223 protein-coding genes, 12 tRNA genes, 1 other RNA gene and 4 pseudogenes (2 of these 240 only partly in view) are annotated in these 230,686 nt (G+C 49.8%); 151 read left to right on the top strand and 89 right to left on the bottom strand.

Annotation, left to right across the window (positions count from 1 at the left end; all coding sequences use genetic code 11):
- From agp to leuA, 7 genes are all read right to left on the bottom strand, one after another.
- On the bottom strand, window positions 1-659 hold the 5' portion of the coding sequence (agp, locus tag JC793_RS14560) for a bifunctional glucose-1-phosphatase/inositol phosphatase (protein ID WP_052926886.1). The gene continues 592 nt to the left of window position 1, outside the view; only the first 659 of its 1,251 coding nucleotides appear in the window; the start codon lies at window positions 657-659; the stop codon falls past the left edge of the window.
- Window positions 660-748: 89 nt separating this feature from the next.
- Window positions 749-1,435: a DNA mismatch repair endonuclease MutH gene (mutH, locus tag JC793_RS14555; RefSeq protein ID WP_218426506.1), complete on the bottom strand. Its 687-nt coding sequence runs from the start codon at window positions 1,433-1,435 to the stop codon at window positions 749-751.
- A gap of 560 nt (window positions 1,436-1,995) precedes the next feature.
- On the bottom strand, window positions 1,996-3,660 hold the full coding sequence (sgrR, locus tag JC793_RS14550; protein ID WP_218426505.1) for an HTH-type transcriptional regulator SgrR: 1,665 nt from the start codon (window positions 3,658-3,660) through the stop codon (window positions 1,996-1,998).
- 267 nt (window positions 3,661-3,927) lie between these two features.
- Window positions 3,928-4,533, bottom strand: coding sequence for a 3-isopropylmalate dehydratase small subunit (leuD, locus tag JC793_RS14545; RefSeq protein ID WP_166709014.1), 606 nt, complete (start codon window positions 4,531-4,533; stop codon window positions 3,928-3,930).
- A gap of 8 nt (window positions 4,534-4,541) precedes the next feature.
- A complete protein-coding gene (leuC, locus tag JC793_RS14540) occupies window positions 4,542-5,954 on the bottom strand; it encodes a 3-isopropylmalate dehydratase large subunit (RefSeq protein WP_046894516.1) in 1,413 nt (470 codons plus the stop codon).
- Window position 5,955: 1 nt separating this feature from the next.
- Window positions 5,956-7,047 carry a 3-isopropylmalate dehydrogenase gene (gene leuB, locus JC793_RS14535; RefSeq protein WP_052926884.1) on the bottom strand — a complete coding sequence of 364 codons (1,092 nt, stop codon included), beginning with the start codon at window positions 7,045-7,047 and terminating at the stop codon, window positions 5,956-5,958.
- A gap of 2 nt (window positions 7,048-7,049) precedes the next feature.
- Entirely contained in the window at window positions 7,050-8,675 is a 1,626-nt protein-coding gene (gene leuA, locus JC793_RS14530; protein ID WP_218426504.1) for a 2-isopropylmalate synthase, read from the bottom strand.
- A gap of 862 nt (window positions 8,676-9,537) precedes the next feature.
- Here leuA and leuO point away from each other — a divergent pair.
- The 21 genes and pseudogenes from leuO to lpxC all read left to right on the top strand — a co-directional run bounded on the left by leuO (window position 9,538) and on the right by lpxC (window position 34,520).
- Window positions 9,538-10,486, top strand: a pseudogene (leuO, locus tag JC793_RS14525) (transcriptional regulator LeuO).
- A gap of 211 nt (window positions 10,487-10,697) precedes the next feature.
- Entirely contained in the window at window positions 10,698-12,506 is a 1,809-nt protein-coding gene (locus JC793_RS14520; RefSeq protein WP_218426503.1) for an AMP-dependent synthetase/ligase, read from the top strand.
- A gap of 282 nt (window positions 12,507-12,788) precedes the next feature.
- Window positions 12,789-14,510 (top strand): acetolactate synthase 3 large subunit, encoded by a 1,722-nt coding sequence (gene ilvI / locus JC793_RS14515; protein ID WP_218426502.1) that lies wholly within the window; start codon window positions 12,789-12,791, stop codon window positions 14,508-14,510.
- Window positions 14,511-14,512: 2 nt separating this feature from the next.
- Window positions 14,513-15,004, top strand: a complete 492-nt coding sequence (gene ilvN / locus JC793_RS14510; protein WP_046894511.1) for an acetolactate synthase small subunit — start codon at window positions 14,513-14,515, stop codon at window positions 15,002-15,004.
- Between the two features lie 84 nt (window positions 15,005-15,088).
- On the top strand, window positions 15,089-16,093 hold the full coding sequence (cra, locus tag JC793_RS14505; protein ID WP_218426501.1) for a catabolite repressor/activator: 1,005 nt from the start codon (window positions 15,089-15,091) through the stop codon (window positions 16,091-16,093).
- 669 nt (window positions 16,094-16,762) lie between these two features.
- Window positions 16,763-17,221, top strand: coding sequence for a division/cell wall cluster transcriptional repressor MraZ (gene mraZ, locus JC793_RS14500; protein WP_004238452.1), 459 nt, complete (start codon window positions 16,763-16,765; stop codon window positions 17,219-17,221).
- The gene (gene rsmH, locus JC793_RS14495; RefSeq protein ID WP_218426500.1) at window positions 17,222-18,163 is read left to right on the top strand and encodes a 16S rRNA (cytosine(1402)-N(4))-methyltransferase RsmH; all 942 of its coding nucleotides are present in this window, start codon (window positions 17,222-17,224) and stop codon (window positions 18,161-18,163) included.
- Window positions 18,160-18,477 (top strand): cell division protein FtsL, encoded by a 318-nt coding sequence (gene ftsL / locus JC793_RS14490; RefSeq protein ID WP_004238454.1) that lies wholly within the window; start codon window positions 18,160-18,162, stop codon window positions 18,475-18,477. Before rsmH ends, ftsL begins: the two co-directional genes overlap by 4 nt.
- A gap of 7 nt (window positions 18,478-18,484) precedes the next feature.
- Window positions 18,485-20,278, top strand: a complete 1,794-nt coding sequence (ftsI, locus tag JC793_RS14485; protein ID WP_166708347.1) for a peptidoglycan glycosyltransferase FtsI — start codon at window positions 18,485-18,487, stop codon at window positions 20,276-20,278.
- Window positions 20,265-21,752, top strand: a complete 1,488-nt coding sequence (murE, locus tag JC793_RS14480) for a UDP-N-acetylmuramoyl-L-alanyl-D-glutamate--2,6-diaminopimelate ligase (protein WP_218426499.1) — start codon at window positions 20,265-20,267, stop codon at window positions 21,750-21,752. The genes ftsI and murE overlap by 14 nt, the downstream gene beginning before the upstream one ends.
- Entirely contained in the window at window positions 21,749-23,122 is a 1,374-nt protein-coding gene (gene murF / locus JC793_RS14475; protein WP_218426498.1) for a UDP-N-acetylmuramoyl-tripeptide--D-alanyl-D-alanine ligase, read from the top strand. Before murE ends, murF begins: the two co-directional genes overlap by 4 nt.
- On the top strand, window positions 23,116-24,198 hold the full coding sequence (mraY, locus tag JC793_RS14470) for a phospho-N-acetylmuramoyl-pentapeptide-transferase (protein WP_046894505.1): 1,083 nt from the start codon (window positions 23,116-23,118) through the stop codon (window positions 24,196-24,198). Before murF ends, mraY begins: the two co-directional genes overlap by 7 nt.
- 2 nt (window positions 24,199-24,200) lie before the next feature.
- A complete protein-coding gene (gene murD, locus JC793_RS14465) occupies window positions 24,201-25,517 on the top strand; it encodes a UDP-N-acetylmuramoyl-L-alanine--D-glutamate ligase (protein ID WP_166708344.1) in 1,317 nt (438 codons plus the stop codon).
- On the top strand, window positions 25,514-26,707 hold the full coding sequence (gene ftsW / locus JC793_RS14460) for a cell division protein FtsW (RefSeq protein ID WP_107678989.1): 1,194 nt from the start codon (window positions 25,514-25,516) through the stop codon (window positions 26,705-26,707). Before murD ends, ftsW begins: the two co-directional genes overlap by 4 nt.
- A complete protein-coding gene (gene murG, locus JC793_RS14455) occupies window positions 26,704-27,777 on the top strand; it encodes an undecaprenyldiphospho-muramoylpentapeptide beta-N-acetylglucosaminyltransferase (protein ID WP_046894502.1) in 1,074 nt (357 codons plus the stop codon). Before ftsW ends, murG begins: the two co-directional genes overlap by 4 nt.
- Window positions 27,778-27,802: 25 nt before the next feature.
- A complete protein-coding gene (murC, locus tag JC793_RS14450; protein WP_218426497.1) occupies window positions 27,803-29,269 on the top strand; it encodes a UDP-N-acetylmuramate--L-alanine ligase in 1,467 nt (488 codons plus the stop codon).
- 2 nt (window positions 29,270-29,271) lie between these two features.
- Complete coding sequence (locus JC793_RS14445; RefSeq protein WP_218426496.1) at window positions 29,272-30,189, top strand: D-alanine--D-alanine ligase; 918 nt, start codon at window positions 29,272-29,274, stop codon at window positions 30,187-30,189.
- Window position 30,190: 1 nt separating this feature from the next.
- Entirely contained in the window at window positions 30,191-30,994 is an 804-nt protein-coding gene (gene ftsQ / locus JC793_RS14440) for a cell division protein FtsQ (RefSeq protein WP_046894499.1), read from the top strand.
- A 34-nt stretch (window positions 30,995-31,028) separates the two neighbouring features.
- Complete coding sequence (ftsA, locus tag JC793_RS14435; protein WP_046894498.1) at window positions 31,029-32,285, top strand: cell division protein FtsA; 1,257 nt, start codon at window positions 31,029-31,031, stop codon at window positions 32,283-32,285.
- A gap of 61 nt (window positions 32,286-32,346) precedes the next feature.
- Complete coding sequence (ftsZ, locus tag JC793_RS14430; protein ID WP_166708341.1) at window positions 32,347-33,504, top strand: cell division protein FtsZ; 1,158 nt, start codon at window positions 32,347-32,349, stop codon at window positions 33,502-33,504.
- A 98-nt stretch (window positions 33,505-33,602) separates the two neighbouring features.
- Window positions 33,603-34,520: a UDP-3-O-acyl-N-acetylglucosamine deacetylase gene (gene lpxC, locus JC793_RS14425; protein WP_025152783.1), complete on the top strand. Its 918-nt coding sequence runs from the start codon at window positions 33,603-33,605 to the stop codon at window positions 34,518-34,520.
- A 77-nt stretch (window positions 34,521-34,597) separates the two neighbouring features.
- Here the strand turns inward: lpxC and JC793_RS14420 are convergent, their stop codons facing one another.
- Window positions 34,598-35,122, bottom strand: a complete 525-nt coding sequence (locus JC793_RS14420; RefSeq protein WP_218426495.1) for a DUF721 domain-containing protein — start codon at window positions 35,120-35,122, stop codon at window positions 34,598-34,600.
- A 3-nt stretch (window positions 35,123-35,125) separates the two neighbouring features.
- Here JC793_RS14420 and secM point away from each other — a divergent pair, with 3 nt between their 5' ends.
- The 3 genes from secM (at window position 35,126) to mutT (ending at window position 38,957) form a co-directional block, all read left to right on the top strand.
- Complete coding sequence (gene secM, locus JC793_RS14415; RefSeq protein ID WP_218428458.1) at window positions 35,126-35,668, top strand: secA translation cis-regulator SecM; 543 nt, start codon at window positions 35,126-35,128, stop codon at window positions 35,666-35,668.
- A 93-nt stretch (window positions 35,669-35,761) separates the two neighbouring features.
- On the top strand, window positions 35,762-38,473 hold the full coding sequence (secA, locus tag JC793_RS14410) for a preprotein translocase subunit SecA (RefSeq protein WP_166708340.1): 2,712 nt from the start codon (window positions 35,762-35,764) through the stop codon (window positions 38,471-38,473).
- A 91-nt stretch (window positions 38,474-38,564) separates the two neighbouring features.
- Window positions 38,565-38,957 (top strand): 8-oxo-dGTP diphosphatase MutT, encoded by a 393-nt coding sequence (gene mutT / locus JC793_RS14405; RefSeq protein ID WP_046894615.1) that lies wholly within the window; start codon window positions 38,565-38,567, stop codon window positions 38,955-38,957.
- Window positions 38,958-39,011: 54 nt separating this feature from the next.
- Here the strand turns inward: mutT and yacG are convergent, their stop codons facing one another.
- From yacG to ppdD, 6 genes are all read right to left on the bottom strand, one after another.
- Window positions 39,012-39,218, bottom strand: coding sequence for a DNA gyrase inhibitor YacG (yacG, locus tag JC793_RS14400; protein WP_046894492.1), 207 nt, complete (start codon window positions 39,216-39,218; stop codon window positions 39,012-39,014).
- A gap of 13 nt (window positions 39,219-39,231) precedes the next feature.
- Window positions 39,232-39,984 (bottom strand): cell division protein ZapD, encoded by a 753-nt coding sequence (gene zapD / locus JC793_RS14395; RefSeq protein ID WP_166708339.1) that lies wholly within the window; start codon window positions 39,982-39,984, stop codon window positions 39,232-39,234.
- Window positions 39,981-40,598 carry a dephospho-CoA kinase gene (coaE, locus tag JC793_RS14390; protein WP_166708338.1) on the bottom strand — a complete coding sequence of 206 codons (618 nt, stop codon included), beginning with the start codon at window positions 40,596-40,598 and terminating at the stop codon, window positions 39,981-39,983. The genes zapD and coaE overlap by 4 nt, the downstream gene beginning before the upstream one ends.
- Window positions 40,599-40,876: 278 nt before the next feature.
- Entirely contained in the window at window positions 40,877-41,938 is a 1,062-nt protein-coding gene (locus JC793_RS14385; RefSeq protein ID WP_247717263.1) for a type II secretion system F family protein, read from the bottom strand.
- A gap of 27 nt (window positions 41,939-41,965) precedes the next feature.
- The gene (locus tag JC793_RS14380) at window positions 41,966-43,465 is read right to left on the bottom strand and encodes an ATPase, T2SS/T4P/T4SS family (RefSeq protein ID WP_218426494.1); all 1,500 of its coding nucleotides are present in this window, start codon (window positions 43,463-43,465) and stop codon (window positions 41,966-41,968) included.
- A gap of 26 nt (window positions 43,466-43,491) precedes the next feature.
- A complete protein-coding gene (ppdD, locus tag JC793_RS14375) occupies window positions 43,492-43,911 on the bottom strand; it encodes a prepilin peptidase-dependent pilin (RefSeq protein ID WP_166708335.1) in 420 nt (139 codons plus the stop codon).
- Between the two features lie 281 nt (window positions 43,912-44,192).
- Here ppdD and ampD point away from each other — a divergent pair, with 281 nt between their 5' ends.
- The 11 genes from ampD (at window position 44,193) to JC793_RS14320 (ending at window position 59,022) form a co-directional block, all read left to right on the top strand.
- A complete protein-coding gene (ampD, locus tag JC793_RS14370; RefSeq protein WP_166708334.1) occupies window positions 44,193-44,753 on the top strand; it encodes a 1,6-anhydro-N-acetylmuramyl-L-alanine amidase AmpD in 561 nt (186 codons plus the stop codon).
- Between the two features lie 488 nt (window positions 44,754-45,241).
- A complete protein-coding gene (gene pdhR, locus JC793_RS14365; RefSeq protein ID WP_025152795.1) occupies window positions 45,242-46,006 on the top strand; it encodes a pyruvate dehydrogenase complex transcriptional repressor PdhR in 765 nt (254 codons plus the stop codon).
- A gap of 177 nt (window positions 46,007-46,183) precedes the next feature.
- Window positions 46,184-48,847, top strand: coding sequence for a pyruvate dehydrogenase (acetyl-transferring), homodimeric type (gene aceE / locus JC793_RS14360; RefSeq protein ID WP_046894485.1), 2,664 nt, complete (start codon window positions 46,184-46,186; stop codon window positions 48,845-48,847).
- Between the two features lie 13 nt (window positions 48,848-48,860).
- A complete protein-coding gene (gene aceF / locus JC793_RS14355; RefSeq protein ID WP_218426493.1) occupies window positions 48,861-50,717 on the top strand; it encodes a pyruvate dehydrogenase complex dihydrolipoyllysine-residue acetyltransferase in 1,857 nt (618 codons plus the stop codon).
- A 194-nt stretch (window positions 50,718-50,911) separates the two neighbouring features.
- Window positions 50,912-52,339, top strand: a complete 1,428-nt coding sequence (gene lpdA / locus JC793_RS14350; RefSeq protein ID WP_025152798.1) for a dihydrolipoyl dehydrogenase — start codon at window positions 50,912-50,914, stop codon at window positions 52,337-52,339.
- 414 nt (window positions 52,340-52,753) lie between these two features.
- The gene (gene acnB / locus JC793_RS14345; protein ID WP_218426492.1) at window positions 52,754-55,351 is read left to right on the top strand and encodes a bifunctional aconitate hydratase 2/2-methylisocitrate dehydratase; all 2,598 of its coding nucleotides are present in this window, start codon (window positions 52,754-52,756) and stop codon (window positions 55,349-55,351) included.
- Between the two features lie 189 nt (window positions 55,352-55,540).
- Window positions 55,541-55,912: a YacL family protein gene (locus JC793_RS14340; protein ID WP_166708331.1), complete on the top strand. Its 372-nt coding sequence runs from the start codon at window positions 55,541-55,543 to the stop codon at window positions 55,910-55,912.
- 130 nt (window positions 55,913-56,042) lie between these two features.
- On the top strand, window positions 56,043-56,903 hold the full coding sequence (gene mscS / locus JC793_RS14335) for a small-conductance mechanosensitive channel MscS (RefSeq protein ID WP_166708330.1): 861 nt from the start codon (window positions 56,043-56,045) through the stop codon (window positions 56,901-56,903).
- Window positions 56,904-56,973: 70 nt separating this feature from the next.
- A complete protein-coding gene (locus JC793_RS14330) occupies window positions 56,974-57,456 on the top strand; it encodes a hypothetical protein (RefSeq protein WP_247717262.1) in 483 nt (160 codons plus the stop codon).
- 125 nt (window positions 57,457-57,581) lie between these two features.
- Window positions 57,582-58,205: an arginine exporter ArgO gene (gene argO / locus JC793_RS14325; RefSeq protein WP_046894477.1), complete on the top strand. Its 624-nt coding sequence runs from the start codon at window positions 57,582-57,584 to the stop codon at window positions 58,203-58,205.
- 91 nt (window positions 58,206-58,296) lie between these two features.
- Complete coding sequence (locus JC793_RS14320) at window positions 58,297-59,022, top strand: oxidative stress defense protein (protein ID WP_046894476.1); 726 nt, start codon at window positions 58,297-58,299, stop codon at window positions 59,020-59,022.
- Here JC793_RS14320 and JC793_RS14315 read toward each other — a convergent pair.
- The gene (locus JC793_RS14315; protein ID WP_052926940.1) at window positions 59,019-59,927 is read right to left on the bottom strand and encodes a LysR family transcriptional regulator ArgP; all 909 of its coding nucleotides are present in this window, start codon (window positions 59,925-59,927) and stop codon (window positions 59,019-59,021) included. The two genes, JC793_RS14320 and JC793_RS14315, sit on opposite strands and share 4 nt — an antisense overlap.
- A gap of 128 nt (window positions 59,928-60,055) precedes the next feature.
- On the opposite strand from JC793_RS14315, the gene rpiA reads away from it, so the two are divergent.
- Both rpiA and serA read left to right on the top strand, forming a co-directional pair.
- Window positions 60,056-60,712 carry a ribose-5-phosphate isomerase RpiA gene (gene rpiA, locus JC793_RS14310; RefSeq protein ID WP_046894475.1) on the top strand — a complete coding sequence of 219 codons (657 nt, stop codon included), beginning with the start codon at window positions 60,056-60,058 and terminating at the stop codon, window positions 60,710-60,712.
- A 286-nt stretch (window positions 60,713-60,998) separates the two neighbouring features.
- On the top strand, window positions 60,999-62,249 hold the full coding sequence (gene serA, locus JC793_RS14305) for a phosphoglycerate dehydrogenase (protein ID WP_166708327.1): 1,251 nt from the start codon (window positions 60,999-61,001) through the stop codon (window positions 62,247-62,249).
- A gap of 185 nt (window positions 62,250-62,434) precedes the next feature.
- Here the strand turns inward: serA and JC793_RS14300 are convergent, their stop codons facing one another.
- The 3 genes from JC793_RS14300 to zapA all read right to left on the bottom strand — a co-directional run bounded on the left by JC793_RS14300 (window position 62,435) and on the right by zapA (window position 63,698).
- Window positions 62,435-63,040, bottom strand: a complete 606-nt coding sequence (locus JC793_RS14300; protein WP_218426490.1) for a 5-formyltetrahydrofolate cyclo-ligase — start codon at window positions 63,038-63,040, stop codon at window positions 62,435-62,437.
- A gap of 37 nt (window positions 63,041-63,077) precedes the next feature.
- Window positions 63,078-63,260: non-coding RNA, 6S RNA (gene ssrS / locus JC793_RS14295), on the bottom strand.
- A 108-nt stretch (window positions 63,261-63,368) separates the two neighbouring features.
- Window positions 63,369-63,698 (bottom strand): cell division protein ZapA, encoded by a 330-nt coding sequence (zapA, locus tag JC793_RS14290; RefSeq protein WP_046894472.1) that lies wholly within the window; start codon window positions 63,696-63,698, stop codon window positions 63,369-63,371.
- A gap of 149 nt (window positions 63,699-63,847) precedes the next feature.
- Here zapA and JC793_RS14285 point away from each other — a divergent pair, with 149 nt between their 5' ends.
- The 7 genes and pseudogenes from JC793_RS14285 (at window position 63,848) to gcvP (ending at window position 73,092) form a co-directional block, all read left to right on the top strand.
- Window positions 63,848-64,429, top strand: coding sequence for a YecA/YgfB family protein (locus JC793_RS14285; RefSeq protein ID WP_052926866.1), 582 nt, complete (start codon window positions 63,848-63,850; stop codon window positions 64,427-64,429).
- Between the two features lie 86 nt (window positions 64,430-64,515).
- Window positions 64,516-65,835 (top strand): Xaa-Pro aminopeptidase, encoded by a 1,320-nt coding sequence (pepP, locus tag JC793_RS14280; RefSeq protein WP_166708325.1) that lies wholly within the window; start codon window positions 64,516-64,518, stop codon window positions 65,833-65,835.
- Between the two features lie 3 nt (window positions 65,836-65,838).
- Complete coding sequence (gene ubiH, locus JC793_RS14275; RefSeq protein ID WP_218426489.1) at window positions 65,839-67,041, top strand: 2-octaprenyl-6-methoxyphenyl hydroxylase; 1,203 nt, start codon at window positions 65,839-65,841, stop codon at window positions 67,039-67,041.
- 3 nt (window positions 67,042-67,044) lie between these two features.
- Complete coding sequence (ubiI, locus tag JC793_RS14270; protein ID WP_218426488.1) at window positions 67,045-68,280, top strand: FAD-dependent 2-octaprenylphenol hydroxylase; 1,236 nt, start codon at window positions 67,045-67,047, stop codon at window positions 68,278-68,280.
- Window positions 68,281-68,585: 305 nt separating this feature from the next.
- A complete protein-coding gene (gcvT, locus tag JC793_RS14265; protein WP_054425106.1) occupies window positions 68,586-69,680 on the top strand; it encodes a glycine cleavage system aminomethyltransferase GcvT in 1,095 nt (364 codons plus the stop codon).
- A 55-nt stretch (window positions 69,681-69,735) separates the two neighbouring features.
- The gene (gcvH, locus tag JC793_RS14260; protein ID WP_004238339.1) at window positions 69,736-70,131 is read left to right on the top strand and encodes a glycine cleavage system protein GcvH; all 396 of its coding nucleotides are present in this window, start codon (window positions 69,736-69,738) and stop codon (window positions 70,129-70,131) included.
- Window positions 70,132-70,300: 169 nt separating this feature from the next.
- Window positions 70,301-73,092: pseudogene (gene gcvP, locus JC793_RS14255) on the top strand (aminomethyl-transferring glycine dehydrogenase).
- Between the two features lie 60 nt (window positions 73,093-73,152).
- On the opposite strand, the gene JC793_RS14250 reads toward gcvP, so the two are convergent.
- Together JC793_RS14250 and ygfZ are read right to left on the bottom strand one after the other, a co-directional pair.
- Window positions 73,153-73,758, bottom strand: a complete 606-nt coding sequence (locus tag JC793_RS14250; RefSeq protein WP_218426487.1) for an HD domain-containing protein — start codon at window positions 73,756-73,758, stop codon at window positions 73,153-73,155.
- 78 nt (window positions 73,759-73,836) lie between these two features.
- Entirely contained in the window at window positions 73,837-74,820 is a 984-nt protein-coding gene (gene ygfZ, locus JC793_RS14245; RefSeq protein ID WP_218426486.1) for a tRNA-modifying protein YgfZ, read from the bottom strand.
- Between the two features lie 328 nt (window positions 74,821-75,148).
- On the opposite strand from ygfZ, the gene JC793_RS14240 reads away from it, so the two are divergent.
- Together JC793_RS14240 and JC793_RS14235 are read left to right on the top strand one after the other, a co-directional pair.
- Entirely contained in the window at window positions 75,149-75,385 is a 237-nt protein-coding gene (locus JC793_RS14240) for a succinate dehydrogenase assembly factor 2 (protein ID WP_046894613.1), read from the top strand.
- A 148-nt stretch (window positions 75,386-75,533) separates the two neighbouring features.
- Window positions 75,534-75,941 carry a protein YgfX gene (locus JC793_RS14235; protein ID WP_046894463.1) on the top strand — a complete coding sequence of 136 codons (408 nt, stop codon included), beginning with the start codon at window positions 75,534-75,536 and terminating at the stop codon, window positions 75,939-75,941.
- A 5-nt stretch (window positions 75,942-75,946) separates the two neighbouring features.
- Here the strand turns inward: JC793_RS14235 and fldB are convergent, their stop codons facing one another.
- A complete protein-coding gene (fldB, locus tag JC793_RS14230; RefSeq protein ID WP_107678965.1) occupies window positions 75,947-76,465 on the bottom strand; it encodes a flavodoxin FldB in 519 nt (172 codons plus the stop codon).
- 133 nt (window positions 76,466-76,598) lie between these two features.
- Here fldB and xerD point away from each other — a divergent pair, with 133 nt between their 5' ends.
- From xerD to JC793_RS14195, 7 genes are all read left to right on the top strand, one after another.
- Entirely contained in the window at window positions 76,599-77,513 is a 915-nt protein-coding gene (gene xerD / locus JC793_RS14225; protein ID WP_046894461.1) for a site-specific tyrosine recombinase XerD, read from the top strand.
- 12 nt (window positions 77,514-77,525) lie between these two features.
- Window positions 77,526-78,218 (top strand): bifunctional protein-disulfide isomerase/oxidoreductase DsbC, encoded by a 693-nt coding sequence (dsbC, locus tag JC793_RS14220; protein ID WP_052926858.1) that lies wholly within the window; start codon window positions 77,526-77,528, stop codon window positions 78,216-78,218.
- A gap of 22 nt (window positions 78,219-78,240) precedes the next feature.
- Complete coding sequence (gene recJ / locus JC793_RS14215) at window positions 78,241-79,974, top strand: single-stranded-DNA-specific exonuclease RecJ (protein ID WP_218426485.1); 1,734 nt, start codon at window positions 78,241-78,243, stop codon at window positions 79,972-79,974.
- Between the two features lie 104 nt (window positions 79,975-80,078).
- A protein-coding gene (gene prfB / locus JC793_RS14210; protein ID WP_096862115.1) for a peptide chain release factor 2 occupies window positions 80,079-81,177 on the top strand; the annotation gives its coding sequence in 2 pieces (ribosomal slippage) (window positions 80,079-80,153 and window positions 80,155-81,177; 1,098 coding nt in all).
- Window positions 81,178-81,186: 9 nt separating this feature from the next.
- Window positions 81,187-82,704, top strand: coding sequence for a lysine--tRNA ligase (gene lysS / locus JC793_RS14205; RefSeq protein WP_218426484.1), 1,518 nt, complete (start codon window positions 81,187-81,189; stop codon window positions 82,702-82,704).
- A 104-nt stretch (window positions 82,705-82,808) separates the two neighbouring features.
- Window positions 82,809-82,882: transfer RNA gene (locus tag JC793_RS14200), tRNA-Gly, on the top strand.
- A gap of 259 nt (window positions 82,883-83,141) precedes the next feature.
- Window positions 83,142-84,035, top strand: coding sequence for a LysR family transcriptional regulator (locus JC793_RS14195; protein WP_218426483.1), 894 nt, complete (start codon window positions 83,142-83,144; stop codon window positions 84,033-84,035).
- Between the two features lie 34 nt (window positions 84,036-84,069).
- Here JC793_RS14195 and JC793_RS14190 read toward each other — a convergent pair whose 3' ends face one another.
- On the bottom strand, window positions 84,070-85,059 hold the full coding sequence (locus JC793_RS14190) for an aldo/keto reductase (RefSeq protein WP_218426482.1): 990 nt from the start codon (window positions 85,057-85,059) through the stop codon (window positions 84,070-84,072).
- Between the two features lie 25 nt (window positions 85,060-85,084).
- Complete coding sequence (locus tag JC793_RS14185) at window positions 85,085-85,936, bottom strand: aldo/keto reductase (protein WP_218426481.1); 852 nt, start codon at window positions 85,934-85,936, stop codon at window positions 85,085-85,087.
- Between the two features lie 601 nt (window positions 85,937-86,537).
- Here JC793_RS14185 and JC793_RS14180 point away from each other — a divergent pair.
- The 10 genes from JC793_RS14180 (at window position 86,538) to JC793_RS14135 (ending at window position 96,911) form a co-directional block, all read left to right on the top strand.
- On the top strand, window positions 86,538-87,044 hold the full coding sequence (locus JC793_RS14180; protein WP_160316261.1) for a tetratricopeptide repeat protein: 507 nt from the start codon (window positions 86,538-86,540) through the stop codon (window positions 87,042-87,044).
- A gap of 644 nt (window positions 87,045-87,688) precedes the next feature.
- Complete coding sequence (gene speFL, locus JC793_RS14175) at window positions 87,689-87,796, top strand: leader peptide SpeFL (RefSeq protein ID WP_107678959.1); 108 nt, start codon at window positions 87,689-87,691, stop codon at window positions 87,794-87,796.
- Window positions 87,797-88,174: 378 nt separating this feature from the next.
- Window positions 88,175-90,346, top strand: coding sequence for an ornithine decarboxylase SpeF (speF, locus tag JC793_RS14170; protein WP_218426480.1), 2,172 nt, complete (start codon window positions 88,175-88,177; stop codon window positions 90,344-90,346).
- Window positions 90,347-90,400: 54 nt separating this feature from the next.
- A complete protein-coding gene (potE, locus tag JC793_RS14165) occupies window positions 90,401-91,729 on the top strand; it encodes a putrescine-ornithine antiporter (RefSeq protein WP_107680042.1) in 1,329 nt (442 codons plus the stop codon).
- A gap of 122 nt (window positions 91,730-91,851) precedes the next feature.
- Complete coding sequence (acuR, locus tag JC793_RS14160; RefSeq protein WP_218426479.1) at window positions 91,852-92,493, top strand: acrylate utilization transcriptional regulator AcuR; 642 nt, start codon at window positions 91,852-91,854, stop codon at window positions 92,491-92,493.
- A 459-nt stretch (window positions 92,494-92,952) separates the two neighbouring features.
- On the top strand, window positions 92,953-94,077 hold the full coding sequence (locus tag JC793_RS14155; RefSeq protein ID WP_218428456.1) for an ABC transporter substrate-binding protein: 1,125 nt from the start codon (window positions 92,953-92,955) through the stop codon (window positions 94,075-94,077).
- Window positions 94,078-94,345: 268 nt separating this feature from the next.
- Window positions 94,346-94,669: a YnfA family protein gene (locus tag JC793_RS14150; RefSeq protein WP_166708295.1), complete on the top strand. Its 324-nt coding sequence runs from the start codon at window positions 94,346-94,348 to the stop codon at window positions 94,667-94,669.
- Window positions 94,670-94,687: 18 nt separating this feature from the next.
- Window positions 94,688-96,109 carry a DKNYY domain-containing protein gene (locus JC793_RS14145; RefSeq protein ID WP_218426478.1) on the top strand — a complete coding sequence of 474 codons (1,422 nt, stop codon included), beginning with the start codon at window positions 94,688-94,690 and terminating at the stop codon, window positions 96,107-96,109.
- A gap of 172 nt (window positions 96,110-96,281) precedes the next feature.
- The gene (locus JC793_RS14140; protein ID WP_046894434.1) at window positions 96,282-96,662 is read left to right on the top strand and encodes a NirD/YgiW/YdeI family stress tolerance protein; all 381 of its coding nucleotides are present in this window, start codon (window positions 96,282-96,284) and stop codon (window positions 96,660-96,662) included.
- 81 nt (window positions 96,663-96,743) lie between these two features.
- Window positions 96,744-96,911, top strand: coding sequence for a hypothetical protein (locus JC793_RS14135; protein ID WP_166708293.1), 168 nt, complete (start codon window positions 96,744-96,746; stop codon window positions 96,909-96,911).
- 15 nt (window positions 96,912-96,926) lie between these two features.
- Here JC793_RS14135 and JC793_RS14130 read toward each other — a convergent pair whose 3' ends face one another.
- Window positions 96,927-97,802 (bottom strand): cation diffusion facilitator family transporter, encoded by an 876-nt coding sequence (locus JC793_RS14130; RefSeq protein WP_218426477.1) that lies wholly within the window; start codon window positions 97,800-97,802, stop codon window positions 96,927-96,929.
- A gap of 302 nt (window positions 97,803-98,104) precedes the next feature.
- Here JC793_RS14130 and JC793_RS14125 point away from each other — a divergent pair, with 302 nt between their 5' ends.
- Complete coding sequence (locus JC793_RS14125) at window positions 98,105-98,371, top strand: DUF2798 domain-containing protein (protein ID WP_046894432.1); 267 nt, start codon at window positions 98,105-98,107, stop codon at window positions 98,369-98,371.
- Here the strand turns inward: JC793_RS14125 and JC793_RS14120 are convergent, their stop codons facing one another.
- The 4 genes from JC793_RS14120 to JC793_RS14105 form a co-directional block, all read right to left on the bottom strand.
- Window positions 98,372-99,067, bottom strand: a complete 696-nt coding sequence (locus JC793_RS14120; RefSeq protein ID WP_218426476.1) for an ArsR/SmtB family transcription factor — start codon at window positions 99,065-99,067, stop codon at window positions 98,372-98,374.
- A gap of 14 nt (window positions 99,068-99,081) precedes the next feature.
- Entirely contained in the window at window positions 99,082-99,390 is a 309-nt protein-coding gene (locus JC793_RS14115) for an antibiotic biosynthesis monooxygenase family protein (protein ID WP_107680026.1), read from the bottom strand.
- A gap of 79 nt (window positions 99,391-99,469) precedes the next feature.
- Window positions 99,470-99,895, bottom strand: a complete 426-nt coding sequence (locus tag JC793_RS14110) for a DMT family transporter (RefSeq protein WP_046894429.1) — start codon at window positions 99,893-99,895, stop codon at window positions 99,470-99,472.
- Between the two features lie 2 nt (window positions 99,896-99,897).
- Window positions 99,898-100,350: a DMT family transporter gene (locus JC793_RS14105; RefSeq protein WP_218426475.1), complete on the bottom strand. Its 453-nt coding sequence runs from the start codon at window positions 100,348-100,350 to the stop codon at window positions 99,898-99,900.
- Window positions 100,351-100,494: 144 nt separating this feature from the next.
- Between JC793_RS14105 and JC793_RS14100 the strand changes: the two genes are divergently transcribed.
- Entirely contained in the window at window positions 100,495-101,433 is a 939-nt protein-coding gene (locus JC793_RS14100) for a LysR family transcriptional regulator (RefSeq protein ID WP_218426474.1), read from the top strand.
- Between the two features lie 74 nt (window positions 101,434-101,507).
- Window positions 101,508-102,143 (top strand): glutathione S-transferase family protein, encoded by a 636-nt coding sequence (locus tag JC793_RS14095; protein WP_218426473.1) that lies wholly within the window; start codon window positions 101,508-101,510, stop codon window positions 102,141-102,143.
- A gap of 33 nt (window positions 102,144-102,176) precedes the next feature.
- Here the strand turns inward: JC793_RS14095 and JC793_RS14090 are convergent, their stop codons facing one another.
- Window positions 102,177-102,467 (bottom strand): putative quinol monooxygenase, encoded by a 291-nt coding sequence (locus tag JC793_RS14090; RefSeq protein WP_107680040.1) that lies wholly within the window; start codon window positions 102,465-102,467, stop codon window positions 102,177-102,179.
- Window positions 102,468-102,601: 134 nt separating this feature from the next.
- Here JC793_RS14090 and JC793_RS14085 point away from each other — a divergent pair, with 134 nt between their 5' ends.
- The gene (locus tag JC793_RS14085; protein WP_046894426.1) at window positions 102,602-103,342 is read left to right on the top strand and encodes a cyclase family protein; all 741 of its coding nucleotides are present in this window, start codon (window positions 102,602-102,604) and stop codon (window positions 103,340-103,342) included.
- Here JC793_RS14085 and JC793_RS14080 read toward each other — a convergent pair.
- The 20 genes from JC793_RS14080 to JC793_RS13990 form a co-directional block, all read right to left on the bottom strand.
- Window positions 103,339-103,962 (bottom strand): HrpE/YscL family type III secretion apparatus protein, encoded by a 624-nt coding sequence (locus JC793_RS14080; RefSeq protein ID WP_218426472.1) that lies wholly within the window; start codon window positions 103,960-103,962, stop codon window positions 103,339-103,341. The two genes, JC793_RS14085 and JC793_RS14080, sit on opposite strands and share 4 nt — an antisense overlap.
- Entirely contained in the window at window positions 103,908-104,528 is a 621-nt protein-coding gene (locus JC793_RS14075; RefSeq protein WP_218426471.1) for a SctK family type III secretion system sorting platform protein, read from the bottom strand. Before JC793_RS14075 ends, JC793_RS14080 begins: the two co-directional genes overlap by 55 nt.
- Complete coding sequence (gene sctJ, locus JC793_RS14070) at window positions 104,512-105,291, bottom strand: type III secretion system inner membrane ring lipoprotein SctJ (RefSeq protein WP_218426470.1); 780 nt, start codon at window positions 105,289-105,291, stop codon at window positions 104,512-104,514. The genes JC793_RS14075 and sctJ overlap by 17 nt, the downstream gene beginning before the upstream one ends.
- A 1-nt stretch (window position 105,292) precedes the next feature.
- The gene (sctI, locus tag JC793_RS14065) at window positions 105,293-105,604 is read right to left on the bottom strand and encodes a type III secretion system inner rod subunit SctI (protein WP_218426469.1); all 312 of its coding nucleotides are present in this window, start codon (window positions 105,602-105,604) and stop codon (window positions 105,293-105,295) included.
- A gap of 5 nt (window positions 105,605-105,609) precedes the next feature.
- Window positions 105,610-105,984 (bottom strand): guanylate kinase, encoded by a 375-nt coding sequence (locus tag JC793_RS14060; RefSeq protein WP_218426468.1) that lies wholly within the window; start codon window positions 105,982-105,984, stop codon window positions 105,610-105,612.
- Complete coding sequence (locus JC793_RS14055) at window positions 105,981-106,337, bottom strand: YscG family type III secretion protein (RefSeq protein ID WP_166708279.1); 357 nt, start codon at window positions 106,335-106,337, stop codon at window positions 105,981-105,983. Before JC793_RS14055 ends, JC793_RS14060 begins: the two co-directional genes overlap by 4 nt.
- Window positions 106,334-106,588, bottom strand: coding sequence for a type III secretion system needle filament subunit SctF (gene sctF / locus JC793_RS14050; protein ID WP_166708278.1), 255 nt, complete (start codon window positions 106,586-106,588; stop codon window positions 106,334-106,336). The genes JC793_RS14055 and sctF overlap by 4 nt, the downstream gene beginning before the upstream one ends.
- A gap of 187 nt (window positions 106,589-106,775) precedes the next feature.
- On the bottom strand, window positions 106,776-107,966 hold the full coding sequence (locus tag JC793_RS14045) for an FHA domain-containing protein (RefSeq protein WP_218426467.1): 1,191 nt from the start codon (window positions 107,964-107,966) through the stop codon (window positions 106,776-106,778).
- Window positions 107,967-108,002: 36 nt separating this feature from the next.
- Window positions 108,003-109,577 (bottom strand): type III secretion system outer membrane ring subunit SctC, encoded by a 1,575-nt coding sequence (gene sctC, locus JC793_RS14040; RefSeq protein WP_166708276.1) that lies wholly within the window; start codon window positions 109,575-109,577, stop codon window positions 108,003-108,005.
- Entirely contained in the window at window positions 109,507-110,238 is a 732-nt protein-coding gene (locus JC793_RS14035) for a T3SS regulon anti-activator ExsD domain-containing protein (protein WP_166708275.1), read from the bottom strand. The genes sctC and JC793_RS14035 overlap by 71 nt, the downstream gene beginning before the upstream one ends.
- Window positions 110,239-110,339: 101 nt before the next feature.
- On the bottom strand, window positions 110,340-111,164 hold the full coding sequence (locus tag JC793_RS14030) for a helix-turn-helix transcriptional regulator (RefSeq protein WP_218426466.1): 825 nt from the start codon (window positions 111,162-111,164) through the stop codon (window positions 110,340-110,342).
- A gap of 416 nt (window positions 111,165-111,580) precedes the next feature.
- Entirely contained in the window at window positions 111,581-112,663 is a 1,083-nt protein-coding gene (locus JC793_RS14025; RefSeq protein ID WP_218426465.1) for an EscU/YscU/HrcU family type III secretion system export apparatus switch protein, read from the bottom strand.
- Between the two features lie 13 nt (window positions 112,664-112,676).
- On the bottom strand, window positions 112,677-113,459 hold the full coding sequence (gene sctT / locus JC793_RS14020; protein ID WP_218426464.1) for a type III secretion system export apparatus subunit SctT: 783 nt from the start codon (window positions 113,457-113,459) through the stop codon (window positions 112,677-112,679).
- The gene (gene sctS / locus JC793_RS14015; protein ID WP_166708272.1) at window positions 113,459-113,710 is read right to left on the bottom strand and encodes a type III secretion system export apparatus subunit SctS; all 252 of its coding nucleotides are present in this window, start codon (window positions 113,708-113,710) and stop codon (window positions 113,459-113,461) included. Before sctS ends, sctT begins: the two co-directional genes overlap by 1 nt.
- A 2-nt stretch (window positions 113,711-113,712) precedes the next feature.
- Window positions 113,713-114,360, bottom strand: a complete 648-nt coding sequence (sctR, locus tag JC793_RS14010; protein WP_218426463.1) for a type III secretion system export apparatus subunit SctR — start codon at window positions 114,358-114,360, stop codon at window positions 113,713-113,715.
- Complete coding sequence (locus JC793_RS14005) at window positions 114,357-115,262, bottom strand: FliM/FliN family flagellar motor switch protein (RefSeq protein WP_218426462.1); 906 nt, start codon at window positions 115,260-115,262, stop codon at window positions 114,357-114,359. The genes sctR and JC793_RS14005 overlap by 4 nt, the downstream gene beginning before the upstream one ends.
- Window positions 115,263-115,982 (bottom strand): hypothetical protein, encoded by a 720-nt coding sequence (locus JC793_RS14000; protein ID WP_218426461.1) that lies wholly within the window; start codon window positions 115,980-115,982, stop codon window positions 115,263-115,265. It lies immediately after the preceding gene.
- Window positions 115,982-116,374, bottom strand: a complete 393-nt coding sequence (locus JC793_RS13995) for a hypothetical protein (protein ID WP_218426460.1) — start codon at window positions 116,372-116,374, stop codon at window positions 115,982-115,984. The genes JC793_RS14000 and JC793_RS13995 overlap by 1 nt, the downstream gene beginning before the upstream one ends.
- Window positions 116,371-116,451, bottom strand: a complete 81-nt coding sequence (locus JC793_RS19770) for a hypothetical protein (RefSeq protein WP_282102754.1) — start codon at window positions 116,449-116,451, stop codon at window positions 116,371-116,373. Before JC793_RS19770 ends, JC793_RS13995 begins: the two co-directional genes overlap by 4 nt.
- The gene (locus tag JC793_RS13990) at window positions 116,439-117,689 is read right to left on the bottom strand and encodes a FliI/YscN family ATPase (RefSeq protein ID WP_282102741.1); all 1,251 of its coding nucleotides are present in this window, start codon (window positions 117,687-117,689) and stop codon (window positions 116,439-116,441) included. The genes JC793_RS19770 and JC793_RS13990 overlap by 13 nt, the downstream gene beginning before the upstream one ends.
- A 161-nt stretch (window positions 117,690-117,850) precedes the next feature.
- Here JC793_RS13990 and JC793_RS13985 point away from each other — a divergent pair, with 161 nt between their 5' ends.
- The 10 genes and pseudogenes from JC793_RS13985 (at window position 117,851) to JC793_RS13940 (ending at window position 126,721) form a co-directional block, all read left to right on the top strand.
- Window positions 117,851-118,222 carry a hypothetical protein gene (locus JC793_RS13985; RefSeq protein ID WP_218426459.1) on the top strand — a complete coding sequence of 124 codons (372 nt, stop codon included), beginning with the start codon at window positions 117,851-117,853 and terminating at the stop codon, window positions 118,220-118,222.
- Window positions 118,223-118,226: 4 nt separating this feature from the next.
- Window positions 118,227-118,553, top strand: coding sequence for a hypothetical protein (locus tag JC793_RS13980; RefSeq protein ID WP_046894405.1), 327 nt, complete (start codon window positions 118,227-118,229; stop codon window positions 118,551-118,553).
- Window positions 118,444-120,706: pseudogene (gene sctV / locus JC793_RS13975) on the top strand (type III secretion system export apparatus subunit SctV). Before JC793_RS13980 ends, sctV begins: the two are co-directional and overlap by 110 nt.
- A 199-nt stretch (window positions 120,707-120,905) precedes the next feature.
- Entirely contained in the window at window positions 120,906-121,790 is an 885-nt protein-coding gene (locus JC793_RS13970) for a virulence-associated V antigen (protein WP_218426458.1), read from the top strand.
- A 15-nt stretch (window positions 121,791-121,805) separates the two neighbouring features.
- Window positions 121,806-122,300, top strand: a complete 495-nt coding sequence (locus JC793_RS13965; RefSeq protein ID WP_218426457.1) for a SycD/LcrH family type III secretion system chaperone — start codon at window positions 121,806-121,808, stop codon at window positions 122,298-122,300.
- Window positions 122,284-123,360: a type III secretion system translocon subunit SseC family protein gene (gene sctE, locus JC793_RS13960; RefSeq protein WP_218426456.1), complete on the top strand. Its 1,077-nt coding sequence runs from the start codon at window positions 122,284-122,286 to the stop codon at window positions 123,358-123,360. The genes JC793_RS13965 and sctE overlap by 17 nt, the downstream gene beginning before the upstream one ends.
- A 53-nt stretch (window positions 123,361-123,413) precedes the next feature.
- Window positions 123,414-124,301 (top strand): type III secretion system translocon subunit SctB, encoded by an 888-nt coding sequence (sctB, locus tag JC793_RS13955; protein WP_218426455.1) that lies wholly within the window; start codon window positions 123,414-123,416, stop codon window positions 124,299-124,301.
- A gap of 121 nt (window positions 124,302-124,422) precedes the next feature.
- Window positions 124,423-124,794, top strand: a complete 372-nt coding sequence (locus JC793_RS13950; RefSeq protein ID WP_146257305.1) for a hypothetical protein — start codon at window positions 124,423-124,425, stop codon at window positions 124,792-124,794.
- A 587-nt stretch (window positions 124,795-125,381) separates the two neighbouring features.
- Entirely contained in the window at window positions 125,382-126,095 is a 714-nt protein-coding gene (locus JC793_RS13945) for a bactofilin family protein (protein WP_218426454.1), read from the top strand.
- A 71-nt stretch (window positions 126,096-126,166) separates the two neighbouring features.
- Window positions 126,167-126,721: a GNAT family N-acetyltransferase gene (locus JC793_RS13940; protein ID WP_107679993.1), complete on the top strand. Its 555-nt coding sequence runs from the start codon at window positions 126,167-126,169 to the stop codon at window positions 126,719-126,721.
- Here JC793_RS13940 and JC793_RS13935 read toward each other — a convergent pair whose 3' ends face one another.
- Window positions 126,722-127,069 carry a nitrous oxide-stimulated promoter family protein gene (locus tag JC793_RS13935; protein ID WP_218426453.1) on the bottom strand — a complete coding sequence of 116 codons (348 nt, stop codon included), beginning with the start codon at window positions 127,067-127,069 and terminating at the stop codon, window positions 126,722-126,724.
- Between the two features lie 119 nt (window positions 127,070-127,188).
- Between JC793_RS13935 and JC793_RS13930 the strand changes: the two genes are divergently transcribed.
- Window positions 127,189-127,440, top strand: a complete 252-nt coding sequence (locus tag JC793_RS13930) for a DinI family protein (RefSeq protein WP_107679991.1) — start codon at window positions 127,189-127,191, stop codon at window positions 127,438-127,440.
- A 75-nt stretch (window positions 127,441-127,515) separates the two neighbouring features.
- Here the strand turns inward: JC793_RS13930 and JC793_RS13925 are convergent, their stop codons facing one another.
- A complete protein-coding gene (locus JC793_RS13925) occupies window positions 127,516-127,764 on the bottom strand; it encodes a YecH family metal-binding protein (protein WP_052927692.1) in 249 nt (82 codons plus the stop codon).
- A gap of 143 nt (window positions 127,765-127,907) precedes the next feature.
- Window positions 127,908-128,120 carry a DUF465 domain-containing protein gene (locus JC793_RS13920; RefSeq protein ID WP_046894397.1) on the bottom strand — a complete coding sequence of 71 codons (213 nt, stop codon included), beginning with the start codon at window positions 128,118-128,120 and terminating at the stop codon, window positions 127,908-127,910.
- Window positions 128,121-128,444: 324 nt separating this feature from the next.
- Between JC793_RS13920 and eco the strand changes: the two genes are divergently transcribed.
- Together eco and psiE are read left to right on the top strand one after the other, a co-directional pair.
- Window positions 128,445-129,053, top strand: coding sequence for a serine protease inhibitor ecotin (gene eco, locus JC793_RS13915; RefSeq protein ID WP_218426452.1), 609 nt, complete (start codon window positions 128,445-128,447; stop codon window positions 129,051-129,053).
- 309 nt (window positions 129,054-129,362) lie between these two features.
- Entirely contained in the window at window positions 129,363-129,764 is a 402-nt protein-coding gene (psiE, locus tag JC793_RS13910; RefSeq protein WP_166708255.1) for a phosphate-starvation-inducible protein PsiE, read from the top strand.
- Window positions 129,765-129,813: 49 nt separating this feature from the next.
- Here the strand turns inward: psiE and JC793_RS13905 are convergent, their stop codons facing one another.
- Window positions 129,814-130,251, bottom strand: a complete 438-nt coding sequence (locus JC793_RS13905; RefSeq protein WP_107679987.1) for a universal stress protein — start codon at window positions 130,249-130,251, stop codon at window positions 129,814-129,816.
- Window positions 130,252-130,698: 447 nt separating this feature from the next.
- Between JC793_RS13905 and JC793_RS13900 the strand changes: the two genes are divergently transcribed.
- Window positions 130,699-131,646, top strand: a complete 948-nt coding sequence (locus JC793_RS13900) for a cation diffusion facilitator family transporter (protein WP_218426451.1) — start codon at window positions 130,699-130,701, stop codon at window positions 131,644-131,646.
- A gap of 129 nt (window positions 131,647-131,775) precedes the next feature.
- Window positions 131,776-132,648, top strand: coding sequence for a GNAT family N-acetyltransferase (locus tag JC793_RS13895; RefSeq protein WP_218426450.1), 873 nt, complete (start codon window positions 131,776-131,778; stop codon window positions 132,646-132,648).
- A 35-nt stretch (window positions 132,649-132,683) separates the two neighbouring features.
- On the opposite strand, the gene JC793_RS13890 is transcribed toward JC793_RS13895, so the two are convergent.
- Both JC793_RS13890 and ghrB read right to left on the bottom strand, forming a co-directional pair.
- Window positions 132,684-133,091: a hypothetical protein gene (locus JC793_RS13890; RefSeq protein ID WP_052927694.1), complete on the bottom strand. Its 408-nt coding sequence runs from the start codon at window positions 133,089-133,091 to the stop codon at window positions 132,684-132,686.
- Window positions 133,092-133,278: 187 nt separating this feature from the next.
- Complete coding sequence (ghrB, locus tag JC793_RS13885; protein ID WP_218428453.1) at window positions 133,279-134,256, bottom strand: glyoxylate/hydroxypyruvate reductase GhrB; 978 nt, start codon at window positions 134,254-134,256, stop codon at window positions 133,279-133,281.
- 108 nt (window positions 134,257-134,364) lie between these two features.
- On the opposite strand from ghrB, the gene JC793_RS13880 reads away from it, so the two are divergent.
- Entirely contained in the window at window positions 134,365-135,669 is a 1,305-nt protein-coding gene (locus JC793_RS13880) for a uracil/xanthine transporter (RefSeq protein WP_166708251.1), read from the top strand.
- Window positions 135,670-135,763: 94 nt separating this feature from the next.
- Window positions 135,764-136,264 (top strand): hypothetical protein, encoded by a 501-nt coding sequence (locus tag JC793_RS13875; RefSeq protein WP_107679983.1) that lies wholly within the window; start codon window positions 135,764-135,766, stop codon window positions 136,262-136,264.
- Window positions 136,265-136,500: 236 nt separating this feature from the next.
- Here the strand turns inward: JC793_RS13875 and JC793_RS13870 are convergent, their stop codons facing one another.
- From JC793_RS13870 to ebgR, 4 genes are all read right to left on the bottom strand, one after another.
- Window positions 136,501-137,967, bottom strand: a complete 1,467-nt coding sequence (locus tag JC793_RS13870) for an amino acid permease (RefSeq protein WP_107679982.1) — start codon at window positions 137,965-137,967, stop codon at window positions 136,501-136,503.
- Between the two features lie 104 nt (window positions 137,968-138,071).
- Window positions 138,072-138,521 carry a beta-galactosidase subunit beta gene (locus JC793_RS13865; protein WP_218426449.1) on the bottom strand — a complete coding sequence of 150 codons (450 nt, stop codon included), beginning with the start codon at window positions 138,519-138,521 and terminating at the stop codon, window positions 138,072-138,074.
- Window positions 138,518-141,580: a beta-galactosidase subunit alpha gene (gene ebgA / locus JC793_RS13860; RefSeq protein WP_218426448.1), complete on the bottom strand. Its 3,063-nt coding sequence runs from the start codon at window positions 141,578-141,580 to the stop codon at window positions 138,518-138,520. Before ebgA ends, JC793_RS13865 begins: the two co-directional genes overlap by 4 nt.
- Before the next feature lie 266 nt (window positions 141,581-141,846).
- The gene (ebgR, locus tag JC793_RS13855; RefSeq protein ID WP_218426447.1) at window positions 141,847-142,836 is read right to left on the bottom strand and encodes a transcriptional regulator EbgR; all 990 of its coding nucleotides are present in this window, start codon (window positions 142,834-142,836) and stop codon (window positions 141,847-141,849) included.
- 242 nt (window positions 142,837-143,078) lie between these two features.
- Between ebgR and galE the strand changes: the two genes are divergently transcribed.
- From galE to JC793_RS19760, 5 genes and pseudogenes are all read left to right on the top strand, one after another.
- On the top strand, window positions 143,079-144,095 hold the full coding sequence (gene galE, locus JC793_RS13850) for a UDP-glucose 4-epimerase GalE (protein ID WP_218426446.1): 1,017 nt from the start codon (window positions 143,079-143,081) through the stop codon (window positions 144,093-144,095).
- A gap of 73 nt (window positions 144,096-144,168) precedes the next feature.
- The gene (locus JC793_RS13845; RefSeq protein ID WP_218426445.1) at window positions 144,169-145,221 is read left to right on the top strand and encodes a UDP-glucose--hexose-1-phosphate uridylyltransferase; all 1,053 of its coding nucleotides are present in this window, start codon (window positions 144,169-144,171) and stop codon (window positions 145,219-145,221) included.
- Between the two features lie 13 nt (window positions 145,222-145,234).
- Window positions 145,235-146,389 carry a galactokinase gene (galK, locus tag JC793_RS13840; RefSeq protein ID WP_218426444.1) on the top strand — a complete coding sequence of 385 codons (1,155 nt, stop codon included), beginning with the start codon at window positions 145,235-145,237 and terminating at the stop codon, window positions 146,387-146,389.
- Between the two features lie 11 nt (window positions 146,390-146,400).
- Window positions 146,401-147,177: pseudogene (locus JC793_RS13835) on the top strand (galactose-1-epimerase); the annotation flags it as partial.
- A gap of 86 nt (window positions 147,178-147,263) precedes the next feature.
- Window positions 147,264-147,470 (top strand): aldose epimerase family protein, encoded by a 207-nt coding sequence (locus JC793_RS19760; protein WP_282102738.1) that lies wholly within the window; start codon window positions 147,264-147,266, stop codon window positions 147,468-147,470.
- Between the two features lie 51 nt (window positions 147,471-147,521).
- Here the strand turns inward: JC793_RS19760 and JC793_RS13830 are convergent, their stop codons facing one another.
- Window positions 147,522-147,854: a tRNA-binding protein gene (locus tag JC793_RS13830; protein ID WP_046894382.1), complete on the bottom strand. Its 333-nt coding sequence runs from the start codon at window positions 147,852-147,854 to the stop codon at window positions 147,522-147,524.
- A gap of 98 nt (window positions 147,855-147,952) precedes the next feature.
- On the opposite strand from JC793_RS13830, the gene JC793_RS13825 reads away from it, so the two are divergent.
- From JC793_RS13825 to JC793_RS13810, 4 genes are all read left to right on the top strand, one after another.
- A complete protein-coding gene (locus JC793_RS13825) occupies window positions 147,953-148,957 on the top strand; it encodes a substrate-binding domain-containing protein (protein ID WP_218426443.1) in 1,005 nt (334 codons plus the stop codon).
- Window positions 148,958-149,249: 292 nt separating this feature from the next.
- On the top strand, window positions 149,250-151,289 hold the full coding sequence (locus JC793_RS13820) for a TonB-dependent receptor domain-containing protein (RefSeq protein ID WP_218426442.1): 2,040 nt from the start codon (window positions 149,250-149,252) through the stop codon (window positions 151,287-151,289).
- A 334-nt stretch (window positions 151,290-151,623) separates the two neighbouring features.
- A complete protein-coding gene (locus JC793_RS13815; protein ID WP_218426441.1) occupies window positions 151,624-152,484 on the top strand; it encodes an alpha/beta hydrolase in 861 nt (286 codons plus the stop codon).
- A gap of 374 nt (window positions 152,485-152,858) precedes the next feature.
- Window positions 152,859-153,929 (top strand): MFS transporter, encoded by a 1,071-nt coding sequence (locus tag JC793_RS13810; RefSeq protein WP_431739829.1) that lies wholly within the window; start codon window positions 152,859-152,861, stop codon window positions 153,927-153,929.
- Window positions 153,930-153,993: 64 nt separating this feature from the next.
- Here JC793_RS13810 and JC793_RS13805 read toward each other — a convergent pair whose 3' ends face one another.
- Window positions 153,994-154,626, bottom strand: a complete 633-nt coding sequence (locus tag JC793_RS13805; RefSeq protein WP_247717261.1) for a hypothetical protein — start codon at window positions 154,624-154,626, stop codon at window positions 153,994-153,996.
- Window positions 154,627-154,828: 202 nt separating this feature from the next.
- Between JC793_RS13805 and JC793_RS13800 the strand changes: the two genes are divergently transcribed.
- A complete protein-coding gene (locus JC793_RS13800; RefSeq protein WP_218426440.1) occupies window positions 154,829-155,314 on the top strand; it encodes a DUF4822 domain-containing protein in 486 nt (161 codons plus the stop codon).
- 78 nt (window positions 155,315-155,392) lie between these two features.
- Here the strand turns inward: JC793_RS13800 and deoD are convergent, their stop codons facing one another.
- On the bottom strand, window positions 155,393-156,100 hold the full coding sequence (deoD, locus tag JC793_RS13795; RefSeq protein ID WP_218426439.1) for a purine-nucleoside phosphorylase: 708 nt from the start codon (window positions 156,098-156,100) through the stop codon (window positions 155,393-155,395).
- A 132-nt stretch (window positions 156,101-156,232) separates the two neighbouring features.
- On the opposite strand from deoD, the gene JC793_RS13790 reads away from it, so the two are divergent.
- The gene (locus JC793_RS13790; protein ID WP_046894982.1) at window positions 156,233-157,501 is read left to right on the top strand and encodes a NupC/NupG family nucleoside CNT transporter; all 1,269 of its coding nucleotides are present in this window, start codon (window positions 156,233-156,235) and stop codon (window positions 157,499-157,501) included.
- Between the two features lie 169 nt (window positions 157,502-157,670).
- On the opposite strand, the gene JC793_RS13785 is transcribed toward JC793_RS13790, so the two are convergent.
- From JC793_RS13785 to JC793_RS13775, 3 genes are all read right to left on the bottom strand, one after another.
- Window positions 157,671-158,489, bottom strand: a complete 819-nt coding sequence (locus tag JC793_RS13785; RefSeq protein WP_247717260.1) for a hypothetical protein — start codon at window positions 158,487-158,489, stop codon at window positions 157,671-157,673.
- A gap of 667 nt (window positions 158,490-159,156) precedes the next feature.
- On the bottom strand, window positions 159,157-160,425 hold the full coding sequence (locus tag JC793_RS13780) for an aromatic amino acid transporter (protein WP_182107203.1): 1,269 nt from the start codon (window positions 160,423-160,425) through the stop codon (window positions 159,157-159,159).
- Window positions 160,426-160,559: 134 nt separating this feature from the next.
- Window positions 160,560-161,930, bottom strand: a complete 1,371-nt coding sequence (locus JC793_RS13775; protein WP_166708237.1) for a tyrosine phenol-lyase — start codon at window positions 161,928-161,930, stop codon at window positions 160,560-160,562.
- Between the two features lie 1,295 nt (window positions 161,931-163,225).
- Here JC793_RS13775 and JC793_RS13770 point away from each other — a divergent pair.
- Window positions 163,226-163,301 (top strand) — tRNA-Thr (locus JC793_RS13770).
- A 186-nt stretch (window positions 163,302-163,487) separates the two neighbouring features.
- Window positions 163,488-163,637 (top strand): hypothetical protein, encoded by a 150-nt coding sequence (locus JC793_RS13765; RefSeq protein ID WP_218426438.1) that lies wholly within the window; start codon window positions 163,488-163,490, stop codon window positions 163,635-163,637.
- 55 nt (window positions 163,638-163,692) lie between these two features.
- Here JC793_RS13765 and JC793_RS13760 read toward each other — a convergent pair whose 3' ends face one another.
- Together JC793_RS13760 and JC793_RS13755 are read right to left on the bottom strand one after the other, a co-directional pair.
- Complete coding sequence (locus JC793_RS13760) at window positions 163,693-164,847, bottom strand: SGNH/GDSL hydrolase family protein (protein WP_166708235.1); 1,155 nt, start codon at window positions 164,845-164,847, stop codon at window positions 163,693-163,695.
- Window positions 164,848-164,876: 29 nt separating this feature from the next.
- Complete coding sequence (locus tag JC793_RS13755; RefSeq protein ID WP_166709006.1) at window positions 164,877-165,485, bottom strand: TetR/AcrR family transcriptional regulator; 609 nt, start codon at window positions 165,483-165,485, stop codon at window positions 164,877-164,879.
- A gap of 208 nt (window positions 165,486-165,693) precedes the next feature.
- Here JC793_RS13755 and JC793_RS13750 point away from each other — a divergent pair, with 208 nt between their 5' ends.
- The 5 genes from JC793_RS13750 to catA all read left to right on the top strand — a co-directional run bounded on the left by JC793_RS13750 (window position 165,694) and on the right by catA (window position 169,643).
- Complete coding sequence (locus JC793_RS13750; protein WP_218426437.1) at window positions 165,694-166,656, top strand: alpha/beta fold hydrolase; 963 nt, start codon at window positions 165,694-165,696, stop codon at window positions 166,654-166,656.
- 186 nt (window positions 166,657-166,842) lie between these two features.
- Entirely contained in the window at window positions 166,843-167,463 is a 621-nt protein-coding gene (locus JC793_RS13745) for a hypothetical protein (protein ID WP_218426436.1), read from the top strand.
- A 146-nt stretch (window positions 167,464-167,609) separates the two neighbouring features.
- Window positions 167,610-168,023, top strand: a complete 414-nt coding sequence (locus JC793_RS13740) for a hypothetical protein (protein WP_218426435.1) — start codon at window positions 167,610-167,612, stop codon at window positions 168,021-168,023.
- A 190-nt stretch (window positions 168,024-168,213) separates the two neighbouring features.
- Window positions 168,214-168,852 carry a hypothetical protein gene (locus tag JC793_RS13735; RefSeq protein WP_247717259.1) on the top strand — a complete coding sequence of 213 codons (639 nt, stop codon included), beginning with the start codon at window positions 168,214-168,216 and terminating at the stop codon, window positions 168,850-168,852.
- Window positions 168,853-169,001: 149 nt separating this feature from the next.
- Window positions 169,002-169,643, top strand: coding sequence for a type A chloramphenicol O-acetyltransferase (gene catA / locus JC793_RS13730; protein ID WP_166708231.1), 642 nt, complete (start codon window positions 169,002-169,004; stop codon window positions 169,641-169,643).
- Between the two features lie 671 nt (window positions 169,644-170,314).
- Here the strand turns inward: catA and JC793_RS13725 are convergent.
- On the bottom strand, window positions 170,315-170,887 hold the full coding sequence (locus JC793_RS13725; RefSeq protein ID WP_052927506.1) for a helix-turn-helix domain-containing protein: 573 nt from the start codon (window positions 170,885-170,887) through the stop codon (window positions 170,315-170,317).
- 94 nt (window positions 170,888-170,981) lie between these two features.
- Here JC793_RS13725 and JC793_RS13720 point away from each other — a divergent pair, with 94 nt between their 5' ends.
- The 4 genes from JC793_RS13720 (at window position 170,982) to JC793_RS13705 (ending at window position 174,616) form a co-directional block, all read left to right on the top strand.
- Window positions 170,982-172,157 carry a benzoate/H(+) symporter BenE family transporter gene (locus JC793_RS13720; RefSeq protein WP_218426434.1) on the top strand — a complete coding sequence of 392 codons (1,176 nt, stop codon included), beginning with the start codon at window positions 170,982-170,984 and terminating at the stop codon, window positions 172,155-172,157.
- Between the two features lie 133 nt (window positions 172,158-172,290).
- Window positions 172,291-172,908, top strand: coding sequence for a DJ-1/PfpI family protein (locus tag JC793_RS13715; RefSeq protein WP_218426433.1), 618 nt, complete (start codon window positions 172,291-172,293; stop codon window positions 172,906-172,908).
- On the top strand, window positions 172,905-173,678 hold the full coding sequence (locus tag JC793_RS13710; protein ID WP_218426432.1) for a GNAT family N-acetyltransferase: 774 nt from the start codon (window positions 172,905-172,907) through the stop codon (window positions 173,676-173,678). Before JC793_RS13715 ends, JC793_RS13710 begins: the two co-directional genes overlap by 4 nt.
- Before the next feature lie 2 nt (window positions 173,679-173,680).
- Window positions 173,681-174,616, top strand: coding sequence for an alpha/beta hydrolase (locus JC793_RS13705; RefSeq protein WP_218426431.1), 936 nt, complete (start codon window positions 173,681-173,683; stop codon window positions 174,614-174,616).
- 76 nt (window positions 174,617-174,692) lie between these two features.
- On the opposite strand, the gene uspF is transcribed toward JC793_RS13705, so the two are convergent.
- The 7 genes from uspF to cysZ form a co-directional block, all read right to left on the bottom strand.
- Window positions 174,693-175,127 carry a universal stress protein UspF gene (uspF, locus tag JC793_RS13700; RefSeq protein ID WP_004240247.1) on the bottom strand — a complete coding sequence of 145 codons (435 nt, stop codon included), beginning with the start codon at window positions 175,125-175,127 and terminating at the stop codon, window positions 174,693-174,695.
- Between the two features lie 132 nt (window positions 175,128-175,259).
- Window positions 175,260-175,607 (bottom strand): DUF3024 domain-containing protein, encoded by a 348-nt coding sequence (locus tag JC793_RS13695; RefSeq protein ID WP_218426430.1) that lies wholly within the window; start codon window positions 175,605-175,607, stop codon window positions 175,260-175,262.
- Window positions 175,608-175,892: 285 nt separating this feature from the next.
- Window positions 175,893-176,402, bottom strand: coding sequence for a PTS glucose transporter subunit IIA (gene crr, locus JC793_RS13690; RefSeq protein WP_004240252.1), 510 nt, complete (start codon window positions 176,400-176,402; stop codon window positions 175,893-175,895).
- A gap of 49 nt (window positions 176,403-176,451) precedes the next feature.
- On the bottom strand, window positions 176,452-178,176 hold the full coding sequence (ptsI, locus tag JC793_RS13685; protein ID WP_046894803.1) for a phosphoenolpyruvate-protein phosphotransferase PtsI: 1,725 nt from the start codon (window positions 178,174-178,176) through the stop codon (window positions 176,452-176,454).
- Between the two features lie 122 nt (window positions 178,177-178,298).
- Window positions 178,299-178,556: a phosphocarrier protein Hpr gene (ptsH, locus tag JC793_RS13680; protein ID WP_004240254.1), complete on the bottom strand. Its 258-nt coding sequence runs from the start codon at window positions 178,554-178,556 to the stop codon at window positions 178,299-178,301.
- Window positions 178,557-178,832: 276 nt separating this feature from the next.
- A complete protein-coding gene (cysK, locus tag JC793_RS13675; protein ID WP_107679956.1) occupies window positions 178,833-179,789 on the bottom strand; it encodes a cysteine synthase A in 957 nt (318 codons plus the stop codon).
- A gap of 190 nt (window positions 179,790-179,979) precedes the next feature.
- Complete coding sequence (cysZ, locus tag JC793_RS13670; RefSeq protein WP_218426429.1) at window positions 179,980-180,732, bottom strand: sulfate transporter CysZ; 753 nt, start codon at window positions 180,730-180,732, stop codon at window positions 179,980-179,982.
- A 234-nt stretch (window positions 180,733-180,966) separates the two neighbouring features.
- Between cysZ and zipA the strand changes: the two genes are divergently transcribed.
- The 3 genes from zipA to JC793_RS13655 all read left to right on the top strand — a co-directional run bounded on the left by zipA (window position 180,967) and on the right by JC793_RS13655 (window position 184,337).
- The gene (gene zipA, locus JC793_RS13665) at window positions 180,967-181,962 is read left to right on the top strand and encodes a cell division protein ZipA (protein ID WP_208323389.1); all 996 of its coding nucleotides are present in this window, start codon (window positions 180,967-180,969) and stop codon (window positions 181,960-181,962) included.
- Between the two features lie 72 nt (window positions 181,963-182,034).
- Window positions 182,035-184,056, top strand: coding sequence for an NAD-dependent DNA ligase LigA (gene ligA, locus JC793_RS13660; RefSeq protein ID WP_218426428.1), 2,022 nt, complete (start codon window positions 182,035-182,037; stop codon window positions 184,054-184,056).
- A gap of 59 nt (window positions 184,057-184,115) precedes the next feature.
- Window positions 184,116-184,337 carry a DUF3820 family protein gene (locus tag JC793_RS13655; protein ID WP_182107226.1) on the top strand — a complete coding sequence of 74 codons (222 nt, stop codon included), beginning with the start codon at window positions 184,116-184,118 and terminating at the stop codon, window positions 184,335-184,337.
- Here JC793_RS13655 and JC793_RS13650 read toward each other — a convergent pair.
- Window positions 184,331-184,753, bottom strand: coding sequence for a MarR family winged helix-turn-helix transcriptional regulator (locus JC793_RS13650; RefSeq protein WP_046894808.1), 423 nt, complete (start codon window positions 184,751-184,753; stop codon window positions 184,331-184,333). The genes JC793_RS13655 and JC793_RS13650 overlap by 7 nt on opposite strands.
- Before the next feature lie 124 nt (window positions 184,754-184,877).
- Here JC793_RS13650 and JC793_RS13645 point away from each other — a divergent pair, with 124 nt between their 5' ends.
- On the top strand, window positions 184,878-185,630 hold the full coding sequence (locus JC793_RS13645) for an SDR family NAD(P)-dependent oxidoreductase (protein ID WP_166708223.1): 753 nt from the start codon (window positions 184,878-184,880) through the stop codon (window positions 185,628-185,630).
- Between the two features lie 47 nt (window positions 185,631-185,677).
- Here the strand turns inward: JC793_RS13645 and JC793_RS13640 are convergent.
- From JC793_RS13640 to gltX, 3 genes are all read right to left on the bottom strand, one after another.
- Window positions 185,678-185,753 (bottom strand) — tRNA-Ala (locus JC793_RS13640).
- Window positions 185,754-185,793: 40 nt separating this feature from the next.
- Window positions 185,794-185,869 (bottom strand) — tRNA-Ala (locus JC793_RS13635).
- Window positions 185,870-185,999: 130 nt separating this feature from the next.
- On the bottom strand, window positions 186,000-187,415 hold the full coding sequence (gene gltX / locus JC793_RS13630; protein WP_218426427.1) for a glutamate--tRNA ligase: 1,416 nt from the start codon (window positions 187,413-187,415) through the stop codon (window positions 186,000-186,002).
- Between the two features lie 146 nt (window positions 187,416-187,561).
- On the opposite strand from gltX, the gene JC793_RS13625 reads away from it, so the two are divergent.
- From JC793_RS13625 to JC793_RS13595, 7 genes are all read left to right on the top strand, one after another.
- The gene (locus JC793_RS13625) at window positions 187,562-187,711 is read left to right on the top strand and encodes a hypothetical protein (RefSeq protein ID WP_160316257.1); all 150 of its coding nucleotides are present in this window, start codon (window positions 187,562-187,564) and stop codon (window positions 187,709-187,711) included.
- A gap of 40 nt (window positions 187,712-187,751) precedes the next feature.
- Window positions 187,752-187,827, top strand: a tRNA-Val gene (locus JC793_RS13620).
- Between the two features lie 55 nt (window positions 187,828-187,882).
- Window positions 187,883-187,958: transfer RNA gene (locus JC793_RS13615), tRNA-Val, on the top strand.
- 37 nt (window positions 187,959-187,995) lie between these two features.
- Window positions 187,996-188,071: transfer RNA gene (locus JC793_RS13610), tRNA-Val, on the top strand.
- Window positions 188,072-188,103: 32 nt separating this feature from the next.
- Window positions 188,104-188,179, top strand: a tRNA-Lys gene (locus JC793_RS13605).
- A gap of 25 nt (window positions 188,180-188,204) precedes the next feature.
- A tRNA-Lys gene (locus JC793_RS13600) sits at window positions 188,205-188,280 on the top strand.
- A gap of 245 nt (window positions 188,281-188,525) precedes the next feature.
- A complete protein-coding gene (locus tag JC793_RS13595; protein WP_218426426.1) occupies window positions 188,526-189,632 on the top strand; it encodes a hypothetical protein in 1,107 nt (368 codons plus the stop codon).
- Between the two features lie 85 nt (window positions 189,633-189,717).
- On the opposite strand, the gene JC793_RS13590 is transcribed toward JC793_RS13595, so the two are convergent.
- Entirely contained in the window at window positions 189,718-190,182 is a 465-nt protein-coding gene (locus tag JC793_RS13590; protein ID WP_166708221.1) for an HIT family protein, read from the bottom strand.
- Between the two features lie 161 nt (window positions 190,183-190,343).
- Here JC793_RS13590 and sra point away from each other — a divergent pair, with 161 nt between their 5' ends.
- Entirely contained in the window at window positions 190,344-190,571 is a 228-nt protein-coding gene (gene sra / locus JC793_RS13585; protein WP_015422863.1) for a stationary-phase-induced ribosome-associated protein, read from the top strand.
- A gap of 161 nt (window positions 190,572-190,732) precedes the next feature.
- Complete coding sequence (locus JC793_RS13580; protein ID WP_054424653.1) at window positions 190,733-191,251, top strand: YgjV family protein; 519 nt, start codon at window positions 190,733-190,735, stop codon at window positions 191,249-191,251.
- Between the two features lie 4 nt (window positions 191,252-191,255).
- Here the strand turns inward: JC793_RS13580 and JC793_RS13575 are convergent, their stop codons facing one another.
- Together JC793_RS13575 and JC793_RS13570 are read right to left on the bottom strand one after the other, a co-directional pair.
- Complete coding sequence (locus JC793_RS13575; RefSeq protein WP_052927514.1) at window positions 191,256-191,507, bottom strand: hypothetical protein; 252 nt, start codon at window positions 191,505-191,507, stop codon at window positions 191,256-191,258.
- A 65-nt stretch (window positions 191,508-191,572) separates the two neighbouring features.
- Window positions 191,573-192,184: a DJ-1/PfpI family protein gene (locus JC793_RS13570; RefSeq protein ID WP_218426425.1), complete on the bottom strand. Its 612-nt coding sequence runs from the start codon at window positions 192,182-192,184 to the stop codon at window positions 191,573-191,575.
- A gap of 240 nt (window positions 192,185-192,424) precedes the next feature.
- Here JC793_RS13570 and JC793_RS13565 point away from each other — a divergent pair, with 240 nt between their 5' ends.
- From JC793_RS13565 to efeB, 5 genes are all read left to right on the top strand, one after another.
- Window positions 192,425-192,979 carry an iron transporter gene (locus tag JC793_RS13565; protein WP_046894814.1) on the top strand — a complete coding sequence of 185 codons (555 nt, stop codon included), beginning with the start codon at window positions 192,425-192,427 and terminating at the stop codon, window positions 192,977-192,979.
- Between the two features lie 100 nt (window positions 192,980-193,079).
- Window positions 193,080-193,400, top strand: coding sequence for a cupredoxin domain-containing protein (locus JC793_RS13560; RefSeq protein WP_080948052.1), 321 nt, complete (start codon window positions 193,080-193,082; stop codon window positions 193,398-193,400).
- A gap of 23 nt (window positions 193,401-193,423) precedes the next feature.
- Window positions 193,424-194,263: an FTR1 family iron permease gene (locus JC793_RS13555; protein WP_218426424.1), complete on the top strand. Its 840-nt coding sequence runs from the start codon at window positions 193,424-193,426 to the stop codon at window positions 194,261-194,263.
- On the top strand, window positions 194,253-195,152 hold the full coding sequence (locus JC793_RS13550) for an EfeM/EfeO family lipoprotein (RefSeq protein ID WP_218426423.1): 900 nt from the start codon (window positions 194,253-194,255) through the stop codon (window positions 195,150-195,152). Before JC793_RS13555 ends, JC793_RS13550 begins: the two co-directional genes overlap by 11 nt.
- Window positions 195,149-196,438, top strand: coding sequence for an iron uptake transporter deferrochelatase/peroxidase subunit (gene efeB, locus JC793_RS13545; RefSeq protein ID WP_166708217.1), 1,290 nt, complete (start codon window positions 195,149-195,151; stop codon window positions 196,436-196,438). Before JC793_RS13550 ends, efeB begins: the two co-directional genes overlap by 4 nt.
- A 93-nt stretch (window positions 196,439-196,531) precedes the next feature.
- On the opposite strand, the gene fabG is transcribed toward efeB, so the two are convergent.
- The gene (gene fabG / locus JC793_RS13540) at window positions 196,532-197,287 is read right to left on the bottom strand and encodes a 3-oxoacyl-ACP reductase FabG (RefSeq protein ID WP_218426422.1); all 756 of its coding nucleotides are present in this window, start codon (window positions 197,285-197,287) and stop codon (window positions 196,532-196,534) included.
- Between the two features lie 1,330 nt (window positions 197,288-198,617).
- Between fabG and tdcB the strand changes: the two genes are divergently transcribed.
- The 9 genes from tdcB (at window position 198,618) to JC793_RS13495 (ending at window position 205,656) form a co-directional block, all read left to right on the top strand.
- Window positions 198,618-199,604, top strand: a complete 987-nt coding sequence (tdcB, locus tag JC793_RS13535; protein ID WP_107678818.1) for a bifunctional threonine ammonia-lyase/L-serine ammonia-lyase TdcB — start codon at window positions 198,618-198,620, stop codon at window positions 199,602-199,604.
- 32 nt (window positions 199,605-199,636) lie between these two features.
- Window positions 199,637-200,965, top strand: coding sequence for a threonine/serine transporter TdcC (gene tdcC, locus JC793_RS13530; protein WP_166708215.1), 1,329 nt, complete (start codon window positions 199,637-199,639; stop codon window positions 200,963-200,965).
- Between the two features lie 146 nt (window positions 200,966-201,111).
- Window positions 201,112-201,732 (top strand): nitroreductase family protein, encoded by a 621-nt coding sequence (locus tag JC793_RS13525; protein ID WP_166708214.1) that lies wholly within the window; start codon window positions 201,112-201,114, stop codon window positions 201,730-201,732.
- Between the two features lie 207 nt (window positions 201,733-201,939).
- Entirely contained in the window at window positions 201,940-202,629 is a 690-nt protein-coding gene (locus tag JC793_RS13520) for a response regulator (protein WP_046894822.1), read from the top strand.
- A gap of 37 nt (window positions 202,630-202,666) precedes the next feature.
- Complete coding sequence (uvrC, locus tag JC793_RS13515; protein ID WP_218426421.1) at window positions 202,667-204,514, top strand: excinuclease ABC subunit UvrC; 1,848 nt, start codon at window positions 202,667-202,669, stop codon at window positions 204,512-204,514.
- A 207-nt stretch (window positions 204,515-204,721) separates the two neighbouring features.
- A complete protein-coding gene (gene pgsA, locus JC793_RS13510; RefSeq protein WP_046894824.1) occupies window positions 204,722-205,270 on the top strand; it encodes a CDP-diacylglycerol--glycerol-3-phosphate 3-phosphatidyltransferase in 549 nt (182 codons plus the stop codon).
- Window positions 205,271-205,412: 142 nt separating this feature from the next.
- Window positions 205,413-205,488 (top strand) — tRNA-Gly (locus JC793_RS13505).
- A 1-nt stretch (window position 205,489) separates the two neighbouring features.
- Window positions 205,490-205,563 (top strand) — tRNA-Cys (locus tag JC793_RS13500).
- A gap of 6 nt (window positions 205,564-205,569) precedes the next feature.
- Window positions 205,570-205,656, top strand: a tRNA-Leu gene (locus JC793_RS13495).
- Window positions 205,657-206,761: 1,105 nt separating this feature from the next.
- On the opposite strand, the gene JC793_RS13490 is transcribed toward JC793_RS13495, so the two are convergent.
- A complete protein-coding gene (locus JC793_RS13490; RefSeq protein ID WP_218426420.1) occupies window positions 206,762-207,844 on the bottom strand; it encodes an acyltransferase family protein in 1,083 nt (360 codons plus the stop codon).
- Between the two features lie 251 nt (window positions 207,845-208,095).
- Here JC793_RS13490 and JC793_RS13485 point away from each other — a divergent pair, with 251 nt between their 5' ends.
- Entirely contained in the window at window positions 208,096-208,293 is a 198-nt protein-coding gene (locus tag JC793_RS13485) for a hypothetical protein (RefSeq protein ID WP_218426419.1), read from the top strand.
- A 299-nt stretch (window positions 208,294-208,592) separates the two neighbouring features.
- On the opposite strand, the gene JC793_RS13480 is transcribed toward JC793_RS13485, so the two are convergent.
- Complete coding sequence (locus JC793_RS13480) at window positions 208,593-210,566, bottom strand: acyltransferase family protein (protein ID WP_218426418.1); 1,974 nt, start codon at window positions 210,564-210,566, stop codon at window positions 208,593-208,595.
- Between the two features lie 218 nt (window positions 210,567-210,784).
- On the opposite strand from JC793_RS13480, the gene JC793_RS19755 reads away from it, so the two are divergent.
- Window positions 210,785-210,913, top strand: coding sequence for a hypothetical protein (locus tag JC793_RS19755; protein WP_282102737.1), 129 nt, complete (start codon window positions 210,785-210,787; stop codon window positions 210,911-210,913).
- 395 nt (window positions 210,914-211,308) lie between these two features.
- On the opposite strand, the gene JC793_RS13475 is transcribed toward JC793_RS19755, so the two are convergent.
- The 3 genes from JC793_RS13475 to JC793_RS19835 all read right to left on the bottom strand — a co-directional run bounded on the left by JC793_RS13475 (window position 211,309) and on the right by JC793_RS19835 (window position 213,711).
- Entirely contained in the window at window positions 211,309-212,451 is a 1,143-nt protein-coding gene (locus JC793_RS13475) for a glycosyltransferase (protein ID WP_218426417.1), read from the bottom strand.
- Between the two features lie 37 nt (window positions 212,452-212,488).
- Window positions 212,489-213,070, bottom strand: coding sequence for a serine acetyltransferase (locus JC793_RS19750; protein WP_282102736.1), 582 nt, complete (start codon window positions 213,068-213,070; stop codon window positions 212,489-212,491).
- Window positions 213,071-213,360: 290 nt separating this feature from the next.
- Window positions 213,361-213,711 carry a DUF6693 family protein gene (locus JC793_RS19835; RefSeq protein ID WP_046894866.1) on the bottom strand — a complete coding sequence of 117 codons (351 nt, stop codon included), beginning with the start codon at window positions 213,709-213,711 and terminating at the stop codon, window positions 213,361-213,363.
- Between the two features lie 473 nt (window positions 213,712-214,184).
- Here JC793_RS19835 and JC793_RS13465 point away from each other — a divergent pair, with 473 nt between their 5' ends.
- The 7 genes from JC793_RS13465 to cas6f all read left to right on the top strand — a co-directional run bounded on the left by JC793_RS13465 (window position 214,185) and on the right by cas6f (window position 218,825).
- Window positions 214,185-214,568: a hypothetical protein gene (locus JC793_RS13465; RefSeq protein WP_247716649.1), complete on the top strand. Its 384-nt coding sequence runs from the start codon at window positions 214,185-214,187 to the stop codon at window positions 214,566-214,568.
- 187 nt (window positions 214,569-214,755) lie between these two features.
- A complete protein-coding gene (locus tag JC793_RS13460; protein ID WP_155402989.1) occupies window positions 214,756-214,923 on the top strand; it encodes a hypothetical protein in 168 nt (55 codons plus the stop codon).
- Window positions 214,924-215,070: 147 nt separating this feature from the next.
- Complete coding sequence (gene copM / locus JC793_RS13455) at window positions 215,071-215,439, top strand: CopM family metallochaperone (protein WP_218426415.1); 369 nt, start codon at window positions 215,071-215,073, stop codon at window positions 215,437-215,439.
- 251 nt (window positions 215,440-215,690) lie between these two features.
- Window positions 215,691-216,422, top strand: a complete 732-nt coding sequence (locus JC793_RS13450) for a type I-F CRISPR-associated protein Csy1 (RefSeq protein WP_218426414.1) — start codon at window positions 215,691-215,693, stop codon at window positions 216,420-216,422.
- The gene (locus tag JC793_RS13445) at window positions 216,394-217,230 is read left to right on the top strand and encodes a type I-F CRISPR-associated protein Csy2 (protein WP_247717258.1); all 837 of its coding nucleotides are present in this window, start codon (window positions 216,394-216,396) and stop codon (window positions 217,228-217,230) included. Before JC793_RS13450 ends, JC793_RS13445 begins: the two co-directional genes overlap by 29 nt.
- A gap of 13 nt (window positions 217,231-217,243) precedes the next feature.
- The gene (csy3, locus tag JC793_RS13440; RefSeq protein WP_218426413.1) at window positions 217,244-218,263 is read left to right on the top strand and encodes a type I-F CRISPR-associated protein Csy3; all 1,020 of its coding nucleotides are present in this window, start codon (window positions 217,244-217,246) and stop codon (window positions 218,261-218,263) included.
- Between the two features lie 4 nt (window positions 218,264-218,267).
- Window positions 218,268-218,825, top strand: coding sequence for a type I-F CRISPR-associated endoribonuclease Cas6/Csy4 (gene cas6f, locus JC793_RS13435; protein WP_218426412.1), 558 nt, complete (start codon window positions 218,268-218,270; stop codon window positions 218,823-218,825).
- A 101-nt stretch (window positions 218,826-218,926) separates the two neighbouring features.
- Here cas6f and JC793_RS19650 read toward each other — a convergent pair whose 3' ends face one another.
- Window positions 218,927-220,351 (bottom strand): hypothetical protein, encoded by a 1,425-nt coding sequence (locus JC793_RS19650; protein WP_247717257.1) that lies wholly within the window; start codon window positions 220,349-220,351, stop codon window positions 218,927-218,929.
- A 468-nt stretch (window positions 220,352-220,819) separates the two neighbouring features.
- Here JC793_RS19650 and JC793_RS13425 point away from each other — a divergent pair, with 468 nt between their 5' ends.
- The 9 genes in view from JC793_RS13425 to JC793_RS13385 are tightly spaced (at most 9 nt apart) and all read left to right on the top strand, a layout consistent with a single transcriptional unit that may run on beyond the window.
- Window positions 220,820-221,539: a hypothetical protein gene (locus JC793_RS13425; RefSeq protein WP_218426411.1), complete on the top strand. Its 720-nt coding sequence runs from the start codon at window positions 220,820-220,822 to the stop codon at window positions 221,537-221,539.
- Window positions 221,532-223,073, top strand: coding sequence for a GH3 family acyl-acid amido synthetase (locus JC793_RS13420; RefSeq protein WP_218426410.1), 1,542 nt, complete (start codon window positions 221,532-221,534; stop codon window positions 223,071-223,073). The genes JC793_RS13425 and JC793_RS13420 overlap by 8 nt, the downstream gene beginning before the upstream one ends.
- On the top strand, window positions 223,070-224,467 hold the full coding sequence (locus tag JC793_RS13415; protein WP_247717256.1) for a B12-binding domain-containing radical SAM protein: 1,398 nt from the start codon (window positions 223,070-223,072) through the stop codon (window positions 224,465-224,467). Before JC793_RS13420 ends, JC793_RS13415 begins: the two co-directional genes overlap by 4 nt.
- Window positions 224,467-225,813 (top strand): B12-binding domain-containing radical SAM protein, encoded by a 1,347-nt coding sequence (locus tag JC793_RS13410; RefSeq protein WP_107678807.1) that lies wholly within the window; start codon window positions 224,467-224,469, stop codon window positions 225,811-225,813. The genes JC793_RS13415 and JC793_RS13410 overlap by 1 nt, the downstream gene beginning before the upstream one ends.
- The gene (locus tag JC793_RS13405) at window positions 225,810-226,838 is read left to right on the top strand and encodes a GNAT family N-acetyltransferase (protein ID WP_218426409.1); all 1,029 of its coding nucleotides are present in this window, start codon (window positions 225,810-225,812) and stop codon (window positions 226,836-226,838) included. Before JC793_RS13410 ends, JC793_RS13405 begins: the two co-directional genes overlap by 4 nt.
- Window positions 226,814-228,136, top strand: coding sequence for a B12-binding domain-containing radical SAM protein (locus JC793_RS13400; RefSeq protein ID WP_247717255.1), 1,323 nt, complete (start codon window positions 226,814-226,816; stop codon window positions 228,134-228,136). Before JC793_RS13405 ends, JC793_RS13400 begins: the two co-directional genes overlap by 25 nt.
- Window positions 228,133-229,476 carry a B12-binding domain-containing radical SAM protein gene (locus JC793_RS13395; protein WP_218426408.1) on the top strand — a complete coding sequence of 448 codons (1,344 nt, stop codon included), beginning with the start codon at window positions 228,133-228,135 and terminating at the stop codon, window positions 229,474-229,476. The genes JC793_RS13400 and JC793_RS13395 overlap by 4 nt, the downstream gene beginning before the upstream one ends.
- A 9-nt stretch (window positions 229,477-229,485) precedes the next feature.
- Window positions 229,486-230,097, top strand: coding sequence for a phosphatase PAP2 family protein (locus JC793_RS13390; RefSeq protein WP_218426407.1), 612 nt, complete (start codon window positions 229,486-229,488; stop codon window positions 230,095-230,097).
- Window positions 230,097-230,686 carry the 5' portion of a YybH family protein gene (locus tag JC793_RS13385; RefSeq protein WP_218426406.1) on the top strand. Its footprint extends 31 nt past the window's final position, so 590 of the gene's 621 nt are visible here — the first part of the coding sequence; it begins with the start codon at window positions 230,097-230,099; its stop codon lies off the right edge, out of view. Before JC793_RS13390 ends, JC793_RS13385 begins: the two co-directional genes overlap by 1 nt.

Here is a 230,686-nt window from a genome sequence, read left to right as displayed (position 1 = left end):
GGCTCTTTACCGGCTTCAATAATAAAGCTGTTTTTGCCGTCCGCCAGTGAACAGAGTTTATTGGTTTTGCACTGTTCCGAGTCTTTGATATTCAGTACGTTATTCAGTGCCTGATAGCCCGGCGTCAGATCCAGCCCTTTATAATGGCTCTCCATGGCGGCGAGAGCTGCCTGTTTGAACTCTGCGCTGTCATTGGTAATGATCGGGTTAAACACCGGGTCCATGGTGCCGATTTCCGGCTGGTGATTGACGGTGATTGTACAGCCCGGGAACGCACCGGCGGTAAAGAACTGCGCGGTGGCGATAGTGCGCTGAAGACTGTTGGCATACACATTCAGCTCTTTTTCACCGGTGGGGCACAGAGTATCCGGCAGCAGTTTGTTCTCATCCAGCCACTCGCGGAAATAGTGTCCCATATAGACTTCCAGCGCGCCGCCTTTGGTGGTCAGGTAACCGCTCTGCGCATCCCACGCCGGCCAGGTTTTATCGGTGATTTCGGTCAGAATACCGGTGTTGACAATCGGGGTACGCAGATTGTGGCGGCTCATCACCAGAACCTGTTCCAGTGTCATATCAGCGGCGGATGTATCAGCAAAAGCGGGAAGGGCGGGAGTCAGTAATGCAGCTGCAAGTGAAAGTGTCAGTAAATTTTTTTTCATCCGGAACACTCCTGTTGTCATTATTTTCGGACAGGTATTAATGACTGAAGCGATTCATATTTACCGGGAGCAAACTCCCAAAACAGTGATCAGCACCGGAAATAGCGTTTAAGTAAAGGCGCGGTGAAATTTTTCTTCAGATAAAAGCCGCGCGGTAGTGTTTGTATCGGCTGTCCGTGCGGACCGATAGCTTCTGTGAGTGCCCGGCTGTTGGCCGCTTTCGGGCGGATCTGCATGACCTGGCCGTGACGGGCGGTGATTTGCTCCACTTTTCCCAGCACAATCATATCCATCAGTTCTTCCCAGTCGGCACGCAGCAGGCGCTCTTCCTCATCAGACGGCGACCACAGCAGCGGTGAGCCGACACGGCGCTCTGCCAGCGGGATATGACGCGCACCTTCCACCGGCACCCATAACACGCGGGAGAGTTTATGACGCACATGACACTCGGCCCAGGTCACGCCGCTGTTGCCGGTCAGCGGTGCCACGCAGACAAAGGTGGTTTCCAGCGGCACACCGGATTCATCCACAGGGATGGTTTTCAGCTCGACGCCCAGGTGAGCGAAATCCTGCTCGGCCTTACTGCCTGCTTCCGCGCCCAGCCAGTATTCCAGCAGCATTCCGACCCAGCCTTTATCACGGCGCAGATCCGGCGGTACCGGTATACCGGCGCAGCCGGCCAGCTCACCGAAAGTAGCACCGGCAAGGGATTGCGCGCGGCTGAGCAGTTCTGACTCACTGGCCGGGGGCAGCGGGGACGGAAAAAGAGATGTCATGTTATATGCTTAAAAGTTGAACAGTAATATCCGGTAAAATAATACATAGGCATGAATGAAAAATAAATATTATCTAATTTATTGATATATAGCTATTAATTTTCGTCGCAGGAATAACCCCGCCGGGTTGTGCACCTGCATCCTCAGACAATGAACAGGATCTTACACTGAGTTATCCACAGCTTTATGGGATAAGTGGAAAATGACCTCACTACTGGTTTGATTTACAGGCTTGACTTCCGCTTGTTTTCGCGTGTCAGCAGGGGTTTTGCTCACGGATGAGCCACAATCTGTGGATAACCCCGGGTGTGGTCATTTTTTGTCCTGTGTAAGTCTGCGGAAAAAAATACCGTTTAATTTTTCAGACGATTCTCTTTTTTTATTTCTGCATCGAAATGATTTATCAGGGTTTATTTAACGGTTGTGATTTTATCAACCGTGGTCTGTTAAAAACTATACCCCCATTACCCTTGCGTTTTTCACAACTATATCCACAGAAAACGTGAATAAAAGCCGGTTTTTTATCGGAGGGTGTTTATAACTTTGCCTTTTTCTGTGAATTAACTTTCAGGAGGGGTAAACCAGGCGGATTTAAAGTCGAACCAGCCGAAGGTATTCATTTTGACTCCCCGCATACTGCGTTGACCCTGTAATTCAAGCCAGTGATGGAACAGCGGGAACAACATCTGCTGATCAATGATGTGTTCACACCATGCCGCCAGTGACAGTGAGCGCTGCCGCCATTGCTTCAGCGGCGTGTGCAGATCATCCCCCAGACAGCGGCGCAGCAGCGGCAGCTCATACAAGGTGGCAAAGACGGAAAACTCCAGCGGCTTATAAAAGTTGGCGGTGGCCAGCCAGAAATCACTGTCACAATCACCGTTAAACCAGGTATCGTAATCAGTGATGTTAATCGTCAGTTTTACACCCTGTTCCGCCAGCAACTGCTGTAATAATTTACCGATGGCATGATATTCGTGGTGATCCTGATAGTACGTCAGAGTCAGTTCTGTCAAATCCGCCGGTTTTTCGCAGGGCGGGATAAGCTTACTGTGATGCCAGCGTAGCAGAAGACCGTAAGCAGGCCACCAGTGGCGCTGATAGAGAGGCTCGCAGTGATACAGCAGATTGACCGGTGTCATCAGGCTGTTGAGCCAGCGGCGGATATCTTCCCGTTCCCCTTTTGCCGAACGTGCATCGTGCAGCAGAAAATAGCAGCCTTCCTCCATCCGGCTGTCGAGTGAATCCCGCTCCGGGCCGTCAGCACCGATATGCAGTGTGGTGCAGACCATTTTCTCTTCCAGTTCCGGCACCACCAGCACAGAGACTTCATCCAGCAGGGCGCGGAAGCCGTAATAGTGATCAAAGGCGCGTATAGTCAGTTTGCGGTCATTATTACAGACGACCTGATACGGCCCGGTACCGACCGGATGGCGGGCGAAATCCGGCAGTTCCTGCCACTCATGGGGCAGAATCGCGGCGTGCGGGCTGCCGGTCAGTACCGGAAACCAGCTGTCAGCCTCACTCAGCGTGATATCAATAATATAAGGCATATCCGAGCGGACAGTGCGGATATGACTGAACAGCGGATGTGTGTCGCGCAGCCGCTCAAAAGAGGAAATGATATCCACCATCTGCAATTCACGGCCGTGATGGAAAAAAATCGCCGGACGCAGCCAGAAACGCCACTGTTTTTCACCGCTCTGCTGCCAGTGGTGTGCCAGCGCCGGAACCGCTTCCCCGTTTTCCTCATTTATCGCGGTCAGCCCGTTAAAAATCTGACTCAGCAGATGAACCTCTGAGCGGCGCAGCGGTGAGCCGGGCAGCAGATTATAAAAAGGACGGTAATAGACAATGCGCAGCAGGCTTTTTCCCTGCCGGAAGCTGCGCTCAAGCTGGGACAGCACCATCTGGCGCATCGCATCCTTATCATTGACCATCGCCACCAGTTTTTCGATATTATCCTGCTCAATCAGCAGTTCGGCGCGGGCGTGCTGTAAATCCCGGCCGCTTTGCAGAAAACTGAGCCGTGAGCGCTTACCCCGTCCGGTTTCCGCCTGCCAGCTGAGCCAGCCTGCGGTCTGCATGCTGTTGAGCAGAGAACGGACATGGCGGCGGGAGCAGTGCAGGATATCGGCGATTTCCTGAAGTGTGGTATCGGTTTCCTGACCCTGATGATGCTGCCACAGGCGGATAAACTGGTGCTGGAGGCGTGGTGTGCTCATAAAAGAGGAACTCCGGTCAATTTTCTGTCCATTTTTATTTCCGTATATTACGTCCATACTCAGTGACATTAAAGCAGCTCATGATGTCAGTGTGATACCTGACTCACTCCCGATTCTTGAGTAATGGTGACTGTTACCGCCAGCCGCAAGGCTGGTTTTTTTCTGTCTGACGTTCAGGAAAAATGAGGCAGGGAGGGAAACGGGGAAAAAGCTGCCATCACAAAAGGGGTGATGGCAGGGGTTCAATGGTGGAAATGAATCCGGTTATCAGTTCATAAATGCAGGTTGTTGTGCTTCAAAGCGGGAAATCATATCGTCGTGCTGTAACGTGAGGCCGATACTGTCGAGGCCGTTCATCATGCAGTGACGGCGGAAAGTATCAACGCTGAACGGATATTCCAGCTCACCGGCGATCACTTTCTGGTTTTCCAGATCAACAATAATCTGCGCACCTTCTGTTTTCTGCACCCAGCTAAAGAGCGCATCAATCGCGTCTTCGGGTAATTTCACCGGCAATAACTGATTGTTGAATGAGTTGCCGTAAAAGATATCCGCAAAGCTTGGCGCAATCACCACTCTGAAGCCGTAATCCGTTAAGGCCCACGGTGCATGCTCACGCGAGGAGCCGCAGCCGAAGTTTTCCCGTGCCAGCAGAATTGATGCACCCTGGTAGCGCGGGGCGTTGAGGACAAAATCCGGGTTCGGCACCTGTCCGTCATCATCGAGAAAACGCCAGTCGTTGAATAAATGCTGCCCGAAGCCGGTGCGGGTCACTTTCTGCAAAAACTGTTTCGGGATAATGGCATCGGTATCCACATTGGCGGCATCCAGTGGTACGGCAATCCCCTGATGTACAATAAATTTTTCCATGATCATCTCCCTCAGCGCATCTCAATGGTACGGATATCGGCGAAACTGCCGGTGACAGCCGCCGCAGCGGCCATGGCCGGGCTGACCAGGTGAGTACGCCCGCCGCGTCCCTGACGTCCTTCAAAGTTCCGGTTGCTGGTGGAGGCGCAGCGCTCTCCCGGTGCCAGACGGTCATTGTTCATCGCCAGACACATCGAGCAGCCCGGTAAACGCCATTCAAACCCGGCCTCAGTGAAAATCTTATCCAGACCTTCCGCTTCTGCCTGTGATTTCACCGGCCCGGAGCCGGGAACCACTATCGCCTGCACACCCGGCGCTACTTTGCGGCCTTTGGCAACTGCTGCTGCCGCACGTAAATCTTCGATCCGTGAGTTCGTACAGGAGCCGATAAATACCTTGTCGATTTTCACATCGGTTAATTTGGCGCCCGGTGTTAAATCCATATACGCCAGTGCTTTTTCTGCCGAGGCTCTCTCCACCGGATCGGTAAAGCTGTCCGGTGCGGGGATCGCCCGGCTGATATCAATCACCTGGCCGGGGTTGGTGCCCCAGGTGACCTGCGGGGCGATATCCGCAGCATTGATAATAATTTCTGCGTCATATTTCGCATCCGGATCACTTTTCAGGGTCTGCCAGTAAGCGACAGCGGCATCCCAGTCCGCACCCTGCGGGGAGAACTGACGGCCTTTCAGATAATCAAACGTGGTCTGATCCGGGGCAATCATCCCGCCTTTGGCGCCCATTTCGATAGCCATATTACAAACGGTCATCCGGCCCTCCATGGAGAGCGCCTCGATGGCATCACCGCAGAACTCCGCGATATACCCGGTGCCGCCCGCGCTGCCGGTGTGGCCGATAATCGCCAGCACAATATCTTTGGCGGTGATGCCGGGGGCGACTTTACCGCGCACTTCAATTTTCAGGGTTTTGGCGCGAGCCTGCTTCAGCGTCTGGGTCGCTAATACATGCTCCACCTCAGAGGTGCCGATACCAAAGGCCAGCGAGCCGAATGCGCCGTGGGTGGCGGTGTGGGAGTCGCCGCAGACAATCGTCATACCCGGCAGAGTGATGCCCTGTTCCGGCCCCATCACATGCACGATGCCCTGATACGGATGGTTCAGATCATAGAGACGGACACCAAAGGCCTCACAGTTTTTGATCAGTTCCTGCATCTGATTACGGGCCATTTCGCCGCAGGCATTAATATCTTTGGTCTGTGTGGAGACGTTGTGATCCATGGTGGCAAAGGTTTTCTCCGGGCGGCGGACCGGGCGGTTTTTTGCCCGTAATCCGTCAAATGCCTGCGGTGAGGTCACTTCATGCACCAGGTGGCGGTCGATATACAGGATCGGCGTTTCGTTTGCTTCTTCACGAACCACATGGGCATCATATAATTTCTGATATAAAGTTTTTCCTGTGCTCATCTTAAGCCCCTTCTGTAATCAAACGCGCGATAATGTCGCCCATTTCGTCCGTGGTCACACTCTTGCCGCTTCCGGCCACATCGCGGGTGCGGTATCCGGCATTCAGCGCCTGGTTTACCGCGTTTTCAATGCTGTCCGCCGCTGCATCCTGTCCGCAGCTGAAGCGCAGCATCATGGCGGCGGATAAAATCTGTGCCACCGGGTTGGCTATATTTTGTCCGGCAATATCCGGCGCAGAGCCGCCGGCCGGCTCATACAGGCCGAATTTTTTCTCATTCAGGCTGGCGGACGGCAGCATGCCCATAGAGCCGGTGATCATCGCACATTCGTCGGAGATAATGTCGCCGAACAGATTGGAGCAGAGGATGACATCAAACTGCGACGGATCTTTGACCATCTGCATGGCGGCGTTATCGATATACATGTGTGACAGCGTGACATCCGGATACTCTTTGGCGATTTCAGTGACCACTTCGCGCCATAATACGGAGCTTTGCAGCACATTGGCCTTATCAATCGATGTCACCTGACCGCGGCGTTTTTGTGCGGAGGCAAAGGCGATACGGGCGATGCGTTCAATTTCATAGCGGTGATACACCTCGGTATCATAAGCTCGCTCATATTTTCCTTCGCCTTCACGGCCTTTCGGCTGTCCGAAGTAGATGCCGCCGGTCAGTTCGCGGACACACAGGATGTCGAATCCGCGGGCCGCGATATCACTGCGCAGCGGGCAGAACGCTTCCAGCGCCGGGTAGAGTCTGGCCGGGCGCAGGTTGCTGAATAATTTGAAATGTGCACGCAGCGGGAGCAGGGCACCGCGCTCCGGCTGTGAGTCCGGCGGCAGTTTTTCCCATTTCGGACCGCCGACAGAGCCGAACAGCACCGCATCCGCCTGCTCACAGCCTTTCAGTGTGGCGGGCGGCAGCGGGTGACCGTGGTTGTCGATGGCAATGCCGCCGACATCATATTCACTGGTGGTGATGGTCAGGTTAAAGCGGCTGCGCACGGCATCCAGCACTTTATAAGCCTGTGCCATAATTTCAGGGCCGATTCCGTCGCCCGGTAAAACTGCAATATGAAATTGTTCCGACATAATTACACCGCTTCCTTTGTCTCTGTATTGTTGTTATGAGTATTGTTATGAGTATCGTTATGAGTGTCGTTGTGCGTGTTGTTATCTGACTGTATCCGCCGTTTTTCTTCTTTTACCTGTCCGGCACGCCAGATGCTGTTAACAGCGTGGATCATGGCCTGAGCGGAGGATTCGACAATATCGGTTGCCAGTCCCATGCCGTGGAATTTGCGGCCTTCATACTCCACCACGATATTGACCTGTCCCAATGCATCCGTTCCCTGACCTTTGGCGGTCAGCTGATAGGCGGCGAGGGTCAGCGGATACCCCGCGATACGGCGGATAGCCTCATAAGCCGCATCCACCGGGCCGTTCCCCTGCGCGGATTCGGAGATGATTTCATCACCGGCCTGCATTCTGACGGTTGCTGACGCTTTAACACCGGTACCGGACTGGGTGTTGAGGAACGCCAGCGAGAAATGCTCCGGCTCCTGATGCTGCTGTTTCATAAACACCAGCGCTTCCAGGTCGTAATCGAAAACCTGACCTTTTTTATCGGCCAGTTGCAGGAAGTCCGCGTATAACTCATCCAGGTTATAATCGTCTTCCTGGTAGCCCATTTCCGCCATCCGGTGTTTCACTGCCGCACGGCCGGAGCGGGAGGTCAGGTTGATTAAGTTATCTTTCAGGCCGATGCTGTCCGGCGTCATGATTTCGTAGGTTTCGCGGTTTTTGATCACACCGTCCTGGTGAATACCGGAGGAGTGAGAGAACGCATTACTGCCGACCACGGCTTTGTTCGGTGGTACCGGCGTATTGCATAACTGGCTGACCAATTGGCTGGTACGGTAAATCTCTTTGTGATTGATCCCGGTGCGTACGCCCAGCATTTTTTCCCGCACTTTAATCGCCATAATGACTTCTTCCAGCGCACAGTTTCCGGCGCGCTCACCTAATCCGTTAATGGTACCTTCAATCTGGCGGGCACCCGCCTGTACGGCAGTGATAGAGTTGGCAACGGACATGCCCAGGTCGTCATGGCAGTGGACGGAAATGATGGTTTTGTCGATATTCGGTACGCGGTTGAACAATTCACTGATAATGCCGCCGAACTGGTACGGGGTGGTGTAACCGACGGTATCAGGAATATTGACAGTCGTGGCACCGGCGTTAATCGCAGCTTCGACAATACGGCATAAGTCATCAATATCGGTACGCCCGGCGTCTTCGCAGGAGAACTCGACGTCATCGGTAAAGCGGCGGGCATGTTTAATCGAGCCGACCGCCATATCGATGATGTCAGCAAAGGTCTTGCGCAGTTTGGTTTTGACGTGAATACCGGAGGTCGCGAGCACCATATGCAACCGGAACGCTTCCGCGACTTTCAGGGATTCGGCAGCCGCGTCGATATCTCCGATCACACAACGGGATAAAGCAGCGATACGGCTGTTTTTGATTTCGCGGGCGATGGTCTGCACCGACTGAAAATCACCGGGAGAGGAGACAGGGAAACCGGCCTCGATAATATCAACCCCCATGCGTTCGAGCTGGAAAGCAATCTGTAATTTCTCTTTGACGCTGAGACTGGCCTGTAATGCCTGCTCGCCGTCACGCAGTGTGGTATCAAAAATGATGACGTTATCGCTCATGTTGTGATCCTCTCGGTTATTTCTTGTTCTGTTTTCCGGTTTGCAGGTATAAAAAAACCCGCGACATTGCGCGGGTTTTTCAGGTCTCAGGGAGAAAGTTATGAGGAACTTCCGGCCACGAGCCCGCCACGCGCAGTTAAGGCGATAATTAGCAGGCTGTTTAGGCGGAAAGTGAAAGACATAGTAATAACCTTCTCAGTAAATTCAGTGGCACGGAACACAAGGTTTATCCGTGGCGATGTATTATTGATACTGAATATAAAAAGCGCTGTCAACTCTCCTGTTTCGCCGGAGATACTGAGCAACGGAGAAAAAAAGCACCAAAAGCAGATAAAGTGACTAATTTATAAAAATTAATCAGCGTTTTCATCTATAAGTCAGCTAAATGATTGGGCTAATATTTTTACAGAATTTTTTTGCGGATAATCTGAATCAGTTGAGTCGGCAGGGAATACGGTATCCGGCGGTCAGGTTACCGCCGGTGACAGGTGAGATATTCATTGAACAGTTTATTTTTTCGGTTACGTCAGTAAAAGAAATCAGATTTTTTCTGCTGATAAAAGATAATTTTGTTATGAATAAACACAATCTTTGTTTTATTATCTCATTGCATGGAAACTAAATGAATAAAGCAGTGTTGATTTATTAGTTGCATGAATAAATAACTGACTTTAAATATTTAAATAGTATGCATTGTGATGATGATGCGCACCCGCGTATTCAGAACCATACAAGGAAGAGACTCAATTATTAATTGGATAATCAATTGAGATAATAGATTTCAATTTTGTATTTATCTGCTGTTTCAGTATGGCGGCGGATAGCTTATTGAAGTCATTATAATCATTTATTGGAGTTTAAGATGACTGAATACACCTCAGTGGCAGAAGTAAAAAAAAGAATCCGGTGAAACACAGCTGCGCAATGTGGATCTTAATCTGCTGACGGTTTTTGATGCGGTTATGCAGATGCAGAACGTCACCCGGGCTGCTGAACTTTTAGGTATGTCGCAACCGGCTGTCAGTAATGCGGTGTCACGGCTTAAGGTTATGTTTAATGATGAATTATTTGTCCGTTTTGGCCGCGGGATTCAGCCGACTGCGCGCGCCAAACAGCTGTTCGGTCCGGTCAGACAGGCATTGCAGCTGGTGCATAACGAGCTGCCGGGTGCCGGTTTTGAACCGGGCAGCAGTGAGCGGGTATTTAATCTGGCCATTTCCAGTCCGCTGGATATCCGGCTGACAGATAAAATAATCGAACAGGTTAAACTTCACAGTGAAAATATCGATGTTAATATTCAGTCTTATATGAATTCACAGATCGAGCATAACCTGAAATATCAGGAAACGGATTTTGCTATCAGTTATAATCGTTTCGATAAGCCGGATTACAGTCATCACTTATTATTTAATGATCAGTTATCATTGGTTGCTGCCCGTAACCATTCCCGCATACAATATACCGTTACCGAGAAACAGATATTCACCGAACAGCATGCGGTGGTATCCCTGGACTTAATTGATTCATTCAGTTCACCGTATTATGAAAATAATGAATTACTCCGGGCTATCGTTTATCAGGGAACCAATTTAGTCAGTGTACTGAATATTGTGTCTAAAACGGAATTGGTGGCGATCGCGCCGAAGTGGCTGATCCAGCTCTATTCTCATGTCCTGCCGATTCAGGAAGTGCAGCTGCCGTGGGATAAAGTCAGCCGTCCGGCGTTTCTGATCTGGCATGAGGCCTGTACCCGCGATAAAGGTCATCAGTGGATGAAAGCACTGCTGACGCAATTTACACATCATATCTAATCAGTCATTTAATTCATTTATCTCTCCGGCAGGCAAATACGCCTGCCGGCGCTTTTTTGTGATCCCGCCATTGCAAAGATAACTAAATTTGCTTTTGTTCCCGGAGACAACAGGCTACACTTGCGGAAAAATTTAAGCGTACAACTGTAAGCTGAAAATCATTACATAACGTGAAACCGTACAGTCTGACGGCTCAGTAAAGGAAACGCGTGTGACAACAACAAATTTGCATCACTATCATTTAGTGACGCGGCTGCAACAGCAAAAACAGCGCCGGGGTGACAAAACCGCACTGCGACAGTGGTGTGAACAGGGTCAGCATATTGATTTTACCTGGCAGCAGGCCGGGACGTTCAGTGAAAATCTGGCGGAAGCCCTGCTGGCGGAAGGGGTTAAGGTTCAGGAAAATGTCGCCATTTTCTCGCACAACAGCGCCCTGTGGACATTAACTGATCTGGCTGTTCTTCAGTGCCGCGCCATTGTGGTACCGCTCTATGCGACCAGCAGTGATGATCAGGCGGCCTATATTCTCAATGATGCGCAGGTGCGTATCCTGTTTGTGGACGGTCAGAAACAGGCGGAAATTGCACTGTCGCTGCTCTCTCTCTGCCCGTCTCTGCAGAAAATCATCATCATGAACCCGGAAAACACGGCGATCCCGTCTCATCCGGCGGTCTGTACACTGCGCCAGTTTATGAACGGGCACGACGGCAGTTATGCCGGAGAGTTGGCGCAGCGCATCGCGGATTGCTCTCTTGATGACCTTTTCACTCTGATTTACACCTCCGGAACCACCGGTGAACCGAAAGGCGTGATGCTGGATTACCGCAATATGGCTGCCCAGCTGTATCTGCATGATGAGCGGCTGACACTGACCGAAGATGATGTCTCACTCTGCTTCCTGCCGCTGACACACGTTTTTGAGCGCGCCTGGAGTTTCTATGTGATGCACACCGGCGCACTGAATGTGTATCTCAGTGACACCAATCTGGTGCGCAAAGCGATGGTATCGGTAAAACCGACCGTGATGTGTGCGGTGCCGCGTTTCTATGAGAAAGTGTTCAGCGGTATTTACGAAAAAGTGGCACAGGCGCCGTGGTATAAGCGTGCGTTATTTCACTGGGCGGTACGTACCGGCAAAAAAACACTGGATGCACAGCAGCGCGGTGAAAAGCTGTCATGGCTCGCTGCGCGCTGTGATCAGTTTGCTCAGAAAAAAGTGCTCGGCAAGCTGCGTGATGTCCTCGGCGGCAATGTCCGTTTCTTACCGGCGGCGGGTGCGCGGCTGGATGATGAAATTATCCGCTTTTTCCTCGCTGTCGGTATTAATATCAAATACGGCTACGGCATGACAGAAACCTGTGCCACGGTATCCTGCTGGGAAAACAGCGGCTATCAGCTCGGCTCTATCGGTGTGCCGCTGCCGGATGTGGAAGTGCGTATCGGTGAGGAAAATGAGATCCAGGTACGCGGGCCGGTAGTGATGCGTGGTTATTACAATAAGCCGGAAGAGACCCGTCAGGCGTTTACTGATGATGGCTGGCTGCGGACCGGTGATGCCGGTGCACTGGATGAGAAAGGCAATCTGTTTATCACGGAACGCCTGAAAGATCTGATGAAAACTTCCAACGGCAAATATATTGCGCCGCAGATGCTGGAAGGGACACTGGGACAGGATCGCTTTATCGAGCATATCGCAGTGGTGGCGGATGCGCGTAAGTTTGTCTCCGCACTGATTGTGCCGTGCTTTGACACTCTGGAAGAGCATGCCCGGGCGCTGAACCTGAAATACCATGACCGGATGGAACTGCTGAAAAACAGCCAGATTGTGGCGCTGTTTGAAAGCCGTCTGAAAGAGTTGCAGAAAAATATCGCTGCATTCCATCAGGTTAAGCGTTTCACACTGTTACCGCAGAATTTCTCCATGGAACTCGGTGAACTGACGCCGACGCTGAAACTGCGCCGTAAAGTGATCGCCCAGCGCTATCAGCGTGAAATTGAATCGATGTATACGGAATAATTCTCTCTGCGGCACTGCCGGTTTTCTGTGCAGTGCCGTTTTTATATCCCGCCGGTTTTTCCCCCTCTCTCAGTGAACTCTGCTTTGTGATTTCCTGCCACAGGCATGATCGTCTGCGGATCATGACATTTCCTTTATTCCTGTGGTTTTCCGCTTTTTGCTCCCCGAAAAACGCATTTGCCAGCGCTGTCATTTTATCGTTATGTTAATCCTCAGATAACTAAAAACAGACAAACACATCACTTGCAGTTACAACCCGTAATCACGGGCAGGAGAGCATTTATGGAGAGGTTGACTGGAGCAGAAATGATTGTGCGCTCCCTGATTGATGAGGGCGTGTCACACGTATTCGGCTATCCGGGCGGGGCGGTTCTGGATATTTATGATGCACTGCATACCGTGGGCGGTATCGGGCATATTCTGGTGCGTCACGAGCAGGCGGCCGTGCATATGGCGGACGGCTATGCCCGCGCGACCGGTAAAACCGGCGTGGTGCTGGTCACATCCGGGCCCGGGGCGACCAACGCTATTACCGGCATTGCCACCGCCTATATGGATTCCGTGCCGCTGGTGGTGCTCTCCGGCCAGGTGGCGAGCGCGCTGATCGGTAACGATGCTTTCCAGGAAGTGGATATGGTGGGGATCTCCCGCCCGGTCGTTAAACACAGTTACCTGGTGCATGATGTCGCGGATATTCCCGCCACCATTAAGAAAGCCTTTTATCTGGCGCAAACCGGCCGTCCCGGCCCGGTGGTGATTGATTTCCCCAAAGATATTGTCCAGCAGCAGCATGAATACAGCTACCCGGCCCGGGTCAGTCTGCGCTCCTATAACCCGACCGGTGCCGGTCACAAAGGGCAGATCAAACGCGCGCTTATCACGCTGATGCAGGCGAAACGTCCTGTCATGTATATCGGCGGAGGTGCCATCAGTGCCGGATGCAGCCCGGAGATTTTCACCCTTGCGGATAAACTGCGTCTGCCGGTGGCGCTCTCCCTGATGGGACTGGGCGCGTTTCCGGGCACTCATCCGCAGTGCGTCGGCATGCTGGGTATGCACGGTACGTATGAAGCGAACAACACCATGCACCACAGTGATGTGATTTTTGCCGTCGGTGTCCGCTTTGATGACCGGACCACCAATAACCTGGCGAAATACTGCCCGCAGGCAACGGTTATTCATATCGATGTCGATCCGGCGTCTATTTCAAAAACGGTGGCGGCGGATATTCCGATAGTCGGCGATGCAAAACTGTGTCTTGCGCAGATGCTGTTACAGCTTGAATCTCTGACCGATGAGCAGGATCCGGATGCGCTGTGCGACTGGTGGCGCCGTATTGATCAGTGGAAAGCGAAACAATGTCTGACGATCGACGAGAGCGGGGAAAAAATCAAACCGCAGACCGTGATCCGCACCTTATGGGAGCTGACAGAAGGACAGGCGTATGTGACGTCTGACGTCGGTCAGCACCAGATGTTTGCCGCGCTCTATTACCCGTTTGATGAACCGCGCCGCTGGATCAACTCCGGCGGACTCGGCACGATGGGCTTCGGCCTGCCGGCGGCACTGGGCGTCCGGCTGGCAAAACCGGATGATATGGTGGTGTGTGTCACCGGGGACGGCAGTATTCAGATGAATATTCAGGAGCTGTCCACCGCATTACAGTTCGGGCTGCCGGTGCTGGTGCTCAATCTGAACAACCGTTTCCTCGGTATGGTGAAACAGTGGCAGGATATGGTCTATCACGGCCGTCACTCCCACTCCTATATGGATTCACTGCCTGATTTTGTCCGGCTGGCGGAGGCTTACGGGCATGTTGGTATCAGTATCAGTGATAAAGCCACGCTGCGTGAACAGCTTGCGGAAGCTCTGCGTATTGTCCGTGAAGAGAAGCGGCTGGTGTTCGCCGATGTGATGGTGGATGAAAAAGAGCATGTTTATCCGATGCAGATCCGCAATGGCGGGATGGATGAAATGTGGTTAAGCAAAACGGAGAGGACCTGATCATGCGCCGGATTCTGTCAATCTTATTAGAAAACGAAACAGGGGCGTTATCCCGTGTGGCAGGGCTTTTTTCCCAGCGCGGGTATAATATCGAAAGTATCACCGCTGCCCCGACGGATGACCCGTCACTGTTCCGCCTGACCATCCAGACCAAAGGGGATGCGCGGGTACTGGAACAGATTGAAAAGCAGCTTAATAAGCTGGTGGATGTGTTCCGTGTCACAGAACTGACCGCTGCCTCCCACATTGAGCGCGAGGTGATGCTGGTCAAATTACAGGCCAGCGGCTACGGGCGGGATGAGGTCAAACGCAGTACGGATATCTTCCGCGGGCAGATTGTCGATGTGACGGCGACGCTCTACACCGTACAGCTGACCGGCACCACTGAAAAGCTGGATGCCTTTCTGGATGCGGTGCGCGGCTTTGCTGAAATCGTTGAGATTGCCCGCTCCGGCATCGTCGGGATGTCGCGCGGTGAAAAAATAATGCGGTGAAATATTTGCGGTGAAAGGGTAAACTGATCACTCTTCTTATTTGGCCCGTTGTTCGGGCCGTTTCCTGATTTGTAAGGGGTTAACGTGAAACTGGATGAAATCGCCCGCCTTGCCGGTGTGTCGCGCACGACGGCCAGTTATGTCATCAACGGAAAAGCAAAACAATATCGTGTGAGTGACAAAACTGTCGAAAAAGTGATGGCGGTGGTTCGTGAACATAATTACCATCCGAATGCGGTAGCCGCCGGTCTGCGTGCAGGCCGTACCCGCTCTATCGGACTGGTGATCCCGGATTTGGAGAACACCAGCTATACCCGCATCGCAAATTATCTGGAGCGCCAGGCGCGCAGCCGTGGTTATCAGCTGCTGATCGCCTGCTCCGAAGACCAGCCTGACAACGAAATCCGTTGTGTGGAACACCTGTTACAGCGTCAGGTGGATGCGATTATCGTTTCCACCGCTCTGCCGCCGGAGCATCCGTTCTATCAGCGCTGGGCAAACCGCTCGCTGCCGATTGTCGCGCTTGACCGTGCACTGGAAAATGAGCACTTTATCAGTGTGGTCGGGGATGACTTTGAGGACGCCAAAATGCTGGCATCCGAATTGCGTCAGTTCCCGGCAGAATCGGTGGTTTATCTCGGCGCGTTACCGGAACTTTCCGTCAGTTTCCTGCGTGAGCAGGGATTCCGTGAAGCCTGGGAAGGTGATGCACGTAAAGTGAATTTCCTGTATGCCGACAGCTATGAGCGTGACGCCGCCGCGAAAGCGTTTGACAGCTGGCTGGAAAACAACCCTATGCCGGACGCACTGTTCACCACATCGTTCGCGCTGTTACAGGGTGTGATGGATGCCACACTGGCCCGCAGCGGTCGTCTGCCGGGGCAGCTGGTGATCGCGACCTTCGGTGATCATGAACTGCTGGATTTCCTTGAGTGTCCGGTTCTGTCCGTCGCGCAGCGTCATCGTGACATTGCGGAGCGTGTACTGGAGCTGGTGCTGGCAAGCCTGGATGAAAAACAGAAACCGGCCGCGGGTATTACCCGGATCCGCCGTGATCTGTGCCGCCGCGGAAGTCTGAGCCGCCGGTAATATTCAGACAGTAAAATCATTTTTTTTTCTGATACCTGTACGGAAACGTATAGGTATTTTTATTTATATCCGCCGAAAACAGATGAAAAACCCTTTTTGGGAGGAATCCTAAGATTTTTTTTCAATTCTGCTGATTGACAGAAATTGACAATTTTCACAGAACCCCTTTTTTCCCCGGCAAATACACTTATTGTGGTTATGGGTATATAGCGAAAATTATCATCCATTCCGTTTTAAAATAGTTATCTTATTGATATGATGAATTTTATATTTTCAAATATTAGATAATCACGCACTGTAACAGAAAGTAACAGCACAGATAACTGAAATAAAAATTCCGGGGGGGTTACCCGGGTGGTCAATTTTTATCCTGAAAGTGAGGGGTACCTCGCAAAAATGCATCTTTCTTTCGTCAGATTCGGTATAATTTGCCCCGGTTAACCGAGTGCGTATTATGTGAATTTTTTTCTGATTTGAATCAGTGTGTTACCTCACTTCTGTTCCCTGAAGCAAAAAATCCCATATTTTCTCACCCCTTTATTCCCCGATAACGGAAACGGAACCTTGTCAGCTCTGGCTTGACAAGCTTTTCGTACCATTCGTAAACTCTGTTGGTGGGGAATTGTGGGTGAAAGTGGTAGTTCGGGGTAAAACTGAGCGGAGAAACGTATGTTTCGCGGGGCAACACTGGTTAATCTTGACAGCAAAGGGCGCATAACCGTACCGGCACGGTACCGGTCGCTGCTTGCTGAAAAGTCGGAAGGTCAGATGGTCTGTACTATCGATCTCCACCAGCCGTGTCTGCTGCTTTACACCTTACCGGAATGGGAACTGATCGAACTGAAGCTGGCACAATTGTCCACCATGGATCCGACAGAACGCCGTGTTCAGCGTCTGCTGCTGGGTCATGCCACTGAATGTCAGATGGACAGTGCGGGACGTCTTTTGTTAGCCGGTACACTGCGCACACATGCGCGGTTAACCAAAGAAGTCATGCTGGTCGGGCAGTTCAACAAGTTTGAGCTGTGGGACGAACAGACGTGGTATCAGCAGGTACAGGATGATATTGCTGCCGGGCAGACGGCATCCGGACCTTTATCCGCCCGGTTACAGGATTTATCACTTTAAATGGCAGAGAGTCAGTTTCAGCATACCAGTGTTTTACTGGATGAGGCCGTTAACGGATTACAGATCCGTGAAGACGGTATTTATATCGACGGCACATTCGGTCGTGGCGGGCATTCCCGTCTGATTTTATCAAAACTCGGGGCACAGGGGCGTCTGATCGCTATTGACCGGGACCCGCAGGCAATTGCCGCAGCGGCACAGATTGACGACCCGCGTTTTTCCATTATTCACGGTCCGTTTTCCGGTATCGCCGGTTATGTGAATGAGCTGGGGCTGGACGGACAGATTGACGGTGTTCTGCTCGATCTGGGCGTGTCTTCCCCGCAACTGGATGATGCGGAGCGCGGATTCTCCTTTATGCGTGACGGGCCGCTGGATATGCGTATGGACCCGACGCGGGGAATTTCCGCCGCACAGTGGCTGACCGAAGCCAAAGAAGAAGATATTGCGTGGGTACTGAAAAACTTCGGAGAAGAGCGTTTTTCAAAACGGATCGCCCGCGCCATCGTTGAACGGAACAAGACAGAAGAGCCGCTGACACGGACAAAACAGCTGGCAGAACTGATTGCCGCGGTGTCACCGGTGAAAGAAAAGCACAAGCATCCGGCGACCCGCAGCTTCCAGGCAATCCGCATCTATGTGAACAGTGAACTGGATGAAATCCGCCAGGCACTGACCGGTGCACTGAGTATTCTGGCACCGGGCGGACGTTTATCCGTGATCAGCTTCCACTCACTGGAAGACCGGATTGTAAAACAGTTTATGCGCAACGAAAGCCGCGGACCGCAGGTCCCGCACGGATTACCGCTGACGGAAGAGCAACTGAAAGCGCACGGCACACCGGCACTGAAACTGGCGGGAAAAATGAAACCGTCGGAGCAGGAAATCAGTGTTAACCCGCGTGCCCGCAGCTCTGTACTGCGCTTTGCGGAGAAAGCATGACCACAGAACGGCACAATTTAGCCCGCGTTATTTGTCGTGACCTGCTGCGCCACGGATTTATCCCTGCGATTTTATTTATCGCCGTGATCGTCAGCGCAATTTTTGTGGTTATCACGGCACATAAAACACGTCTGCTGACCGCAGAGCGGGAACATCTTGTGCTGGAGCGTAACTCGCTGGATATCGAATGGCGTAACCTGATTCTGGAAGAGAACGCCCTGGGGGATCACAGCCGTGTCGAGCGCCTGTCCGTTGAGCGTCTCAGTATGCAGCATGTGGATCCGGCAAACGAAAAAATTGTCGTAACGAAATGACGAAGGCATGAAAAGCAAAAAATCAGCAGGCAAAACGCAGGGCGGAGCCCGTATCAAACGTCCGGAAGAAAAAGCCAGTTTTATCAGCTGGCGTTTTGCGTTGTTATGCGGCGGTATCGGGATTGCCCTCGCCGCACTGCTGATCCGGGTGGCGTATTTACAGATTATCAACCCGGACATGCTGGTGAAAGAAGGTGACATGCGTTCGCTGCGTGTCCAGGAGATCCCGACCGCCCGCGGCATGATCAGCGACCGTATGGGGCGGCCTCTGGCAGTCAGTGTGCCGGTGAATGCGGTCTGGGCAGACCCGAAAGAGTTAGCTGACAAAGGCGGGGTAGGGGATGACACCCGCTGGCGTGCACTGTCCGAAGCGCTGAATATTCCGCTCGACCAGGTGAAAAGCAAAGTCACGGCAAACCCGAAAGGTCGCTTTGTTTACCTGGCGCGCCAGGTCAACCCGACCATCGGCGATTACGTGAAAAAACTGAATCTGCCGGGAATTTATTTACAGGCAGAATCAAAACGGTATTACCCGTCCGGTTCAGTCACCGCTCACATTATCGGTGTTACCAACATTGATGATGAGGGGATTGAAGGGGTCGAAAAAAGCTTTGACCGCTGGCTGACCGGGGTTCCGGGACAGCGGACAGTCCGGAAAGACCGCGGCGGCCGTGTTATTGAAGACACCATCGCCCGTGAAAGTCAGGCCGGACACAACCTGACACTCAGTATTGATGAACGTTTACAGGCGCTGGTATACCGCGAAATCAGCAGTGCGGTGGCACTGAACAAAGCGGAATCCGGCACAGCGATTCTGGTGGATGTGAATACCGGGGAAATTCTGGCGATGGCGAACAGCCCGTCCTATAACCCCAACAACCTCCAGGGAACGCCGAAAGATGCCATGCGTAACCGTGCTATCACCGATATTTTTGAACCGGGCTCGACGGTAAAACCTCTGGTGGTGATGAGTGCGCTGCACAATAACATCATCAAACCGAACAGCGTGGTGAATACTTATCCGTACCGGATCAGTGGTCATGAAATCAAAGACGTAGGCCGTTATGCCGAACTGACCATCACCGGTATTTTACAGAAATCGAGTAACGTAGGGGTTTCAAGACTTGCGTTAGCGATGCCCGCTCAGGAACTCGTGGACGTCTATTCGCGTTTCGGGCTGGGAAAACCGACCAATCTGGGGCTGGTCGGGGAAAGCAGTGGCATATATCCAAGTAAAAAAACACGGTGGTCTGAACTTGAAAGGGCCACCTTTTCTTTCGGCTACGGGCTGATGGTAACACCGTTACAGTTAGCGCGGGCCTATGCAACAATCGGCAGTTTCGGGATCTACCGCCCGCTGTCCATCACGAAAGTGGACCCGCCTGTACCGGGTACCCGCGTCTTCCCTGAGCCGGTGATGAAAACCGTGGTTCAGATGATGGAAAGTGTTGCGTTACCGGGCGGCGGCGGAACGCGCGCTGCGATCAAAGGGTATCGCGTGGCGATTAAAACCGGGACCGCGAAAAAAGTGGGCGACGACGGAAAGTACGTGAACCGCTATATCGCCTACACCGCCGGGGTTGCGCCGGCAAGCCGTCCGCGTTTTGCTCTGGTTGTGATCATCAACGACCCGCAGGGCGGCAAGTATTACGGGGGTGCGATCTCCGCACCGGTATTCGGTGCCATCATGGGCGGTGTTCTGCGGACAATGAACGTGGAACCGGATGCGCTGACACCGGAAGAACAAACCAATGAAGTGGTTACTAATAAACCAAAAGAGGGTACAAGTGGCAGATCGTAATTTGCGCGATTTACTCGCGCCGCTCGGTGTTGATGCACCGGCTAAGGCGTTACGTGATATGACCCTGGACAGCCGCAAAGCGGCTGCCGGTGATCTGTTCCTGGCGGTAAAAGGCCACCAGTCTGACGGGCGTCACTACATTCCTCAGGCCATCGCTCAGGGCGTGGCTGCCGTGGTGGCGGAAGCGGATGGTGCGGCGGAAGACGGCAGTGTGCAGGTACTGCATGGTGTACCGGTGGTTTACCTCAGCCATCTGAATGAAAAATTATCCCGTCTGGCCGGTGAGTTCTATCACCATCCGGCGGAGCGTCTGAAACTGATCGGTGTTACCGGGACTAACGGTAAAACCACCACCACTCAGCTGCTGGCGCAGTGGACACAGGCGATGGGCGAAACCAGCGCTGTGATGGGAACAGTCGGTAACGGGCTGCTCGGTCATGTGATCCAGACAGAAAACACTACCGGCTCTGCGGTGGATATCCAGCTCGAACTGGACAAACTGGCAAAAAAAGGTGCCACCGTGGCGGCGATGGAAGTCTCCTCTCACGGACTGGTGCAAAGCCGCGTGGCGGCACTGCCGTTCCGTGCTGCTGTCTTTACCAACTTAAGCCGTGACCATCTCGATTACCACGGTGATATGGCTAATTATGAAGCTGCCAAATGGCTGCTGTTCTCAACCCATCACAGCGAACAAAAAATTATTAATGCGGATGATGAGACCGGGCTGAAATGGCTGGCAAAACTGCCGGAAGCGGTAGCCGTCACAATGGAAGATAACCTGCCCGCCAACTGGCAGGGGCGTTTCCTGAAAGCCGTTTCTGTGAATTATCACGACAGCGGTGCTCACATCGCCTTTACCTCAAGCTGGGGTGACGGTGAACTGGACAGCCCGCTGATGGGCGCCTTTAACGTCAGCAATCTGCTGGTGGCTGCGGCAACACTGCTGGCCCTGGGTTATGACCTGAAAGCATTGCTGAACAGCGCAGCGGCGTTAACACCGGTCTGCGGCCGGATGGAAGTGTTCACGGCGGATAACCGTCCGACCGTTGTGGTGGATTACGCCCACACCCCGGATGCACTGGAAAAAGCCCTGAGTGCGGCGCGTCTGCATACCAAAGGCAAGCTGTGGTGTGTCTTCGGCTGCGGCGGTGACCGCGATAAAGGCAAACGTCCGCTGATGGGCGCAATCGCTGAGCAGGAGTCCGATGTGGTGGTGATCACGGACGACAATCCGCGCAGCGAAGAGCCGCAGGCTATCATCAATGACATTATGGCAGGACTGGTTGATACCTCCCGCGCACTGCCGATCCCGGGACGTGCGGAAGCTGTGACATTTGCGGTGATGCAGGCAAAACCGGACGACGTGGTGCTGGTGGCAGGAAAAGGACATGAGGATTATCAGCTGGTCGGCAGCCGCCGTCTGGATTACTCCGACCGTCTGACCGTCGCCCGCCTGCTGGGAGTGATGGCATGATCCCGTTCTCCCTTGCTGATATCGCACAACTGACCGCCGGGGAGCTTATCCTCAGCGGCCACGCGTCATCAGAAATGATTGAGAGCATTACCACTGACAGCCGCACTATCGGTGAACGTGCCTTGTTTATCGCCCTGGCCGGTGAACGTTTTGATGCTCATGATTTTATTGCGGATGTAGCCGCGAAAGGGGTTGCCGCTGTTCTGGTCAACCGCCGTATGGATGTGAACTGCCCGCAGATTATCGTTAAAGATACCCGTCTGGCGCTGGGTGCGGTGGCAAAAGGCAACCGTGACCGCAGCGGGGCAAAGGTCGTCGCGCTGACCGGATCTTCCGGCAAAACGTCTGTCAAAGAGATGACGGCTGCCATTTTACAGCAGGCAGGCGAAACGCTGTTTACCGCCGGTAACTTTAACAATGATATCGGTGTACCGCTGACACTGCTGCGTCTGACAGAAAAATATCAGTTTGCGGTGATTGAACTGGGTGCCAACCACACCGGTGAAATCGCCTATACCGCGGCGATGACACATCCGCAGACTGTATTGGTGAATAACCTGTTTGCCGCCCATATCGGTGAATTTGGTTCCGCAGAGGCCATCGCACAGGCGAAAGGGGAAATTTTCACCGGCCTGACGGACGAAGGCACCGCCATTATTAATCTCGAAAGCAATGATATCACTCACTGGCAGGCTCATCTGACCCCGCGCCAGACCCGCTGGAGTTTCTCCGTTGATCCGCATCCGCAGGCTGATTTTTACGCCACCGGTGTGGTGATGAATCCGCTGACCACCGATTTTACCCTGCACACACCGGCAGGCAGCACTGCTGTCACCCTGCCGCAGCCGGGGCGTCACAATATCGCCAACGCACTTGCGGCGGCGGCACTGGCACTTTCTGCCGGGGCGACACTGGCGGATATCCGCAGTGGTCTGGCGCAGACCACTGCGGTTCCCGGCCGCTTATATCCGGTTGAGATAGCTCCCGGTAAGCTGGTGATTGACGATACTTACAATGCAAATGACGGCTCGATGATTGCAGCAATCCGTGTGCTGGCACAGTTGCCGGGATACCGTGTGCTGGTTGCCGGGGATATCGGCGAGCAGGGCGGTTATGCCGAAGAGAGTCACCGCAGAGTCGGGCAGGCTGCCCGTGATGCAGGGCTGGATGCGGTATTTACCGCCGGTCAGCTCAGCCATTTTATCAGTGATGAGTGCCAGGGACGCCATTTCGCTGATAAAACAACCCTCATTGCTGCGCTGGCACCTCTGGTGGCACAGCATTCATCAATTTCAATATTAGTTAAAGGTTCACGCAGCTCCGCAATGGAAGAAGTTGTGCACGCCTTGCAGGAGAATGTCCCATGCTGATTTGGCTGGCTGAGTATCTGGTGCAGTTTCACACTGCGTTTAACGTCTTCTCTTATCTGACGTTCCGTGCCATCGTCGGCCTGCTGACCTCGCTGATTATTGCATTATGGATGGGACCGCATGTGATTGCGTATCTTCAGAAAATGCAGATTGGCCAGGTTGTCCGCAGCGAGGGGCCGGAATCGCATTTCAGCAAGCGCGGTACCCCGACCATGGGCGGCATGATGATCCTGTTTTCCATCGCCATTTCTGTTCTGCTGTGGGCGCGTCTGGATAACCCGTATGTCTGGTGTGTGCTGCTGGTGCTGATCGGCTACGGTATTGTCGGTTTTATCGATGACTACCGCAAAGTCGTGCGTAAAGACACCAAAGGGCTGATAGCCCGCTGGAAATATTTCTGGCAGTCCGTACTGGCGCTGACCGTGGCGTTCAGCATGTATGCCATCGGTAAAGACACCCCGGCGACACAGCTGGTGGTGCCGTTCTTTAAAGATGTGATGCCGCAGCTGGGTGTGCTCTATATCCTGCTGGCGTATTTCGTCATTGTCGGTACCAGTAACGCGGTAAACCTGACAGACGGCCTCGACGGCCTCGCGATTATGCCGACCGTCTTTGTGGCTGCCGGTTTTGCACTGGTGGCCTGGGCGACCGGTAACGTGAATTTCGCTCATTATCTGCATATCCCGTATCTGCCGTATGCCGGGGAACTGGTGATTGTCTGTACCGCGATTGTCGGTGCAGGGCTGGGGTTCCTGTGGTTTAACACCTATCCGGCACAGGTCTTTATGGGCGATGTCGGCTCGCTGGCACTCGGCGGCGCGCTGGGTACGATTGCTGTTCTGCTGCGCCAGGAATTCCTGCTGCTGATTATGGGCGGTGTGTTCGTGGTGGAAACTCTGTCGGTGATTTTACAGGTCGGCTCCTTCAAATTACGCGGTCAGCGTATTTTCCGGATGGCACCTATTCATCACCATTATGAATTAAAAGGCTGGCCTGAGCCGCGGGTGATTGTCCGCTTCTGGATTATCTCCCTGATGTTAGTGCTGATCGGTCTGGCGACACTCAAGGTACGTTAATCATGACGAATTATCAGGGGAAAGACATTGTGATTGTCGGGCTCGGTTTAACCGGGCTTTCCTGTGTGGACTTTTTTCTGTCACGCGGTGTTACACCGAAAGTGATGGATACCCGCACCTCCCCGCCCGGCATCGATAAGCTGCCGGACAGCGTTCAGTGTCACTGCGGCGGGTTTGAAACGCAGTGGCTGCTGGATGCAGACCTGATTATCGCAAGCCCCGGTGTGGCCGTCAGTACCCCGCAATTACAGGCAGCGGCAGAAGCCGGCGCGGAAATTATCGGTGATATCGAATTATTTGCCCGCGAAGTGACTGTCCCGGTTGTGGCGATCACCGGTTCGAACGGCAAAAGCACCGTGACCTCCCTGGTGGGGGAAATGGGGCGCTGCGCCGGTCTGCGTACCGGTGTCGGCGGTAATATCGGCCTGCCTGCCCTGGAACTGCTGAAAGGCGATTACGAGCTCTGTGTGCTCGAGTTATCCAGTTTTCAGCTGGAAACGACGTTCAGCCTGAAACCGGCGGCAGCAACTGTCCTGAATGTTACTGAAGATCATATGGATCGCTATCCGCAGGGGCTGGAACAGTACCGTGCGGCAAAACTGCGCGTTTATCACGACGCTGCGGTCTGCGTGTATAACGCGGAAGATGCGCTGACTCAGCCGGGCTGTGATTGTGACCGGTCTGAATATGTCAGCTTCGGCACCGAAACCGGGGATTACTGGCTCGATACCGATGAGCAGTCACTCTGCTTCTGCGGCGAAAAAATTATCGGCTGCAATGAGATGATCCTGCACGGTCAGCATAACTATTGTAATGCGCTGGCGGCACTGGCTCTGGCGGATGCGGTCAATATTCCGCGTGAGGGTGCGCTGAAAGCACTGCGCACATACAGCGGTCTGCCGCACCGTTTTCAGCTGGTGCATGAATCGGCGGGCGTCCGCTGGATTGATGATTCCAAAGCGACCAACGTCGGCAGCACCGAAGCGGCGCTGAACGGTTTACAGGTTGACGGCTGTCTGCATCTGCTGCTCGGCGGCGACGGTAAATCAGCGGATTTCTCACCGCTGCTGCCGTATCTGAGCGGTGAAAAAATCCGTCTTTACTGTTTCGGCCGTGACGGCGCACAGCTGGCACAACTGCGTCCGGATGTCTCTCTGCTGACAGACACCATGGAGCAGGCCATGCGGGCACTGGCACCATCGCTGGCAGACGGGGATATGGTGCTGTTATCACCGGCCTGTGCAAGTCTGGATCAGTTCCGTAATTTTGAAGAGCGCGGGCGTGAATTTGCCCGTCTGGCACGGGAGTTGGCGGCATGAAATTCCCCGGATCACAGCGTTTTAAAAACTGGATGATCGGCGAGCGTAACGGCGAGTTCAGTACGGTCGTGATGTATGACCGGACACTGCTGTGGTTTGCACTGGGACTGGCTGCGATTGGCTTTGTGATGGTGACCTCCGCCTCGATGCCCGTCGGGCAGCGTCTGGCGGAAGATCCGTTTTATTTTGCCAAGCGTGACGGCGGCTTCTTAATTTTTTCTTTTATTATCGCTGCCGTGATTATGCGTTTCCCGCTGGAAATGTGGCAGCGTTACAGCACATTACTGCTGATTGGTACGATCGGCGGGCTGATAGTGGTTCTCGGCGTGGGCAGTTCCGTTAACGGGGCATCGCGCTGGATTGCGATCGGGCCGATGCGTATTCAGCCGGCGGAAGTATCAAAACTGGCACTGTTTGTCTATCTGGCAAGCTATCTGGTGCGCAAGGTGGATGAAGTCAGAAATAACTTCTGGGGATTCTGCAAGCCGATGGGCGTGATGTTTGTGCTGGCGGTGCTGCTCCTGTTACAGCCGGATCTCGGTACGGTGGTCGTGCTGTTTGTCACCACACTGGCGCTGCTGTTCCTTGCGGGTGCCAAGATGTGGCAGTTTATCGCGATTATCGGCGGCGGTGTCGCTGCTGTGGTTCTGCTGATTATCGCCGAACCTTACCGTATGCGGCGTGTGACCTCGTTCCTTGATCCGTGGGAAGATCCGTTCGGCAGCGGTTATCAGTTAACACAGTCACTGATGGCATTCGGCCGCGGTGATTATTTCGGCCAGGGGCTGGGAAATTCCATTCAGAAAATGGAATATCTGCCGGAAGCCCATACCGACTTTATTTTTGCCATCCTCGGTGAGGAACTGGGGTACTTCGGTGTGATTCTGGTGCTGCTGATGGTCTTTTTTGTCGCGTTCCGCGCGATGGTTATCGGCCGCCGCGCACTGATGATAGATCAGCGCTTTGCCGGTTTTCTTGCCTGTGCCATCGGTATCTGGTTCAGCTTCCAGGCGCTGGTTAACGTCGGCGCGGCCTCCGGTATGCTGCCGACCAAAGGGCTGACACTGCCGCTGATCAGTTACGGCGGCTCCAGTTTAGTGATTATGACCGCAGCCATTGCCTTGCTGCTGCGGATTGATTTTGAAACACGCCTGGCCAAAGCCCAGGCATTCTCAAGGAGAGCGCGATGAGTAATAAAGCCCCCCGTCTGATGGTGATGGCCGGTGGTAGTGGCGGACATGTATTTCCGGGGCTTGCGGTTGCGCACTATTTACAGAGTCAGGGCTGGGAAATCCGCTGGCTGGGTACCCGTGACCGGATGGAAGCTCAGCTTGTGCCGAAACACGGTATTGATATCGATTTTATTGAGATTACCGGTCTGCGCGGCAAAGGCGTGAAAGCTTTGCTCACCGCGCCGTTCCGTATCGCGAAAGCGATAAAACAAGCGAAAAAAATTATGCGTGACTACCAGCCGGATGCCGTGCTCGGCATGGGCGGGTTTGTCTCCGGTCCCGGCGGTGTGGCGGCCTGGCGCTGCGGTATTCCGGTGATCCTGCATGAACAGAACGGTGTGGCCGGTCTGACAAACGGCTGGCTGTCGAAAATCGCCACCACTGTATTACAGGGATTCCCGGGCGCGTTCCCGCAGGCACCGGTGGTCGGTAACCCCGTGCGTGAGGATATCCTGAACCTGCCGTCACCGGCTGAACGTTTTGCCGGGCGCGAAGGGCCGGTCCGCATTCTGGTTATCGGCGGCAGCCAGGGCGCACGCGTCCTGAACCAGACCCTGCCGGAAGTGGCCGGTATTATGGGGGATGCCGTCTGTATCCGTCATCAGGCCGGTAAAGGCAGTGCGGAAAGCACACAGGAACTGTATAACGCACAGGGTGCGTCAGACAGCGTGACTGTCACAGAATTTATTGATGACATGGTTGAAGCTTATACCTGGGCGGATGTGGTGATCTGCCGCTCCGGGGCGCTGACCGTCAGTGAGATTGCGGTTGTCGGGCTGGGCGCGATTTTTGTGCCGTTTCAGCATAAAGATCGCCAGCAATACTGGAATGCACTGCCGCTGGAACAGGCGGGAGCCGCTGTGATTACAGAGCAGCCATCCTTTAATGCACAGGCGGTGGCAGAGCAGTTGCGCGAGTGGGACAGACCACGCCTGCTGACCATGGCGGAAAAAGCAAGAAGTGTCGCAATTACCGATGCCACCAAACGGGTGGCAGATGCAATTATTGCGGCAGCGAAAAAAAACTAACGAATTGATATAGCGAAGAAATAACGTGAATACACAGCAATTGGCGAAATTACGATCCTTCATTCCGGAAATGAAACGCGTCCGGCACATTCACTTTGTCGGTATCGGCGGCGCCGGTATGGGCGGGATAGCGGAAGTGCTGGCGAACGAAGGTTATGAGATCAGCGGGTCTGATCTGGCGCCGAATGCGGTAACAAAACAGCTGACTAACCTGGGCGCGACGATTTATTTCAATCACCGCCCGGAAAATGTGGCAGACGCCAGTGTGGTGGTGGTATCCACCGCGATTTCAGCGGATAACCCGGAAATTGTTGCGGCACGTGAAGCCCGTATTCCGGTGATCCGCCGCGCGGAAATGCTCGCGGAGCTGATGCGCTTCCGTCACGGTGTGGCGATTGCCGGTACGCACGGCAAAACCACCACCACAGCGATGATTTCCGACATTTACGGCCGGGGCGGTCTGGACCCGACGTTCGTCAACGGCGGTCTGGTCAAAGCGGCCGGTGTGCATGCACGTCTCGGTTCAAGCCGTTATCTGATTGCGGAAGCGGATGAAAGCGATGCCTCTTTCCTGCATTTACAGCCGATGGTGGCCGTGGTCACTAATATCGAGCCGGATCACATGGATACCTATCACGGTGATTTTGAAACGCTGAAAGATACCTTTGTGAACTTCCTGCATAACCTGCCGTTCTACGGCCTTGCCGTGGTATGTATGGATGATGCGGTGATCCGCGAAATTGTGCCGCGTATCGGCCGCTATGTGATCACCTATGGTTTTCATGAGGATGCGGATGTCCGTATCACTGATTTTGAACAGCGCGGTTCACAATGCTTCTTCACTGTTCACCGGGAAAGTCTGCCTGATATGAAGGTGGAGCTGAATGCACCGGGCCGTCACAACGTGCTGAATGCCACGGCAGCAATTGCGGTTGCGACAGAAGAAGGCATTCCGGATGAGGATATCCTGGCGTCTCTGCGTGAATTCCAGGGCACCGGGCGCCGTTTTGACTTCCTCGGCAACTTCCCGCTGGAGCATGTGAATGAAAAAGAAGGCAGCGTGATGCTGGTGGACGATTACGGCCATCACCCGACCGAAGTGGATGCGACGATTAAAGCAGCGAGAGCAGGCTGGCCGGATAAGCGGATTGTGATGGTATTTCAGCCGCACCGCTACACCCGTACCCGTGATCTGTATGAGGATTTTGCCAACACGCTGGATCAGGTCGATATCTTGCTGATGCTGGATGTGTATGCCGCCGGTGAACCGGCAATTCCGGGGGCGGACAGCCGTTCCCTGTGTCGTACAATCCGTCAGCGCGGTAAGCTGGACCCGATCCTGGTCACCGAACCGGGCAAAATTTCTGCGGTGCTGGCACAGGTTCTTGAAGATAATGATTTAATACTGGTTCAAGGCGCCGGAAATATCGGTAAAATAGCGCGTACATTGGCTGACACAAAATTACGGCCGGTTTTGAGTGAGGATAATTAAGAATGACTGAAAAAGTCGCGGTACTGATGGGCGGTACATCCGCAGAACGTGAAGTCTCTCTGGCTTCAGGTGCGGCGGTTCTTGCCGGTTTAAAAGAAGCCGGTATTAATGCATTTGCGGTGGATACCAAAGAGTATCCGGTTATCCGCCTGAAGGAAGATGGTTTTACCAAAGTCTTTATCGCGCTGCACGGCCGCGGCGGGGAAGACGGCACACTTCAGGGATGCCTGGAGCAGATGGGACTGCCGTACACCGGAAGTGGTGTGATGGCCTCCGCACTCTCTATGGATAAGCTGCGTACCAAACAGCTGTGGGCGGGCGCGGGTCTGCCGATTGCCCCGTATTTTGCCATCAATGCTGCCCGTTTCGCGCACATCAGTGATGAAGAATTACAGCAGGGTGTGGCACCGCTGGGTTATCCGGTGATTGTCAAACCAAGCCTGGAAGGTTCCAGTGTCGGCATGTCCAAAGTGGACAATGCACAGGCGCTGCGTCCGGCGCTGGAAGAAGCGTTTAAACACGACAAAGACGTGCTGGTGGAAAAATGGCTCAGCGGCCCTGAATTCACCGTGGGTTTCCTGGGTGAGCAGATGCTGCCGTCTATCCGCATTCAGCCTGCGGCGGTATTCTACGACTACGAAGCCAAATATATTTCTGACGATACACAATATTTCTGTCCGGGCCTGGAAGGGGAACGTGAGACAGAAATCCGTGAGCTGGCAAAAGCCGCTTACAAAGCCGTGGGCTGTGAAGGCTGGGGCCGTGTGGATGTGATGCTCGACAGTGACGGGCAGTTCTACCTGCTGGAAGTTAACACCTCTCCGGGTATGACCAATCACAGTCTGGTGCCGCAGGCAGCACGTCAGGCCGGTATGAGCTTCTCCGCCTTTGTTGCGGACGTTCTGGCACTGGCGGACTGATATGTCACAGGCTGCACTGAATATGCGTGAACCGGAACCGGATCAGGATTATGACGGTTCACGTCCCAGTAACGGCACATACCTTGCCGGGCTGCTGTTTTTCCTGATAGTGCTGGGAACGCTGGTCTGGGGTGGTCTGATGGTGCTGAACTGGATGAAAGATGCAGACCGCCTGCCGATGTCAAAACTGGTATTAACCGGTGAGCGCCATTACACGACAAACGATGATGTGCGCAAAGCGGTGTTATCCCTCGGGACGCCGGGCACGTTTATGACACTGGATGTCAACGAAGTACAGCAGCAGCTGGAACGGATCCCGTGGTTACGTCAGGTCACTGTGCGCAAGCAGTGGCCGGACGAATTAAAAATTCATCTGGTCGAATATGTGCCGTATGCACGCTGGAATGACGCACAGATGGTTGATGACGCAGGGCGGGTTTTCAGCCTGCCGGCGGAACTGACAGAAAAAGAATCTTTCCCGATGCTCTACGGGGCACAGGGCAGTGAACAGGATGTACTGAGCGGATATCGTGAGATGGCGCAACAGCTCAGCGGGACAGGACTGAAAATCAAATCAGCCTCGATGTCACCGCGTCATGCCTGGCAGCTGGTGCTGGATAACGATGTCCGGGTTGAACTCGGACGGCTGGATACCAAAGGCCGGTTACAGCGTTTTATCGGGCTGTATCCGACTCTGGCGCAGGAACAGGACAAACGGGTTGATTATGTCGATCTCCGCTATGACAGCGGTGCTGCGGTCGGCTGGGCGCCATTGCAGATCGATCCTTTCGCAAACGGAAATTAAGACATAACAGGTAAAGAAGGCGGGCAGAATAACAATGATCAAAGCAACGGATAGAAAATTAGTCGTCGGCCTGGAAATAGGCACCGCCAAAGTATCTGCGCTTGTTGGTGAAATTCTGCCGGACGGTGTGGTGAACATTATCGGTGCGGGTAATTGCCCGTCACGCGGAATGGACAAAGGCGGCGTCAATGATCTGGAGTCGGTGGTAAAATGCGTACAGCGTGCCATCGACCAGGCGGAACTGATGGCGGACTGTCAGATTTCATCAGTTTATCTGGCGTTATCCGGCAAACACATCAGCTGCCAGAATGAAATTGGTATGGTGCCGATTTCAGAAGAAGAAGTGACCCAGGAAGATGTGGAGAATGTGGTGCACACGGCGAAATCTGTCCGTGTCCGCGACGAGCACCGTGTTCTGCATGTCATCCCGCAGGAATATGCCATCGATTACCAGGAAGGCATTAAAAACCCGGTGGGATTATCCGGTGTGCGGATGCAGGCAAAAGTGCATCTGATCACCTGTCATAACGACATGGCAAAAAATATTGTCAAAGCCGTTGAGCGCTGCGGGCTGAAAGTGGATCAGCTGATTTTCGCCGGTCTGGCCTCAAGCTTTGCGGTACTGACGGAAGATGAACGCGAACTGGGTGTCTGTGTGGTGGATATCGGCGGCGGTACTATGGATATGGCGATTTACACCGGCGGCGCGCTGCGTCATACCAGGGTTATCCCGTATGCCGGTAACGTGGTGACCGGTGATATCGCTTACGCATTCGGCACACCGCCGAATGATGCGGAGGCAATTAAAGTCCGTCACGGTTGTGCTCTGGGAGCGCTGGTCAGCAAAGACGAAACGCTGGAAGTGCCGAGTGTCGGCGGGCGTCCGCCGCGCAGTTTACAGCGCCAGACATTAGCCGAAGTGATTGAGCCGCGTTACACCGAGTTACTCAATCTGGTTAATGACGAAATTTTGAAAGTACAGGAACAATTACGTCAGCAGGGTGTCAAACACCATTTGGCCGCTGGTATCGTGCTGACGGGTGGTGCGGCTCAGATTAACGGACTGGTTGAGTGCGCACAGCGTGTTTTCCATACACAGGTTCGTATCGGACAACCGCTTAACATAACCGGGTTAACGGATTATGCGCAGGAACCGTATTACTCTACAGCAGTAGGGTTACTGCATTACGGCAAAGAATCTCACCTGGTCGGCGATACCGAGACAGAAAAACGTGCCTCGGTGGGCAGTTGGTTTAAAAAATTAACTGGCTGGCTCAGAAAAGAATTTTAATTTGTATTAAGGCTGGCGATAATAGCGGCCATATAAGAAAGGCACAAAACGGAGAGAGATTATGTTTGAACCGATGGAATTGACCAACGACGCGGTGATTAAAGTCATCGGCGTCGGCGGGGGCGGCGGTAACGCTGTTGAGCATATGGTCCGTGAACGCATCGAAGGCGTTGAGTTCTTCGCTGTGAATACGGACGCTCAGGCGCTTCGTAAAACCGCCGTCGGCCAGACTATTCAGATTGGTAACGGGATCACCAAAGGCCTGGGTGCGGGTGCAAACCCGGAAGTGGGCCGTAACGCGGCGGAAGAAGATCGCGAAGCTCTGCGCAATGCACTCGACGGTGCGGACATGGTCTTTATCGCAGCCGGTATGGGCGGCGGTACAGGGACCGGTGCGGCACCTGTTGTTGCTGAAGTTGCCAAAGAGCTGGGCATTCTGACCGTTGCTGTGGTGACCAAGCCGTTCAACTTTGAAGGCAAAAAACGCATGGCATTCGCCGAGCAGGGGATTACTGAGTTATCCAAGCATGTTGACTCACTGATCACTATTCCGAATGACAAACTGCTGAAAGTATTAGGCCGCGGGATTTCTCTGCTGGATGCCTTCGGTGCTGCTAACGATGTGTTACGCGGCGCAGTTCAGGGTATCGCAGAACTGATCACCCGTCCGGGTCTGATGAACGTTGACTTCGCGGACGTCCGTACCGTGATGTCAGAAATGGGTTACGCAATGATGGGCTCCGGCGCGGCGCGCGGCGAAGACCGTGCGGAAGAAGCAGCCGAAATGGCGATCTCCAGCCCGCTGCTGGAAGATATCGACCTGTCCGGTGCGCGTGGTGTGCTGGTTAACATCACGGCGGGCTTTGACCTGCGTCTGGATGAGTTCGAAACCGTGGGTAACACTATCCGTGCGTTTGCATCGGATAATGCGACCGTGGTTATCGGTACTTCTTTAGACCCTGAAATGAACGATGAACTGCGTGTGACTGTGGTCGCGACCGGTATCGGCATGGACAAACGTCCGGAAATCACGCTGGTAACCAATAAAGCGGTACAGACCAACAACATGGAACATCGTTATGCACAAATGCAAAACAGCATGACCAGCATCGATGAGAGCAAATCAGTGGCACAGGTTGTCAACGATTCGTCAGCTCAGAGCAATAAAGAACCGGATTACTTAGATATCCCGGCTTTTTTACGCAAACAGGCTGACTAAACCGAAAAGATTTGCATCTCCGCTTTTTGTGCTAAACTATCTCCCTTGTCATTAGTTTATAATGACAGGGAGACAGTTAATCAAACGAGACAGAAACGATGATCAAACAAAGAACATTAAAGCGTATTGTTCAGGCTACGGGTGTGGGTTTACACACCGGTAAAAAAGTTACGCTGACAATGCGTCCGGCACCGGCCAATACCGGGATCATCTATCGCCGTACTGATCTTAATCCGCCTGTCGATTTTCCGGCAGATGCGAAATCCGTGCGTGATACGATGTTATGTACTTGTCTGGTAAATGAAGACAACGTACGTATTTCCACGGTTGAGCATTTAAACGCAGCACTGGCCGGGCTCGGCATTGATAACCTGGTTATCGAAGTCGATGCCGCTGAAATCCCGATTATGGATGGCAGCGCAAGCCCGTTCGTATTCCTGTTACTGGATGCCGGTATTGAAGAACTGAACAGCGCGAAGAAATTCCTGCGTCTGAAAGAGACCGTCCGTGTTGAAGATGGTGATAAGTGGGCTGAACTCTCTCCGTTTAACGGTTTCAGCTTAGATTTCACGATTGATTTCAACCATCCGGCGATCGATTCCAGCACTCAGCGCTACGCGATGAACTTCTCTGCGGAAAACTTTGTCCGGGATATCAGCCGTGCACGTACCTTCGGGTTCATGCGTGACATTGAATATCTCCAGTCCAAAGGCTTATGTTTAGGCGGAAGTTTTGACTGTGCTATCGTGGTGGATGATTACCGCGTGCTGAACGAAGACGGCCTGCGTTTTGAAGACGAATTCGTACGTCACAAAATGCTGGATGCTATCGGTGACCTGTTTATGTGCGGCCACAATATCATTGGTGCCTTCACGGCATTCAAATCCGGTCACGCACTGAATAACAAGTTACTTCAGGCTGTTCTGGCAAAAGAGAGCGCCTGGGAACTCGTGACATTCGAGAACGAAGCACAGATGCCGGTTGCATTCCGTGCACCGTCAACCGTACTGGCATAATCAGGTCATGGCACCACAGCTTGTTGCTCTGACCCTGACTCTCCTGTCACTGACGCTGTTTACCAAATAGCGTCTGCTTAATCTGCTGCACTGGTACTCTCTCCGGCCAGTGCAGCCAATTTCTCCAGTTTCTTCCTCAGTTTTTCCGGACTTCTCTGCGCCAGCGCTTTCAGCTCATTGGCACTTTCCGTACTCAGTTTCCGTCCCGGCTCTGCTGTTTTTTGTCCTCTGACATCTGAATTGCTGTTTTTATCATCACCCGATCGCCCGGTTGACGATGATTTCATCAATGACGGGTTGATTTTGATGTCGATGGCCGATAATGATGGTAAAATCTCCCGGCGCAATGCGGAACGCAGCGCAGGAAGTTCATAACGCAGGCGGGTCATCTGTGCCGCATTAGAGACTTCCAGAATTAACAGTTGTTTGCGATAATTAGCCACACGGCAGTGCGGTTTGAGCATCGCGGGCAGCAGCGCCAGAACGGCGCGGTTGAGTTTAAGTAACACGACAGCACGCTGCTGAATACTTTTAAGGGTATTATTATCCTTAGTTCCGCTTTCCAGCAGACTTTCAAGGGAAACTGGCTGACTGTCGCGCATCACATATACTCCGGATCTCGTGAGGGAAACACTATTTTAAATCTTTGGCGGCAATTTGGCAGGCGTTATTTCTGGTGCCATCTCTTTATCGGGATTGTGGCGACCGGCTTTGGCCTGCCTGCAGTCCTGAACAGTGGTGATGTTACCACAGCCGGTGCCGGGACAACACAAAACCGCCAGAGTCAGGCATTATCCGCCTTTGACAGCCTGTTCCTGCAAAGCAGCCAGCCGGCGAGAACCTCACAGAATATAAATTACTGGCAGCAGCATGCTGTCCGTAATGTTATCCGCCAGATTTCCTTTGCATTTTCCTGCCCGGAAGATGCGTCAAAAGATAATACCCCGGCAGAAGACCGGCATGATGCCTCCGCACAAAATATGCTGGCGGCACTGTATGCCATTCTGACCGATTCCCCGGCACTGCCTGTTTATCATCCGGTTGTTATGCCGCAGCGCATTGCCGCAGATAACCCGTCTCCGTCTTTTTCTGTTCAGTGGATTGCCCGCACCGGCGGCATCCGTGCAGGCCCCGTACAATCTGCGTAATATCTGCGTAATATCTGCGTAATCCCCTAAAAGAAATTATTAACATATTGATTATTAACAAGGCCTGATTGTGCCTGAACAGAGACGTTTACTATGCTGGTAAAATTACTGACCAAAATCTTCGGCAGCCGGAATGACCGTACTTTACGCCGCCTGCGCAAATCCGTGGAAATTATCAACCGGATGGAACCTGAGTTCGAAAAACTCAGTGATGATGAATTAAAAGCCAAAACACAGGAATTCCGTGATCGCCTGGCAAAAGGTGAATCCGAGCAGGATATCTTACCGGAAGCATTTGCCACGGTGCGTGAAGCCAGTAAGCGTGTATTCGGCATGCGCCACTTTGATGTCCAGCTGATTGGCGGTATGGTGCTGAACGAACGCTGCATCGCCGAGATGCGTACGGGTGAGGGTAAAACGCTGACCGCGACACTGCCTGCCTACCTCAATGCCCTGTCCGGCAAAGGGGTTCACGTGGTGACAGTGAACGACTACCTCGCTCAGCGTGACGCCGAAAACAACCGTCCGCTGTTTGAATTCCTCGGTCTGACTGTCGGCATCAACCTGCCGGGCATGCCTGCACCGGCAAAACGCGAAGCGTATGCAGCTGATATCACCTACGGTACTAACAACGAATACGGTTTTGACTATCTGCGTGACAACATGGCGTTCAGCCCGGAAGAGCGTGTACAGCGTAAGCTGAACTATGCGCTGGTGGATGAGGTCGACTCCATCTTAATCGATGAAGCCCGTACCCCGCTGATTATCTCCGGTCCGGCAGAAGACAGCTCTGAGCTGTATATGAAAGTGGATAAACTGATCCCGCGCCTGATTCGTCAGGAAAAAGATGATTCCGATACCTTCAAAGGTGAAGGTCACTTCTCTGTGGATGAAAAATCCCGCCAGGTCACACTGACCGAGCGCGGCCTGGTGCTGGTGGAAGAGCTGCTGTCTGAGGCCGGTCTGATGAATGAAGGTGAATCACTGTACTCACCATCAAATATCATGCTGATGCATCACGTCATGGCGGGTCTGCGTGCGCACTCTCTGTTTGTCCGCGATGTGGATTATATCGTCAGCGAAGGTGAGGTCATCATCGTCGATGAACACACCGGCCGTACTATGCAGGGCCGCCGCTGGTCTGATGGTCTGCATCAGGCAGTGGAAGCCAAAGAAGGTGTGGAAATCCAGAATGAAAACCAGACACTGGCTTCCATCACATTCCAGAACTACTTCCGTTTATACACCAAACTGGCCGGGATGACCGGTACAGCGGATACGGAAGCTTTTGAATTCAGTTCAATTTATAAACTCGATACCATTGTTATCCCGACTAACCGTCCGATGATCCGTAAAGATTTACCGGATCTGGTCTATATGACAGAAGCTGATAAATTCAATGCCATCATTGAAGATATCCGTGAGCGTACCGCAGCCGGACAACCGGTGCTGGTGGGTACTATCTCTATCGAGAAGTCAGAACTTATCTCCAACGCACTGAAAAAAGCCAAAATTGAGCACAGTGTACTGAATGCCAAATTCCACGCCATGGAAGCGGATATCGTTGAACAGGCCGGTCGTTCAGGTCATGTGACTATCGCTACCAACATGGCGGGTCGTGGTACGGATATCGTGCTGGGCGGCAGCTTACAGGCAGATCTGGCCGCGCTGGATGAACCGACAGAAGAGAACATTGCTGCGGCGAAAGCCGCATGGCAGGAACGTCATGATGCCGTTCTGGCGGCAGGCGGTCTGCATATCATCGGTACCGAGCGCCATGAATCCCGCCGTATCGATAACCAGTTACGCGGTCGTTCAGGCCGTCAGGGTGATGCGGGTTCTTCCCGTTTCTACCTGTCTATGGAAGATGCACTGATGCGTATTTTCGCATCTGACCGTGTTACCGGCATGATGCGCAAACTGGGTATGAAAGAGGGTGAGGCGATTGAGCATCCGTGGGTGACCAAAGCGATTGCCAACGCACAGCGTAAAGTGGAAAGCCGCAACTTCGATATCCGTAAGCAACTGCTGGAATATGATGATGTGGCAAACGACCAGCGCCGCGCTATCTACACCCAGCGTAATGATCTGCTGGATAACGGCGATATCAGTGAAACTATCGACAGCATCCGTGGTGATGTCTTCACAACGGTTATCGATGCGCATATTCCGCCGCAGTCTCTGGAAGAAATGTGGGATATCCCGGGCCTGGAAAAACGTCTGGAACAGGATTTCGATTTACATCTGCCAATCAAAGAGTGGCTGGATAAAGAACCTGAGCTGCACGAAGAAACCCTGCGTGAGCGTATCCTCGATAAAGCGGTTGAGGTTTACAAAGCCAAAGAAGAGATTGTCGGCGCTGAAATGATGCGTCACTTCGAGAAAGGCGTGATGCTGCAGACGCTGGATACACTGTGGAAAGAGCATCTGGCAGCGATGGATTATCTGCGTCAGGGTATCCACCTGCGTGGTTACGCACAAAAAGATCCGAAGCAGGAATACAAGCGTGAGTCTTTTTCCATGTTTGCTAACATGCTGGAAGGCCTGAAATATGAAGTGGTCAGCACCATTTCCAAAGTTCAGGTCCGCATGCCGGAAGAAGTTGAAGCACTGGAGCAGCGCCGCCGCGAGGAAGCTGAACGTCTGGCACAGCGCCAGCAGCTCAGCCATGAAAATGACAATGCTGCGCTGATGACCAAAACGGAAGCGGAAATCGCATCCGGTGTCCGCAAAGTCGGCCGTAATGATCCGTGCCCTTGTGGTTCCGGCAAGAAATACAAACAGTGCCACGGTGCACTGAAATAATCAGTCCTGACAGACGATTAGCATAAAAAGCAAAAAGGCGGGGTCACTTCAAACCCCGCCTTTCTTCTGTAAATAAAACGGACAGAACATGATGGAAAAAAAACACTTACGTATTGCCGCCGGCGTTATCCGTAATGCAGAAGGCGATATCTTTATTGCTCAGCGCCCGGCTGAATCTCATATGGGCGGTTACTGGGAGTTTCCCGGCGGTAAACTGGAAGCCGGAGAGTCACCGGAACAGGCGCTGGTACGGGAGCTGGAAGAAGAACTGGGTATTGTGGCTGTGCCCGGTGAGCTGTTACAGACGGCAGAGCATGAGTTTCCGGATCGCCTGATCACCATTTATTTCTTCCTGGTGGAAGAGTGGCAGAACGCGCCTTACGGCCGAGAAGGCCAGCCGTCACGCTGGGTAAAACAAACAGCACTGATCGCAGAGGAGTTTCCGCCGGTCAACCGCGGGATTGTGGCATTACTGACGGAATAAGATTCAGATATACGGATGCGGCTGTTTTTGTTCAGCCGCTGTCCGGTAAGTTAATCAGTACGGTGAACTGTCTTCCGGTTCACTCCAGGCTTCACTGTCAGAAAGGTCACTCCGGCTGGCAATCCGTTTTTCTTCCGCAGCCCACTCCCCGAGATCAATTAACTGACAACGTTTACTGCAAAACGGGCGGTACGGGCTTTCCGTCCCCCAGACAACTTCTTTTTTGCAATTCGGACAGTTAACGATAATAGCTTCTGACATAGCATCCTCCCTGCTAACAACAGGCAATTTCAAACGGTAAAGTAGCGGGTATTATACCGTGTTCGCTGTCAGTATGCAGGAAGCGTATGGCAAAACGTGTTTTGTGGCCGGAAACCTGCGGGTAAATCTGGCAATCAACCGGCAGACGCAGACGCAGTAAATCCGCACCTTCCGCATTATCCTGATAAAAGCCGTTATGGCTTTCGGCTGCGGCAAAAGGCGCGGACTGGCGCAGCAGCGTCAGCAGGCTGCTGAGTGCATTATTCAGCGGCTGCAAACCTGCAATCCAGGCGGCCTGCGTGTTATCACGCACACTCTGCGGCAGATTCAGCCACAGGTGGAGGTAAGGCAGATCAAAACCGCAGCAACCACCGGGAATACTCAGCCGCTGGCGGACAATGCTGATAATTTTATCGTCTTTCAGGTGCTGGGCGATGCGGGGGGCTTTACTCAGTTCTGCCGCTTTCTGTTTCAGTTCGTCTGAAAATCCGCGGATCAGGGCCTGGTCGGCGTTAGGCGCTTCAGCCCACATTGCCAGTTTCTTTTGCTGTTTTTCCAGCTCTTTTAAAATTTCTGAACGGACTTCACCGCGATCAATCACTTCGATAAATTCGGCGACAGCCCGGAAAAATGCCAGGCTTGACGGCAGAGAGTCGAGCGGGGACAGAGTGCTCATTTGCTGAAGTGATGTTTCAATACGCAGCCATGAACGGGTTCGTTCGTTTAATGGATGTTCAAAAGTAACAGACTGACGGATTTCGCTCATGGGTGTTCCTGTTTTGGCTGACGGGCCAACGCTGTATAATGTTCGTGCAGTGCAAGGACGCGGGGCATCAGCGGCTCATCGTTATCATGATTGGTCAGAATATCATCGGCAACGGAAAGACGTTGTTCACGGGATGCCTGCGCCCGGAGAATATTTTCGGCATGCTCTCCGGAAACGCCGTCACGGCGCATGGTACGGGCTATTTGTTCGTGCGGATAAACATCCACAACCAGTACGCGATCTGCCAGGGGAGCAAGGTTATTTTCAACCAGCAGAGGAACCACCCAAAGGGCATAAGGGGCTGTTACATTGTTAAGCTGCCGCCGGGTTTCCTGATGGATAAGCGGATGCAGTAACTGATTGAGCCATGCTTTTTCCTCCGGGTCTGCGAAGATTTCCCGGCGCAGCGCAGCTCTGTCCAGAGTGCCGTCTGCGGTCAGAATCCGCGGGCCGAAGTGCTCAGCAATAGCCTGCAATGCCGGTGTTCCCGGTTCAACCACCTGACGGGCGATAATATCCGCATCTGTTACAGGGACCCCGAGACGGGCAAACATATCCGCAACGGTACTTTTCCCGCTGCCGATACCCCCGGTTAACGCAACAATATAAGCCATTGTATTCCTGTATTGATCGAAACAACGGGTAAATTGTACCTGATGAAATTAATTTCTCCTATGGCAAATAAGCAGTGAATACAGAGATATTTCACAGGTTTGAATTTTTTATTCAGATACTTTACAGAATGAATAGTTATCAGACCAAAATTTCACCGAGCCGGAATAAAGGTAAATACATTGCAATTAATAAAATGGCGACGAGAATTGACAGGAAGGTAAACAGTAATGGCTGGAGTATTTTAAAAAAATCCTGAATTTGATTTAAGGCGAAAGATTTAAACCATTCTGCGGTATAGGAAAAAAAAGTGTCCGAATTGCCCTGTAGCCTCACCGGTGGCAATCAGTTCATAACATAATGAAGGAAATAATTTCGATTCCTTAATTGATTGGCTGAATGATTTCCCGTGAAGCAATTCTTCCCTGATTGTGCTTAAAGCCTCTCTGTATAACGGATGTGAAGTCGTCATAATAAGTGTATTAATACCCGAAATAAGTGTGATGCCCGATTGTTGTGTCATTGCCAGCATCCGGAAAATACGGGACACATAACTGAAAATAATAATATTGCCGATAAACGGAATATGTAAAATACAGATTGATTCTGCTTTTTTAATACCCGTGTGTTTCCGGCGAAATATATGATAAATAAATGTAATTACTGTTATTGTGCTCATTACCGGAATTGTATACACGGAAATAATACCGGAAATCCTGATCAATTGTTGTGTCAGTGCCGGAAGTTCAGCATCGAATGATGCATATATTTGGGCGAATTCGGGAATTACAAACAGAAACATTAATGTGACCATCAGAGTGCTGGCAATTAACAATGCAACAGGATAGCGGACTGATTTGATTAATGCGGCCCGGTGTTCACGGCTGCTCTGAATATGTTGTGAAATAGTATGAAGACACTCCGGTAATTTACCGGTTTCCTCCCCGACCGTAATCATCTGGCAGTAAAAGGAATCAAATAAAGCAGGGAACTGCATTATCCCCTGAGTCAATGTTTTTCCCTGTTGCAGTTGTCCGGTAAGCGCGCGGATCACTTCTGTCCACAGCGGGTGGCTGCATTCACCGGCCAGCAGGGAAAGTGCTTTCAGCAGCGGTAGTCCTGATGTCAGTAAGGTTGTCAGCTGCTGTGTGAAATGCAGAAGGTAGTGTTTCTCTTTCTGTGAACAGACCAGCCGCTTGCGGCAGTGCAGTGAAACAGGTGTGATGCTCTGCGAAATCAGCTGATTAACAGCACTATTCTCTGAAGACGAAATAAGGATTCCGGTCACTACCCGGTTAACCGGTGTCAGACCGGACCAGTCATACAGCCGGTAAATTTGCATAGCATCACTCCTGTTGAGCAGCAGATGTCAGATATCCTGCATATGGTAAATCTCACTGAGTGTGGTTACCCCGGACTCTGCCAGTGCGACACCTGCGTCAAACAGTGAACCGGGCAATGCACCGGCGGCAGAAGACTGCGCCTGTTGCGGTGTCAGAAAGGCAAAACAGGCAGTTCGGCCGTAATAACCTGAAAAGCAGTGCTCACAGCCGTTTGCCTGCCACGGGGTGAACTGATGTGTTTTTCCGCTGCCCAGTATCACGTTTTCCGTTTCCTGTTTTTGTGTTTTACAGTGCGGACACAGCATGCGGACCAGACGCTGGGCAATGATCAGTTTGATGCAGGTTTTAATGAAATACTCGTCAATGCCCAGTTGCCGCAGCCGCGAAAAAGTATCTTCCGCGGAATTGGTATGCAGGGTGGATAATACCAGATGACCGGTATGAGCCGCTTTGACAGCCATTTCAGCCGTTGCTTTATCCCTGATTTCACCCACCATAATGACATCCGGGTCCTGGCGCAGCAGGGCGCGGAGAATGGCGGCGAAACCCAGTTCAATTTTCGGGTTTATCTGTGTCTGGGTGATCCCCCGCAGCGGAATTTCCACCGGGTCTTCAACGCTGCAGATATTCCGGTTGTTCTGATTCAGGTATTGCAGACAGCCGTAAAGTGTGGCGGTTTTACCGCTGCCGGTGGGGCCGGTCAGTAAAATAATACCGGTGGCACTGTTGAGGCCGTCATGTAATGTTTTCAGTTGCTGAGGTGTCAGTCCTGATTTTTCCAGCGCCAGATTCTGCGTGGTACTCAGCAGCCGGAGCACCACTTTTTCACCATAAATTGTGGGGAGTGTGGCGACACGGATCGCATAACGGGTGTTATTTTCCAGCCATTCAAACTGACCGTCCTGGGGTAACCGTTTTTCGGCAATATCGAGTCCGGCAATAATTTTGATGCGGATAATGATCTCTCCGCTGATTTCCGGCGGCGGAGAATTCAGTGTATGCAACTGCCCGTCGATTCTGACCCGTATCCGGTAGCCCTGCTGTGCCGGTTCGATATGGATATCGGATGCCCGCTTGGCAACAGCACCGGCAATCATCCGGTTAACAAAGCTGACCGCGGCGGATTGTTGTTCTGCCGGCCATGTGTCGGTATCCGGTGGCTGCCGGTGATTATCGGCAGGCGGAAGGGCGGGAGGCGGCGGTGCACCGGTATCCGCAGAAACCGGTACGTTTGTTTCCGGTGTTACGCCGGGGAAAAGTACCGGCTCCGGCAGTGAGGTATTCCGGCGGCAGTAAGCCAGTTTCTCACTGTGCCATAATTCAATATCCACCCGCTTACCGGCCAGAAAGCGGATAGCGGACACAACATCCCGGCGCGGCTGCTGTGCGGCTGCAACCCGGACCGCATCCGGATTACAGTCAATCAGCATCAGCTCGTTACGTTCACATAACGCATGAACTTCAGCCAGTAAGAGTTGTTCCTCCCCGCCGGTGCGGGTAACAGGGGAAAGTGTACCTGCTTGCATAATGAATTCCTTTTCATGTCGGTATGTTACTTAATGACGTCAATACAGATTTTTTTCAGTGCGTCTTCTTTCGTGTCACAGGCGGTTGTCCAGACAGTAATGCCGTTCAGCGGATTTCTTACCGGGGTTGTGCTGACTGTCAGCGCAGCCAGTGAACTGTTTCCCTGAACTGTCACAACACCGTTTTCCGCTTTAACCGATTTGATATAACGTCCCGGGGAACCGGCGGGAACGGAACCTTGTCCGCTGTTGCATCCGGCAAAAGAGGGGCTGTCAAAACTGCACAACTCCACACCGGTTTTAAACGCGGTGACAGTCCGCAGCACATCAATCAGTGCTGCTTTGCGGATATAGTTCTGATAGCCCGGAACCGCAATGGCACTGAGAACCGCCACAATGGCGATCACCACCATCACCTCGATTAATGTGAATCCGTGCTGATTCATACTGATGCTCCTTTTTGTGTCTGTGAACGGGGTACTTATTTAGCGTGATGCACTCTATTCAATGACGGATCGTCAAAAAAGAGAGGTATCCGGATTTCTCGGCACAGATGGAAAACTGCGGTGTAACAACTGAAAACGGCAGATTTTTTTTTCGGTCTGACACGCAGAAATCAGCTGAAAAAAATCAGCACTCCCCGGAGAGGGGGGAAGACACGTATACTGTGCGGCACAAAATGATATTGGTTATGTGATTCAATAACGGCTTTTGCTCAGGAGAACGAATGGATATTCAGGATGGCTGGCTGACCACAGCGCGCAGGGTTATCTCACCGCATCACGATACCCGGCCGGAAAACGTGACTCCCCGTTTACTGGTGATCCACAATATCAGCCTGCCGCCGGGGCAGTTCGGCGGTCCGTATATTGACCAGCTTTTTCAGGGGACGCTGGACCCTAATGCACATCCGTTTTTTGCAGAAATACAGGCGCTGCGGGTTTCTGCTCACTGTCTGATCCGCCGGACCGGGGAAATTGTGCAGTATGTGCCATTTGATGCAAGAGCCTGGCATGCGGGCGTTTCCTGCTATCAGGGGACAGAAAAGTGTAACGATTTTTCCGTCGGTATTGAGCTGGAAGGGACCGATACACAACCATTCACCGATGAACAGTACCGGGCACTGGCTTCTGTGACACAGACGCTTTTGATGCATTACCCGCAAATGAAAGGGCATATCACCGGACACAGTGATATCGCACCGGGACGCAAAACAGATCCCGGCCCTTGTTTCGACTGGAACCGATACAGGAATTCACTGAATCCGGCAGACATTCCGGCTGAATAAGCCGTAAAATTTCGCAGATCTGACTGAGGCGAAGTTTTCCTGTTTACCGGTTCCCTGCTAAAATTAGCATTCCGGTAACCTGTTACTGACTAAATGCATTTTATGGATACAGACGCAGCGGAGATAACCTGACGAGGCCGGGGCAAATCAGGGTGATAGTTATATGGCGCGGTAAAAATGCACAAATATTGATTGTATATTCATAAAAATGGTCACTGTAACGGTTCAGTTTGCGTATTTATCTGAATTTAAACGTTAAATTCTGTAACATTCACGATGCAGCATTTAAACGTATCAGTTATCAATTTATGCTAAAATTTAAAAAAAAATGTTAAAACTTGCTGGTTTTTATGATTTAGCTCAAGGTCTTTATAGACAGTTGGTGAATACTTTGTTACTTTAAGACCCTGTAAAAGAAATTGGTATTACCAATTGACTACAAAACCCATGAAGCAATATTTATCCATGTTGATGGTTCTGATACAAATATGGCTTACAGCAAAATCCGCCAACCAAAATTAGCCGACGTGATCGAACAGCGGCTTGAGCACTTAATCCTCGACGGCACATTAAGCCCGGGGGAAAAGCTGCCGCCTGAACGCGAGCTGGCCAAACAGTTCGATGTCTCACGTCCCTCACTGCGCGAAGCAATTCAAAAACTTGAAGCGAAAGGCTTTCTGCTGCGCAGACAAGGTGGCGGCACATTTGTACAGAGCAATCTCTGGCAAAGCTTCAGCGACCCGCTTGCCCAGCTGCTGGAAGGGCACCCCGAATCTCAGTTTGATCTGCTGGAAACCCGTCATGCCCTTGAGGGTATTGCTGCTTATTATGCGGCGCTGCGGGGAACCGAAGCGGATTTTGTCCGTATCACCAACAGTCATCAGGCGATAGCCGATGCCCGCGACGCCGGGGATGTGGAAGCAGAATCTCAGGCCGTACTGCAATATCAGCTTATTGTCACAGAAGCCGCACATAATGTGGTGCTGTTACATTTGCTGCGCTGTATGGTGCCGATGCTGGAAAAAAATATCCGGCAGAACTTTGAATTTTTATACACCCGGAAAGAGATGCTGGCGATGGTCAGCGAACACCGGGAACAGGTATTCCGGGCCATTATGAGCCGGTCGCCGGAGGCAGCGCGGGAGGCATCCCACCGCCATCTGGCATTCCTGGAAGACGTCCTGCTGGATATGAGCCGGGAGCACACCCGGCGGGAACGTTCACTGCGCCGTCTTCAGCAGTATACAGAATAAATCAGTAATGGTTTTGGGGCTTACAGATCCCTGAATGCTGCGTCTGTAAGCTGACCTATGCATCAGCGGCAATATATAGCCGGGCCTATCTTCACGTCGCCCGTCACCGTTAAGGCGGGATACGTGAAGATAGGCTCCGAATATCATTAGAAACAGATAAACTATAAGGAATACACCATGTCAGACATTTTGAACAATGACGTGGATCCGATCGAAACCCGCGACTGGCTACAGGCGATCGAATCGGTCATCCGTGAAGAAGGTGTTGAGCGTGCACAGTTCCTGATTGATCAGGTTCTGAATACTGCCCGTCAGGGTGGTGTGAGTGTTGCAGCAGGTGCTGCGGCCCGTAATTACATCAACACCATTCCTGTTGAGGATGAACCTGCCTACCCGGGCAACCTGGAGCTGGAGCGTCGTATCCGTTCTGCTATCCGCTGGAACGCTGTCATGATGGTTCTGCGCGCATCCAAGAAAGATCTGGATCTGGGCGGTCACATGGCGTCTTACCAGTCTGCGGCTACCATGTATGAAGTGTGCTTCAACCACTTCTTCCGTGCCCAGAACGAAAAAGACGGCGGTGATGTTATTTATTTCCAGGGCCACTTAAGCCCGGGCTACTACGCACGCGCATTCATGGAAGGTCGTCTGACCGAAGAGCAGCTGAACAATTTCCGTCAGGAAATCGGCGGCAAAGGTCTGCCTTCTTATCCGCACCCTAAACTGATGCCTAACTTCTGGCAGTTCCCGACCGTTTCTATGGGGCTGGGGCCGCTGGCTGCTATCTATCAGGCTAAATTCCTGAAATATCTGGAACACCGTGGTCTGAAAGATACCTCTGAGCAAACCGTTTATGCCTTCCTGGGTGATGGCGAGATGGATGAGCCGGAATCTAAAGGTGCAATCAATATCGCTGTCCGTGAAAACCTGGACAACCTGATCTTCGTTATCAACTGTAACCTGCAGCGCCTCGACGGCCCTGTAAACGGTAACGGTAAAATCGTTAACGAAATGGAAGGTATGTTCTCCGGTGCGGGCTGGCAGGTAATCAAAGTCATGTGGGGCGGCCGCTGGGATGAACTGCTGAAGAAAGATACCAGCGGTAAACTGATTCAGCTGATGAACGAAACCGTTGACGGCGACTATCAGACATTCAAATCCAAAGATGGTGCTTACGTTCGTGAACACTTCTTTAACCGTTATCCGGAAACCGCTGCATTAGTCAAAGACTGGACTGATGAGCAGATCTTCGCACTGAACCGCGGTGGTCACGATCCGAAGAAAATGTTCGCTGCACTGAAAAAAGCGCATGACACCAAAGGCAAACCAACCCTGATCCTGGCCCAGACCGTTAAAGGTTATGGTATGGGTGATACTGCTGAAGGTAAAAACATCGCTCACCAGGTTAAGAAAATGAACATGGAAGGCGTGCGCCATCTCCGTGATCGTTTCAACATCGATGTGGCTGATGATCAGCTGGAAAAACTGCCGTTCATCAAGTTTGACGAAAACTCTGAAGAGCAGAAATACATGATGGAACGCCGTGCGGCACTGCATGGTCCGGTTCCTTCACGCCGTTCTCACTTCGATGAGAAACTGGATATTCCTGCACTGAGCGATTTCAGCCAGTTACTGGAAGAGCAGAACAAAGAAATCTCCACCACTATCGCGTTTGTGCGTGCACTGAACGTGATGCTGAAAAACAAATCCATCAAAGAGCGTATTGTGCCAATCATCGCGGATGAAGCACGTACATTTGGTATGGAAGGTCTGTTCCGTCAGATCGGTATCTACAACTCCAAAGGTCAGCTGTATACCCCGCAGGACCGTGAGCAGGTTGCTTACTACCGTGAAGATGTGAAAGGTCAGATCCTGCAGGAAGGTATCAACGAACTGGGTGCGGGCGCATCCTGGCTGGCGGCTGCAACCTCTTACAGCACCAATAACCTGCCGATGATTCCGTTCTACATCTACTACTCAATGTTCGGTTTCCAGCGTATCGGTGACCTGATGTGGATGGCAGGCGACCAGCAGGCACGCGGCTTCCTGATCGGCGGTACTTCCGGCCGTACCACCCTGAACGGTGAAGGTCTGCAGCACGAAGATGGCCACAGCCATATTCAGTCTCTGACTATCCCTAACTGCCTGTCTTATGACCCGTCATTCGCGTACGAAGTTGCGGTCATCATGCAGGATGGTCTGGAGCGTATGTATGGTGAAGCGCAGGAAAACATTTACTACTACATCACCACACTGAACGAAAACTACCATATGCCTGCAATGCCGGAAGGTGTTGAGGAAGGTATCCGTAAAGGTATCTACAAACTGGAAACCCTGACCGGTGATAAAGGCAAGGTACAGTTACTGGGTTCAGGTGCGATTCTGCGTCACGTACGTGAAGCAGGTCAGATTCTGTCTTCTGAATACGGCATCAGCTCTGATATCTACAGCGTGACCTCGTTCACCGAGCTGGCACGTGAAGGTCAGGATTGTGATCGCTGGAACATGCTGCACCCGTCAGAAACCCCGCGCGTGCCTTACATCACTCAGGTGATGAACGATGCACCGGCTGTGGCATCCACAGACTGGATGAAACTGTTCGCAGAACAGGTTCGCGGTTATGTTCCTGCTGACCAGTACCGCGTACTGGGTACTGACGGTTACGGCCGTTCAGACAGCCGTGATAACCTGCGTCATCATTTCGAAATTGATGCTGGTTATGTTGTTGTTGCTGCTCTGGGTGAGCTGGCTAAACGTGGTGAAATTGACGTGAAAGTGGTTGAAGAAGCCATTAAGAAATTCAGCATCAACCCTGAAAAAGTTAACCCGCGTGTGGCATAAGAGGTAAAAATTAATGTCTATTGAAATCCATGTGCCTGATATCGGTTCAGATGAAGTTGATGTAACTGAAATTCTGGTCAGTGTCGGCGATAAAGTAGAAGCAGAACAATCACTCATCACCGTTGAAGGTGACAAGGCGTCGATGGAAGTTCCGTCTCCGCAGGCAGGGGTTGTTAAAGAGATTAAAGTTGCCGTGGGCGATAAAGTCAGCACCGGTTCTTTCATCATGGTATTTGAAGCAGAGGCCGCAGCAGCGGCTCCTGCTCCGGCAGCTCAGGCTGCCGCACCTGCTGCTCCGGCAGCGGCTGCAGCATCTGCACTGCAGGAAGTTCACGTACCGGATATCGGTGGTGACGAAGTTGATGTGACTGAAATCATGGTCAGCGTCGGCGATACCGTGACTGAAGAACAGTCTCTGATCACTGTTGAAGGCGACAAAGCCTCAATGGAAGTTCCGTCTCCGATGGCGGGTGTGGTTAAAGAGATCAAAGTTGCTGTCGGCGATAAAGTCAGCACCGGTTCCCTGATCATGGTCTTTGAAGTTGCGGGCGCAGCACCGGCGGCACAGCCTGCCGCAGCCGCTCCGGCACCTGCAGCAGCGGCACCGGCCGTGGCAGCAGACAAAGAAATCCATGTACCGGATATCGGCGGTGACGAAGTTGACGTGACTGAAATTATGGTCAGCGTCGGCGATACCGTGACTGAAGAACAGTCTCTGATCACCGTTGAAGGCGACAAAGCCTCAATGGAAGTCCCGTCTCCGATGGCAGGTAAAGTCAAAGAAATCAAAGTAGCAGTCGGCGATAAAGTCAAAACCGGCTCTCTGATTATGGTCTTTGAAGTTGCGGGCGCAGCACCTGCTCCGGCAGCACAGCCTGCAGCAGCTGCACCAGCGGCAGCAGCTCCGGCAGCAGCACCGGCTGCGGGTAATGACTTCGTTGAGAACGATGCTTACGTTCACGCAAGTCCGGTTATCCGTCGTCTGGCCCGTGAATTCGGTGTGAATCTGGCGAAAGTCAAAGGCACAGGCCGTAAAGGCCGTATCCTGCGTGAAGACGTTCAGGCTTATGTGAAAGATGCGGTGAAACGCGCTGAAGCGGCTCCGGCTGCTGCAGGCGGCGGTTTACCTGGCATGCTGCCATGGCCGAAAGTGGACTTCAGCAAGTTCGGTGAAGTGGAAGAAGTTGAACTGAGCCGTATTCAGAAGCTGTCCGGTGCTAACCTGAGCCGTAACTGGGTGATGATCCCGCACGTTACGCTGATGGATGAAGCGGATATCACTGACGTTGAAGAATTCCGTAAACAGCAGAACAAAGAAGCTGAGAAGAAACAGCTGGGCGTGAAAATCACTCCGCTGGTCTTCGTGATGAAAGCTGCCGCGAAAGCGCTGGTCGAAATGCCGCGTTTCAACAGCTCTATCACTGAAGATGCACAGCGTCTGATTCTGAAGAAATATGTCAATATCGGTATCGCGGTAGACACCCCGAACGGCCTGGTTGTTCCTGTCATCAAAGATGTGAACAAAAAAGGTATTCTGGAACTGTCTTACGAACTGGCTGAAATCTCCAAAAAAGCCCGTAACGGTAAGCTGACTTCTTCTGATATGCAGGGCGGATGCTTCACTATCTCCAGCCTGGGCGGTATCGGGACAACCGGTTTCGCACCGATTGTTAACGCACCGGAAGTGGCTATCATGGGTCTGTCACGTTCATCCATGAAACCGGTATGGGACGGCAAACAGTTTGTTCCGCGTCTCATTCTGCCAATGTCACTCTCCTTCGACCACCGTGTGATCGATGGTGCTGACGGCGCCCGCTTCATCACGCTGATTAATCAGTACATGAGCGATTTACGCCGCCTGGCAATGTAAGCAATTACACTAAGACCGGTGCAGAGCCGGTCTCAGCGGCGCAGGCTGAAACGTGCTCATCCCGGATAACGGGAGTCAGGTCACAGAACTGCGCCTTTCCAGGTTGTTAACAATTTTGTAAACTGCTCTCAGTGTGTACGTCCCGGTGGAATATATGTCGTCTGACCCGCCGGACAAACAATTAAGAGGTCACGATGAGTACTGAAATTAAAGCCCAGGTCGTTGTACTTGGTGCGGGCCCTGCAGGGTATTCAGCGGCTTTCCGCTGTGCTGACTTAGGTCTGGAAACTGTCCTGATTGAACGCTATTCAACCTTAGGCGGTGTCTGCCTGAACGTAGGTTGTATCCCGTCCAAAGCATTACTGCATGTTGCTAAAGTGATCGAAGAAGCGAAAGCGCTGGCTTCTCACGGCATCGTGTTCGGCGAACCGCAGACTGATATCGATAAAGTCCGTCTGTGGAAAGAGAAAGTTATTTCTCAGTTAACCGGCGGTCTGGCCGGTATGGCGAAAGGCCGTAAAGTGACTGTTGTGAATGGTCTCGGCCAGTTCACCGGTGCGAATACTATCGAAGTCAATGGTGAGAAGGGTAAAACCACCATCACGTTTGACAATGCTATTATTGCAGCGGGCTCACGCCCGATTCAGCTGCCGTTTATCCCGCACGAAGATCCGCGTGTATGGGATTCAACTGATGCGCTGCAGCTGAAAACCGTCCCGGGCCGTCTGCTGGTCATGGGTGGTGGTATCATCGGTCTGGAAATGGGTACCGTATACCACGCGCTGGGTTCAGAGATTGATGTTGTTGAAATGTTTGACCAGGTCATTCCTGCAGCAGATAAAGACATTGTTAAACTGTTCACCAAACGTATCAGCACCAAGTTTAACCTGATGCTGGAAACCAAAGTGACCGCCGTTGAAGCAAAAGAAGACGGTATCTATGTCACGATGGAAGGCAAGAAAGGCCCTGCAGAACCACAGCGTTATGACGCGGTTCTGGTGGCTATCGGCCGTACTCCTAACGGTAAACTTCTGGCGGCTGATAAAGCCGGTGTTGAAGTTGACGATCGCGGTTTCATCCACGTTGACAAACAAATGCGCACCAACGTGCCGCACATCTTTGCTATCGGCGATATCGTCGGTCAGCCGATGCTGGCGCACAAAGGTGTTCACGAAGGTCACGTGGCAGCCGAAGTTATCTCCGGTCTGAAACACTACTTCGATCCGAAAGTGATCCCGTCTATTGCTTACACCGAACCGGAAGTGGCATGGGTTGGTCTGACCGAGAAAGAAGCGAAAGAGAAGGGCATCAGCTACGAAACAGCAACCTTCCCGTGGGCGGCTTCCGGCCGTGCAATCGCGTCTGACTGCGCTGAAGGTATGACCAAACTGATTTTCGACAAAGAATCTCACCGTGTTATCGGTGGTGCGATTGTCGGTACTAACGGCGGTGAGCTGTTAGGTGAAATCGGTCTGGCTATCGAAATGGGTTGTGATGCGGAAGACCTGGCTCTGACCATCCACGCTCACCCGACGCTGTACGAATCAATCGGTATGGCGGCTGAGATTTACGAAGGCAGCATCACTGACCTTCCGAATCCGAAAGCGAAAAAGAAAAAGTAATCAGCTGACCCGGTAACAGTATTGTTACCCGGCTGAAAATAAAAATCCGGCAGCCTCTGGCGCCGGATTTTTTTATTCCCCGCAGCCATCGCCCCGCCTGTGTACTCATAGACAAACCGGTATTATTCAGATATTAATAAATTCAGTATGCTGACCGTCGTTCCCGGTGCAGCTGAACTGCGCAAACGACCGTTTTTTGCATTTCCGGCGTAATCAATAATTGTGCAGATTCCTGTTTAAAACGGCATAACACTGGTGAAACGGGTAAGCAGCAAGTTTAATTCACTAATGTTATTCAGCTCACAAATTGTTTATGTTGCTTTAATGTGAATGAATTAACAATGTGTTTAAATTTTGATATGCTGAAACCCCGTTGCCGGGCACTCATAAAAAACACAAAGCAAGGAGTACGTCGTGCTGGAAAATTACCGCAGGCACGTTGCCGAACGTGCAGCACAAGGGATCGCCCCTAAGCCATTGGAAGCCGCTCAGGTTGCTGAGTTAGTCGAATTACTGAAATCTCCGCCGGCAGGCGAAGAAGCGTTTCTTGTTGATCTGATTACCAACCGTGTACCGCCGGGTGTTGATGAAGCCGCATATGTGAAAGCCGGTTTCCTGGCCGCTCTGGCAAAAGGTGAAGCACATTCACCTCTGATCTCCGCTGAAAAAGCCGTTGAATTACTCGGAACCATGCAGGGTGGCTATAACATTCACGCCCTGATTGAAGCCCTCGATGATGAAAAACTGGCCCCTGTCGCCGCCAAAGCGCTCTCTCATACCTTACTGATGTTTGATAATTTCTATGATGTGGAAGAAAAGGCAAAAGCCGGTAATTCATATGCACAGAAAATTATTCAGTCCTGGGCTGATGCAGACTGGTTCCTTGAACGTCCGAAGCTGGCAGAGAAACTGACCGTTACTGTCTTTAAAGTCTCCGGTGAAACCAACACCGATGATCTGTCACCGGCACCGGATGCCTGGTCGCGTCCGGATATCCCGCTGCATGCACTCGCGATGCTGAAAAACCCGCGTGACGGTATTGATCCGGATGAACCGGGCAATATCGGGCCGGTTAATCAGATTGATCTGCTCAGCAAAAAAGGGTTCCCGCTGGCCTATGTCGGCGATGTGGTCGGTACCGGGTCTTCCCGTAAATCTGCGACCAACTCCGTGCTGTGGTTTATGGGGGATGATATCCCGTATGTGCCGAATAAACGCGGCGGTGGTATTGTGCTGGGCGGAAAAATTGCCCCGATTTTCTTCAATACCATGGAGGATGCGGGGGCGCTGCCGGTGGAAGTGGATGTCAGCAATCTGAATATGGGGGATGTGATTGATGTTTACCCGTATAAGGGCGAGATCCGCAATCATGACACCAATGAGCTGCTGGCGACGTTTGAACTGAAAACCGATGTGCTGCTGGATGAAGTCCGCGCAGGTGGCCGTATTCCGCTGATTATCGGTCGCGGCCTGACTGCAAAAGCACGCGAGTCTCTCGGCCTGCCGCATACGGATATTTTCCGTCAGGCAAAACCGGTTGAGAAAAGCACCCGCGGTTTCTCACTGGCTCAGAAGATGGTCGGCCGTGCCTGCGGTGTGGCGGGAATTCGTCCGGGTGAGTACTGCGAGCCTAAGATGACCTCTGTCGGCTCCCAGGACACCACCGGGCCGATGACCCGTGATGAACTGAAAGACCTGGCCTGTCTTGGTTTCTCAGCGGATCTGGTGATGCAGTCGTTCTGTCACACTGCTGCTTATCCGAAGCCGGTGGATGTAAATACACATCACACCCTGCCTGATTTTATTATGAACCGCGGCGGTGTGTCGCTGCGTCCGGGAGACGGTATTATCCACTCCTGGCTGAACCGCATGCTGCTGCCGGATACCGTCGGCACCGGCGGTGACTCACACACCCGTTTCCCGATTGGTATTTCCTTCCCGGCCGGTTCCGGTCTGGTCGCTTTTGCGGCGGCAACCGGTGTGATGCCGCTGGATATGCCGGAATCTGTGCTGGTGCGTTTTAAAGGAAAAATGCAGCCGGGGATCACGCTGCGTGATCTGGTGCATGCGATTCCGTATTACGCTATTCAGCAGGGGCTGCTGACTGTTGAGAAAAAAGGGAAGAAAAATATTTTCTCCGGCCGTATCCTGGAAATTGAAGGGCTGCCGACACTGAAAGTGGAACAGGCGTTTGAGCTGGCGGATGCATCTGCCGAGCGTTCTGCGGCAGGTTGTACCATCAAACTGGATAAAGAGCCGATTACGGAATACCTCAATTCCAATATCGTCCTGCTGAAATGGATGATTGCGGAAGGTTACGGTGATCGTCGTACCATCGAGCGCCGTATTCAGAGCATGGAAAAATGGCTGGCCGATCCGCAACTGCTGGAAGGCGATGCGGATGCAGATTATGCTGCCGTGATCGAAATCGATCTTAATGAAATCCGGGAGCCGATTCTCTGTGCGCCGAATGACCCGGATGATGCACGTCTGCTGTCTGATGTGGCCGGAAGCAAGATTGATGAAGTGTTTATCGGCTCCTGCATGACGAATATCGGGCACTTCCGTGCGGCGGGTAAACTGCTCGACAGCTATAAGGGCCAGTTACCGACCCGTCTGTGGGTCGCACCACCGACCAAAATGGATGCCGCGCAGCTGACAGAAGAAGGCTATTACAGCATCTTCGGCAAAAGCGGTGCCCGTATTGAGATTCCGGGCTGTTCACTGTGTATGGGGAACCAGGCGCGCGTGGCGGATAACTCAACGGTTGTATCCACCTCCACCCGTAACTTCCCGAACCGTCTGGGCACCGGTGCGAATGTGTATCTGGCCTCAGCGGAACTGGCGGCAGTTGCCTCCCTGCTGGGACGCCTGCCGACACCGGCGGAGTATCAGACCTTTATGGATAAAGTGGATGAGACAGCGGAAGATACCTATCGTTACCTCAACTTTGACCAGCTGAATCAGTACACCAAAATTGCGGATGGCGTGATTTTCCAGACTCAGGTGTGATAGTCAGCATCTGAATCAATCCGCAGTTATTGTACCGGCGGGAGACAGCAGACACTGTCTCCCGTTTTTTTATACCTGTCAGCCGGTTAATTACGGTGTGGATGTACCTGAAAACCGGATAACCCGCTAAAATAAGGACAGGTGTTGCATACGTGACAGCGGTAAAGTATTAACAAGAGGTATACAGCGATGGATTATGAATTTTCCCTCGGGATCGACGGGAACGTGATAGTTAAGCTGTCAATGGATCACGAAGCGATCGGTCACTGGCTGAATGAAGAAGTAAAAGGGGATCTCTCGGTCATCGATGAGATAACGCTGGCGTTTGACAGTATTAAAGGGCGTGAGCAGCAGTGGCAGCGGGTGGGTCATGAATACACCCTGTTGATGGATGATGAGGAAATCATGATTAACGCCAATCAGATTACCTTTGAAACCGATGAACCGGATGAAGGTATGAGTTATTACGATAATGAAAGTATTGCGTTCTGCGGAACGGCTGACTTTATGATTTTACTGGAAAATTATCGTAAATTTATTGTGACCGGCGGGCAGGGCTGAGAATTTTTATTCTGAAATTTTCATTTGTTACGGTAATATAAACCAGTAGTTCTTTACCTGATGCGATAATCGGTCGGTTATTGCAACAATGTTGTTTTTATTTATTTCCGATAACTTATGAGGTGGATGAATGAATGAACAAATCCTGACGGATGGCCTGAATCAGGCGACCGGCTGGCTGGCAAATAATCAGACATTGCTGCTGGATTATGCGGTGAATATTGTGGCTGCTGTGCTGACACTGATTATCGGTCTGTTTGTGGCGAAAATGGCCGGCAAAGCGGTTTCCCGCCTGCTGTCGATGCGCGGTGTGGATGTTACCGTCTCTGATTTTCTGTCAGCAATGGTTCGTTATGCAGTTATTGCTTTCACACTGATTGCCGTTCTGGGGCGTCTTGGTGTGCAGACGGCGTCCGTTATCGCGGTGCTGGGTGCGGCAGGTCTGGCCGTGGGTCTGGCATTACAGGGATCACTCTCAAATCTCGCGGCAGGGGTATTGTTGGTGATTTTCCGTCCTATCCGTGCAGGTGAATATGTGGTTATCGGGGCGTCAGAAGGGACTGTTCAGAATGTGCAGATTTTTTCCACCACACTGCGCAGCGCGGATGACAAGATTATTGTGATCCCGAACGGTAAAGTAATTGCGGGCGATATTATTAACGTTACCCGTGAACCGGATCGCCGCCGTGACATCATTGTCGGTGTGGCTTACAACGCCGATATTGATCAGGTTAAAGAGATTCTGACTGAGATTGTTGCCGCTGATCCGCGCGTGCAGAAAGAGAAAGGTATCGTGGTTCGCCTCAACGAAATGGCACCATCCTCCCTGAATTTTGTTGTCCGTTACTGGACAAAAAACGGCGATTTCCTGGATGTATACTGGGATCTGCTGGAAAACTTCAAACGTGCGCTGGATAAGCATAATATCGGTATTCCGTTCCCGCAGCTTGATGTCCATATGCATCAGAATAATCAGCAACAGCAGGCGTAACAGGTGTATATTATCAGCGGTACCCTTTTTCCGGGTGCCGCTTTTTTTTGCCGTAAAGTGAGAGATTGTGATGAGCGAGCATTTACTTCATTTTATTCCTGAGACACTGAGTTATGTCCCGGATGCTGAGCAGCAGAAGGCTGCGGAACAGTATCTGAGTGAGTGGATGGCGGCTGACGATATTATGCATCAGGCGGACCCGGATATTATTTTCTGGTCCGGCAGTGAAAACTTCCGTTATCCGCTCTGTCCTGTCTGCCGCAAGCCGGTTTCCGGTACCTGGTGGGGGGCGCAGATGAATGCGATTTTTGCGGTTACCGGAGAGGAACGCATTTCTGCCGCTCTGGCACCGCGCAATACCCCCTGCTGCGGGGCGCCTGCCGTCATTCCCGATATGGATTATGATGAAACCGGCGGTCTTGCGTGTTACGGGCTGACTGTCCGTTATAACAACAGTTTTATTGTCTGTATGGATAACGGGCGGGATGAAATTATCAGCCGTGTGAGTGAATGCCTCGGTACCCCGGTGCGTCTGGTCTGGGAGTGGATCTGACCGCATTTCTCTCGAAATATTAGTCTCGTTAATGACCCATTAATTGTATTAATTTCACTAATACTGAAATCCCGGTAATATTCATTCCATCCGGCGTGGATTGAATAATTATCGGGATTTTTTGCATGTTATCGACGTATTTTCAGGGGTTATTACTTGGCGCGGCAATGATATTGCCGCTCGGGCCACAAAATGTATTTGTATTACAACAGGGAAGCAGGAAGCAGTATCATCTGATGAGTGCATTTTTATGCACGCTGAGTGATGTGTTACTGATCACGGCCGGGGTCTTTGGCGGCAGCGCACTGCTGAGCCAGTCTGTGTTACTGATGGCACTGGTCACCTGGGGCGGGGTGGCATTTTTGCTGTGGTATGGCTGGGGAGCGCTGCGGGCAGTCTTTACGGCGGATGCCGGACTGACGATGCAGGAGCAGGTTGTCCGCAGCCGCTGGCGGGTGATTATGACGCTGGTGGCCGTTACCTGGCTGAATCCGCATGTTTATCTGGATACCTTTGTGGTGCTGGGCAGTATCGGCGGACAACTGGGCTCCGATATGCGCATCTGGTTTACCGCAGGGGCAGTATGTGCATCGGTATTGTGGTTCTTCGGCCTGGCGCTGCTGGCGGCCTGGTTTTCGCCGGTGCTGCAAAAACCGGTATCACAGCGGATTATCAACCTGTTTGTCGGCTCGGTGATGTGGTATATCGCGATACAATTAGCTTTAAAAGGATTGAATATTTCTTATTAATCCGAAATATTGTTTCGTCAGAGTGTGCTAGTGTTATTTATTCCGGCATAACGTCCTGTTATGTGACCGGTTTAAAACAGAAGGAGGATATGTGAAACTGAAATCTCTTGCTCTTGCCGCTATGGTTGCCCTGGGGAGTTACACGGCTGCGGCTCAGGCAGCGGAAACCCCCGCAGGCCCGCATATTTCAACCTCCGGCAGCGCTGTGATTCAGGCTGAGCCTGATATGGCGACACTGACTATCAATGTGACCGTAAAGGAAAAAGATGCGTCAGCCGCCAAAGCACAGGCGGACAAACGTGTGGCGCAATATTTTGATTTTCTGAAAGCTCAGGGGATTGAAAAGAAAGACATTAATGCGGCCAATATCAGTACCAGTCCGGATTATGTCTATGATAAAGAGAAAGAAGAATCTGTTATCCGCGGTTATAACGCCTCCCGTTCAGTGACGGTGAAAGTCTATGATCTGAACAAGCTGAACACATTGCTCGACGGCGCACTGAAAAGCGGCCTGAATGATATCAGTGCAGTGGAGTTCGGAGTGAATAATCCGGAGAAATATCGTGCGGAAGTGCGTCAGAAAGCCATTGATGATGCCGTTTCACAGGCGAAAGCCGTGGCAAAAGGCTTTGGTTCTGAGCTGGGTGCCGTGTACAGCATCGGTTATAACGCACCACAGCCGGTTCCGGTGATGGCGCGCGGTAAAATGATGCTGGCTGCCAATGCACCGGCAGCGGTATCTGCGGATGAAACCTATGAACAACAGACTATCGACTTCCGCGATCAGGTGGATGTTGTGTTTGAACTGAAACGTTAATCCGTTTCAGGCGGCGCCTGCCGCAATGTCTGACGCCCGTGTTTCAGCAGGGCGTCAGTCACCTGCCGCATGGTGGCACTTTCCGGTGCAAACCGGTGCCAGTACAGCATCCGGCGCTGAAACAGACCCGGTGTCAGATCCAGCAACTCTCCCCGCTCCAGTTCATCCGCAATCTGCAAATGCGGGATCATACAGCAGGCTGAACTCTGTTTTGCCAGCTGCACAAAGGCTTCCGAGGAATTAAGAACATGGCTCGGCACACTGCCGGGTGCGAGGTCAAAATTGGTCTGCAGGAAGGCCATGTGCATATCATCAAGATAATCAAATGCCACAGCGGGGGCTTTCAGCAGAGCACTGCGGCTGACGCCGTCAGGAAAATAACGGGCGGCAAATTCCGGTGAGGCGACAAAGAGGTAATCCAGCGCGCCAAGCTGATCCGCCAGACATCCCGGCAGCGGACGCGGCTGAATACTGACCGCACCAACCACTTCCCCGCGCCGCAGACGTTCATGCGTGCGTGATTCATCTTCCACCTGAATATTCAGGCGGATAGCCAGATCAGCCAGAACATGGCGAAGCGCCGGAAGCAGCCAGGTCGCGAGGCTGTCGGCATTGACCGCCAGAGAGATCAGAGGCGGTTCAATATTACCGGCATCATCCCCCAGCCATTCGGCTTCGAGTAATTCCACCTGATGCAGCAGACCGAGGAGCTTCTGACCCTCTTCGGTCGGCCGCGGCGGCACGGTACGCACCAGCAGCGGCTGTCCGAACAGGTTTTCCAGCTGTTTGATGCGCTGAGAAACGGCAGACTGGGTAATACAGAGTTTCTGTGCAGCCCGCTCAAAACCACGTTCACGGATAACAGCGTCCAGCGCCTGCAGGGCACGATAATCCGGTCGTCTCATGGCGGTTTTCTCCTCTTTATTATCAGTCATTCACAATATGCCACAATTCGCATTCCGGGGGAGAAATAATTGCTATAATTATCACGGGCTATGCCGGTGGCATAGGATGACGATGAAAAGGCAATAACATGACTCAGGATGAATTAAAGAAAGCGGTTGGCTGGTCGGCATTAGAATTCGTGAAGCCGGGCACTATTGTTGGTGTGGGCACCGGGTCCACCGCGTCTCACTTTATTGATGCGCTGGCGACCATGAAAGGCCAGATTGACGGCGCGGTATCCAGCTCAGAGGTATCAACCGCAAAACTGAAAAGCTACGGCATTCCGGTGCTGGACTGCAATGATGTGGACAGCCTGGACGTGTATGTCGACGGCGCGGATGAAATCGACCACCATATGAACATGATCAAAGGTGGTGGTGCGGCACTGACCCGTGAGAAAATCGTGGCGGCTATTGCGAAAAAATTCATTTGTATCGTGGATGAAAGCAAGCGTGTTGATGTGCTGGGTAAATTCCCGCTGCCGGTGGAAGTGATCCCGATGGCGCGTTCTTATGTGGCGCGTGAGCTGGTCAAACTCGGTGGTCAGCCGGAATACCGTCAGAATGTGGTAACGGATAACGGCAACGTGATTCTGGATGTCTACAATCTGGAAATTCTGAACCCGGTTGAGATGGAAAATAAAATTAACGGTATCGCCGGTGTGGTGACTGTAGGTTTATTTGCCAACCGCGGTGCGGATGTGGTGCTGATGGGTACTCAGGATGGCGTAAAAACCATTAAATAAATCAGTAAGCTATCTGTAATATACCGATACAGAATAAGGAACCGGAGACGGTTCCTTTTTAATTTTTTTTTAAATCATAAATTTCGGTGATATATATCACAATTTTGTCTTTGATATGCCCAAAATATCAGCACTCAGTGGCATTTTTTCATTTTCTTCTGCAAACCTGCCTTTTCCCTGTAACTTGTTCTGTGACTTATACAGGGGCGTGTATTGCGGAGACGTTATTTTTTGTTATTTTGATGTGAGGACAGGACATTTCGGGAACTTAACAAAAGGCAGGGTCATGGTAAAAGTATCACTGGAAAAAGATAAAATTAAATTTCTGCTATTGGAAGGCGTACACCAGAGTGCGGCAGACAGTCTGAAAGCAGCGGGTTATTCAAACATTGAATATCATAAAGGCGCATTATCCACGGAAGAATTAAAAGAAGCGATCCGTGATGCGCGTTTTATCGGTATCCGATCCCGTACCCAACTGACAGAAGAGATTTTTGCCTGCGCGGAAAAACTGGTCGCTGTCGGTTGTTTCTGTATCGGGACTAACCAGGTCGATCTCGGCGCGGCGGCAAAACGCGGTATTCCTGTCTTTAACGCACCTTTCTCAAACACCCGTTCCGTGGCTGAGATGGTGCTGGGGCAACTGTTACTGCTGCTGCGCCGTATTCCGGAGGCAAATGCCAAAGCGCATCGTGGTATCTGGGATAAACAGGCGAAAGGCTGCTATGAGGCGCGCGGTAAAAAACTGGGGATTATCGGCTACGGCCATATCGGGACACAGCTGGGTATCCTGGCGGAATCCATCGGTATGGATGTCTATTTTTACGATATCGAAAACAAACTGCCGCTCGGTAATGCCACTCAGGTGCGTCATTTATCTGAGCTGCTGAATATGAGTGATGTGGTCACGCTGCATGTACCGGAAACGGAATCCACCAAAAATATGGTGAGTAAGCATGAGTTTGAACTGATGAAACCGGGCGCGATTTTCATTAACGCCTCACGTGGTACGGTCGTGGATATTCCGGCGCTCAGTCAGGCACTGGCCTCAAAACACCTGTCCGGCGCGGCGGTGGATGTGTTCCCGTCTGAACCGGCGGCAAACAATGACCCGGAAGATCCGTTTATTTCTGAGCTGATTGGGTTTGATAATGTCATTCTTACTCCGCATATCGGCGGCTCAACCCAGGAAGCACAGGAAAATATCGGTTTTGAGGTCGGCGGCAAGCTGGCGAAATACTCCGATAATGGTTCGACGCTTTCTGCGGTCAACTTCCCTGAAGTATCACTGCCGGTGCACGGACAGAATGCAAACCGTCTGCTGCATATTCACGAAAACCGCCCGGGTCTGCTGACCAGCATCAACCAGGTCTTTACTGATCGCGGTATCAATATCGCAGCACAGTATCTGCGGACGGCGGGTGATCTGGGTTATGTTGTTATCGATATTGTGGCAAATAATCAGGATGAGGCGGATGATGTTCTGCTGCAACTGAAAGCCCTGCCGGGAACAATAAGAGCACGTCTGTTGTTCTGAGAGCGGTGATTGCTCTGCGGATAACGGGCAAGCGAACGAAAAAGCATGCGCGTCATGGATGACGCGCCTGAGCTTACAGGGGTGTATTTAAAGCGGCTTTTCGTTTTGCCCGTTACCGGTAGTTTCACCGGAGTCAATGCGTGCCGGTGTATTTCTCTGATAAGTAACAGTCTGTTTATACAGGTTTATTTGTGTTCCGGCCACAGCCAGCGGCGTGATGGTGTGATCACTTCCGGCAGCGGCACATCCCACTCTGCAACGGGTAACTCACTGACCTGCTGACAATCATGCGCCAGTCCCAGCGGGTAAAATCCTTTCTTCTGCCAGTCTGCCAGTGTACGGTCATAAAAACCGCCGCCCATCCCGAGACGCCCGCCTTTTTCATCAAATGCAACCAGCGGAATAAACATGATATCCAGTTCCTGCGGCGGCAATACCTGTGTGACATCCAAAGCCGGTTCTGAAATTGAAAATTTATTTTTAATCAGCGGGGTATCAGGACGATAGGCAAGAAATAACAGATGATGGCGGCTGAACGGGTGAAGAACCGGCAGATATACGTGTTTCCCCTGTGACCACAGCCATTCTGTCAGCGGGCGGGTATCTATCTCGCCGTCAAAAGAGAGAAACAGGGCAATATTATCAGCGCGGTCAATGCCGGGGTGGTGAATGATTTGCTGAACAAGATCTTGTGCGGCAGCCGTCTGCTGCTGCGGGGTCAGGGCACGGCGTTTGTTGCGGATTAACTGACGCAGATGATGCCGTGATTGTAACAGCGGGTCATGAGTCATAGTGAAATCAGCGAAATATCAGGAGATAAATAAGAGAGAGGTCTCCAAGATGCCGTCGCAGGCTGTAACCCTTGAACCCTTGGTTCAAGGTGAACGCGGCGTTGCTTCCATTAGGCTGCCTGAACGAATCAGGTATGCTCACCGGTGACAAATCACCACATTCTGTCTGTATCAATATCGGCTCAGGGGACTGACCCGCAGACAAACATCTCAGAGAATTTTGTGAACTACGTGTAACGTTGTTCTTAAACTCATTGTATGAAATCGGGCTGAGATTGCAACCTAATTTCGAAATTTTTTTTGTCTAGTGACTGATTTCTAAACAATTTTATTCAATAGGTGTTACCTGGCGCTCTGTAATTCGGGTTTGGTCATGCAGCGCCTGCTCGATAGTCTGCTGTAACAGTTTTATCTTTTGTTCCATGTTATAGGCATAATCGCGCGTTTTCAATTTTTCTTGTGTCAGTTCGTGACAGATGTTTAACGCAACGATAAAAACGAGCTGTTCCGCGTTAGTGACCCGGCTGCGCTCTTTCAGGTCCTGTAACCGTTGTTCAAGCTCCGCAGCGGAAGCGAGCAGAGCTTCTTTTTGTTCCGGTGGACAATTAACGCGCATGGAACGCCCGAATATTTGGATATCAACGGGTTGTGCAGACATGAAATCTTCCTTTGGTTCTGCAACAGGATATTATCCTGTGTGACGTGAATTGTGTACGTTATAGCAGCAGGCCGCAGCCCTTATCTGGTACAGCGGCGCCTCTTGATGGTAGCATATCACGAACTGAAACCCGACTGGTGAGCAAAATAATGACCCCGGATAAAACACTGCCCGATTTTAAAACACTTGATGAACTTTTACGTCAGCAAGCCGTTGCCATGACTGCGTCAGAGATGCACGGCCTGATCACGGGTCTGCTCTGCGGCGGTAACACTGATGAGAGCTGGATGGCGCTGATCCACGACCTGACCAACGAAGGTATGGCGTTTTCACAGATTCTGGCACAACCGCTGCGTGCTCTCTTTAATACCACATTTGAGCTGCTTGATGATACCGAATGCCAGTTTAATTTACTGCTGCCGGATGATGAAGCGGGTGTGTTTGCCCGGGCTGATGAGCTGGCCGGCTGGGTCAATCACTTCTTATTAGGTCTGGGTGTGGCCGATCCGAAATTTGGTGATCGTAATGAAGTGAAAGAAATTGTCACTGATCTGCGTGAAATCGGCATGCTGGGCTATGATGAAGCGGAAGATACCGAAGCACTGGATGATGCGCTGGAAGAAGTGATCGAGTATGTCCGCGTGGCCGTACAGCTGTGCTATATCTCGCTGGCAAAACCGCGCAGCGCACAAACGGCTGATGCGCCGGCACAGAAACCGACATTACACTGATATATCTGAAGCTGTCCGCGGCAGACAATCTGCTGCACACTGAACCATCAGATTTCTGAATCATCACACGTACAAGGAAAGAGGGTATGAATAAACAAGAATTTATCTCACGCCGTCAGGCATTGCTGGAAAAAATGGCACCTGCCAGCGCGGCGGTTTTCTTTGCGGCACCTCCGGCGCAGCGTAATGCGGACAGCGACTATCCCTACCGTCAGCACAGTGATTTTCTCTATCTGACCGGCTTCAGTGAGCCGGAGGCGGTACTGGTACTGATTAAAAGTGATGAAACCCATAACCACAGTGTATTGTTTAACCGTGTGCGTGATCTGACCGCAGAAATCTGGTTCGGACGCCGTCTCGGCCAGGACGCGGCACCGGAAAAACTGGGTGTGGATCGCGCTCTGCCGTTTGATGAGATTAATGAACAGCTCTGTCAGCTGCTTAACGGCCTCGACACCCTCTATTTCGCACAGGGCGAAATGGCGTATGCCGATACCATCGTCTTTAATGCTCTCGATACACTGCGCCGCGGCAGCCGCCGTAACCTTTCCGCGCCGGCCACGATCATTGACTGGCGGCCGGTTGTTCACGAAATGCGTCTGTTTAAATCCCCGGCGGAGCTGGACATCATGCGCCGTGCCGGAAAAGTCAGTGCGCTGGCACACACCCGTGCGATGGAAAAATGCCGTCCGGGTATGTACGAATATCAGTTACAGGGCGAAATTGAACACGAATTTGTCAGTAACGGCGCGCGTTTCCCGTCCTATAACACGATTGTCGGCAGCGGTGAAAACGGCTGTATCCTGCACTACACCGAAAACGAATGCCGGATGAAAGACGGGGATTTGGTGCTGATCGATGCCGGATGTGAAATTGAAGGCTATGCCGGAGATATTACCCGTACTTTCCCGGTCAACGGCAAATTCAGCAAAGAGCAGCGCGAAATCTATGACCTGGTGCTGGAAACCCTGAATGTTTCTCTGGAACTCTACCGCCCCGGTACGTCGATCGCAGAAGTGACGGATCGTGTGGTGGAAATCATGACGGAAGGGCTGGTGAAACTCGGTTTACTGACCGGGGATGTCCCGCATTTGATCGAAACCAAAGCATACCGCGCCTTTTTCATGCATAGTCTCAGCCACTGGTTAGGACTGGATGTGCATGATGTCGGCCATTACGGCACAGAACGTGACCGCATCCTGGAACCGGGCATGGTGCTGACTATCGAGCCGGGGCTGTATATCGCGCCGGATGCGGATGTGCCGGAAGCGTATCGCGGCATCGGTATCCGTATTGAGGACGATATTGTCATCACAGCTGACGGCAACGAAAACCTGACAGCTTCCGTGGTTAAAACCGCAGATGAAATTGAAGCGCTGATGGCGCAGGCAAAACAGGCTGAATAATTAATGAGTGTGATAATCACCGGAGGCGGAATGACCGGCGCGACACTGGCGCTGGCGCTTTCCCGCCTCAGTCACGGCAGGCTTCCCGTCGCACTGGCGGAAGCCAGATTACCGGATGCCCATCATCCGGGGTTTGATGCGCGGGCGATTGCCCTGGCGTACGGGACTTGTCAGCGGCTTGAGAAAATCGGGCTGTGGTCTGCCCTGAAAGCGTATGCAGCGCCGATTACCCGGGTGCATGTGTCTGATCAGGGGCATACAGGCTGTGTGAATATTACCGCCGGTGATTATGATATTGATGCACTCGGACAGGTTATTGAACTGTATGATGCCGGACAAACGCTGTTTGCCGAACTGGTAAAAGCCGACAATGTCACACTGTATTGTCCGGACAGCGTAAAAAATATTACCCGCACGACGGACTCGGTCAGTGTTCAGCTGGAGAGCGGTACGGTGCTGAACGGACAGGTTCTGATCGCGGCGGACGGCAGTCATTCTGCAGTCGCAGAGCAGTGCGGTATGCAGTGGAATGACACACCGTATGAGCAGGTGGCGGTGATCGCCAATGTCATGACGGAACTGGATCCGCAGGGGCGGGCGTTTGAACGTTTTACCCCGCAGGGGCCGCTGGCGATGCTGCCGATGACAGAAGGGCGCAGTTCGCTGGTCTGGTGTCACCGTGCAGAACATGCGGACACCGTGCGTGAATGGGATGATGAGACTTTCTGCCGCGAATTGCAGAAAGCCTTCGGCTGGCAACTGGGCAAAATTATCACTGCCGGTGCCCGCCACTGTTATCCGCTGACCCTGAGTGCCGCGCACTCTCAGATTTCCCACCGCCTGGCGCTGGTGGGCAATGCCTCTCAGACACTCCATCCTATCGCCGGCCAGGGATTCAACCTGGGAATGCGTGATGTGATGGCACTGGCGGAGGTTATCAGTCAGGCGTTTTTATCACAGGAAGATATTGGCCAGTACCGCGTGCTGACGCAGTATCAGGCAGCCCGTGAAGCTGACCGGCAGGCGACAATGACCCTGACTGACAGCCTGGTGCGCCTTTTCTCCAATCGTTGCTTCCCGCTGGCCGCCGGACGGAATGCCGGCCTGATGGCAATGGAAATGCTGCCGTTTCTGCGCAACCGGCTGGCAAAACAGACGCTCGGCTGGGTCGCGCAGCCGCTTAATACCGCCACGGAAAGAGGATAAACAATGCAGTCATATGATGTGGTAATTGCCGGTGGCGGCATGGTCGGGCTGGCTCTGGCCTGTGGTCTGCACGGCTGCGGGCTGCGTATTGCGGTAATTGAAAAACAGGCGCCGGATACCCGTTTTGATCCGCAGGCGCCGTTTGCTGTCCGGGTCTCCGCCATCAACAGCGCCAGTGAGCGCTTACTGGCGCGGCTGGGCGTCTGGCAGGACATTCAGGCCAAACGTGCGGCACCGTACCAGGGTATGGAAGTGTGGGATAACAACAGCTTCGGCCGTATCGCGTTCAGCGCGGCGGAAGCCCATTGTGAACACCTCGGCCATATTATTGAGAATGATGTGATCCGCAACGCGCTCTGGGAGCGGGTTCAGACATTGTCTGATGTGACGCTGCTCACCGGTACGCAAATCCGTCAGGTGGTGTGGGGCGAAAACGATGCTTTTATCACCCTGGAAAATGACGATATGCTCACGACCCGCTTAGTGGCAGGCGCAGACGGTGCAAATTCCTGGCTGCGCCAGCATGCGGATATCCCTGTTTCGTTTTGGGATTATGAGCATCACGCACTGGTCGCTACCATCCGCACAGAACTGCCGCATGAGAATGTGGCGCGACAGGTTTTCCACGGTGACGGTATTCTGGCATTTCTGCCGCTGCCGGATGCTCACCACTGCTCGATTGTCTGGTCACTGCCCGGACTGACCGCACAGCACTGCCTGGATCTGGATGAAACCGCGTTTAACCATAAACTGGCGGCGGCGTTTGATCTGCGTCTCGGTCTGTGTGAGGTTGTCAGTGAACGTCGGGCGATCCCGCTGACCGGCCGCTATGCCCGCCAGTTTGCCGCGCCGCGTCTGGCACTGCTGGGGGATGCGGCTCATACCATTCATCCGCTGGCCGGACAGGGAGTGAACCTCGGCTTTATGGATGTGGCGGAGCTGATTGGTGAAATCCGCCGTCTGACTGCCGAAGGCAAAGATATCGGCAACTATTTCTGGCTGCGCCGTTTTGAACGTCGCCGCAAACAGAGTGCCGCAATGATGCTGGCCGGGATGCAGGGCTTCCGTGAGCTGTTCGACGGCAACAATCCGGTGAAAAAACTGGTCCGTGATGTCGGCCTGGTGCTGGCGGATACACTGCCGGGCGTAAAACCGGCACTGCTGCGTCATGCCCGCGGGCTGAGTGATATGCCGGACTGGCTGTGTGAACCGACGCCGGCATCAGCTGAAAAAATCTAATTTAAGGCCTTTTTTCACATTAGTTTTATTCATAATGCACTAAAATTTAATTGGTCGATCCGGCCGGTGTTTTAGTGCATTCCCGCCGCTTAATTCAAAACTATCACCTGTTAATCCTTTTTTGCGCCTCAGGGCTCAGAATGGCAGATGAAAAATCTGCATACTGACGGCTCATATTTTTCCGCCCGCGTACACGGTCACAATTTTTTCTTATGGTTCCGTTTGTGATTCGGTGATAACGTCAGGAAAAGGGTATCGTTTGCGCGGTACACGCTGCGCACTATGTCTGACTGAAAGGGGATAGAATGGCACAACACACACCACTGTCCGGTGAGCACGTTGCCTGCGGGGCAAAAATGGTGGATTTTCACGGCTGGATGATGCCGCTGCACTACGGCTCCCAGATCGAAGAGCACCACAATGTCCGCAATGACGCCGGTATGTTCGATGTTTCCCATATGACAATCGTCGACTTTCATGGTCCGCAATGTCAGCAGTTCCTCCGTTATCTTCTCGCCAATGATGTGGCGAAACTCACCGAAAAAGGCAAAGCACTGTACACCGGGATGCTGAACGCGTCCGGCGGTGTGATTGACGATCTTATCGTCTATTACTTTGCGGATGATTTTTACCGGTTGGTGGTGAACTCTGCCACCCGCGAAAAAGATCTGGCGTGGATTGACGAACATCGCAAAAACTTTGCTGCTGAGATGACAGTCCGCGATGATTTGGCGATGATTGCGGTTCAGGGTCCGCATGCCAAAGAAAAAGTCGCGACACTGCTGAGTGAAGAGCAAAAGGCGGCTGTTGCCGGAATGAAGCCGTTTTACGGCGTACAGAGCGGCGATTACTTTATCGCCACGACCGGCTACACCGGCGAAGAAGGCTATGAAATCGCACTGCCCGCAGAGCAGGCCGCTGACCTGTGGAAAAAATTGCTGGCTGCCGGTGTGAAACCGGCCGGATTAGGGGCGCGGGATACCTTACGCCTTGAAGCAGGCATGAATCTTTACAGCCAGGAGATGGACGAAACCGTTAATCCGCTGGCGGCAAATATGGGCTGGACCATTGCCTGGCAGCCGGAAGACCGGAATTTTATCGGCCGTGAGGCACTGGAAAAATTCCGCCGCGAAGGTACTGAAAAACAGGTCGGACTGGTGATGCGCGAAAAAGGCGTACTGCGGGCTGGCATGGAAGTCCGCTTTACCGATGAGCTCGGCAAACAGCAGACCGGCGTTATCACCAGCGGTACATTCTCCCCGTCACTGGGATTCAGTATCGCGCTTGCCCGTGTTCCGCAGGGGATCGGTAATACCGCTATTGTACAGGTGCGCAACCGTGAAGTGCCTGTTGAGGTCGTGAAACCGGGATTTGTCCGTAACGGCAAAGCACTGGTCTGAATAACCTTTTTTTATTGTTAAATTTTGAGAAACCCGATAACAGGAGCCGTTGGCGATGAGTAATATACCTGAGAATCTGAAATACACAGAAGATCACGAGTGGGTTCGCCATGAGAGTGGTGATGAGTATGTGGCAGGGATCACCGATTACGCGCAGGAACTGCTGGGTGATGTGGTATTTGTTGAATTACCGGAAGTCGGTGATGAAATCACATTTGGTGAAGCATTCGGTACTGTTGAGTCGGTAAAAGCAGCATCAGATCTGTATGCGCCGGTCACCGGCACCGTTATCGCCGTGAATGAGGCGCTGGAAGACAGCCCGGAACTGGTAAACAGCGAGCCGTATGAAGGCGGCTGGATGATCCGCATTAAAATCACGGACCCGGATGAGTTTGCCGGTCTGATGGACGCAGCCAAATACGCAGAACTGCAGGCTGAAGAAGAAGACTGACGGATTAGCGGAACCCTGTTTGTAAGCAAACAGGGTTTTTTTTCGGGTTTTTATTGAATCAGATAATGTCAGGAACCGGAGAACGATGACTCAAACGTTAACTCAGCTTGAAAACCGCGGTGAATTTATCCGCCGTCATATCGGCGCATCCCCTGAACAGCAGCTGCATATGCTGAAAACAGTCGGTGCGGCGTCACTCGAAGATCTCACCCGTCATATTGTCCCTGACGATATTCAGCTGGATATCCCGCCTGCGGTCGGCGAAGGGGCAACCGAACAGGATGCGCTGGCAGAACTGAAAACCATTGCCGGCCTGAATCAGCAGTTTACCTCTTATATCGGCCAGGGCTATGCACCGACGATTCTGCCGCCGGTAATTTTACGCAATCTGCTGGAAAATCCGGGCTGGTATACCGCGTACACGCCGTATCAGCCGGAAATCTCCCAGGGCCGTCTGGAAGCGCTGCTGAATTTCCAGCAGGTGACTATCGATCTGACCGGTCTGGAACTGGCGTCCGCCTCACTGCTGGATGAAGCGACCGCGGCGGCGGAAGCCATGGCGATGGCAAAACGTGTCAGTAAAAAGAAAAATGCCAACCGCTTTTTATTGCGGATGATGTGCATCCGCAAACCCTGGATGTGATCCGCACCCGTGCTGAATACTTCGGTTTTGAACTGACCATTGACAGTGCGGAAAAAGCCCTTGATTACGATGACGTGTTTGGTGTGCTGTTGCAGCAGACCGGCACCGGCGGGCAGCTCCATGATTACCGTGACTTACTGGCTCAGTTACATCAGCGTCAGGTGATCACCAGTGTGGCAGCCGATATTATGGCACTGGTACTGCTGGAAGCGCCGGGCAAACAGGGCGCGGATATTGTCTTCGGCTCAGCCCAGCGTTTTGGTGTGCCGATGGGTTACGGCGGCCCGCATGCCGCTTTCTTTGCCTGCCGCGATGCTTACAAACGCGCCATGCCGGGACGTCTTATCGGGGTATCCATTGATGCCGCCGGTAACCGCGCACTGCGCCTGGCACTGCAAACCCGCGAACAGCATATCCGCCGTGAAAAAGCGAACTCCAATATCTGTACCTCTCAGGTTCTGCTGGCGAATATCGCCGGGATGTATGCGGTCTACCACGGCCCGGAAGGTCTGAAACGGATTGCCGGGCGCATTCACCGCCTGACGGATATCCTGGCGAAAGCCCTGACAGATGCGGGTCTGCGTCTGCGCAATACCACCTGGTTTGATACCCTGACCATTGAGGTGCAGGATAAAGCTGCTGTTCTGGCCCGCGCCAAAGCCGCGCGCATCAACCTGCGTACCGATCTGCCGGGTGCCGTTGCGGTAACCCTGAGCGAAACCACACAGCGTGAGTGCCTGGAAAATCTGTACGCGGTACTGACCGGACAGGAAGCACAGTGGGATATCGATACACTGGATGCACAGGTTGCCGCATCCTCTGAATCTATTCCTGCCGCGCTGCGTCGTGAAGGGGAAATTCTGAAGCATCCGAACTTCCGCAGCTATCACAGCGAAACGGATATGATGCGCTACCTGCACAGCCTGGCCCGTAAAGACCTGGCGCTGGATCAGGCGATGATCCCGCTCGGCTCCTGCACCATGAAACTGAATGCAGCTGCGGAGATGATCCCGATCACCTGGCCGGAATTCGGTAACATGCACCCGTTCTGTCCGCCGGAGCAGGCGCAGGGCTATCATGTGATGATAGAACAGCTTTCCCGCTGGCTGGTGCTGCTGACCGGCTATGACGCCATGTGCATGCAGCCGAACTCCGGCGCACAGGGGGAATATGCCGGGCTGGTGACTATCCGCCGCTATCAGGAAAGCAAGGGTGAAGGGCACCGCACTATCTGTCTGATCCCGCAGTCCGCTCACGGTACTAACCCGGCCTCAGCCAATATGGCGGGGATGGAAGTCGTGGTGGTGGCCTGTGATGAAGACGGCAACATTGACCTGGCTGATTTACGGGCGAAAGCAGAACAGCACAGCGAAAACCTGTCCTGTGTGATGATCACCTATCCGTCCACCCACGGGGTATATGAAGAAGGTGTGCGCGAAGTCTGCGATATTATTCATGAATTCGGCGGTCAGGTGTATCTGGACGGCGCAAACATGAACGCACAAGTTGGCGTAACCACACCGGGCTTTATCGGTGCGGATGTTTCTCACCTTAACCTGCATAAAACCTTCAGTATTCCGCACGGCGGCGGCGGACCGGGTATGGGACCGATTGGTGTGAAAAAACACCTGGCACCGTTTGTACCGGGACACACTATTGTGACCTCTGATCTGCTGACCTCTCAGGGCGCGGTATCTGCCGCACCGTTCGGCAGTGCCTCTATTCTGCCGATCAGCTGGATGTATATCCGCATGATGGGTGCTCAGGGGCTGCGTCAGGCCAGTCAGGTGGCGATCCTCAATGCTAACTATATCGCGGCACGGCTGAAATCCGCTTACGATGTACTTTATACCGGCCGTAATGGTTATGTGGCACATGAATGTATTCTGGATATCCGTCCGCTGAAAGCGAAGTTTGGTATCACCGAGATGGATATTGCCAAGCGCCTGATTGACTATGGCTTCCATGCACCGACGATGTCGTTCCCGGTCGGCGGCACACTGATGGTGGAACCGACAGAATCCGAAAGTCAGACGGAACTGGATCGCTTTATTGATGCCATGCTGGGTATTCGTGCGGAAATGGAGCGGGTAGGCAGCGGTGAGTGGACAGCGGAAGATAACCCGCTGGTGAATGCCCCGCATATCCAGACTGAGCTGGCCGCAGAGTGGTCACACCCGTACAGCCGTGAAGTGGCGGTATTCCCGACGCAGTCCACCCGCGACAACAAATACTGGCCGACGGTTAAACGGCTGGATGATGTTTACGGTGACCGTCACCTTCAGTGCTCCTGTGCACCGATGAGTGATTACGAGTAACCGGTAAACGGTAAACGATAAAGAAAAGGCCGGTTGTGTTATCACAACCGGCCTTTTTTATCAGCGCAGCCAGCCTTTCTGCTTCGCGGTATCCAGTTCGGCACGCAGCCATGCCCAGAATGCCGGATGTACATCCGCGATAAATTTCGTGCGATCAATCACCTGTTCCAGTGAAATGTTATTTTCCACCCAGCTCTGACCGTTGTTGTGCAGATTCATCAGTACCGGCATTACGCGGTCGATCATGTTGGCGATACGAGCTTCGCGGGTTTCTGCTGCATCATACTCATTCCACAGCACCTGAAACTCACCGGCCTGCGGCTGCGGCAGCAGACCGAAAATCCGTTTTGCGGCAGCGACTTCTTTTTCTGCGACCGCTTCACGGGCGGCCAGGTCAAAGACCAGCACATCACCGGCGTCAATTTCCACCACATCATGCAGCAGTGCCATTTTCAGGATGCGCAGCATATCCGCATCCTCAACATACGGCGCAAACGCCATTGCGGTTACAGCAAAATGCCAGCTGTGTTCAGCGGAGTTTTCCTGACGTTCATTGTTCAGCAGGCGGGTTTTGCGGTAAACGCTTTTGAGCTTATCCAGCTCCATAACAAAGGTAATTAACTGAGAAAAAGGAATGACTTTCTGTGCAGCAACAGCTGATGACATAACAACCTCAATACAGACTCATACAGAATACCCCGGACGCAGAGACAGGGAGTCGCTGCGCCGGGTGGTGACGGGAAATCAGGCTTCTTCAGTAAAGGAGTACGGCAGCGGGAAGAGACTCAGGCGGCTTTCTTCATCTTCACGGATACGGAAGACAGCCTCTTCCTCCGTATCATTATTCATCACAATCTGCACCAGAACACGTTCATCACTCAGGCGGACAGCGGCCAGGATAGTCCCGGTACGGCGCCAGTTTTCACCTAACTGACGTTCGGCATCATCACCGGCGACCGGCACATGGCGGCTGTGGCCGATAAGTGTGAACATAGCGCGTTTGTTGGCACCGCGGAATTTGGCGCGGGCCACCATTTCCTGCCCGGTATAACAGCCTTTCTTAAAGCAGATACCCCGCGGCAGGGATTGCAGGTTTGTTGCCTGCGGCAGAAATTCATTCACTGTCGCCGCATCAATCACGGCGTAACCGGCTTCGATATCCAGCGCGGTCCACTGAGTATCAGCAGCGGACGGCAGGGACAGGGTGTCCGCTAAGGCATTTGCCTGCTCTGCGGAGTGGATCAGAATAAAACGCCCCTGCGGCAGCGGCAGATACAGCAGTGTGGTGTCATTGCTGCTGACAACCTGACTGTCAGCATCCGGTATAGCGCTGAAGTGCGGCTGTAAGGCGTCTGCTGCGCCGTGGCCGGCAATTCCGGTCAGTACAGCGCTATCATCAGCGGCAATCGTAATTTTGGAGAAAACGGCATATTTTTTCAGTTCCGCAAGCTGGGTATCCAGCGCACTGCGGCGGATAAGGTAGGCGTAGCCGTCCTTATAATGAAACAGACGCAGGTCACTCCACATTTTTCCTTTGGCATCGCAATGTGCACACAGCACATGCTGATCATCAGCCAGGGCGTCGATATCGGCGGTAACCTGACCCTGAAGGTATTTCTGACTGTCCGGCCCTGTGATAGTGACCAGCGCCAGATCACTGAGGGCAACGCGTGTTAAAGGCAGAGAATCACTCAGTTGCGGGAGTAATGCGGTTGTTTCTGTGTTCATGATGTTTTACCTGTCCGGAGAGCTGTGCAATGTATGGTAAAAGAGATAACAGACATTGCAAGAGAATATTATTGACCCTTTGTGTGATGCGCTGCGTGCGGAGTGATAATGAAATCCGCTGCTGCGGATAACCGGAATTTTTCCGCCTGTGCCGCATTTTTCTCCGGCATGTGCGGCAGACGATTTTCTTTATTGTCAGGGCTTGGTAGGCTACGCTGATATCATCAGTGATGTTTACCGGTCTGATAAACCGCTTCTCAATAAAAAGGATATACCGGTGTTAGATATTGAAAATAAAGCCCGCATCCACTGGGCCTGCCGTCGCGGCATGCGGGAACTGGATATTGCGATTATGCCGTTTTTTCAGCATGAATATGACACGCTGACCGATGGTCAGAAACAGGATTTTATTCAGCTGCTGACCTGCCCGGACCCGGATCTGTTTAACTGGCTGATGAATAAAGGCCGCCCGGATGATGAGGCGCTGTATCAGATTATCCGGCTGATTCAGGAACGTAATCAGGCACGGATGGCGGCACAGAATTCGGCATATTATCCGGACTGACCGCCGGGGAACGTAATAACCGGTCACAGTTATTCCATAGGAAACCGGGGCGGAATACCGTATATTTTCCGGCTGACGGGCCCGGGAAAACCGGGTTTTCAGCCGGACAGCGGATGCTGTCATTGTGTCAGGATACAGGGGGCAGGCCGTGGTTTTATGGAAATCAGTATTACGTGTCTCATTTAAGACTCAGGTCTTTTCAACGCTGATTTACGGTGTGCTGGTGCTGAGCGTATTATTTGCGCCCTGGCCCGGCAAAACGTCATTTATCTGGCTGCCGCTGACACTGCTGCTGATAGCGGGCTGGGGACGGACACAGTATAAAATCAGCAAACGCGCCGGTCCTGCAAGTCTGCAAAACCATAACCGGATTTTGTGGCGTAAAAGTGAATGGGAGATCACCAAACCGCCGTATATCACACGGCTTGGTATCCGTCTGCATCTGCGCTCACTGACATCCGGGCGGCAGAAATACCTGTGGATAGCCTCTGACAGTGTCCCGGCCGAGGCATGGAGCAGCCTTAATCAGCTGCTTTTGCAGTATCCGGATATCTGACCCGTTCACAGCAGCTCCTGTACTTCCTCAAGCACCTGCATGCACCATGTGGCGATACGCTCTTCGCTCTCGTCATACTGATTGACATCATCAAGTGCCAGCCCGACAAAGTGTTTGCCGTCCGGCGTCAGGGCTTTCGGGCTGGTGAAGGTATAACCATCCACCGGCCAGTAACCGGCAAATTTCACCCCGGATGATTGCAGCTGCTGATGCAGATAACCCAAAGCGTCCAGGAACCAGTCGCTGTAATCCACCTGGTCACCCATGCCGTACATGGCGACAATTTTTCCCGATAAATTCAGCTGCGGCAACTGATCCCACACCGCCAGCCAGTCTTCCTGGATTTCACCGAAATCCCAGGTCGGAATACCGAGGATCAGCACCGGGTAGCTTTCCATCAGTTGCAGATCTGTCTCTTTCACATCATGGAGTTCAACGAGATCATCACCTAAAATATCACGGATTTTTTCAGCTGCCATTTCGGTATAGCAGGTGCTGGAACCATAAAAAAGACCAATTTTCATCTGTTTATTCTGCTGTGTATCAGGTAAAAAATGAAAGCACGCTGCGTCTGTCCGCTGCTTTCATCACAGGATTACGGTATTGTAACAGAAGATAAGTTAATTCTGACACGGGAATTCAAACGGGAGGTCAGCGGTGAAGGACGCCGTACAACACAGCGAAAGTGATGCACTGACAGAGCAGTTTCTTGATACTATCTGGCTGGAACAGAATTTATCGGAAAACACCCTGGCATCCTACCGCCTGGATTTGCAGGCACTGGCGGACTGGCTGGCACCGCAGGATTTGGACTGGTTATCACTGACCACCCTTGATTTGCAGGCTTTTCTGGCAGACAGACTGGATCGCGGTTACAAAGCCACCAGTTCGGCGCGGATGCTCAGTTCGCTGCGCCGGTTTTTCCAGTATTGCTACCGCGAAAAACTGCGGACGGATGACCCGACCATTCAGCTGTCGGCACCCAAACTGCCCGCCCGGCTGCCGAAAGATTTAAGTGAAAGCCAGGTGGATGACCTGCTGGCGGCACCGGATGTTACCGATGCTCTCGAACTGCGCGATAAAGCCATGCTGGAGGTACTCTACGCCTGTGGTCTTCGCGTGACGGAACTGGTATCACTGTCTCTGCCGGATGTCAGTCTGCGTCAGGGGGTGATCCGCGTGATCGGTAAAGGCAATAAAGAGCGCCTGGTGCCGATGGGGGAAGAAGCTGTCTACTGGCTGGAGGTCTATCTGGCACAGGCCAGACCGGCGCTGCTGAACGGACAGGCCGCAGATGTGCTGTTTCCGAGTAAGCTCGGGCGGCAGATGACGCGGCAGACATTCTGGCACCGTATCAAACACTATGCGGTGGTGGCAGGGATTGCGACAGAAAAACTTTCACCGCACGTGCTGCGCCATGCCTTTGCCACCCATCTGCTCAATCACGGGGCGGATCTGCGGGTGGTGCAGATGCTGCTGGGGCACAGTGATTTATCCACCACGCAAATTTATACCCATGTCGCGACGGAGCGGTTACGCTCGCTGCATCAGCAGCACCATCCGCGCGGCTGATAAGGAAAGAGTATGCTGAAAATTGTATCATCCGCACTGGCAGCTCTGCTGGTGTTCTGTCACGGCGCGGTTGCCGGGGAAAACGAAATCAAAGCAGCGCTGGGCAAAATGGACATGACCGCCACCATGATCCGTCCGTCACCGGTACCCGGTGTCTCATCGGTTGCCACTGCACAGGGTGTTTTTTATATCAGCGATGACGGCCGTTATCTGCTGCAGGGGCCGATGTTTGATATGAGCGGTAAAACCCCGAAAAATATCACCAATAATGTGCTGCTGGAGGAACTGAACAGTCTTGAAAATGAGATGATCATTTATAAATCTCAGCGCGAAAATCATGTTATTACGGTCTTTACGGATATCACCTGTCCGTACTGCCTCAAACTGCATAATGAAAATAAAGCTTTAAACGATAAGGGAATTACCGTCCGTTATCTGGCGTTTCCGCGCAAAGGGCCGGAATCTGCGGTCGGGCGGGAGATGCAGTCTGTCTGGTGTAACGGGTTTAAAACCAAAGCGCTGGACGGTGCGTTCCGTAATGAGCCGATCCCGCAGATAGACAGCTGTAATATTGATATCAGTAAACACTATAATCTCGGCCTGAAATTCGGCATCACCGGCACCCCGGCGATAGTCCTGGAAGACGGAACACTGATTGCCGGTTACTTATCTGCGGATAAAATTGCTGAATTAGTAAATAAATAATTAATAGCATAATCAGGTTGTTATGATAAAAACAGAACTCCGCCGCCGCGAAGCAGCGGATTACACCGCACTGCTTGCCCCTGACCGCTCTGAGCTGTTATGCCGTCTGTATGCCGCCAGAGGGATTACCTCCGCAGAGCAACTGGAACGCGGTGCCCGCGGACTGCTTAATTACGGTCAGCTCAGTGGTATCGATCAGGCCGTCGCATTACTGAAAGAGGCACTTCATCAGAATCAGCGGATTGTGATTGTCGGCGATTTTGACGCTGACGGTGCGACCAGTACCGCACTGTCTGTCCGTGCACTGCACCGGATGGGCTTCCGGCAAGTGGATTTTCTTGTCCCCAACCGTTTTGAGGACGGCTACGGGCTCAGCGCTCAGGTGACAGAGCAGGCCCGCCGCAAAGGGGCGGAGCTGATTATGACAGTGGATAACGGCATCTCCTCTCATGACGGTGTCGCCGCTGCTCATGCCGCCGGAATCCGCGTGATTGTGACCGATCACCATCTGCCGGGGGAAATCCTCCCGCCGGCGGAAGCGATTATTAACCCGAACCTGGCGGATTGTGGTTTTCTCTCCAAATCCCTGGCGGGGGTCGGTGTGACCTTTTACCTGATGTCTGCGCTGCGGGCATCGTTGCGGGCGGACGGCTGGTTTGCACAGCAGAATATTGCCGAGCCGAATCTGGCGGAACTGCTGGATCTGGTGGCGCTGGGCACCGTGGCGGACGTAGTGCCGCTCGATCAGAATAACCGGATTCTGGTGCATCAGGGGCTGAACCGCATCCGTGCGGGACGCTGCTGTGCCGGGATCACCGCACTGCTGGAAATCTCCAAACGGCAGGCATCCGCACTGGTCGCGAGTGATTTGGGTTTTGCTCTCGGGCCGCGTCTTAATGCAGCGGGCAGGCTGGATGATATGTCAGTCGGCGTCGAACTGCTGCTGACCGATGATATGGCGAAAGCGCGTATGCTGGCGCATGAACTGGACGGCCTGAATCAGACCCGGCGCGAGATAGAGCAGGGGATGCAGCAGGAAGCGCTGACGCTGTTCAGTAAGATTGAGCACAGCACCACAGAAATGCCGTCGGGTATTGCACTGTATCATCCGGAATGGCATCAGGGCGTGGTCGGTATTCTTGCTTCACGTATCAAAGAGCGCTATCACCGCCCGGTAATTGCGTTTGCTCCCTGTGGTGACGGCCTGCTGAAAGGCTCGGGACGCTCAGTGAGCGGTCTGCATCTGCGGGATGTGCTCGAACGGCTCGATACCCTCAATCCGGGAATGATGGCCGCATTCGGCGGTCATGCAATGGCTGCCGGGCTTTCTCTGCCGGAATCCTGTTTTCCTGATTTTCAGCATAAATTTGCCGCGCTGGTAGATGATATGATCGACCCGGGCCTGCTGCACGGGGTCATCTGGAGTGACGGGGTGCTGCCGCCTCAGGAGATGACACTGGAAACTGCCGGGCTTCTGCGCGAAGGCGGGCCGTGGGGTCAGGGTTTCCCGGAGCCGTTGTTTGACGGTACATTCCGTCTGCTGCAACAGCGCATCGTCGGTGAAAAACACCTGAAAGTGATGATCGAACCGGAAGGCGGCGGTCCGCTGCTTGATGGTATCGCTTTTAACGTTGATGTAAATTACTGGCCGGACAACAGTGTGCAGCGGGTTCGCCTCGCCTACAAACTGGATGTGAATGAGTTCCGCGGGCAGCGCAGTGTGCAGTTACTGATAGAACATATCTGGCCGGATTAATTTTAGTCCGAAAGGGGGTTGCAGTGCTGTCATGATGACCGGATTTTCGTTACAATGTACAGTTCTCACATTATTACCTGACAATCAACAAAAAGATAAAAGACATGTTTGAAATTAACCCGGTAAAAAATCAGATCCAGGATTTGACTGAACGTACTTCGGTGCTTCGGGGGTATCTTTGACTACGATGCCAAGAAAGAGCGCTTAGAAGAAGTTAACGCTGAGCTGGAACAGCCTGACGTCTGGAATGAACCTGAACGTGCCCAGGCACTCGGTAAGGAACGCGCCTCTCTGGAAGCCATCGTGGAAACGATTGATGACCTTGACCAGGGGCTTGAGGATGTCAGTGGTCTTCTGGAACTCGCTGTCGAAGCGGATGACGAAGAAACCTTTAATGAAGCTGTTGAAGAGCTGAAAGGGCTGGAGGATAAACTCGGCCAGCTGGAATTCCGCCGGATGTTCTCCGGTGAATATGACAGCGCTGACTGCTACCTCGACCTCCAGGCCGGTTCCGGCGGTACAGAAGCTCAGGACTGGGCAAGCATGCTGCTGCGTATGTATCTGCGCTGGGCAGAAAGCCGCGGCTTTAAAACCGAAATTATTGAAGAATCCGACGGTGATGTGGCCGGTCTGAAATCGGCAACGGTTAAGATCATGGGCGAATATGCCTACGGCTGGCTGCGCACAGAAACCGGTGTTCACCGTCTGGTGCGCAAGAGCCCGTTTGACTCCGGCGGCCGCCGCCATACCTCGTTCAGTTCCGCGTTTATTTATCCGGAAGTGGATGATGACATTGATATCGAAATCAATCCGGCGGATATCCGTATCGACGTTTACCGCGCCTCCGGTGCCGGTGGTCAGCACGTCAACAAAACGGAATCTGCGGTACGTCTTACCCATATTCCGACCGGGATCGTCACTCAGTGTCAGAATGACCGCTCGCAGCATAAGAATAAAGACCAGGCTTTCCGTCAGATGAAAGCAAAACTTTATGAATATGAAATGCAGAAGAAAAACGCCGATAAACAAGAAATGGAAGATAACAAATCCGACATCGGCTGGGGCAGTCAGATCCGTTCTTATGTACTTGATGATTCCCGTATTAAAGATCTCCGTACCGGTGTGGAAACGCGTAATACTCAGGCAGTATTAGACGGTGATCTGGATAAATTTATTGAGGCCAGCTTAAAAGCGGGTTTATAAGGATTAAAAATGTCACAAGATCAACACAGTGCTGAGCAGGCACCTGATTTAAATAACGAATTAAAAACGCGCCGTGAAAAACTGGCACAACTGCGTGAGAAAGAAGCCGTTGCATTCCCGAATGATTTCCGCCGTGACGCGGTATCCGGTGAGCTGCATGAGAAGTATGGCGAAAAAAGCGCGGAAGAGCTGGAAGCCCTGAATATTGAAGTGGCGATTGCCGGCCGTATGATGACCCGCCGTATCATGGGTAAAGCCTCTTTCGCCACCTTACAGGACACTGCGGGTCGTATTCAGATCTACGTTTCCCGTGATGATCTGGCGGAAGGCGTGTACAACGAATCCTTTAAAAAATGGGATCTGGGCGATATCCTCGCGGCACGCGGTAAGTTATTTAAAACCAAAACCGGTGAGCTGACTGTCCACTGTACTGAAGTCCGCCTGCTGACCAAAGCACTGCGTCCGTTACCGGATAAATTCCACGGCCTGAATGACCAGGAAACCCGCTACCGCCAGCGTTATCTGGATCTTATCGCCAACGATGAATCCCGTAACACCTTCGCGATGCGTTCACGTATCCTGGCTGAAATCCGCAAGTTCATGGTGAACAAAGGATTTATGGAAGTGGAAACCCCGATGATGCAGGTGATCCCGGGCGGGGCGAGTGCGCGTCCGTTTATCACTCATCATAATGCGCTGGATATCGATATGTATCTGCGTATTGCGCCGGAACTGTATCTGAAGCGTCTGGTGGTCGGTGGTTTTGAGCGTGTGTTTGAAATCAACCGTAACTTCCGTAACGAAGGGGTTTCTCCGCGTCACAATCCTGAATTCACCATGATGGAACTTTATATGGCGTATGCCGATTATAAAGACCTGATTGTGCTGACCGAAGAGCTGTTCCGCACCATCGCGCAGGATGTGCTGGGTAACCCGGTCGTGAAATACGGTGACCAGGAGTTCGATTTCGGCAAACCGTTTGCCAAACTCACCATGAAAGAAGCTATCTGCAAATATCGTCCGGAAACCAATATGGCGGATCTGGACGATATGGATAAAGCGGTTGCTATCGCGAAATCCCTGAATATCAAAATTGAAAAATCATGGGGTCTGGGCCGCGTACAGTGTGAAATCTTCGAGGAAGTGGCAGAAAGCCACCTGATCCAGCCGACATTCATCATTGAATATCCGGCAGAAGTCTCTCCGCTGGCACGCCGTAATGACGACAATCCGTTTATCACTGACCGCTTTGAGTTCTTTATCGGCGGCCGTGAAATCGGTAACGGTTTCTCCGAGCTGAACGATGCGGAAGATCAGGCAGAACGTTTTGCCGAGCAGGTTCGTCAGAAGGATGCCGGTGATGATGAAGCGATGTTCTATGACGAAGACTATGTTGTCGCGCTGGAGCACGGTCTGCCGCCGACAGCGGGTCTGGGTATCGGGATCGACCGTATGGTTATGCTGTTTACTGACAGCCACACTATCCGTGACGTTATCCTGTTCCCTGCGATGCGTCCGGGCAAATAATCATTGCAGTAAATGAATACGGAGCCTCACAAGATTGTGGGGCTTTTTTTTCACTATCCTCTTGATATACAAGCTGACCGGCGTATAATCTCACACATCCTGATGCGGGCGTAGTTCAATGGCAGAACGAGAGCTTCCCAAGCTCTATACGAGGGTTCGATTCCCTTCGCCCGCTCCAGACTCAAGTCTCCTGAAGTCTGCCAAACTCAATTTCCCCTTGATAAATCAGCAGTTATAGCAATCTGTTAGTCTGTTGAACTCAATTGTACCCCTTGCTGAGAGGTACTCCCAATGAAGTTAACTGCTCGTCAGGCTGAAACTGTAAAGCCGAAAGAGAAGCCCTGCAAATTTGTCAGTAATGGAGCTAAAATGATTGCGTCTATAAATACCCTTTATGAGCACGTGCTGAAGGGAATGTCTCCATAAGGAAATCGCTGATGCTGAAAGAAAACTTCAACGAACTGCAAATTTTTCTTGTGGTAGCGAGGGAACGAAGTTTTACCAAAGCAGCGGGTAAACTGGGCGTTTCTCAGTCTGCACTCAGCCATGCGGTGAAGGCCCTGGAGGAAAGGCTGAATATCCGCCTTCTGACCCGCACGACCCGAAGCGTAGCCCCTACAGAGGCCGGTGAGCGAATTATTGCCTGCCTTGAACCGCGTATTGCTGATCTTGAGCAGGAGCTGGAATCGCTTGTTCAGCTGAACGGCACCGCCTCCGGCAATATCCGTTTATCTGCCGGGGAGCATGCCGCGCGAACCCTGGTATGGCCGAAGCTAAAACCCTTCCTCAGGGAATATCCGGAAATTAATCTCGAACTGGTGGTGGATAATGGCTTTGTCGATATTGTTGAAGGGCGTTTTGATGCCGGGATCCGCCTGGGTGAAAGTGTGGATAAGGATATGATTGCGGTAAGAATTGGGCCGGACATGAGAATGGCAGTGGTGGGAGCTCCGTCCTATTTTGCCGCTAACCCCGCGCCTGAAGCTCCGCACGAGCTACAAAATCACCGTTGTATCAATATGCGGCTGCCAACTGCCGGAGGACTTTACCACTGGGAGTTTGAGAAGGATGGGAAACCGTTACGGGTCAGAGTGGAAGGGCAGGTCACGTTTAATCTGCAGGCTGAAAGGATTGATGCGGCGTTATCCGGTTTTGGCATCGCCTGTATACCCGAAGACAGAGTGCAGGATTATATAAAGTCAGGAGAGCTTATTCAGGTTCTGCAGGACTGGTGTCCGTCTTTCCCCGGATATTATCTTTACTACCCGAGCCGTAAGCAGCATCCGCCCGCTTTTGCGCTGATGATCGATGCGCTTCGCTGCCGGGAATAACGGGTCCGCCATTCGCTGCGGACCCGCCCGGGTACTAACGGTCCACGCGAGCCTGATGTTCAGGGGAGTAACGTTCGCCGACGATTTTAATCGTTTCAAGCGCCTTGGTTATCTGTCGCGAATCATCCTGTGAAAGGATGATGTCGGCAGCCCCCAGGTTTTCTTCCAGCCGGTGTAGTTTAGTAGTGCCGGGGATAGGAACAATCCACGGCTTTTGTGCCAGCAGCCATGCGAGCGCGATTTGTGCAGATGTCACTCCTTTCTCTGCCGCCAGTTCACCCAGCAATGAGACCAGCTTTTCATTGGCTTCAATTGCCTGCCCGGCGAAACGCGGCACTTGGCTTCTGTAATCATCCTTGCCAAAAGTGGTTCCCGGCTTAATAGACCCCGTCAGGAAGCCTTTGCCTAATGGGCTGAAGGGAACGAAACCAATGCCCAGTTCCTCCAGTAACGGCAGGATCTCCTGCTCAGGCTCGCGCCACCACATGGAGTATTCGCTTTGCAGTGCAGTGACCGGTTGTACGGCATGCGCACGACGAATGGTTTGAGCACCCGCTTCGGACAGACCGAAATGTTTGACCTTGCCTTCCGCGATCAGGTCTTTCACCGTTCCCGCAACATCTTCAATGGGCACATCCGGATCGACACGGTGTTGATACAGCAGATCAATGACATCAATTTTAAGGCGGCGTAATGATCCTTCCACTGCTTCACGGATATGCTCCGGACGGCTGTTTAAAATCTGCTGCTTGTTGTCGTCGCCAAAAGTAAAACCAAACTTAGTGGCGATAACCACGCGGTCACGAAATGGTTTTAAGGCCTCACCGACAACTTCTTCATTAAGGAAGGGGCCATACACTTCCGCGGTATCGAAGAAGGTGACGCCTCGTTCAACCGCTGCGCGAATGAGCCCGATAGCCTGACGGGTATCGGTCGCCGGGCCGTAGCCATGACTGAGGCCCATACAACCGAGTCCAAGTGCGGAGACTTCGGGTCCGGATTTACCCAGATAACGTTTTTGCATTGAATGAATACCTCTTTTTTGTGGCTTAAACATCAAGTTTGCGGCCGGTCAGCCATTCCACCATCGCCGGGTCGCGGTGAGAGAAGAAGGCGCTGGTTGCGGTATCGAGTGCTGTAATTTGCAGCATATCTTCAGAACTGAGTTCAAAACCGGGAATGTTGATGTTCTCTTTCATACGTTCTTTTCTCACCGATTTGGCCAGTGAAACGATGCCCCGCTGGAAGATCCAACGCAGAACCACCTGACCCGCGCTTTTGCCGTACTTCTGACCAATCGCCGTTAACACCGGGTGCCGGAACAGACCATTTTTGCCTTCAGCAAACGGTGCCCAGGCCTCCGGCTGAATACCACGGCTTTGATTCCATGGAACCGCATATAGCTGCTGGTTGAAGGGGTTAACTTCAATCTGGTTCACCGCAGGGGTCACTTTGTTGAAGGCGATAAGGTCGGCCAGCCGGTCTGGATGGAAGTTGCTGACGCCAATGGCGCGAATTTTTCCTGCCTGCTGCAGTTCTTCCATAGCACGCCATGCCCCATGGACATCACCGTAAGGCTGGTGAATCAGATACAGGTCAACGTAGTCAAGTTGCAGCCGATTCAAAGAGCGTTCGAACTGTGCTTTAGCGCCTTCGTAGTTAGTATCCTGCAGCCATAGCTTGGTCGTTACAAAGAGCTCGTTACGGGCGATACCGCTATGTTTCAGTGCGTTACCGACCCGGGTTTCATTCTGGTAAGACGCGGCGGTATCGATCAGGCGGTATCCCGTATCGATGGCATCAATAACGGCTCTTTCGCATTCAGCGGCATCAGACATCTGAAACACACCAAAGCCCAGCAGGGGCATTTCAATACCGTTGTTCAGTTTTACAGTGTGCATGACGTTATCCTTCAGCGGTTGTACCGGAAAAGCATAACGTAAAATGATTTATTCGATTAGGCAGGGTAATTAGCTAGGGTTTATCAGATGTGTTCATTAATTCAGAGGGGGATTATGGCCGGCTTTGTATCTGGAGCGGACCTTAACTTCACTGGTATTTTATTCTTCCGGCGCACGCATTTCTTCAGAAAGCCAATCCCTCAGAGCCCGGACTTCAGGGGGATCCTGAGAGCCGGTACGATAAACCAGATCGTATCCTCACTCAGCTTTCAGTTTGTACTGTGGAAACGGTACAACCAGCCTGCCCGCAACTGTATCATCTGCAATCAGAACACTGCGCCCCCGGTGCCACACCGCGATGTGCGCTGAGGTAACCCGGACTACAGACCGGGTAACTTTTTCTTCGGGGATGAGTTCACTCCTGCAAAGTACCGCACGGCCTTTTTCAGAATATCCCGCTTTTTCTCAGTACGCTTAAGCTGCGCTTTCAGCCTGAGGAGGGTATCCGGTAAATCCTGCGCATGAGTGGTTTACGGAACATGATGTTTATGCTCATATCAGGGGATATGCGGTCAGAATAAAATAGATGGACAGACAGAATATGAAAATTTTTACATGGTTATTTCTTTATTTTATTGCGGCTGAATCTTTCGCTGCTGTTGATTATGACGCTATGTTAGCGGAAATCAGGAGTAAGCCTGAATACATCCTGTTGCTCCCCGACGCTCAAAAAGGAGACCCGGTTGCTCAAAAAAAGATCGGAGATATATATAATGAAGGTGATGGCGTTTTTGCGTTCCCGGCTCAGGCACTTTACTGGTATGAAAAAGCCGGAATGCAGGGGAATTTAACTGCTCAGATACAGGCCGGTGACTTCTATTATTCAGGAACAGGTGTTCATAAAAATTATTTTCTTGCAAAAAAATGGTATGAAAAGGCCGCTAATCAGGGAAATGCAAGGGCACAAATAAGCCTTGGTAATTTATATTCCACAGGTGGTTCTTTTTTTCCGAAAAATAAACTAAAAGCGAAAAAATGGTATAGCAAGGCTTGTGAGTCAGGGTCTTTTGCAGGTTGTAATTTAAAAAAATCAATTCAGGATAAATGAATATCGTGTTCTGTGTTTGCGGAGTCTGATGTACTGTGCCGCTGCCGCTGCCGCTGCCGCTGCCGCTTCGTGCTGAACAGATATCCTTGTCCCGCGCTTTACCGGCTTTGGTCCGATAGCCTGCCTCATTAATCCGTTCCGCAGTGACACGCCCGCTATCCGCTCTCTCAGACAACACCTGATTCACCACAGCGACGATTGCTGGTTTAATGAATAATTATTCAAAAATAACACTTTATTAATTTTACGAGTTTTCCGGTCATAAAATAGTATTTTCTATAATTTACTGTTTTTGCATCTTAATTTAAAATTAAACTATTGGTGCTATTTGATTAAATATATATATCGTGATTGTATTTTATTGTCTTATAAATAATGAATATAGACCGGATCACTATATTATCAAAAAGTTAGTTATTATCTCTAATATAGACGTAGTAACTATATTAAATATGTATTTATTTTTTAATTTACGTCAATAATATATACAACACGGTATTAACAAAATGCATTTTCATACCAGATAATATTGGTTAAATATATTTTTAAGATTATTATTTTGATGTATATCACGGTATGGTATTTATACTTGGTTATATTGATAATTGTTCGTCAGATAGTCTTAATTTTAAACAGGTGCAAAAATGGAAAACAATAACCGATTTTGGCCGCATATAAGACGTGTCACACACCTTATGATGTTCTCACATCGCTCGTGTTTTGATTTTAATCGTTTTAATGCGCAAAGGTAGTTCCTCTACTGACATCCATGACGTTGTCTGCATATTGCCATCGTATGGATCGTCGACCTCTTTCTCATTATATCCCGCATTTATGTGAGGATATACTGAATTCTGATTGATAATTCATACTCTGGTTTTCATGCATATCAATGTGCAGGTAAATAGCTTTCGTCATTTCCGGCTGCGGCAAAAAAGCCCTTGCTGAGACAGTGAAAGCCGTCAGCCCTGAGCATTGTTTTGACATACGTAATGGCATAAAGAGAAATGTGATTTTTTAACTCAATAATATATTGAGGGAACAAACTCGCATTTATGAAAATAAATAACTGAAATATTTTTTCTGAATATTTTAGCGGGATTTTTTTGCCAAAAATAAAAGGTATGAAAATGAAAAGTTATAAAATAGCTGTCAGCTATGATATGTCTGACTATATTTCAACACACCGGGAATGTGTGGATATCCTGAATACAGATTTTACTGATGTTGCTGTAATCGTTATTTCACTTGATGATATCCGCGACGGAAAGCTGGATTTTATTGAGCAGCACAGTTTTGAACAGCCGGTTTTTGCTGTAATCAGTGATCACGAAGTCATTCCGGCAGATATCATTACACGGTTAACCGGTGTGATTGATTTAAATAAAAAGAACGGTGAATTATACAGTAAGCAACTGGAAACAGCGGCGCTGAAATATGAAGAAAGTCTGTTACCGCCATTTTTCGGCAGTCTGAAAAAATATGTTGAGCAGGGCAATTCAGCGTTTGATTGTCCCGGACATCAGGGCGGGGAGTTTTTCCGCCGTCACCCGCTGGGTAACCAGTTTGCTGAATATTTCGGTGAAAATTTATTCCGTTCTGATTTATGTAACGCGGATGTCTCCATGGGGGATCTGCTGATTCATGAAGGGGCTCCGTGCGCGGCACAGCAGCATGCGGCGAAAGTCTTTAATGCGGATAAAACCTATTTCGTCCTTAATGGTACGTCGTCTTCAAATAAAGTGGTGCTTAATGCCTTACTGGCGCCGGGTGACCTGGTATTATTCGATCGTAACAACCACAAATCAAACCATCACGGCGCATTAATACAGGCAGGGGCAACACCGGTTTATCTGGAAGCGGCGCGCAACCCGTTCGGATTTATCGGCGGGATTGATGCTCACTGTTTTGAGGAAGATTATCTTCGCGGCTTAATTAAAGAAGTCGCACCTGAACGAACCGGTGAAAAACGTCCGTTCCGCCTGGCCGTTATTCAGCTGGGCACATATGACGGGACAATTTATAACGCACGTCAGGTTGTCGATAAAATCGGTCATTTATGTGACTACATTTTATTTGATTCCGCCTGGGTTGGTTATGAGCAGTTTATTCCGATGATGAAAGATTGTTCTCCGCTTTTGCTGGAGCTGAATGAAAATGATCCCGGAATTCTGGTTACACAATCAGTCCATAAACAACAGGCCGGTTTCTCTCAGACATCTCAGATCCATAAAAAAGACAGCCATATTAAAGGCCAGAGCCGTTATGTGAATCATAAGCGTCTGAACAATGCCTTTATGATGCATGCTTCCACCAGCCCGTTCTATCCGCTGTTTGCCGCTCTGGATGTGAACGCCAAAATGCATGAAGGGAAATCAGGTAAGCGTTTATGGATGGACTGCGTGAAAACCGGGATTGAAACCCGTAAGCTGCTGCTGAAATCCTGCCAGCATATCCGTCCGTTCATTCCGGAAACTATTGACGGCCGTTCATGGGGCGATTTTGATACTGATGTGATCGCCAATGATCTCCGGTTCTTCAATTTTGTGCCGGGTGAGCGCTGGCATGCCTTTGAGGGATATGAACAAAATCAGTATTTTGTTGACCCGTGCAAATTACTGCTGACAACGCCGGGGATTGATGCCAAAACCGGTAATTATGAAACGTTCGGTGTGCCGGCAACGATTCTGGCTAACTATCTGCGTGAAAATAATATCATTCCTGAAAAATGCGATCTTAACTCCATTCTGTTCCTGCTGACGCCTGCCGAGAGCATGGCAAAAATGCAGCATCTGGTGGCTCAGATTGCCCGTTTTGAGCAGTTACTGGAACAGGATGCGCCGCTGAAAGAGGTGCTGCCGTCTGTATATCATGCGCATGAAGCCCGTTATCAGGGGTATACCATCCGTCAGTTATGTCAGGAAATGCATGATATGTATGTGAAGTTTAATGTGAAACAACTCCAGAAAGAGATGTTCCGCAAATCACACTTCCCGCAGGTCAGCATGTTGCCGCAGGCAGCGAATATTGCGTTTGTGCGCGGTAATGCGGAACTGGTTGCAGTGGATCAGATTGAAGGCCGTATTGCGGCTGAAGGTGCTCTGCCTTATCCGCCGGGGGTTCTGTGTGTGGTTCCGGGGGAAATCTGGGGCGGCTCTGTGCAGCAATACTTCCTGGCGCTCGAGGAGGGGATTAACCTCTTCCCTGGATTCTCACCGGAATTACAGGGTGTGTATATCCGCTGTGACGAAGATGGCCGTCAGCGGGCATACGGCTATGTAATTAAACACTGCGTTCGTTAATTCGTGCATGACGGAGCGCGGATGAGCGTGCTCCGTCAGCCGGGGAGAAATATGATGAGTGCTTCAAAAAATAAAATGAGCGTATTACAGCTCACTATATTAACTGCTGTGAATATGATGGGGTCCGGCATCATTATGCTGCCGACAAAACTGGCGGAAGTGGGGACAATTTCTATTCTGTCCTGGGTTGTGACCGCCGTCGGCTCTATGGCACTGGCTTATGCATTTGCCAAGTGCGGCATGTACAGCCGCCGCAGCGGAGGGATGGGAGGTTACGCGGAATACGCATTCGGTAAATCCGGTAACTTTATGGCGAATTATACCTATGGTGTTTCTCTGCTGATTGCAAACGTTGCGATCGCAATTTCAGCCGTCGGTTATGGTGCTGAACTGATGGATGCGGCGATGACGCCGCTGGGTATCTGTATTGCCACAATTGTTGTGTTGTGGATTTGTACGGTGGCAAACTTCGGCGGTGCACGGATCACGGGGCGGATCAGCAGTGTGACTGTCTGGGGGGTAATTATTCCGGTTGTTGGTATTTCGGTTATCGGCTGGTGGTGGTTCAGTCCTGAACTGTATGTTAATTCCTGGAACCCGCATAATTTTCCGCTTTTTGAGGCGGTCGGTTCCTCTATTGCGATGACATTATGGGCATTTTTAGGGATGGAATCAGCGTGTGCTAACAGTGAGGCGGTTGATAACCCTGAGAAAAATGTGCCGATTGCGGTATTGGGCGGAACATTAGGCGCCGCGGTTATTTATATCGTATCAACAAACGTTATCGCCGGTATTGTACCGAATATGGATCTGGCAAACTCAACTGCGCCGTTTGGCCTGGCATTCTCACAAATGTTTACGCCGGGTGTGGGTAAAGTTGTTATGGCGCTGATGATTATGTCCTGCTGCGGTTCATTATTAGGCTGGCAGTTCACCATTGCGCAGGTATTTAAATCATCATCTGATTCCGGCTATTTTCCGAAAATCTTTTCTGCTGTTACCAAAGCGGATGCCCCGGTAAAAGGTATGCTGGTTATTGTTATTATTCAGTCTGCACTGTCGCTGATGACCATCAGCCCGTCACTGAATAAACAGTTCAATGTGCTGGTTAACCTGGCGGTTGTTACCAACATTATCCCTTATATCCTTTCCATGGCTGCCATGATTATTCTGCAGAAGGTCGCCAATGTGGATCCTAAGAAAGCACGGACAGGCAATGTGATTGCATTTATCGGTGCCGTTTATAGTTTCTATGCGCTGTATTCATCCGGTGAAGATGCCGTGATGTGGGGGGCGCTTGCCACCTTCCTCGGCTGGACACTGTATGGTTTTGTTTCCCCGCGGTTTGAAATGAAACAAAACCAGGACGTAATGATGAAATAACGAACACTCTCCGGTGGGTTCCTCCCGTGCAGTTACGGCGGGAGGATTTTTTCCTGCAGCGAAACAACCGGAATGTATACGGACAGCAATTTGTCTATTCCGCATAACAGGGATAAAACGTAATGACAGCAATAATGACAAAACCGAAACGGGGACGACCGCCGAAAAACCATGATGCAGGTACTGATGTAAAAGAAATACTGATCCGCAGCGGTACGGAGGTGTTTACCGAAACAGGATATATGACGTCAGATATCAGCGGAATATTGGCAAAAGCCGGTGTTCCGAAGGGATCTTTTTATTATTACTTTGGCAGTAAAGAAAATTTTGGTCTGAAAGTGATACGTCATTATGACGACTGTTTTTCTCATCTGCTGGATAAATGTCTGTCTGATACCACATTGCCGCCACCGGAAAGATTACTGACATTTTGCAGTATCACTAAGTCCGGAATGGAAAAATATCACTGGCAGCGCGGGTGTCTGATCGGCAATCTCGGGCAGGAAGTGATCAGTCTGCCGGCCGGGTATTGTGAATTACTCAATGACATTATTACCGGCTGGCAAAAAAAAGTGGAGAATTGTCTGCTGGAAGCGCAGGCGCAAAATCTTATTTCCGGAAATACTGACTGCAGGCAGATGGCTGCCTTTTTCTGGGCGGGCTGGGAAGGGGCGGTCATGCGTGCCAAACTGACCCGCAATGGTGAACCGCTCGATCTGTTTATTAAAATTTTTATGAAGCAGCTACTGGCTGATCAAACATAACAGCCGGGAAAACGCGTGTTCTTCTTATTCTGTCCGGCATAACGCCGGTTTCAGCCCTGTTTTTATCCGGGGTTATTCTGTCTGCGGAATATACCCGGTTATACGGCATTTATCATAACGTCCTCAATTACCCGTATAACATTACAAAATCAGCTGTTACAGCTAAGTTCGTTTATCCTGAACAATGACCGTCTTTACATCCTGACGTCTGTTTTCTCCGGCAGACAGCAATACCATCGGGCTGATACAGACCTGATTAACGTTTTCCGGTTGCTTCTGTTACACCATACTTACTTTCAGCATTTCCTCTCTCAGCCGGGGGTAACGGCACAGAAGTCCCCGGGCTATTTGCGGCGATCACAACATAATAAATACACATAAAATACAGGGGATTACTTTATATTGATGATGATAATGAGAACTGTTAGCATTCATTTCTTATTAGTATGGAGAGCACAAATGAAAATTAAATATCACCTGCTTATTGCCGCGCTGACATCGTTATCTTCGGTATCTTCATTCGCAACAACTTACCCGGTAACAGTCACTGATACCGATGGGCAGACTATAACGCTGAATCATGAACCTAAGCGTGTTGTTCTGCAGGATGGCAGAGATATTATGACTCTGGCATTACTGGACAGAACTAACCCGTTCAAAAGAGTTGTCGCGTGGAATAACAACCTGAAAAAGTCAGATCCGCAGACGATTTTTTTGCTTGAGAAAAAATGGAAGTCCGATATCTCAGAAATTCCGGATATGGGATTTAATGACAAAGGTGAAGTTGATGCTGAGCAGGTGATAGCACAAAAACCGGATGTGCTGATTGCGCAATTGCGGGCAAAACCGGCGCTGGAAGGTGCGGGAGTCATCGCTAAACTGAAGGAAGCCGGTATTCCGGTGATTTACGTCGATACATTCCTCAACCCGGCAGAGAACACAAAAAGCAGTATCTCACTGCTGGGGCTTGCTTTGAATAAGGAATCAGAGGCTAAAGAGTACACTAATTTTTATCAAAGCCACCTGGATACACTGAAAAGTAAAACTGCATCTGTTAAAAATAAGCCCCGGGTATTTATTGAAGCAAAAGCCGGTGCGAATGGCGGGAGTTGCTGCTTTACACATAATAATGCAGGATGGGGCGGAATGGTTCAGGCGGTTGGCGGAGACAATATCGGCAGCCATTTTTTACCCGGTGCATCAGGCGAAATTTCGTTAGAAAAAGTCATTAGTGAAGAACCGGATATATTTATTGTGACAGGCGGTCGCTGGAAAAATAAAAACAGCATAGCAGCCCCATTTGGATACGATGTGACAAAGGAAGAAGTCAGCAGCGGGTTTGAACGATTAAAAGACCGGGTTGGATTCAGTCAGATTACTGCAGTGGAAAATAATCAGTTATATGGTATTTATCATAATTTCTATAATCACCCGTATAATATTGTGGGATTAGAGTTTTTGGCTAAATTTATTTATCCTGAACAATTCCCGTCCTTAAATCCTGACGAGACATACAATCAGATTATCACCCGGTTTACTACGATACCGGTTCATCAGGCAACGTGGGCCGCTAAGTCTGAGTAATTGCCGGTGATAGCTATGTTAAGCTCTTAATTCAGGATTAAGGGCTTTTATTTTCTCTGTCAGTCTGTATTTTGATGATGTTCATAAATAATAAAAATAAGTAAGGTAATACAGGGCGTATTTATCTTCCTGATGATGGATATAAAATACACAGCAGAATTCAGCTGATATCATCAGCCGCCGATATAAAAATGTTATCTCTTTGCGGATAACAGGAATTTGCACAGATATACCGGTATACTGGCCGGATTGTGACGGAGAAAACTGCATGACATTAAAAATTATCGGCCTTTTTGTTCTGACCGCACTGGCTGAAATTGCCGGTTGTTACTTTCCGTATTTATGGTTAAAAAAACAGGGGAGTGTATGGTTATTACTTCCTGCTGCTGCCAGTCTGGTTGTATTTGTCTGGCTGCTGACATTGCACCCGGAATCCAGCGGCAGAATTTACGCATCGTACGGCGGAATCTATGTGGTGACTGCACTGATATGGCTGCGGGTGGTTGATGGTGTATCGCTGTCAGTATCAGACTGGACTGGTGCGGCTGTCGTTCTTGCCGGGGCGGGAATTATTATCAGCGGATGGCGGTGAGGAAATGACCGGAGAAATATGAAAGTCAGCAAAACGGTTATCATTGTATTGATGTCCGGCATTATGCCGGCTTCTGTCCTGTTTATCTCCGGGGTTATTCTGGCCGCGAATAAAACACCGTATTACGATATTGACCGCGACGGCAAACAGTTCGGAAGTTCTGTATTTACATTGTATGACGGCCATGTCTATGCCGCAGTTCCGTCTGACGGGTATTTTTTAATCCCCGGCGCAGACCCGGACAGTTTCAGATTGCTGCCTGATAATAACAACTACAATGGCCGGCAATTTGCAGCGGATAAAAATCACGCATGGTGCGGTAATCTTCCCGTCCCGGATTTTAATCCTCAGACCGCCGTCACTATCGGTAATGCTTATTTTACGGATGGCAAAAATACGGTTTTCTGTGCCCCGTATACCCTGATAAATAATGAACTGTCCGGCCTGCAGGAATTGTATCAGGAATGGCGTTACGGCTGGGGACTGAGTGATAAACCGCAGACGTATTATTATCCGCAGCAGCCGTTGCCGCCGTCAGCCACGCCTTACCGGATATTACCGGACTCCGGTCTTATCAGTAACGGAAAACAGGTTTTCTTTGAGGGTAAATTAATGCCCGGCGCAAACCCGGAGACAATACGCCCCGCGGATGTCCGGCAGGAGGATAAATCAGTGCGTCAGAGCCGGGTATTTTATCATGACGGGGAGCATGTTTATTATCAGCACCATTTATTGCCGCTGAAAGACACCGGATCACTGTATAGCTTTTACCTCGGCAATTTATTTCAGGAAGCCTATTTATTTGATCCGCAAACCGGTCAGGTGGCCATCAATAATCAGGTATTTCCGCCGGAATATGCGCCTTATCGTGTAATCAGTTTTTATGGCCAGCATGTTAATCAGGGGCTGTTTTTATCCGCGCAGGGCGTTTATTTTTACGACCGGAAAAAAGAGAAAATCCGTCGTGCAGGCGATAATCCGTCATTGCAGGAAAGCTGTCAGGAAATATCACCGCTGATTTTTACCTGCGGTAATGAAACCCGGTATTTGCAGGGCGCGGAACGATGGGGCAACAGGAAATCGCCGGGACTGATTTCCCGCAGCACGGTTCTCCGCCGCCTTAACGATAATATAACCGGCAACTGGGTAAAAATCGGCGATGTTACGTTTCATCATTACGGAGAGGTCTGGCAAAAGGGCGGGCAATACTATTATTTTGATCGTCTGGGTGCGTCACAGCTTATGCGGGGACCAATTTATTTCATTCCGGATGAGATAACCGTACGCGCGTTGCTGAGTGATGACCTCCGGTTTGATGAACTCCGGAAAATGGCTCATGACGGACGTTTACAGGAGGTTTCCGGTACTGAAATTCTGAAAGCCACCACGCGTTATAAAGAGAGCATGTTCAGTTTCCTGAATTTTTCCGGAGATGATTAATCCGCGTTTATGTATTTCCGGGTAATCTGTATAGTTGAGTAAATATAGTCTGATAATATTGACTCTGGAGTTAACTCTATAGTTATACTTTAGTCAGATACAAAAAGTACCCATTAAAATTAACCACCAAAAGTAACTTTAGCCATTTTAATATGATATTCCCGGAGGGATTATGAAAAAGTTATTATTAGCAGGATTGCTTGGCGGCGCGGTATTTGGTTTATCAGCTAATGTGTTGGCAAACGTGAATCATAACAATCAGTCAGCAGGCGGCGGGTTTGCTTCACAGGCGGCACAGGTTGTCAGCGTTTCAAATGCAAATAATCAGCCGGATGACAGCAGAGTGATTATCGAAGGTTTTATTATCAGGAATATCAGCCACAACCTGTATGAGTTTAAAGATGACTCCGGTATTACCCGTGTAAAAATAGATAACGAAAAATGGAACGGAATCAATGTTTCACCTGAAACTAAAATACGTGTTGAAGGGCGTGTTGATAACCATCTGATTCAGCATGAGATTAATGCAGAACGTGTATCATTGGCAGAATAAAGAATAACTGAAACCGGTTAAGGCTGTGTTGTTCACAGCCTTAACCCGGATAACAATAACATTACGAAAAGGATAAGCGTAATGAAACTACTGACAAACTTACTCAGATATACATTTTTTCTCGCCGTGATTGCTATTGCTTTTGTTTATCGTGATGTACTTTTTCAGTTTTATAACCGGATCGTTTCACAATCCGGTACCATTTCTCAGATAGCTGACAGTATCAGCAGTGTTCTGGCGTATTTTTAGATAACCGGAGTAATTTTACTCCGGTTTTTCCTGTTCCATCTGAAAGGTAATATTATCAATATCATATTTTTCATGAATAGCATCTGTTAATGATTTCCGGATTTTGTTATGGTCAGCGCCAGCCTTATATATTATATGAGCCGTTAATACATAATTACTCTGTGTTAATGCCCACAAATGGACATTATGAGTCCCGGCGATACCCTCATTACTGTTTATCTCATTAATAATATCATTAATACTGATATTCTCCGGTGTACCCTGTAACAATATATTGATACAGGATTTTAACAGAATCCAGGTTCTCGGAAAAACCATAAAGCCGATAAAGACGGCAATAACAGAATCGACGATTAACCAGCCTGTCAGCCAGATAATAATCGCACCGGCAATAACGCCGACTGAGCCCAGCATATCTGCCCAGACTTCAAGATAGGCCCCTTTAACATTCAGGCTCTCTTCTTTGCTGTTTTTCAGAAGCTGCATGGCAATCAGATTAATGATCAGACCGGCAGTAGCAATAATCAGCATACCGACAGACTGAATATCCGGGGTTGCAGAGATCCTGCGGTAGGCTTCATATAATACGTAGAATGCGACGGCCAGTAAAATAAGGGCGTTCATCATCGCGGCAAGAATTTCAAAACGGATGTAACCGTATGTTTTGAGATAATCGGCGGCTTTTTTTCCTGCACGGATGGCAATCAGTGCCAGCAGCAGAGCGAATGCATCTGTCATCATATGCATGGCATCTGAAATAAGGGCGAGACTGCCGGTAAGATAACCGCCAATAAATTCCACCAGCATAAAAGAAAATGTTAATGCAAATGCAATAAGTAATCGTGATTCCGGCAGTGATTTTATATTACCATGCTCATGTTTTTCACTCATGGGGTTTTTCCTTATGGTTTTTGTCTTCCTGTCTGACTTATTACAGAATAATACGAAAGGGAAACCGGTTCCGGGCGGGAAATCACAATGCTATTATGCTGATTATTTTTTGAATTATCAGGATTTAAAAAAATATTGCGGTATTGAGAATAAATTGCATTTGACAAATGCATTCAGATTCATAGAATAGCGCCATCAACGGTCAATTCTCTGACCCGTAAGCGTTTACGTTAATCAACGCATGTAACTTTGTACATTACAACGGTTATGTGTTGTTGTGTCGTCACTATACGGAGTCATCTATGTCTTTTCAGGACAAAAATTATATTTTAGGTTTTCCTAAGCTTCCTCAGCGTGCGTTAATCTTTCTGGTGCCTTTTTTCTTATCGCTGGTGATGAGCGGTATTGTCTCTTTTATCAGTACGGTCAAAGCGCTGGGTTTTTCCTGGCAACTGGTTTCCCCGTGGCTGACATCATGGGGTATATCCTGGGCCATTGCGTTTCCGACAGTCTTATTTGTTCTGCCGTTTGCCCGTAAATTATCGCTGTTACTGGTCAGAAGCTCATAATTATAAAATCTGAATCCCCAGCCATTGCCGGAATTGTTTTTTTCCTTTTCCGGTGATCGTCACTTCACGATAGCCCGGTGTGCGGGTCAGCCAGCCCTGTTGTTCACAATGTGTGAAAAGGGCTGCACCCAGATAGCCGCCGAGGTGAAACCGGCGTTCACTCCAGTCCAGACAGCCGCAGCAGAAAACCCGTTTCACGGTGTGTGCGGGCGGCAGGCCAAGTGTTATCAGCGCGGATTCACCTGATGCTGTCAGTGCGGTTCCGTCTGCGGTTATCCAGCCTTTTTCCTGCATCGCATCATATACAGCAACAGCCGTTTCGCCGGCCAGATGGTCATAACAGGTTCTGGCCTGCCGTAAATGTACCGGTGCAGAGGACTTGCGGATAGCGGCTGTCACCGGAATCCCGGTAAGATTCATCATTTTTTCGATGAATTCAGCCACGTTTAATCCGGCAAGCTGATAATAGCGGTGACGCCCCTGCGGTATACAGATGATCAATTTTCCGGTGACCAGTTTTGTCAGATGCGCGCTGGCCGTTGACGCACTGATATCTGCGGCAATACTCAGTTCAGTTGCGGTCCGGGCCCGGCCATCCATCAGGGCGCAGAGCATGCGGATACGGGACGGATCGGCAAGGGCGGCTGCCACACCGGCGAGAGCGGTTTCTAATTCCGGAATGTGTTCTTCTGACATATCACCTCCGCAGATTATTCCTGCCCGAACTCATATTCACGGCTGATTTCAGCAATACGTATCCGGTAAAATGAGAAAATATCCGCTTTGCCTTCTTCCTGTGCCTGCCGGTGTTGCAGGTTTTGTTTCCACTTCAGCAGAGAGGCTTCATCTTCCCATAATGAGAGCGACAATAATTTGCCCGGTGTACTCAGGCTGGCAAAGCGTTCAATGGAGATAAAGCCCTCTGCGTCACTGAGCAGCGGGCGCAGCCCGGCGGCAATATCCAGGTAACGGGATTGCTTATCTTCCGGCATACTGACTTCAAAAATAACGGCAAACATGAGTGCCTCCTTATGTGTTGAGGATAATCATAACGGAAGCACAGAAAAAACACTTCGCTGAACAACGAAATATGAAAAATTATGGCCGGTAGCGGACACCGATAGCCAGCAAAATTAAGATCACGCCGGTTATCTGCATCACCAGATGTGACGGCATGCCGTGCTGTATAATATCGATAATAAAACCGGATAATACCTGACCGCCGATAGCCAGAATGGTGGTCAGTGCAGCGCCGAGCAGCGGCAGGATATAACTGTTTATCACCACAAAACAGGCGCCGATAATGCCGCCGCTAAATGCAATCAGCGGAATGCTGTTCAGCGTGACGGGGAACTGCGGCAGGTAAAACAGCACTACCACACTCAGGAAGATAAACCCGGCGACATGATTGACCAAAGAGGCATAAAACGCATTGCTGCCCTGAGATAATCTGCCGTTGATACTGCGGCTGAAAATAATGCAAATACCATTTGTCAGCGCGATAGTAATATAAAACAGTAACATGATTATTTTCCTGCAATGATCAGAATACAGCCGCTGAATAACAGCAGCAGTGTCAGCCCGTCGCGGCCGGTCACTTTACGCTGTGCCAGTCCCATCAGGCCAAAATGGTCGATAATCAGGCCGGTAACTATCTGCCCGGCAAGCATCAGCACAATCGAACCGGAGAGTGACAGCGGGCTGTTAACAGTGACTGCCGCCAGCAACACGGTGAATGCACCGGGTATTCCGCCGAGATAGCACCACAACGGAATTTTTTTGCCGTCGCGGCGCTGCGGCAGGTGTGTTTTCACTGTCAGCCAGATTATCAGGGCAACAACCGCGCCGGTACCGTGTGTCAGCCAGGAGGCGTGTAACGGAGAGGTAAAGGTGGATAAATAGCTGTTGCTCATAATCATCAGAGTGAGTAATACCCCGGAAAGTAAAGCAATCAGCGGTAACAAAATCTCTTTTTTCATCGTTATTTTTCGCATCGTTATTTTTCAAATTGTTATCTTTCACATTATTGCGGACAAACAAAGTATAAAGATTGCCGGTGATTGTAATAAACGCTATAAAGAGAAAAACAGAGTTTCCTGCAGGTTGACAAATAAGGCGCATCTATGGATTTTTCGCTTTTACCGGTGTTCATCGCAATTACAGAGCAGGGAAGTCTGACAAAGGCGGCGGACTATCTGCACATGACCAAATCGGCGGTCAGTAAAAAGCTGGCAGCGCTGGAAACACAAACCGGCATCCGTCTGGTCACCCGCACCACACGCCATTTACAGCTGACAGAAGCCGGGCAGCTTTATTACACCTATCTGAAAAAAGCCCATCAGGCTGTGCTGGATGGACAGGATGCGTTGTCGCATTACAGCCGTGAAGTTGACGGCACACTGAAAATCAGTGCCCCGGCGGTGTTCGGCAGTCTGCATCTGGCAAAAATTATGCCTGCTTTTTTACAGCGCTGGCCGTCATTGCAGGCGGAAATGGTGTTTGATGACAAACTGACGGATCTGGTCGGGGAAGGGTTTGATTTGGCTGTCCGGATCGGGGAATTGCAGGACTCCTCTCTGATTGCCAGGGTGTTATCGCCCTGCCGCAGTGTGTTGTGCGCGTCTCCAGCGTATCTGGCACAGCACGGCACACCTCTGAATCTGACTGAGCTGAAGTCGCATAACTGCCTGTTTTACAGCTATTTTCAGGCTGGCCAGTCGTGGACTTTTCTGCACAGGGGAGAGATGGTGCGTTTTGTTCCGCAGGGCACACTGCGGGCCAACAACAGTCTGGCACTGCATCAGGCGGTGTTACAGGGAACGGGGATTTGTCAGCTGCCGCAGTTTATCGCGGCACCGGATCTCCGCGCCGGGCGTCTGATGCCGCTGTTACCTGAATACCCGCTGCCGTTGCATCATATCTATGCGGTTTATCCGGATCGTGACTATCTGCCGAAAAAAGTTTCCGCATTTTTACATTTTTTGCAGGATGAACTGGGTACGGGAGGGCACTATCAGAAAGAATATGAACAGGATCTATCCTTTTTTAAGGCAGCGGAATAAAAACCGGCTACATTGGGTAAGGTAATCAGCCTGCTGTTTATATCATTTATTTTAATCTCACTGAGAGGGGTTATATGTCTCTGCAATTGTGGATCGCCAATAAAAATTACTCTTCCTGGTCGCTGAGACCCTGGTTTTTACTGAAAGCCCTGAATATCCCGTTTGATGAACAACTGGCCACCTTTGTGCCGGGCGGCAGCAGTTATGAGAAATTTATCCGTTTTTCCCCGTCCGGACTGGTGCCGTGCCTGGTGACAGCGGAGACCACGGTCTGGGATTCTCTGGCAATCTGTGAATATATTGCGGAGGATTATCCGCAGACCTGGCCGGCGGAAAAAACTGCCCGTGCATGGGCGCGCTCTGCCGCGGCAGAAATGCACTCCGGGTTTACCACGCTGCGCCGTGAGTGCCCGCTGAACTGCACAGAAAGCCGCCCGGCCGCAGAGATGACGCCGGAATTACAGCAAGAGTGTCAGCGTCTGGAGCAGATTTGGTGTGAGGGATTAACCCGGTTCGGCGGCCCGTGGCTGGCAGGGGAAAATATCAGCGCGGCAGATGCTTTTTATGTGCCGGTGGCCCTGCGCGCACGGACTTATCAGCTGCCGTTTTCAGCAGCGGCACAGGCGTGGATTGATTGGATCCTTGCGCATCCTGCCATCATTGAGTGGTGTGAAGCGGCAGCGAAAGAAGCGAAAATCGACCACGACTGAATCAGGAAGGGCGGGGGATATCCGCCCTGATTGTTACTTAACGGCGCTGTCCATCAGGAGAAAACGCGGTTCAGCACGCTGATACTGATTAATGGCGGGCACCAGACGGCGGAAGTGCTCACTGGCGCAATGGGTATCCAGCGCGGCCTGATCCGGCCAGGTTTCGATAAAAATAAAATGCCCCGGGTCTTTCTGATCGACAAACAGATCATAACTGATACACAGCGGCTCACGGCGGGTGGCGGCAACCAGTTCTTCATACATCGGCATCAGGATCTCAACAGCATCCGGCTGCATAAAATCTTCAGCAATTACTTTTAACATCGCGTTCTCCTTGTCCGGTGCGGACAAACAACATGAAATATCTGCAAATGACTTCCCCGGTAAGCCGTGTAAATTCTGACTGATAACCAGAGCATAAATCACAACAACTACCGGTATAACATTGAGGGGGCAGAATGTCATTATCATTAATTGAAGCCGTGAATCTGTTGAAATCAAAAAAATGGATTGATTTGACACACGCATTTAATGCGGATTCACCGTACTTTTTTATGTTTGAACCGGCGGAATTCAAAACCCTGTTTGATTACCGTGACGGCTTTTTTGCCCAGCAATTTACTTTCCCCGGCCAGTACGGCACCCATATTGATGCACCGTGCCATTTTGTGGAGGGACGCCGCTTCGTTCACGAGCTGGAACTGAAGGAGCTGGTATTGCCGCTGGTGGTGATCGATCAGTCCGCCCGCGCACAGCAGGATGCGGATTTTGCCTTATCCGCAGAGGATATTCTGGCGTTTGAGCAGGTACACGGCCGTATCGAAAGCGGCAGTTTTGTGGCTTTACGCACGGACTGGAGCAAACGCTGGCCGTCACAGGCGCTGATGGATAACAAAGATGCGGAAGGCAACAACCATATTCCGGGCTGGGGTCTGGATGCGCTGGAGTTTTTGTTCCGTGAGCGGGGGATCAGCGCGGTGGGACATGAAACGTTTGATACCGATTCAGCGCAGGATTTCCGTAAAAACAGTGCGCTGCTGGCGGAATATTTTGTACTGGATCAGGATGCGTATCAGATAGAGTTGCTGACTAATCTGGATAAAGTCCCGGCCAAAGGCGCGGTCATTTTTAATATCGTGGCAAAACCGGACAATGCAGGCGGGTTCCCGGTCCGGTCATTTGCGATTTTACCGGACTAATCGCGGCACATTTCCCGCAGCACTGAAAGCTGGTGTTCCAGCGTGGCATGAATAATCTGCCTGCCCTGGCGGATCAGGCAGTCGCCGGGGCGGAGGGTGTTGTCAGTCTCAACCGATATATCATCCGGCAGGGTTATTGTGCTTTCTGCTGACAGCCACTGATGCAAAAATGCGGCCTGATCCGGGTGTACAACCAGCGCCACGGAAAAACCGGGGTTTATCTGTTTCATGCTCCGGCGCAGGGCCGCCCGCAGGCGGTTCTCAGGTGGTGTCTCTTCCAGCAGTATCTGTACGGTATGGCAGATCATTGCGGTTATCTCATCGTCAAGTTGCGCGATAACCTCTTTGCAATGACGGCGGGTCTGCAACAGGGCTTCCGCCTGCCCGGAAGCAAGCTCATCCTGTACCTGCCTGCGCACCTTTTCTGCTTCATCAGCCAGTTCTGTCCGCATCTGGCTGCGCAGTTGTTCTGTCTCCGCTTTCAGCGCTTCTCTGCTGAGTAACCCGCGGTAACCGGCAGCCGGGATAATGCAGGGGGCTGCCGTCAGGGTAAACGTATCCGCGGTCAGGCGGCTGAAGGGCAATCTGACGCAGTCAGCGCCTGAAGTATCGTCCGGCATAATGTGTTCAGAAAAGTAGTGAGTTCAGAAGGAAACGGGATCAGCGGCACGGTATCCGGAAAGCGCAATTCCGCCCGCCGGTGAAATTGCTCATGGCTCTCCCGCAGCAGATAAAACCACAGCTGACGGCCGGTGACACTGAGAATCACGTTATCCTGATCAGTATGAGTGAGTGAGCGCTGGTAGTTGTGCAGCGGTAATAATAAGCCGGATTGCCAGTTCAGAAGCCGTCCGGCATCTTCCTGTGTTAAAGCGGAAAAAGGGTGACGGCGGGCGGGAACCGGCCAGTGCGTCATCAGATCCGGCAGGTAGAAACAACAACCACAGAAAGTCAGAAAGCGTTGTAATCCGGTGTCACTCAGTAATATCGCCCGCTGAAGCCCGGACAATACCGTTATTTCTGCGGTTAAGTCATAATGGCTGAACAACCGGCTGTTCAGCAGCGGATTTCTGTATTTATCCGGCAGGGCGGATATGAGTGAATAATCCGGCAGTGTATCCAGATTGCGGGGATGGCAATACAGTGCCGGACAAAAGAAAAACCCGAATTCAGTCAGCGGAGCCATGACGTAATTTCCGGCGGTGAAAGAAAAAATGCAGCAGGTGAGATAGCAGCAGCAGTATCGCAAATCCGGCAATATACCCCAGTAATTTAGGATAAGAGCCGGTGGTGACCTGTATATTCAGCATCGTCCGTAATTCCGGTGTGGTGATCACCGGTTTGGTGGCCACCGCCGGTATCAGTGTCAGGCTGATATTCTCAGGCTCCAGTCCCTCAATACTGTTTTTTGCCAGCTGCATAATTTGCTCACGGTAGCGGAATACCGGAATATCAGCGGAATATTTAATAAATATCACAGCCCGTCCCTGTTTTCCGTCCGCGGTCTCTGGATTGGCCTGAGATTCAGGCCGGGTAAACAGCACTCTGGCGGTAATCACACCATCAATATCGGATAATATCTGAGCCAGTTCCTGTGAGCGGACATAGCTGAGTTTGGCCGTCAGTTCCTGCGGGCTTGGGATCAGCGTATCGCCGGTGAAAATATCGTTCAGGGATTGAAATTGTCTCTGCGGATAGCCGCGTTGTTTGAGCAATTCAATGGCATAAGGAACCTGTGATTCCTCAACAAATAACGTTGCCATTCCTTCTTTGCCGGATTTTTTTTCCGCAATAATATGATTCTCCAGCAGCAGAGAATACATTTCATTTGCTTCTTTTTGCTGTAATCCGCTGTACAGCTCTGTTTTACAGGCCGTCAGTAATAATATTGACAGGCTGATTATAACAAATCGGAAATAGCGGGAGAGTGCAGAGATAAGTAACCGCATATTACTGGCTTTTAATAATAGTATCGATATTCTGACTGACTTTTCCGACAGTTTTTGCCAGTAATTCTTCACGGAAATGAATTTTTGCCAGGGTTAATTGTGTCTGCAATAATATATCCGGCGATGTCAGTGCTGCACTGTCACGCAATCCGGCGATACTGTCAGCATCCTGTTTCATTGTCCGGTAGAAATTATCAAATATCTTTTTGAGGTGTTCTGTTTCCTCAGCCGGTTGCGCTGATACAGTATTCTCCTCCGCTGTCACCGCGAGATCAGACAGCGGAAGTGTATGGGTACGGAGTGCAGATATCATTGTGATCACCGGATGTTATTCTGTTGCAGAACCAGCTGATTATTTACTGCTATCTGCTGATTCAGCTCGGCAGATATCAGATGTTTAAGTGTCGTGCCGGAAAGTGAATCCGGTAATTTCTGCCATAACCGTGACAAAATAAATTCCTGGTGAGGACCGTATTCATCATAACGGGACAAAATCGTCAATAACATATCCCGGTTGATAGTATTCTGATAACTGATTTTTTTTAAATCAGAAATAACCGGTATCAGCAGTGTATTACATAACTCACGATATTCCGGGTTTTCAACCGTGCAGTTTTCAAGTTCCAGCCATAGTTGCTCACGGTTTTCAGTGATATCAGATATTTCATTATTGCTGTTTGTATCTTTGTTCATAAAAACAAATCCTTTTCAAATTGTTCGGCAAATACCGTTAATTCGTTATTTCCGTCGGATTTTAATATTTTTATTGTTTTTTTAAGATTATGGGTAAGGCCAAGATGGTATTCACTTAATGCTTTAAACGGTAACAGGGATGAACTGCAGCTACCTGACAGCAGATGAACAATCTCTGTGTATTTTTGGCAGGCATGCCAGGAGGTCACCAGGATCAGTTTTCCGCTTTCATGATACCGGGTGTCCTGTGTCAGCAACCAGGCAGCAATAGCCTCCGCTTCTTTATATTTTCCGGCAAGAATACCGGCCAGCGCGATTTCAGCAAGAAGACGTTCATCTGAATATACCATCATATTTTCTGCAGTATATTCTGCATAATATCTTTCATTGATTTAACTAATGAAGATGCGGTATTAAAAACAAGACTCCATTTTGTTGTCCGGTATTGTAATTCCTGTAACAACGCCGGATTGTCCGGATTTGTTTTTAAACTTTCTATTGCGTCTTTCAGCTCTTTTTCATTTGTCTGAGCCTGTTCTTTCAGGCTGTTCAGTATGTCATCAAGTATACTTCCGCTTCGTGTCGGGTCAAAAATAATTGGCATAAGTTCCCTTTAATACAATGTATTTAAAATGATTTCAGCAGCATCCAATGCATCTGCTTTTGTCCGGAGCTGAGTAAAAATATGCTTACTGTTTGACGCTGACATACGACATGTTGTTTCTTGTTTTAATTTTTGTATCCGTAATAACACTGCCGGGTGATTTTTTATCAGGTAATCAAATGAATCATCATTTTTTGTCATCAGTCAGTACGATGGTGTAATATTCGTTTTTATACAGTAACACCACCTTCTCCTTATCAATGGAAATAACCCTGGTATCGTTATCCGGAGATGACCCGGCTCTGTATTTTCCCCCGCTGTCAGTAATAATATACGGTATTTCCCCGAGAGAAACCGCGCTGATCCTGATGCCGGGTTTACTGATCGGCTGTACACGAAACTCAGGCTGATAGTTAAATGCAAACTCCCGGTTAAACGTATCAAGAAATACGGATAACTGTTTTTTTAACTGTGCACTTTCCTTTCGGCCGGTGATAATAACAAGTGACGTTTCCGTGAACATATAACTGAGAATATCATTGCTTTTTTTAACTGTATTTATCTGCAAATCTGTTTTTTTTATATAATCGTCAGTGATTATTGATTGGTCATCAATCAACATTCCTGATGGTATTAGTAACGCCGGTAAAAAGTCTTTCATTGATATTTTTTGCTGATGCGGTGCCCGGGTTCCGCGGATAGTAATGTGGCCGCACATTGTGCTTAATTCGGCAGTCAGGTGATTATTCGGTGCTGCACTGAGCCATGAATTTAATGTGTTCAGTTCTGTATCCGGGGTGCTGATATTCAGCCGGTAGGCGATATCCTGTTGCCTGAAAAAAGCCACCAGTTCTTTTTCTGCCGCACGGGTCACGGACCCGCGGATTATCCATTTATTATCGTGTTTCTCCCGTGATAAACAACGGTAGGGTTCCGCCGATAAAAATTGTTCTGCGGACGGTATCGTACGTCCCGGCCGGGTGAAGAAAAAGAGTCCGGCGGAAATGAACAGCAATATAAAGACGAAAATAAAGACGATTTTCCGGTGGCGAAAGGGTATTGCTGCTGTTGTGTATTGTGCACTGAAGCTTATCCCGGCACATTCAAAACGCTTCCCGGCAACAATATGGTCACCGGGAAGAATATGACGATTACCCTGTTCCGGCGGTACACTGCTGTTATTCTCACAAAGGCGCAGACCGTTTTTATCCGCAGCCAGACGACAATGCACCGGAAGTATACCCGGATCCAGCAGTGTGATATCGGTGCGTAATGCATCCGCCCCCAGCGTAATGAATATATCGCCGGAAGGCGGAACCGGAAACGTTGCTTTTGTTCCCCGGTGCAGGCCGGATAAAACAGATAAAGTGATAGTCATAGACAGGTATTAATATCCGTATTAAAAACTGTTTTTTTATGATGATGAAACCGGTTTTCCGTAATCGATAATCCGCGGCCGGATAATAAACAATCTGACAGCACTGCGTTCCTGTGTTGTTTCACTCCGGAACAGCGCTCCCAGCCAGGGAATATCACCAAGTAACGGAACTTTTGATTCTGTTTTTAATTCTTCATCGCGGTAAATACCGCCGATCAGCAGCGATTGATCTAATTCGACCCGCGCAATGGTATCAATAACGGTACGATTGATTGTCGGGATCGTATCACTGTTGTTATTACCGGCTTTCTGATTACCGTCTTCGATATGCAGGGTCATATCCAGCAGAGTATTTTGGGTTTCCCGGATAATACGGGGTGTTAATTGCAGGAGTGTTCCGTAGGTGATGCCTTTTAATTCAGCGACCCGCTCACCGTTGACTTTGACATAATAGGTTTCATTATGGTCGATCAGCGCCGGGCTGTTTTCCAGCGTCAGAATTGTCGGGCGGGATACCATCCGGGCATAGCCTTTGGTTTGCAGCAGATGTACGTTAGCCAGCAACTGATTCAGTCCGGTCTGATTGAGCAGCGTTCCGGCCGCGGCACCTTGTGGTGATAAGGTGGAAGATATACTGATATTGGTCTTACCGCTGCTTATGGTGCCGCCCCAGTCAATACCCAGAGCACCGGCACGCTGAGTATCAACATCGATAATATAAAGTGCGATTTCTATCCGGGATGTCGGGATGTCCAGCTTACTGATCAATTCCTTATATAATGCTATTTTCTCAGGTGTATCCCGTAAAATAATGGCATTCAGTGTCGGGTCAGCATTAATAACACCCTGATAGTTATTCTGACCTTCCGGTGACTTGTATCCGGGAAGATTAACCGGTCCGGAAAGAATTCGGGATAAAATAGTGGCAACGCCGGGTGCGGTAATCTGACTGTCGCGGTATTTAATAATCCGGTCGATTGCTGAACTGTATTTCAGCGGAATAATAGTGACAGTTTGTACCGGTGAAAGATGTTGCTCACTTAACTCACTCTCTCTGGCATCAATTGCCTGTTGTGCAAATGTGAGATAAGCAGGCGGCCCGGCCAGCCTGAGTTGCCGCGGGGAACTGATTGTTATTTTCCGGTGGCTGTCAGCGATACCGGTATCCCGTAACAGTGTGGCGGCATCTCCTGCTGTCAGGTATTTCAGCCCTATAGTCCGGGTCTGATTACTGCTCTTTTTACTGACATACAGCGTATTATTATAAAAATACGTTTCCAGACGATAGAGGCGGGACAATTTTTCCAGAAATTCTGTCGCCGTATCCGCACTGAGATGATCATTCACAAACCCTTTTATATCCGGGCTTATTTCGGTTTCAATATCATTATTGGCGGCAAAATTGATCAGAACTTCGGATAACGGGGTATTATTGGCAATAAAGCTGTAAGGTTCATCAGAGGTAAATGACTCAGCCTGACAAACAGAGAAAAACAGGGATATAAGTATCCCTGTCAGGTAATGGTTTATCCGGCGGACATTAATACCAGAGTATAGTGTCACCATGCAGGCAAAGATTTCTTTGATATAACCATTGATATACGCGTTCATTATTATTTTCTTTCAGTAATAAAAGAGAGTCGATGAATATCTGTAACTCATCCGGAAAATGGTCATGCGTCAGCGTATTATTGTGATAAACAGTGGCACGGAATGCATCATAAAGGTCACGGACACTAAACAAAACAGATTGCTGCAATGTATTAATCTCATTTTCCAGCCGTGCCGCTGTTTGTTTACATTCTGATAGCTTGTGTTCTGTCTCATCAATAACAGACTGACCAACTAATATGTCATTATCTCTGTAAAGTGAAACTAAGGCTGACAGCTGCTTTTCATTAATAAGATATTCATCGTATGTATTTTTCAGTGTGATTAATTCACTATGGTTTTTATTCTGCCAGTATTGATAGGCACCTGTAATAATCCAGTCGACCCAGCAGCGGGATTCGGATAGTCTGATCGTATCAGCCAGATATGATTCCCAGTTATCCGGATGTTGACATATGGCTTTTCGGATCATAACTAAATCACTATGCCGGAAAGGAATATTCCATTTTTTCCTGCGGCTGAACCAGGCGGTTTTTTTTAATTTATCAATATTTTCTCGGTGAATATATTTTGATAATAAATCATTTTCATTATATTTTTCATAAAAAACATATGCGTCAGTATCTGACACAATAGCAGTATCTTTTGTTTTGTTAAGCATAATTCCCTCTGTGTTAAACATAAAGTACAGCAAAGGGGACAGCCTAGCAGACGCGATATTATATTGGTGTAATTTTTATTTTAATTTTTTATCATTATTCGTCAGATAATGTGGTTGGTTCTGGCTTTACTGGGGGTAAATCCGAATCGTTTCCGGTAACTCTGTGTAAAATAAGACTGACTGGAAAAACCGGCTTCCATGGAAATATCTACAATACTCATTTGAGTATTTAACAGTAACTGGTGAGAGAATAATAACCGGCGCTCACTGATCCATGCCCGCGGAGATGTACCGTAAACTGTACCGAATAATTCTTTAAAGGTGGTCAGACCCATACCAAATTCTTTGGCGAATTCGTTCAGTTTCCAGTCTTTCAGATAATGTTTTTCCATGAACGCCTGTAAACGCTCAACCTGACGGTTACTTAGCTGACGAAGTACCGACATCAGTTTTATTCCCTGTTCACCGAGCGCAATAATCAGCAACAGCTCCTCCAGCTTTAATTTCATCAGCGGGAAAGGGGTATTATTCTGATAGGAACTGTACAGTCCGTCAATACTGCCGGCCATGATATCAGAGTGCGGAAAAAACAGAATACCTGAGGTAGGTTCAGTAATTCTGTGAAGGTGTGTCAGTATGTCAGAAAAGCGATGAAGAAAATCACGCAGAAAGTTATTACTGAGGGGTACCCATAACAAGCGGGCATTTTCAGATACCTGCTGATATGCATAACTGCCCTGGTTGGAGAAAATAATTTCATTTTTATTCACCATGAAAGAGCTGGTGCAATCCTGCCATTTCATGGTGCCGGAGACCAGGATATACAGTCCCTTTTCCTGCTGCTCAATAATATTGAAGTCAGATGATTCGATGGCTACAGGCTGTATAATAATTTGTTCGCTATCTAATAAACTAAGTGAATTCATAAGCATCTCTGAGTAACGAATGCGGGTAAAAATCAAAAGTGACGGTCTTAATACATTCAATGTATATAATTATATAGTCAGTAATGATGTTTTCTACTTTTAAATCCTGATTATCAGAGTTAATGGCTTTATTTATTGCTTTAGATAGCTCTTTATTCACAGTGTGAATCAATATCCTCATAATCAGATGATTAATTAATCGTTAATGGAAAGATGTCATTAAAATTAAATAATAAAAATGTTAATGTCATAAAATGACAGGAACAGAAAAGATACATGCGATGTGGTTATTTAACAAAAAAGCGGAAAAAAAAAGAAAGAAAGCTATTAAGGGGAAATATACGTTATTTCAGGGAAAATATTTCCGGGTTATGTATGCATAATGTCATTAAATGATAAATTAACGTTTTAATTTATCATTGATTGTTATCGGTGAGGTCAGTGTCTGCACCACGATATTGATCGCTTTTTTCCAGCCAGTATAAAATCTCAGCAATGATTTCCAGTGTTGACGGCGGAACAGCACTGCCGATCTGACCAACGCGGTAGAGGTAGCGGGCCAGATATTTCTTTTCAATCAGCGGAACGCCTTCCTGCCGGGCTATCCGGCGGATATGAAGTGCAATATCATTTTGTTCTTTAAAAGTGATCACCGGCAGTGGTGTCCGATCTTCCCTGTAATCGATACCCACCGCATAGTGTGTGGGATTGACAACGATACAGCGTGATTTCCTGACGGCTGATCGCATATCCTGCTGCTGTATCTCTTTGTGGAACTGCTTGCGTTTGCCTTTTATTTCGCTGTTACCTTCGGATTCTTTGTATTCATTTTTGATTTCCTCTTTGGTCATCAGCATCTTTTTCTGATAGCCGTGACGGGAAATAACAATATCAGCCAGCACAATGATCAGTACCCCGGAAAAAAACAGATAAAGCAGCCACTGTCCGATATCGTATGCAACCATCAGATTTTCGCGGATACTGACAGTGACTAACCTGACAAATGACGGATAGTGGCGGCGCAGTAACCAGAAGAGGATGAGTGACAATAATCCGGCTTTGATGACGGATTTAATGAATTCCCAGATATTATTGAGGGAAAATATTTTTTTGATCCCTTTATGCGGGGAGATATGGGTAATATCACATTTTATGGCGGACAGGTTCAGCAGCAAACCAAACTGAAGAATATGGCTGACAACAATACCTGCAATAAATACCCCGGTAAGTGATATCAGCGGGGGAAGTAATTTCCCGGCAATCAGCACTTTTATATCCGATATCATCAGCGGCAATGGCCGGGTGGCAGCACTCTCAAGGGTATATTGTAACAGTGAATAAAAAGCGGAATATAATGACGGAATAAAGGTGACCAGCCCGCAGACCTGACACAGAGAGATCAGAAAAAGCAGTAATTCCCGGCTTTTAAATACCATGCCTTGTTTGCGGTTATCCCTGCGTTTTTTAGCCGTGGGCTGTTCAGTTTTTTCTCCGCTCATACTGTTTCTGTCGTCACAATAACGGCATATTCAGACGGGTGATAAGGGTAAATGTTTCCCTGATCAGGGTGGTCAGTGGTTCATTGACCAGCATGATATAACCGGTTGCGACAAAGAGTGCAACTGCCGATTTCAGCGGCATGGCAATAACAAAGACATTTAAGGCGGGAACAAATTTATTGATAAACGCCAGCGCAATTTCGGTCAGATACATCGGTATGATAAGCGGCAGGGCAAAATTAATCACCGCATGGCTATAAAGTGACAGTAATCCGTAAAACAGCGGCAGCAGCGTTGCCGGAAACGGAAAATCAGATGCGGTGATCGGATACCAGATCAGACTCCGGAAAAATAATGTCAGTAACTGAAAAAATAAACCTGATGTCAGATAAAACAGGATCAGATACTGCGTGAAAAAGATGCCGGTCAGAGATGCCTGCTGCCCGGAAAGCGGGTTCAGCATGCTGCCAGCCGTGGCACCGCGTTGCTGATCAATAAATTGTCCGGCTGCTTCGATGGCCCAAAACGGTATAACTGCAATCACACCAAAAAGTAACCCGGTGAAAAATTCCCGCAGAATAATAAAAAAGAAAACCCAGGACGTCAGTTCAGGCAGCAATGGCGGCAGACTCTGACGGACAAATAATCCCAGAGATAATACGATAGCATTATAGATTAAGCGGTGTCCGGTCAGTGATTTATTTATCAGCGGTAATAATAAGAAAAAACCGTATAACCTGGGCAGTGAGAGGAAGAAGGAAATCAAAAAGGGATAAATTAATCCGGTTAATAACATTACAGTAATCCGAATATCTGATTCATAAATACCAGTAATTGCTGACCGGACCAGCTCAGCGTCATAAACAGTGTGATAACCACCGCAGTCAGTTTGCACAGAAACCCCAGTGTTTGTTCCTGAATCTGTGTAATAGCCTGAATTATCGCCACCAGTACACCAACGATTGTTGCTGCGAGGATCGCAGGCAGTGACAGAATAAAAATCAGCCAGAGCATTCGTCCGGTGCAGAAAAGCAGTTGCTGATCCATCGTCAGAACTGATAACTGAATAACAGGGCGCGGGTCAGTTTTTCCCAGCCGCCGACCATCACAAATAACAGCAGTTTTAAAGGAACAGAGAGTGTCATCGGTGATACCATCATCATTCCCATTGCCAGTAAAATATTGGAAACAATAAAATCAATGGCCAGAAACGGTAAATAAAGTAAGAAACCCATTTTAAAGGCATTGATTAATTCACTGAGCGTAAAAGAGGGTAACAGAATATATAACGGCGGATTATTTTGTGACGGGTGGTACCGTTCCGGCCAGATGCTCTTAACCGTTTCCTGAAAGAACTGACGGCTTTCAGGGGCGGTATTCCTGATTAAAAAATGGCTGTATATTTTTTCTGCCCGGATGACGGCCTCTGACAGATATGCCGGTTCAGACGATAACCGGTCAGTATCAACGGCATCTTTAATATCGAATATCACGGGTCCCATAACAAACATTGCCAGGATCAGGGCGAAGGCGTGCATCGTCAGATTTGAGGGGATTTGCTGTACGCCGAGGGCATTACGGAGCAGAGACAGCACAATCCCTATTTTAATAAAGGCAGTTCCGGTCACAATAATCACCGGTATAAAGGACAGCAGTGCCAGCAGGACAATTAAAGAGACCGGTTCTGAAATAGTCATGACCCGGTGTCGCTGTTTTCCGGGATACCGGTCAGTGTTTTAATCTGAACGGCAAGGCGCTGCTGAAATGAAACCAGTATGCCGTCAGCAATATAATCGTCGTCGCAGAAAACACGGATATAATGTTCAGATTGCCCGGTCAGTGTTATCAGTGAATCCGGCTTCAGTGCGGCCAGTTCATCCAGTGTTATCTCTGTTTCTGCCAGCTCAAAACGGATCACACTTTTCAGTGATGATAATGCGGTTTTACGCCGTGAATGTAGGGTCATTTTTCGGATAGTCACCTTATTTGAATCCAGGGTGCCGGTTGCCGCAAAAGCGTGCCGGTAATAAACAGAAACCGGAATGTGGTCATCAGAAAACGGGCTGATAATCAGATCATCGGTGTTCAGTCTCAGTATTTCACACCGGGGCAGATAAAAATCGGCAGAACAAATATGTATTTTCAGGGGTATTTTCGCGGTTGGTGTATTCATTAATTCAAGGTGGGAATGAATGAGTGATATATCAGAAAATACGAAAATAGCACTGCTGAAAATAACGGTAAGTCCGGTAACAGTTTTGTTTTCTTTTATTATTTCCTGTAAATGAAATTCTGCGGAGTGTCTGTCCAGCCATGCTGTAATCAATGTTGTCAGTATATCATCCGGTAACAAGCGAATGTCGGTACCTGATAATTGCGGCTGAAGTAAAACAGCCAGGTCATCATAACTACAGTAAACAGAGCCGGACTGTCCGCGCCGGGTGACAGCCAGTGTCAGTGTTGTGGTGTGTGTCTGATACCGGATTTCCGCATCCCCTGAACCGGAGGAATAGCGCGTCCGGTAACGTTGTTTCAGCCGGATAGCGGCAAGATCCTGTTCGCTGAGGATAACTACCGGACTTGAAGAGCTGTCGTTCATTTATTTGCGCCTCACGGCAGAGGCGGACCCGGAAAGGTGCCCGGTGAGCGAAATAGTGACCGGCTGAGGCGTTTTCTGCGTCAGCCGATCCTGTAACTGAGACAGGCAGGACAGCAGAAGTGCCTGTCCCGCTGACGGACAGCGGATCTGAATATGCACACCGTCTGCACTGTGGCGGACAGTGAAACTGACTTCTCCCAGAACCGGAAAGGTGGCCCGGCAGGTGCTCAGTGAACCGGTTTTTCCGGCAATATGGCTGATGCGGCTGATCAGCGTATCGCTGATACCGGTGATGAGCTCGCTTCTGCGAAGCTGAAGATGTGCCGTTATTTTTTCTGTGTGGCTGTTCGGAACAAGATCTGCGGGGATTGTTTCTGTTTCACCGGGGATTTTGTGGTCAGTGCCTGTATCCTTATCTGTGGCGTTGCGGCGGAAAACCGGCTGTGTTGGCATCGGTTCCCCTTTATCTCCGGCCGGGAACAGACAGAATCCGGGAATCTCAGTTTTTGATTGTGGCGATATGGCTTCTTTCTGTGGCCGGGCGGAGTGTTGCGGAGACATATCAAATGCCGGCGGGAGCTTTCCGTGCTGAATGACAAACAGAAACCGCCGGATCTCCGCGCTGGTGGCGACAGCTGACGCTGGTGTGTATACAGCCGGTTTCAGTAACGGTACCGGAACTGCGGTGGTGGCCGGCGGAGAGAAGAAAAAACGTGCCATCAGAACACGTTCCGGTTGATAAGCTGTTGTTTCAGATCCAGTCGTTGTAACTGTTTCTGACGATCGTTCAGAATGCGCTGTGCGGCTTCCGTCGTCTGCGCATGACTGCGCAGCGCATCTTCCGCCAGTACGGTATCGGCACTCAGTCCGATCATTTGCCGGCGGCAGAGATCCAGATGACCGGCGGTCGTGACGGACCCGGCATCCGGGCCTGCGGCAAGTGCATCACGGCGCCGGGATAGTACGGCGGCCTGTTGTTCCAGTGTTTCCCGGCGGTAGTTCAGTTGTTGTACTGTTTTGCGGGCTTCCGCCGCCAGTTGTTCTGCCTGTGCTGACTGATAGCGGTAATAACGCAGAATGCGTGCCCGTTTGCTGTTGCTGATGGCGATCATAATACAGACTCCGTGATTTCCCGGCAGGTTTGTGCATAATCCTGAGATTCATCCGTTCCCTGTTTCAGCCATTGCATGATGTTGCGGTATTTGCGGATGATGTCATCATTATCCGGATTTTTTCGGGCTCATATTCGCCAAGCTGGATCAGAAACTCCAGTTCATCATATTGCGCAAGTACCGTCTTTACAGCGGAAGCCGCTTTTTTCTGACTTTCCGGAATAATACGGTTCATGACCCGGCTTGCGGATTTCAGAACATCAATGGCCGGATAGTGCTGCATTTCCGCCAGTTTTCGCGTCAGAATAATATGTCCGTCAAGGATTGAACGGGTTTCATCCGCAATCGGTTCATTCAGATCGTCACCTTCGACCAGAACGGTATAAAGCGCGGTGATTGACCCGGTATCGGATTGTCCGGCTCTTTCCATCAGCGCCGGTAACTGCGCAAAGACGGACGGCGGATATCCCTGACGGGCCGGCGGTTCTCCGGCAGCCAGGCCTATCTCACGCTGTGCGCGGGCAAACCGCGTCACGGAGTCCATCAGCAGCAGAACCCGTTTTCCCCGGTCACGGAAATACTCGGCTATCCGGGTGGCGGTAAAACCGGCTTTAGCCCGCTCAACAGCGGGTCTGTCCGATGTGGAGACAACCAGCACTGCTTTTTTCAGCCCGCATTCACCAAGGTCATGCTGAATAAATTCATTCAGCTCACGTCCCCGTTCCCCGACCAGCGCCAGCACACAAATATCCGCTTCGGTATTGCGGATAATCGCGGCAAGCAGGGTACTTTTTCCGCCGCCGGCGGCGGCAAATATTCCCATCCGCTGCCCCTCGCCGCAGGTCAGCAGACCGTCAATCGCTCTGATACCCAGAGCAAGCGGAGTGGTGATCATCTTCCGGGTCAGCGCCGGCGGCGGGTCGTTATGCAGATCGCCGTATATCACCTCCGGCGGCAGTGTCACCGGTGTCAGTGCTTCCCCCAGTCCGTTAAAAATGTGACCGGTCATCGACGGCCACAATGCAATCCGCAGGGGGGCACCGGTAGTGAGGACGCCGGTATTGGCCGAGATTCCGTTCACTCCGCCGTAAGGTGTGAGCAGAGCATCACTGCCGTCCAGACCGGCCACTTCGGCTTTTATCCGGTTTCCCGGGGTCAGCAGCAGGCAGATATCCCCGATTTTAACGTGGCTGACCGACGCCCGGATGAGAGTGCCGGTGACACTGAGCACCCGGCCGATTGGCGTGAAAAAGCGATCACCGGTTATGTTTGTCCGCTGTTTTCTGAGACGGGAACGCAGTGTGGTTATTGTCATAAAAACTCCTCCGCACCAGTCTGACGGAAACGGTTTGCCTGCGATGGCAGCGGAAGGGGGGATTTTAGTAAAAACTGCGGGGAGAATATAAAAATAAACGGATGCTGCTGTCAGGGAATAACGGCAGAGCGGCCGTTATTATTTGCGGGAGGAGTTAACGGATGATTAATCGTATTTCGGCTTACGGCGCTGTTTTTCCGGAGGGAAATCCGCAGGAAATGTCAGCCGGAATGACCACGGCGGCAGTGAAACCGGCCGTATCCGGTGAATTCAGTGATATTTTTCCGTCTGAACTGGCGGCGCTGTATCAATCCGGAGACAGCCGGAAACAGTTATATCTTGCTGCCCGTCCGGTCATTGATCCGCAGCTGGCCGGGCAGCCGGTATTATTCTGTCATTTGCTGAGTGACCTCTGTTTATTAACACATTCAGAGACTGATCCTGATATCGTCGCTGCTTTTCCGATCTTAAGCTCATTGCTCGACAATATGTTACTTCTGATATCCCACAAAAACCTGATGATAAAAGTATAATATAATGAGCCCATTACAGATCGAAGTATTACTCCAGCAATCCTGGCTGCAATTTCAGTATGGTTTTTTCAGTAACAGTATTACGCTGATCCGGACATTACTTATTTATAATCCGGATCATATCCGCGCACGTAAAATATTAATTCTCGCCCTGATTGAGCATAAACAGGGACAGGAAGCGTTATTTCAGTGTGCACTGCTGCATCATGCCGGATACAGTGATGCGAATCTGCTGTTGTGTGAAACACTGGCATTTCAGCAGGAGGGATTATACGAGGAAGCACTCGAAACCTACCGGCGTTATTTACTGCACAGGACATACTGTGGCTGACGCCAAATCCTTACTTCTCCGCATTGCCGGACGGCAGGATATATTTCTCGCGCTGTTGTTACTGGCAGTCATTTTTATGATGATTCTGCCGCTGCCGGATTTTATTCTGGATACGCTGATTGCCGTCAATATGATGATATCCGTCACCTTGCTGATGATGGCTGTTTATATCCGCTCTCCGCTTCAGTTCTCTGCCTTTCCTGTTGTTCTGCTGGTTACGACGCTTTTCCGGCTGGCTCTGGCCGTCAGTACCACACGGATGATATTACTGGAAGCGGATGCCGGGCAGATCGTTGAGACATTCGGCGAGTTTGTGGTCGGCGGGAATCTGGTGGTGGGTATTGTGATTTTCCTGATTATCACCGTGGTACAGTTTCTGGTGATAACCAAAGGTGCGGAGCGTGTGGCGGAAGTCAGCGCGCGTTTTCTCTCTGGATGCGATGCCGGGCAAGCAGATGAGTATTGACGGCGACATGCGTGCGGGCGTGATTGATATGGATGAAGCCCGCGAACGCCGCCGGGTGGTGGAGCAGGAAAGTCAGATGTTCGGTTCGATGGACGGTGCGATGAAATTCATCAAAGGTGATGCTATCGCCGGACTGGTGATCATCTGCGTTAATATCATCGGCGGGCTGGCTATCGGAACCGGGCAGAAAGGGATGAGCGCCGCGGACGCGTTACAGCTGTACAGTATTCTGACCGTCGGGGATGGTATGGTGTCGCAGATCCCGGCACTGCTGATTGCGGTGACCTCCGGGATTATCGTTACCCGGGTCTCTTCCGGGGACTCACGTGATCTCGGAAATGATATCGGACAGCAGATAACCGGGCAGCCGCAGGCGTTACAGGTCGGTGGTTTTCTGCTGCTGTTGTTCGGGCTGGTGCCGGGGTTTCCGGTTCTGACATTTATGACGCTGGCACTGCTCCTGACAGGCGGGGGGTATCTGCTGAAACGGCGTGCAAAAAGTCAGAATATGCCCCCCGCGCAATCACTCAGTGCTGCAGTGGCCGGTGGCGCGGGCGCACCGGTACTGCGTTCTTCTGAGAGGACGACAAAGGCGGACGGTAGTGATGAGGCGCTGGCAGAGCCGGAAACCTTTGCACTGACGGTACCGCTGATGATGGAATTCAGCACATCATTACAGGCCGGACTGATTGCGGATGATTTTAATCAGGCGCTGATCCGCCTGCGCCGCCGCCTTTATCTTTCACTCGGTGTACCGTTCCCCGGCGTGAGTCTGCATTTCAGTGATTATCTTCCGGCGGATACTTACCGGATCTTATTACAGGAAGTACCGGTCGGAGAGGGCGTTCTGCCGGAAAAACAGCTTCTGGTGCGTGAGGAAGAAAAGCAGCTGACGATGCTCGGGGTGCGGTATGAGCAAAGAGGAACATGGTTCGATGGTTCACCGGCGTACTGGATCACAGAACAGGAGTCTGTGCGGGCAAAAGATGCCGGTTTACACTGCTTACCGGCGATGGGCATTATTAAGGCCCATCTGGCGTTTATTCTGCAAAAATACGCTGCCGATTTTATCGGTATTCAGGAAACCCGCTATTTACTCGGACAAATGGAAGGCAGTTTCAGTGAGTTAGTCAGAGAGGTGCAGCGGGTGGTACCGCTGTATAAAATCACTGATGTACTGCAACGGCTGGTGGAAGAGGATATTTCTATCCGTAATATGCGCACCGTTCTGGAGGCACTGACAGAGTGGGGGCAAAATGAAAAAGACGTTGTGATGCTGACGGAATATGTCCGCGGAGAGCTGGGCCGTTATATTTGTCATAAATACAGCAACGGCAATTCGGTGTTACCGGCGTTTTTGTATGATCATGAACTGGAAGAACTTATCCGCAGCCATATCCGCCAGACCCTTTCAGGCAGCTATCTGACACTGCCGCCGGGAGTGCACGAAGCATTGATGGCCGCAATGAAAGCGATGTTCGGGGATTTACAGAGAATGATGAATAAACCGGTGCTGATTGTATCACGGGATATCCGGCGTTATGTCAGACGGCTTATTGAGCAGGAATTTTCGTCATTGCCGGTTATTTCTTATCAGGAATTACTGCCTTCGGTGAATATCCAGCCGCTCGGCAGAGTGAGAATTGATGAAGTGATAAACTCACAGATTGATAATGACATAAAATAGCGGGTTTTTATCTTACTATTCCTGCTATGGAAAATGAAAAAATAATAAAAAAAAACGCTGAGCGACAGTATCTCTGTGATCAGAGAATATCAGTGCTGTCAGGCACAATATAATCTGGCATTAATGAGACTGGATATTCATCCGGTGATTGTCAGGTTATATCTGAGTAACATTCCCCGCGAAGAAATAAGGTGAATAAATGGATAGTATCAGCAATATTAATCAGCCGGCTCTCTGGCAACAGGATAATAATAACTGCGGGGCCACTGAAAATTACCGGCTGGTATCCGATATACTGAATAAATATAATATCAGCGTTAACAATGAAGACTACCGTCAATTTTCACCCGATATGGTGATTGATACCTTCTGCCGGAAAAATAACATCATTATTGACAGACAGAAGCTGGATGACAATATCAGTCATATCCGCGGGATCACCGGCGATACTATCAGCCTGAAATCACTGCTGATGATTGTCGGGGCGAGCAATCAGTATAACGACATGGTCAGTGAGATCCTGTCCGGCATGAATAACAGTGTCGAAAGTACACGGGAAGCCCGCGATAATATCAAAGAGGAACTGCATGAACTGGCCATTGAGCTGAAGATTTTCAGTATTATCCAGTCTCAGCTGAATAAAACGCTGTCATCGGAAAATCAGGAAATCAATATTGATAATAACGGCCAGAATTTACTGGATCCGGCGCTGTACGGAATGACAGCGGCTGAGTTTAACGGCCCGCCGCCATCAAAAGAAAAAGTCTTTCTTGATAAAATTGCCGGAAAAGAAACCGGTCCCGGCGATATTTTATCTATCAAAGATTTTCTGCAAAGTGATAAGAAATCATCACCGGCAATGAGCGGGCTGGAAAATAAATATGTCTATGACAAGAATAACAATAAATTAGGGCACTTTGCCGGTATGGTCGGCGATGTATCACGACCGCTTAACGATATGGTGAATGAAAAAAGCACACAGCTTAATGAAATCAGCAATATCTATAATTCATCCATTGAAGCATTAACCCGTTTTATTCAGAAATTAGATACATTACTTCAGGATTTATCCGGCTCGATGTAATTAAAGGAAAATAACATGGATGTTCATGACAATACCACAACAGAATCAGAACTGAATAAATTTATTTCGGAAGGCGGATCACTGGCGATGCTGAAAAATATTTCCGGCGATGAACTGGAAAAAATATATGCAGTTGCCTGTGATTTTTATGAATCCGGAAAATATCCGGATGCGGAAAGTTTATTTCAGGTGCTGTGCATGCTTAATCACTACGATAGCCGTTTTTTCCTGGCGCTGGGCGCCTGCCGTCAGCAGCAGGCGCGTTATCACCAGGCGCTGGAAACCTACAGCTATGCTTCGCTGATGTCGCCGTCAGATCCGGCATTTCCGTTTCATGCCGGTGAGTGTCTGCTACATCTGAAAGAGTTCAGCTCAGCAATACAGGCGTTTACAAGTGCGGAATTGCTGGCCAAAACCCGTCCGGGCCATGACGTGCTGCTGAAAAAAGCCGGTGTCATGCTGACGGCGGCCAGAGAACAGGCGGAGGCCGGAAATGCAGAATGTCATTGATTTACCCGGGGTAAGACCGGCACCGGCGAATGATTTTTCTGCCGTATCCCGTGCCGCTGCCCGGCCGGTTCAGCAACCCGGTGCCACCCCGGTTGAGCCGCAGCCTCTGTTGCCGCAGGAAGCAGAGTGCGGCCTGACCAAAGATATTATCCCGCTGGTTAAACCGGATATTGAACAGCCGGATAACACGGAAGCATTGGCGGATAAAACACAGGGGGTGGCGGATAAAGACGCTCACCGCAGCTGGCAGGCACTGATCACCAGCCGCGATACGATTGAGAAAGTGCTGGCGAAAGGTAATTTTGAAACCGAACTGGCGTTGTTGCTGACACAAATAAAATCCGATATGAAGGATATCAAAGTCAGCCAGATCCGGCAGGCGCGGGAAGAAAACACGCAGAAAATTGCGGAAAACAGGGAACAGCTGAAAGAAGCGGAAACCCGTTTTGAGGAAGCAGAGCGTTCGCGTACGGCGAATAAAATATTCGGCTGGCTGAGTTCGGCGGTTTCAGCCATCGCGGGAACGGTATTAATCGCAACCGGCGTCGGGGCGCTGGCCGGCGCGATGATGATCGCCAGTGCGGTGACCAGCGTTGCATCTCAGATAGTCAATGAAGCGGCGGAAGCCGGTCTGATTGATGATGAAACGATGAAATATCTGGGCCCGGCGATGACAGGACTTCAGGTTGTCGCGGGGATCGCCACCTGCGCGGTGACATTTGGTGGTGGTGCGGCCGGTGTGATTGCTCAGGAGGGCGCCAGAGCCGGGAGTACGCTGGTGCAGACCGGATTGTCTGTTTCCGGCTCGGTACTGGATGCGGGGGCCGTTATCTCCGGTACCACCGCGGCGGTTTTGTCAGGTCTCGGGAATAAGCAGATTGCCGGTTCACAGGAAACAAAAGGGCAGATGATGCTGTTACAGCAGGCCATGACAAAGCTTCAGAATGAATTCAGCAAAATGATCTCACAGCATCAGGATGCAATGTCGGCATTATCCCGTTTTTCACAGGAAAAAGCGGAAGTTGCCGGCCGGATAGCCGCGGCACATGCTGCAAAATAAATAGTCGTGAAATTATTATATTAATCAATTAACCAGGGAAAAGGATAGTAATCATGGATGCAATTTCAGGCACAAAAACACCCGTCATCACACTGAATGACATTCAGCAGCCGGACAGTAAACCGGTGAAAACAGCTGAATCAGGCGGAAAAACACCGGTGGAAATGGGAAACTCCCCGGTAAAAAATACGGTTATCAGCGGTGACAGCGGTATTGCGCTGCCGAAACCACCGGCAGACGGCAAAGACAGTTCGGTACTGGACACGATATCGTCATCACTGGCGGATTTACAGTCTCTCCTCAGCAGCGTGAAGGACGCCAAAGAGCAAATCAGCAATAAACTGAGTGAAATGACGAACTTCGCTTCTGTTGATAATCTGAAATCATCCGCAGGTGAGCTGAACCTGAGCTCAAACTGGCAAATGGCGTTTTCCGTGATTTCCGGCGTGTTATCAGTGGGGACAATGGTACTGAATAATGTGTCGGCTTATCAGGATCAGATTGCCGCGCAGCAGGAAAATGCACTGAGCAGCGGTATTGAAAAAACACAAAGTGATATTGCCAAAACCACAGAGGCACTGAAAGACCCGGCTCTGACGGCAGAAAGTAAAAAGGCGCTGGATGAGCAGCTTTCGGCTCTGAATACATCACTGGCATCACAACAGGATGCGCTGGCGGAATTGATGTCCGGTACTGAAACCCGCAAAGCCTGGACAGAGCTGGCGCTGAATCTGATGCAGGGTACATCCGGTTTTATCAGTGATAATCTGATCAGCGGCGGTACAGAAGAGATACAACCGGAGACGGAAAGCGTGAAAGAAGAAGGCGGTACTCTCTCCGTACTGGATGACATTATCAGCAAATCAGAATCGGTGCTGGAGAAAGCGAAAAATAATATGGCAGCAGCGGACGCTTTTCCGTACATTCCGGCAAAAGCATAAGGAAACAATACCTTCTATTTCAAAGGGCGCAGAAGCGCCCTTTTTGCTATTTTTACGGCTGATGTTATCAGGCCGGAAACGTCTTTTTTTATACAATCAGCCCTGATTTTTATATGGGGCAATGATGAAAAAATATCTGCTTTTTCCGGTGATAATGCTGGCCGGATGCGTGGTTGTGAAACCAGAGCCTGCGGGCAGGGTAACCGGCTATGCCGATCTGCCGGGGTTCCGTTATGAACAGCAGACACTGGTGCTGACTGTCTGTCAGGGCAAAAAGGCGGTGACATCTCCGGTCGTTGAACAGCGCGCTGAGGTTTCTGTACTGCCCTATTATTTCGACTTTGAACTTCCGCGCTTTATGATTGACGATAAACCCCTGCGTCTGAATGTCCGGCTGTTGCGGGCTGATCAGCTGACGGTTGAAGCGGAGCAGGAACAAACGTTTCTGCCGGGAGAACCGGTCAGTATTACGCTGAAACCAGCCTCTGATTAAGGTGTCTGTTATTTTTATGAATTCTGCACGGAGTAATCTGCCGGAAAATAGCCTGTTTTCACTGGTTCGGGTTGTATATGAATCTGAGAGGAGGGGAATCCCGGCAGAATAAATCGTTGAAACAGAAGGCAGAAAAATCCGGGGGACGACAAGGGCTTGAGGAAGATAAAATCCTGATGTAATTATGATATTTTTATTCTGTCCTCTTCAGTTAAGGTAGACATCTGAGAGGGCGGTGACGGATTGTAATGCAGGGATGTTGTCACGGGATACACGGAGTGTATCCGGATATAGTCACCGCTTTCTCTATTTCCCTGATTACATACTGATACTGGTCTTAATCCGCCCTTTACCGGCGCGGCGGCTGCGTACAATATGACAAAAGAATCTTCCGTAATATAAAAATACCGTGATAAAGGTCTGCCATGCTTAATATTATGCTGACATCCCTTTGGTTTCTATGGGGATTGTTATTGTATGCAGTAATAGCCGGGCATGCATCGTGGCCTGTTTATTTAACGGGTATCGCCGCTGTTATTTGCGCTATTACGATGCTCCCGAAAAGGAAAAAGGAAAGGAAAAACGTCATGTTCGGTAAGAAAAAACAATCAGATGTCCCGGAAGCGGAGCCGGTTGCGGCACCGTCATCAAAAAACAGAGAAGAAAGAGATGAAGAGGACAGAAAAGCAGCTGAACTCAACGCTCAGGCAAATGAAATCAGTCAGTTGCTGTCAACCCGCGGTGAAGAGAAACAACGCCCGCTGGCTTCCCTCGAATCCCGCCAGCCGACCGTGATCAGCAAAGAAACCCGGCTGACCGGTGATCTTGAAATCAGCGGTAACCTGCAAATCTGGGGCAAAATTAAAGGTCAGATCAAAGCCCGTTCCGGCACTGTCAGCATTATGCAGTCCGGTGTGGTGGAAGGGGATATTATTGCCGAAACACTGCTGATTGATGGCGTGCTGACCGGCACCTGTACAGCAGAGCAGGCGGAGATTCTTGAGCATGGTGAACTTAACGGTATCTGCCGGGCGTCTGCTTTCTCCATCCGTAAAGGCGGCACTTTTATCGGCCAGTCAGAACCGTATGTTCCTGCCGGTAAAGCAACCGCTGCGGCACAGGCCCCTCAGTCCCGCCCGGAGAATAATAAACCGGCCGCAGTGACGGAGCCGAAACCGGCTGAAAAAACCGGTGCGGCAGAGAAAGCTCAGGAATCAGCACCAAAATCATCCCCGTCACAGAACGGCAACGGTAAAAGTAAAGAACCGGAAAAGGTCCCGTCTGTCTTTAAGCGCGTATAACCGCGCCGCGTTCAGCCAAATCCGTTATACTTCTCCGGTATCGTTTATCACTGAATACACCGGAGGAGTATATGCTGATTATTGACACCCCGCGTCTGCGCCTGCGTCCCTGGACGCCGGAAGATTATGCGCCGTTCCGCGCGCTGAATGCCGATCCGCAGGTTATGCGTTTTTTTCCTGCATGTCTGAGTGCGGCAGAAAGCGATGCGATGGCCGATGAAATTATCCGCCGTTTTGAGCGGCAGAAATTATTCGGATTATGGGCAGCGGAAGAAAAAAACAGCGGGGAATTCACCGGTTTTGTTGGCCTCAATATTCCGTCAGCTCCTTTTGATTTCAACCCGTGTACTGAAATCGGCTGGCGTCTGGCGAAACGCTTTCACGGCAAAGGCTATGCGACAGAAGCGGCAAATGCGGTGCTGCATTATGCCTTTATGCAGTTGAATATGCCGGAGATTGTCGCTTTTACCGCGAAAGTGAATCTGCCTTCCGAACGGGTGATGGTGAAAGCAGGGATGCAGTATCAGCGGGATTTTCAGCATCCGTCACTGGAACAGGGTCATCCGTTACAGACCCATGTTCTGTATAAAATCACACAGGCGGATTACCGCGCCCGGCAATCCTGATTATTCGCGCGGTGTACGGCGGCGCGGCGGCAGAGGCGGCACCGGTTTTTTGTCATCAATAAGATGACGGACAGCCAGGATCGGATGATGCCACAGCATACGCGGACCGGCCCAGCGCATGATCACTTTCATTTCTTCCCGCGGCTTTGGCTGATAGCAGTGTACCGGACACTGCTTACAGGCGGGTTTGTCTTCACCGTAACGGCATTTTTCCAGCCGTTTCACCGCATAAGCCAGCAGATCACGGTAATGTTCCGGGGCATCTGCCGGTGCCGGATGGCGGCGTTCATACAGTTCCACCATACGGGTAACGGTGGTGATTTCCCGCAAAATACGTTTACCGGCCATCGGAAACTCCTCTTTCGTGCAGTAAAACCCATAAATTTAAATAGTGTGCTTAAAATTTGCTTTCTTTTTATTTAAAAATAAAATACTGTATATCTATACAGTTTACGGAGAGCAACATCATGCGTATTGAAATTCTGTTAGATAAACGAAATGCAGTGCCTGCGCATCTTATTCAGTCCCTCGAAGTTCAGTTAAAACGCCGGATCCTGCCGTTATATCCGGACATGCAGTTCCGTATTGCGCAAAGCAGCCAGACCACCATTAATATTTCGGGTGTGAAATCCCCCGACGATAAACAGTCACTGATGGATACCATTCAGACCATCTGGGAAGATGACAGTTGGATGGACGATGATAACGCATCATCATGATTTTTTTCCTGTTACAGGAAACGCTATCTCCCTGTTTTTGTGCCTTCAGGGGAGATAGCGGTTTTTTCATGTCACTCAGTGATTGCAGATTTTCTCAGCAGATGTGCTGAACCCTTCTTCACTGCCAATAAATTTTCCGCGTGCCGCCAGAAAACTGACCAGCGCTTTCGCATCCATATTTTCTGCCGAGCAGGTATGGAAACGGGTATCTTCGCCGAATGTGGCGTGAATATCCGCGATAAGGGATTCAGTGGTGTAGTTTTTCCCGCTTTCAATAATCATGTTCATGACTTCGTGGCCATGGACAGAGGCTTTCTCAGACATAATAACTCCGGTCGGATATTAAAGATGTAATTATTATGCATCTTTTAAGGCGCAACAGAATTGCGTCAGGTCAGATTATGGTGAGAAAGGGAAGGTGACATAAGATAACGCCCCGGGAAAGGGCGTTATCTGACAGGGAGAAGTTACTGACACTCCGCTAAAATACGCTGCATCTCATCTTTGACGTGTAGTTTTTCTTTTTTCAGCCGGACGACATTGTCGTTATAGCCTGCGCCGTTCGGGCCTTCAAGCTCGGCAATCTCATTATTTAACTGATGATGCTTCAGATGCAGTGCGGCAAAACGAGGATTTGAATCTTTAAGCTGTGCTATAAGGGCTTGCTGATCAAGTGGCATAGAACCTCCTGTTTGACGGGGAATGTAGCCTTTTCAGTATAACAAACACAATACGGAATGCATGGATCGCGTCGTTATATCCGTGATCAGAATGGCATAAATAGGTGGTGATTTATTGGCGGGATTGATGGCGCTCACCGGAATCATTGGTTTAACACACTGGCCATGATTATTTTTATGATATTATATGCCACTTTATAAGAATACTCTGTGTTTTAGTCTGGCGGTGAACTAAATATTATTATAATGTTCTTAATAGTCAGCATGAAGATTATGAGATGGTTTCGTAATCATATGTACTTATAAAAACAAGGTAATTATCTGATGAAAAAATTGATTCTTCCTGTTATGGCCATGTTTGCTGCCGCAGGCGCTTATGCTGAAGAAGCAAAAATTGTTGCTGCAACACCACTGACTGCGGTAAAAGCAGCAGAGCTTGTCAAAACAGAGCCCGCTGCTGAGGTAAAAGCAGCAGAGCTTGTTAAAGCAGAGCCGCTGAAGATGATAAAAAATGACAATGGCATGAATGAGCTGAAACATTTCCCGCAGGCTGCGTCAGGTCAGGTTCGCCATGTGATTGCTGTTGAGTCGAAGGCGGATGAAAGTCAGTATAAAATCGAACTGGTGATCGGTAAAAACCAGATGACGGACTGCAACCGTCAGTGGTTCGGCGGGACGCTGACACAAAAAACCGTTGAGGGTTTCGGTTATGACTATTATGAAACCGGCGAATTAACCGGGCCGATGTCCACCATGATGGGCTGCCTGAATAATGAAAAACATGAAGCATTTATCAGTGCGAATCTGGGCGATGAAGCGTTTGTCCGCTACAACAGCCGTCTGCCGGTTGTGGTTTACGCGCCGAAAGATGTGGATGTGAAATATCGTGTCTGGAGCACGGACAACCAGCTGCTGGATGCACCGGCAAAATAATCCGTTAATTTCTGATATATAAAACACGGCATCCGCCGTGTTTAAGATTGCCGACAAAGCAGGATAAAACGTGGTTTTTCCTGCTTTGTGTTATCAACCAAAAGCGTTATCAGCCGAAAATCAATAAATTGATTTTCCTGGTTTACTTTTACAACCTTTGTCGGACGTCGCCAACCCCTGCGGGTTTGTCAACGGCCTGAAACACGGCATTCGCCGTGTTTTTTATTCTGTTCTGTCATCATTTCGTCGTACACTTAAACCCATACTGTTTACAGGCGTAACTGTCATTTATTACTGAGGCTATTGATTATGGAATTTCAGCCATCCCGCCAGATAGCAACCGTTCTGCAATGGATTCTGAATATTGCGCTGCTGATTTTAGGTGTGCTGCTGATTGTGTTTATGGGAAAAGAAACACTGACACTGATTAATCTGCTCTTTTCCGCACAGGAGAAAACGACCTATCTGTTATTAGACAGTATCGTGACCTATTTCCTGTATTTTGAATTTATTGCCTTAATTGTGAAGTATTTTTCGTCGGGCTATCATTTCCCGCTGCGCTATTTTATCTACATCGGCATTACGGCGATGGTACGGTTAATTATTGTCGACCACTCTGATGCGAACGCGACATTCCTGCATACCTTGTCAATACTGGCGCTGACGGTGGCGTTATATCTGGCAAATACCGATAAGCTCAAACGCAGCTGAAATAATATGCCCCGCAGTATAGCGGGGCAGAACCGGCAGATAAACGGGATTAACGGATAACCATCACTGAGGTTTTGGCGTGACGGACAATCGTTGCGGCGGTGGAACCGAGCAGGAATGTTGCCGCCCCCGGGCGGTGAGAGCCCATCAGGATCAGATCGGCGTTAATCTCTTTGGCATAAGAAAGAATTTCATTTTTGGCTGATCCGATAGCCGCGTGCAGGGTGTACTGACTTTCCGGCACGGCAATCCCTTTAATAATCTCTTTCAGTGCGGCAAGCGCCAGCTCAATACGCTCTCCGGACTCCCGCATACTGACCGGCATTGAGGCGTATTCCACACCGAAGAACATTTCCACGTTAGGGATAACGGTGAAGAAATGGATTTTCGGATTATCAATTTTTGCCAGCGCTTCCACATGGGGCAGCATTTTGTCTGTCAGGTCATCTTCCAGAATATCAATCGGAACCAGAATTGTGTTGTACATACAGCCTCCTGTTAACTGAAATCAGTATCAGTATGGCAAAAAATGACAGGACGTGCTGTGATCATGACGGCAGCTTATTTAATTTGTGAAATGAAAATAACTATCGTTTATTTTTATTATCAGCACTTATGAAAATAACAAAATAAATTAAAGGGAATAATGATGGTTTAATCCGGGCAGGGAAATGAAATAAGTCGTTTTAAAAGCGATAAGAATAATGATTCTCAGTTATAAAAATCAAATGAAATCATAAAATTGGAGACGTGAAAAAATTATTGTGGCATACTGCAGACGCTGAATTATTATTCTGAGATAACCTTATTAATTGTAATTTTTTATTTCCTGTTCATAAAGAACGGCATTTATCCGTTCGCTGAACTATAATGATCACGATTCACTGCAATGATTTGCTTTGTATTAACCACAATATTAATGTGGAATTAAATTATGTCTAATATACCTGCACAGGCGGATGAAACCGTCAAAAACTGCGCGGATATCAGCCGTGAGATAAAATTTGCGGCCGCGAAAAAAAGTACCTGGGTCAGTGTCTGGGTGAATAGCCTGCTGTCTGCGTGGCAGATAGCGGCCGGTATTTTTTCGCATTCACAGGGTCTGATTGCTGACGGGGTTCATACCTTATCTGACCTTATCGCTGACTTTGTGGTACTGATTGCCAACCGCGGCAGCCGTAAAGCGCCGGATGAAGAACATCCTTACGGCCATTTCCGTTATGAAAATGTGGCATCGCTGGTTCTGGGGGTGCTGCTGCTGGTCGTCAGCGGAGGCATGCTGTGGACAGCCGGTTCACGGATTATGTCGCCGGAAACCATCCCCGAAGTGCACTCGCTGGCACTGTATGTGGCGCTGCTGGCGCTGCTGGCAAAAGAGGGGCTGTTCCGTTATATGCTGCATGTGGCGCGCAAAGTGAAATCCAATATGCTGGAAGCCAATGCCTGGCACGCCCGCTCGGATGCTGCGTCATCGCTGGTGGTGGCTGTCGGGATCACCGGCAGCCTGCTGGGTTATAAAATACTGGACCCGATCGCGGCATTGGTCGTCGGGTTATTTATTCTGCGCATGGGGGTGAAATTTACCCTTCAGTCACTTCAGGATTTGATGGATCGCGGTGCGGATGAAGAAACTGTCGCCAAAATCACACAGTTGGTGATGGACACCCCGGGGGTGGAGGGGGTTCATGATCTGAAAACCCGTAAGTCCGGTGATTATCTGCTGGTGGATGTTCATCTTGAAATCGATGAAAACCTGACAGTTAAAGAAGGGCATGACATTGCCATTGCGGCTGAAATGAATATCCGCCGTGACCCGCAGGTGCTGAGTGTGATGACGCATATTGATCCCGCCCAGTCCGTCCGTGCCGGGCTGACAACCTGATTATTATCTTCTGACAGAATCACCGTTGCGGGTATGAATCCGCAACGGTTATCTGTTATTAGTTGCACCTGTACCCGGTTTAATTAGAATGGCGGACATAATGACATTAATGATCAGAACGCTGCGGGTATGATGAAATTTTTGGGATGGGAAAAATGCAGCTTCAGTGACTATGAAGCCTGCTGTGAGAAATTCGGTTATAACGCGGAAACCTCACCGCACTATATTAAGTTTGCTATGGCGCAGGGTGCTGAACCGGATTTTTACGCCTATACAAAAAAAGGTGTTATTGAAGGTGCGGTCTGCACAGATAATGGCTGGCTGGCAAATGACGATAAAAACCCGGAAAACAGTCTGAAGTGGATGTATTTTCCCCGTTATTCCATCCTGCTGCCTTTTAATAAAAACGTTAAATGTTTTTTGCCGTTTAAAACCAAATCCCTGAGTACGGAATGCCGTCAGTTTTATAACAGCTCATTCTCATTGTTCTCCCGGCGTCATGTGGCCATTTCAAAAGATCTTTCTGCTTTTTCAGCTAAAACCAAAGCCACCCGGAAAAAAGAGATCCGTAAATTTATGGCGGATGGCGGGACATTTGAAAATGTCAGCACTGCGGGGCCGGATTTTTTATTTGAAACTTACTTCCGGTTATATGCTGAACGGCGGGAGCATGAAGTGGAGAATGATCCGGTTATCCGCGCACTTTTTCATCATTGCTATAATCATTTTTTCGGGGAAATTGCATTTTTTGACGGTAAAGCGGTGGGTATTCAGTTATTACTCTCCACGTCGTCAAAACAGGGAACATTTATTGATTTTCTGAACATTGGTTATGATATGAATTTACGTAAATATTCCGTCGGCACTATGCTGATGTGGCGTAATCTCTGTCTGACAGCGGAACAGCCTGCGCCGGTGATCTATTCTTACGGCATGATGTCGGGGGAATATAAAACCCGCTGGTGTGACCCTGTCAGTGTCGGTCGTTCAATTACATTCTGACGAACAAGACAGGCTATCCCGGTATATCCGTCTTTTTATATAGAACTGCGGGACAGGCGGATAAATCTTCCCTGTTTATCCCGGTGCAGAGAATAAAGGACTTTTTTATTCTGTGCGGATAACCAGATTTCATTCTGTCCCTGATCCTGAGTTCGGTAGAGGTAATAGCCGGTATTATTCAGATAATCTTTCAGGGGCGTGTAATCCCGTGCATCATGAAAAACAATACTGCTCATTTCAGATATTGTTCCCTCTGTCGGGATATATTCAAACTGATAATTCTCTGAAATCCGCGGTGCATTACGTATCCCGCTGTCGGTATACATATAATAGCGGTAAGTATCGGATTCATGATAAATGATACGCCCCGTTTCATGAAAAAACAGAAATAAGCCAAAAAGAAAAACAGGAATACAAAGAAGCGGTAATCTGATTTTTTTCATGTGCTGACCTTTAATACACTGCCTGTACTATTCCCAAATATCTGTACTCAGGAATAAAGTGTTTCAGGTCAAAATGCTATCGTATTTATCTGATAATTATAATAATTAATATTTTTATCGTGAGCCGGGAGTGACAACTTCAGCAGATTATCCGGTAAAGATAATCTGCTGTGTGCTGAAGGGATAATTACTGTTGCAGAGCCTGCGGATTGACGCAATTCTGACTGACATCACCTTTCAGGGCGCGCAGAATATTATCGGCGGCACAGGCCGCCATGGCGTAGCGGGTTTCATGGGTGGCAGAGCCGATATGCGGCATCAGTACCACATTATCCAGTGACAGCAGCGGGGAATCCGGCGGCAGAGGTTCCTGCTCAAAAACATCCAGACCGGCGGCGAGAATGGTTTTCTCTTTCAGTGCCTGTGCCAGTGCGGCTTCGTCGATCACGGCACCGCGCCCGATATTAACCAGAATGGCGCTGCGCTTCATTTTTCCGAACTGTTCACGGCCGAATAAATGGCGGGTTTCCGCTGTCAGCGGCAGTGTGATGCAGACAAAATCAGATTCTGCCAGCAGGGCATCCAGTGAACGGTATTCGGCCTGATACGCTTTTTCCGTTTTTTCATGACGGGAGCGGGCGTTATAGAGTACTTTCATGCCGAATCCGCAGTGCGCCCGGCGCGCCAGCGCATCACCGATGCGGCCCATCCCGGCGATCCCCATCGTTTTATGATGAACATCGCAGCCGTACCAGTCAGGCGTGATGCTTTCCGTCCACTCGCCGCGTTTCACCCGTTCAGAGCTGATAATCATTTTCCGTGCTGTCGCCAGCACCAGCGCCATGGTGGCATCGGCAACGGTTTCTGTCAGCACATCCGGCGTATGCATCAGTACCACATTCCGTGCACTGAGAGCTGATACATCAAAATTGTCATAGCCGACGGTGATGGTGGAGGCTACCCGCAGTTTGGGGGCCATCGCCAGAAAACGGGCATCAATTTTCCCGCCGGAACCGAGGATAGCATCCGCTCCGGCCAGCAGCGGTTTCACTGACGGGTCAATGGCCGGATCAATTTCCGGCACACGGCGGACATCACATTCAGCAGACAGGCGGGTGAGGATATCGTCAGGAATATCGCGGTAAACAAGTACGGATGGTTTCATCATGACCTCTCTGAGTGAAAAACTCACAAAATAATCTCTCTTTGATAGTATGATCATTATCACTATATTAACAATAAATCTGACACAGCATCCGAAAGGCGTTATCCCATGATAAAAATGCAAAAAAGCCACTGGTTATCCGGCTTTCAGTGGTATTTCTTTATTTTCTGCAATACGGTGCTGATCCCGCCGACGCTGCAATCTGCGTTTCATCTCTCTGATGCCGTTACACTGACTATCACCCAATACAGTTTTATTGCCACCGCACTTGGCAGTCTGGTGCAGGTGTTTACCGGTCACCAGCGTGCCATTATGGAAGGGCCGACCGGCCTGTGGTGGGCGACCATTCTGGGGATCGCGGTGGCGGAAGCCTCTTTCGGTACTTCAGCGGGGGTGACAGGTGCAAACCTGGCTATCGGGATTGCCTGTGCCGGGCTTATCACACTGGTGATTGGCTTTACCGGTGCGGGGGCCCGCATCGCCCGGATCTTTAACCCGGCGGTGATGGCGGTGTTTATGTTTATGATAGGCGCACAACTGGTGTCTATCTTCCTGAAAGGGATGCTGGGTCTGCCGTTCGGTATTATGCCGCCGGATGCCACGGTAAATTATCCGGTGTTTTTCCTGGCGCTGGCAACGCTGATCCTGGTGCTGGGCGTGATTGTGTATGCCCCGGTATCGGTGGCCAAATATGCGCTGCTGATTGGCGTGTTGCTGGGCTGGGGCGCGTATGTGCTGCTGTTCTCCCCGCCGGCGCGGGATGTGGCATCTGCGTCATGGGAATTTCTGCCGCTCGGCAGCACTGACGGGTTTGAATTCCGCTGGGGTGTGATTATTACCTGTATCCTGACCGGGTTGCTGAATATCAGTAATACCTTTGGCGCGATCCGTTCGACAGATGTGTTTTACATGGATAAATTGCAGGAAAACAGTGTCCTGTTCCGGCGCAGTTTTATTGTCACCGGCTCGGTGACGCTGCTGACCGCACCGCTGGCGGTAGTGCCGTTTGCACCGTTTGTTTCTTCGGTGGGATTAATCACGCAGACCAATGACAGCAGCCGGACATCGCTGGTGGTCGGCAGTGTGCTGTTTCTGCTGATGGGGCTTATTCCGCCGGTCACGCTCTTTTTCAGCGGACTACCCCTTGCCATCGGCAGTGCGGTGATGCTGGCGACCTATCTGCCGCTGATGTTCTCCTCGCTGGCTTTTGTGGATAAAATTTCCCTGAATGCACGCAATATTTACCGGCTGGCAATTCCGTTGTTTGTGGGTATTTTCCTGATCAATCCGCCCGCGGTGTTTATCAGCGACCTGCCGGTGCTGCTGCGTCCGATGCTGGGGAACGGCATGCTGGTGGCAATTTTACTGGCGGTATTATCAGAAAGTCTGGTGCGCTGGGATAAGGTAAAGTAACGCTATTCTGAGGCATTTTTCCGGATGCCCGGGAAACTGTGATAAACTTTGTGTCTGTTCCGGCTCCGGAAAATGCACTGACAAAAGGATATTTATGACGCACAAACTCTGGCTGGCAACCGCACTGCTTCCGATTTTGCTCAGCGGTTGTGCCGCGCCCCTGCCACCGGCGCAGACACAGGAAAACTGCCCGGATTTCACCGGTATTTATCAGCTTCCGTTACAGGGAGAATCACAGAATATCGCCCTGACGCTGCTGGATAAATCCACCAATCAGTATGGTGTGGCAGTAAAAGATAAGAACGGCGTCGATCATTTCACCTCACGTCCGTATCAGGGCGATATGGTGCGGATGGATAAAAAAGAGATGAACGGCCAGCTGGCATGCAGTGTGATGATCGACCAGGTGGGGCTGATTAAGCAGGTTGAAAAGGGCGGCCCGATGCCGGGCTTCCCGGGGATTGCCCGTAACGACGATATTAAAATGGCCACCGGTTATGCGCTGTTTATTTTCAGCCCGCAGGGAATTGATTTTATTAATCTGATCAAAACTTCCGACGTAGTACCGGCGGAGTTGCAGCCGCCGCGCTTCTGAGTGTACACGCGTCATCCTTCCGTCCATAGCTGTGTTGGCCGCACTCAGTGGTCCGGGTCACATACTGATGTATGCTCCCCGGCCCCCTTCGCTTGCCGCCTTGCTCTGAACGAAATGATTTAGCGTTTCAGGATCGCTGCAGCGACTTTTCATTTTTGCCGGTTACCACCAGAGTCACCGGAGCATCAGACATAAAAAAGCCACCGTACGGTGGCTTTTCTGTATCTTCAGGCTAATCAGATATTCTCAACGGACTGCTCGCCACGTTCCAGCGCGGTTTGCGCGGTCGGGGCATCGGCGATTTTCCGTTCTTCTGCTGTCAGGGTTTTCTCATAACGACTGTATTTCCACCAGGCGTAGCCCAGGAAAATCAGTATCCCGCTGACGTTATAGAACAGGATAGTGGCAATATTGGCACCGGTCGGGAAAGTGGACGCCAGGAAACCGACAGTGAAAATCACAATCAGCAGGGAGACAACAGCAATCCCTGTGGTGCGTGAGCCCATGCGGAAATCACGCGGGATATGATCCAGTTTGCGGCGCAGGTTCAGGTACGCCAGCATGATAAACAGCGGCGGCAGCATAGAAGCGGCGGCGGTCATGTTGATTACGGTATTCATCAGATCCTGAACGGTATCGGAGCCGAGTGTCGGGATAAACATCAGCGGGATCACAATCAGGAACTGAATCCAGGCGGCACGTGCCGGAACACCGTGTTTGTTCAGTTCGACAGTTTTGGCACCAAAGACACCTTTCGGGATCTCAGCAAAGAAGATTTTGACCGGTGCCGCAGTCCACATCAGGAGAGAGCCGAACATCGCCGTGAAAGAAACCACGCCGACAAAACGGTTCATCAGGATCTCCGGCAGACCGAAATACGTGGATAATCCTTCAAAGACCTGCACAGAGCCGCCGGTGAATTTCAGTGCTTCACGCGGTACAAATACGTTAATCACCACTGAAGAGACAGAATAAAGCAGACCGATGAATAACCCGGCGATAATAATCACTTTTACGAATGCCTTACTGCCGCCTTTGACGTCATTCACATACACGGCAACAGATTCCGCGCCCCCGGCGGCCATAAAGATCCATGCTGTGATCCCGAGGAATGCCCAGTTAAAGTCCGGCGTCATCGCTTCCACGGTGATCGGGTCCGCAGGCTGAATTCCGCCGACAAGTGCAACACCGGCCAGTGCGATATAGGAGAAGGTCAGCAGCAGCATCATCGAAGACGTGACCGAAGTCATCGGCCCCAGCAGTTTTGCCCCGTTGGTGGAAACGTAAGTGGAGAATGCAAACAGTATGGTACTGAGCAGCGCGGTGGTGACCGGCGTGAAGATATATTCATAGCCGAGGAACGCGTAAGAGGCATAGGCGATAACGCGCGGCAGCAGTGAGGTGAAGAAAAACAGGTTCACAAACCAGTAGGTATACGCGGCGAGAAAAGCCCAGCGGCCGCCGAGAGCACTGCGCACCCAGGCATACACACCGGCTTCGGAATTTTTATTCAGAGAAACGAACTCTGCGATAATCAGACAGAACGGAATAAAGTAGAAAATCGTGGCGATAAAGAACATCGGTGCAGAGGCCAGCCCGAGCTCGATATTATTATTAATAACATTATTAAAACTGTATACAGCGGCAAAAGTCATGGACAGCAGTCCGAACTTGCCGATGGTATTACGCGCGGATGTGGACATAGCGTTCTCCGTGGATCTCGACGCGGGCGGGTACAGAGCCCTGTTTTGTCGGGTGAAGGCGGGGTGGTTCCCCGCACATTTATTTATTAACTATTTATAACGGGTTATTTATTCAGAAAATAACCGTCTTCAATGGTCACGGTGAACACCACTTTGCGGACATCACCGGTGCAGGCGAACCGGTATGCCTCGTGATTTTCACACACCAGCACATTGCCGGGTTTGCAGAGCAGCGTTTCCCCGTTGCCGCGCAGGGTTTCGCGGTCAGTTTCATCGCAGTAGGCACCCACCGGTGTCAGGGTGGATTTGGCGGCGTATTCTGCGTTTTCTTCCCCCTCCAGCCAGTAATGCACCTGAAAGTAACGGCGTTTGCCGAGGAAATCCGTCTGCGGCTCTGCTTTTGTCTGAAGCCGGTACACCAGTGAATCGCCGACTGAGTAGGTCACATCAGGGCGGATACCGGGCAGGTTATTGATGGCCTCAATACAACGCTGCCATTTTTTTCCCTGACGGAAAAAACGCTGAAAATCAGTTAAATCAGTAAACAGGATCATGCTTCGCCTCCTGAGTGTGTTTCGCCGGAAAAGCGCAGTGCTGCGAGTGTTTCCGCGCGGCAGTCGCCCTGCGTGAACGGCAGCAGTGTGAATCCGAAACGGAACGGGCGGAAATAGACGCGGTAACTGTCGAGGACTTCACTGCCCCAGGAGTTCGAGCCCAGCCCGGTCAGGGCGTGGTCAAGATTCAGGGTGATATGGCCGTCCGGCTGCCATTCATGCTGATGTTGTGCACGGTGAAGCTCTTCCCCCCGGCACGGCCAGCAGCTGAAATTGACAGGCTGATCAGGACGCACAAACAGGCCGCTGCCGTGATTGTCCGTCAGCGCCAGCCAGCGGGTATCCTGATGGTTGCCGTTGTTCTGCGGGAACGGGTAATTGACAAACAGATCACTGACCGGTGACTGATAGCGGCCGATAAGGTTGGCTTTGCAGCTGTCGGCATAGTTCTCGCCCGGCCCGCGTCCGTAGTATTCCGCGTGGTCAAAGCGGGCATCGATGCCCATATCCATACCGATGCACGGGATCACATGCGGATAATCGCCGTACGGCTCGCCGCTGAGTGTTACCGCAACATGGCCGTCCGGTGCAATGCTGTAGCGGTAAGTGCAGCGCATACCGAAATCAAACACCGGCGGGGCTACCACGGAGTTCACCGTGACAATCACATGGCCGTTTTCCTGTGTCGTTTCCATACCACGGAAGTGTTCCTGCATAATTTGCAGGTGTGCCGGATGCCATAACCCTTCATATTCCTGTTTATGGTTATCAATCATCGGTTTAAAGAAACGCATCCGCGGCGCGGCGGCGAGCAGGGATTGCCCGCGGTTTTCCCAGTGAATTAATTTTCCGTCGGTTTTTGAGAAGGTGAGGGTGAAATCACAACCGCGGATATGCATTTCCAGCCGTTCGTCACAGATAGTCAGCGGAGTCGCATCATGGCGGATAAACGGCAGCACCGGTGCGGATGCCGCCGCCAGCGGGAACTGATAAACCGCGATTTCGTGTCCGGCGGCACTGTAACGGGTGGCATTCAGGCGGGTGACGATGATATTAACAAACATCTCGCGGCCATCGGCCTCCGGCAGATTCAGGGCAACACGTGCACTTTCACGGGGGGCGAGTTCAGGCAGTGATAAGATTTCACTGTGAATAATATCGCCGTCAGCGATGTATTCAGCGCGGATCTGACACTCCGCCAGCGTGCTGAACCAAAAACGGTTTTCAATGGTGATTTCGCCGCTGTTCACATCAAAATCGCGCACTTTTACCGGTGCGATGACCTGTTTGTACTCTTTCAGACCGGCGGATGGCGTCTGATCCGGGAAAATCAGGCCGTCCATGCAGAAGTTATAGTTGTTCGGGTAATCGCCATAGTCGCCGCCGTATTTATAGAACGGACGGCCATGTTCATCCTGTGCCAGAATACCGTGATCACACCATTCCCAGACAAAATGTCCCTGAATGGCATCGTGGCGGTCAAATACCGCCTGATATTCACTCAGTCCGCCCGGCCCGTTGCCCATAGCGTGGGCATATTCGCAGATAATGCGTGGTTTCGGGTGCGGATATTCACCAAACTCATTCATCATCTGCACGCGGGAATACATGGTGCTGATGATATCCACCACATCGGCATCACGATCTTCTTCATAGTGGATCAGGCGGGTGTCATCAATAGCTCTGGCTGCATCATACATGGCGCGGATATTACAGCCGTAACCGGATTCATTACCGAGCGACCACATAATCACGGACGGATGGTTTTTCTGCGCATGCACCTGGCGGCGGATACGGTCAACATACACCGGCTCCCAGGACGGATCATCGGTGATCTGACTGAGATTGCCGACGTTGGCAAAACCGTGGGTTTCGACATCGGTTTCCGCCATCACAAACAGGCCGTAAATATCACACAGCTCGTAAAAACGCGGATCGTTCGGGTAATGCGCTGTGCGGACGGCATTGATATTGTGTTGCTTCATCAGCCGCAGATCCTGCTCCATCCGGCGGATGCCGACGGCACGACCCTTGTGTTCATCATTATCGTGGCGGTTGACGCCGTGTAATTTCACATAATGATTATTGATATAAAACAGGCCATTGCGGATTTTTATATCGCGGAATCCCACACGCTGCGGGATCACACTGAGCAAATTGCCGTTGCTGTCTGACAGGCGGATCAGCAGGTGGTACAGATACGGATCTTCTGCGCTCCAGCAGTGCGGGGAATCCATATCTGCGGTGAATATAACGGTCTGCTCACCGGCGGTCAGGGTTGTTTTCTGCGAAAAACAGACGGTGCTGCCGTCATACAAAACAGCCTCAATCTGCATCCCGGCGGCGGAGCCCGAAATTTCAGCGGATGCGGTCAGGCGGGCACTGCGGTAATCCGGCGCAAAATCAGTGCGGACAGTCAGATCACGGACATGTACCGGCGGCTGTGCAATCAGGTATACATCGCGGAAAATACCCGCCATCCACCACATATCCTGGTCTTCGATATACGTACTGTCCGCCCACTGCATGACGCGGACCGATAACAGGTTTTCCCCGGTGCTGACAAACGCGGTGATATCAAATTCAGCGGTCAGGCGGCTGCCTTTGCTGAATCCGGCGTAGTGGCCGTTTACATAGACTTCAAAATAGGTTTCAACACCGTCAAATTTAATAATGATTTGCTGTTGCGACCAGCTTTCATCCAGGGTAAACGCGCGCTGATAAGCGCCGGTCGGGTTATCTGACGGGACAAACGGCACATCAATCGGGAACGGCCAGCCTTCATCGGTATACTGAAGCTGTCCGTGGCCCTCCATCTGCCACATATTCGGAACAGTAATGGATGACCACTCTGTCATCGGCGTATGGTAAAACGCCTCCGGCACGCGCAGCGGATGATCAAAATAGCGGAACTGCCATTGCCCGCTGAGCAGTTTAAAACCCTGACTCAGTTCGCGCTGATACGTGCGTGCGGCGGCATCGTTATCATAGGCAAAGAAATACGCGCGCGGCGGCAGGCGGTTTTCATGCAGCAGGGTATAGTTTTCCCAGTTATTCACAGAAGCTCCTTCTTTATAGTCAGCAATCACTGCGGGCTATCGGATGAGATCAATCATTAACGGGATATTAGTAAAAGTTTTACTAAAAACTATAGAGTAAAACTAAGATATTTAACCTGATCACATATTCAGCATATCAGCGGCGCGATCTTGTGAGCTGAAGCGATAAATTGTGTAAAAGGTGGTCATTTTTTCAGAAGGAAAATTTTTCTGAAAGAAAAACAGCAGCCCGGAAAGGCTGCCGTCAGAATCTTACGGAGGGTGTGTTACTTCGTGGTGCCGCGCAGAATAAGGCGGGAAGCGGCAAAAACCTGAAGCGGTTCCTGCCGTTCGTCACGCAGACGTTCAAACAGCAGATTCACGCCCTGACTGCCCATCACCTCGGAGTGGATACGGACGGTCGACAGTGACGGAATGGTAAATTTGGCCGTCGGAATATCATTAACACTGATAAGGGCGATATCCTCCGGGATAGCGACATGCTGCTCATGCAGTGCCCGCAGCACCCCGATGGCAATGGAATCTGAGGCGACAAACAGGGCTTTCGGATAGCTCTCTTTTGCCAGCATCTGTTTCGCCAGTGCATAACCGGACGCGCTGGAGAAATCACCGCGATAGATATCATCTCCGCGTACCACACCGCGCAGTGAGCCGTATTCCGTAAAAGCGACCTCTCGGATATCTGCCGCCGCCGGGGAATCCTGCCCGCCGATAAAGCCTATCCGGTCATAACCCTGCGCAATAAAGAAATCGGTCACGGACTGCGCAATGTACGCGAGATCAATATCCACTGCGTCATAATTGCTCTGGCGATCACTGAAATCGATAAAACAGACCGCAGAGCAGAGTGCCTGCACCTCTGTCAGTACCGCACGGGCACCATGTCCGATCAGCAGCACACCGTCCGGACGGGTGACCGTCTCCGGCAGATTATTTTCATAGGCGTGCGTCAGTTCAATACCCAGCCGTTCACTCTGCAATTCAATGCCGTGGCGGATGGAGAGATAATAAGGATCATTAATTTCAGCGGCTTTCGGATAGCTGTAAACCGCGAGAAAGTGCAGACGCTGCGTCTGACGTTTGCCGGGAGAGTGACGGCGCTGCGCGGAAACGGTGTACTCCAGCTGCTCGGCGATTTCCAGAATACGCAGCTTGGTTTCTTCTTTCACACTGAGTGTCGGATCATCATTCAGCACCCGGGACACGGTTGCGAGTGAGACACCGGCTTGCCGGGCGATATCTTTTAGCGTGGCCATTCTTTTGTTCTTTCTCCTCCGGCCGGAAACTGCGGCAGGGCAACAGGCTTAATTCAGGCGGTAACTCTTGGTTATAGTAGCACAGAACGTTTTAGTAAAAACCATTCAGCGTATTAGTGTAAACGTTTACACAAATACGATCGCTGTCACGGACTCAAATAGTATTCATGGTTAGAATCTTCCCCGTCCTCACGTTATACTTTGGTTTTCTCTGAATACATTACAAAGCCTGAGAGGTATATGTGGAAATTCTTGTCACCGGCGGTATGGGCTATATCGGCAGCCATACCTGCGTACAGCTGATGAATGCAGGCATGACACCGGTTATTGTGGATAATCTGTGTAACGCCAGCGCAAAAGTTCTGGCGCGGATCACCGCAATTACCGGAAAAGAACCTGTTTTTTATCAGGGGGATATCCGTGATGAAGCCTTTCTTGACAGCGTATTTGCCAAACACCGCATCGACGCGGTGATTCACTTCGCGGGCCTGAAAGCCGTGGGTGAATCGGTGGAAAAACCGGTTGAGTATTATGACAATAATATTAACGGTACGCTGGTTCTGCTGCGCAGCATGAAGCGGGCGCAGGTAAAACGGATTATTTTCAGCTCTTCCGCGACGGTTTACGGCGATCCGGCCAGTGTGCCGATCACTGAGGAATCTGCGGTCGGCAACACCACAAACCCTTACGGCACCAGTAAATATATGGTTGAACGTATCCTGCGTGATGTGCTGATCGCAGATAATGACTGGTCTGTATCACTGCTGCGTTATTTCAACCCGGTCGGGGCGCATCCGACAGGCACGATGGGTGAAGATCCGAAAGGTATTCCGAATAACCTGACGCCGTATATTACTCAGGTTGCTATCGGCCGCCGTGAAAAAGTCAGTATTTATGGAAACGATTACCCTACACCAGACGGTACCGGGGTACGTGACTATATCCATGTGATGGATCTGGCGGACGGCCATATCGCGGCACTGAAAACCGTGGCACAGTCTTCCGGGCTGCATATCTATAACCTGGGCACCGGTAAAGGCACCAGTGTGCTGGAAATGATCGCGGCGTTCAGTAAAGCGGCCGGTAAAGCGATCCCTTATGCCATGTGTGACCGCCGTCCGGGCGATATCGCTGAATGCTGGTCCAGCCCGGAAAAAGCCGCCCGCGACATGCAGTGGCGCGCAGTCCGTACTGTTGATGATATGGCGCAGGATTCCTGGCGCTGGCAGCAGCAGAACCCGGAAGGTTACGCAGACTGACGAAGTAAGAAAACCGGTAACGCCTGAGGACAATCACCGCTAACCCGTTTCATCGTCAGAGAGAATTGTATCTATGATGACTTTTGATCCGTCTGATTGCCCTCACCGCCGCTATAACCCGTTAACGGGACAGTGGATTTTAGTCTCCCCCCACCGGGCGAAACGCCCGTGGCAGGGAAGGGATGAAGTCGCTGATGTGGCAGATTTACCGGTTTATGACCCGGACTGTTTTTTGTGTCCGGGAAATACCCGGGTAAGCGGCGATACTAATCCCGCTTACACCGGTACTTATGTTTTTCAGAATGACTTCTCCGCACTGAGGCCGCAGCCCTGCACGCAGCCGGAAAACACGCATCCGTTATTTCAGACACAGGCCGTCAGCGGACTGAGCCGTGTGCTCTGTTTCTCCCCCGATCACAGCAAAACTCTGCCCGAACTGCCGGTGACACAAATCCGCGCAGTCATTGATACCTGGCAGGCACAAGCACAGGAACTGGGGGAAAAATACCTCTGGGTTCAGCTCTTTGAAAATAAAGGCGAGCTGATGGGCTGTTCGCAGCCGCATCCGCATGGCCAGATCTGGGCCAGTGATTTTCTGCCCGATGCGCTGAGCCGCAAAGACGGGTTGCTGCGCGATTATACTCAGCAGTACGGCAGTAATCTGCTGCTTGATTACGCACAGGCGGAACTGAAAGACGGCCGCCGCACCGTAACGGAAACTGAGCACTGGCTGGCGGTGGTGCCGTACTGGGCGGCGTGGCCGTTTGAAACCATGCTGCTGCCGAAACACCGTGTGATCACCCGGATGGAAGACATGACCGGTGAGGAGCGGGATGATCTCGCACTTGCGCTGAAAAAACTGACCAGCCGCTACGATAACCTGTTCCGCTGTGCTTTCCCGTACTCGATGGGCTGGCATTTTGCCCCGTATTTTCAGCAGGGTGAACCGGTGGATCACTGGCAGTTACATGCACTCTATTACCCGCCGCTGCTGCGTTCTGCGACAGTGCGCAAATTTATGGTCGGTTATGAAATGCTGGCGGAAAGCCAGCGTGACCTGACACCGGAGCAGGCCGCAGAACGGCTGCGTGAGGTCAGCGACCACCATTTTAAAACCCCTTTATAATCTGAGGTTTCCGATGAAAACAGTTATCAGCAAGGCACAGAATGCCTTTGAGCAGTGCTTCGGCGCATCCCCTGACATGCTGATTCAGGCACCGGGCCGGGTGAATCTGATTGGTGAACATACAGATTATAACGACGGTTTTGTTCTGCCGTGTGCCATTGATTTCGGCACGGTGGCGGCCGCTTCGCGGCGTGATGATCAAAAGGTCTGCGTGGTGGCGGCGGACTATGATAATGATCGCGATGAGTTTGATCTCTCACAACCGATCGAATATCGCGACAATAAATTGTGGGCGAATTATATCCGCGGCGTAATCAAATACCTGGCAGAACGCGGTTTTACATTCGGCGGGATGAATATTGCCGTCAGCGGCAATGTGCCGCAGGGCGCGGGGCTGAGCAGCTCCGCCTCACTGGAGGTGGTGATCGGCCAGACCGTCAAAGCCCTTTATGACCTGCCGGTCAGCCGGGAAACTATCGCCCTGAACGGACAGCAGGCGGAGAACCAGTTTGTCGGTTGTAACTGCGGCATTATGGATCAGCTGATTTCAGCCTGCGGGGAAGCCGGGCATGCACTGCTGATCGACTGCCGCAGCCTGGAAACCCGTGCGGTTGCCATGCCGGAAAACAGCGTGGTAATGATTGTTAACTCCAATAAAAAACGCGGGCTGGTGGACAGTGAATACAACACCCGGCGTCGTCAGTGTGAGGCTGCCGCCGCATTCTTCGGTGTTCCGGCGCTGCGTGATGTCACGGCGGAGCAGTTTGCCGCCCATGCCCATGAGCTGGATGCAGTGACTGCGAAACGGGCCCGTCATGTGATCAGTGAAAATATCCGCACATTGGCGGCGGCAGAAGCCCTGAAAGACGGGGATTTACCTCGCCTCAGCCAGTTGATGGCGGAATCCCATCACTCCATGCGTGACGATTTTGAAATCACCGTCCCTGAAATTGATGCGCTGGTGGCCATTATCGGTGATGTGATCGGTCTTGAGGGTGGTGTCCGTATGACCGGTGGCGGCTTCGGCGGTTGTGTGGTCGCGCTGGTGAAGCCGGAACATGTCAGCCCGGTCACCGACGCGATTAATGCACATTACACGGCGATCACCGGTCTGACTGCGGATATTTATGTCTGCCGTGCCACTGACGGTGCCGGAGTGATCCGCTGAACGGAGGTGATATGACTCATAGGGAATTGCGCCCGTATGAACGGGCGCTGTCAACCGCGCCGTTTGCAGACGGCCGGCCGGCGGAGATAGTGATCCTGACCAACCGCAACGGTATGCGTATCAGTATTGCGGACACCGGTGCAACCTGGCTCAGTTGTGAGCTGCCGCTGGCGGACGGTGTGCGGGATGTGGTGTGCGGCGTCGCGGACAGCGCCGGGTTTGCCCGTCAGACCGCTTATTTCGGCGCGACCGTCGGACGCTTTGCCAACCGGATTGCGGGTGGCGGTTTTACCCTGAACGGGCAATTTTATCCGCTTGCCTGCAATGAAGGCACCACTTGCCTGCACGGCGGAACCGATAACTTCAGTCACCGGCGCTGGCAGATCCGCCGCCGCTCAGCGGAGTCCGTGACCTTCTCTTTATACTCACCGGACGGCGACCAGGGGTTTCCCGGCAATCTCACCGCAGAAATCACGTATCAGCTGACGCCGGAAAACGAAGTCCGCCTGACATACCGGACACAGACAGATAAAGCTTGCCCGGTTAGTCTGACCAATCACGCTTACTTTAACCTTGCCGGTGAAAACAGCGGCGTGAAAGTGACAGAGGGGGACATGCAGATCCGGGCAGATAAACGGCTCGGACTGAATGCGGAGAACTTACCGGACGGTACACTCTGCCCGGTCGCCGGAACCGTCTTTGATCTGCGCGTCCGCAGGCCGCTGGCGCAGGGATTTATGTCAGAAGCAGCTCAGCGGCAGACAAAGGGATTTGATCACGCCTTTGTACCGGACCCGGCGTTGTGTGACGGAAAACAGACTGTTGCGGCATACTGGTCCCCGGCGGGGATGTGTGTCTGGAAGTCGCTACCACGATGCCGTGCATACAGCTCTATACCGGCAATTATCTCGGCGGTCAGCCGGGAAAACACGGCGATTATCAGGATTATGCCGGATTGGCGCTGGAAACCCAGTATTTCCCCGACGGGCCGAATCATCCGCACTGGCCGGATGCGGTCAGAGGTATTTCAGCGGCGGGGGAGCGGCGGGAGAGTGTGACGGTGTACCGGTTTGTGTTTTAAACAGCGGCTCACAGCGGTGAGCCACTCAGGCTGTTGATAAACTTTGATTTATCAGACAATACGGACACCGGCGGGCATCACGCGTTCCGGGGTCAGCAGGACACTTTCTGAACCGTCATCAGTTTCGGCGCACAGCAGCATACATTCAGAGGTTTCGCCGCGCATTTTGGCTTTTTGCAGATTGCACAGCACCACAACCTGCTTATGCAGTAGCTCTTCCTCTGTATAATACGGCACAAGACTGGTGACGGTCTGAAGTGATCGGTCACCGACATTTATCTGAACAATATAGAGTTTATCGGCATTTTCGTGACGTTTGACATCGGTGATCCGGCCGGTGCGGATCTCCAGTTTAGCGAAATCAGGGTAAGCGACAGTGTCCATAGTAAAATCCGGTAAAATTTTAGTAAAAGATAATAAAAATTAACAGAGTTACACCGGATGGCAAGTACCGGGATCACAAAATACTAACGGAGTGGTGAATGGCGACCATTAAAGATGTGGCGAAACTGGCGGGAGTGTCTGTGGCGACCGTTTCGCGGGTTATCAATCAGTCACCGAAAGCCGGGGCGGAATCTGTCCGCGCGGTTCAGGCGGCAATGAAAGAACTGGCTTACCGCCCGAATGCCGCGGCGCGGGCGCTGGTCAGCCAGAGCAGTGATATTGTCGGTGTGCTGGTGGGCGATGTGTCCGATCCGTTTTTCGGCTCTCTGGTCAAAGCCGCAGATGAAGTGGCGCATCAGCACGGAAAACATCTTTTAATCGGCAACGGTTATCACCGGCAGGAGGATGAGCGGCGGGGTATTGAACTGCTGATGAACAGCCGCTGTGATGCCTGTGTGATCCATGCCAAAGCACTGAGTGATGAAGAGCTGCGGGGGTATGCGGCGGAAATGCCGTCGATGGTGTTTATTAACCGGATAATTCCCGGGCTGGAAAACCGCTGCGTTGCTCTGGATAACCGGCGCGGATCACAACTTGCCACACAATATTTGCTGAAACAGGGGCATCGCCATATTGCCTGCTTATCGTCATCACATACGATTGAGGACAGCACGCAGCGGCTGGCAGGATACCGCGATGCACTGGCAGAGGCCGGTTGTGAACTGCCGGATGCTTATATTGCTGCCGGTGAACCGGTGGCAGAGGGCGGGGAAGCGGCGATGAGCGCGATTCTGTCACTATCACTGCCGGTAACCGCAGTGGTGGCGTACAACGATTTTATGGCAGCGGGGGCACTTTCCGTGATTGAAGCAAACGGATTGCGCGCGCCGGAGGATATTTCGGTTATCGGCTTTGATGACAGCATGATCGCACGATATATCCAACCTCGCCTGACCACAATACGTTATCCTGTTGACATGATGGCTCAGACAGCAACTCAGCTGGCACTGGCGCTGGCGTCCTCACAGACGCTGCCGTTTTGCCCGCCGTGTTACACACCGGTACTGGTCCTCCGCCACTCGGTGATGAGCAGATTTTCCTGACGAGAATGTGTTAATTTTATTTATCTGTTATCCCTCACTATTTACTTTGGTACTTTGTTAGAAGGCTGCAAATTCGTCTGAATTTGCAGCATTTTTTTTGTCCCGCCATTTTCATTTCCGCCGTTTACTTTCCAGCAGTACTTTCAGGTTTAACGATGTCACAGCAATTTATTATCATCATGATAATAATTTTCATTTGCGATCATATTCTCAATGGCATATATCAATGATAGGATTAATCATTCTCATTTAATATCTCAAATAAAAAATATCAATCTTGTCAGGGAATAATATGAACGCCTCATTCAAACGCTCACTGCTTGCTGTTGCTGTTATGTCAGCGGCTGCTGCCGCTTATGCTGAAAATAAAGAAGATACCATTGTGGTTACCGCGTCAGGTTTTGCGCAGGAAATGCGCGATGCACCGGCGAGTATTACGGTTATCACCAAAGAACAGTTACAAAACAAACCGGCTGCCAACCTGATTGACATGGTAAAAGATGTGGAAGGGGTCAGTGTGATCGGCGGCAGTATGAAGCCCGATATCAGTATCCGTGGCCTGTCCGGCGATTACACCCTGATTATGGTGGATGGTCGTCGTCAGAACAGCCGTGAATCCCGCCCGAACGGCAGCGGCGGTTACGAAGCCGGGTTTATCCCGCCGGTGGAAGCGATTGAACGTATTGAGGTGATCCGCGGACCAATGTCCTCCCTGTATGGTTCTGATGCCATGGGCGGTGTGGTCAACATTATTACCAAAGCGGTAGCGGATGAATGGCACGGCTCAATGGGTATGGGCGGTATCATCCAGGAAAGTAAAGATTACGGTAACTCCGCAAATACCGATTTCTACGTCTCCGGCCCGCTGATTAAAGACAAGCTGGGGTTACAGGTGTACGGCGGACTGAACTATCGCCGTGAAGATCATCTTCAGGAAGGTACACCGCGTAAAGACGATAAAAACATCACCGCCAAACTGGCCTTTACGCCGGTTGAAGGACAGAAATTCCTCGCGGAAGTCGGCCGCAGCACGCAGGAACATACATCCACTCCGGGGAAATCCATTGCTGATTTCTCTGAGCGCGGCGGCCTGAAGCAGAAAAACAATAAATCCGAAGTACACAACGATCGCAATCACTGGGCGCTGACCTGGAAAGGTGACTGGGATGAAATCAACAGTGAAGTGAGTGTGTACCAGGAAAATACCGTCCGTAAAACCAATACCGGTAAATGGAACAAAGTAAACGAAGATTGGGTGATGGCGTATGATGCCCGCCGTCCGGAAGTCACCAACACCGTGGTTGACGGTAAAGTCACGGCATTCCTGCCGTCCAACGTTCTGACCGTTGGCGGACAATATCAGTATGCCAAACTGAAAGATGACTCCGCGATTAAAAACAAACAAACAGTTACCGAGAAAATCACGGCAGACCAGAAAGCGCTGTTTGTGGAAGATGAGTTCAGTGTGACTGACGATCTGACGCTGACCGGCGGTCTGCGTATGGACGACCACGAATTCTACGGTAAACACTGGAACCCGCGTGCTTATGCCGTGTATAAACTGACCGATGAAATCACCATTAAAGGCGGCGTGGCGAAAGCCTTCCGAGCCCCGACACTGCGTGAGTTAAGCCCGAGCTTCGGGACATCGACACAGGGTGGTGCAGCAATCATGTACGGTAACCGTGACCTGAAACCGGAAACCAGCGTTACCGAAGAACTGGGTATTGCTTATGACCACGAATCCGGTTTCTCTGCCAGTGCAACTCTGTTTAACACCGAATTCAAGAACAAGCTGACCAGCTACCAGGTTGCCGGTGAAACCGACCCGCTGACCGGTCTGAATATGTTTATCTACGACAACGTGGGTAAAGCGAATATCCGTGGTGTGGAAATGGCCTCCCGTATTCCGGTGGCAGAAAAATGGAATCTGAACCTGAACTACACCTTCACCGATTCAGAACGTAAGAGTGACGATGAAAAACTCAACGGCAAATCCCTGAAAGGACAACCGCTGGAAATGACACCGCGTCATATGGCAAATGCCAGACTTGACTGGCAGTACCGCCCGGATATGAACTTCTACACTCAGGCAAACTACACCGGCAAACAGGTCTGGGCAGCGCAGCGTAACGGGGCAAAACAGCCGCGCGAGCGCAGCGGGATCACCACCCTCGATCTGGGGATGACCTACCAGGTCATGCCAAATGCTCTGCTGAACTTTGCAGTACTGAACATCGCCAACGAGAAAGGGGATGATATCGATACTAACGGGAACTGGCAGATCGATGAAGGGCGCCGGTATTGGGCTAATCTGAAACTGAATTTCTGATTACGCGTCATTCTTCGCCCTGTGGCGGCGTTGGCTTCGTTCGGCTACCCCGGTCACATACTGATGTATGCTCCCGGGGATATCCTCACTTTGCCGCATGCTACAGAGCGAATGATTTAGCGAATCTGCGTCATCCTCCACTCTGTGGCTGTGTTGGCTGCACTCAGAATTCCGGGTCACATACTGGTGTATGCTCCCCGGAATTCTTCCTTTGCCGCCTTGCCACAAACCGGATGATTCAGCAGATTTCGCGAACAAGGATGTGACAGCGTCTTTTCGTTCTGCGTGGTATCAGCCGGAGCACTGTAGTAAAACGAGTTTTCCCGGAGTCAGGATGTGGAAAAAAATAATGGTGATTTGTTGCATGATGGCGGTATCCCCCCTGATGGCGCGGCCTTCACAAGAGATCACGCCGCTCACTGAAGCGGCAGAACAACAATTTACGGTAACGCATCATGAGATGCAGCAGGGCGATCGTCACTACCGCCTCTTTATCGCGCAGCCGAAACAGCCGCAGACGGCGTACACCGTACTCTATATGCTTGATGGTAACGGCCAGTTTCCGATGATGATTAACCGGCTCAGCGCCGGAAAAAAACGGCCTCTGCCGCTGGTAGTGGGAATCGGTTATCTCTCTGACCAGGCTTACCCGAAAACCCGCACTTTTGATTACACACCACCCGCAGCAGGTGAACAATTTGCAGCAGGCGGCGGTGAACAGCCTTTCCGGCAGTTTATCCGTGAACAGGTTATTCCGTGGGTGAGCAGTCACTATTCCGTTAACGACCGCCGCTACTTCTTCGGCCACAGCCTCGGCGGGCTGTTTGTGCTGCGGACAGCTACAGATGAGCCCGGTTTATTTACCGATTACATCAGTGCCAGCCCGTCTCTGTGGTGGGGTCATGGCACTTATATGACGGCAGAGCGCTTTGACCGCCTCCCGCCGGATATCCGTCTGACTATCACTCAGGGCGGGCTGGAAGAAAAGCCGGACCTGAGCAAAATGAGTGAAGAGCAGAAACACAATCTCTCTGTCCGTTACAGTGACATTACCGCACGGGAAGTTTGTGAGCAGTTACAACTGCGGGACAAACAGTGCCGGTTCCTGACCTTCCCCGGTAAATCACACGGCAGTGTTATCCCGGATGCGCTGGATACCGTAATTTCACTGTTACCGGCGGATAAGGAAAAATAAGTTATTTTTTTGTTAATCTGCATGTGAAAATACCAAAAATAACAGGGGAAACCCCATATTCCTCTGTTATTTCCTTCCATAACAAAAACTACTCGCAGCCATTAGTTTTTTTGATTTCATTTTTCCCTCTCAAGGGGCTATATTCCGCTCCGTTTCAGACATAAATTCACAATCCACTGCTTCTATCAATGACCCGTCATCAACCATTTTGGCGATGAAACAGCCTGAGAAAAAAAGCAGCGTCATGTTTTTTTTGATTTTTTTGTTTTAGGTGGAGAAAAGCAGTGAGTCACAGCACCCGCACGCCGCGTCCTGACAGTGTGTTAATTCCTGTCGCAGGTCTGACGTTATTTGCGATTGCATCTGGTTATCTGATGAGCCTGATCCCGTTATCGCTGGGCCATTTTGCCATCGGTACAGATTATGCAGGCTGGTTAGCCAGTGCTTACTATATCGGTTTATTACTCGGTTCGATGCTGATTGAGCCGGTGATTGCCCGTATCGGTCATCGCCGTTCCTTTATTCTCTTTGTGCTGGCCCTGGCGGCAACGGTGGCGGTTTTACCGTTTTATACCGATCTCAGCGCATGGCTGGCATCCCGTATGCTGGCCGGGGTGGCGGTCGCCGGTATTTTTGTGGTGATTGAATCCTGGCTGCTGATTGGCGATAACCCGGCAATCCGCGCTAAACGCCTGAGCTTTTATATGACAGCGCTGTATGGCGGAACCACACTGGGCCAGCTGGCGATTGGTGTGTTCGGGACTGCGGGTATCGTGCCGTTTGCGGTGGTCATGGTTCTGCTGTTTGCAGCCGTACTGCCGCCGCTGCTTTCCAAAGCGCAACCAGTCTGTCACGGCGGGCATCAAAGCTTATCACTGAAAAAAATCCTGCGTCTGAGCAAACCGGCCATGGTCGGCTGCATGACCTCCGGTATTGTTATGGGCACGATTTACGGGCTGATGCCGCTGGCGTTACAGGAAAAACACTACAATACGGAGCAGGTCGGCGGGCTGATGGCGGCGATTATCCTCGGCGGGATGATTATTCAGCCGGTGATCAGCAAGTTATCCTCGCGGATGAGTAAAGTTTTATTGCTGGCAATGGTGTCTCTTGCCGGGGTATTTGCGATGGGAATGATTTACCTCTCCGGCCACTATCTGGTGATGGTGGCAGCGCTGACACTGCTGGGCATGTCCTCTTTTGCGCTGTATCCGGTGGCGATCACACTTGCGTGTGACACACTCACGGCAAATGTGATTGTGGCGGCGACACAGGTGATGCTGTTCTGCTACAGCGTCGGCTCGGCAGCCGGGCCGCTGGTGGCCGGACAGTTTATGAAACAGCCTGACGGTATTATGAACTTCTTCTTTATTGTGTTGCTGTCCACCGCGATTTATATGCTGCTGTCAGCGGTACGCCGCAAATCCCGGATTCTGGCAAGCTGATCTCAGTTATAAATAGAAAAACACCGCGTCAGTACGCGGTGTTTTTGTTTCTGCGCTATGCGGATTACTGTGCGGTGTTAACCGGCAGAATTTCCATAATACCGGCGCGGACATAATACTGCTGACCGGATGCGGCAGCCGGAGCATCAGCCGCCATTTTCGCCAGTGCTTCTTTTGGCGTTGCGGTGGATAATGAAGACTGATACAGCGTGTTACCGTTGATATCACGGACGCTGGCACGTACAAAATACTGTTTGCCGTCTTTACTGATTGCAGGGGCATCAGCGCTCATTTTTTTCAGCGCTTCGCCCGGCGTGGCGGTTGTCAGTGAAGACTGGAAAACCGGCGCCCGGTTATTATGGTAACCGCGTTTGTTATGATAGCCGCGTCCGTCATGGTTGCCGCGCATCATGTGGCGTCCGCCGTTACCGTCGCAATAACCGTTACCATCCATGTACTGACCATTCTGCTGTGGCTGATTTGCCGGGGCTGGTGCGGCGATCGCTGTAAACCCGGCACCTAACAAACTCAATCCGATAACACTGGCAATGATCTTTTTCATATTAATATTCCTTTCTGATGTTGATTTCTGATACGTCGTTTCGCTGTTGGTATCATCATTGCCGATGCCGTCCGTACTGGCAATCCGTTTTACCCTTACTGACGGTGAAATCATAATCCCTGCACAATTCATCATAATATCTGCACATTCCTTCATTTTTTCTCCATATTCCGGATGAGGGATTCCGGAAAATATGTGTCAGAAATAAGCCGGATATTTAAGTACTTTTATATTTCCTTACGTAAAAAATGAGCGAACAAGATTTATTTGCTTATGATTAATATTCAGACTTGTTATCACTACAAAGACAATAAACTTATTAACAAAGGGAACTGATATGAAAAAAATGACACTGATTGCCGGCGTTATCGCTGCGGCATTTTCATTTTCAGCACTGGCGGCGCAGACGCCTGCTCAGGAAAAAACAGCAGCAACCACAGCACAGAAAGCCGGGAATACGGCAGATTATCTGATTGGCAAAACCTGGGTAACCACGGAAGCCCTGGATCAGGACGGGAATGCCATTCCTGCCACTGATGAGACGGTTGCCGGTTTCTTCGGACTGGCAGATTATGAAAAAGACGGTTCAGTCAAAATGTATACCCCGGAAGGTAAGCTGAAATTACAGGGCGACTGGTCATTCAGCGCAGATGGTAAAACCCGGACGCTGACCGGTAAGAATGACAAAGGGGAAGTATTATTTACCCGCGTGGTGGAAAATATCAAAGTAACGCCGGATGAATATATTTACCGCGTTTATCCGAAACCGGATGATAAAAGCCATTACGCGGATATTGTCCATAAACCGAAATCCGCAGAGTAAATTCATCCCCGGATAAAGCGCCTTTACGGCGCTTTTTCTTTTTTAGTACTTATCAGAGTGGCGGATCAGAGTGGCGGATCAGAGAGAAAGGGCGGTTTCCAGCGCCAGCTCAATCATGTTGTGCATTGCATTCTGACGCTGGTCGATAGTCAGTTTTCCGCCGTTTTTAATATGATCAGACGTTGTAAGAATCGCCAGTGCTTTTGCCCCGAGTTCTGCCGCGACGGTATACAGTCCGGCGACTTCCATATCCACCCCGAGAATACCGTACTGCTCCATCACCGCAAACAGTTCCGGGCGGGTGGTATAAAACAGATCCGCAGTAAACACATTGCCGGTTTTGACCGGTAATTGCAGACGTTCAGCCGTTTTCACCGCAGATGAAAGCAGATGCCAGTCTGCCAGCGCCGCGAGGTCGTTACCGTAAAAGCGGTCACGGTTCACTTTGGAATCGGTACTGGCGCCCATGGCAATCACCACATCCATCAGTGACACATCATCCCGTACCGCGCCACAGGTGCCGATACGGATCAGGTTTTTTACGCCGAAATCCTGAATCAACTCATACGCATACATCGAGATGGAGGGGATACCCATGCCGTGGGCCATCACCGAAACCGGTTTGCCTTTGTATTCTCCGGTATAACCCAGCATATTGCGGACACTGTTTACTTCCCGCGCCTGCGACAAATAATGTTCAGCAATAAACTTGGCGCGCAGGGGATCTCCGGGCATAATAATGGTTTCTGCGAAATCGTTTGCGCTTGCCTGAATTGCAACTGCCATAAAAAGCACTCTCCTCTCAATCAAACCGTGTGAAGGGTCGGTATTTGTTGGTCAGCATGTTAACACGGTTTGGTTTTTATGCCGCCGCTGCCGGCGGATTTTTCACTCAGGGTTTTTACCGGATTACACATTATGAATACAGCAATCGGCATTCTCGGGATCGTGGTACTGCTGGGAATAGGTTATTTACTGTCTGAAAACCGCCGCGCCATTAATCTGCGTACGGTGGTACTGGCTTTTACTATTGAACTGGCACTGGGCGGGTTAATTCTCTACTCCCCGGCCGGACAGCAGGTATTATTTGTGATGGCGGAGGCGGTCACCACAGTGATCAACTTCAATAATGCCGGCACATCCTTTATTTTCGGCGGCCTTGTTTCTGACAAAATGTTTGAGATCTTCGGCAGCGGCGGATTTGTTATCGCACTGCGTGTATTGCCGATCATTGTCTTTTTCTCCGCATTGTCAGCGGTACTTTATTACCTGGGAATTATGCAGATCCTCGTGCGCTGGGTCGGCGGGGCGTTACAGCGCCTGCTGAAAACCAGCCGGGCAGAATCGATGAACTCGGCAGCTAATATTTTCCTCGGCGTCACCGAAGCACCATTGCTGGTTAAACCGTATCTCGGCAGTATGACCCGCTCAGAACTGTTTGCAGTGCTGTGCGGCGGGCTGGCATCTATCGCCGGTACCATGCTGGTGAGTTATGCTTCGCTGGGGGTGAAAATGGAATATCTGCTGGCGGCGTCCTTTATGGCCGCTCCGGGCGGGTTACTGTTTGCCAAACTGATGATCCCGGAAACACAGCAGACCGCAGATGAATCCAATGCCAAACCGGTACAGGAAAACCGTCCGGCGAATATTATTGATGCGGCAGCGGAAGGGGCGATTAACGGCCTGAATATGGCACTGGCGGTCGGCGCGATGCTGCTGGCGTTTGTCAGCCTCGTGGCGCTGTTAAACGGGCTGCTCGGCGGTGTCGGCGGCTGGTTTGGCCTGCCGGATCTGAGCATGGAACTGATCCTCGGCTATCTGCTGTCACCGCTGGCGTGGCTGATGGGGATACCGTGGAATGAAGCGCTGACATCCGGTGCGATTATCGGACAGAAAATTGTTATCAACGAATTTTTTGCTTATGCCAACCTGGCCGAATACCTGAAAGGGAATGAAGTGGTGGCAGCTACCGGTCTGCCGATGACAGAGCGGACACAAATCATCCTCTCGTTTGCACTTTGTGGTTTTGCCAACTTCGGTACCGTGGCGATTGCTATCGGCGGCATCGGCAGCCTGATCCCGAACCGGCGCAAAGAGATTGCCACTCTCGGGATGAAAGCGCTGGTCGCCGGGGTGTTATCCAACCTGATGGCGGCCACAATTGCCGGGCTGTTTATCGGCGGCTGAGTAATAAAACCGGGGAGGATCTTCCCGGTTCACTGATAGCGGGAAAAACGAAAAGTCGCGGTGAATACGGTCCCTGTACGCTCAGGCTCGCCATCCATGGCTCGCATGCTTTTCGTTCTTTTACCCGCTATCGCGAACCTCGCATATCAGACGATTAACGGGAGCAGGATTACTTATAATCCCCTTGCAGATAGCGGTAAAAAGACGGATTTACCCAGACTTTTTCGCTTGTCACCTGCATCCCGCTTTTCGCTTTACGGATATTTTCCGCCTGTTTTTCCGCATTCTCCGGCAGTGCCATCAAATCAGCCTGATAATGGCCGCCGGTCACACGGGTTTCCGCCACGACATCATAACCGTCCGCCGGGACATAGATGCGGTAAAACGGCTGCCACCAGGCTGAACGGATCAGCCCTTTCTGGTCAGCGGTATTTTTCTTGGCGTACTGGTCAATCAGGCTCTTAAAGCGGTCGCGCTCTTCAATTGCCGGAAATTCCAGATCGAGATTATATTCACTGGCGATCGCCACTTTTTTGCCGCTTTTCAGTGTGGTGACCGGATAATCCGCCTCACCCCATTCATCCAGATAGAGAAATGCGGACGATTTCGGCGTCAGCTGCACTTTCGGATCAAACCCTTCACGGCGCAGCAGATAAATCAGCTGGGCGGCGTGATCGATATCATTATGGCCGTAGCGGATCATCCGTGTTTTATCAAAGCCGGATTCTTGGCGGGTGTCCACCAGGTTATAGCCGCTGGTATAGCCTTTATCAATAAAGTTATTCAGGGTTTTCAGTGTATTCGGATCGTTCGGGAACACTGCTGTTTTCCATGCGGTGTGCAGACGCGGCACAATATTTTTATCCGACACATTACCGAGATAGCGGGTGTGACTCTGCTGCTGAGCATCCGCAAAAGCCTGAAGTTTATCACTCTCTGCTGCCGGGTTTTTCAGATCATCCGCTGTCAGTGCACCGATGGTGATCATCAGTGCATCGAACCCGTTTGCTTCCGGCTGTTGTGTCAGCGCGGCAATCTGTTCCGGGCTGTAGGTTTCAGCCAGTTCAGTCAGAGAGAGTTTTTCGGCGGTCTGCTGAGAGGTCAGCGCCAGCGCGGGCTGTAAACCACTGAAAAAAAAATGCGGACAGCAATGTGCCGATAAATAACGATTTTTGCATGATTTATCCTGTAAATGCAGCGAACAAACGATTGCATAACTTTATCACAGAGTTGCACTCTGAGTGATAAAGTGTCGTGATTTTTTTACACCGGACAACGGGGAAAATTGTGCGCGGAACCTTGCAGGACGGTGCGGGATGAGTAAGATACGCGGTACGTGGTAGTTATCAGGGTGATAGTTATCACGGTTTTGGAGAGATTATGAAAGCGCTTTACCGTAAGTTTATCAAAAAAATTGATCAGTTTTCCGCTCTTATTCCGATGCGTTTTTTCTGATCCGGCGTTCCCGTCTCTCCCTGCGTGTCATATGAACAGCCCTCTGTAACTGAATAAGTAACCGCAACGCCTGACGGCGGGTAAACAGCGGGTGTTGCCAGTGTAACAGGGTGAAATACATGATTTGCCTCCCGGCAGATCAGAGAGAACCGCTGCACAAGCGGCCGGAGCATTATCTGCATCCGGCCGTCTGTCACCTTTTATTTAAATGCCGGCAGCCAGCCGAACACGTCCAGAATAACCGTCAGATACACAATCGCACCGCAGACAATCACCAGATTCAGTACCGCGTTATTACACGGCGAACGGTAAATAGTTGCGCTGTCGCTGTAGCGTTTACGTGAGGCTTTTACCAGGAACGGCGGTAAAATCACACTCCAGATAGTAAAGGCCAGACCGGCATAACCGATGGCATAAACGAATCCGTTCGGGAAGAAGAAGCACACCACCGCAGGCGGCAGATAAGTGACCACGGCTGTTTTGAAACGGCCGGCGCTGTCATTTTTAAAGTTCAGCAGGTCGGCAATATAGTCAAACAGACCGAGTGTCGCTGCCAGCAGGGAGCTCGCCACGGCGAAGTTACCGAAGAATGTCAGGATGACATCCATGGTTTTGCCTGACATTACACCGCCGATAGCCTCAACGAACACATCAATATTCCCGCCTTTGGCAATAATCGGTGAGAAATTGGCGCGGCTGATATTACCCATTGTGACGCCCAGCCAGAAGATATACAGCAGAACCGCAAATATTGTCCCGATAATGATTGAACGGGTAATAAAGCGGAATTTTGTTTTACCGTACAGCTTCACCAGACTCGGCACGTTACCGTGGAAACCGAACGAAATAATACAGAACGGCAGTGTCATCAGGACATAGGGAAGATATTTCGTTCCGGGGATGGCGACCGATGCGGAATCCAGCAGATTGGCAATTTCCACATGCGCAACCAGACCGGAAAATGTGGCAAAGAACGCGATAAACTTACCGAAAATTAAAATAGTGGTAATACGCCCGACCCATAAGGAGCTGTACCAGACAATCGCGGCCACCAGACAGGCGACAATCACGACTGCTGCTTTTATCGGCAGCGCAACACCGGTATATTTTAATATCGTCTGAGCCAGTACAGCGGACGACCCGGAGATATAGGCATATGTCAGAATATAGAGGACAAACCCGAAGGCAATACCCACGACGATATTCCATTTTTTGCCCAGTAACTCAGTGGTAAAGGTATTAAAACTGGCGCCCGGTTCAAAATGCAGGTTAACTTCAACTAACATCAGACCGGTCAGTAACATCATAATTGAAACTAAAATCAAAATAACGGTGGCACCGGAAAACCAGACACCGGCCATCGCAATCGGCAAAGAAAACATACCGCCGCCAACGACTGTTGCTATAACAAGCATGGTTCCGCTGGTCAGTCCGGGTGATTTATTTGTATCGGCACTATGAATACTCATAATAAAAGTTTCCTATTAATGATAAATATCACCAACAGCATTCATATTTATCGATTTTATTTGTTCTTTATTGTTATAGGGATACAGAGACAAAAAGGCCCCATTAAAATAATGAGGCCGCTGTCATCAGATAATTACACGTAATCAAAGCGTGCTGTGAAGAAACGTAACTGCTTCGGCTCGTAAATGAACTTCAGCCCTTTAATGTCTTCTTTGTGCTTGAACAGTTTGATAATACCGTCAGCAACCAGATCCATGTGTGCATAGGTGTATACACGGCGCGGAATAGTCAGACGAACGGTTTCCAGCTTCGGACGGTGATGGTCGCCGGTTTCTTTGTTACGGCCTGCGGAGATAATACCGCGCTCCATAGAACGGACACCGGTTTCCATGTAGATGCTGGCTGCCAGGCTCTGTGCCGGGAACTCATCCTGGGTCAGATGCGGGCAGAAACGGCGTGCATCGAGGAATACTGCGTGACCGCCGACCGGCTCAACAATCGGTACACCGGCTGCTTTCAGTTTTTCGCCCAGGTAACGAACCTGCTTGACGCGGTGCTCGATATATTCGAACTGCATCGCTTCGCGTAAACCGATAGCCATCGCTTCCATATCACGACCGGCCAGGCCGCCGTAAGAAGGCATCCCTTCATAAACCACAACCAGTTCACGTGCAGCAGAGAACATCTCGTCGTCGTTCATACACAGGAAACCACCGATGTTCACCAGACAGTCTTTCTTACCACTCATGGTACAACCGTCAGCGTAGCTGAACATTTCGTGAACGATGTCTTTAATGGAGACATCTTCGAAGCCTTCTTCCTGCTCTTTGATAAAGTAGGCGTTTTCCACACAGCGGGTCGCATCGTAGAATACTTTGATGCCGTGTTTATCACATAACTGACGGACTTCACGCATGTTTGCCATTGAAACCGGCTGACCACCCGCGAGGTTTACAGTCACTGCCAGGCAGATGTAAGCGATATTTTCCGCGCCTTTCTCTGCAATCAGTTTTTCCAGTTTCTTAACGTCGATGTTGCCTTTGAATTTCACATCCAGGCCCGCATCGTGAGCTTCATCGCGGACGATATCGATGAATGTCGCACCATTTTTTTCCTGGTGATAACGGGTGGTGGTGAAGTACATGTTACCTGCAACATACTGACCCGGTTTGATCGCTAATGAAGACAGTAAGTTTTCTGCACCGCGGCCCTGGTGAGTAGGAACAATGTGTTTAAAGCCGAATAATTCCTGAACGGTTCTTTCCAGGTGGAAGAAGTTTTCGCTGCCCGCATACGCTTCGTCACCCATCATCATGCCGGCCCATTGTTTATCGGACATGGCGTTGGTGCCGCTATCGGTCAGTAAGTCTACATAAACATCTTTGGAATTTAACAAGAAAGTATTGTACCCGGCCTCTTTCATTCTTTTGATACGCTCTTCGCGAGGGATCATGGATACGGTTTCAACACTTTTAATACGATACGGTTCTGCTGGATACATCATGGTAAAATCTCCAATTATTTATAATAATAACTCGATAATTTACACAGGCATTTATCTGTTTATAAATCTCATGCCTTGTGAATGATATAGCAATTGTAAATCCGGTAGTGTTCTTGTCTTAATTCAAATTCAGTTTTTAATTTTCTGTTGTTTCTTTTTCTGCCATCCGTTTCGTTTGGCGTGAAATCATCATGCGTGAAAAAAAATGAAAAGGGAATGGGGACGGTATAAATAAACGAAAGGTGTATTAACTACAGGTGTAAACCGGGTGATCTATATCACTTAAACTAAAATATTTCTTTTTATTCATAAAGTTATATTTGTTAACCCTATGTTGTGTATTTATGGGTAATATACGATTTTCATGGCATTAAAGTCAGGGTTAAATATAAATAATCTAATGGCTGCGGGTGGTTATACAGTAATGCAAAGCTGTTGTATTCGGTGTTTTTTTATAAATGTTAATAAAGGGTAAATAAGGATGGTGAAGTGATAATTTAAATCTATCTTTACAGGATGAATAAATAAACGAGTGAAGAGTTCTGTTATGTCTTAATCAAGACTATGCATTACATACATGTATACCGCATTTTATATGAAAACATCTAATTAATACCCATTGTTATAATCACACTTGTTTATATTGATCGTACGGAAAAACATTATGAATTATTGAATCCTTAAACTGAAACCAGAGATAAAAATAAAAATGTGACACAGTCAGGATAAATTTGATGATAAAGATCACATTGATAATGTTACGTTACATGAATGAAAAACAAGCGGACGGCGGGAATAACAAAGATAATTAATTAAAGCAGTGAATTGTTATGCAATGCGGTATATGACCGTTTAGTGATCATATTCACGGTTTCACATTTACAGTCATGTTAGTAAAGCAAAATGGTGTACTGGAATATTTACACTATCTGCGAAAGAAGAGTAACAGGATATTTGTAATGTACATATCTGCGAAATAAATTTATCAGAATAAAATAATTAAAAAATAAATTAATACAGATTGTATTGCTGGTTTTTGTCGCTGGTTTGGGGTTTTTATTGAGTTTAATCCGGTTTAGTGCGTTATTTTACTTTGGTCGTAAATGGTGGCGTTTACAGATGACGACATCATTTTTCGCATGTCCGGCAGCAGCCCGATGAAAATGCAAAATATGGAATTTGTGCATCAGATCACGCAAGGCAGGCATGAATAAAGACGCAAAAACAGACAAACCGGCCACGATTTCCGCTTTTTTTCTTGAAAACCCGGCGGAGCAGGCGTGTAATAATGGCGTGCCGGATTAGCTCAGTTGGCAGAGCAGTTCATTCGTAATGAAAAGGTCACCAGTTCGAATCCGGTATCCGGCACCATTACCTGTCAAAGAGTCAGCGATTATCTCCCGATACCGGCTTTTCACCCCGGGACGTATTTGAGACGTAACCCGGTCGTTCTTTTATACTCCGTCTTCCGGAGCTGATTATCAGTCATCATATTCCTGCTGTATATTTAACCAGCAATACAGAGACTAAGCATTATTTTAATCTGAGGAATATAAAATGACTGATAAAGCAAATAACGGAAAGAAAGAGGCCGGAAACGAAAATCTGAAGAAGATACCTTCGCTGACAATCAAGCCACCACCACTTACTCCCCCGCCAACGGGGACAGTAACCGCGCCGCCGATTACCACGCCGCGGCTGCAATAAAAGTATAACCGGGTTATATACCGAAGCCCCGCTGAAATTGCGGGGCTTTTGGGTGTCAGGCGCGGATAACGGCCTGCGGGACAGACAGTGCGACCCGCTGATGCCCTTTATGATTAAGATGAAGATGATCTCCTGAATCATATTGCGCGCTGAGCTGCTGAGGGCAGTCCGGGTTGCGCACCAGCAGATCGCTGTCAATCACGGCATCAAACTCACCGCTCGTCCGTATCCAGTGGTTTATCTCCTGCCGTACAGCTTCTTTTTCTGCCGAATAAAAATCGTCCATGCTATATCCTCCGGTTCCGCGCAGGGGCACCAGTGTGACAGCCGTCATGCGGATATCCTTTTCCCGCGCCATGGTCAGTAATTGCCGGTATCCCGTAATGACATCCGCTGCTGAAGGTACAGAACCTGCCGGATCTAACGCCGTTCCTGCCAGCCCGATATCATTGAGTCCGGCCTGTACGATACAGGCAGTGACACCGGGCTGCTGAAGGACATCCCGTTCAAACCGTGACAATGTACTGATGCCGATAGTGTTTTTCAGCAAGCGTGAACCCGATTGCCCGGCATTCACCACGGCAATATTTTCATCAATAAAACGTTCAGCGAGTAAATCAGTCCAGCGGCCGTATGTGTCCATTTCGACGCCGTTACCGTCAACCATCGAATCACCGATAACCACGAGTGTCGCGGCCTCCTGTTCCGGCTGAATCAGCACGCTTTCAAGTAAAAGGCGGGAGCTGAGAAACTGACCGTCAGCATCTTCTTTCCGGGCAGCCCGGTTGCCCGGTTCCAGTAAGGAAAAATGACGCGCATCCCAGTGAAAGGTATTGAGCGGCACCGGCTCCGGCAGGAAAGTCCGCAGAGTGATGACTGATAATGACGGAATGTGCAGCGGGATCTCATCACTGTGCAGAATATCGCCCGCAGGAATCACTGCGCCGGGTTGTCCGCCAAAGGTGACGGGTACTGCGCTGTACAGGCCGGAGACGGACAGATAACTCTCTCCGGCCACCAGGGGTTGTGTGCCGTAACGGTTGGAAAAAACCAGCCGCAGTTTTTGCCCGCCAAGGCTGATACGAAATGTCTGCCGGAGGGTCTGATTGCCGGTGATGGCCGGAATATCCGCCGGAAACGGAAATGTCTCACCGGATGCCGGCTGAGAGGTTGAAAGCCATGTGCATACCGGATGAAAGGAAGAGGACATCAGGGATTCTCCTGTCAGTGAAAACAGATTCAGTGTGTATCCGGCGGGGTGGTCATCGCATCAAACGTGTGCATGGCAACCTCCGCCATCGCCAGCAGGCGGGCGCGGCTGACGCCATCCCGTGCCTGGACAGAAATTCCGTGCAGCAGTGTGGCAATGTAATCCCCCAAAGCTTGTATATCGGTATTTTCCGGTATATCACCGGACTCAGCACCACGGCGGATACGCTGTATGATGCCGTCTGTCCGTGCACGGCGGTGATCGGCCAGCCAGTGCATGATGGCTTCGTTTTCAGTGGTATAGTTAGTCAGTGACAGCACCACCATACATCCGCGCGGCCGGTCATCACGGGTATAGGTATCAATAGCAGCGGTCAGCAGGTGTTTTATGGCACTGCGGGTATCCGGCTCAGCCATGGCCGCACCGGCAAAAGCGCCTTCTTCGGCCAGATAAAGGGCTATTGCCTCACGAAACAAATTTTCCTTCGAGCCGAAAGCGGCATAGATCCGGGCTGATGCAATACCCAGTGCAGCAACCAGATCAGACACCGACGTGCCTTCATAACCACGTTGCCAGAACACCTGTTCAGCCTTACGTAATGCCTCTTCGCGATCAAATTCTCTTGGTCTGCCTGCCATCATTAATTCTCCGTATACGTTATCTGAAACAAATGCTATCAGTTCTTTATCGGTTAACAAAGAATTATTTTTTAATGATTGACAAAGATTTGAATTCCCCCGTAATCTATTAATTGTCGATTGACAAACAATTGGTTCCGCAACAGGAAATACCCGTTCTTACGGGCTGCCCGGGACTCTTATCATTTACAGATTATACGGAACAGGTATGAACACATTATTCAGGAAGGTATTACTGGCAGCAGTCATGACGTTCGCAGTGCACGGTACGGTGTCTGCGGCAAATACACTGAAACAGCCGGTAACACCAGCAATACAGGCGAATGAAGCAGATTTTCAGCATCACTACACGGATGTGGCCGGGCAGCGTATCCATTATGTGACAGCGGGAAAAGGGGAGCCGGTATTACTGATCCCCGGCTGGCCGCAGACCTGGTATACATGGCGCTATGTGATGACAGAGCTGGCTGCGCAGGGATATACGGCGATAGCTGTGGATCCGCCGGGAACCGGTTACTCCGCCCGTCCGGAGAGCGGTTATGATACCGGCGCGGTGGCAACGGTGTTACACACCATGATGCATCAGCTGGGCTATAAAACGTATTCGGTTGTTGGTCACGATATCGGCATGTGGGTCGGTTATGCACTGGCGGCGGATTATCCTGCGGATATTAAAAGAATAGCGTTAACGGAAGCGGTTATTCCGGGGCTGGCGCCGGCACCGGCTATTTTTGTTGATCCGGAAGAGAATATTTTCCTCTGGCACTTTATGTTTAATCAGGTGCCGGATTTACCGGAAATGCTGACTGCCGGAAAAGAGCAGGACTATCTGAATTTTATTTTTGACCACTGGGCTTACCGCCGTGATCGCGTTGCGGCACAAACCTATATCGCTGCCTATTCTTCGCCGGGCGGGTTGCGTGCCGGATTTGCCTATTACAGGGCTATCCCGCAAACCATCCTGCAGAATAAGCAGCGGGCAGAGAAAAAACTGATGATGCCGGTTCTGGCTATCGGAGCGGATCACGCTACCCGTGATGCCCCGCAGCAGACAATGCAGGGAAGAGCCGCTGATTTGCAGGGGGCGATGCTCAGTGAATGCGGTCATTTTGTGACAGAAGAATGCCCGGAACAGCTGATGGATGTATTACTGCCATTTTTACGTAAATAAAAATCCTGACGACAGATATAAGGACTGGTCAGTCAGCAACCTCAAGCCTCCGGAATGGAGGCTTTATTTTTTACTGGCACTTTTGTTCAGGATTGATATTGTCTGTTGCCGGAAAACTGCCGGCCTGAGTAATAAGTCAAATACGGCACGACAACGTTATCATGAAATCAACGGGTATATTTAATAATGAAAAAAATAACGATGCTATCTGCTTTGATTGCGGCATCTCTGCTGCTGGGAGCCTGTGATAAATCAGAGGCAGGTAATACAGTTAAACATGAACAGTCCGGCGCGCGTTATTCCGCACCTTTCGGGCTGACCTGGGGGATGACCGAAGAGGCGCTGGCACCACGGCTCGGCAGTCAGCCTGAGACAGATAACAGTGAGTATGCCTGCCCGCTGACCAAAGTGACTTCCAAAACATTTTCCGGCGGATTAAATGAAGCAGGAGAGTACGAGTTCCGTTTTTTACCGCAGTACGGACAGCCGGATTTCAGCGGGCTGGTCGGGATCGGCTATTTTTATTCCACTGACGATGAAACCGCGTATCAGACTCTGCTGAAAAAATTACAGCACGACCTTGAAGCGGAATATGGCAAGCCTTCAGTACTGGAAAGTAAAAAAGCAGATGAAGAGCATTTCATTTATAAATCAAAAGAAAAAGAGATCAGTTTATTTGTAATGATGCGGGATGCCCGTTTCTATATTTCGCTGGATTACAGTTACTTCCCTGAAGAACATCAGGTATCGCTGAAGAATAATATGCAGAAAATAAAAGAAACCTGTGTTAAGCAGCGGGAAGAGTAGTACGTCACTACGTACAGAAAACTACCCGGTTACTTATTGTTTTATGCTGTAACACCGTCATATTAGTGATGGTTTTCTCAGAATATGATGTCCCGGTAACTTATACTGGCCACCAGGGAAAATCATCACAAAGCCGGGAGCAACGGATGCATAAACAGATTTTCAGGGAATTGTTTAAGCCGGACAGCACATCGGTTCTTGCGCGATGGCCGTATTTTATTGCCAATTTGTGGCTGGGGCTGTTTACCGGGCTTGCGGTACTGACCATGCCGGTGTATCCGGATCTGCTGGGTTTTCCTTACTCTTCCTTTTATTTCTTCACTTATATTGCGGTTGCCGGTGGTATCTTTCTCTGGTGTTCAGTCAATATTCTTGCTAAACGGCTGCGTGATATCGGTTTTACGATGGCCTATAATACGTCGATATTGTATACCGTTATTGATTTGCTTCTGATATGGCAGACGGATTATCTCATTGTGGATCTTATCAGCATTGCGATCACGATTATGATTATGCTGATCCCCGCCGGATATCTGAATAAAAAAGAAATATCTGTCTGAACCCTCTTTTCCCGGAGATAAAATGTCCGTTTATTTCGTCATTTCTGTTCTGATTATTTTTATTATTATCCTGCTGATAGTATTAACTATTACCGATAAAATTGTAATCAGGCGGAAAAAAACCGTTTATTTATCGCTGATTGTGCTGTTTTTTGCTTTTTTTATTAAAAGCACGCTATCGGAAAAAGAGGTGCAGTTAAAAACGCGTATTATTGATATGTCACCGACACTGAAAGCCATCAATCAGGTTGATCCTGAGGCGTTCGATGCCTTTTTTGCCGATTATAAAAATGCCGGCAGTATCCCGGGAAAAAGAGAAGGGCACTATATGCGGGTACAGCAGTGGGCTACTGCAAATCTTAAACATCTGCTTTATCTTGCGGCAGATGATGCAGTCATTAATTACGGGAAAATGCGGCTGGAATTTTTACAGAAAGCGCTGGCACAGGATACATCCGGTGACTTCTGCTTTCGCGTGTTGCATCCGGAAGTGTCAGGCCCGCCGGATATGAAACTGGCCTCCGGGGAATACCGCAATTTTATTATCAGCAACAGAGCGGTACTGGATCTGGTGAATTCTGCCGGTGAAGGCGTTCCTGTTGAACACTATTCTGCGGATGATATTAATATATTATTTTCAGCGCAGATACAGGAACCGGCGGATAAATACGGTGACCGTTTCCTGATGGATGACCCGCTTGCACTGGCGGAAAATAAGCGGCAAACCTGTCAGATGGAAATTGATCTGATGGATGCGGTGCTGAAAGCACCGCCCCGTGAATCAGCGGAATTGATCCGTTATGTATTTGCGGATGAGTGGCCGGAATAAACAAAACCGGACTTAATACATCTTAAGCCCGCATCTGATATCATTATTCTGCATCAAGCGGCTTACGGAGGACGGGATGCTGCCCATTGAGACAACCAGACTGCCTTCTGATTATTAATATTTTTCGCTATTAATCAGAAGGAATAAACATGAATTTTACCAGAATTGATTTGAATACCTGGAACCGCAGAGAACATTTTGCTCTTTATCGTCAGCAGATTAAGTGCGGATTCAGCCTGACCACAAAACTCGATATTACTGCTTTGCGTACCGCACTGGCGGAAACAGATTATAAATTTTATCCGGTGATGATTTATCTGATCTCCCGGGTTGTTAATCAGTTTCCGGAGTTCCGGATGGCAATGAAAGATAATGCACTGATTTACTGGGATCAGACCGATCCTGTATTTACTGTTTTTCATAAAGAGACTGAAACATTTTCTGCGCTCTTCTGCCGTTATTGTCCGGATATCAGTGAATTTATGGCGGGCTATAATGCGGTGATGGCAGAATATCAGCATAATACTGCATTGTTCCCGCAGGGAGCGTTACCAGAGAACCACCTGAATATATCATCATTACCCTGGGTGAGTTTTGACGGATTTAACCTGAATATCACCGGTAATGATGACTATTTTGCTCCGGTGTTTACTATGGCGAAGTTTCAGCAGGAAGATAACCGCGTATTATTACCTGTTTCTGTGCAGGTGCATCATGCCGTTTGTGATGGCTTTCATGCAGCCCGGTTTATTAATACACTTCAGATGATGTGTGATAACGTACTGAAATAATTTAATTAATACTTTATTTAAGCCACTGTATCCGGAAGGAATAGTGGTTTTTTTTTTATCTTTTCGTTGTGATGTGTAATCTCGTTTCAGAATGGTTCAGGATCACTGTACGATAATGCTCCCGTAGTTTGGTAATATCCTTAATAAGAAAAAACAAGCAAAGACGAACAGCAATAGTAATAAAAAAGCAGTAACAATAACAGTAATAATATAGTAACAACACCAGATGAAGTTATAACAATAATAATATTTATAATAATAGCACTTATGATAATAGTACTTATAACAATAGTATTTACAACACCAGAAAGACTGCTGCGACAGTCGTTTTAAATAATACCAGAATGCTGTAAAAGCACCTGTAGTATTAACATTAGTATTAACATTAGTATTAAAATCAGTAGTAACACCAGTGAAAACATCATGATGGTATAGAAATATGCCTGAATATGTTTAATTAAACAATAAATAAACCGCCATGTATAACAGAAGATAATATTCTGGTTGGCATTCTTTCTGTTCAGTATAAACATATCGTCCGGTTTCATCAGTACGGTATATAATAAGTTAAACTGAACAGGTATATATTTTAGTTTAATTTTTTGATGTTATAAATAAAGTAAGACGATCTGCTAAGTCAAAGCGGGGTATATTTTTATACCCCGCTTTTTTTATCTGCCGGCAGGGTGCGGGTAGTGGATCAGATTGTGCAGCGTGACCACGGAATGTCCGGGGTTGGCGTATGCATGCGGGATATCCGCGTGGAAGCGCAGAGATTCCCCGGCCGAAACAGTATGCCATTCATCTCCCAGCCGCAGCTGTAATGCGCCTTCCAGCACAATGACATGCTCGATAACGCCCGGCTCATGCGGGCCGGATTCACTGAGCGCCCCGGGCAGCAGGTCAATCTTCAGTAAGTCTGTTTTCAGTTCATCATCAAACGGGATCAGCGGTGTGACACGCATCCCGGAGCGGGTCTGCTCAAAGACCGGCAGTTTTGCAAAAGGGTGAAGCCCCGGTTGCTGCTGTGGTTGTGCGCCTTCCAGAAATACAGAAAAAGCCACATTGAATCCGGTGGCGATTTTCCAGAGTGTCGATACAGTCGGGCTGGACTGCCCGCGTTCAATCTGGCCGAGCATGGCTTTGCTGACGCCTGTCAGTTGTGCTGCCTGGCTGAGACTCAGTCCGCGTTCGGCACGCAGTTGTTTAAAAGTTTCAGCAACAGCCGGTGTGATATCGTGCATAAATTGTCATTATTCCGGGTGATCGTCATTGTCCGTTATAGCATCCGGTGGTAGAGTTCCGGTCGTATGCTATAACATCCGATGGTGTGTTCCTATGACTAAGTTAACATTTTTTCGTGCCTTTTCTCCAGCAATGATGATGACGGGACTGGTTGCTGTACTGGTCGGTTACGCCAGTTCGGTGGCCATTATTTTACAGGCACTGGAGGTGGCGGGGCTTGATGCCGCACAAACCGGCGGCTGGCTGATGATGCTGGGGATCGGGATGGGGGTGACGACTATCGGCTTGTCACTCTGGTATAAAATGCCGGTGCTGACGGCCTGGTCCACACCGGGAATTGCGCTGCTGGTCACCAGTCTATCCGGTGTGAGCATCAGTGAAGCCGTCGGAGTGTTTATTTTTGCGTCCGGGCTGATGTTTTTGTGTGGTGTAACCGGTATTTTTGCCCGGCTGATGAATCACATTCCCCGTGCGCTGGCGTCAGCGATGCTGGCAGGCATTCTGTTGCGTTTCGGGCTGACGGCATTCGGTGCGCTCGATATCAGTTTCGTGTTGTGCGCCGCCATGATTGCCGCTTATGTGGTGATGCGGCGGATTTTCCCGCTGTATGCCATCATTGCGGCACTGATCACAGGGATTACCGTGACCGGACTGAGCGGTGACCTGCATTTTGTCCGGACGGGCAATGTGTTTGTCCTGCCGGAATTTGTGATGCCGTCATTTACACTGACTTCTCTGATCAGTGTCGGTATTCCGTTTTTTATTGTGTCTCTGGCCTCTCAGAATGCCCCGGGGATTGCGATTTTACAGGCTAACGGCTATCCGCCGCATACCTCAGTATTGCTGGCCTGCTCCTCGCTGGCGGCGATGGTGCTTGCACCGTGGGGCGGATTCAGTATCTGTATTGCCGCGATCACCGCTGCGATTTGTATGGCACCGGATGTGCATCCTGATCCGGCACAGCGTTATACCGCAGCTGTCTGGGCGGGAATATTTTATCTGCTGGCCGGGATTTTCGGCGGAGCGGTATTTATGCTGTTCAATGCCTTTCCGGCGGTTCTGATACAGATCCTGGCCGGGCTTGCACTGCTGACAACCCTGATGAACAGCCTGCATCAGTCACTGGCGGATGAAAAAGGGCGGGATGCAGCGATTATCTGTTTTCTGCTGACAGCGTCCGGCATTACGCTGCTCGGCATCAGCTCTGCTTTTTGGGGATTACTGGCGGGTATTGTGGTGCATCAGATTATGGCGGTGCGCAGACGCTGAGTATCAGCGCAGCCATGAAATACCTTAACATTCTGATAAGGTACATGGCGGCTTATGTTATAGAGTGGAGCAATCTGCATCTGTATTCATCTTCCGGATGCTCAAAACCCGTGTTTTTACCTGAGAGGTTCCGATGAAAACTATTGCTATAGTGATTTTTGATGAATTTACAGATATCGATTACTTTCTGATGCGGGATATTTTCGGACGGGAAAAACAGGCGTGGACGGTAAAAGTGCTTGGCACGAAACCCGTTCATGTCTCTGTACTCGGACAGGAAGTGAAAACAGACGGGCCGTTGTCTGAGGCTGCTGATGCGGATGCTGTGCTGTTCACCAGTGGTCAGAAAGGCATTCCGGCGGCACTGGCAGACCCGGCATTTACCGGGGCATTACAGCTGAACCCGGAAAAACAGTTGCTGGGCTCTGTATGTGCCGGTTCGTTTATCCTGCATAAACTGGGGCTACTGACGGGCCTGCGTTCGACAACTCACCCGGATGCCATGGCACGTTTCAGAGCTGAGGGGGCAGAGCCGGAAGATACACCTATCGTGATTGCCGGTAATATTGCTACCGCAGGCGGGTGTCTGTCTGCTATCTATCTGACCGGCTGGGTGGCGCAGCGCCTGTGTGATGATAACAAACGCCGGGATATTCACCGCCAGCTGATCCCGGGCGGCCAGGAAGTGTTATTTGAAGAACTTATCTCACAGACACTGGCCGAATCTTACGCTGTTCCGGAGACACCATGAGTTTACAGAATTACCGCGCCACAGAGCGTCATTTCTGGCGCAATATCGTACAAACCGTTATCACTGTCAGTGATCGTGCAGAGTGTTATCTGACACCGTTACCGGTGCCGGTATTTAACTATATCTATTTGCAGGCCGGTGCGGATAAAAATGAATTTGCACAGGCACAGCAGGCTTTTTCCGTTCATCACAAACCCCATTGCCTGGTGGCGGAGAAATCTGCCGCGGAAGCACTGCATCCGCAGATTCAGGCTGCCGGTTATGAGGCTGACGGTGAAACCAGTGCCATGCATCTGAATATTGATGAGTGGCAGCCATCTTCTGTCCTTCCGGCGGGATGTGAAATCCGGGAGGTCAATGATCAGCTTGCGTTATGGGCTGAGCCGCTGGAAGCCGCGTTTCCGGCTGATGAGGAAGACGGAGAGGAAACGCCGCAGTTCAGTATCATCAGTGATTATATCAGCTATCATCAGCGCGCAATGGCAAACGGTACTGAGCTGCACCATGCGGTTTTACTATGTGACGGGAAACCGGTCAGTTGCATCACGCTGTCTCTGTCTGAATGCGGGGCGCGGATTGACGATCTCGGGACAATACCTGCACATCAGGGCAACGGTTACGCCACACTGCTGCTGGACCATGCACTGACACTGTGCCGGAAACGCGGGTTTCGTGATTGTTATCTGGAAGCCTCTTCTGAGGGGCTGAGTTTGTATCAGAAGCTGGGTTTCCGCACATTGTTTGATTATCTGTTTTATGTGAAGGGGTAAAAATGCGTCAGGCTGTCATCGGTGCATTACTGGGTTGTCTGCTGATTATGCCGGCAATGGCATCAGAAACAAAAAATAGCGGGAAAGCAGCGGCCCGGACAGAAAGTCTTGTCCGGCAGGATGGCAGTGATATTCATTATTACCTGTTGCATCAGCAGGCGGAACCGACCCGGAAATTGCTGGTGCTGATTCAGGGCTCAGACTGTAACAGTGCCAAAAATAACCGTTTTATGGTGGATACATTCGGTGGTGCGTTCCCGGATCATGACATTCTGCTGGTGGAAAAATACGGCATTACCGATGCGCTGCCTTTTAATGACCGTGATGGTGAGCGGGCAGATTGCCCGGCGGAAACCATGCTCAACGATACTTTGTCAGTCCGGGTCAGTGATTATGCGGCGGTGCTCGATCGTCTGAAAGGGGAGTATGGCACAGTGCTGCTGCTGGGCGGCAGCGAAGGGGCAACGGTTGCGGAGCATACCGCGCTGGCGTCACCGGCGGTTGATGCGGTGGTGGCGATCAACGGCGGCGGGCGCTTTTTCCTTGATGATGTCACGGATAGCTTCCGCAATAGTCCTCAGCCACCTGAGGAGACTGAATTAGCCGGTTTTCTGGCATTTACCGATGCGGTAAAACGCAATGAGGTGGCAGACGATATGCTGGTCAGTCAGCACGGACCACGCTGGTGGCGTGAATATCTGGCGGCAGATGCACAACAGGTGCTGAACGGTCAGACAAAACCGGTTCTGGTTATTCAGACGCTGAATGATACCAATATTAGTATCACATCGTTTAAGCAGATGCAGAATGCGGTGGTGAACCCGGCCGTGACATTCAGAACCTTTGATAATCTGGATCACTACTTTAAGGATAGTGACGGAAACCGCCATACCGGACAAATCCTGTCAGTTATCCGTGACTGGTATGCCGGACAGTGATTATCTGCGGGATTGCGGGGAAATAAAAAAAACAAACGCCCGTTAAAACGGGCGTTCAGTCAGGCACTGCCGCGTATCAGCGGACAACCAGAACCGAGGTATGGGCGTAACGCACAACAGCCGCCGCATTAGAGCCAAGCAGATAGGTGGACATATCCGGGCGGCGTGAGCTGATCACAATCAGGTCACTTTCCAGGGTATCCGCCAGTTTCAGAATCTGATCTTTTGGTGAGCCGGAAACGACATGCAGCTCAAACTGCTCCGCAGGCAGATTAAAATCACTGACCATCTTCGCCAGTTGTTCTTTGGCGCTGTCCAGAATCTCATCTTTTTCCGGCAGGGTTGCGGCATAGGCAATGCCGAACGACGCAAAGTGAGAGAATGACGGGATCACAGCGATAAAGTGAATTTTGGCATTTTCAAATTTGGCTAATGTCTGAATCGTCGGGATCACCTCGCGGGTCAGCCCGGTTTCGGAAATATCGATTGGAACTATAATCGTTTTATACATACACACCTCTCAATCTGAAAGCCGGCAAATAAGTTATTAGTAATAGTAACCTGCGTAAAGAGCACTATACGTGAAAACGATCAAAATTCACAAATAAACCCCTTAACGGGGCTTAATTGTGTGATGTGGTGACTAACTGAAAATAAAACGGTCAGATTTATCATCCAGAATCTGTTTCAGCAGTGTACTCAGTGTGCCGGCCGGGGTGTCGGGATCCGGCTGCCATTTATTGTTATCCACATAAAAAAGCTGCCAGTTATCATCAGCTTCTGACCAGGTCAGTTTGGCGATTTGTTTTTCGATGGTTTGCGGAGTGCCGCACGGGCAGACGAGTTGTTTCTGATAAATCAGTATGTTGTTATTGTCAGTACGGTACTGAACATCGAACTCATCGGGGATATGACCATTCGGATACAGGCGCTCAGTGAACAGGCGCATGTTCTGCTTTATTTGCTGTGTCTGAACTGAATTAAATTCCATAGCATTACCATTTTGTGACGAACGAAAATGAAAATATCCCGTTTATCCCGCCCGCCGTTCCGGCGGACCCGGCCGCATCAGGCAATATGTTATCTGCATAAATTGCGGACCGTCACGGGAGATCATGTTAGCGCATTTCACTGAGGTGAGAAATACTTTTCCGGCTGTTTCCGGATAACAGGCAGGGGATAATACAACAGAATTAATCAATCAAAGGAAAACAGGCGAAAAAAACGGCTTCCGCAGAAACCGTTTTTCAGTGTACAGACTATGGTGCAAACGCTGTTATTTTTTGATTTTAATGACAACAGTTTCACCGACAGTGACCGGGCCGGTCATTTTGGTCATCTCTTTGATTTCATCCATATTAGAGATAACCACCGGAGTCAGGGTGGATTTGGCTTTCTCTTCGAGCAGAGCCAGATCAAACTCAAGCACCAGATCACCTTTTTGTACGCGCTGGCCTTCTTCCGCAATACGTTTGAAGCCTTCACCTTTCAGTTCGACTGTATCGATCCCGAAGTGAACAAACAGTTCAATCCCGCTGTCCGATTCAATGGAGAAAGCGTGATTAGTTTCAAAAATTTTACCGATTGTACCGTCAACAGGGGCAACAATTTTGTTTCCCGCCGGTTTGATGGCAATACCATCACCGACAATTTTTTCAGCGAAAACAACGTCAGGCACATCTTCGATATTCACAATCTCACCGGACAGCGGCGCCACGATGTCAATCGTGCCGCTGTCTTTTTTATCATCCGAAACCAGCGACTTCAGTTTGTCAAACAGACCCATGAATACTCTCCTAAATGTTGATACGGGACCGGGCGTGAATTTGGCGTTCTCAGCACAGGGTTTTTTCTTTGGTGAAAGTTTCCACCAGTGCCATCAGTTCTGTTGCTGTCGGCTGAGCGAGTGCCTGTTCAGCCAGTGCTTTCGCATCTTCATAATGCGTATTGCGGATCAGTTTTTTGATACGCGGGATAGCAATAGAACTCATACTAAATTCATCTAAACCCATGCCCAGCAACAATAAAGTTGCACGTTCATCACCCGCCAGCTCACCACACATTCCGGTCCATTTCCCTTCCGCGTGGGAAGCGTCAATGACTTGTTTGATAAGGTTCAGCACCGCAGGAGACATCGGGTTGTAGAGATGGGAAATCAGCTCATTTCCGCGATCCACAGCCAGAGTATACTGCGTCAGGTCGTTGGTTCCAATACTGAAAAAATCGACTTCTTTTGCAATGTGACGTGCATTGACTGCTGCCGCCGGGGTTTCCACCATGATACCAACTTCGATAGTTTCATCAAAAGGTTTCTGTTCATCCCGCAGCTGCTGTTTCATTTCGTCCACTATCTTATTGAGTTCGCGGACTTCTTCGACGGAAATAACCATCGGGAACATGATACGCAGTTTTCCGAAAACGGAGGCGCGTAAAATCGCACGCAGCTGTGTATCGAGAATTTCACGGCGATCCAGACAGATGCGGATAGCACGCCAGCCGAGGAACGGGTTTTCTTCTTTCGGCAGATTCATATACGGCAGATCTTTATCACCGCCGATGTCCATAGTGCGGACAATAATAGCCTCATCCGGCATAGCCTGGGCGACTTCTTTGTAAGCACGGAACTGTTCTTCTTCTGTCGGCAGCGAGTCGCGATCCATAAACAGGAACTCGGTACGGTATAAACCGACACCTTCCGCGCCGTTACGTTCCGCACCCGGCATATCACGCACTGTACCGATATTGGCACAGACTTCGACCTGGTGGCCGTCGAGAGTGATGGCAGGCAGATCTTTGAGTTTTGCCAGTTCGGCTTTTTCCGCCAGATAGTCGTCACGCACTTCTTTCATGCGTTCAATATCGTCTTCTGACGGATTGAGATAAATGGTGTTATTAACCGCATCCAGAATCAGGTAATCATCACTTTTGATATTTTCAGTGGCATTACCGGTACCGACGACGGCAGGGATTTCCAGAGAACGGGCCATAATCGAAGTATGGGAAGTACGTCCGCCGATATCGGTGATAAAGCCCAGCACTTTTTTCAGGTTCAGCTGTGCGGTTTCGGACGGTGTCAGATCTTTGGAAACCAGAATAACTTCATCAGCGATGGCGCTGAGGTCAATAATCGGCATGCCGAGAATATTTTTCAGCAGACGGTTACCGATGTCGCGGACATCTGCCGCACGTTCTTTCAGGTACTCATCATCAAGGCCTTCCAGCGCGGTGGCCTGTTCTTCAATCACCTGGTGTACCGCGTAATCAGCCGTTTTTTTGCTTTTGATGATGTCAGTAATTTCATTTTCAAGCTCCTCGTCTTCGAGCAGCATGATATGACCTTCAAAAATTTCGGCTTTTTCCGCACCGAGATTTTTTTCAGCGGTTTCTTTGATGGCATTCAGCTGTGCGGACGCTTTGGCGCGGCCTTCAGTGAAACGCCGGATTTCAGCATCAATCTGCTCAGCAGAAATCGACTTCTGGCTGATAATGATAGGTTCTTCTTTGAGTAACAACGCTTTACCAAAAGCGATACCCGGTGAAACAGAGATTCCTGAAACCATAATAATACCTTTGAGTTTACTGGGGGACGTACAGCAGCGGGCTGCGTGAGCGTACCCGGAAACAGACTATCCCCGGCATGCAGCAATAGCCGGGGATCCTGACAGGTGAGGGCGGAAGGAGATTACTCCAGTTCACCCATCAGTTTGACGAGGTGCTCTACTGCTTTCTGCTCATCTTCACCTTCTGCGGCGATAGTCACCACAGTACCCTGTGTCAGACCCAGAGTCTGTAACTTGAACAGGCTTTTGGCACTGGCGCTTTTGCCGCCGGAAGTCAGGGTGATGTCAGATGCGAAGGTTTTGGCTTCTTTGACAAACTGAGCCGCAGGACGGGTGTGCAGGCCGTTAGGAGCAGTAATGGTGACTTCTTGCTGATACATAGCGTTACCTCATGTTAGAAATTTTTTATCGGCAGTTAATATTAAGACATATAACAGTAATCATAGCCGGAGCAAGTAAAATAGCACAACCCGAAGATTCGACATACGTATTTGGTGTCATTATTTTGAGCTGTGAAATAATTACATTTTTAATACTAAACAACCGCACAAAAATCACCCCGCAGAGTGCCAAACTTTGATCCGTTGCACAAAAAAAGCACCCTTTAAGGGTGCTTTCGATGTCAGGCAGGGCGCGGACTGAATCCGTTCAGTTGATCAGTCATCACTGATATCTGCGAACAGGGCAGTACTCAGATAACGCTCACCGGAAGACGGCAGGATCACAACGATATTTTTGCCCTTAAATTTATCTTCTTTTGCGAGACGCTCAGCGGCAATAACGGCCGCACCGGATGAAATACCGGCCAGAATACCTTCACGCTCCATCAGTTTGCGGGCGGTTGCAAAGGCATCTTCGTTGCTGACAAGTTCAACACGGTCGATCAGGCTCAGATCCAGGTTGCCCGGGATAAACCCTGCGCCGATCCCCTGAATTTTATGCGGACCCGGTTTGATCTCTTCCCCGGCAAGTGCCTGGGTGATCACCGGAGAGCCTTCCGGCTCGACAGCCACGATAGTGACGTCTTTTTTCCCTTTGATATTTTTCAGGTAGCGGGCAATACCGGTGATAGTACCGCCGGTACCGACGCCGGCAACCACCACATCCACATTACCGTCAGTGTCTTCCCAGATTTCCGGGCCGGTGGTTTTTTCGTGAATCGCCGGGTTGGCCGGGTTGCTGAACTGTTGCAACACGATATAGCGGGACGGATCAGACGCGCTGATTTCATCGGCTTTTTCAATCGCACCTTTCATGCCTTTCGCACCTTCGGTCAGTACTAGGTTTGCTCCCAGTGCTTTCAGCAGTTTACGGCGCTCGATACTCATGGTATCCGGCATGGTCAGGGTCAGTTTGTAACCACGGGCGGCAGCAACATAAGCCAGTGCAATCCCGGTGTTACCGCTGGTCGGCTCCACCAGCTCCACGCCGGGCTTCAGAATACCGCGTTTTTCCGCATCCCAGATCATATTGGCACCGATACGGCATTTGACGCTGAAACTCGGGTTACGGGATTCCACTTTCGCCAGGATATTGCCGTGACCGAAATGTTTGAGGCGCACCAGCGGTGTGTGACCAATGGTTAGCGAATTATCTTCATATATCTTACTCATCGGTTTTCCTTATAGGGTTATTCATAATCAGACTAAATATAAAACCACATTACCCGCTGACCGGCGGAAAGGAAATACATAATCGGCATATCCATATAACCGGACGGATAATTAATAGCGAAAAGGCATAAGAGACAGGAAAAACGGCAGAGCGGCGCGATAACCGCCCTGCACGGAAAGGGATGGCCGATCAGCCGCGGACAAACTGTCCGCGGTAGCGATCCACCCACAGCGCGGTGGCACCGCAGACGGCGGCCGGCATGATAAACAGGTTCACAAACGGGATCATGGTCAGCACACTGACCAGTGAACCGAACTGGAGGTTGGTCATATTATCGCGGCGCAGGGTGCGTTTCATGTCCGGGAAACTGACCTTGTGATTATCAAACGGAAAATCCCCGTACTGGACGGACATCATCCATGCACCGAAAATAAACCAGAGTACCGGTGCGATTGTCTGTCCGACCCCGGGAATAAAGAACAGAATCAGCAGGATAACGGCACGCGGGATGTAATAGAGCAGCTTGACCACCTCCCGTTTCAGGATACGCGGAATATCTTTCATCAGATCCGCCCAGCCCTGATCCGGCGCGGGACGCCCGGTCAGTTCCGCTTCCAGTTTCTCCGACAGCCAGCCGTTAAACGGCGAGGCGATGATATTGGCGACGGTACTGAAAAAATAGCTGAAAATCAGCAGCACGGAGATCACCGCCACCGGCCAGATAAGATAATCCAGCCATTGCAGCCAGCCCGGGACTTTATCCATCAGCCAGGTCATCCATCCGCCAAACTGACTGAATAACCACCAGAGTGCACCGCCCATAACCACGATATTGGCCAGCAGCGGCAGAATCACGAAGGCCCGGATACCCGGACGCATCATCAGCCGCCATCCTTGTGCAACATATGCAAAGCCGCTGAGCGGCCTGACAGGATTTGTCATACTTCCTATTCACTCCTATGATTGGAAAACGTTATACTATCAGACTGAACTATTGATTTGTCCGGCCACAAATGAAATGTCAGGATGAAAAATCAGTCAAAAAGAGCAATTAAATGATCTTTATTGCAAGAAATACGTGCAGGGACTTGAACTTAACATCATTGACAAATACTCTTGTAATCAAACGATAGTATTTTGCCATGGTGGCCTTTAATTTAAACAACAGAGATAGCACTGATGCAAGATTTGCGTCTGATATTAATCGTTGTGGGGGCGGCAGCAATCATCGCATTGTTGCTTCACGGACTGTGGACGAGCCGTAAAGAGCGCTCATCCCTGTTTCGCGCGCGCCCCATGAAGCGTCGTAAATACGAGTCACAGGATGAAGCCGCTGATGACATGTCAGAGGCTGACGGCTCCCGTCATGCTGCCGCATTACCGGAAGATCCGGCTCCGCGGGTTTCTCCGTATTCAGAAGCGCAGAATGAGCAGGATCCGTTATTATCTGCCGGCAGAGCATATCCGTCATCAGCGCCGGAAGAGCAGCCTGTGATACCGAAAGCTCAGAGCCCGCGCCGTCAGCCGGTAAAAACACCGGAAACAGAGCCGCAAATCGGATTATTTGATGCTTTAGAGCAGGAAGCACCGGCACCGGATGCCTCTGCTCCGGAGGAAATAACAACGGCAGCGGTGATCACGGCAGCAGAAGCAGAAGCCGGTATTTCCCATACACACGCAGAGGAACCTGCGGCTGAACCGGAAGCGGTTCCGGTACAGGAAGAGGTTCCGGCCAGCAGCGCGGAGAACAAGGAACTGGTACTGGCTTTGTTTGTGTCCGCACATCCGGGACAGATGCTTGCGGGTGACACCCTGCGCACGGCGATTGAGCAGGCCGGGTTCCGTTTCGGTGCCATGAATATCTATCACCGCCATGTAGATCCGGCGGGCAGCGGTCCGGTTCTGTTCAGTCTGGCCAATATGGTGAATCCGGGCACATTTGTGCCGGAGCAGATGGAAGAGATCGAAACCCCGGGTGTGGCCATGTTTATGATGGTGCCGTCCTACGGCGATGCCGGTCAGAACTTTAAGCTGATGTTACAGGCCGCCCAGCGCATCGCATCGGATGTCGGCGGGGTGGTTCTGGATGAAGAGCGTAAGATGCTGACACCGCAGAAAATCGAGGTGTACAAGGCGCGCATCCGGAAAGTTCTCGTCACCGGACAGAACTGAGAAACATAAATCGCATAAAAACCCCCGCAATGACGGGGGTTTTTTTCAGGTATAAACAGATTGCAGATAACTATGATGCCAAAAAATAACGAAAACGACATTGAACAACTGCGCGCCACGCTGCGCCATCATGAATACTGTTATCACGTACTGGATAACCCGGAAGTGCCGGATGCGGAATATGACCGTCTGATGCAGAGCCTGAAAGCACTGGAAGCGGCACATCCGGAGCTGATTACACCGGATTCCCCGACACAGCGGGTCGGGGCATCGCCGCTGAGTGCCTTTGAACAGGTGCGTCATGAAATCCCGATGCTGTCACTGGATAACGTGTTTGATGAGGAGAGTTATCTCGCTTTTGACAAACGTGTGCGCGACCGTCTGAAAGACACGCAGGATCTGACATTCTGCTGTGAACTGAAACTTGACGGCCTGGCGGTCAGCCTGCTGTATGAAAACGGCAGCCTGGTACAGGCAGCAACCCGGGGGGACGGTACGACCGGGGAAAATATTACCGCCAATGTGCGGACTATCCGCGCTATCCCGCTGAAACTGCGCGGGGAAAATATCCCGCAGCGTGTTGAGATCCGCGGTGAAGTCTTTATGCCGCAGAAAGGCTTCGAGGCAATGAATGAGGAAGCGCGCCGCACCGGCGGCAAAGTATTTGCCAATCCGCGTAATGCGGCGGCCGGTTCACTGCGCCAGCTGGACCCGTCAGTGACGGCAAAACGTCCGCTGACCTTTTTCTGTTACGGCGTGGGCGTGCTGGAGGGCGGCACACTGCCGGGCAGTCATTATGAGCGGCTGCAGCAATTTAAAGCCTGGGGATTACCGGTCAGCGACCGGGTTATGCGCTGTACCGGCAGTCAGGCTGTGCTGGATTTCTATCACAATGTGGAAGAGAGCCGTCCGGTGCTGGGCTTTGATATTGACGGTGTGGTGATCAAAGTGGATTCCATCGCACAGCAGGAGGCGCTGGGTTTTGTATCCCGTGCACCGCGCTGGGCGACGGCCTTTAAATTCCCGGCCCAGGAGCAGATGACGGTTGTCCGTGATGTGGAGTTTCAGGTCGGCCGTACCGGTGCCATTACCCCGGTTGCCCGTCTGGAGCCGGTGCTGGTGGCCGGTGTGACGGTCAGTAATGCCACACTGCATAATGCGGATGAAATCAGCCGCCTCGGGCTGAAAATCGGCGATACTGTGGTTATCCGCCGTGCCGGGGATGTGATCCCGCAGGTGGTGGGCGTGGTGGAATCTGAACGTCCGGCAGATGCACGGGAAATTGAGTTTCCGCTCCATTGCCCGGTATGCGGATCAGATATTGAGCGGGTGGAGGGCGAAGCTGTTGCCCGCTGTACCGGCGGCCTGATTTGCGGGGCGCAGCGCAAAGAAGCACTCAAGCACTTTGTGTCCCGCCGCGCCATGGATGTGGACGGTCTGGGCGATAAAATTATCGATCAGCTGGTGGATGCGGAATATGTGAAGACACCGGCGGATCTGTGGAAGCTCACACCCGGAAAGCTGACCGGACTGGAGCGTATGGGGCCGAAATCCGCACAAAAACTGACAGATGCACTGGCGGCATCAAAACAGACCACGTTCGCCCGTTTCCTCTATGCGCTGGGAATACGTGAAGTCGGCGAAGCCACAGCTGCTAACCTGGCGGAACATTTCAGAACGCTGGAGGCCCTGCAGCAGGCGGATACAGAAGCGCTGAAAGCGGTTCCTGATGTGGGTGAGGTAGTGGCGAAGCATGTGGTGAATTTCTTCCGTGAACAGCATAACCGGGAGGTTATCACCAAACTGACGGACGAAGCCGGTATCAGCTGGCCGGATGTGGTGGCTGTGGATGCATCGGCACTGGATAATCCGTTTGCCGGTAAAGTGGTTGTGCTGACCGGCTCATTGCAGATTCTGACCCGTGATGAGGCAAAAGATCGTCTGACAGCTCTGGGTGCCAAAGTGACCGGCAGCGTGTCGAAAAAAACCGACCTGGTGGTTGCGGGGGAAGCGGCCGGCTCCAAACTGGCCAAAGCGGAAGAGCTGGGTATTAAAGTAATAGATGAAAATGAATTTATTGCGCTGCTGAACTGACAACAATGATGAAAAACGGTCTTCCGCGGAAGACCGTTTCAGTTACATCAGGAAAGATGATGGAAAAAGAAGATTTAGTGGCTGTCGCTAATACTGCTATGCCATTTGGTAAATACAAAGGTTGTCGTTTAATTGACCTTCCTGAGGAATACCTGCTCTGGTTTGCCCGTAAAGACTGCTTTCCTGAAGGACGTCTGGGTCAGCTGATGCAGATCACCCTCGCGATTAAAATTGAAGGTTTAAGTGGCCTGATAAAACCGCTTAAACGTCCTGCTCACTGATCCTGTGTCAGTGCATCGATGACTTTCCTGCTCAGTATACGAAACTGACGCTGTTCATCGTCATCAAGACTTGCAAATACTTTTTCTGCATTGCGTGTGCGTCCTGTTGCCGCGCGTGACAGAAACTCTTCACCTTCCGGTGTCAGCTGGGTAACCAGTTCCCGTTTATCGGTCTCCGACTGATACTGGGAAACAAACTGATGTTTTTTCAGCGCCCGCAATGATTTCGAGACATTCTGGCGCGAAATCCCGAGTTTCTGGCTTAAATCCGACGGGGTTAAATCCCCCTGAAGGCGCAACATTTCCATGACATCATATTGTGCCCATGTCACCTTTTCGGGTGAGCAGATGGTTCGTTGCGCTACCAATGTGCACTGTAACAATGACAGTGTATTTTCCAGTTCCTTGAATGACATAACACCTCCCTTTTATCCTCACTCCTTAGTTTAGCTGAAAGGCAAAATCAGGAAAAGAACATTGATTAACAAAAGTTAATCAATTAAGCTTTTAGTTAACCAAAGTTAATTAAAAGGTGATATCGTGTCTGACTTTCAACAGAAGATTATACTGATTACAGGGGCTTCAACCGGGGTGGGTGAAGGAATTGCCCGTGAATTACTGAAAAGAGGCGCTAAAGTGGCAATTACCGGGCGAAATCCGGGTCTTTTACAAAAAGCAATAAATGAGCTGGATCCTACGGGGGATAGCGTGCTGGCAATCAAAGCAGATGTACGTAAATTGAATGATTGCAGACAGATGGTGGATACGGTGCTGGATAAATTCGGTGCTTTACACGGTCTGGTGAATAATGCCGGCATCACCGGGCCGCACGGTGTGAAGATTGCGGATTACGATTTTGAGGCCTGGCAGGATGTGATTGATACGGATGTAACCGGTACATTTCTCGGGATGAAATTCGGCATTCCCGCCATTATCAAAAGCGGCGGCGGGGCGGTGGTGAATTTATCGGCCTGTAACGGGATAACCGGTATTGCAGGGATCGCCCCTTATACTGCAGCCAAGCACGCCGTACTCGGGCTGACCCGTGCAGCGGCGCTGGAATATGCAGAGCAGGGCGTGCGGATTAATGCGGTCGGGCCGGGTTATGTGGCGACACCGGCTATTCTGGATTTACCGCAGGATGTGCAGACAATGATGGCAGAAAGTCACCCGATGAAACGGATGGCCACTCGTGAAGAAGTCGCAAAAATGGTGGCGTTTCTGCTGTCAGATGACAGCCGTTTCTGTACCGGCGGGTTCTATCCGGTGGATGGCGGCTATACCGCACAATGACAGAAAACAGAAACAAAAAACCCCGGTCAGAGACCGGGGTTTGAATTTGGTGGAGCTAAGGGGGATCGAACCCCTGACCTCTTGCATGCCATGCAAGCGCTCTCCCAGCTGAGCTATAGCCCCGGAAAACCGGGTGTCGCGATATTATCAGTCACCAAAGATTTGGTGGAGCTAAGGGGGATCGAACCCCTGACCTCTTGCATGCCATGCAAGCGCTCTCCCAGCTGAGCTATAGCCCCGATAAAATCGACCGGACGCGCAGCATAATAGGCAAGCTTCCCTGTGCTGTCAACGGCTTAATATGAAATTAGTGTGCGACCGATGAAAAAATACCCGGCACAGGGCCGGGTATTGAGCAGCAGATAATGATTATTGTGCTTCGCGCTCAGCAATAAAGCCCAGCGCCATATCGATACGCGCCAGAGAGCGGGACTGACCAATCGCATGTACGGTCACATCCAGGCCCGGAGACTGACCGGCACCGGTTACAGCAACACGTAACGGCATACCGACTTTACCCATACCGATTTCCAGTTCATCAGCCGTTGCCTGAATGGCTTCATGTACGGCTTCCGGTGTCCAGGTGGTCAGTGCGGTCAGTTTGGCTTTAACTACTTCCAGCGGCTGACGGGCAACCGGACGCAGGTGTTTTTTCGCTGCATCGGCATCGAAGCTGTCAAAATCTTCATAGAAGTAACGGCAGGTTTCCGCCATTTCTTTCAGTGTTTTGCAGCGTTCGCCCAGCAGGCGGACCAGATCGGCCAGTTGCGGGCCGTTGCGGGTATCAATCCCGGCATTTTCAATATGCCATTGCAGGTAAACGGCCACTTCTTCCGCCGGCATACTGTTAATATAGTGGTGGTTGAGCCACTGTAATTTCTCAGTATTGAATGCACTGGCAGATTTGCTGACGGCTTCCAGCGTGAACAGCTCAGTCATTTCTTCAATACTGAAGATTTCCTGATCACCGTGAGACCAGCCCAGACGCACCAGGTAGTTCAGCAGAGCCTGCGGCAGATAACCGTCATCACGGTACTGCATTACACCTACCGCACCATGACGTTTGGATAATTTTTTACCGTCGTCGCCGTTGATCATGGAGACGTGGGCATATTCCGGCACCGGTGCGCCGAGCGCTTTCAGGATATTGATCTGGCGCGGCGTGTTGTTGATATGGTCTTCACCACGGATAACATGGGTAATTTCCATATCCCAGTCATCGACAACCACACAGAAGTTATAGGTCGGGGAGCCATCAGTACGGCGAATAATTAAGTCATCCAGTTCCTGGTTGCTGAATTCAATCGGCCCGCGGATTTTGTCATCAAAAATAACAGACCCTTCCTGCGGGTTACGGAAACGCACCACATGCGGTTCGTCCGCAGTATGGTTATGAGCGTGATCGCGGCAGCAGCCGTCATAACGCGGCTTCTCATTATTTGCCATCTGTTTTTCACGCAGGGCTTCCAGGCGCTCTTTGGAACAGTAGCAGCGGTAAGCTGTTCCGTTTTCAATCATGGTGTCGATCACCTGATTGTAGCGATCGAAACGTTTGGTCTGGTAATACGGGCCTTCATCCCAGCCGAGATTTAACCAGTTCATCCCGTCCATAATGGCGTCGATAGCTTCCTGAGTTGAGCGTTCAAGATCGGTATCTTCTATACGCAGGACGAATTCACCGTGATTGTGACGGCTGTACAGCCAGGAGTACAGAGCGGTACGTGCACCGCCCACATGCAGGTAGCCGGTAGGGCTGGGTGCGAAACGGGTTTTTACTTTACTCATTGGAATGCCTTTCATAACGTCTGCGCCAGACGTAGTGGATGATGAAATACGATGCGGGATATTTTAGCACTGAGACATAATTCCTCAATGAAAAGGGGGAAAGAAGGCCGAAAAAGTCATTTTTCTCGCGTTAAAAGGAAAAAAGCATGACAAAACAGCGTGTTTTTGCAGCGATTAACCCGACGGAGATCACGATTTATCCGATTTCTGCTTACATACTGCACGCGGATGGCGATAATCAGAACAGGGTGACTAAAATTACAACGAACGATCATTTTCTTTCGAAAAAGCGTTGACTCAAACGCGGAGATCCCTATAATGCACCTCCATCACGACGGGCGATTAGCTCAGTTGGTAGAGCATCTCCCTTACAAGGAGGGGGTCACTGGTTCGAGCCCGGTATCGCCCACCATTCTTATTAAGAATGAACGTTGTGATAGTGAAGTAAAGAAGTAAATGTTATGAATGGGCGATTAGCTCAGTTGGTAGAGCATCTCCCTTACAAGGAGGGGGTCACTGGTTCGAGCCCGGTATCGCCCACCATTCATAATAATGATGTAAGTTGCAGTCATCCTGAAGTGGGCGATTAGCTCAGTTGGTAGAGCATCTCCCTTACAAGGAGGGGGTCACTGGTTCGAGCCCGGTATCGCCCACCACTTCACATGATTCTCCCGCATCACTCAGGTATGGGTCGTTAGCTCAGTTGGTAGAGCAGTTGACTTTTAATCAATTGGTCACAGGTTCGAATCCTGTACGACCCACCATTCCTGAAAAGTAAATCCCAAAGATGGGTCGTTAGCTCAGTTGGTAGAGCAGTTGACTTTTAATCAATTGGTCACAGGTTCGAATCCTGTACGACCCACCATCTTTCTTCTCTCTCTTTTTCGTCTTATTATCCTCTTTCTGTATTTCTGTCTGTTTCCCGATACTTTCCGTCTGATTCTGTGATCTGCCTCATACTGTTCCATTAAAGTTTTTAACCGGTCTGCCGTTATTTTCCTGTATCAGTCACGATTTTTTGTGATCTCTCTTTTTATAACCAATACTGACGTCGTTCCGGCAGCCCGGAGCGGCATATCTCTGTTTTTTTCAGCATGGAGCTCTATTCCGATGTCGTGGCCTGTTCCTGAATTTCCGGTTAAACGTGATGCGCCGGGTGCCAAAATTACGCTGTGGCTGGGATTGCTGTTCGCTGTTCTGGCACTGATCTTTTTCCTCGATTTTTATATTTTCAAACTCCCGCTGACAGAAGTACTGATCTTTATCTACCTGCCTTACATTCTGATCTGGATGTGTCTGTTTACTTATGCCATGCACCGTCATGAGCAGGCGCGGATAGCCTGTCAGAGCTGGAATGCCTCCATTAATTTTAAACGTAATGAATGGGTAAACTGGTGTCAGCGCAAACTGATGGTGACCGGAGCTTCATTACTGATGCCGAAAAATGTTAAACAAGCTTACACATCAGAGCAAAAACGGCGGACAGAAGAGGAAGATAAACAGCCGCTTGCCGGTTATGACCACTCGGTTGAAGCTATTTTTACCGCACTGGATAAAGATCTGAATCAGCAGCACGAAGGTTACCAGTCAAAATTAAAAACCGTGTATGTGGTTACCCCGAATCAGCTGCAAAATTCAGAAATCGAACGTGCGGTGACAAAAATCTGGGGTTGCACGGCAGAAATCATTCAGAGCCCGGATGATATCGGTCATTTGTTTGATGAGGAGGATAACAGCGCCATGTGGCTGCTCGCCGGACTGAATATCTGGCAGGTTGGTCAAATCCCGGCCTTTCATGAAATGGCAAGTGCCATTCTGCTGACATCCTGCTACTATTTTGAGCGCAATACATTCCCGTTCAGCGGCAGTCTGTCACGCTTTATGCCGATCAATGAAATGCAGTTAACGTCCGATCTTCCGATGCTGGAAAAAATGAATCTGCTGGATAAAGAGGAAGAAAAATCGTTCTGGCTGATGCGGGAAAGTGAACTGGCTCAGGATGTGATTTATGAGTTCTGCAATAAAGCACAACGCCGTACCTTCCTGAAAAATAATATTTATATTGCGGATAATCAGGTCAGTGCTGACAGAGAAGCCGTCTTTGTGATGGCGATGATGCTGATAAAAGCCATGGAAACCCTCAGCCCGCAATGCCTGCTGATGATGGACAGTGACGGCCTGGGGTATGCGACAGTAGTCGGCTGTGAAGTCCGCTGATATCGTATTCCGGTAATACAATATTCTGCTAATACAATATTCTGCTGATACAATATTCCGGCGGTGAGCGCACCACCGGAATTACTCAGTTTTTCTGACTTGCGCGGATAGCTGCAGCCAGTTCAGCCAGCTTCCCGTCATCTGCCCGCTCACAGTCGTGGGATGACAAAAATCCCGGATACTGCGTGTAAAACGCGGGTTGTTTATGTTCAATCGGCCGCCATTCCGTCATATCCGCCGTACCGTGCATCGGACTGAGTTTACTGTGGATATGATCCACACCGTAGCCCTCAAAAAACATCCCGCAGCGGGCGACATCCGGAAATGCCTGTTCCAGAATTTTTGCCACTTTCCTGGTCGCCAGTACCAGTCCGGTCAGGACATCATCTTCCAGATCAAATGCATAGCTCGGATAATGCGCTTTCGGGATCACAACGGTAAACCCGTCGGTATTGGGAAAAATGGACAAAAACGCCAGATAGTTTTCGTCTTCCCAAATCTTATGACAGGGGGATTTCCCCGCTGCAATATCACAAAAAATACAGGCCATTTATCAGATACTCCCGGGCAGTGAACAGGTTGTATCCAACATACAGGATGCAACCCGGAAATACCATTATGCAGACGTTAAATCAGTAACTTAGGGAAAACTTTATTATTTTCAGTAAGTTGCTATAATGGGTGAACGTTCATAACAATGAGGAGTTTATTATGCGAACTAATAGAGCTGCGAGACGTTTGTTAGGAATGCCTTACACGTACAGTAAGGGAAAATCAAAAATTAACATCTTTATTGCAGCTGCCGCGGATGAAAACGCGGAAAAAATCCCGCAGGCGCTGAAGTCAAAAAGCAGAATCTGTGTGATTCAGGACGACAATAAGAAAACCCGGACCTATCATAAAATCGAGACACATTATCCGGGCTATATGGCATGTTAATACCACGGCACATGTGATAACGGCATGATGCAATAAGAAAAGGGGCTGAGGCCTCTTTTTTAATGTCTGAAACGTGCAATAGCTCGCAACCTGAACAAATTATGTTTATGCTGGCAGCACAATAATTAAAACCATTCAGCATGTGATTACGGCAGGGGAAGATGGACTATCTGTATTACGCGGGGCAGGGGCTCGGTATTGTTGCGTTTATTATCGGAACAACTGTTTTTGTCCAGCGCAATGAGCGGAAGCTCAAAATCCGGTTATCAATTTACACCGCTATTATGGCATCTCACTTTTTTCTGCTCGGGGCTTATCCGGCGGGGATCAGTGCCACTCTCAACAGTATCCGCACGTATGTTTCCATCAGTCACCGCCAGCGCCGGATTCTCTGGTTATTTGTCTCACTGACGCTGATTCTTGCTGTACCGAATATCCGTACCTGGCAGGAAGTGCTTCCGGTGACGGGCACACTGATGAGCACCTTTGCATTTTTTCTGCTGGGCGGATTGCGTATGCGGTATGTACTCTGGTGTTCAACGGCCTGCTGGGTGGTGTATAACGCCTGGCTGGGAACCGTGGGCGGCACACTGATTGAATCGACGTTTCTGGTAATCAACGGCTGGGCGATTTACCGTTTCCGGCGCCTGATAAAACAGGGAATTAATCCGTTCAGCTGAAGAATTACGGCTGCTCATCTGCGGGAAGCGTGTTTTCCGGATTGTCCGGAATACCGGGGCTGTCGTCATTGCCGGAGCCGGTTTCGCGCATCACCTCATTACACATAAAATAGAGGCCGGGACGGCGTTTGGCGATATATTCCAGGCGGAGTTCACATTCATGTTTGCTATAGATATCCTCTGTGACCGGCAGAGCCTCGCAGGCATCATCGCCGCACGTACTCACCAGTAACACAAATCCGATAGTTTCTAACATAAACATCCGCCGGTTTTATTTCAGAGGGGCTATTATGTCGTAAATGGTTGCCTGTCGTCCAGTTTTTATACTGCGAAAGGGTCATCACCGGCATCATTATGCCACCGGTATTCAATGTGTTGTGCGATCTCTTCTGCTGCGGCTTCACCATGGCGATCAGCAATAAATGCCAGCGCCATATCTGTGCCTGCCGATACACCGGAAGAGGTATAAAAACGGCCGTCCGTACACCAGCGTGCCTTTTTCACCCAATTTACCTGTGCCGGCAGCGAGGTTACCCACTGCCAGGCGCGTTTATTGGATGTCGCCCGTCTGCCGTCAAGCACACCGGCCGCCGCCAGCAGGGCCGAACCGGTACAGACAGAAAGGCACCATTGTGCGTGCTGTGCCGCGGTACGCAACGCTGCGAGCATATCTTCATCACTGACCAGCCGCCGTGTGCCCTGACCTCCCGGCACCAGCATCAGTGCGGTTTTCTCCGGCTCAAATACAGTTGTTATTATCTGTGCCCCCTGTGAACTGGTGATCACACCACCACGGAGAGAACAGTAATTCAGTGTGTAATGCGGGGAACGGCCGAAAATCTCAGCGGGGCCGAACACATCCAGAGTTTCAAAATCATCGAACAATACAATATCGAACAATACAATATCGAACAATACAATATCGGCTTGCATCAGTGTGATCTCATTTGCAGAAGGCTGGTTAAGATGTAACGCATCAGCGGAAATTATACAACAACGGATATTTCCTGCCGGACATTGCTTTTGCGGATGTATTTTGTGGCTGAATCTGGGATGAAATGTAACCGTTTCATTGAAAAATGTGGCGGTAAACGATAACTTTTACTTGAACAGCATAAATGATAATGATTATTATTGTCGGTACTATTTGTATAATGACAATGAGGAATCAGCATGCGTATCGGGATGAGTGTGGCAGCAGCATTACTGGGCGTGGTATCAACCTCCGCCATGGCACTGGAGTATCCGCTCGGGCAGCCTGTTATCAAAAACGGTATGGAAATTCAGGGTGTGTATCTGCAGCCGATTACCATGGCGGTGGAAGGCAAACATGAAATGCATCACCTGGCGGCAGACAAATCAGATATCCATCTGGAAGCGGATATCCATGCCGTTGAGGAAAACCCGAACGGTTTCGCGGAAGGAGACTGGATCCCGTATCTGAAAGTGGATTACAAAGTCACCAAACTGGATGATCCGAAGAAAGCCCAGTCCGGCACCTTTATGGCGATGGTTGCCAGCGATGGCCCGCACTACGGTGAAAACCTGAAGCTGGATGGCTACGGCAAATACCGTGTCGAATATCGTATCTCTCCGCCGAGCATGAATGACAGCGTGGCATTCGGTCGTCATATTGATAAAGAAACCGGTGTTGCCCCGTGGTTTGAACCGTTTGATGTCTCCTGGGACTTCGAGTATGCCGGTACCGGCCGCAAAGGCAGTTACTGAGTTTATTATTTAAGGAAAACAGCAGGCCGGGTAATACCGACCTGCTGTCCGGACACCGGACGTCACTATCCCGCAGAGGTCACTCATGAAATCCTTTGTTATGGCACTGTGTTTATCTGTGCTTTCACTGATATCACTACCCGCCGGTGCGGCGGAAAAATTCACTGTCGAACTGGAAATGAATAACGGCGAACTGACTCCGCCGGTACTTAAGGTGCCTGCGAAAACGCCGATCCGCATCAAAATAGCCAATACCGGAACAGAACCGGTCGAATTTGAAAGCACCCAGCTGCGCAAAGAGAAAGTGCTGGCGCCGGGCGCGTCTTCCGTGGTGGTGATTGCGCCGCTTAAACCCGGGAAATATACCTTTTTTGATGATTTTCATCTGTCGCATCCGGCCGGTGAAATCATCGCGGAATAAGTGTCAGTTCACAGGAATTAATTATGGGACAGGTTCTTTTTGTCGTCTGGCGGGAAAGCTTTGAAGCTCTGCTGGTAGTCGGCATCATTTATGCGTGGATAAAACAGCACCCGGATGCAGCCGCAGGACGACGCTATCTCTGGGGCGGAGTGGCACTGGGTGTCGCGTTGTCACTGTTTCTTGCTCTGCTTATCTATGGCGTATTTAATGTGCTGGATGACAGCGGCCAGACGTACTTTATGATCGGCATGTCGCTGTTCGCATCGGTACTGATCGTGCAGATGGTGTACTGGATGCAGCAGCACAGCGCATCTCTGAAAGTCGGTATTGAGCAGGAAATGAACGACAGCGCTCGGCAGCACTCCTGGTGGGGGGCACTGTTTATTGTCGCGATTGCGATAGCCCGTGAGGGAAGTGAAATTGTGGTGTTTCTCTCCGGTATTGTGATGGGGCTGAATGCGGATACCATGTGGTCATTTACCGGCGAGGTTGTGGCCGGTATCGCCGTGGCAGCACTGACTCTGTGGCTGTTTATGTTCACGTACCGTAAAATTGCCTGGAAATGGTTTTTCCGTATCACCGGTATTGTGCTGCTGTTTCTGGCCTGCTCTCTGTTACTTAAGGGAACGGAAGAGATTGTCAATCTGCTGACAGAGCATGATATCGAACTGAATGATTTTCTCATCTATCCGCTGTGGGATACCACGGACTGGCTCGATGACACCGGAACCACCGGCAGTTTCCTCGCCAGCCTGTTCGGCTACCGTGCGCAGCCTATCGGCCTGAGCGTGATTACTTTCGTGGTGTACTGGCTGGTAATTATTGCGCTGTTCTGCCGCAAAGGAAAAAAACATGCTGATTAACCGGACTGCTGTACTGATACTGACATCTCTGCTGCTCAGTACGCCCGGCTATGCGGAGAAATACCGCGCCGGTAATCCGGATACCGGCAGTGATGTGGTGATCGCCAAAGGGGATATTCCGTCCCCTGAAAAATTCCGTCCGGTTGTGGCGGATTATATGACGATGATGGGAAAACAGGCGGCAGAAACTGAACATCAGTTGCTGTTGTTACAAAAAGCCCTGACCGCCGGGGATATGGCCGCTGCTCGGCAGGCCTGTATTCAGGCACATTATGATTACGAAGTTATCCGTGCGGCGGTGGTGGTCTTCGGTCACGCCGACAGAGTGATTAACCCTCATGCCGGATATTTTCTCAGCCGCGAGCAGGATCCGAAATTCACCGGGTTTCACCGCATCGAATATGCCTTGTTTGCACAAAATGATCCTGCCGCTGCACAGGCTGCCACCGCAGATTTACTGCGCAATATTGCCGATCTGAAACAACGGATCGCCGTGGAAACTCTGCCGGCAGCGAAACTGGTGCAGTCAGCGGATGATAGTATTGAGCTGATCCTCAGTACCAAACTGGCCGGTGCTGAAAACCGCTACAGCCGCTCGGATTTATCAGATATTGCCGCGAATATTGAGGGGGCGCGTCGTATTGTCAGCGGGCTGGCACCGTTATTATCCGCTAAAACAAATGACACACTCCGCAAACAGTTTGCCGGGCCGGATGCCGTAATGGCACGCTACCGGGATACCCGGGGGCAGTATGCTGTGTATGAAAAACTGACACCGGAAGATAAACAGCAGCTGTATGCCGATCTGACACTGCTGGCGGAATCTCTGGCACAATTGCGTGCGGAGCTGAAAATAGATGTGTATTACAAATACCGGAATGAACAATGAGACACGGTAAACCGAATCCGGCTGAATCAGACGAGTCTGTCAGCCTCAGCAAACGAAGCACCCTGAAATGGCTGGGGGCAGGGAGTGTCCTGTTATCCGGCGGGTTACCGGCCTTTTCTGCCGTTGCCGCACCGGCAGCGTGCGATAACAGCGCCCGGCTGCGGGAAATTCCGTTTACAGGTAAACATCAGGCCGGGGTTATCACTCCGGAGCAAAAAGAAGCTGTTTTCCTGGCACTGAATCTGACGGTGAAAACTCTGGATGAGATTGAGGATGTTTTCCGGCGGCTGACAGGCTGTATTGCGGAACTGACCCGTAACCGGCAGGCCGCAACACCGGGCGATGACAGAATGCCGCCTGCGGAATCGGGTATTCTCGGTACGGCACTGACAGCTGATGCGCTGACGGTCACGGTTTCTCTCGGTCATTCTCTGTTTGATGCGCGTTTCGGCTTATCTCCGCTGAAACCAAAGAAATTTACGGGCATGACCGCATTCCCGAATGACCGGCTTGATCCGGCCTGGTGCGGCGGGGATATCCTGCTGCAGTTTTGTGCCAACAGCCGTGAAACGGTGATTTACGCATTACGCGAAGTGCTGCGCCGTCTTTCCGGCCGGGTGGCACCATTATGGAAAATTGACGGTTTTCTGCCTGCAAGAGATATCGAGTGCCGCACAACGCCGGTTAATTTGTTTGGCTTTAAAGACGGCACCGGGAATGCAGACGCCGGTGATGATGTCCTGATGAATGATCTTGTCTGGATCACCAGCCGGGAACCCGCCTGGGCGGAAAACGGCAGTTATCAGGCAGTACGCCTTATCCGCTTTGAACTGGAGTTCTGGGACCGGACACCGCTTGAGGATCAGGAAAATGATTTCGGCCGACATAAGGCCAGTGGTGCGCCGATGGGAAAAATGGCGGAACATGACGATCCGGACTTTAAACAGGACCCGCACGGTGACCGGGTCTTATTTGACTCACATATGCGCCGCGCGGAACCCCGATCCACGGAGAGACATGTTGCCAAACTGCGCCGCCGCAGTTACAGCTACTCTCTGGGGCTGACCCCGTCAGGACAGCTGGATATGGGGCTGGTGTTTATCTCATTCCAGAAGGATCTGAAAACAGGATTTATTGATACACAAAAACGCCTGAACGGCGAACCGCTCGAACGTTACATCAAACCGTTCGGCGGGGGATATTATCTGGTGCTGCCGGGTATAACATCTGAGAAAAGTTACCTGGGTGAAACACTGATTACGGCCGCGAGGGAACAGGGCGAATAAGAGGATACCGGGCGGTATCCTCACCTGCATGGTTTTATCAGAACAGCCTTATCAGAACAGCCTTATCAGAACAGCTTTATCGGCGCTGCTTTATCAGAGCAGCGCTTCCGGGGATTCCGGCAGGATCTGGCCGCCATCAATAATGATGGTCTGTCCGGTAATGTATTTCGCTTCATCAGAGGCAAGGAACGCCGCTGCATAACCGATATCTTCCGGTTCGCCGAGGGTGTGCGTCGGAATAGTGGCGCGCATCTGATTCAGATACGTTTCACCCTGTGCTTTGAGCCCTTCTGTCAGGATGTTCCCCGGTTGTACCGCATTAATGGTGATCCCCAGATGGGCATACTCCAGAGCGGCGCTGCGCATAAAGCCGAGTTGTGCTGCTTTGCTTGCACCGTAATGGCTCCAGCCCGGAAAGCCGGTGACGGGGCCGGTAATTGAAGATGTAATCACGATCCGGCCGTATTTTTGTTCCTCCATCACGCTCAGTGCCGCCTGAACCAGGAAAAACATCCCCTTCACATTCACTTTCTGCATGGTATCCCAGTCCTGCTCCGTCATGGATTTGATGGTGCACTGCGGGAAAATGCCGGTATTTGAGCAGAGAATATCAAGACGGCCATACTTTTCTCTGATCTCACTGACAACAGCACGGCACTGAGACTGAGAGGTCACATCCAGTGCAATGAAATCTGTACCCAGCTCAGCAGCCGTCGCCCGGCCGGTTTTTTCATCAATATCGGCAATAATGATGGTGGCGCCGCCTTTTTTCAGCGCGGTTACGATGCCGCGGCCAATCCCTTTGGCGCCGCCGGAAACCACTGCGATTTTACCTGTCAAGTCGAACATATACATTCTCCTGTTTACCGGGGTTAACACTTAAGTCGTAAATCATTACAGCATGGCTGTCCCGGAATGCAATGGCAAAGCCATCATGATTGATGAAGTATGAAGACTGTCACACAGGTTAGTGTCTGCCGCCTGAGTAGTGAGTTGTAACAGATAATTGTGTCAGCGGGGCAGAAAACCATTCTTATGACTGAATCGATTTTAGCAAAATAACATTTTCTTCCGTTTTAATGTCATCCGGCAATGGATTAACGATAGGCACTGGATGCTTTTACAGTGATATTAAAATCTATTTTTGTTTTACTCAGTAGGATAAAAATCCAATGGCTCGTTGATAGTTGCCTTATGTTGATATTGGATGCTATACCCACAGACGAAAACCGGCTATTTTTGACCGGGAAGAAATAAAAAGCCATAAACCGTATTATAAAAAAATATAAATATATCGTTTTTTGATTATTAAATAGGTTATAAATCAAATTATTTATTCACACTATTTAATTCCTGTTTAAAAATACCGGATAAATAAAATTGTCACAAATTTAATATATATTTAATTAACGGTCTGGCTGAAAAAAATACAGATCAGGGCTAAAAAAACAGCTGTTTAGCTGTTTCCTAAAGTGAACAATTTTTTGGGGTGGCAGGCAAAAAAACGTTACGATTTATGTCATGCAAATGTAACATCCAGGCTTTAAATGGTAATCATTAACATATAAACAAAAGATTTGGTGATTTTTTATCCGAATTTAACCCTCAGAAGAATCCGGTGATAATCCGTACAGATGGAAGAACATGTTACGTCTTACTGCAAATCCGGATTGTTATGGGTAAAAAATACACAAAGTCATTATAAACAATAAGATGTGTGTTTTTTAGTGATTTGTGTCACATTGTATTTTCAGGATTGTTAAAAAAATCAGGATATTTCGCTGTAAGATGGGACCTTGGTAAGATTAATTTTTGTCAAAATACAGGGGCTTTTTTACGCAGAGGGATCATTTATACGTCTTTTTACGCAGAGGTTTTCTCACAAAATAGTAACATAGATAACAAAAAACGGAAAACATGTCACGTTACATAACCAAGTGTTAATGTTGCTGCTTATTTTTAACAAATTAATAACATTAAGTCATTTTCATTTAACTTGAAATGAAATATAAAACATTAAAAAAGACAGAAAACCGGAAGAAATTTGGATTGGATCACACGTTGAGAAAGTTTTTCGGGAATATTTTAAAAATATGATTTGAAATACAGTTGTTTTTAAATTTATCGGTATAGTTAGACTCAATTTTAATATATATAAAAAGATAGGACGAGGTTTGTCATGATTACATACGATCTTCCGGTAACCATTAAAGATATCATTGATGCACAAAAAACCATCAGAGGACATGTCTATAAAACGGGAATGCCGAAGTCCAATTATTTAAGTGAGAAGTGCAACGGCACAATCCACTTAAAATTTGAGAACATGCAGCGCACAGGTTCATTCAAACTCCGTGGTGCATTTAACAAGTTAAGTTCGCTGACACCAGAAGAAAGAGCACAGGGTATCGTTGCCTGCTCAGCCGGTAACCATGCTCAGGGCGTTTCTTTATCTTGTGCGATGTTAGGTATCGACGGCAAAGTTGTTATGCCTACAGGTGCACCAAAATCCAAAATTGCAGCAACCTCAGATTACTCTGCGGAAGTTGTTCTGCACGGTAATAACTTCAACGACACGATTGCTAAAGCAAGAGAGATCATTGAGCAGGAAGGCCGTATCTTTATCCCGCCATACGATGATGAAAAAGTGATTGCAGGCCAGGGGACTATCGGTCTGGAAATCCTCGAAGATCTGTATGACGTCGATAACGTTATCGTTCCAATCGGTGGCGGCGGTCTGATTGCCGGTGTTGCTATTGCTCTGAAATCCATCAACCCGACTATTAATGTGATCGGTGTCCAATCTGAAAACGTTCATGGTATGGAAGCATCATACCGTGCTGGTAAAATCACGACCCATCGTGATGCCGGTACTGTGGCAGATGGTTGTGATGTTTCGACTCCGGGCAGTATCACGTATGACATCGTGAAAGAGCTGGTTACAGACATCATTCTGGTAACAGAAGAAGAAATCCGCGAAAGCATGATTGCGTTAATTCAGCGCAACAAAGTAGTGACCGAAGGTGCCGGTGCACTGGCGTCTGCTGCGATTCTGAGCGGAAAACTGAAAAAATATATCGAACACAAGAAGACAGTCAGCATCATTTCCGGCGGGAACATTGACCTGACTCGTATCTCTGAAATTATTGGTACCCACGAAAAATAATATTTGCATAGTCTTTTAAAAGGAAAAGCAACATGAGTACTGACAAAACCCAGATTCCGGCTGAGTACAAAAGCTGGCGTAAATCGGACACGACCTGGACACTCGGTCTGTTCGGTACTGCTATAGGTGCAGGGGTACTATTCTTCCCGATTCGTGCAGGTTACGGTGGTTTGATCCCGATTCTGATCATGCTGGTTCTGGCATATCCGATCGCGTTTTTATGTCACCGTGCATTAGCCCGCTTATGTCTGTCAGGCAGCAATCCGTCAGGCGATATCACAGAAACTGTTGAAGAACACTTTGGTAAAAGCGGTGGTGTTGTCATCACTTTCCTGTACTTCTTCGCAATCTGTCCGCTTCTGTGGATCTACGGCGTAACTATCACCAATACCTTTATGGCATTCTGGGAACAGCAGCTGGGTCTGATGCCGCTGAACCGTGGTGTGGTTTCTCTGGTTCTGCTGTTAGCCATGGCTGTCATCATTTACTTCGGTAAAGATCTGATGGTTCGTGTAATGAGCTACCTGGTATTCCCGTTCATTGCCAGCCTGGTGCTGTTATCCCTGGCTCTGATCCCTTACTGGAACACTGCCGTATTTGACAATGTGAACGCAGAAAGCTTTGAACTGTTCGGCCACAGCGGTATCCTGGTAACAGTATGGCTGGGTATTTCTATCATGGTGTTCTCTTTCAACTTCTCACCAATCGTTTCTTCTTTCGTGGTATCAAAACGTGAAGAGTACGAAGCGGCGTGCGGTAAAGATTTCACCGAGCAGAAAGTTAACAAAATCATCTCCCGTGCCGGTTTACTGATGGTGGGTGTGGTTATGTTCTTCGCATTCAGCTGCCTGTTCGCGCTGTCTCCGGCTAACATGGCTGAAGCAAAAGAGATGAACGTTCCTGTTCTGACTTACCTGGCTTACCACTTCAACAACGTGGGCGGCGCTAACGGTACTCTGGCGACTATCCTGGTCTGGGCTGCACCAATCATCGCACTGGTTGCAATCTTCAAATCATTCTTCGGTCACTACCTGGGTACTCTGGAAGGTATGAACGGTCTGTTACTGAAATTTGCTTTCGGTGGCGACAAAAACAAAGTCAGCGTTGGTAAACTGAACCTGATCTCCATGGTCTTCATCATGGGTTCTACCTGGTTCATCGCTTACATCAACCCGAACATCCTGGATCTGATTGAAGCAATGGGTGCACCAATCATCGCATCTCTGCTGTGCTTACTGCCAATGTATGCTGTTAACCGCGTACCGGCTCTGAGCAAATACAAAGGTCAGGCATCTAACTACTTCGTTACTATCATCGGTCTGCTGACCATCGGTAACATCGTATTCAAACTGATCGTGTAGTCTTACTGACAGTTAATAACTGAAAGCCCGCACTCACCGGAGTGCGGGTTTTTTTTGCTTAATCATCACGCACCGCTATCCGGAATCAAATTCATGCTAAGGTAAATAAATCATCCGGATAATAAATGGAATAAACAGGAGCCTATATGAATGTTATTGATGCAGTGCGCCAGCGCAGGGCAACCAAGAAGTTTGATCCTGATTTTGTGATCCCGCTTAATGAGAAAAAAGCGCTGTTGTCACTGGCGATGGAAAATGCCCCGAGTGCCTTTAACCTGCAGCACTGGCGTCCGCTGCTGGTGGAAGATCCGGCACAACGCCGCAATATCCGTAAAGTGGGGTGGGATCAGCCGCAGATGACGGATGCTTCCATGCTGGTGATTTTGTGTGGTGATGTCGCGGCCTGGAGTTCCCGTACCCGTGAAATATGGCATGATGCCGACCCGCTGGTGCGTGATTTTATGGTCGGTGCGGTTGATAACTACTACCGCGGTAAACCGGAAACCCAGCGTGATGAAATCATGCGCAGCGCCGGTATTTTTGCCCAGACGCTGATGCTGCTGGCAAAAGCACAGGGATATGACAGTTGCCCGATGGATGGATTTGATTTTAATGCGGTGGCTGAAGTTATCGATTTGCCGGAAAATTATGAAATCTGCCTGATGGTCGCTATTGGTAAATCTTCGGGCGAACCCTATCCGCGTATTGGTAAACTGCCTTTTGACCAGCTGGTCAGCATTGACCGTTTTCATCCTGATATGCCGTAATATATTCTGACTGCCACCACCCGGTGGCAGCTTTATTTATATTCCGCCGTTTCTGTTGAATCATCACTGATATCAATTTCCCGTCGCGAAATATATTTATAATTTTCAGTCTTTTACTGAAAGAATGTCATCTTTATTAAATAACGGTTTAACCGGGGCTTGTATAATTTACGGCAAACTTATTGAAAATTCAGAAAGGAGTTCTGTGTGATTTCAGTATTGGTGGCAAACGTGAATGAATTTTACCGTGCAGGGATTGGTGCCATTATTACGGCAACATCAGGTATGAAGATGGCGGGGGAAGTCAGAGACAGTAATAGCGCTGTGCGCTGGTGCCGTGATAATCATGCCGATGTGGCACTGCTAGATATCGGTTTTCCCATGATGAGCGGCCTCGATGCGGCAAAGAAAATTACCCGTTACACCTCAGAAACTAAAGTGATTATCCTCACCGATGAGCACAGCCTGATCTCACCTTATAAAGTCATGAACAGTGGTGCGGCCGGGTATCTGTATCAGAGCAGTGACCGGGAGGATTTACTGCATGCTATCCGGATTATCAGCAGGGGTCAGCGTTATGTTGCACCGGAAATCGCTCAGCAGACGATTCTTGACACCCGTCTTCATGCACATGACAGCAATCCGCTGGATAAACTGAGCCATCAGGAGCGTCAGGTGATGGTAATGATAGCGCAGGGCATCAAAGTCACACAAATTGCTGACAAAATGTGTCTCAGCAGCAAGACGGTGAACAGTTATAGATATAGAATATTTAATAAGCTGAATATTGATGGTGATATTAAACTCACCCATCTGGCACTGCGCTACGGACTGATCCATATTGACAGTGTGGTGCCATCCGTACCTGCTGAGAGCAGCAGGCGCGATAACCAATGACTGAATAAACGCCGAGAACAGAGAGTCTGCATCACGTATGGAAAAACCGGTTGTTACTGAATTCGATGCGAAAGCATTTTTAAAAACTGTGACCAGTCAGCCCGGTGTATACCGGATGTATGATGCTGAAGGCACTGTGATTTATGTCGGGAAAGCCAAAGATCTGAAAAAACGGCTTTCCAGCTATTTCCGCACGCAGGTTTCAGGTAAAAAAACCGAACAGCTGGTTAAAAATATTGCTCAGATAGATGTCACCGTAACGCATACGGAAACAGAGGCATTACTGCTTGAGCACACCTATATCAAAAAATATCAGCCGCGTTACAACGTGTTGTTGCGCGATGATAAATCCTATCCTTATATCTATCTGAGCAGCAATGACAAACACCCGCGGCTGGCTGTTCACCGCGGGGCCAAACACGCCAAAGGAGAATACTTCGGGCCGTTCCCGAATGCGTATGCTGTCCGCGAAACACTGGCGCTGATGCAGAAACTGTTCCCCGTCCGCCAGTGTGAGGACAGCGTCTACCGCAACCGCTCACGTCCGTGTCTGCAATATCAGATTGGCCGCTGTCTGGGGCCGTGTGTGAAGGGACTGGTGAGTGATGAGGATTACGACAGAGAAGTGAATCTGGTCCGCTTATTTCTGGAAGGCAAAGATCAGCAGGTACTGACAGAACTGGTGGAAAAAATGGAGCAGGCCAGTCAGTCGCTGCGTTTTGAGGATGCCGCACGCCTGCGGGATCAGATTCAGGCTGTCCGTGCGGTCACTGAAAAACAGTTTGTCACCGGTGCCGGTGATGACCTGGATGTTGTCGGCGTCTGTTTTGATCAGGGGCTGGCCTGTATCCATGTTCTGTTTATTCGTAACGGGCGGGTACAGGGAAGCCGCAGTTACTTCCCGAAAGTACCGGCCGGCACTGAGCAGGATGAAATTGTACAAACCTTTATCGGCCAGTTTTATTTGCAGGGCAGTGAAAACCGCTCATTACCGGATGATATCCTGCTGGATTTCCCGTTACCGGAAAAAGAGATTATGGAAGAAACCCTGTCTCAGTTTGCCGGGCGGCGGATACTTATCCAGCCGAAACCGCGCGGCGATCGTGCCCGTTATCTGAAGCTGGCACACACAAATGCCGTTACCGCATTAATGACAAAACGGGCGCAGCAATCCACGATTGCGACACGAATGAAAGCGCTGTCAGAACTGACCGGCATTGAAACCATCAACCGTATGGAATGTTTTGATATCAGTCATACCATGGGGGATCAGACCGTGGCCTCCTGTGTGGTATTCGACAGCAACGGACCGGTGAAATCGGAATACCGCCGTTACAACATCACCGGCATCACCCCCGGGGATGACTATGCAGCGATGGATCAGGTTCTGCTCCGTCGTTACGGCAAACATATCGGTAATGAGAAAATTCCGGATATTATTTTTATCGACGGCGGCAAAGGCCAGCTCGGTAAAGCGATTGACGCCTTTAACAGCCTTGAGGTGGACTGGGACAAAAACCAGCCGAAACTGATTGGGGTGGCGAAGGGCGCTGACCGTAAAGCGGGACTGGAAACGCTCTTTTTCACCGCCTCCGGGGAAGGTATGGCATTGCCGCCGGACTCACCGGCGCTGCATGTGATCCAGCATATCCGTGATGAATCCCATAACCATGCGATCACCGGTCACCGGCAGCGCAGGGCGAAAGTCAAAAATACCAGTGCACTGGAATCGATAGAAGGTATCGGGCCGAAACGGCGGCAGATGCTGCTTAAATACATGGGCGGATTACAACCGTTACGCAATGCCAGTATTGAGGAAATTGCCAAAGTACCGACGATTTCTTATGCACTGGCGGAAAAAATTTACCACGCGCTTAAGCATTAACGATTCGGCTTATATGTATGGTTGATGTGAGAATTTTTTCAATAACAGCGGTGAGTTATCTGTAACTGTGGTAATATGGTGGTATCCGGTAGGATTGCGCAGAACCTGAAAATTACGCAACGTGCCCCGGAATCAGCGGGGCGGTAATATATGCCGGCAGATGCGCAAGCGGCTTTTTCATCTGACTTATAAAATAATGGCTCCGTTATGCGATTAAATATCCCTACATGGCTGACTCTGTTTCGCGTTATCCTGATACCGTTCTTTGTCCTCGCCTTCTATTTGCCGTTCAGCTGGGCGCCTGTTGTCAGCGCCGCTATTTTTGTCCTTGCTGCGATGACAGACTGGTTTGATGGCTTCCTGGCCCGCCGTTTAAAGCAAACCACCCGTTTTGGCGCATTTCTGGATCCGGTAGCGGACAAAGTCATGGTTGCGACCGCTCTGGTACTGGTAACAGAGTACTATGCAGTCTGGTGGATAACACTGCCTGCTATCACAATGATTGCCCGCGAGATTATTATTTCATCACTGCGTGAATGGATGGCTGAACTGGGTAAACGTAACAGCGTCGCGGTCTCCTGGATGGGTAAAGTAAAAACCACGGCACAAATGGTGGCGCTGGTGGGGCTTATCTGGCGGCCGAATGAGCTGACGGAAATTGCTGCTTTCGTCCTTTTCTACATTGCAATGATTCTGACTTTCTGGTCTATGTTCCAATATTTACGCGCTGCATGGGCGGATTTGAGCGAAGCCTGATCGATGTGCTGTAAAAAACAGCGAACGATCATTTTTCATGAATTAAGCGGTTGACTCACAGCGTGAAATCAGTAGAATGCAACGCATCCGAACGACACAGCGGTTTACGAAAACAAATAAGTAAATCAGTAAGTTCAGAGATGCGGGAATAGCTCAGTTGGTAGAGCACGACCTTGCCAAGGTCGGGGTCGCGAGTTCGAGTCTCGTTTCCCGCTCCAAGGCGCGTTGGCAGAGTGGCCATGCAGCGGATTGCAAATCCGTGTACCTCGGTTCGACTCCGGGACGCGCCTCCATATTCAGCCCAGATGGTGAAATCGGTAGACACAAGGGATTTAAAATCCCTCGGCCGCAAGGCTGTGCGGGTTCAAGTCCCGCTCTGGGCACCATATAAGAATTCATTGATTTATCAGTGAGTTAGAGTTAAAAAAAGCCACCCTTGCGGTGGCTTTTTTCTTTGCTTTTCCGTGTATCAAAATCAAAAGTGGCAGCGCTGGTAGTCAATATCACCGGCGAGGATATTGTCAGCTCGTTGCCATAGCCGCAGTACCTGTGCCGGCCATTTTGTTTCTGACATCCATCGTCTTCTGATAGCTGTCCCATGCGCTTTTCCTGCTCGATGTTGTGGCGCAGGTGCTGTTCCTGCCGTTGCAGTTGCTGGGTGGATAGCTGTAGTTGTTCAAACCTATTTTTCAATTGACTGGCTTCATGTTATGCACGTTTAAGCGCTTCAACCTGTTGTCGTGTCTGGTTGCCGGAGGGGCTCATTTCGCGAGTGAGGGCAACTGTGAGTTGTTGCTTTGCGTCCATTTGTCCGGCCCGCTGTGGATTGGCCGGATATCGTGATTGTGCTCAATAACGCGTACACCGTGGTGATATTTTTGTGATACAGAAATTCCCTTTATTGAGATTTTCTATGATGTCACTGATGTCACTGATGTGGCATTGTGTCGTGTCGCCGGTGTTGCAGAAGGCGGGAATACAACAATTAATTCTGACATTGCGGGCATAGAAAAGACTCCCTAAGGAGTCTCTCTTCAATAAATGAACCAGATAGGCCTGGTGACAACCTGCCCGGCTTTTTTCTTCGCCAGCAGGAAACGCTGAAGCATTGCATTTTTTTGCACTTTGATAGCGGTATAGTTAATCCCAGTGTTTGTCTTAGTTGTCTGTTCGTATAACATAACAAGCCATTTCTATATGTGCATCCGGATATCTTCAGTTTCAGCTATACGGAGAATGATGCCAACAAAGGTAAAGTGCCTCTGACGCGGTAAGATCTGGTGCTTAGTCGCGACACCTGAATCCACAGCATACTGCAATTTTATTTTTTGCTTCTGAAAGTAAATGTTGTTTTTCCCATTCGGATTTTACATGGTGGCTATGTGTTAAAACGGCATCGATGTGACCTCTTTCCTTCTTCATTACGGGATATCAATATGCAGTTATTAAGATTCGCATATAGCAAACCAAATTATTGGTTTGCTATACTTATTATCGTTTAAATGCTTTAGATATGCTTATGGATAATTTGTCAATATAAAAAAACAACATTGATATCAATAGTGTTAAGACTATCGATAATACTATCGATATTGCCGTGTTATTTATACCTGCCAGTATTAATGTATTTGATACTATATATATAGCACTCCAATGTACTAAATAAATTGGGAATGATAGTTTTCCTAATTTTTGCAATATTTTTGCTGATAATACTTTTTTTATACCTGGACTTGAGACTACAACGTAAACAAATATGACACCGGCGATAGCATTTAACAGTGTGTATGTGTATTTACCAAAAAATAAGGTAAATATATAATAACTTGACGAGTCTGAGTGAATGCCAGAAAAATATATGCCGATAAAAATTAATGGTAAATTAATTTTGTTTGGGAGGTTTTTTATATTTTTAAATATTAACATGCCAATAAGAAAGCAAAATATTCCACAAAATATATTAAAGCTTATTATTGAGCATAAAGCGGAGAATATACTCATTGAAATAATAGGTTTTTTTGTTCTGTATGAGATATACAAAAATATGGAACTATAAAACTCAATAGCCATAGTCCATAAAACAGGGTTATATTCTATTGAACCTCGAAGGTAAAATACAGAACGTACTGCACCATAATAAATTGCATTAAGTATACCCGGATTATCTACAGAGAGTGATTTATTAATTAAATTATCATCAATGCTTATATTGTATATACGAATGATAGATATCATGAAGTAAGCTATTATACATGATGCAGCTGCAGGTATTGCTAATCTGACATACCTCGATATTATTAACTTTCCAGTACTAGTTGAATACTTTGAAGCTCCTATACTTAGCACTATTCCGCTCATTACAAAGAAGATATATACAGCTGTAGAGCCAGAATAAAAAAAACCAAAGGGGCTATTATGGAGCCATGATTGTATAACGTAGTCTTCTGGTATTTTAGATTCTCCAAAATTATGCAGATAAGGAAAATAAAGTAGTGTTATATGTGAAATAACAACAACAATACTGGCTATTCCCCTTAGCGAATCAAGATATGCAAGTTTCACCGATGAACCCATAAAAACATTCTCATTCTATAATTAAAAAGCAATTGTATTTTCACAATATTATACCATGATCATCTGTATGCTGTTGATACTACAAACGGATATAATTTAACTTCTTGGTGAGTGTTATAGTTAACTTATTGATATATAGTCTAAATCTATTCCCTTGATTTTTTGTGTAAAATGGTGTTAACCTATTGATATCAATATAATAATAAATAAATTTAAAATCCTCTTTGCAACACAAAGGGGATCGCATCGTTATGCCTGATGAAGTACAGGCTGATGATTCACTGTCTTATATTCAGGGCTATCACTACGATTATGAGCATGACCAGGCGACCGATCAGGCGGCCAAAGATATCGAACACAGGAAGATGAATAGTATATTTTATGATATTGCCGGTGTAGTAAGAGAAATACAGCTTTCCAGTATGCCGGTAGCATACAGGCGGAACTGAAAGCGGATATGACCAACGGTGATATCTGTGCCTATGCCCAAGGTGAAAGCGATAAGAAATTTCAGTTACCGGCTAATTATCTGCCCGCCGGTTGCAGCTATTCAAAAGCACAATCTGACAACCGTACATTTATCTGCTCACGATCATAATTTTGAGGGTTTGCATCAAGCTTTGATTACGGGATACTTACAGTGGCTCTTCGGTGTCTGTAGTAAAAACTTATATTATGCGGATGGATGGGGCGGGTAAGCTGATAAGATAAAGCAATGAAGGGCATAACCCTTCATTGCTGGTTTGAATTACTTAAATGGATTTTGGTATTTATCTAAATACCATTTTCCAAAAATAACTGATGCATAGTCGGTTAAATGTCCGACATCACGGTAAACAGGAATACCGTCAATATCTGTCAGACAGGATCCGTTATCACATTGAGTATCTTTAGGGTCAATCACTACCAGTGAAGGGTACTCTTTTTTAAGTGTCACAAATAGCTGACTGAACCATTCTTGTTCATCGCCGTTAAATGTGCCGGAATTACAATTGTTATTCCGGTAATCACGACGCAATTTTACATTCTGGTAAAAACAAGTCATAAAATTCTGTGGCATTGGGTTGATGGCTTTGAAAATAACCGGTTTTGCACCAGATTCTGTAATGATATTCAGCGCCTCCCGTAGTGCTTTTTCTGTACGTGATCTGGATTCTTTTACAGTTCTTGTATCACCTATCTGATTAATTACATTATCGCCGGCATAGTTAGCCCAGACCTCAGCAATAATGACATAATCATAATTCCCTGCTTTCACTTCATCATAATATTTTTGGGTATCATCATAGCAGCGTTGGTACACAGTATTTTTATAATTCCACCAGTCGTAAAGGTAGACGCCCGGTAGCGTCAGACAGGATGACGTTGCTTGTGCTTTTACATCCATATTGGCATCTTTTCCGACGACATCCATAAATCCCCAAAAATGATTGGAGTGTGAGTCACCAAATAAAAATGCTTTTTTATCCGCGTTTTTCTTTCCTGTATGGCAGACACCATCGGCTACTACACTATCATTACTAAGACATAATGAACGATTTTCATACTGATGATCTTTCAGTGCTTTTTCCATTTTCAGATACTCAGTTCCGAGTCTGAAACTGAATCCGGTGTTTTTTTCAGTAACTTTACTGAACACTAATGAAGTGATCACAGGAATAACGAATAAAATCAAAACGGTATACTTGAAGTTTAGTTTGGATTTTCTGAATTTATTTTCAATGTAACTATAGGAAATATAAGATAAAATTAGTGTAATTAGTATGGCTGATAATTTTTCGGTATCAGTTTCGAAATAACCGATATAACGTGCTGCAGCAAAAACAGGCCAATGCCATAAATAAAGGGAGTATGATATGGTACCAATAAAAACAATCATATTTATTGAAAGTACTTTATTTATGATGGTTTTGTTTTTTCCGGTGTAGATAATGATTGCCGCACAGATACAAACGCCTATAGTATAAAGGTTAGGATACCCGGGCAATACGGAATCACTGATTGCTATAAATAATAATATAAAAAAAGAAAATATAGATAGTATATTATCTGTTGTTTTTCTTCGTTTTTTTGTTTGAGGTATATAAGAAATAATCACCCCAATCATAAACTCAAAGATCCGGGTTGAGAATAAGTAGTAGCTTTTGGTTGGGTAATTACTTGATAAATATAATGATAAAGCCATGGTTAATAAAGAAATTAATAAAACAATACCTGCTTTGTTAAAATGATAACGATGACATAATCTATGTAACAAGAATAACGCTGGCGGCATAAAGAGATACCATTGCCATTCAATCGCCAGTGACCAGGTATGCAAAAGCGGAAGATATACAGAACCCTGTGCGGCATAACTTGTCGTTACACGGGAAAAATACTGATTAGATAAGAATAATGAGGTGTATTTCTCACTATTCATAGCATCAATATAATCATCGGGTAAATAAAGTATTGATGTTATCACCAAAACAAACAGCATTACCAATAGCAGTGCAGGCTGTAACCGCCAGAGACGGCGCCTGTAAAAATCAGAAAATGAAAAGCTATTATCAATAAGTTGCTGTCTTATTATTGATGAAATTAAAAATCCGGATATGACAAAAAATATATCAACACCAATAAACCCGGATGGAATTAAATTATCATAGCTATGGAATATCACAACGAAGAGAACAGCAATTGCTCTTAATCCATCGATATCTGATCTGTATTTAATTGACATAATAGTTAAGCTGTTATTCATATTAATTAATAAAAGTATACCACAGACATACTTTTACCTCTATAAACATCAACAGCTCTACATGGCCGGGAACAGCGATATTCTTCATAATAAAGGTAACTATATGCTGTGGGAGGATGTGCTCTCGCCACAGATCCGGAAAATAAACCGGACAAAAACGCAGTGGCCCAGACAACCGGGACATCAACAACAACACCATGAGCCAGAAAGCGATTACTGAGGCATTACAAAAAGCTGTTAATATCGACATTATTTACCCGGTAGGTGTGGTGATCTGGTTTGCACAAAGCAAGAACCCGGACAGCCTGTTTCCGGGCTCCAAGTGATCGTCTATCGGTGAAAATAAAACTATCCGGTTGGTGAACAGCAGCGGAAATGACAATATTACGCTGACAACTGCGCATTTGCCTGCACACAGTTATGGTTTTTCAGGATTTACATCAAGCTTTGATTACGGGACTAAGACAATAAGCCATGGAGGGAGTTCCTGCTGGTGAAGGCGGACCGGCGGCGTGTACGTCGGGTACTAATTCAGCTGAAGGGCATAGCTACACTGTTGCGACAGGTGCTCATAGCCATAATTTTCCTGAACGACAGAAAATATGGTGAATAGTTTATCAGTATTAGTTGTTAATGCTAATGTAATCGGGGCGGTATCGTATAGGGTAATTCTGATGGGTAATTATAGCGGTATATGTGCATACCGCTATAATTTCGTGACTTATTTTCTTATAGCAGATTCAAATTCTTTAATGAACAGGTCATAATTCATGGTTTCTTTAGACCACTCCAGCGCACTTTTGCTAAATTGTTCATAATCTTCAATGATATTCATAATTGCTGATGTACATTTTTGAGGATCAATTAATTTAGGCGGTACAAGACAATCGTTAACAGGATCATAGACATCATGAGGAAAGTTAATATTTATCCCTGTTTCTTTGTAGTATTCTTCTGCTGAAATATCCGGGACGATACCAATACCACATATTTTATCTCTTACTGCTTCTGGTTGTCCATTCAATAAAGGGAATATGACTGGTACACCATTTGACATAGCTTCAATACATGATAAGCCGAAGGCCTCAGCAACGGGTGTACTGATATATATATCAATAGAGGAGTAAAATTTTTTCATATCATCCTGATAGCCAATGAATTTAATTTTTTCCTCTAACCCTAATTTAATAACTAACTTTATTAGGTCATCCTTTTGTTCACCATCTCCGGCTATAATTAACCTTGCATCTGTTCCCTGATCTGCAAGAGATTTAATACACAGAATTGCAATTCCAATACCCTTAAGGCCAACCAGCCGGGAGGCGACTCCCAAAGTAATAGGTTTTTCATTGTTAATCATTTTAGATGATAGCAATGGTTTTATTGGCAACCGGTTTATTACCGTATTTATCGGGCATGACAGATTAAATCTTAATTCCATGACTCTTTTTGATGCGTCAGAAACAGCAATGGCACAATCTAACTTTTTAAAAAAAGATATGGTTTTTTCATTGGCTTCATACTGCCAGGAGCAACCATGGTCATAGTAAACTAAAGTTGTATTTTGGGGCTTGTATGGTAATCGTGGTATAAAATCCCAAATGATAGTTATATCAGCCTTACTTTTCTTTATTTTTTGGACTAATGCAATTTTTCTTAAAAATGTTGGGTATTTTATTTTTGTATTACCGATAAAGTTTGAGAATTTAATTCTTAATGATGATACTTCATCTTTTATGTTTTTATTTATACTGTTGCTGGTGCATAATATTTCATTATCAAAAGAGCTGTTTTTTAAATATTCCAGAAAGAGACGTTCGGCACCACCAAATCCTTGTAAATTAATCAAATGTAATAATTTCATTCTATCTTTTCCTGTAATATTGTAAACTACATTAATTCTACATTAAATTTAATGAAAGAGCATTGTTCTTTTTGTTTTTTACTATCATTGCGGGAACACCAACAGCAGTTACATTATCAGGGATATCATGCACAACAACAGAGCCAGCTCCAATTTTAACATTATTTCCAATAGATACATTTTCAATAATACAAGTATGTGGTGCAATATAAACATTGTTTCCAATATTTGCTGCTTTCCCTTTATTTGACCCTATCGTTATTTGATGGCTTATATTAACGTTTTCACCAATGATTGCTGTCGGATTAATACATATACCGCCAACGGTTATATGTCCAATGTATAAGCCGCCACCAATAGATGTCTCAACAGGAAGGAATATGTTAAACTTTCTGCATTTTTTCCTATAAAAGAATCGTGATAGCTTCCGGATTGCTTTATTTCTGTGATTACTCAATCTGAACCAGAATAAAAAATTAAATGACTCATTTTTTCTGAATGTTCTATAAAACGAATAAAATGTTAGTTTATTGCAGTATCTGGCAAAATCAGCAAACACTAATTTTTTTGTATCGTCATTATTGTACATATTCATGTTCATGGCCTTAATATCTTTCACAATATCATATCACATTTTTCGGTAGCCTATTGATATTCAAGCATAGAATAACACAATCTTATTGTACAATCATGATACAATTGCTTGAAATGATTCACGTAAGCAATGAATTTAAAAATTCCCCCTCCGGCAACGCTGTGCTGGTTCTGGCGGGGAGTCGTTTTCTGATGCCATTTCCCAATGATCTCCCCAGTTTCTGTGACTATCCGCTGATGCAGATCTTTTCTGTGCATATGTTTGCGGAACAAAACCAGATAACCATAAAGGCTATCCGGTTTTTACTGAGAAAATCAAAGTTCAGTAAATGTTGTTTTATCCAGGCAGTGTGCATAAACTTTGTATAAAAATACAAAATATAAAATCCCGAATGTGATTATCGACAGAATTGTCCACAGTATGATGTAACCGATCATTCCAGAAAGACTTATCTCACATTTGAGGCGGCAAATTCTGGTGTTATCACGTTTATCGACAACCTCAGTATTGTTCAGGATAAATTTTATGAGGTAATACGGAAACACCATCATGGCGAGCCCAAACGTAACAATGGACAGTAAAAGCCATATAATGAGATGGCCCAGTATATCTGTTGTGCCGGCCGTACACCGTAATTTTGCGTTTCGGAGATCGGGAGAAACCATTATTTATCTGCCTCTGTGGATTGAAATTAGTACCTGCAGCATGTCTTTGCAGGTTAATGTCAGCGGTGGCGCTGTCTTCTGAATTAATAATTCCTGATAATTATACCGCCTGATAACGCTCCGTAAAGGCCAAATAATTTTGCGGTGAAGAGGGGCTATCACCACACCTCAGGCTATCAGTGGATAAACGTATTAAACGATTATAGCCCGAAAATGATAATCTGAGCCGGGAACCGTACTATTATTGCGGGTAAAAATACGGTTATCTGCTGATAAATACTCAGCAGAAATGAAAATAATGAAATAAACAAATAAAATTGAAAATGTAATGTATATCGTTTCAGTTAGTTATAAACAGGCAAGTAATATATAATATAAAAATGGTATTTATTTTAAAAAACAGAATGACAATACAAAGTCAGAGGTATCTGATGGATAACATATCACCGAATAATGTTCAGATCCTGGAGTTCGTGGAACGCCTGAAAACAGTAACAGGTCCTGAATTTTTTCATTATCTGAATGATAAAAAAGTCAAAACCACGTGTCTTATGTGCGGGCATAATGGCAGACAAATTATCGATGAAACACACTATACGACAGCACAGGACAAACTGGATAGCAAACCACCACAGACATTTGTCACTTTCTATTATCATACTCCGGGTATCCCGGCTGACAGTATAAATCATTACTATTATCGTCTTATTTGTGATAACTGTGGTTTTGTCTCCCAGCATAGTGCCAGATATGTCATAAACTGGCTGGATAAAAAAGAGCGTCGGGAACAGCAATTAACTGATAGTAAATGGAAAAATTCACCGGAAACTGTTATTGAAGAGCTGAACGAAGAATAACTGCAGCATAATGATACCGGGAGAGAATGCCCGGTTTTCTTTTTGTGTTTTCCGCTCGGTTCTTTTTACTGCCATCTTCTTGTTCTGACATCAGAATGTTGTGATTTTTAAGAACTTTACTTTACCTTAAGAGCAAGGTTCAATGTCATACGCAGAATTACCTGCAGGAAAGGTAAACGGAGGGTGTATGGAAGATGGTTTAATGGTTATTGCAGGACTGGCACTTGTAGCTGCGGTTGCGGGTCTGATCAAGCCTTCTCTTGTGGGAATGAAAAGCCGTACAGGTGCATTATTGGGATATTTGATTATTTTTGTTATCTTTTTAGTTCCTGCATTAATATTGATGCCTGATTAATGAAATATTATCTGAATTGTTCAGAGATTGTGGAGAGAACTTTATTAAATGTAAATATGGTAAAGTTATTTTCATCGCATTGACCTTTCCCTTAGGGCAACCTTTATGATTAATTCCGTCAACCAAATATTAAATAAGGAATGAATCATGAAAAAAACACTTATCCTCACTGCATTGTTATCCGGTGTAATTACCTTTGGTGCTGCAGCGAATCCGGTATTATTAAGCGGTGACATGCATGCCGTTACCACGCCGGTACAGAAAGAGCTGGGTGATTCGATGATGCGTATGCATGATGATATGGCAAAAACATTATCCGAGCAAAATGCGGATATTGCCTTTGCGGAAGGGATGATTGCACATCATAAAGGCGCAGTTGAAATGGCAAAGATTGAACTGAAGTACGGTTCAGACCCGGAAATGCGAAAATTAGCTCAGGATATCATTGCCGCTCAGGATCCGGAAATAAAGCAGATGCAAAATTGGCTTAAGGATAATAAGCCAGCTAAAAAATAAAAATTCAATAATAATTACGGCATCTCTTTTTCAGATATGCCGTTTTTTGTGTTTTTAGTGATGGATTTATTTATTAATCTCCATCCGGATCGCAAAAATAAATTTATCACGTCAAAATTTATATTTTGCTTGTAGACAAAATTCTTTCTGAGACATATTAAATATCCTGTGAATTGATGATGTACGACTCAATCTCTGATGAAGATTTCAGTATTATTATCAACCTGATTATTTTAAGAAAAGGATATTCTATGCCTGACCCGGAAATTATTGCTTTTTTTACAAAATACCCGGCTTTAAAAGAATCCCCCGGGTTTTCCCGCCGGCACTGGTTATCTGATGCGGCGAAACGTGCAAAACAGCTGTCACTGACCACACATCCTCTGGCGTTCTCGCATCCCGGTGCCCGTAAACATCGTCACAAAAAAGTAAGTTCAGTGCTGGCAGGTACCGGTGTAAAAAAGAAAAATGATGGCTTCCTGCGATCCGGTAATACGGAAGTTTCGCCGGATGCAGAAGGTAATGCGGCGGTACTGAAAATATACACGTTTCTGATGCTGAGGATGCAGGATGGAAAGACGTTACTGACTCATCTGTGTGAAGAAAGTGAACTGGCAATAAAAATCCTGGGTAAAGAAGATTATCTGACATTACGCACTGGTTTTTTACAGATATTATCAGCAACAAAAACAACAGTAACCAGCCCGAAAATAAAGCAGGTGTTTTTTCCTGTACCGGATGACGGGAACACAACGGATTATCATTTGTTGTCGGTTCTGACACCGTCGGGGTTATTATTTGAACTGCGCCGCCGGCTTGAAATATCCGGTGTGTTTCCCCGCGATCTTGTTGTTATTCGTATCGGCGGCAGTAAACCACAAAATATTTCTGCACTTACTATACGCAATCAAGGAAAAGCCTTTTTGTTGTTGTCGATCCCGCCGGGAACGGTCTGTGCCGGAGATCCTTATCGTGTTCATTAATTATCTTCTGCTGAAAAATATAATGATTCAGAATGCGAATGCCTTATCCGGTGCACTGATTGCCGGTTTTCCGGCAGTCACTGCCTGGCTGGGATTTGTTCATGCACTTGAGCGAAAAGTGAGAGAAAAGGGATTTCCGTCAGTCAGGTTTAATGGCGCCGGTATTATCAGTCACGATTGTCATTTACGGTTGTATGCAGGATCAGGTGAATTGGCGTATTCCGTGCTTAATAACCGGAAGCCGCCTGATAAAAAAGGCAGAAATTCATCATTGATTGAGGAAGTATATTGTCATCTTAATGTTTCATTGTTTATCCGTGGTGAAAATACAGAAGAGAAAAATAAGGAATTTATCCGGGTTGTATCAGAGGCTATAAGAATACTGAAAATTGCAGGAGGTGATATCACGGATGCAGGTATTCCGGAGACAGGTATTATTCCGGACAATAAACAAGGATGGTGTGAATTACGACAACGCATAGCTCCCGGATATGCATTACTGGAACGACGGGATGTCATGATCAGGGCAATGAACAGCGGAATGGATGCAATGGCAGCATTACTGAAATATATCACGGTTCCCGGTAGGGGGCTGATTCCGGTGGTAACCGGCTATCAGGGGCTTTCTCCGCCGGGGACGGCGGAAAATGCCAGGGATGAAGGCATACCGCATCGCTTTGCGGAGAGTGTTATCACATTAGGTGAGTTCCGGCGGACAGATAAATTACGGAATCCTTCAGCTATGTTGTGGTGTTATCACTATTTACCTGATGACAATCTTTATCTGTGTCAGCAGAAAAATCATTAACGGAAAAGTATAAATGAAAGGAATCTGTAATATACCGTCCGTTTTATCATTCTCAAAAAAGCTTAGCCCCTCGGATGGCCTTTTTTCCGGAACATCACAGCAACCGGATTCTCCGGTTACTTCGCTGAATATACAGACGAGAACGGTACGCGGGACATGTGCTTTCCGCCGGACATCCCGCGGGACAGATAAAAGCAGGATATCTTCACCGGACATTCATGATCCGAATATTCAAAATATGGATTGTTGTATGCTCGGACCGGAGCAGGATGTGCTTATACTCCGTTTTTCACTGAAAATAACCGGTGGACTGCCATTTCCGGCCGCCTGTAATAATGAATGTTTTCGTCAGGATTATCAGGCCGTCATCAGAGATTATCTGAAAAGGGAACAGTGCAGGGAGCCATCAAAGCGGTATGCACATAACATTGCCTGCGGTCGTTTTTTGTGGCGCAACCGGATTGGCGCGGAACATATTAATGTGGTTGTGGATAACCGCAGTACGGAAAAAAAGCAGCAATGGATATTTGATGCCGGAAAATACAGTCTTCGTCATTTTGAACAGACAGATAATTCAGTCAGAGATCTGGGGGGGCATATTGCCGCAGCACTGAGCGGTGATGAGGGGGCCTTATCACTGGTTATCACGGCCAGAGTCAGAACAGGAAAAGGGCAGGAGGTTTATCCCAGTTGTGAATTTGTGGTGAATAAAAGAAAGGGCGGAAAAAGCCGGATACTCTGCAATATTGACGGAGCAGCGGGAATGCATTCACAAAAAATAGGCAATGCTTTGCGTTCTGTGGATACCTGGTACCCTGACTTTTCTGATTTATCAGCCGGGGCAGGTGTTATTGCCGCTGATCCTTTTGGTGCGGTAACACATCTGGGGGCAGTATTTCGTCCGCCGGGATCAGGGCAGGATTTTTATACACTTTTTGAAAAATGGGTCAGCGGGAAAACACTTCCGGCACATGAAGAAAATTATGTCGTGGCAGTGTTAATCCGCGGCGGGGTTTTCGGCTGCGGAGGGTAAGCGAGTGAGATTTTATCAGACAATTACTATCCTGCCGGATGCGCTGATATCTGTTGTATTTCTCCGCCGTCAAATCTGGCAACAGCTTCATCTGGTACTGACAGAGAATAAAACCGGTAAAACGGACAGCACCATTGCCATTGCATTTCCGGATTACTGCCGTGAGCCGAAAACGCCGGGAAACTGCCTGCGGTTGCTGGCACAGGATTATGACTCATTGGCAATACCGGCAATTTCTGCCCGGTTGTCTTCATTTTATCCTTATATCCGGTTAAGCCGGATTTTACCTGTTCCGGAAAAAAATCAGCCGGTCAGTTATGTCCGTGAGCATGTAAAAGGGTTACGGCGTTTTCAGAGTTCGGGGAACGGGCGGTTGTTTATTCCGGAAACACTGCCGTTTATCTGGACTGAATCTTTGTCAGGTAAAGGCCATCACCGTCCGTTTCCTTTTTTCATCAGAAAACTGGAGGCTGAGTTTACGGCGGAGGGGACGTTTACCTGTTACGGGCTGAGCCATAAAAAAACGGAAAACGGAGTGATTGCAACAGTGCCTCACTTTTGAGGCTGTTTACTGCCACGGCGGCAGCTCAGAAATAATTATGATAAAAAAATAATGTACTGCCGGAAATACCCCTGCACTCAGACAGGCAGGGGCGGCAGCGCTTACTGTACCGGCGGAGAAATGGTCAGTGACGGTGTGACACTATGAGAACCGGGATCAACAGTAAAATGGATATCGGAGGAAAATCGTTTTTTCGGTGCCAGTTCCCAGACGACGCGTACCGGGAATTCACCGTATTCGGTTGGCGTACCGTGCAGATTGCCGGTTTTATCATTAAAGCTCAGGCCGATATTGCGCCGGAAATAGATGCCGAGAATCGCGACCGCTTTGCCGTCTTCCAGTGTTGCGGTTACCGGCGAGCTGAAAGGTTCGAGTAAGCGGGCGCGGGCAATACTGACGCGGATTGCCGGTTGTCCGGGAGAGGAGGCCGTTGCCCCGGATGCTGTATTTTCAGGCGGTGCCTTTTCCGCGACAGGTGTATTTCCGGCAGACTCCCGCTCAGTATCCGGTGCGGCCGGTGGCGGACTCTCTTTTTTTCCTGCCGCAAACAGCGCTGTCAGTCCCCAGGGCTTTTGTTCTGTGGCCGGGGATGAGAGATATTCTTCCGGGTCTGTCTCTGACAGCGGATTGTTTTCTGTATTGAATGACCAGTCGTGATTCGGCACAGGCTCACTGACCGGGGCGGATGCGGCAGCAGTCTGAGGTTGTTCCGGCTCCGGGAGTTCACCGATAACCGGGGTATCTGTTTCATCAGTGTCCAGGTCGTCAAACAGCCAGTTGCCGTCCTTCAGCGGATCACTGAAGGTGACAGGTTCCGGGAAGAGGGATGTATCGCTGAATACCGATCCGGCTAATGCTGTTGTTTCATCAGAGTTATCAGCAGCAGGCATTGCAACGGATTTTTCTGCATTGCCGCCGGCAAAAATATTGTCGTCAGCAAAAACATTGTTGTCAGAAAAAACATTGTCGTCGGCAGAGCAATTGTCGTCAGCAGAAAAATTCAGTGGTTCAGCAACGCCGGATTCGGCGGTAAGAAAAGCATGCGGACCAAATATTGAAGATAAACGATCGATCTCTGCGGAGGCTTGTTCTTCCTCTGAGGCAGACTGCGGTGCTGTAACGGTATCATCCGTAATAACCGGTGCTTCCTGATCAGAAGAAAGAATAAGTGGTTCCGGTTCAGCTGCAAAAAATGCGGAATGAACGGTATCAGTATTTGTATCAGTATTTGTATCTGTATCCGAAGGTGAGTCAGGGATTTCCGCCGGGGCGGAAAGCGTACTGTCACTGAGCGGGCAGCCCATCATCATTTGCGGGTTATTGCGCTCATATTCATCCCGGGCTGCAGACAGTGAGACGGTTATTTCGCGGTATTTAATGTCAACCAGACTGCTGAGAATGAGCAGGGCGGCGCGGATGGTTTCATCATCACACAATGCCGTGATTTCTGCGCTGCGGATTTGGTGTCCGGCCTGTTCAGCTAACAGGGCACAGATTGTCCGCTTCTGATCGGATGTTATTTCCATTAACGTTTCCCTCTGTGACGCACTGATTGTCACGGTTTTTAGAACGGAACTTCGGGTGGCTTCTGCTCCGGCACTGATTACAGGCCGGACGTGTTCCCTGAACAACGGATGCCGGGAAATTATGCGGTAATGATACGGTATAATCCTGTTGCCGAAATATGGGGTAAGTCTGATTGACGCAGAATGGCGCATAATAAAATAATGACAACCTTAATTATCCGAAATTATCATTATTTTATAAATAAGAAGAATTATCCCGGATACTCTGGTTGCAGGCTCCTGAACAGCCATATTTACCCGGCCCGCTCCGGCAGGAAAAGGCACGTAAACAGCATATGCAACGTTTTTTATGATATTAAACAAAGATTCAGGCATCGCTGATTGTTTCTGATGCGAAGGTCGCTAAGATAGGTATTCCACTTAAGGAAAAGCGGCAGTGCGGGTAAATCTACCGGAGGAGACGGCGGAGTGTCGTATCGTGCATTTTTTCAGCCTGTAAAAACCCTGACACAAGCGCAGCGTCAGGAAATGGCCTCACTCTATTTTATGTATTACACCGGCAGTGACGGTGTTCAGTTTTTGTCAGATCTCGATCATAAACAGGAAGTGCTGTTTCTGATGTCGGGTGATGAAATGGCCGGGTTCAGTACTCTGCAGTTTTATTCGTTCCGCGGACACCGGATTGTTTATTCCGGCGATACAATTGTGCATCCCGCCCACTGGAAACAGCAGACACTGCACGGTGCCTGGCTGCGGCGTATTGCGCTTCTGCGCAGCGAACATCCCGGGGAGCGGGTATTCTGGTTCCTGCTGGTAAAGGGGGTGCGCACTTACCGGTATATGAGCACATTGGCACAGACTTTCTATCCGCACCGGAACGGTAATATCAAAGAACCGGAACTGGCGCGGCTGGCAGCAGAACTGGCAAAAGATAAATTCGGCTTACTCTATAACCCGGTACGTGGTGTGGTGGAATGTCCGTCATCATTCGGTTATCTGAGCCGTGAAATGGCAACGGTTACTGACGCGCAGCGCAGCAAACCGGATGTCGCGTTTTTCCTGCATAAAAACCCGCACTATGTCTGCGGTCATGAGCTGGTCTGCTTGTGTGAAGTTTCTCCTGAGAATGTGGCAAAACGTTTTCAGCCTCTGTTTGAAGATCCCGGTGTTGAGTTCTGCTATGGATAATGCATGGCAGCATTTCCGGGCCGGTACGCCTCCTGTGTTGTCTCCGGGTTCACTGCGTGAGAGACAGTTCCGCTGGTTATCTGCCTGTCTGGCTGATAATGCGGCGTGTGAATACGGGCGGCAGTATCATTTCTCATCTGTAAAATCCGTGGCGGATTATCAGCAGAACGTCCCTCTGACAACCTATTCTGAGCTCAGTCCTTTTATCACCCGTATGACGGACGGGGAAGAAAATCTGCTGTGCAGTGCGCCGGTCCCGGCATTTGAACTGACCGGCGGCAGTCACAGCGGCGGTAAACTTATTCCCTATACTGCCGCCGGATTAACCGATTTCCGTCTCGCTGTCACCGGCTGGCTGCATAACGTTATCCGCCGTTTTTCACTGACCTCCGGCCATGTTTACTGGGCGCTCAGCCCGGCAGTGACACGAACGACAAAAACACCCTGTGGTATTCCGGTCGGCGGCGGTGATGCGCTCTATCTGGGCGCGGATAATCTGGCGGCGTTCAGTGAATTATCCGCAGTACCGCTGACACTGTCACAGGTTGAGGATGCAGCCGACTGGCAGTTACTGACCCTGATTTATCTGCTTCAGTGCCCCGGTTTACGTCTGATCTCAGTCTGGAGCCCCGTATTTTTATTTCCGCTGCTGACAGCCCTGGACTCACGGCAGGAGGCTATATCTGTATTGCTGCGTGATGGCGGAGTGCTTGCCGGTCATTCCCTGAAGGCGGACCCGGCGGCTCTGGCGCGTTACCGGCAGTATCTGCGGGAGCATAAAACTGCACTGTTATGGCCGCAGCTGGTTCTGATCAGCTGCTGGGATCAGGCGGCATCCGCCTCACCGGCACAGGCGCTGATGGCTCACTTTCCCGGCGTGACACTCCAGGGAAAAGGGCTGCTTTCCACTGAAGCCGTGATCACGGTTCCGTCTGACTGCGGCGATCCGCAACTGAGTGCGGACAGCAATTTTTATGAATTCCGGCATAGCAGCGGGCAGATATATCTGGCGGATGAGCTGATCCCCGGTGAGACATACAGTGTGATTGTCACCACCAACAGCGGGCTGTACCGCTATCAGACAGAGGATCTCGTGTTGTGTACCGGTCATACAGCGGAAGCTGTTCCGCAACTGCGTTTTTGCGGGCGTGACGGTATATGCAGTGACCTGGTCGGGGAAAAACTGACCGAACCGTTCGTGTGTGCCGGATTACCGGCATCACAGGATTTTGCCGCACTGGCAGCGGATGAGCGGGGCTATGTGCTGCTGCTCAGTGATACCTCAGTCAGTGATATACAGGCTCAGGCGTATTGTGAGGAAGCCGAGCGCTACCTGTGCACCAATCCGCAGTATCACTACGCCCGCCGCATCGGACAGCTTAACCCGCTGACATACCTCCGCCTGCATAAACCGGCGGAGCACTATTTTCACCGGCAGCTGCAACGGGGAAAACGGCTGGGGGAGATAAAAATCCCGGCTCTGCTGACCCTGCCTGACTGGCGTGCCATGTTTGATATCAGGGAGTTTTCGTGACGACACAGACTGTTTATACGCCGCAGCGGCCGCTGGATCTGGTGCTGCTTTCGCCGAAAGGGCCGCTGTACCGGAAACGGGGCGGGATCTTCAAACGCTCGCTGCGTTATCAGCCGCTGACGCTGACCATGCTGTCGGCGCTGGTGCCGAAATCCCTGCCGGTCAATATCCGTCTGATTGACGAAAGCATTGAGGAACTGCCTGAGGATTTCACCGCAGACCTGGTGGCGATGACGGTGATCACCGGCAACGCACCGCGGGCTTATGAACTGTCGGCTCAGATGCGGGCGAAAAATATTCCGGTGGTACTCGGCGGGCCGCATGTCACATTACTGCCGCAGGAAGCATTACAGCATGCTGATACGGTCTGCACCGGGTATTCCGAGCAGAGCTGGCCGCAGCTTATCCGCGATTTTATGGCGGGTAATATGCAGCGTGAATATCGCCAGGGTGCGGATTTTACCCTTGATATCCCGGATCTGCCATTTCCTGAGCGTGAGCGGTTCGATGCGAAGCACTTTCTTACCCAGGGGGTGTTTGAGGCGACCCGCTCGTGTGCGCATAACTGTGAATTCTGTGTTGCGCCGAGTGCCTGGGGACGTAAACAATTCCAGCATCCGGTGGAATGGGTTGCTGAGGATATCCGCCGTTATGTGGAACGTACCGGCAAGCGGAAAGTGATTTTTGTCGATCTGAACCTGGTGTCAGATATCGGCTATGCCAAACGGCTGTTCACCGCACTGATCCCGCTGAACATTCAGTGGTTCGGTTTATCTACCGTGCTGATTGCTCATAATCATGAATTGATGGAGCTGATGGCCCGCAGCGGCTGCAAAGGGTTACTGCTGGGGCTGGAAACCGTCAGTGACGGCAGCCTGAAAGATGCCGGGAAGAAATTCAACGGTTCGGTGGATTATAAAGAACTGATCGGCGATCTGCACCGGCTGGGAATTGCGATTCAGGGCTGTTTTGTGTTTGGTCTGGATCACGACACCACGGATGTGTTTGATCGTACAGTTAATTTGGCCATCGACGCAGGAATCGATTTACCGCGCTTCTCGGTTCTGACACCGTTCCCGGGCACGCCGCTGTTTAAACGCCTTGAGGAAGAACAGCGGATTTTAACCACTGACTGGTCGCTGTATGACGCGCAGCATGTGGTATTCCGTCCGGCGCTGATGAGTGCGCGGGAGCTGGAACTGGGGCACGAACGTGCCTGGAAAAAAGTGTACCGCTACCGCAGTATCGCTAAGCGGTTATGGCAGGCGCGTAACTTTAAGCCTCTGGCGCTGACCGCCAATCTGGGTTACCGCTTCTATGCGCATCATCTGCATCAGTACTATACCTGTGACTGGCCGGTTGAGCACCGTCCGGCAAAATCAGGCAGTCACTGATGCGGCTGACATTTATCCATCCGGCAATCGGCCACCGGCGCGATGAAACCTATCTGCGTTCCTGGCAGATGGAGCCGCTGCCTGTTGCGGCGCTGAAAGGGCTGACACCGGCAGATATTGAAACCCGTTTTTATGACGATCGTCTTGAACTGATCCCGTTTGATGAACCGGCAGATCTGATCTCAATTTCAGTTGAAACCTATACCGCAAAGCGGGCTTATCAGATAGCCAGTGAGTACCGGAAGCGGGGTGTGCCGGTACTGATGGGCGGATTCCATGCCACGCTGATGCCGGAGGAGGTAAAACGTTTTGCGGATGTCATTATCACCGGGGAGGCTGAGTCAGTCTGGGAATCGATGATTGATGATTTACGCCACGGCACACTGCAGCGGGAATATCACGGAACACAGACCGATCTGCGCAGTATCCGTGTTGACCGCTCTCTGTTTGCGGGGAAACGTTATTTACCGATTGGCCTGGTGGAAACCGGGCGCGGCTGCCGCTTTCATTGTGAATTTTGTGCGGTACAGTCGTTTTATCAGCAGCGTTACCGGCGGCGCGATCCGGATCATGTGCTGCGGGAGTTATCAGAACTGAAAGGTACAAAAAATCTGTTTTTCTTTGTGGATGATAATTTTGCGGGCAATCTGCGGGAGAGCCGTGAATTTCTGCCGGCACTGGCGAAAGCCGGAATACGCTGGGTGACCCAGATGAGTATTGATGCCGCACATGATGAAGAGTTTGTCCGTGCGCTGTCGCAGGCAGGATGCAGAGGGGTTCTGATCGGTTTTGAATCCCTGAATGAAGCTAATCTGCGGCAGATGAAAAAAGGTTTTAACACCATGAAAGGCGGCTACAGTCAGGCGCTGGCTAATCTGCGCCGCCATCATATAGCAGTATACGGCACATTTGTATTCGGTTATGACCATGATACTCCGGACTCATTCAGCGAGGCGGTTGCGTACGCCCGTGAACAGAGTATGTATATCGCGGCATTTAACCATATGACGCCGTTCCCGGGGACGCCGCTTTATGCGCGGCTGGCGCAGGAAAACCGCCTGCGCTATGAACACTGGTGGCTCGATGATAACTACCGTTACAACGAGCTGCCGTTTTATCCGGCACAGCTGTCTCCGGAGGCAGTAACGCAGGGGTGCCTCTCAGCAAGGAAGGCATTTTACAGTTCACGTTCGATTCTTCAGCGCAGCTGGCGTAACCGGGGCGATTTTTTTATGTTTCGCAACTATTTCCCGATTAACTGGCTGCATCACCGTGAGATAAGCAGCCGCAACGGCTACCCGCTCGGTGATGAAAATTGGCAGGGTAAATTAGCAGAGGTTAAATGATAGAGGTTATCGACGCGACAACGGAGCATATCGCGGATTTACTCGGGCTCCTCGAAGAGAATGCCATGCAGGGGGACTGGGAGCTGGTGATGACCCGGCGGCCCGGTTATTTTTCCCCGAAAGATGATTTCGGCGAAGTCTATCCGGCACTGGCAAGAGACGGTGACACGCTGATTGGTATGTGTCAGCTGACGGTGCAGAAAGGCTGGGTTAACGGCGAAGAGGCGCGGATGGGCTATCTCAGCAGTTTGCGTGTTGTGCCGAAATACCGTAATCATCTGAAAGTGTTACAGGCCGGATTTTCCTGGCTGCGGCAGTTGCCGACACCGGATCACTGTTACACCAGTATTGCGGAAAATAATCTGCTGGCCCGGCGTCTGCTGGAACGGGGCGTGGAAGGCTTACCGCTTTACCGCCCTCTGAGCAGCATGAGTACGCTGGCGATCAGCAAGAGCCGGGGTAAAAACCGCGGATTATGGAAAGTGGTACCGCCGGAAGATTACACGGATGTGATCCGTTTCTTTGCGGAGGAATCCTCCTCCCGTCAGCTGGCACCGGCGCTGAATCTGAAAGCCATGCAGCAGACCGGCATCACCGTACTCGGCAGTTATCAGAACGGACAGCTGGTGGCCTGCGGTATGCTCTGGGATCAGCGATCATTCAAACAGGTTATTGTGGCCGGTTACTCCGGCAGAATGAAGATGCTGCGTCCGCTTTACAATGCGTTTGCCGGGATGACCCGGCGGCCGCAGATGCCGGAGGCCGGGGAAGTGATCCCGCAGAGTTTCCTGTCATTCCTGGCCTGTACGGATGATACCAAACTGCCGGATCTGATTGAGGAAGCCCTGCTGCACTGTACCACACCGATTATGACAGTCGGGCTTCCGTCCGGACACATCTGCACCAATGATGTGATTAAACGTACCGGTGCATCGGTTTACCGTACCCGGATTTACGGTGTTGATCTGACGGCTGCGCCGCAGTGGGACGGCCGGATTGTGTGGCCGGAGATAGCTCTGCTGTGAATATCGTGCTTATCTACCCGAATATGGGGGATTACCGCACGAAAGATGCTATGACACCGCTGGCGATGGGGATCCTGGCGGCCTTGTCGCCGGGGCACCGGGTGACATTTTATGATGACCGGCTGGATATCATCCCGGACGAACTGCCGGAAGCGGATTTAATTGCCATTTCGGCGGAAACGTTCACGGCACAGCGCAGTTATCAGCTTGCTGACCGGTTCCGCCGTCAGGGGAAAACCGTGGTGATGGGCGGTTACCATGTCACCTTTATGCCGGATGAAGCGTTGCAGCATGCGGACAGTGTGCTGCTCGGCGATGCGGAAGGGGCATGGGAACAAATGCTGGCGGACTGTGAACGCAATGCGCTGAAGCTCCGTTACCGTGGGGCGCATGACCGTCCGCTTGCCGGTTGCCGTATTGACCGGACTATTTTTAAGGGCAAACGTTACGCCCCGGTGTCGCTGGTGCAGTTCTCGCGCGGCTGCCGCTTTGCCTGTGATTTCTGCTCTATCCATGCCTTTTATCCGGAAGGGGTACGCACCCGGCCGGTTGATGAGATGCGGGATGAAATTTTATCCCTGCCTGCAAAACAGTTTCTGATATTTGTGGATGACAACCTCTTTGCCGGTAAACGGGCACTGAATGAACTGCTGGTGATGCTCACACCACTGAAGCGCCGCTGGGGATGTCAGATAAGCATTGATATTGCCCGTAATGAGGAAATGCTGGATAAACTGGCCGCTGCCGGGTGCTGTTTTGTGCTGATCGGTTTTGAAAGCCTGAATGAAACCACGCTCAGGCGGATGGGAAAATCCCGCAGCCATACCGCGAAGGATTATGCCGCTGTGCTGGCGGCGCTGTACCGGCGCGGTATATGTGTCTACGGCACCTTTATTTTCGGCTACGACGAAGACACACCGGAAACTATCCGCAGTACGCTGGCCTTTGCGGAAAGCAATAAACTGGCGATTGCCAATTTTAATCTGCTGATCCCGACACCCGGCACGGCGCTTTATGCACGGCTGGAGGCGGAGGGGCGGCTGATTTATCCCGCCTGGTGGCTCGACCCGGATTTTCGTTACGGCGAACCGGCTTTCCGTCCGGGAGGAATGAGTATTGCCGAACTGGCTGACGGATGTTTCTATGCCCGTACCCGCTTCTACCGTTACCCGTCCATTATCCGGCGGCTGTGTCGTTCCGGCAACTGGCGTACTCAGCTGGTTGCCTGGCTTTACAATATCGCCTCGCACCGGGATATTGCCCGCAAGCAGGGAAAACGCCCGGGAGGAAAAGAGTGAAACTGATACTGATTAAACCGAATATCGGCCGTCAGGAACACAGCCTTTATGTGGATGAAGGGCGGATGGAGCCGCTGATGCTCGGTGTGCTTGCCGGTCTGACCCCGCCTGACGTGGACGTGGTACTGTATGACGACCGGATGGAAGCCATCCCGTATGATGAACCGGCGGATCTGGTCGCTATCACTGTGGAAACCTTCACTGCCCGCCGCGCCTATGAGATTGCGGCGGAATACCGCGCCCGTGATGTCCGGGTGGTGATGGGGGGGATCCATGCCACATTGCTGCCGGAGGAAGTGGCACAGCACTGCGACAGCGTTTTTACCGGTGATGCGGAAACCCGCTGGACAGAGATGATCCGCGATGCGGAGAAAGGCCGTCTGAAGCCGCGTTATGATGCCCCGGCCGGGGTCGGTCAGGTCGATCACAATTTGTGCGGCTGTCTGCCGCGCCGTGATATCTTCCGCGGAAAAGGGTATCTGCCGATCAGCCTGATGCAGTTTACCCGCGGCTGCCGTTTTGCCTGTCGTTTCTGTGCTGTCAGCCGCTATTTCGGGCGTCAGCACTATATTCGCCGGATCGATGAAGTGGTGCGGGAGATTGAAACGCAAAAACCGAAATTTATCTTTTTTGTCGATGACAATATTGCCTCCGATCATCGGGAACTGAGTGAGCTGTGCAGCGCACTGACGCCGCTGAATGTCCGCTGGATAAGCCAGGCGAGCCTGGATATGACCCGCAACCGCCGTCTGATGTCGCTGTTACAGCAGAGCGGCTGCTGGGGCAATGTGATGGGGTTTGAATCCATCAACCCGGACAGTCTGCGCGATGCGCGAAAATCGCCGAATATGCGGACATTTTCACAGTATCGCGAGGAAATTTCAGTATTACGGGACTTCGGATTGCAGACCTGGGCGGCGTTCACTCTGGGATATGATCATGATACAGCAGAGACCGTGGAAGATACGGTGGAATTCGCACTGAAAAACCGCTTTGCTTTTGCTGCCTATAACATCCTGATGCCGTATCCCGGCACGCCGCTGTATCAGCAGCTGGCGCAGGAAAACCGTCTGTTGTTTGACGGAAAATGGTGGCTGCATCCGGAATACCGCTTTAATCAGGCGGCATTTCAGCCGGCCCGGATGAGTCCGGAAACCCTGACTGAGCTGTGCCACGCGGCGCGCAGCCGTTTTAACAGTGTACCATCGATTATCCGGCGTTTCTCTGACCTGCGGCTGACTCTGCAATCCTTATCGCGCATGGCCACATTCTGGCGTTATACCCTGTTATTCCGCAAAGAGGTGCATAAAAAACACCGGATGCGCTTTGGTTTGAAATAAGGAGGGTGAATGAATACCAGCCCGGATTCTTTTTCCCGCCGTGTGATCAGCTATCTGCTGTGGTGTATTCCGGTCAGTGTGGTGTTTTTCACGGTTTATCCGCTGATGAATGCGTATACTGCCGGACGTGCAAGTCTGTATTCCCTGTGGTTTCCGGCTGAGCTGCATATCCCGTTTATGCCCGGTTTTATCTGGGTGTACTGCTCGTTTTACCTGATTATTCTGATGCCGGTTTTGTTTCTGCCGCGACGTGAGCACCGGCAGCTTGCACTCACGTTTATTGTGATGACTCTGCTGGGCGGCGTGATCTTTTTTCTGTTTCCGGCGCAGCTTGGTTTTGTGCGGCAGGTCCCGGTATCTCCGCTGTATCAGACGATGTACACGACACTGTTCGCACTGGATCACCCGCATAATCTGGTGCCGTCTCTGCATGTCGCCTGGTCATGTGCTGCGGTGCTGGCCGTTATCCGGCATACCGGGCGCGGGCTGACGCTGTTTTTTCTGTTATGGCTGGTACTGATTGTGCTGTCTGTGCTGCTGGTTCACCAGCACCATGTGGCTGATGTGGTCACCGGCCTGCTGTTAGCGGTAACGGTTACCTATATGATGAGGAAATATTGATGAAAAGGATAATTATCAGTGCATTAATGATTTTCAGTTTTTCGGTTTATGCGCAGCCTGGTGAAGACGACGGTGCTATCCACGATGAACTGCGGCAGGTCATCGGCACGGTGGAAACAGCGATCAACAGCGGCGATTATGACAAAATGCTGCCGGTGATGAGTGAAAACCTGCGTGCCACCCCGATAACCCAGGAGTTTATCTCCGGCAAAGCGGCGATAAAACCGTATTTTGAATCCTGGTTCGGGCCGGACAAATTCCTGAAAAAACTGAATATCAGTTTTAACGCTGATGTGGTGACAGAATTATCCCCGGATAAAACCTGGGGTGTCGCCTATGGTAAAGGGATGGAAAAATATCAGCTCAGCGATGGCCGGACCTATGATTTTCCGACCCGCTGGACCGCGACGGTGGCGCTTGAGGACGGTGCCTGGAAAATCCGCACCATTCATATCGGCACTGATTTCACGGATAACCCGCTGCTGAATGAAACCCGTAACGCCTTACAGGGCATGATGTACGGTGCGGGCGGGCTGGTTATTGGGCTGCTGGCCGGTATTGTGCTGTTCCGCCGTAAAAGTACGGTAAA

The organism is Morganella morganii, from assembly GCF_019242955.1.
GTDB lineage: Bacteria > Pseudomonadota > Gammaproteobacteria > Enterobacterales > Enterobacteriaceae > Morganella > Morganella sibonii.
Note: the sequence above shows the minus strand (reverse complement) of the source record. Positions and strands in the feature narration are given on the sequence as shown.

Coding starts and splice junctions, on each gene's coding strand:
- mutH (WP_218426506.1), bottom strand. CDS start 1,435: ATGACATCTCTTTTTCCGTCCCCGCTGCCCCCGGCCAGTGAGTCAGAA.
- sgrR (WP_218426505.1), bottom strand. CDS start 3,660: ATGAGCACACCACGCCTCCAGCACCAGTTTATCCGCCTGTGGCAGCAT.
- leuC (WP_046894516.1), bottom strand. CDS start 5,954: ATGAGCACAGGAAAAACTTTATATCAGAAATTATATGATGCCCATGTG.
- leuB (WP_052926884.1), bottom strand. CDS start 7,047: ATGTCGGAACAATTTCATATTGCAGTTTTACCGGGCGACGGAATCGGC.
- leuA (WP_218426504.1), bottom strand. CDS start 8,675: ATGAGCGATAACGTCATCATTTTTGATACCACACTGCGTGACGGCGAG.
- ilvI (WP_218426502.1), top strand. CDS start 12,789: ATGGAGAGGTTGACTGGAGCAGAAATGATTGTGCGCTCCCTGATTGAT.
- ilvN (WP_046894511.1), top strand. CDS start 14,513: ATGCGCCGGATTCTGTCAATCTTATTAGAAAACGAAACAGGGGCGTTA.
- mraZ (WP_004238452.1), top strand. CDS start 16,763: ATGTTTCGCGGGGCAACACTGGTTAATCTTGACAGCAAAGGGCGCATA.
- rsmH (WP_218426500.1), top strand. CDS start 17,222: ATGGCAGAGAGTCAGTTTCAGCATACCAGTGTTTTACTGGATGAGGCC.
- ftsL (WP_004238454.1), top strand. CDS start 18,160: ATGACCACAGAACGGCACAATTTAGCCCGCGTTATTTGTCGTGACCTG.
- ftsI (WP_166708347.1), top strand. CDS start 18,485: ATGAAAAGCAAAAAATCAGCAGGCAAAACGCAGGGCGGAGCCCGTATC.
- murF (WP_218426498.1), top strand. CDS start 21,749: ATGATCCCGTTCTCCCTTGCTGATATCGCACAACTGACCGCCGGGGAG.
- mraY (WP_046894505.1), top strand. CDS start 23,116: ATGCTGATTTGGCTGGCTGAGTATCTGGTGCAGTTTCACACTGCGTTT.
- murD (WP_166708344.1), top strand. CDS start 24,201: ATGACGAATTATCAGGGGAAAGACATTGTGATTGTCGGGCTCGGTTTA.
- ftsW (WP_107678989.1), top strand. CDS start 25,514: ATGAAATTCCCCGGATCACAGCGTTTTAAAAACTGGATGATCGGCGAG.
- murG (WP_046894502.1), top strand. CDS start 26,704: ATGAGTAATAAAGCCCCCCGTCTGATGGTGATGGCCGGTGGTAGTGGC.
- JC793_RS14445 (WP_218426496.1), top strand. CDS start 29,272: ATGACTGAAAAAGTCGCGGTACTGATGGGCGGTACATCCGCAGAACGT.
- ftsQ (WP_046894499.1), top strand. CDS start 30,191: ATGTCACAGGCTGCACTGAATATGCGTGAACCGGAACCGGATCAGGAT.
- ftsA (WP_046894498.1), top strand. CDS start 31,029: ATGATCAAAGCAACGGATAGAAAATTAGTCGTCGGCCTGGAAATAGGC.
- ftsZ (WP_166708341.1), top strand. CDS start 32,347: ATGTTTGAACCGATGGAATTGACCAACGACGCGGTGATTAAAGTCATC.
- lpxC (WP_025152783.1), top strand. CDS start 33,603: ATGATCAAACAAAGAACATTAAAGCGTATTGTTCAGGCTACGGGTGTG.
- JC793_RS14420 (WP_218426495.1), bottom strand. CDS start 35,122: ATGCGCGACAGTCAGCCAGTTTCCCTTGAAAGTCTGCTGGAAAGCGGA.
- secA (WP_166708340.1), top strand. CDS start 35,762: ATGCTGGTAAAATTACTGACCAAAATCTTCGGCAGCCGGAATGACCGT.
- mutT (WP_046894615.1), top strand. CDS start 38,565: ATGGAAAAAAAACACTTACGTATTGCCGCCGGCGTTATCCGTAATGCA.
- yacG (WP_046894492.1), bottom strand. CDS start 39,218: ATGTCAGAAGCTATTATCGTTAACTGTCCGAATTGCAAAAAAGAAGTT.
- zapD (WP_166708339.1), bottom strand. CDS start 39,984: ATGAGCGAAATCCGTCAGTCTGTTACTTTTGAACATCCATTAAACGAA.
- coaE (WP_166708338.1), bottom strand. CDS start 40,598: ATGGCTTATATTGTTGCGTTAACCGGGGGTATCGGCAGCGGGAAAAGT.
- JC793_RS14385 (WP_247717263.1), bottom strand. CDS start 41,938: ATGCAAATTTACCGGCTGTATGACTGGTCCGGTCTGACACCGGTTAAC.
- JC793_RS14380 (WP_218426494.1), bottom strand. CDS start 43,465: ATGCAAGCAGGTACACTTTCCCCTGTTACCCGCACCGGCGGGGAGGAA.
- ppdD (WP_166708335.1), bottom strand. CDS start 43,911: ATGAATCAGCACGGATTCACATTAATCGAGGTGATGGTGGTGATCGCC.
- ampD (WP_166708334.1), top strand. CDS start 44,193: ATGGATATTCAGGATGGCTGGCTGACCACAGCGCGCAGGGTTATCTCA.
- pdhR (WP_025152795.1), top strand. CDS start 45,242: ATGGCTTACAGCAAAATCCGCCAACCAAAATTAGCCGACGTGATCGAA.
- aceE (WP_046894485.1), top strand. CDS start 46,184: ATGTCAGACATTTTGAACAATGACGTGGATCCGATCGAAACCCGCGAC.
- aceF (WP_218426493.1), top strand. CDS start 48,861: ATGTCTATTGAAATCCATGTGCCTGATATCGGTTCAGATGAAGTTGAT.
- lpdA (WP_025152798.1), top strand. CDS start 50,912: ATGAGTACTGAAATTAAAGCCCAGGTCGTTGTACTTGGTGCGGGCCCT.
- JC793_RS14340 (WP_166708331.1), top strand. CDS start 55,541: ATGGATTATGAATTTTCCCTCGGGATCGACGGGAACGTGATAGTTAAG.
- mscS (WP_166708330.1), top strand. CDS start 56,043: ATGAATGAACAAATCCTGACGGATGGCCTGAATCAGGCGACCGGCTGG.
- JC793_RS14330 (WP_247717262.1), top strand. CDS start 56,974: ATGAGCGAGCATTTACTTCATTTTATTCCTGAGACACTGAGTTATGTC.
- argO (WP_046894477.1), top strand. CDS start 57,582: ATGTTATCGACGTATTTTCAGGGGTTATTACTTGGCGCGGCAATGATA.
- JC793_RS14315 (WP_052926940.1), bottom strand. CDS start 59,927: ATGAGACGACCGGATTATCGTGCCCTGCAGGCGCTGGACGCTGTTATC.
- rpiA (WP_046894475.1), top strand. CDS start 60,056: ATGACTCAGGATGAATTAAAGAAAGCGGTTGGCTGGTCGGCATTAGAA.
- serA (WP_166708327.1), top strand. CDS start 60,999: ATGGTAAAAGTATCACTGGAAAAAGATAAAATTAAATTTCTGCTATTG.
- JC793_RS14300 (WP_218426490.1), bottom strand. CDS start 63,040: ATGACTCATGACCCGCTGTTACAATCACGGCATCATCTGCGTCAGTTA.
- zapA (WP_046894472.1), bottom strand. CDS start 63,698: ATGTCTGCACAACCCGTTGATATCCAAATATTCGGGCGTTCCATGCGC.
- JC793_RS14285 (WP_052926866.1), top strand. CDS start 63,848: ATGACCCCGGATAAAACACTGCCCGATTTTAAAACACTTGATGAACTT.
- pepP (WP_166708325.1), top strand. CDS start 64,516: ATGAATAAACAAGAATTTATCTCACGCCGTCAGGCATTGCTGGAAAAA.
- ubiH (WP_218426489.1), top strand. CDS start 65,839: ATGAGTGTGATAATCACCGGAGGCGGAATGACCGGCGCGACACTGGCG.
- ubiI (WP_218426488.1), top strand. CDS start 67,045: ATGCAGTCATATGATGTGGTAATTGCCGGTGGCGGCATGGTCGGGCTG.
- gcvT (WP_054425106.1), top strand. CDS start 68,586: ATGGCACAACACACACCACTGTCCGGTGAGCACGTTGCCTGCGGGGCA.
- gcvH (WP_004238339.1), top strand. CDS start 69,736: ATGAGTAATATACCTGAGAATCTGAAATACACAGAAGATCACGAGTGG.
- JC793_RS14250 (WP_218426487.1), bottom strand. CDS start 73,758: ATGTCATCAGCTGTTGCTGCACAGAAAGTCATTCCTTTTTCTCAGTTA.
- ygfZ (WP_218426486.1), bottom strand. CDS start 74,820: ATGAACACAGAAACAACCGCATTACTCCCGCAACTGAGTGATTCTCTG.
- JC793_RS14240 (WP_046894613.1), top strand. CDS start 75,149: ATGCGGGAACTGGATATTGCGATTATGCCGTTTTTTCAGCATGAATAT.
- fldB (WP_107678965.1), bottom strand. CDS start 76,465: ATGAAAATTGGTCTTTTTTATGGTTCCAGCACCTGCTATACCGAAATG.
- dsbC (WP_052926858.1), top strand. CDS start 77,526: ATGCTGAAAATTGTATCATCCGCACTGGCAGCTCTGCTGGTGTTCTGT.
- recJ (WP_218426485.1), top strand. CDS start 78,241: ATGATAAAAACAGAACTCCGCCGCCGCGAAGCAGCGGATTACACCGCA.
- lysS (WP_218426484.1), top strand. CDS start 81,187: ATGTCACAAGATCAACACAGTGCTGAGCAGGCACCTGATTTAAATAAC.
- JC793_RS14195 (WP_218426483.1), top strand. CDS start 83,142: ATGCTGAAAGAAAACTTCAACGAACTGCAAATTTTTCTTGTGGTAGCG.
- JC793_RS14190 (WP_218426482.1), bottom strand. CDS start 85,059: ATGCAAAAACGTTATCTGGGTAAATCCGGACCCGAAGTCTCCGCACTT.
- JC793_RS14185 (WP_218426481.1), bottom strand. CDS start 85,936: ATGCACACTGTAAAACTGAACAACGGTATTGAAATGCCCCTGCTGGGC.
- JC793_RS14180 (WP_160316261.1), top strand. CDS start 86,538: ATGAAAATTTTTACATGGTTATTTCTTTATTTTATTGCGGCTGAATCT.
- speFL (WP_107678959.1), top strand. CDS start 87,689: ATGGAAAACAATAACCGATTTTGGCCGCATATAAGACGTGTCACACAC.
- speF (WP_218426480.1), top strand. CDS start 88,175: ATGAAAAGTTATAAAATAGCTGTCAGCTATGATATGTCTGACTATATT.
- potE (WP_107680042.1), top strand. CDS start 90,401: ATGAGTGCTTCAAAAAATAAAATGAGCGTATTACAGCTCACTATATTA.
- acuR (WP_218426479.1), top strand. CDS start 91,852: ATGACAGCAATAATGACAAAACCGAAACGGGGACGACCGCCGAAAAAC.
- JC793_RS14155 (WP_218428456.1), top strand. CDS start 92,953: ATGAAAATTAAATATCACCTGCTTATTGCCGCGCTGACATCGTTATCT.
- JC793_RS14150 (WP_166708295.1), top strand. CDS start 94,346: ATGACATTAAAAATTATCGGCCTTTTTGTTCTGACCGCACTGGCTGAA.
- JC793_RS14145 (WP_218426478.1), top strand. CDS start 94,688: ATGAAAGTCAGCAAAACGGTTATCATTGTATTGATGTCCGGCATTATG.
- JC793_RS14140 (WP_046894434.1), top strand. CDS start 96,282: ATGAAAAAGTTATTATTAGCAGGATTGCTTGGCGGCGCGGTATTTGGT.
- JC793_RS14135 (WP_166708293.1), top strand. CDS start 96,744: ATGAAACTACTGACAAACTTACTCAGATATACATTTTTTCTCGCCGTG.
- JC793_RS14130 (WP_218426477.1), bottom strand. CDS start 97,802: ATGAGTGAAAAACATGAGCATGGTAATATAAAATCACTGCCGGAATCA.
- JC793_RS14125 (WP_046894432.1), top strand. CDS start 98,105: ATGTCTTTTCAGGACAAAAATTATATTTTAGGTTTTCCTAAGCTTCCT.
- JC793_RS14120 (WP_218426476.1), bottom strand. CDS start 99,067: ATGTCAGAAGAACACATTCCGGAATTAGAAACCGCTCTCGCCGGTGTG.
- JC793_RS14115 (WP_107680026.1), bottom strand. CDS start 99,390: ATGTTTGCCGTTATTTTTGAAGTCAGTATGCCGGAAGATAAGCAATCC.
- JC793_RS14110 (WP_046894429.1), bottom strand. CDS start 99,895: ATGTTACTGTTTTATATTACTATCGCGCTGACAAATGGTATTTGCATT.
- JC793_RS14105 (WP_218426475.1), bottom strand. CDS start 100,350: ATGAAAAAAGAGATTTTGTTACCGCTGATTGCTTTACTTTCCGGGGTA.
- JC793_RS14100 (WP_218426474.1), top strand. CDS start 100,495: ATGGATTTTTCGCTTTTACCGGTGTTCATCGCAATTACAGAGCAGGGA.
- JC793_RS14095 (WP_218426473.1), top strand. CDS start 101,508: ATGTCTCTGCAATTGTGGATCGCCAATAAAAATTACTCTTCCTGGTCG.
- JC793_RS14090 (WP_107680040.1), bottom strand. CDS start 102,467: ATGTTAAAAGTAATTGCTGAAGATTTTATGCAGCCGGATGCTGTTGAG.
- JC793_RS14085 (WP_046894426.1), top strand. CDS start 102,602: ATGTCATTATCATTAATTGAAGCCGTGAATCTGTTGAAATCAAAAAAA.
- JC793_RS14080 (WP_218426472.1), bottom strand. CDS start 103,962: ATGCCGGACGATACTTCAGGCGCTGACTGCGTCAGATTGCCCTTCAGC.
- JC793_RS14075 (WP_218426471.1), bottom strand. CDS start 104,528: ATGGCTCCGCTGACTGAATTCGGGTTTTTCTTTTGTCCGGCACTGTAT.
- sctJ (WP_218426470.1), bottom strand. CDS start 105,291: ATGCGGTTACTTATCTCTGCACTCTCCCGCTATTTCCGATTTGTTATA.
- sctI (WP_218426469.1), bottom strand. CDS start 105,604: ATGATATCTGCACTCCGTACCCATACACTTCCGCTGTCTGATCTCGCG.
- JC793_RS14060 (WP_218426468.1), bottom strand. CDS start 105,984: ATGAACAAAGATACAAACAGCAATAATGAAATATCTGATATCACTGAA.
- JC793_RS14055 (WP_166708279.1), bottom strand. CDS start 106,337: ATGATGGTATATTCAGATGAACGTCTTCTTGCTGAAATCGCGCTGGCC.
- sctF (WP_166708278.1), bottom strand. CDS start 106,588: ATGCCAATTATTTTTGACCCGACACGAAGCGGAAGTATACTTGATGAC.
- JC793_RS14045 (WP_218426467.1), bottom strand. CDS start 107,966: ATGACTATCACTTTATCTGTTTTATCCGGCCTGCACCGGGGAACAAAA.
- sctC (WP_166708276.1), bottom strand. CDS start 109,577: ATGAACGCGTATATCAATGGTTATATCAAAGAAATCTTTGCCTGCATG.
- JC793_RS14035 (WP_166708275.1), bottom strand. CDS start 110,238: ATGCTTAACAAAACAAAAGATACTGCTATTGTGTCAGATACTGACGCA.
- JC793_RS14030 (WP_218426466.1), bottom strand. CDS start 111,164: ATGAATTCACTTAGTTTATTAGATAGCGAACAAATTATTATACAGCCT.
- JC793_RS14025 (WP_218426465.1), bottom strand. CDS start 112,663: ATGAGCGGAGAAAAAACTGAACAGCCCACGGCTAAAAAACGCAGGGAT.
- sctT (WP_218426464.1), bottom strand. CDS start 113,459: ATGTTATTAACCGGATTAATTTATCCCTTTTTGATTTCCTTCTTCCTC.
- sctS (WP_166708272.1), bottom strand. CDS start 113,710: ATGGATCAGCAACTGCTTTTCTGCACCGGACGAATGCTCTGGCTGATT.
- sctR (WP_218426463.1), bottom strand. CDS start 114,360: ATGACTATTTCAGAACCGGTCTCTTTAATTGTCCTGCTGGCACTGCTG.
- JC793_RS14005 (WP_218426462.1), bottom strand. CDS start 115,262: ATGAACGACAGCTCTTCAAGTCCGGTAGTTATCCTCAGCGAACAGGAT.
- JC793_RS14000 (WP_218426461.1), bottom strand. CDS start 115,982: ATGGCACGTTTTTTCTTCTCTCCGCCGGCCACCACCGCAGTTCCGGTA.
- JC793_RS13995 (WP_218426460.1), bottom strand. CDS start 116,374: ATGATCGCCATCAGCAACAGCAAACGGGCACGCATTCTGCGTTATTAC.
- JC793_RS19770 (WP_282102754.1), bottom strand. CDS start 116,451: ATGCAATGGCTGAAACAGGGAACGGATGAATCTCAGGATTATGCACAA.
- JC793_RS13990 (WP_282102741.1), bottom strand. CDS start 117,689: ATGACAATAACCACACTGCGTTCCCGTCTCAGAAAACAGCGGACAAAC.
- JC793_RS13985 (WP_218426459.1), top strand. CDS start 117,851: ATGATTAATCGTATTTCGGCTTACGGCGCTGTTTTTCCGGAGGGAAAT.
- JC793_RS13980 (WP_046894405.1), top strand. CDS start 118,227: ATGAGCCCATTACAGATCGAAGTATTACTCCAGCAATCCTGGCTGCAA.
- JC793_RS13970 (WP_218426458.1), top strand. CDS start 120,906: ATGGATAGTATCAGCAATATTAATCAGCCGGCTCTCTGGCAACAGGAT.
- JC793_RS13965 (WP_218426457.1), top strand. CDS start 121,806: ATGGATGTTCATGACAATACCACAACAGAATCAGAACTGAATAAATTT.
- sctE (WP_218426456.1), top strand. CDS start 122,284: ATGCAGAATGTCATTGATTTACCCGGGGTAAGACCGGCACCGGCGAAT.
- sctB (WP_218426455.1), top strand. CDS start 123,414: ATGGATGCAATTTCAGGCACAAAAACACCCGTCATCACACTGAATGAC.
- JC793_RS13950 (WP_146257305.1), top strand. CDS start 124,423: ATGATGAAAAAATATCTGCTTTTTCCGGTGATAATGCTGGCCGGATGC.
- JC793_RS13945 (WP_218426454.1), top strand. CDS start 125,382: ATGTTCGGTAAGAAAAAACAATCAGATGTCCCGGAAGCGGAGCCGGTT.
- JC793_RS13940 (WP_107679993.1), top strand. CDS start 126,167: ATGCTGATTATTGACACCCCGCGTCTGCGCCTGCGTCCCTGGACGCCG.
- JC793_RS13935 (WP_218426453.1), bottom strand. CDS start 127,069: ATGGCCGGTAAACGTATTTTGCGGGAAATCACCACCGTTACCCGTATG.
- JC793_RS13930 (WP_107679991.1), top strand. CDS start 127,189: ATGCGTATTGAAATTCTGTTAGATAAACGAAATGCAGTGCCTGCGCAT.
- JC793_RS13925 (WP_052927692.1), bottom strand. CDS start 127,764: ATGTCTGAGAAAGCCTCTGTCCATGGCCACGAAGTCATGAACATGATT.
- JC793_RS13920 (WP_046894397.1), bottom strand. CDS start 128,120: ATGCCACTTGATCAGCAAGCCCTTATAGCACAGCTTAAAGATTCAAAT.
- eco (WP_218426452.1), top strand. CDS start 128,445: ATGAAAAAATTGATTCTTCCTGTTATGGCCATGTTTGCTGCCGCAGGC.
- psiE (WP_166708255.1), top strand. CDS start 129,363: ATGGAATTTCAGCCATCCCGCCAGATAGCAACCGTTCTGCAATGGATT.
- JC793_RS13905 (WP_107679987.1), bottom strand. CDS start 130,251: ATGTACAACACAATTCTGGTTCCGATTGATATTCTGGAAGATGACCTG.
- JC793_RS13900 (WP_218426451.1), top strand. CDS start 130,699: ATGTCTAATATACCTGCACAGGCGGATGAAACCGTCAAAAACTGCGCG.
- JC793_RS13895 (WP_218426450.1), top strand. CDS start 131,776: ATGATGAAATTTTTGGGATGGGAAAAATGCAGCTTCAGTGACTATGAA.
- JC793_RS13890 (WP_052927694.1), bottom strand. CDS start 133,091: ATGAAAAAAATCAGATTACCGCTTCTTTGTATTCCTGTTTTTCTTTTT.
- ghrB (WP_218428453.1), bottom strand. CDS start 134,256: ATGAAACCATCCGTACTTGTTTACCGCGATATTCCTGACGATATCCTC.
- JC793_RS13880 (WP_166708251.1), top strand. CDS start 134,365: ATGATAAAAATGCAAAAAAGCCACTGGTTATCCGGCTTTCAGTGGTAT.
- JC793_RS13875 (WP_107679983.1), top strand. CDS start 135,764: ATGACGCACAAACTCTGGCTGGCAACCGCACTGCTTCCGATTTTGCTC.
- JC793_RS13870 (WP_107679982.1), bottom strand. CDS start 137,967: ATGTCCACATCCGCGCGTAATACCATCGGCAAGTTCGGACTGCTGTCC.
- JC793_RS13865 (WP_218426449.1), bottom strand. CDS start 138,521: ATGATCCTGTTTACTGATTTAACTGATTTTCAGCGTTTTTTCCGTCAG.
- ebgR (WP_218426447.1), bottom strand. CDS start 142,836: ATGGCCACGCTAAAAGATATCGCCCGGCAAGCCGGTGTCTCACTCGCA.
- JC793_RS13845 (WP_218426445.1), top strand. CDS start 144,169: ATGATGACTTTTGATCCGTCTGATTGCCCTCACCGCCGCTATAACCCG.
- galK (WP_218426444.1), top strand. CDS start 145,235: ATGAAAACAGTTATCAGCAAGGCACAGAATGCCTTTGAGCAGTGCTTC.
- JC793_RS19760 (WP_282102738.1), top strand. CDS start 147,264: ATGCCGTGCATACAGCTCTATACCGGCAATTATCTCGGCGGTCAGCCG.
- JC793_RS13830 (WP_046894382.1), bottom strand. CDS start 147,854: ATGGACACTGTCGCTTACCCTGATTTCGCTAAACTGGAGATCCGCACC.
- JC793_RS13825 (WP_218426443.1), top strand. CDS start 147,953: ATGGCGACCATTAAAGATGTGGCGAAACTGGCGGGAGTGTCTGTGGCG.
- JC793_RS13820 (WP_218426442.1), top strand. CDS start 149,250: ATGAACGCCTCATTCAAACGCTCACTGCTTGCTGTTGCTGTTATGTCA.
- JC793_RS13815 (WP_218426441.1), top strand. CDS start 151,624: ATGTGGAAAAAAATAATGGTGATTTGTTGCATGATGGCGGTATCCCCC.
- JC793_RS13810 (WP_431739829.1), top strand. CDS start 152,859: ATGAGCCTGATCCCGTTATCGCTGGGCCATTTTGCCATCGGTACAGAT.
- JC793_RS13805 (WP_247717261.1), bottom strand. CDS start 154,626: ATGATGAATTGTGCAGGGATTATGATTTCACCGTCAGTAAGGGTAAAA.
- JC793_RS13800 (WP_218426440.1), top strand. CDS start 154,829: ATGAAAAAAATGACACTGATTGCCGGCGTTATCGCTGCGGCATTTTCA.
- deoD (WP_218426439.1), bottom strand. CDS start 156,100: ATGGCAGTTGCAATTCAGGCAAGCGCAAACGATTTCGCAGAAACCATT.
- JC793_RS13790 (WP_046894982.1), top strand. CDS start 156,233: ATGAATACAGCAATCGGCATTCTCGGGATCGTGGTACTGCTGGGAATA.
- JC793_RS13785 (WP_247717260.1), bottom strand. CDS start 158,489: ATGATCACCATCGGTGCACTGACAGCGGATGATCTGAAAAACCCGGCA.
- JC793_RS13780 (WP_182107203.1), bottom strand. CDS start 160,425: ATGAGTATTCATAGTGCCGATACAAATAAATCACCCGGACTGACCAGC.
- JC793_RS13775 (WP_166708237.1), bottom strand. CDS start 161,930: ATGATGTATCCAGCAGAACCGTATCGTATTAAAAGTGTTGAAACCGTA.
- JC793_RS13765 (WP_218426438.1), top strand. CDS start 163,488: ATGACTGATAAAGCAAATAACGGAAAGAAAGAGGCCGGAAACGAAAAT.
- JC793_RS13760 (WP_166708235.1), bottom strand. CDS start 164,847: ATGTCCTCTTCCTTTCATCCGGTATGCACATGGCTTTCAACCTCTCAG.
- JC793_RS13755 (WP_166709006.1), bottom strand. CDS start 165,485: ATGGCAGGCAGACCAAGAGAATTTGATCGCGAAGAGGCATTACGTAAG.
- JC793_RS13750 (WP_218426437.1), top strand. CDS start 165,694: ATGAACACATTATTCAGGAAGGTATTACTGGCAGCAGTCATGACGTTC.
- JC793_RS13745 (WP_218426436.1), top strand. CDS start 166,843: ATGAAAAAAATAACGATGCTATCTGCTTTGATTGCGGCATCTCTGCTG.
- JC793_RS13740 (WP_218426435.1), top strand. CDS start 167,610: ATGCATAAACAGATTTTCAGGGAATTGTTTAAGCCGGACAGCACATCG.
- catA (WP_166708231.1), top strand. CDS start 169,002: ATGAATTTTACCAGAATTGATTTGAATACCTGGAACCGCAGAGAACAT.
- JC793_RS13725 (WP_052927506.1), bottom strand. CDS start 170,887: ATGCACGATATCACACCGGCTGTTGCTGAAACTTTTAAACAACTGCGT.
- JC793_RS13720 (WP_218426434.1), top strand. CDS start 170,982: ATGACTAAGTTAACATTTTTTCGTGCCTTTTCTCCAGCAATGATGATG.
- JC793_RS13715 (WP_218426433.1), top strand. CDS start 172,291: ATGAAAACTATTGCTATAGTGATTTTTGATGAATTTACAGATATCGAT.
- JC793_RS13710 (WP_218426432.1), top strand. CDS start 172,905: ATGAGTTTACAGAATTACCGCGCCACAGAGCGTCATTTCTGGCGCAAT.
- JC793_RS13705 (WP_218426431.1), top strand. CDS start 173,681: ATGCGTCAGGCTGTCATCGGTGCATTACTGGGTTGTCTGCTGATTATG.
- uspF (WP_004240247.1), bottom strand. CDS start 175,127: ATGTATAAAACGATTATAGTTCCAATCGATATTTCCGAAACCGGGCTG.
- JC793_RS13695 (WP_218426430.1), bottom strand. CDS start 175,607: ATGGAATTTAATTCAGTTCAGACACAGCAAATAAAGCAGAACATGCGC.
- crr (WP_004240252.1), bottom strand. CDS start 176,402: ATGGGTCTGTTTGACAAACTGAAGTCGCTGGTTTCGGATGATAAAAAA.
- ptsI (WP_046894803.1), bottom strand. CDS start 178,176: ATGGTTTCAGGAATCTCTGTTTCACCGGGTATCGCTTTTGGTAAAGCG.
- ptsH (WP_004240254.1), bottom strand. CDS start 178,556: ATGTATCAGCAAGAAGTCACCATTACTGCTCCTAACGGCCTGCACACC.
- cysK (WP_107679956.1), bottom strand. CDS start 179,789: ATGAGTAAGATATATGAAGATAATTCGCTAACCATTGGTCACACACCG.
- cysZ (WP_218426429.1), bottom strand. CDS start 180,732: ATGACAAATCCTGTCAGGCCGCTCAGCGGCTTTGCATATGTTGCACAA.
- ligA (WP_218426428.1), top strand. CDS start 182,035: ATGATGCCAAAAAATAACGAAAACGACATTGAACAACTGCGCGCCACG.
- JC793_RS13655 (WP_182107226.1), top strand. CDS start 184,116: ATGGAAAAAGAAGATTTAGTGGCTGTCGCTAATACTGCTATGCCATTT.
- JC793_RS13650 (WP_046894808.1), bottom strand. CDS start 184,753: ATGTCATTCAAGGAACTGGAAAATACACTGTCATTGTTACAGTGCACA.
- gltX (WP_218426427.1), bottom strand. CDS start 187,415: ATGAGTAAAGTAAAAACCCGTTTCGCACCCAGCCCTACCGGCTACCTG.
- JC793_RS13625 (WP_160316257.1), top strand. CDS start 187,562: ATGACAAAACAGCGTGTTTTTGCAGCGATTAACCCGACGGAGATCACG.
- JC793_RS13595 (WP_218426426.1), top strand. CDS start 188,526: ATGTCGTGGCCTGTTCCTGAATTTCCGGTTAAACGTGATGCGCCGGGT.
- JC793_RS13590 (WP_166708221.1), bottom strand. CDS start 190,182: ATGGCCTGTATTTTTTGTGATATTGCAGCGGGGAAATCCCCCTGTCAT.
- sra (WP_015422863.1), top strand. CDS start 190,344: ATGCGAACTAATAGAGCTGCGAGACGTTTGTTAGGAATGCCTTACACG.
- JC793_RS13580 (WP_054424653.1), top strand. CDS start 190,733: ATGGACTATCTGTATTACGCGGGGCAGGGGCTCGGTATTGTTGCGTTT.
- JC793_RS13575 (WP_052927514.1), bottom strand. CDS start 191,507: ATGTTAGAAACTATCGGATTTGTGTTACTGGTGAGTACGTGCGGCGAT.
- JC793_RS13570 (WP_218426425.1), bottom strand. CDS start 192,184: ATGCAAGCCGATATTGTATTGTTCGATATTGTATTGTTCGATATTGTA.
- JC793_RS13565 (WP_046894814.1), top strand. CDS start 192,425: ATGCGTATCGGGATGAGTGTGGCAGCAGCATTACTGGGCGTGGTATCA.
- JC793_RS13560 (WP_080948052.1), top strand. CDS start 193,080: ATGGCACTGTGTTTATCTGTGCTTTCACTGATATCACTACCCGCCGGT.
- JC793_RS13555 (WP_218426424.1), top strand. CDS start 193,424: ATGGGACAGGTTCTTTTTGTCGTCTGGCGGGAAAGCTTTGAAGCTCTG.
- JC793_RS13550 (WP_218426423.1), top strand. CDS start 194,253: ATGCTGATTAACCGGACTGCTGTACTGATACTGACATCTCTGCTGCTC.
- efeB (WP_166708217.1), top strand. CDS start 195,149: ATGAGACACGGTAAACCGAATCCGGCTGAATCAGACGAGTCTGTCAGC.
- fabG (WP_218426422.1), bottom strand. CDS start 197,287: ATGTTCGACTTGACAGGTAAAATCGCAGTGGTTTCCGGCGGCGCCAAA.
- tdcB (WP_107678818.1), top strand. CDS start 198,618: ATGATTACATACGATCTTCCGGTAACCATTAAAGATATCATTGATGCA.
- tdcC (WP_166708215.1), top strand. CDS start 199,637: ATGAGTACTGACAAAACCCAGATTCCGGCTGAGTACAAAAGCTGGCGT.
- JC793_RS13525 (WP_166708214.1), top strand. CDS start 201,112: ATGAATGTTATTGATGCAGTGCGCCAGCGCAGGGCAACCAAGAAGTTT.
- uvrC (WP_218426421.1), top strand. CDS start 202,667: ATGGAAAAACCGGTTGTTACTGAATTCGATGCGAAAGCATTTTTAAAA.
- pgsA (WP_046894824.1), top strand. CDS start 204,722: ATGCGATTAAATATCCCTACATGGCTGACTCTGTTTCGCGTTATCCTG.
- JC793_RS13490 (WP_218426420.1), bottom strand. CDS start 207,844: ATGGGTTCATCGGTGAAACTTGCATATCTTGATTCGCTAAGGGGAATA.
- JC793_RS13485 (WP_218426419.1), top strand. CDS start 208,096: ATGCCTGATGAAGTACAGGCTGATGATTCACTGTCTTATATTCAGGGC.
- JC793_RS13480 (WP_218426418.1), bottom strand. CDS start 210,566: ATGTCAATTAAATACAGATCAGATATCGATGGATTAAGAGCAATTGCT.
- JC793_RS19755 (WP_282102737.1), top strand. CDS start 210,785: ATGAGCCAGAAAGCGATTACTGAGGCATTACAAAAAGCTGTTAATATC.
- JC793_RS13475 (WP_218426417.1), bottom strand. CDS start 212,451: ATGAAATTATTACATTTGATTAATTTACAAGGATTTGGTGGTGCCGAA.
- JC793_RS19835 (WP_046894866.1), bottom strand. CDS start 213,711: ATGGTTTCTCCCGATCTCCGAAACGCAAAATTACGGTGTACGGCCGGC.
- JC793_RS13460 (WP_155402989.1), top strand. CDS start 214,756: ATGGAAGATGGTTTAATGGTTATTGCAGGACTGGCACTTGTAGCTGCG.
- copM (WP_218426415.1), top strand. CDS start 215,071: ATGAAAAAAACACTTATCCTCACTGCATTGTTATCCGGTGTAATTACC.
- JC793_RS13450 (WP_218426414.1), top strand. CDS start 215,691: ATGCCTGACCCGGAAATTATTGCTTTTTTTACAAAATACCCGGCTTTA.
- csy3 (WP_218426413.1), top strand. CDS start 217,244: ATGAAAGGAATCTGTAATATACCGTCCGTTTTATCATTCTCAAAAAAG.
- JC793_RS19650 (WP_247717257.1), bottom strand. CDS start 220,351: ATGGAAATAACATCCGATCAGAAGCGGACAATCTGTGCCCTGTTAGCT.
- JC793_RS13420 (WP_218426410.1), top strand. CDS start 221,532: ATGGATAATGCATGGCAGCATTTCCGGGCCGGTACGCCTCCTGTGTTG.
- JC793_RS13410 (WP_107678807.1), top strand. CDS start 224,467: ATGCGGCTGACATTTATCCATCCGGCAATCGGCCACCGGCGCGATGAA.
- JC793_RS13405 (WP_218426409.1), top strand. CDS start 225,810: ATGATAGAGGTTATCGACGCGACAACGGAGCATATCGCGGATTTACTC.
- JC793_RS13390 (WP_218426407.1), top strand. CDS start 229,486: ATGAATACCAGCCCGGATTCTTTTTCCCGCCGTGTGATCAGCTATCTG.